The following is a 220606-nucleotide window of genomic DNA, read 5'->3' as shown; positions in this document are numbered from 1 at the left end:
AGTTTGGCCTGCTGCTGGAGCATTGCAGCCAGGACAAGGCCAGGCATATAGCGGAGGAGATGCTCAAGGCGGCCCAGAAGCTCGACTTCCGCTGGGACGACCAGGACTACGACGTGTCCGCCTGCGTCGGCATCGCCAGCATCACCCCCTCCACCCAATCCCTGGGAGAGGTGATGTCCCATGCCGACGTGGCCTGCTATGCGGCCAAGTCCTCGGGGCGGGCCAAGGTCTGCGTCTACAGCGGCGACGACCTGGCCCAGCTCAACCACCAGGAGCTGATGATGGCCTCCAAGCTCAAGGCGGCCATCCAGGAAGGGCGCTTCATGCTCTATTGCCAGGGCATGCACAGCTACAAGGGAGACGAGCAGTTCGTGGAGCTGCTGTTGAGGCTGAAGTCAGACGACGGCGGCGTCATAGGCCCTGCCGCCTTTATCCCGGCCGCCGAGCGCTACGATCTGGTGGAGCATCTGGATCTCTGGGTGCTGGATCAGGTCCTCGGCCGTCAGGCCCAGCTGCTGGCCGATTCCCAGGTAGACTGCTTCTTCGTCAACCTCTCCGCCAGTTCACTGAGCAGCGAGCTCTTCGCCAAGACATTGCTGGATAAACTGAACGAGGGGCCATTGGAGCCGTCCCGGCTCTGCTTCGAGATCACCGAGACGGCCCTCATCAACCAGATGTCCAACGCCATCCGGCTGGTGCAGCAGATCCGGGCCATGGGGGCCAAGGTCGCCATCGACGACTTCGGCTCAGGCCTGAGCTCCTTCGCCTACCTGCGCCACTTCCAGGTGGATTACATCAAGATCGACGGCTGTTTCGTGCAGAGCGCCGCCCACAACCCCTTGGACAGGACCATCATCTCCTCCATCAGCAATATCGCCCACAGGATGCAGGCCAAGAGCATCGCCGAGTGGGTGGAGGACGATATCACTGCCACCTTGCTGGACAAGATGGAGCTGGATTTCGCCCAGGGCTTCTACTTCGGCCGGCCTGGGCCCCTGTCGGAGTACCTGCGCGAGCAGGGAGACGAACGCCAGGCCGCCCTGGGTTACGGCAGCAGGCAGAGCAGGGAATGAAAAAAGCCCCGTTATCCGGGGCTTTTTTTGATCTGTGGGTAAGCGGGCATGGACAAGAGTCTGCTGTCCTTCTTGGGGGCTGCTAGAAGCCACTGGCCGCCTGGGTCAGGGAGTCCTGGGTTTGAACACCAGCTTGCCGTCCATCACGGCCATATCCAGGGGGCTGGGACGGTAAGGGCCACTGGCCGCTTGGATCAGGGAGTCCTGGGTTTGAACACCAGCTTGCCGTCCATCACCGCCATATCCAGGGGGATCGCGGCCAGGGCGCTGCCGTCTGGGATGCGGTAGATGGGGTGGTTGTCCAGGTACTGGGTCAGCCAGCGGCCCAGGGCGCCGCCGCTGGGGCCCAGATGACCGCCGAAGCCCAGCAGGTCGGCCTTGGCATCCAGCAGGCGCAGGTCGCGAAGAAAAACGGCCTTGCCTTCCAGGGCCGGGCGCCCCTCCACCTCCAAGTGCAGCGCCAGAGGCATGCTCTGCAGGGCCGAGGTCAGGGCCGCTTCACCGCCCAGGTTGATACGGGCCTTCTGGTCGGCCAGCTTGATGTCCAACTGGTCTATCTTGGTCCTGACGCCGATGTTGTGGCCGAGGTCGCTGCTCCAGCCGTCAAGCTGGCCCCGCAGCTGGTCCTGCAGCTCGGACTCGGTCAGGCTGTAGCTGGTCAGGCTCTGTAACTGGGCGCAGCCGGCCAGCAGTAACAGCGCCAGGCAGCTAAGGATCTTTTTCATCTGTCATTTCCTCCACTTGGGTCTCGCCAGTCTAGCAGCCCGGTCCTGAATGTTTTCCCCCTGGGGCCGAAAGTGCCTTCTTCAGTGCGCCGCCGGCTGCTGCTGGCGGTAGCGGCCCGGGCTCAGGCCTGTGGCGGCCTTGAAGCGGCGGCTGAAGTGGGAAAGGCTCTGGTAGCCCAGCTCGAAGGCCACTTCGGTGACGCTCATCAGCCCTTCGCTCAGCCATTGGCGGGCCTGGTCCAGGCGCAACTGCTGCTGGTATTCCCCCGGCGTCAGCCCCAGTTCCTGGCGGAAGAGGCGATAGAGCTGGGCCTTGGATATGCAGGCCTCGCGGCTGAGCCGCTCCATGTCCAGGGGCTGGCCTGGGCTGGCCTTGAGATGGGCCATGGCGGCCAGCAGGCCGTGGTGGATCTGGCCCTGAGCCAGGGCTTCGAGCAGCAGGTCCCGGCTCTGCTGGCGCAGCAGCCGCATCACCAGTTCGCTCAGTTGCAGGTCGATAAGCATGGCCTGCTCCGGGGCCGGCTCCAGGAAGGTGCCGATGATCCGCTCCAGCAGCTGCTGGGTTTCCCTGTTGTGGCGGCAGTGCACAGCCCTGTGCTGGTACTGTGGGGGACCAAGGGCCGGATCCCTGGGCTGTTGCTCCAGGCGCCTGGCCACGGCCTGGATGCGGTCCAGGCTTATGTCGATGGCGATGCAGGTGGTAGGGGTCTGGGGCTTGGCGTCGGGAAAATCGATCCACACCGGCTGCTCAGGGGCCAGCACGAAAGACTCATGGGGCAGGAAAACCCTGGGGGTGCCGCCGATGCCGTGCATGCGTTTCGAGCCGGTGAGCATGGCGCAGTAGAGCAGGTTCTCCGAGCGCAGCGCCACCTTCTGGGCCGGCTCATAGGTGTCGTAGATGGCCAGCTCTACCTGGGAGCCCTGGAAACTGACGCGGTTTTCCACCGCTTCACGGCGCCTGGCCTTGGAGCTGAGCCTTTCCAGCATCTGCATTCCCTTCCTCCCTTTTTCCCGACCTTAATGCCTGCCCCCGGCCCCAACTGGCCCGATGAGTCTGGCAGGCAACGGCTTGCGACCCTGGGGCAAGAGCCGGGCGGGCTGCCCTCCGATAGTAGTGCAAAAGCCAAAAAGAGGAATGCAGCATGATCTACGCCCAACCCGGCCAGGCCGGCGCCCTGGTCAACTTCAAGAACCGTTACGAGAATTTCATCGGCGGCCGCTGGCAGCCGCCGGTGGAAGGCCAGTACCTGGACAACCTGAGCCCTGTCAACGGCAAGGTGTTCTGCCAGGTGCCCCGCAGCAGCGCCGCCGACATTGAACTGGCCCTGGACGCGGCCCACAAGGCGGCGCCCGCCTGGGGCAAGACCTCGGTCACGGAGCGCTCCAACCTGCTGCTCAGGGTGGCCGACCGCATCGAGCAGAACCTTGAGATGCTGGCGGTGGCCGAGACCTGGGACAACGGCAAGGCCATCCGCGAGACCCTCAACGCCGACATCCCGTTGGTGGTGGACCATTTCCGCTACTACGCCGGCTGCATCCGCGCCCAGGAGGGCAGCCTCAGCGAGCTGGACGACAACACAGTCGCCTACCACTTCCACGAGCCCTACGGAGTGGTGGCGCAGATCATCCCCTGGAACTTCCCGCTGCTGATGGCGGCCTGGAAGCTGGCCCCGGCCCTGGCCGCCGGCAACTGCGTGGTGCTCAAACCCGCCGAACAGACCCCGGCCTCCATCTGCGTGCTGATGGAGCTGATCGGCGACCTGCTGCCCCCCGGCGTGATCAACGTCATCCAGGGCCTGGGAGCCGAGGCCGGCGAGGCCCTGGCCAGCAACCCGCGCATTGCCAAGGTGGCCTTCACCGGCTCCACCCCTGTGGGCTCCAAGATCATGGCCAACGCCGCCAAGCTGCTGATCCCCGCCACCCTGGAGCTGGGCGGCAAGTCCCCCAACATCTACTTCGAAGATGTGCTGGACCACGGCGAGGCTTATCTGGACAAGTGCGTCGAAGGCCTCCTGATGACCTTCTTCAACCAGGGCGAGGTCTGCACCTGCCCGTCCCGGGCCCTCATTCACGAGTCCATCTACGACGCCTTCATGGAAAAGGCCATGGCCAGGGCCCGCGAGATCCGCCAGGGCAACCCCCTGGACAGCAACACCCAGGTGGGGGCCCAGGCCTCCAAGCAGCAACTCGACAAGATCCTCTCCTACATGGAAGTGGGCCGTGCCGAAGGGGTGGAAGTGCTGCTCGGCGGCGGCCGCGCCAGCCTCGGCGGCGAGTTGGAGGGCGGCTTCTATGTGGAGCCCACCATGCTCAAGGGCAACAACAGCATGAGGGTCTTCCAGGAGGAGATCTTCGGGCCCACCCTGGCCATCACCACCTTCAGGGACGAGGCCGAGGCCCTGGCCATCGCCAACGACACCAGCTTCGGCCTTGGCGCCGGTGTCTGGACCCTGGACGCCAACCGCGCCTACCGCATGGGCCGCGGCATCCAGGCAGGGCGCGTCTGGACCAACTGTTACCACCTCTACCCGGCCCACGCCGCCTTTGGCGGTTACAAGCGTTCCGGCATAGGCCGCGAGACCCACAAGATGATGCTGGACCACTACCAGCAGACCAAGTGCATCTTGATGAGCTATGACCAGAAGCCATTGGGCTTCTTCTAGGAAAGGCTTGTTGCTGTGTTTGGCGCCCTCGCGGCGCCTTTTTTTGTCCTATGCTGGCGGCAATGGCTAATGCAAGGAGCGCCCGTGCAACAGTATCTGGATCTGGCCCCCAGGGTCATGGAAGCCAAGGCCCTGGGCCGGCCCCTGGTGGCCCTGGAGTCCACCCTCATCGCCCAGGGCATGCCCTATCCGAAGAACCTGGAGACGGCCCTGGCCCTGGAGGCGGCGGTCAGGGAAGAGGGGGCGGAGCCGGCCACCTTGGCCATCATGGACGGCCACCTCAAGATTGGCCTGGCCGAGGACGAACTGACCCGCCTGGCCAAGGCCGGGAAGGACGCCGTCAAGACCAGCAGGCGCGACATCCCCCTGATGGTGGCCAGCAAGGGCCTGGGCGCCACTACGGTGGCGGCTACCATGATCCTCGCGGCCATGGCCGGCATCCGTGTCTTCGCCACCGGCGGCATCGGCGGTGTGCACCGCGGCGCCCAGCAGAGCTTCGACATCAGTGCCGATCTCGACGAGCTGGCCCAGACCGACGTGGCCGTGGTCTGCGCCGGGGCCAAGTCGGTTTTGGACTTGGGCCTGACCCTCGAATACCTGGAGACCAAGGGCGTACCGGTCTGGGGCTATGGCACCGATCAGTTGCCCGCTTTTTATTGCCGCGACTCGGGCCTGGGCGTCGATGCCCGGCTGGACAGCCCGGAGGCCATAGCTGCCGCCCTCAAGGCCAAGTGGGCCCTGGGGCTCAAGGGCGGGGTGGTGGTGGCCAACCCCATACCGGCCGAGCATGCCCTGGACAGGCGCCTCGTCGATATGGCCATAGGGCAGGCGCTCGTTGAGGCGGAAAAGCAGGGCATGGGGGGCAAGGCGTTGACCCCTTTCCTGCTGCAAAGGGTCACGGAACTCACAGAGGGCCAGACCCTTGCCGCCAACATCGCCCTGGTGCTTAACAATGCACGATTGGCGGCGAAAATCGCCGGTGCCCTGGCCAGGGCCTGAGTGCAGGTTTGGTCCGGCTTTGATGTCACTATCTGCTGGATATACAAGAGGTTATCGGTTTGCTTTTGTCCCCGGAAATGGGGGCTTTTGGGATGAGGGGCTGGCCTGACTGAGCGGCATAAAAAAAATCCGCCGCCGGGGTAAAAAAAGCGTTTGGCGACGGCGGCTTTGCGATTATATTACGCGCAAAATCGAGCTCCTTTCCAAACCTGGGGTGTGACCCACCTCTAGGCGTAAAAAGCAAAGCATTCCAAACTGGGCGGCCCTTGGGCTGCCGGTTTTGGGCAATAGGGTCCTGGCCTTTCGTCAGGGTTTTGATTGGGATGTAAGCACCCGGCCACCGGGTTGTCATTGAAGTGGGTCTAACGTGCACTCCGTGCGCCGCGTTGTTCGCCGGCCAGGCAAGGCAGGTCTGACCAGAACCTGAGGAGACTTCACATGCGTAAGCGTTTCTTGGCCCTTGCCGGCTTCGCCCTGATGAGCCAGATGGCCATTGCCGAGGGCCCCAGCCTCCACATCTACAACTGGTCCGACTATATCGACGAGCAGAGCATTCCTTTGTTCGAGAAAGAGACCGGCATCAAAGTCACCTACGACGTCTTCGACAGCAACGAACTGCTGGAAGCCAAGCTGCTGGCGGGCCGCAGCGGTTTCGACGTGGTAGTGCCCTCCGGCCAGTTCCTGGGCAAGCAGATCCAGGCCGGCGCCTTCATGAAGCTGGACAAGAGCAAGCTGCCCAATTGGCACAACCTCAACCCCAAGCTGATGAAGATCATCGAGACCTATGATCCGGGTAACGAGCACGCCTTCCCCTACATGTGGGGCACCACCGGCATCGGCTTCAACCCCGACAAGGTCAAGGCGGTACTGGGCGCCGACGCACCCACCGATTCCTGGGCCCTGGTCTTCGATCCCAAGTACATGAGCAAGCTGACCCAGTGCGGCGTCAGCTTCCTGGACGCGCCCTCCGAGATACTGCCGGCGGCGCTCAACTACCTGGGCCTGAACCCCAACTCACAAAACCCGGCAGACTACGCCAAGGCCGAGGCGCTGTTGGCCAAGGTGGCGCCCTATGTCAGCTACTACCACAGCTCCAAGTACATAGACGACTTGGCCAACGGTGACATCTGCGTGGCCATCGGCTTCTCCGGTGACGTGCTGCAGGCCGCCACCCGCGCCAGGGACGCCAAGAACGGCATCCATGTCAGCTACGTCATTCCCAAGGAAGGCGCCGGCATGTGGTTCGACATGATGGCCATACCGGCGGACGCCCCCGACGTGGAGCAGGCCTACCAGTTCCTGAACTTCATGCTGGATCCCAAGAACATCGCCAGGGCCTCCAACTTCGTGTCCTACGCCAACGGCAACAGCGCCGCCACCCCTTTGGTGGACGAGGCCATCCGCAACAACCCCGGCGTCTACCCGACCCCGGAGGCCGAGGCCCACCTCTTCACCTTCCAGGTACTGCCTCAGAAGGTGGAGCGTATAAAGACCCGGCTCTGGACCAAGGTTAAGTCTGGTAAGTGATTGAAAAGCCGGGCGAAGCCCGGCTCTTTTGTATTGGAGGTATCTGATGGCTACAACTGGCAGCGACGCCCTGAACGCATCGCCCCCAGTGCTGCTGACCATAGACGGCGTCAGCAAATTCTTCGGCCAGGTCAAGGCGGTGGACAACGTCAGCCTGGCGATCCGCAAAGGCGAGATCTTCGCCCTGCTGGGCGGCTCCGGCTCCGGCAAGAGCACCTTGCTGCGCATGCTGGCCGGCTTCGAGCAGCCATCGAGCGGCCGCATCTTCATCGACGGCCAGGACATCACGGAGCTGCCGCCCTACCAGCGGCCCATCAACATGATGTTCCAGTCCTACGCCCTCTTCCCGCACATGACGGTGGCCCAGAACATCGCCTACGGCCTCAAGCAGGACAAGCTGCCCAAGGATCAGGTCAACGCCCGTGTCCTTGAGATGCTGCGCCTGGTACGCATGACCGACTACGCCCAGCGCAAGCCCCAACAACTCTCCGGCGGCCAGCGTCAGCGTGTCGCCCTGGCCCGCAGCCTGGCCAAGCGGCCCAAGCTGCTGTTGCTGGACGAACCCATGGGCGCCCTGGACAAGAAGCTGCGTACCGAGATGCAGCTGGAGCTGGTGCAGATCATCGAATCGGTGGGGGTAACCTGCGTCATGGTGACCCATGACCAGGAAGAGGCCATGACCATGGCCCAGCGCATCGCCATCATGAACGAAGGCTGGATAGTGCAGCAGGGCAGCCCCCTGGACATCTACGAGAGCCCCAACAGCCGCATGACGGCCGAGTTCGTCGGCTCGGTGAACATGTTCGAGGGCGAACTCACCGACGACGCCCCCGACCATGCGGTGATCCAGTCGCCGGCCCTGCCGGTGCCGGTGTTCGTCTCCCGCGGCGTTTCCACCAGCATGGAAGATCCCAAGGTCTATGTGGCGGTGCGCCCCGAAAAGCTGCACGTGACCTTCGAGGCCCCTGAAGACAGCCAGTACAACTGGGCCCAGGGCAAGGTGCACGACATCGCCTACCTGGGCTCCCACTCCGTCTATTACATCCGCCTGGCTTCCGGCCAGCTGATCCAGAGCCAGTACACCAACGCCGAGCGCCGTGGCGAGCGCCCCACCTGGGGTGACGACGTCTACGTCTGGTGGGAGGCGGCCAGCCCTGTGGTGCTGAGGAGCTGATGATGAAGCTGCGCCTGCCTCCCGGCCGCCGCCTGGTGATGGGGATCCCCTTCGCCTGGCTGCTGTTGTTCTTCGTCGTGCCCTTCGTGATAGTGCTGAAGATCAGCCTGTCGGAGAACATCGTCGGGATACCGCCCTACAAGCCGCTGCTGGAATGGGCCGACGACACCCTCAAGGTGGTGGTGAACTTCAGCAACTTCATCTGGCTGTCCCAGGACAGCCTCTACTTCGACGCCTACGTCAATTCCCTGAAGGTGGCGGCCATCAGCACTGTATTGTGCCTGCTGGTGGGCTACCCCATGGCCTACGCCATAGCCCGTGCCAAGCCGTCGAGCCAACCGGCGCTGCTGTTGCTGATCATGCTGCCCAGCTGGACCAGCTTCCTGATCCGCATCTACGCCTGGATAGGGATCCTCAAGAACCAGGGGCTGCTCAACCAGTTCCTGATGTGGCTGGGGGTGATCCAGGAGCCGCTGCACATCCTCAACACCAACACCGCCCTCTACATAGGGGTGGTCTACGCCTACCTGCCGTTCATGGTGCTGCCGCTCTACGCCAACCTGAGCCGCCACGACCAGTCCCTGCTGGAGGCGGCCTCGGATCTCGGCGCCCGCGGCTGGAAGGCCTTCCTCACCGTCACCTTGCCGCTGTCCAAGGCCGGCATGGTGGCCGGCGCCATGCTGGTGTTCATCCCCGTGGTGGGGGAGTTCGTGATCCCGGAACTGCTGGGCGGCCCCCAGAGCCTGATGATCGGCAAGGTGCTGTGGAACGAGTTCTTCTCCAACCGCGACTGGCCGGTGGCCGCCTCCCTGGCGGTGGTGATGCTGGGCCTGCTGTGCGTGCCCATCGCCTTCTTCAACCGCCAACAGGCCAAAGAGCTGGAGGGTGAGCAATGAAAGGGTTCAGCCTGAGCAAAGCCTGGTTCTACCTGGGGCTGCTGTTCCTCTACGCCCCCATGGCCATCCTCATCATCTATTCGTTCAACAGCGCCCGGGTGGTCACTGTCTGGGCCGGCTTCTCCACCAAGTGGTACGGGGAGCTGTTCGGTGACAGCCAGCTGATGAGCGCCGTCTGGATCAGCCTGCGCATCGCCTTCTTCACTGCCTGCTCGGCGGTGGTGCTGGGTACCATGGCCGCCTTCGTGCTGGTGCGCTTCAGGCCCACCAAGTGGAAGACCGCCTTTTCCAGCATGATAACGGCGCCCTTGGTCATGCCCGACGTCATCATAGGCCTGTCCCTGCTGCTGCTGTTCGTGGCCATGGCCGACGTCCTGGGCTGGCCCAAGGACCGCGGCATGCTGACCATCTGGATAGCCCACGTCACCTTCTGCTCGGCCTATGCCGCAGTCGTGATCACCTCGCGGCTGAGGGAGATGGACTTGAGCCTGGAGGAAGCGGCCATGGATCTGGGGGCGCCGCCGCTCAAGACCTTCATGACCATCACCTTGCCGCTGCTGCTGCCGGCCCTGGCGGCGGCCTGGCTGCTGTCCTTCACCCTGTCCATCGACGATCTGGTGATCGCCAGCTTCGTGTCGGGGCCCGGCGCCACCACCTTGCCCATGGAAGTGTTCAGCTCGGTGCGCATGGGGATCTCTCCCAAGGTCAACGCCCTGGCCACCCTCATCATATTGGTGGTGTCGGTCGCCGCCTTCATCAGCTGGCTGCTGGTGCGGCGCGCCGAGCGGCGCCGCCAGGCCGACCTCGAGGCCATCAAGGCCGCCCCTTGATGGCGCGACTGAAAAACGGCAAGGTTTCCTTGCCGTTTTTGTTTTGGAGCGCCCCATGAAGCTGGCCCTGCTGGAAACCGACATACTGCCCCCCGATCTGGCCGGGCCCTTCGGCGGCTACGGCCTGATGTTCCAGCAGCTCTTCGAAAGGGCCGGCATCGAGGTCGAGAGCACCATCTTCAGCGTCATCCAAGGCATCTACCCGGAGCGGCCCCAAGACTTCGATGCCCTGCTGGTCACCGGCTCCAAGGCTGACGCCTTCTCCGATGCCCCCTGGGTGCTACGGCTTGCCGACTTCCTGCGAGGGCGCCAGGGGGCCGGCCAGAAGCTCATCGGCATCTGCTTCGGCCACCAGCTGCTGGCCCATAGCCTGGGCGGGCGCTGCGAGCGCTCGGACAAGGGCTGGGGCGTCGGTGTCATGGAATATGGGTGGCAAAACAAGCCTGCCTGGCTGAAAGCGCAGGGCGAGGCTTTCCGGCTCATCGCCAGCCACCAGGACCAGGTCACGGCCTTGCCGCCGGGCGCCTCACTGCTGGCGGCAAGCGCTTTCTGCCCCCTGGCCGCCTTTCACATCCAGGATCAGGTGTTGGCCCTCCAGGGCCACCCCGAGTTCACCCCCGCCTACGGCAAAGCCCTGCTTAGGAAGCGCTGGGCCGACATAGGGGAGGGGCGCAGCCAGGCGGCGCTGGAAAGCTTTGAGGGCGGCCACGACGGTTTAGCCATAGCCCGGCTGATGGCAGATTTTATCCGCTGTTGATTGGGTTCGAGTTGAATAAGCGTATGAGAAGGTCAGGGGGGTATTAATCGACTCCCAGAATAATGTCCTGTAACGCACTAGGTTCAGGGCAACTCTTACTCCCTGAGTCGGAACGCATTATAGAGACCATGCTTGTAAAGGCTTCCCGTTGTTGAGGTGTATTCATAGAAGCACCAAGCCGCTCGAAGTTTGAGAATGCCAATATCGCTTTGTTGGAACCATAGAGGCAAATACGGGCCTTCGCATCCCCTGTTTTCGCGAATAATGAGCGCTGTTCTTGAGTGCCATTCTGAGGTCTGAACTGGGCCAATTCGCAAACGCACTGTAAATAATCCATGTAAGCTTTTGAACGAAGCTCACGTAGGTGGCGTTGATGTTCCGTATGTTTGGTAAAGAAGTATTGAAGTACTGCGCCAACTATCACTCCGACAAAAGAAAGAAGTCCCACTAACATATTTACTCCTTAGAAACGCTGTTAGAAAAACATGGCACTTCAGCCAAGAGCCATTTACGTTATTTCAGAGTGACTGGTAGCTTCCAGTCAACAGCAAGGATCTTAAGTAAAGCAGGCACTTAACAAAAAGTGGCTTTATATGCCGGGTCCCGCCCCGGCGGGCGGGTTACTTTCTCTCTGTGCAAGAGAAAGTAACCAAAGAGTGCACCCCTACGTTCCGCTTAATCTTCGCCTCTGGTCGCTCGGAGGCCACCGGCTCATACGCGTTCCTGACACGTATTCGCCTGCCTCGACGTCCTGTCTCGGCTGGCCTTTCGCTCCCGGCGGCTCAGCGCTGCACTAAAAGGGGCCCCGCGAGACAAACCCAGTTGGCCAGGATTCTACGGCAGGAATATTGCTTTGTTCCCAAAGAAACGCGCCATTCTTCTGGGAACAATTTTCTGTCCATCAGGAACAGGCCAATAGTGGCCTGTTAGGCTTGCCGGCGGCTTCTGACGGCGCTGGCCAATTGGCGCAGGGCCTTTTCGGTGTCTTCCCAGCCGAGGCAGCCGTCGGTGATGGATTGGCCGTAGGTCAGGGGCTGGCCGTCCTCCAGCTCCTGGCGGCCTTCCACCAGGTGGCTTTCGATCATGACCCCGAAGATGGCTTTTTGGCCGGCGGCCAGTTGGCCGGCCACGTCTTCTGTCACGGCCAGTTGGCGCTGGTATTGCTTGGCGCTGTTGGCATGGGAAAAGTCGATCATCAGCTTCTGGCGCAGCCCGGCCTGTTGCAGCTGGGCCAGGACGGCGGCCACTTCCTCGGCACTGTAATTGGGGGCCTTGCCGCCGCGCAATATGATGTGGCAGTCGGGGTTGCCGGCCGTGGAGACGATGGCGCTGTGGCCGAACTTGGTCACCGACAGGAAATGGTGGGGGCTGGAGGCGGCCCCTATGGCGTCTGTGGCGATCTTGATGTTGCCGTCGGTGCCGTTCTTGAAGCCCACGGGGCAGGACAGGCCGGAGGACAGTTCCCTGTGCACCTGGGATTCGGTGGTGCGGGCGCCTATGGCCCCCCAGCTGATGAGGTCCGCCAGGTATTGGGGGGTGATCATGTCCAGGAACTCCACCGCAGTGGGCAGGCCCAGGTCGGTGAGATCCAGCAGCAGCTTGCGGCCGATGCGCAGGCCGTCGTTGATCTGGAAGCTGTTGTCGAGATAGGGGTCGTTGATCAGGCCCTTCCAGCCCACAGTGGTGCGGGGCTTTTCGAAGTAGACCCGCATCACCACCTCGAGGTCGCCCTTGAGCTCGTCGCGCAGGGCCTTGAGCCTGCGGCCGTATTCCAGGGCGGCGGCGGGATCGTGGATGGAGCAGGGGCCCACTATCACCAGCAGGCGGTCGTCCTGGTCGTCCAGGATGCGGTGTATGGCCTGCCTGGCCTCAAAGACGGTGGCGGCGGCGGCTTCGGTAGCCGGAAACTTTTCCAAAACGGCGATGGGGGGAAGGAGTTCTTTGATCTCGAGAATGCGCAGATCGTCATTTTGGAACATGGGGCAGTTTCCTTAACTACGGGGAATGAAAAAGGCTCTATCGCTCGGTAATGGCAGACCCCCTAAAGCTATCCTGACTGGGGACCGGGTGCAACAGCCTTCCATACGGCCAATAAAGATGCTTTATCGGTTGCCGGGACCCCGGCCCGGCCTTATCATTCGCCACCCGCTGCGCGCCCCTGGAGCTTTTATGAGCAATGAAATCGTCACCCTCAATATCGACAGCCTCACCGACAAGGGCGACGGCATTGCCCAGTGGGGTAGCAAGCGCATCTTCGTGGCCGGGGCCCTGCCGGGGGAAGAAGTGAGCGCCAGGCTCAGCGGCATTAAGCCCCGTTACGCCCAGGGCGAGCTGATCGAGGTGCTGGCGCCCGTGGCCGAGCGGGTGCCCCATTTCTGCCCCCACACAGACTGCGGCGGTTGCCAGGTGGCGGTGATGGCCTACCCGGCCCAGCTGGAATTCAAGCGCACCCTGGTGGCCAAGGCCCTGGCCGACCAAAGCCTGGCGGTGGAGGTGCAACCCTGCTTCGGCATGGCCGAGCCCCTGCATTTTCGCAACAAGGCCCTCTATCAGGTGCAGCGCCAGGGCGGCGGCTTCGAGATCGGTTTCTTCAAGAAGCACAGCCACGAGCTGGTGCGTACCGACGACTGCGCCGTCCAGGCGCCCCAGGTGGAAGAGCTGGTGGGCCTGGTGCGCCAGTGGATGCAGGAGTTCAAGATCCAGGGCCATGACGAGGGCCGCCACAGCGGCCAGGTACGGGGCCTGATGGTCAGGAACGGCCAACAAAGCGGCCAGTGGATGCTGGTGCTGGTGACCCTGACGGCCGAGGTGCCGCATCTGGACGCCCTGGTACAGAAGCTCCAGGCCCAGGCTCCCTGGCTCACCACCCTGGTGCAGAACATCAACGGCGAACGCACCAACAGGGTGCTGGGCTTCGAGGACAAGGTGCTGTTCGGCCCCGGCGCCATCGAAGACAACATCGGCGAACTCTGCTTCAGCCTCTCGGCCCAGTCCTTCTTCCAGGTCAACCCGGCCCAGACCGCCGTGCTCTACGGCAAGGCCCTGGAATTCGCTGCCCTCAAGGGTGACGAGCAGGTGCTGGATCTCTACTGCGGCATCGGCACCATCAGCCTCTTCCTGGCCAAGGCCGCCGGCGCCGTGCTGGGGGTGGAATCCGTGCCCCAGGCCATAGCGGACGCCGAGGCCAACGCCAAGCGCAACGGTGCCGTCAATGCCAGCTTCAAGCTGGGCCGGGCCGAGGAACTGATGCCGGCCCTGGCGGCCGACGGCTACCAGCCGGCGGTGGTGGTGCTGGACCCGCCCCGCAAGGGCTGCGAAAGGACGGTACTGGACAACCTGCTGGCCATGGCCCCGGAAAAGCTGGTCTACGTGTCCTGCGATCCGGGCACCCTGGCCCGGGATCTCGCCGTGCTTACCCAAGGAGGCTATCGCATCGAGCTGGTGCAACCGGTGGACATGTTCCCCCACAGCCTCCATGTGGAAACAGTTGTGAAGCTGGTCAAGGAAGCTTGAGGCGGTGCATTGAGATAAGGGCGTCAAGGTTATAAGGTAACGCTGGCCCCGAACTTGTGGGGCGCAGTGCAGTCACAAGCTGCCGATACCGCCTGTTGCGGCAACCTTGGCGTGAGGCCCCATCGAGATGCGAAAGGCACCGGAAAAATTCGTCGAGCTGATGGTCGGAACGGTCTTGGAACCTTTCGCCCGGCTGCCCAGGGCCCACAAGCTGGCCCTGGCATCCACTGTGCTGCTGATGGCGGCGGTGATCGGTGTCCGTAATAACGGCGACCAGGAGAGCCTCTCCCTGCCGAGCCTGAACCTGGACCGCACTCCTGTCGCCATCCCGGAAGATGCGCCGGCGCCGGTGGCCGAAGCGCCCCAGGCCAAGGCCCTTTCCCTGCCCAATTTCGAATACCAGATCCATTCCGGCGACACCCTCAGCGGCATCTTCGACCACCTGGGGGTCAGCCAGGCCGCCATGTACCAGGTGCTGGACAGCGACCAGGAGATCCTGGCCCTCGACACCCTCAAGCCCGGCGACACCTTGCGCTTCTGGCTGGGGGAGGATAACGAACTGCAGAAACTGGAACTGCGCTTCAGCCTGGCCCACCAGGTGATCTTCAGCCGGGTGGACGACAGCCATTTCGAATTCAAGAAGGTGGACATCCCCGGCACCTGGCAGAGCGATGCCCTGGGCGGGGAGATCAACGGCAGCTTCTATCTCTCTGCCCAGAAGGCCGGCCTCTCCGAGAACGACATCGCCCGCATCTCCTCCCTGTTCAAGGACAAGCTCAACTTCGCCCGGGATCTTAGGGCCGGCGACAGCTTCCAGGTGGTGCGCCGCAGCCAGTTCGTGGACGGCGAAGCCACAGGGGACACCGAGCTGGCCGCCATCCGCATCAACAACAGGGGCAAGGAGCTGAACGCCTTCCTGTTCAGTGACGGCAGCTATTACGACGCCGACGGCCAGAGCCTGGCCAGGGCCTTCCTGCGCTATCCCACGGCCCGCCATTACCGCGTCAGCTCCCCCTTCAACCCCCATCGCCACCACCCGGTGACGGGCCGCTACGCCCCCCATAACGGCACCGACTTCGCCACCCCCAGCGGCACCCCGGTGCTGGCCACGGCCGACGGCGTGGTGACCCGGGTCACCAACCACCCCTATGCCGGCAAATACATCGTCATAGAGCACGGCGGCAAGTACGTCAGCCGTTACCTGCACCTGAGCAGGGCCCTGGTGCACAAGGGCCAACTGGTCAGCCGCGGCCAGAAGATAGCCCTGTCCGGCGCCACTGGCCGGGTCACGGGCCCGCACCTGCATTACGAGTTGCATATCGCCGGCCGCCCGGTGAACCCCATGACCGCCAAGATCCCCATGGCGGCGTCCGTTGAGCGCAAGGACAAGCCGGCCTTCGAGGCCGAGGTCAAGCAGCTCTCGGCCCAGCTGGACCAGGCCGGCCAGCCTGCCGCCTGATGATAAGCGCCATGAAAAAGGCCGCCCCTGGGGCGGCCTTTTTCATGCGGTCAACCTGTCCCGCTCACTCAGTGCCGGGAAGGCCTTCATCCAGAGCGCCACCACCAGCAAGGTGCCCAGGCCCCCCACCACTATGGCCGGCACCACCCCGAACCAGGCCGCCGTCAGCCCCGACTCGAACTCCCCCAGTTGGTTGGAGGTGCCGATGAAGATGTAGTTGACGGCGCTGACCCGGCCGCGCATGGCGTCCGGGGTCTCCAGCTGGATAAGGGTCGAGCGCACTATGACGCTGACCATGTCCGAGGCCCCCAGCACCAGCAGGGCCGCCAATGACAGCCAGAGGTTTTCAGAGAGTCCGAAGGCGATGGTGGCCAGGCCGAAGAGGGCCACGGCGGCGAACATCTTGCGGCCTACCCGCCGTTCCAGGGGGAAGCGGGCCAGCCACACCGACATCAGCAAGGCGCCCAGGGCCGGGGCCGAGCGCAGCAGCCCCAGGCCCCAGGGGCCTGTGTGCAGTATGTCCTTGGCAACGATCGGCAGCAGTGCCGTGGCACCACCCAGCAGCACCGAGAACAGATCCAGGGATATGGCCCCCAGCACCACGGGGTTCTGGCGGATATGGTGGATGCCGGAGAAGAGCCGGGCCAGGCTCACCGGCTCCTTGGGCGGGGCCTGGTGCTGGTGGGGCAGGGCTAGCAGCACCGCCGCCGAGAGGGCAAAGCCCAGCACTGAGGCGCCGTAGAGCCAGGAGGCCCCGGCCAGGTAGACAAGGCCGCCGAGGGCTGGGCCTGCTATGACGGTGGCCTCGCGGGTGCCTGCGGCCAGGGCCAGGGCCTTGGAAAGTTGCTCAGGCATGACCAGCTTGGGCAGCAGCGCCTGGGTGGCAGGGCCTTCGAAGGCCCGGGTCGCCCCCAGCAGGGCGCCGCAGCCGTAGATGAGGGCCGGGCTCAGCTGGCCGGCCAGGTTGGCCCAGGCCAGCACCGCCATCACCAGGGCCAGGACGGTGCGGCAAACCACCACTACCAGCCGGCGGTCGTGCTGGTCGGCGACGTGGCCGGCGATGAGGGTCAGCAGCAGCTGCGGCAGGAACTGGGCCAGGCCGATGAGGCCGAGGCTGAGGGCGCTGTGGGTGAGGCTGTACATCTGCCAGCCCAGGCCCACCACCAACATCTGGTAGGCCAGGGAGGAGGCGGTCTGGCCCAGCCAGAAGCGCAGGAAGGGCGGGTGGCGCAGCAGGAAAGCGTTGGACATCGCAGGGATCCCTTGGAGCGAGAGGGCGCATTTTATCGCTCCCGATTGCGGAGATCCCCGATTAAAAGGCCAGCGGCAGGAGGAAAGAGGTCAGCGGCCGAGGCCGGTCAGCCTGGCCCGTAGTGCCGGCAACACCTCTGCTTCGAACCAGGGATTGCGCTTGAGCCAAAGCAGGTTCCTGGGGCTGGGGTGGGGCAGGGGAAAGAAGCGGCCGTAATCGCCATGGTGGCGGACCCGCTCGGTGAGGCTGCGCTTGTCGCCCAGATAATGATCCTGCGCATAGCGGCCTACCAGCAAAACCAGTTCAATCTGGGGCATGGCGGCCAGCAGGCGGTCGTGCCAGGTGGGGGCACATTCGGGGCGGGGCGGCAGGTCGCCGCTCTTGCCCTTGCCGGGGTAGCAGAAACCCATGGGCATGATGGCCACCCTGGACTCGTCGTAGAAGGTCTCCCTGTCCATCTGCAGCCACTGGCGCAGCCTGTCGCCCGAAGGGTCGTTGAAGGGAATGCCGGTGGCGTGGACGCGGGTGCCGGGGGCCTGGCCTATGATCAGCAGCCTGGCCGTGGCGCTTGCCCTCACTACGGGGTTGGGGCCCAGGGGCAGTTGTGCTTCACAAAGCCGGCACTGTCGCACTAGCTCAAGAAGCGGCTTAATATCGGCCATAGTACTGTTCTGCCAGGGATGTCATGCCATGCACTTTGTGTCAGTTTCCCCCTTGTTGCAAATCCTCCTGGCCCTGGGGCTGGGGCTCATCATCGGCTCCGAGCGGGGCTGGCAGGAGCGGGATGGGCCAGAGGGCAGCCGGGTGGCGGGGATCCGCACCTTCTCCCTGCTGAGCCTCACCGGCTGCCTTGCCGGGCTCCTGGCCAACAGCCTGGGGCCCTGGATAGTGGCGGTCAGCGGCCTGGGGGTGGCGGGGCTGCTGGCGATGGCCCATTGGCTGGAGAACCGGCTGCGTAACGACCAGGGGCTGACCACAGTAGTGGCGGGGCTGGTGACCTGGGCCCTGGGGGTGATGGTGACCCAGGATCTGATCCTCGAAGCGGTATCCAGTGCCGTCATCACCGCTGTCTTGCTGCACCTCAAGGCTCCCATGCATCGCTGGTTGACCCGCATCGACGACGAGGAGATCAAGGCGGTGCTGCAGATGCTGGTGGTGGGGCTGGTGGTGCTGCCCATATTGCCGGACAAGGGCCTGGGGCCCTGGCAGGCCGTCAATCCCCAGGCCATCGGCTGGCTGGTGGTGCTGATCGCCGCCATCAGCCTGCTGGGCTATTTCTCGCTGCGGCTCATAGGCCCTGACAAGGGGGTGATGCTGACCAGTATCTTCGGTGGCCTGGCTTCCAGCACCGCCGTGACCCTGAGCCTGTCCAAACTGAACCGCGACCTGCCGCTGCCCAGGTTGTTGGCGGCCGGCATCCTGATGGCCTGCGGCATCATGTACCCGCGCATCTTGGTCGTGGCGGCCCTGGTTAACCCGGCCCTGCTGGCACCGCTCTGGCTGCCGATGATGGTGATGTTCGCCGTCTGCATCGCCATGTCGCTGCTGCTGTGGCGCCGCGGCAGCGGCGTGCGCAACGAAAAGCTGGCACCCCAACCCTTCCAGCTTTGGCCGGCGGTGAAGTTCGGCCTCTATATCGCCGGCATCATGCTGTTGTCGGCGGCCATCACCCACTGGTTCGGCGAGCAGCGGCTCTGGCTGGTGGCGGTGGCGGCGGGCCTGGCGGACGTGGATGCCATCACCGTGAGCCTGTCGCGGATGGCCCTGGACAGCATCCAGGCAGACACTGCCGTGCAAGGCATAGTGCTGGCGGCCGTCACCAATACGGTGGTCAAGGGTATGCTGGCGCTGTACATAGGGGGCCTGGCCCTGGGCAGGCTGGTGTGGCTGGGGCTGGGGGCCACCACTCTGGCGGCCGGCCTGGCGCTCTGGCTCTGGTAGGGGAAAGGAGCGCCAGCAGGCTGGCACCGCTATCCACATGCAGGGGCCTGGCCCTGGGCAGGCTGGTGTGGCTGGGGCTGGGGGCCACCACTGTGGCGGCCGGCCTGGCGCTCTGGCTCTGGTAGGGGAAAGGAGCGCCAGCAGGCTGGCACCGCTATCCACATGCAGGGGCCTGGTCCAGGGCAGGCTGGTGTGGCTGGGGCTGGGGGCCACCACTGTGGCGGCCGGCCTGGCGCTCTGGCTCTGGTAGGGGAAAGGAGCGCCAGCAGGCTGGCACCGCTATCCACATGCAGGGGCCTGGCCCTGGGCAGGCTGGTGTGGCTGGGGCTGGGGGCCACCACTGTGGCGGCCGGCCTGGCGCTCTGGCTATGGTGATCGAAAAGGCCAGCGCAACGCTGGCCTTTTGGGCTTAGAAGCGGCCGGCTTGGTAGTCCTGCATGGCCTGCTGGATCTCTTCCGATGTGTTCATCACGAAGGGCCCGTAACGCACCACGGGTTCGCGCAGCGGCTGGCCGGCGATGAGCAGGAAGCGGCCGCCTTCGGCCGATGATACCGAGAGTTGATCGCCGTCCTTGAGCACCACCATGTTGCCCTTGGTGACGCCCTGCTCCCCTATCTCGACACTGCCTTCAAAGACATTGACCAGGGCGTTGTGGCCTGAGGGCACAGCTATGCTGAGCTGGCCGCCGGGCACCAGTTCGATGTCCAGGTACAAAGGATCCAGGGTTACGCCGTCCACAGGCCCTGTCGCCTCGCCATAACGGCCGGCGATGACCTTGATGCTGTTGCCGGCGTCGTCACTCACCACGGGGATGTGGCGGCTGGCGATGTCCTGGTAACGGGGGGCCTTCATCTTCTCGGCCCTGGGCAGGTTCACCCAGAGCTGGAAGCCGCGCATCAGCCCCTGCTCCTGCTCCGGCATCTCGGAGTGGATGAGGCCTGAGCCCGCCGTCATCCACTGCACGTCACCGCTTTGCAGCAGACCCTCGTTGCCCTTGTTGTCGCGGTGGCGCATGCGACCATTGAGCATGTAGGTCACCGTCTCGAAGCCGCGATGGGGATGGTCGGGGAAGCCGGCCAGATAGTCGTCCGGGCTGTCGGAGCTGAATTCGTCCAGCAACAGGAAGGGGTCCAGATCCGGCAGGCTCTGGGTGCCGATGAGGCGCTTGAGTTTGACGCCGGCGCCGTCGCTGGTGGCTTGGCCTGGGATCAGCGCCTTGATGGTACGTAACATGGCATGTCCTCCAATCTTGGGGTTGGGAACAGCATAGCCTTCGTTTTTGCCACTTAATATGGCGAAATGTCGGCGCTATCTTTCGACAAATTAAGACTATCTACCGGCCTTGAGTTGGCCTTCCAGAAGCGGCGCCGCTATGGGACTGCCGGGGTAGCCGGGCACGGCGCCGAAGCCGCCCTGCTGCCAGCGTTCGCGGGCCTGGGCTATCTCCTCGGTGCTGCGGCCCACGAAGTTCCACCACATGACGATATCTTCGTCCAAGGGTTGGCCGCCCAGGCAGATGATGACGGCATCGCGCAGTTCCAGCCGGGTTTCCTGGTGGCCTGTGCCCAGGTAATAGAGCCTGTCCTTGCCCATGGTTTCGCCGTCCAGCCTGGCCTCTCCTTTGAGCAGCAGCAAGCCGTATTCGAAGTGGGGTTCCAGCACCAGCTCGAAGTCGCCGCTGCCTTTGAGTTCGGCGCCGAAGAGGGGGCTGTGGTAGCGGGCCGGTGAGCTTTGACTGGCGTAGTCACCGGCAAAGAGGGTCAGGGTCACCTGGCCTTCGATATGGCGGGGCAGCCCCTGGTGGTGGGCGAAGGCCGGCTCGCACTCGGCCATGGCCTTGGGCAGGGCCACCCAGAACTGCACGCCGAAGAGGCGGCCGCCGACGGGAGTCAGCCCTTCTTCCGAGTGGGCTATGCCACGGCCGGCTGTCATCAGGTTCAACTGGCCCGGGGTAATGACCTGGTCCGAGCCCAGGGTGTCGCGGTGGCGGATGCTGCCTTCCAGCAGCCAGGTGACTGTCTGCAGGCCGATATGGGGATGGGGGGCCACGTCCAGCTTGTGCTCGGCCGTGACCTCCAGGGGGCCCATGCGGTCCAGGAAACACCAGGGACCTATCAGGCGGCGCTGGCGCTGGGGCAGGGCCCTGGCCACCACCAGGCCGGGGTTGAGTTCCCTGGCCTTGATGTCATAGCTGTCCCGCTCGGGGCAGGGGGCGCCCGCTGGGCAGCCGGTCAGTTCGGGGTCGGGTGCCAGATCGCTCATGCTGCCTCCCATTAAAAAAGGGCGCTGTCGCGCCCTCTTGGTCATTGTACGTTGACGGTGATTTTTTCGGAGATCACGGCCGGGGTGAAGGGCACATGGGCGTAGTCGCCGAGGATCAGTTGCAGGGTATGTTTGCCGGGGCTCAGGGTCAGCTGGGTCTCGGTCTGGCCGCCACCGAAGTGCTTGACGTGGTCGTTGGCGGGCAGGGGTTTGGTCAGGTCCGGCAGCTTATCGAGGTCGATCAGCAGGTGATGGTGGCCGGTGTTCTTGACCATGGTGCCGGCGGGGGCGACGCCCATGCCGGTGAGGCCGAAGCGGACAGTGAAGGTCTTGCTGACGGTGGCGCCGTCCTGGGGAGAGATGAAGTAGACGCTGGCGCCGGCCGGGGCTTCGGTGGCAAAGGCGCTGGCGGAAGCGGCCAGCAGGGCGGTAGCGGCGAGGAAGGCTTTCATGTGGAGGCTCCTTGTTGTGATTCAGCTCAACATACTCCCCAAGACCCTGAGCGGCAAGGGCAGGGCAAGCGGGCGGGGCTGGCGGGCTCCTGGCCGGCTGCCAGGCTGGGCTGAAGCTGAGGGAGCCCGCTCAGGCCTGGCCGAAGCCGCCCGGGTTTTCCACCAGCCAGGCGCTTTCCTCGGCGGTGTCGGGGCGCCCCAGGGCCTTGTTGCGGTAGGGGAAGCGGCCGAAGCGATCCACTATGGCCTGGTGCAGCTCGGCAAAGCGCCGGGAGTTGTCCACTATGGGCTTGATGGCGGCGGGCACCTGCCCGGCGAGGCGGGCAAAGCAGTCCACCCCCAGGGCCTGCAGGGCCCTGTCTTCGGCGTGCATCAGCGGCATGTAGAAAAAGAGCCGGTAGGCGGCGGGCAGGGTGCTGTCCTGGCCCAGGCTGAGCCCTTCCTCCACCAGTTGTTGGGCCAGGGGATCCTGGGCAAAGGCCTGGGCTGTGCCGCGGTGGATGTTGCGGCTGAACTGGTCGAGCAGCAGCAGCAGGGCGACCCTGCCGGCCGGTTCATCGGCCCAGTGGTCGTATTGGCCCTTGATGGCCTTTTGCAGATCGGCCCCGAAGAGCCTGGTCAGCTCCTGGTCGAAGGCGGGGTCCGACTGGAACCAGAGCTGGCGGTGCGCCCCGTCGCTCATGCCGTCCTCGTCCAGGGCGCCGAACCAGAAATCGAGAATGTCCTGATATTCATCCATGCCTTGTCACCATGAAAAAAGCCTCCGTACGGAGGCTTTTTTACCAGCCATTGAAGGCCAAGTCAGCCAGAAACTCCCAGAGTGCTTCCATATCGCCCTCCTTGTTGTTGCAGTCCAGTTTAGGCGACTTTTCCCTGGGATGCCTGGCCTAGGCCATGGCCAGCCAGTCAACTGCTACATTAAAAAAGCCAGGTAAGACAGCCAGTTGCTATGGAAGAACGGAAGCCTGGCCAGGATTTGCGTTCGGGCTTATCTGAATTTCAAGAGGCGACAGCATGTCCAAGGCGGCCATCGAAAAGCTCTCCGAAGACTGGACCCATAGCCTGGCGGCCTTGTGGAACCTGCCGCTGTACCAAAGCGGCGACGCCAAGGTCACACTGGGCCAGATCTGCATCGCCCTGCTGATCAGCATCATCGGTTTCATCCTGGTTCAGTGGCTGACCCATGGCCTGCATAAGCGATTGACCCTCAAGCTGGGGGACAACAGGGCCCATGTGCTGCAACGGCTGCTGTCCTACCTGCTGTACCTGGTGATCATACTGGTGGCCCTGCCCTTTGCCGGCATTCCCGTCACCATCTTCGCCGTGCTGGGCGGCGCCGTGGCCATCGGCATAGGTTTCGGGGCCCAGAACCTCATCAACAACCTGATCTCCGGCTTCATCCTGCTGATCGAGCAGCCGATCCGCATCGGTGACACTGTTGAGTTGGGGGAAGAGGTGGGCATGGTCAAGGACATCGGCAACCGCTGCGTGCGCATATTGCGCACCGACGGCGTCCATGTGCTGGTGCCCAACTCCTACTTCCTCGAGCAGCGGGTGGTGAACTGGACCCTGTTGCAGGCCGCCCATGTCCGGGGCTCTGTGACTGTCGGGGTTGCCTACGGCTCGGACGTGCAGAAGGTCAGGGCGCTGATGCTGGCGGCGGCCATTGCCCACCCCGGCGTCGAGGAATACCCTGGCCCCGAGGTGCTGTTCGACGACTTCGGCGACAACAGCCTGGTGATGAAGCTCCTCTACTGGGTGCCGGCCAGAGTCCCCATGGATCTGCGGCGGGTGGCCTCGGATCTGCGTTTCGAACTGGACGAGGCTTGCAAGGGAGCTGGTATCGTCATCGCCTTCCCCCAGCGGGATCTGCACCTGGACAAGGTGCAGGTGGAACTGGTGCGGCGCTGAGCTATTCGGTCAGGAAGGCCATCAGCAGCAGCCGGCCTTCGCGGCTGCCCAGGAGTTCGGCGGGTACGGCGTTCAGCTCCAGCTGGTACTGGGTCAGCCAGAGGTAACGGTCCATTTCGTTGTCGAGGTGGGTATTGATCAGTGTCAGCAGCCTGGGCATCTCCTCGAAGACTTCGCCGCCGGCTACCATGAAGGCCGGGTAGCGCAGCTCGTCCCCCCAGATCAGCTCCAGCAGGAAGCCCTGCTCCGCCAGTTGCTGGCAGAGGGTGTCGGCGGCCATGGTGGGCACGCCGCGCAGGTGATCCACCACCTGGTCGGCACTCCACAACGGGAATTGCCCCAGCCGCTCCCTGAGCGCATCCCGCCACAGGTGCTGGGTGCGGATATGCAGGGTCCGAAGACGATCCGGGTGTTCCATAACTCCTCCTGGCTACTTGCTGCTAAGTCTAGTCAGGATGCGCGCCACTGAGGGGAGCTAGGTGGTCCTCCAAGCCTGCCCATGGAGGCTTGACGCTAATGGTTAATTTATGTTCTTTTATTTTCAGGGATGAAAACTCATGACCAAGGAGAGGTCTATGTCACTGAAAAACCATCTGAAAAGCGGCGTCGTCTATCTCGGTATTTTTGCCGGCTGTGCCGGTATCGGCTGGGCTGCGGCGCAACTTCCCCATTGGCTGAAACCCAACTACACGACAGGAAACTTCACGGCATTGCACAGCCGCTTCGAAGAACCCGTGATCCTCTTTGGCACCAGCTGGTGTCCTTACTGCGCCAAGACTCGCAAGCTGCTGCAAGAGCACAAGATCCCCTTCCACGAGATCAACGTTGAAGGCTCGGATGTCGAGCGTGCCGACTATAAAAAAATGAACGCCCAAAGCATCCCTGTGCTGGTGATTGGGGATCGCAAGATCGACGGCTACCGCCCCGAGGCGATACTTGAAGCCTACCGCCACCTCCAGAACTCATAAGACTGGCCGGATTGCCGGCCAAGCACTGCAGTTCCTCACCCAGGGATACTGGGTTTATTGGAGATAAGGAATGTCTTTATGAAGATCAAAGCAAAGATCGCGCTGGCTGCTGCTGGCCTGGGTATGGGAATGTCTGTCGCTTTTACCACCCTGGCAGCCGACAACTGTGACAGCTGTTGGGCACAGGAAGAAGCCTGTGTCATGAGTGGGCTCCCGGGATATAAGTGCGAACAGATCTTGGAACTCTGCCTGCAGCGGAACGGTTGTGGCCTCGTCAAATAAGCAAGGGCAAACCATGAAAGGGCGCCTATGGCGCCTTTTTTGTACCCGCACTTTGACCTGAAAGCTGTAGATAATTTGCCTGATGAAGGGGCAGCTGCCATCTTGGTCAAAGCAAAAGGAGGTGACCATGTTCGATACCCGGCAAGTGCTCAACCAGACCCCGCCCTTGGAAAAGGTCGATGCATTCAGCCTGGACAGGGCCCTGACCGAGGGGGTGGTCAGGGAAGGAGCTGGCTGGGCCAAGGAGGCGCTCTCGGATCATGGCCGCTGGATAACGGAGCCCGAGACCCTGGCCCTGGGCTTTGCCGCCAATGCCCATCCTCCTGAGTTCCAGAGCCATGATCGCCAGGGCCGCCGCCTGGACGCCATCGACTACCACCCCAGCTACCATCAGTTGATGCAGAAAGCCATGTCCGAGGGGCTGCACGCCGCCCCTTGGCGGGAACCCAAGCCGGGTGCCCATGTGGCCCGTGCCGCCAAGTACTACCTGCACAGCCAGGTGGAGGCCGGCCATGGTTGCCCTGTGACCATGACCTTCGCCGCCGCCCCCGTGCTCAGGGCCCAGCTGCCGGACTGGCACCAGAAATTGATGGCCCTGGATTACGACGGCAGCAACAGGCCCCATGAGCAGAAGCGCTGCCTGACCTTGGGCATGGGCATGACCGAGAAACAGGGCGGCTCGGACGTGCGCGCCAACATCAGCATCGCCCGGCTCCACAACGACGGCTGCTACGAGCTGGTAGGGCACAAGTGGTTCCTCTCGGCGCCCATGTCCGACGCCTTCCTGATGTTGGCCCAGGCCCAGGGCGGCCTCTCCTGTTTCCTGGTGCCCCGCTGGTGGCAGGGCCAGAAGAACCCGGTGGAGATACAGCGGCTCAAGGACAAGCTGGGCAACAGATCCAACGCCTCCAGCGAAGTGGAGCTCAAGGGGGCCCGCGGCTGGCTGTTGGGCCAGGAGGGTAAGGGGGTGCAGACCATCATCGAGATGGTGGCCCTGACCCGCTTCGACTGCATGCTGGGCTCGAGCGCCGGCCAGCGCCAGGCGGTGGTGCAGGCGGTCCATCATGCCCAGCACCGCCAGGCCTTCGGCAAGCGCCTCATCGACCAGCCGCTGATGGCCTCCGTGCTGGCCGACCTGCAACTGGAAGCCGAAGGCAGCCTCGCCTTGAGCCTGCGTATGGCAAGGGCCCTCGACAACCAGGCCGATCCCCATGAGCAGGCGCTGCTGCGCCTGGGCACGGCGGTGGGCAAGTTCTGGATCTGCAAACGCACTCCCCAGCATGCCATGGAGGCCATGGAATGCCTGGGTGGCAACGGCGTCATGGAGAACTTCATCACGGCGCGGCTCTACCGGGAGGCGCCCATCAACGCCATCTGGGAGGGATCCGGCAACATCCAGGCCCTGGATGTTTTACGGGCCCTGGACCGCCACCCAGAGAGCCTGGATGCCTGGGCCCGCGAGCTGGACGGTACCTTGACCCAGCACCCGCTGCTGGAACTGGCCTGGCGCCAGCTCCAGCACCTCCTGAAGACAGACGCCCTGATCGGCGCCAGGCGCATCACGGAGCTGCTGGCCCTGACCCTGCAAGGGGCCCTGTTGGCCAAAGGGGCCCCCAATGGTGTGGCCGATGCCTTTATCCGTTCACGGCTGGGGGAAGGGGGCCACAGCTACGGCACCCTGCCAACCGGCACTGACCTGGATTTACTCCTCCAGAGGGCCTACTGGCAAGGATGAAAAAGCCCGGCTCAGGCCGGGCTTTTTGTCAGGCGAAGACCTCGTCGAAGAGGTTCGCCATCATGGCGAAGGCCCTTCGGGTCACCACCGGGTTGTACTGGCTGCGCCCCGGCCTGTTGGCACTGGGGTCGGTGAAGGAATGGTAGGTGCCGCCGAAGTTCACCAGCTGCCAGTCCGCTTCCAGGCCGTCCATCTCCGCCTCGAAGGCGGCGATGGCCCCCTTCGATACCAGGGGATCGGCGGCGCCGTTCAGCACCAGCACCGGGCCAGTGGGCCTCTTGCTGGTCTCTGGCTGCGGGGTCTCCAGCAGGCCGTGGAAGGTCACCACTGCCCTCAGCGCCAATCCCATCCGCGCCAGCTCCAAGGCGCAGGCGCCGCCGAAGCAGAAGCCGAAGGCGGCCAGCCTGTCCCCGGCGATGCCCAGCTTGGCTGCTTCGTCTTGCAATGCCTGGTAGGCGGCCAGCAGCCGGCGGCGCAGCAGGGCGTTGTCGGCCTTAAGCGGCGCCATGGCGGCCTGGGCTTCCTCGACGTTACCGACCGGGGTGCCGTAAGGGTCCAGCACCAGTATGGCGCTGTTGTCGTCCAGCAATTGCTCGGCCAGTTGGATGGCCCCCTGGCTGACCCCCAGGAAATTGGGGGCCATCAGCAGGGCCCTGTCTGGCTTGGCGCCAGCCTTGAAAAGCAGCCTGCCCTCGAAGGGCAGGCCGTCCACCTCGTATGGCACTGCGAGGTTCTGTATCGCCATCAGCTACTACTCCGTTCAATAGGCGCTTTGGTGGACCCCTTTGGCGGCCCTGCCCGAGGGGTCGGCGTTGTTCTGGAAGCTGGCATCCCAGGCCAGGGCCGCCGGCGTCGAACAGGCCACCGACTTGCCGTGGGGCACGGTACGGACCACCGAATCTTGGCTGCCGAAATGCTCTTCGAAGATCTGGCGGTAGTAATAGGCTTCCTTGGTGTCCGGGGTGTGGAGCGGGAAGCGGTACTGGGCCGTCTGCAGCTGCTGGTCTGTGACCTCCATGGCCGTCATCTCCTTGAGGCTGTCTATCCAGCTGTAGCCGACGCCGTCGGAGAACTGCTCCTTCTGGCGCCAGGCCACCGATTCTGGCAGCAGGTCGGCAAAGGCCTCCCTGACTATGTGCTTCTCAATCTTGCCGTTGCCGCACATCTTGTCGGCCGGGTTGAGGCGCATGGCGAGATCCATGAACTCCTTGTCCAGGAAGGGCACGCGGGCCTCTATGCCCCAGGCGGCCATGGCCTTGTTGGCCCTCAGGCAGTCGAAGAGGTAGAGCTTGTCCAGCTTGCGCAGGGTTTCCTCGTGGAACTCCCGGGCGTTGGGGGCCTTGTGGAAGTAGAGGTAGCCGCCGAACAGCTCGTCAGAGCCTTCGCCGGAGAGCACCATCTTGATGCCCATGGCCTTGATCTTGCGGGCCATCAGGTACATGGGGGTAGCGGCGCGGATGGTGGTGACGTCATAGGTTTCCAGGTGGTAGATGACGTCCCGCAACGCATCCAGGCCCTCCTGCACCGTGAAGTGCATCTCGTGGTGCACTGTGCCTATGTGCTGGGCCACTGTCTGGGCGGCGGCAAGGTCCGGCGAGCCCTTGAGACCGACGGCGAAGGAGTGGAGCCTCGGCCACCAGGCGGCGCTTTGCTCGTCGTCCTCGATACGGCGCGCGGCGTGGAGCTGGGCCAGGGCCGAGATCACCGACGAGTCCAGGCCGCCGGACAGCAGCACCCCGTAGGGCACGTCCGACATCAGCTGGCGCTTGACGGCGGCGTCCAGGGCCTCGCGCAGCTCGGCCGCCGAGCTGGGGTTGTGCTCCACCGCCTCGTAGGCCTGCCAGTCACGCTGGTAGTAGCGTTTGATCTGGCCGTCCTTGGAGGACAGGTAATGGCCGGGGGGGAAGGTCTCCACTTGGTTGCAGACCGGGGTCAGGGCCTTCATCTCGGAGGCCACATAGAAGTTGCCGTCCTTATCCCAGCCGATGTAGAGCGGGATTATGCCCATGTGGTCGCGGCCGATCAGGTAGCTGTTGTCGGTGGCGTCATAGAGCACGAAGGCGAAGATGCCGTTCAGTTCGTCGAGGAAGGCTTCGCCCTTGTCCTTGTAGAGCGCCAGTATCACCTCGCAGTCGGACTCGGTCTGGAAGGCGTAGCTGTCCTGGTATTGCTGGCGGATGGCCCTGTGATTGTAGATCTCGCCATTAACGGCCAACACATGGTTCTTTTCGGCATTGTAGAGGGGCTGGGCGCCATTATTCATGTCGACGATGGCCAGGCGCTCGTGGGCGATGATGGCATTGTTGTCGGCGTAGATACCGGACCAGTCGGGGCCGCGGTGGCGCATGCGTTTGGACATTTCCAGGGCGGTTTTACGCAGTTCCTGGGGGTCAGACTTCAGATCCAAAATACCGAAAATAGAACACATGTGGTTTTCCTAGCGTTGCATGGCAGTTAGTGGGTTATGGAACACACCCCGACCTTGCCACCGGCCAAGGGCCTTGGCAACAGCTTGTTACTATCTAGTACTTTAGTTTGAAAAAGGGGGCTTTTATGGTGCTAAAGGGTGATGACAGCTGGCCGTGAATACGGTATTGATGTTGGCTTGCCGGCGTTCGCCGGCATCTTTTGGGGATAGACAGGGTGAACAGAGCAGGACTCAAGCTACTCTTTCTTGTCGGCAGTCCGATGCTGCTGGCGTCCTGCTGTGACAAGACGGTGCTGGCCACCGCCGATTCCCCGGATCAGTACTACCGCGCCGTGCTGTCGGTGCGCCGCTGTGGCGAGCAGCCGGTCACAGAGCTGATGCTCGAACCCCGCTCCTTCTGGCATTTCGCCAACCACCAGCTGGTCTGGGTGGCCAAGGCTCCCGGCGACCATGTCTCCCTGAACTGGCAGGGGGAAAACAACCTGACCGTCAGTTACCCCCAACATACCCAGGTCACCAAGGCCGAGCCCCTGTCCATGGGGGTGGCGCTGCATTACCAGCCGACGGACAGCAGCGACGTGGCCCAGTCTGGCGTCTAGCCCTTTAGGCCTGCCTTGAGTTGCTGGCCGCAGTAGCGGCATTGGTATTGGCCATCCCCCCTCTGCACCTTGTTGTGGCGGCGTACGCTGAGTTGGTGCTGCCGGCAGCGGCAATGGTAGGTAAAGGTCCTTTCCTTCAGCTCGAAATCGTGGGTGCGCTTGGGGGCCAGGCCAAACAGCTCCACCATCAGGGCCTGCCATTCAATGCCATGGGGGCGGATGCGGGAACCGTGCAGCTGCCAGGCCAGCCAGTGGGCCACCTCGTGGGGCACTACCTCGTCCAGGAAGGCCTGGCGGTTGTCTTGGTAAAGCGCCTTGTTGAAGCGCAGCAACCCCTTGCCCATGTGGGCTTGGCCGGCGGCCCGGCCGCGCAGATCCAGGCTGACCCCAGGCCGCTTGAATAGGCGGCCAAAACGGGCCTCGGCCCGCTCGAAACAGGCCGCCACGGCCGTCTCCAACACTTCTTTGCTCACCCTTTACCTTTCTTTTCGTTGCCGGCGCCAGGCCCGGGGTCTGATGAGGGGTCTTTTACCACAAAAAAGGAAAACCCGATGAGAACCTTGCCCCTGATGAGCTTTCTGGCTTTGGTGCTGGCGGGCTGTTGCAGCTGCGACCGGGACAGGCCCGCTGAGCGTGAGATGACCCAGCCCAGCAGCTACTTCTCCACCTACATCAGCGAGGACGGCTCCAAGCGCTTCGTGTTCAGTCTGGAAACCCAGGGCGGCCGCAGTGGCCCCGGCATGGGTGGCCGGGAGGGGCGAGGTGGCCGCGGTGGGCCGGGCATGGGCAGGTCCGGCGGCGACCGGGGTGGCCAGCAGGCCCGGCAGGAGGCTGGCCAGGGACAAGACAAACTGCTGGAGCTGCTGGAAGAGAAACTGGCCGACAACGGCTATTGCCGCAGCGGTTACATACAGCTGGACAGCACCCAGCGCGGCCATTTCCTGCGTTTCACCGGCGAGTGCAACGAGAGCGCCACCGATGAGGACCGCAAGCGCTTCCCCAACGTCGGCAACGGCGGCCTGGAGAAGCTGGGGCGTTGAGCCCAGACGCTAAGCCATAAAAAAAGGCGCCAGACGGCGCCTTTTTTGTGGGCTTCAAGCTTACTTGAGGCCAGCGGCTTCGCGCAGGGCTTCGGCCTTGTCGGTCTTTTCCCAGGGGAACTCGTCGCGGCCGAAGTGGCCGTAGGCGGCGGTCGGCTGGTAGATGGGCCTGTTCAGGTCCAGCATCTGCACCAGGCCGTAGGGGCGCAGGTCGAAGTGCTCGCGGACCAGCTGGTCGATGCGCTCTTCTTCGATCTTGCCGGTGCCGAAGGTCTCCACGGAGATGGAGGTCGGCTCGGCCACGCCGATGGCGTAGGACACCTGGATCTCGCAGCGGTCGGCCAGGCCGGCGGCGACGATGTTCTTGGCGACGTAGCGGGCGGCGTAGGCGGCGGAGCGGTCAACCTTGGACGGATCCTTACCGGAGAAGGCGCCACCACCGTGACGGGCCATGCCGCCGTAGGTGTCGACGATGATCTTACGGCCGGTCAGGCCGCAGTCGCCCATGGGGCCGCCGATCACGAAGTTGCCGGTGGGGTTGATGAAGTACTTGGTCTTATTGGTCAGCCACTCGGCGGGCAGAACCGGCTTGATGATGTGCTCCATCACGGCTTCACGCAGGGTGGCCTGGTCGATTTCCGGGCTGTGCTGGGTGGACAGCACCACGGCGTCGATGGCCACGGGCTTGCCGTTCTCGTAGACGAAAGTCACCTGGGACTTGGCGTCGGGGCGCAGCCAGGACAGTTCCTTGGACTTGCGCACGTGGGCCTGGCGCTTGACCAGACGGTGAGAATAGGTGATGGGGGCGGGCATCAGCACGTCGGTTTCGTTGGAGGCGTAACCGAACATCAGGCCCTGGTCACCGGCGCCCTGCTCGAAGGGATCGGCACGGTCAACGCCCATGGCGATGTCGGGGGACTGCTTGCCGATGGCGTTCAGCACGGCGCAGCTGTCGCCGTCGAAGCCCATTTCGGAGCTGGTGTAGCCGATCTCGCGGACGGTGCGGCGGGCCAGTTCTTCGATGTCGACCCAGGCGGAAGTGGTGATTTCGCCACCGACGATCACCATACCGGTCTTGACGTAGGTCTCACAGGCAACCCGGGCTTTCGGGTCCTGGGCCAGGATGGCGTCAAGGACGGCGTCGGAGATTTGGTCGGCGATCTTGTCAGGATGGCCTTCAGAAACGGACTCGGAAGTAAAAAGACGTCTGGTCATTTCCCACTCAACTCATTGAATGTCGGCAAGAAAAGCCTGAAACGCCGGCGTGGCGGCCCAGGCCCCGAAATTAGGGCGGCGATATTACACAGATGGACGTCCAGACGCCAGTACTTCTGTGCAAAAATTCTCCGGCCTGTGATGCCCACCATTAAAGCCCAAAGGGCGGCGCCTGGAAAGGCGCAAGCGATTTGCCCCCAAGGCCCCTGTTGGGCGAAAATAAGGCCGATTTTTTAACCCCAGAGTCCCGGAGTTCTTGATGCCCTCCCGTCGCCAGCTTGCCAACGCCATCCGCGCCCTGTCCATGGACGCGGTCCAGAAAGCCAAATCCGGTCACCCCGGTGCCCCCATGGGTATGGCGGACATCGCCGAAGTGCTGTGGAACGATTACCTGAACCACAACCCCCAGAACCCCGACTGGGCCGACCGTGACCGCTTCGTGCTTTCCAACGGCCATGGCTCCATGCTGATCTATTCCCTGCTGCACCTCAGCGGCTACGATCTCGGCATCGAAGACCTCAAGCAGTTCCGCCAGATGCACAGTCGCACCCCGGGCCACCCCGAGTACGGCTACACCCCGGGCGTCGAGACCACCACCGGCCCCCTGGGCCAGGGCATCACCAACGCCGTGGGCATGGCCATCGCCGAGAAGAGCCTGGCCGCCCAGTTCAACAGACCCGGCCACGACATCGTCGACCACTTCACCTATGTGTTCCTGGGCGACGGCTGCCTGATGGAAGGCATCTCCCACGAAGCCTGCTCCCTGGCCGGCACCCTGGGCCTGGGCAAACTGATCGCCTTCTATGACGACAACGGCATCTCCATCGACGGCCACGTCGAAGGCTGGTTCACCGACGACACCGCCAAGCGCTTCGAAGCCTACGGCTGGCAAGTGGTCCGCGACGTGGACGGCCACTCAGCCGAAGCCGTCAAGGCCGCCATCGAGGAAGCCCGCTCCGATCTGAGCCGCCCGACCCTGGTGATCACCAAGACCATCATCGGTTTCGGCAGCCCCAACAAGGCCGGCAGCCACGACTGCCACGGCGCCCCCCTGGGCGACGACGAGATCAAGGCTTCCCGCGAATTCCTGAAGTGGGAGCACGCCCCCTTCGAGATCCCCGCCGACATCTATGCCGGTTGGGACGCCAAGGAGAAGGGCGCCAAGCTGGAAGGGGACTGGAACACCAAGTTCGCCGCCTACCAGGCCGCCTACCCCGAGCTGGCCGCCGAGTTCCTGCGCCGCCAGAAGGGCGAACTGCCCGCCGACTTTGCCGACAAGGCCGCCGCCTATGTGCAGCAGTGCCAGGACAAGGGCGAGAAGATAGCCACCCGCAAGGCCTCCCAGAACGCCATCGAAGCCTACGCAGCCCTGCTGCCGGAATTCATGGGCGGTTCCGCGGATCTGGCCGGTTCCAACCTGACCCTCTGGTCCGGCTCCAAGCCCCTGACCCATGATGATGCCTCCGGCAACTACATCTGGTACGGGGTGCGTGAATTTGGCATGAGCGCCATCATGAACGGCATCGCCCTGCACGGCGGTTTCATCCCCTACGGCGCCACCTTCCTGATGTTCATGGAATACGCCCGCAATGCCGTGCGCATGGCCGCCCTGATGAAGCAGCGCGCCATCTTCGTCTACACCCACGACTCCATCGGCCTCGGTGAAGACGGCCCCACCCACCAGCCGGTGGAGCAGGTGGCCAGCCTGCGCATGACCCCCAACATGAGCACCTGGCGCCCGGCCGACACCGTCGAGAGCGCCGTGGCTTGGCTGCACGCCATAGAGCGCACAGACGGCCCCACCTCCCTGGTGTTCAGCCGTCAGAACCTGCCCTGCCTGGAACGCAGTGCCCAGCAACTGGCCGACGTCCGTAAGGGTGGCTACATCATCAAGGACTGTGCCACTGCGCCTGAGCTTATCCTCATCGCCACCGGTTCCGAGGTTGAGCTGGCACTCAACGCCGCCGAGGTGCTGGCCGGCAAAGGCCGTGCGGTGCGTGTGGTTTCCATGCCCTGTACCGACGTCTTCGAGGCCCAGAGCAAGGAATACAAGGAGTCCGTGCTGCCGGCCGCCGTCACCAAGCGGGTGGCTGTCGAAGCCCTCATCGCCGACTACTGGTACAAGTACGTGGGCCTGAATGGCGCCGTGGTGGGCATGACCACCTTCGGTGAGTCCGCCCCGGCCGGCGACCTCTTCAAGCATTTCGGTTTCACCGTCGACAACGTCGTCGCCGTCGCCGAAGGCCTCTAAGGCTGACAGGGCAGGCATGAGCCTGCCCTTTTTTAAGGAAGGACATGAGCTATACGGTTGCCATCAATGGCTTTGGGCGCATCGGCAGGGCACTGCTGCGGGCGCTCCATGAACGCAACCTGCTGGACGAGTTGCAGGTGGTGGCGGTCAACGACATCGCCGAGCCTGCCGCCATGGCGCACCTCTTCCAGTACGACTCCACCCACGGCCGCCTGGACGCGGACATCCGCCTGGAAGGCAACAGCCTGTTGCTGGACGGCCATGCCATCAGGCTGCTGAGCGAACCCGACCCCCAGAAGCTGCCCCTGGCCGGCGTCGATCTGCTGATCGACTGCACCGGCATCATCCGCAGCCGCATGCAGGCCGAGGCCTACCTGCGGGCCGGCGCCGGCAAGGTGCTGATCTCCAACCCCGCCGACGACGGCGTCGACGACGTCATCGTCTACGGCATCAACGAACAGCGGCTGCGCCCCACCATGAAGGTGGTCTCCAACGCCTCCTGCACCACCAACTGCCTGGTGCCTGTGGTGTCGCTGCTGGACGAGGCTTTTGGCATAGCGCGGGGCCTTATCACCTCCATCCATGCCGCCATGAACGACCAGCAGGTGCTGGACAGCTACCAGCCCAACCTGCGCCTGAGCCGGGCCATGAGCCAGTCCATGGTGCCGGTGGACACCCAATTGGGTAAGGGTGTGGGGCGGGTGTTGCCGCAGCTTCAAGGCAAGTTCGAGGCGATCTCGGTGCGGGTGCCCACCATCAACGTCTCGGCCCTGGATCTCAGCCTGCAGCTGGAAAAGGACACCTCCGCCGAGGCCGTCAACGCCCTGCTGGCGGAAGCGGGCCAAGGCCGCTTCAAAGGCATATTGCAATATTGCACCGCGCCATTGGTGTCGGTGGATCACAACCACAACGCCCATTCGGTGATCGTCGACGGTACCCAGACCCGGGTCACGGACGGCAGCCTGCTCAAGCTGCTGCTCTGGTTCGACAACGAGTGGGGCTTTGCCAACCGGCTGGTGGACACCGCCCGCTGCTGGCTGCAAAAACACTGAATCAATCTATTGCGAGGACGCACCATGGCAGTCATCAAGATGACAGACCTGGATCTGGCCGGTAAAAGGGTCCTGATCCGCGAAGATCTCAACGTGCCCGTCAAGGACGGCAAAGTAACTTCCGACGCCCGTATCCAGGCGGCGCTGCCCAGCATCCAACTGGCCCTGGACAAAGGCGCCAAGGTGCTGGTGATGAGCCACCTGGGCCGCCCCGAAGAAGGGGTCTTCGACGAAGAAAGCTCGCTGAAGCCCGTCGCCGACTACCTCCAGGATCTCTTGGGCGTGCCGGTACGCCTGGTGCGCGACTACCTTGGCGGCGTCGAGGCCAAGGCCGGGGAACTGGTGCTGCTGGAGAACGTGCGTTTCAACAAGGGCGAGAAGAAGGACGACGAGGCCCTGTCCAAGCAGTACGCCGCCCTCTGCGACGTCTTCGTGATGGACGCCTTCGGCACCGCCCACCGCGCCCAGGCCTCCACCCACGGCGTCGCCAAGTTTGCCCCCGTCGCCTGTGCCGGCCCGCTGCTGGCCGCCGAACTGGACGCCCTGGGCAAGGCCCTGAAGGCGCCCCAGCGCCCCCTGGTGGCGATCGTTGCCGGCTCCAAGGTGTCCACCAAGCTGGACGTGCTGAACTCCCTGTCCGAGATCTGCGACCAGATCATCGTCGGTGGCGGCATCGCCAACACCTTCCTGGCCGCGGCCGGCAAGCCCATGGGCAAGTCCCTGCATGAAGCCGACCTCATCCCCACTGCCAAGGCGTTGATGGATAAGGTCGCCATCCCCCTGCCCAGCGACGTGGTGGTAGCCAAGGCCTTCGCCGAGGACGCCGAGGCCGTCGTCAAGTCCGCCGACGAGGTGGCCGATGACGAGATGATCCTCGACATAGGTCCCGACAGCGCCCAGGCCCTGGCCGAACTGCTCAAATCCGCCAAGACCATCCTCTGGAACGGCCCTGTTGGCGTCTTCGAGTTCGACCAGTTCGGCAAGGGCACCGAAGTGCTGGCCAAGGCCATAGCCGCTTCCGACGCCTTCTCCATCGCCGGTGGCGGCGACACCCTGGCCGCCATCGACAAGTACGGCGTCAAGGCCGATGTCTCCTACATCTCCACCGGCGGCGGTGCCTTCCTGGAGTTCGTGGAAGGCAAGGTGCTGCCTGCCGTGGCCATGCTGGAAAGCCGGGCCTGAGCCAAGACTGAAAAGCCTTGAGAAGGCGGCGCAGTGCGCCGCCTCCTTTTGGTAGACTAAATCAAACGATTTCATAAAGGGGAGCAGGGCGGCTCCCCACATAATTAGGAGAAATACCCTATGGCCCTGATCTCACTGCGTCAGATGCTGGACCACGCCGCCGAACACGGCTACGGCGTACCGGCTTTCAACGTCAACAACCTCGAGCAGATGCGCGCCATCATGGAAGCGGCCGACAAGATGGACGCCCCCGTGATAGTCCAAGCCTCTGCCGGTGCCCGCAAATATGCCGGCGCCCCCTTCCTGCGCCACCTGATCCTGGCCGCCATCGAGGAATTCCCCCATATCCCCGTCTGTATGCACCAGGACCACGGCACCAGCCCGGCGGTATGCCAGCGTTCCATCCAACTGGGCTTCAGCTCGGTGATGATGGACGGCTCCCTGCGTGAAGACGGCAAGACCCCGGCCGATTGGGACTACAACGTCGCCGTCACCCAGCGCACCGTGGACATGGCCCACGCCTGCGGCGTCTCCGTGGAAGGTGAACTGGGTTGCCTGGGCAGCCTGGAAACCGGCACCGCCGGCGAGGAAGACGGCATCGGCGCCGAAGGCGTGCTGGACCACAGCCAGCTGCTGACCGACCCGGAAGAAGCGGCCCAGTTCGTCAAGCTGACCCAGGTGGACGCCCTGGCCATCGCCATCGGCACCAGCCACGGCGCCTACAAGTTCAGCCGTCCCCCCTCAGGCGACATCCTGGCCATCGACCGCATCAAGGCCATCCACCAGCGCATCCCCAACACCCACCTGGTCATGCACGGTTCCTCCTCCGTGCCCCAGGAATGGCTGAAGGTGATCAACGAGTTCGGCGGCGACATCCCCGAGACCTACGGTGTGCCGGTCGAAGAGATCGTCGAAGGCATCAAGCACGGTGTGCGCAAGGTCAACATCGACACCGACCTGCGCCTGGCCAGCACCGGTGCCATGCGCCGCGCCATGGCCCAGAATCCCCGCGAGTTCGACCCGCGCAAGTTCCTCAAGGCCAGCACCGACGCCATGCGCGACATCTGTATCGCCCGCTACGAGGCCTTCGGCTCCGCCGGCCAGGCCCACAAGATCAAGGCCCTGTCCCTGGACGCCATGGCTGAGCTCTACGCCAAAGGCGAACTGGCCGCCAAGGTCAACTAAGCAAAAGGCGGCTTCGGCCGCCTTTTCTTTTGAATGATCTTCTTGGCCTTGCCGGTCCTATGGGCAAGCTAAGGAGATCACCATGCGCATACTGTCTTTGCTTTTGACCCTGTTCCTCGTTACCGCCCAGGCCCAAGGCCGCGAACAGGCGGTACCCTTCGGCCCCGAGCTGCAGTGGCTCAACGTCGAACACCCCCTGACCCTGGATGAACTCAAGGGCAAGGTGGTGATCCTCGATTTCTGGACTTACGGCTGCATCAACTGCATGCACATACTGCCGGACCTCAAGAAACTCGAAGACAAGTACGGCAACAAGCTGGCGGTGATCTCCGTCCACTCCCCCAAGTTCGACAACGAGAAACACATCGACACCCTGCGGCACATAGTGGCGCGCTACGGCATCACCCACCCGGTGGCCAATGACGTGGAATTCAGCCTGTGGCAGCAATACGGGGTGCGGGCCTGGCCGACCTTCGTGATCCTGACCCCGGACGGCCAGGTGGTGGGCCAGACCTCGGGCGAGGGGCGCTACCCGTTGTTGGACAAGGTGGTGGCGGCCCTGGTGGACGAGTTCAAGGGCAAGTTCAACGAGAAACCGCTGCCGCTCAAGCTGATCCACTTCAAGGACAGCCCCCTGGCGGCCCCGGGTAAGGTCAGGGTCAGGGGCGATCTCGTCGCCATCTCCGACTCCGGCCACAACCGTATCGTCTTCGCCCGCCCGGACGGCAAGGTGGTCAAGGTGGTGGGCTCGGGCCAGGCCTGTGCCAAGGACGGCAGTAGCGACAGCGCCTGCTTCGACTCGCCCCAGGGCAGCCTCTTCCAGGGCCAGGCCCTGCTGGTGGCCGATACCAACAACCACCTGATCCGCCGCATCGACCTGCGCAATTTCAGGGTCAGCACCGTCGCCGGTACCGGCAAGCTCGGCAGCTACCTGGGCGGTGAGGGCAAGGCCCTCGACACTGCCCTGCGCTCTCCCTGGGATCTGGCGGCCCTGCCGGACGGTGGCGTCGCCATCGCCATGGCCGGCAGCCACCAGATCTGGCAGCTCAAGGACGGCCAACTGTCGGTGCTGGCAGGTAGCGGCCGTGAAGGCTTGACTGATGGTACCTTCCCGAGCGCCGCCTTCAGCCAGCCCTCTGGCCTCTATGCCGACGGTGACGGGCTCTGGGAGGCCGATCCCGAGTCGTCCGCCATCCGCCACCTGGACTTGGCCAAGCAGCAAGTCACCACCCTGGTAGGCAAGGGCCTCTTCGACTTCGGCCTCAAAGACGGCAGCTTCAAGGACGCGCTCTTGCAGCACGCCCTGGGGGTGATCCGCTGGGACGACCACCGCCTGCTGGTGGCCGACACCTACAACCATGCCTTGCGCTGGTTGGATCTCGACAAGCACAGTGTCAGCACAATGCCGCTGCCCGAGGGTACCCTCAACGAGCCGGGCGGCCTCGCCAGGCTGGGGGATCAGGTGCTGGTGGCCGACACCAACCACGACAGGCTGGTCCTTATCGACCCAAGTAATAACAAGGTCACAACCTATAACTTGAAGTTTTGAATTTGCGGGGGGGCTGGGGCACACTTGCCCCGCTTTTTCCAAAGGAGAGGACCTTAAGATGTTGAAGTACAGCTTGCCGATGCTGGCCATGCTGGCAGCCCAGGCTGCTTACGCCGACGATGCCGCCGGTGCCGCAGAAAAGAAAAACTGGAAAGGGGAAGCCGAACTGGGCGTCCTGGTGACCACGGGCAACAGCGAATCCACCAACGTCAAGGGGCGGCTCAACGTCACCCAGGATCTGGACAAATGGCGCAACAACTACCAGCTCGAGTCCCTCTACACCAAGTCAGACGGTGACACCACGGCCGAGAAATATCGCGCCGCCGCCCAAGGCGACTACAAGATAGACAAGAAGCAGTTCTGGTTTGTCCGTGGCTCCTATGACGACGACCGTTTCTCCGGCTACGACTACCAGCTCTCCACCTCCACCGGTTACGGCAACCGATTCTGGGAAACCGATGAAGGCTCCTTCTTCGAAGCTTCTGGTGGTTTGGGTTATCGCTACAACAGGTTCAATGAAGCGGATGTCAACGGCGACATGTCCGAACAAACGGCCATCGCCCGCCTGGCGGCCAAGTTCGAGTACAAGCTGAGCGCGACTTCCCTGTTCCGTCAGGAGCTCAACTCCGAGATCGGCCTGAGCCAGAGCAACGCCATTACCGAGTCCGTCACCTCGCTGCAGGCCAACGTCATGGGCAACCTGGCGATGAAGGTTTCCTTCAGGGTCAAATACAGCTCCAATGCCCCCGACGACGCCAAGAGTACCGACACTGAGACCTCCTTCACACTTCTGTATGGTTTTTAGGCAGTGCCGGCTTTGGCCGGCCTTTTAATGCCTAACCTGTCAATATTTTGACTATGCTTGTTAAGCTGGCTTTACGCCAGGGAAAGGACGACGAGCATAAAACAAAATTTCAATTACTCGCCGTCTCGCCATTTTTTAGTCCAGCCGCAAGAGCTGGCTCTGAGCGAGGTGGGTCATGCAAAGCATCACAGTCAAGTCCAGCGGCATCCTCAGCAAAGTTGAGGGGCAGGTATGGCTGCAACTGGCCGATGGCACAGAAAAACAACTGCTTGCGGGTGACAGGGTCCAGGCAGGGGATGTATTGCACTTGGCCGACGGTGCCCATTTCGCCCTGATGCAGGACGACGGTGGCGAGCTGGCCATGTCGGCTTCCCCGGACCTGGGGCAGGTGGCGGCCAATGCCACGGCGCTGAACTCCACAGACAAGGCGCAACTGGCCGAGCTGCAAAAAGCCATACTGGCCGGTGAAGACCCGACCCAGATCTTCAAGGCCTCGGCTGCCGGCCCGGCGCCGGCCGCCGGTGGTGCGACCGGTGCTGGCGGGGACTCCGGCTACGTGGCCGTTGCCCGTACCGGCAGTGAACTGCTGGCCTCGGCCGGCTACACCACGGCCGGCAACCCTGGCAGCACTGGCCCTACGCCCACCACCATGGATCAGTTGATCCAGCAAAACCATCCGCCTGTTGCCCAACCCGATCAGATACTGCTGCAGGAAGACAGCATTACCAATGTTTCAGGGTCCTTGCTTGCAAATGACAGCGATGCCGATGGGGACGTGCTTGCCGTCACCCTGGTCAACGGCTCTGCCGTCACCACTGTCAGCGGCCAGTACGGTGTATTGATCTGGTCCGCTGACGGCGGTTTTTCTTATGCCCTGAACAACGATCTGGTCCAGTCCCTGGCTCAGGGCCAGTCCCTGACCGAGACCTTCACTTACCAGATCAGCGACGGTAATGGCGGCTTCAGTACCTCGACCCTGACAGTGGTCATCGAAGGGACCAACGACGCCCCCGTGGCCACCGCCAACACCAATGCCGTTACTGAAGACAGCAGCCTGGTGGCCAACGGCAACATGCTGACCGACGACAATGGCTTCGGCGTCGACAGCGATGTGGACAACAATGCCCAACTCAGCGTCTCCGCCGTGGACGGCAGCAGCAATGCTACCATCCAGGGCCTCTACGGCACCCTGACCTGGAATGCCGATGGCTCCTATACCTATACGCTCAACAATGCCCTGGCCGCAGTACAGGGCCTGAGTGCCGGTGAAACCCTCACCGAGACCTTTACCTACACCTTGACCGACGAGTTTGGGGCTACCTCCACCGCCACCCTGACCATCACCATCAATGGCACCGATGACGGCGTCAGCATCAACGGCTTGGACGGTGCCGGCGCAGAACAGACAGTCTATGAAGCCAACCTGGCCAACGGCTCCGATCCCAACGCCGCCGCCCTGACCCAGGGGGGCACTTTCAGTGTCACCGCCGTGGACGGCCTCAACAATGTCACCATCGGCGGTGTCGCCGTGGTGGTTAACGGTGTCTTCCAAGGTGCCATGGCCATCAACGGCGCCCATGGGGTGCTGACCATCACCGGCTTTGACGGCACCAACTTCACTTACAGCTATGTGCTGACCAGTAACGCCGACCATAGCAATGGCGACGTGCTGGACCAATTCAACGTCACCCTGACCGACGTGGACGGCTCTTCCGACAGTGCCAGCCTGGATATCCGCATCGTGGACGACGCCCCTGTTGCCGCCAATGATGCCGGCAGCGTCAGCGAAGACGGCACCCTGGTGGCCGGTGGCAATGTCATGGGCAACGACACCCAAGGGGCTGATGGCGCCACTGTCCAGAGTGTCAACGGTGAAACAGGCCTGGTAGGGGTCGCCATCCAGGGGCTCTACGGTACCCTGACCCTAAATGCCGACGGCACCTACACCTATACCCTGGACAACACCAACGCCGCAGTGCAGGGGCTGAGCGCCGGTGAGACCCTCACCGAGAGCTTCAATTACAGCCTGCTGGACGGCGACGGTGACAGCAGCGCCGCCACCTTGACCATCACCATCAACGGCGCCGACGATGGTGTCAGCATCAACGGCCTGGACGGAACAGGCGCCGAACAGACCGTCTATGAAGCCAACTTGGCCGACGGTTCCGATCCCAACGCGGCCGCCCTGACCCAAGGTGGCACCTTCAGTATCACCGCCGTCGATGGCCTCAACAACGTCACCATAGGCGGCGTCGCCGTGGTCATGAACGGTGTCTTCCAGGGCCCCATGGTCATCAATGGCGCCCATGGGGTGCTGACCATCACCGGCTTTGATGGTACCAACTTCACTTACAGCTACGTGCTGACCAGCAATGCCGACCACAGCAATGGCGACGTGCTGGACCAGTTCAATGTCAACCTGACTGACGTGGATGGCTCTTCCGACAACGCCAGCCTGGACATCCAGATCGTGGATGATGCCCCCAGCATCCAGGTTTCTGGCCCCAGCGACGTGGCCGAGCAACAGTCCATCACTGGAGCCTGGTCACTGGAAGCCGGTGCCGACGGCGCCCAGGTCCAGGTGATCTTCAACGGCCATGCCTATGCGCTGGGTACCGCCATTGACACCGGCTACGGCACCCTGACCGTCAATGCGGACGGCACCTGGAGCTTCCAGGCCGCGAACAGCCTGGACAACAGCAGCCAGTTGGCCCTGAACTTCGAACTGCAGGCCGTGGATGGCGACGGTGACGTCGCCACCGACAGCCAGCTGATCCGCATCATGGACGGCACAGCGCCGACAGGTGCAGACCAGCTCAACCTGACCGTGGACGAAGCCCACATCCAGGACAATGTCACTGGCGACCTCTTCTTCACCGCCGGTTCGGATCCCCTGGGCAACTTCCAGTTCATGGCCCCCAACAACATCAATGTCGACGTCAACGGCGACAGCATGCCGGATTTGACCTGGGTGGTCAGTGCCGATGGCCAGACCCTGACCGGCTACATCAACGGCCAGGCCGCCCTGGTGCTGAGCCTGAGCTGGTCCGATATAGCCGTTGGCGAAACCGGCAACGTGACAGTCCATGTCCAACTGCTTGAAGCCTTCCCACACCCCGATGGCCAGGGGGCCAACGAGATCACCGTCTCCGGCATAGTGGTCGGCAGTGATACCGACGGCGACAATGTCAGCGGCACCGTTGCCGTGACAGTGGTGGACGACGTCCCCACCGCCAATAACGACAGTGGTTCTGTCACCGAAGACAGCGCCCTGGTGGCCAACGGCAATGTCATGGGCAATGACAACCCGGGGGCCGACGGCGCTCAGGTTCATAGCGTCAACGGCGATACTGGCCTGGTTGGGGTTGCCATCCATGGCCTCTACGGCACCCTGACCCTCAATGCCGATGGCACCTACACCTACACCCTGGATAACAACAATGCCGCCGTTCAGGCCCTGGACGATGGCCAGACCCTGACCGAGTCCTTCAGTTACAGCCTCTTGGATGGCGACGGTGACAGCAGCGATGCCACCCTCACCATTACCGTAAACGGCCAGAACGACGCCCCTGTAGCGGCGGCCGACACCAACTGGGCCATGGAAGATGGCGCCAGCGCCGCCGGTAACGTGCTCCAGGATCTGGACCACAGCGGCGCCCCTTCAGGCAACTTCGCCGACCACGCCGATACGGATGTCGATAACGGTGACAGCCTGACCGTCACCGGCATCAGCTTCGGCGCCAACGCCGGCAGTATCGGCGTCGGTCTTGCCGGCAGCTACGGCACCCTGGTGATGAACGCCGACGGCAGCTACAGCTACGTGGTGGACAACACCAATGCCACCGTCAACGCCCTGGACGACGGCCAGACCCTGACTGAGACCTTCACTTACACCGTCAGTGACGGCACCACCACCACTACCGCCACATTGACCATCACCATCTTCGGCAGCAACGACGCCCCGGTGGCCGCCGCCGACACCAACTGGGCCATGGAGGATGGCGCCAGCGCCGCCGGTAACGTGCTGATGGATCTGGACCACAGCGGCGCCCCTTCAGGCAACTTCGCCGACCACGCCGATACGGATGTCGATAACGGTGACAGCCTGACCGTGACCGGCATCAGCTTCGGCGCCAACGCCGGCAGTATCGGGGTGGGTCTTGCCGGCAGCTACGGCACCCTGGTGATGAACGCCGACGGCAGCTACAGCTACGTGGTCGACAACAGCAACGCCACTGTCAACGCCCTGGACGACGGCCAGACCCTGACTGAGACCTTTACCTACACCGTCAGCGACGGCACCACCACCAGCACCGCGACGCTGACCATCACCATCTTCGGCAGCAACGACGCCCCTGTGGCCGCCGCCGACACCAACTGGGCCATGGAAGATGGCGCCAGCGCCGCCGGTAACGTGCTCCAGGATCTGGACCACAGCGGCGCCCCTTCAGGCAACTTCGCCGACCACGCCGATACGGATGTCGATAACGGCGACAGCCTGACCGTCACCGGCATCAGCTTCGGCGCCAACGCCGGCAGTATCGGGGTGGGCCTGGCCGGCAGCTACGGCACCCTGGTGATGAACGCCGACGGCAGCTACAGCTACGTGGTGGACAACACCAATGCCACCGTCAATGCCCTGGACGACGGCCAGACCCTGACCGAGACCTTTACCTACACCGTCAGCGACGGCACCACCACCAGCACAGCGACGCTCACCATCACCATCTTCGGCAGCAACGACGCCCCTGTGGCGGCCGCCGACACCAACTGGGCCATGGAGGATGGCGCCAGCGCCGCCGGTAACGTGCTGATGGATCTGGACCACAGCGGCGCCCCTTCAGGCAACTTCGCCGACCACGCCGATACGGATGTCGATAACGGTGACAGCCTGACCGTGACCGGCATCAGCTTCGGCGCCAACGCCGGCAGTATCGGGGTGGGTCTTGCCGGCAGCTACGGCACCCTGGTGATGAACGCCGACGGCAGCTACAGCTACGTGGTGGACAACAGCAATGCCACTGTCAACGCCCTGGACGACGGCCAGACCCTGACTGAGACCTTTACCTACACCGTCAGCGACGGCACCACCACCAGCACCGCGACGCTGACCATCACCATCTTCGGCAGCAACGACGCCCCTGTGGCCGCCGCCGACACCAACTGGGCCATGGAAGATGGCGCCAGCGCCGCCGGTAACGTGCTCCAGGATCTGGACCACAGCGGCGCCCCTTCAGGCAACTTCGCCGACCACGCCGATACGGATGTCGATAACGGCGACAGCCTGACCGTCACCGGCATCAGCTTCGGCGCCAACGCCGGCAGTATCGGGATGGGCCTGGCCGGCAGCTACGGCACCCTGGTGATGAACGCCGACGGCAGCTACAGCTACGTGGTGGACAACACCAATGCCACCGTCAATGCCCTGGACGACGGCCAGACCCTGACCGAGACCTTTACCTACACCGTCAGCGACGGCACCACCACCAGCACAGCGACGCTCACCATCACCATCTTCGGCAGCAACGACGCCCCGGTGGCCGCCGCCGACACCAACTGGGCCATGGAAGATGGCGCCAGCGCCGCCGGTAACGTGCTGATGGATCTGGAGCACAGCGGCGCCCCTTCAGGCAACTTCGCCGACCACGCCGATACGGATGTCGATAACGGTGACAGCCTGACCGTCACCGGCATCAGCTTCGGCGCCAACGCCGGCAGTATCGGCGTCGGTCTTGCCGGCAGCTACGGCACCCTGGTGATGAACGCCGACGGCAGCTACAGCTACGTGGTGGACAACAGCAATGCCACCGTCAACGCCCTGGACGACGGCCAGACCCTGACTGAGACCTTTACCTACACCGTCAGCGACGGCACCACCACCAGCACAGCGACGCTCACCATCACCATCTTCGGCAGCAACGACGCCCCTGTGGCCGCCGCCGACACCAACTGGGCCATGGAAGATGGCGCCAGCGCCGCCGGTAACGTGCTGATGGATCTGGAGCACAGCGGCGCCCCTTCAGGCAACTTCGCCGACCACGCCGATACGGATGTCGATAACGGCGACAGCCTGACCGTCACCGGCATCAGCTTCGGCGCCAACGCCGGCAGTATCGGGGTGGGTCTTGCCGGCAGCTACGGCACCCTGGTGATGAACGCCGACGGCAGCTACAGCTACGTGGTCGACAACAGCAACGCCACAGTGGATGCCTTGCATGACGGTCAGACCCTGACCGAGACCTTCACCTACACCATCAGCGACGGTACCACCACCGGCACCGCTACCCTGACCATCACCATCTTTGGTTCCGATGATGCCCCCGTCGCCGTCAATGACGTGCGCAGCCTGACCGAGTCAATGGACTGGCAAAGCGGCGATCCGGCCGCTTCTGTCGCCGGCAACGTCATTGGTGCCCAGGCCGACGGTAGTGCCGATGGCCCCCATACCGGGGCAGCCTCCGGAGATGGCGCCGATACCGATGTGGACGCCGGCGACCTGCTGACAGTCACCTCCATCAGTAACGGCAGTGAAACCCTGGCCATTGCCAACGGCGGAACCGCCATCATCGGGCTATACGGGACCCTGACCATCTATGCCGACGGCAGCTACAGCTATGTGCTGGATGAAAGCAACCCGCTGGTGGATGCCCTTAATGTCGGTGACAACCTGACCGACACCTTTACCTACAACATTCAAGACAGCGAGGGGAACAGCGCCAGCGCCCAACTGCAGATCAACATCAACGGCGCTGATGACTCCACCGTAATAGAAGCTGCCCGTTCCGTCTGGCTGCCTTCCGATACAGCTCAGGCCAGCCCCGACTATGTGGATGGCTATCCCCTCTACATCACCCCGCCTACAGATGTAGACAGCAGCCTGAGCATCCATATCGACAGCCTGCCTGCCGCTGGCACCCTGGGGTACTGGGATGGTGGCACCTTCATCGAAGTCGGTGCCGGTGATGTATTAACCGCCGATCAGTTAGGCCAACTGGTCTATATCCCGGATGCCAATGCCGCGTCTGGCGCCTATGACTTCAATTACAGCGTCTATGCCGATGGCGTCGATGTGGGGCAGAGCACAGTCACCATTAACACGGTGCCGCCCAACAGCGAACCTTCCCAGTCAGAACAGATAGGTAACGGTAATACCCCCCTGACATCCGGCCACGACCAGGTTGAAGACATCAGCCTCAGCCAGCAACTGGTGGACGACTGGCAGTCTGATCCGGCCAATGCCAGGATCCGGTTGCTGACCGACTTCAACGAGCGCTCCAACGCCGGCAACGAACAGCAACCAGACGCCATTAGCGCCCTGGAGGCTGAAGTCACGGCCCAACTGGTGATCAACGGCATTACCTTCGTGGTTCTGGCCGCTAACAATGGGGTCAGCGACTGGAGCTATGCCGGTGACGGCCTGATGAGCGCCGATGTGCTCTACAGCAACATCTACCAGCAGGGGCATGACGGTGAGGCCGGTTACAGCCTGGCCGACTACCTGGGCACCAATCCGGCCAGTGCCGGTGATACCTGGACCATCATCTATGACGACAATAACGGCGGGGACTACCAGGCCCGCTTCATTCGCTTCGAATTCAGCTTCAGCGACCCCGGCGATTCCTCCATCAACGTGACCGGCGATGACGGTGCGCCCAACACCATCTTCGGTACCGACAGCCATGACACCCTCTTTGGCGGCAGCATGAACGACATCATCTACGGCCGTGAGGGTGACGACCACATCAGTGGTGGTGGCGGTGACGACGAGATCCATGGTGGTGGCGGCAACGACACCATAGACGGCGGTGCCGGTAACGATCTCATCTATGGCGGTGCCGGTAATGACACCATCAGCGGTGGCGACGGCAACGACATCATCAGCGGCGGTGAAGGTAACGACATCATCGACGGTGGTGCCGGCAACGATGTCATTGCCGGCGGCCTGGGGGACGACCTGCTGACTGGTGGTACCGGCAACGACACCTTCCATTGGGGGGCTGGCGAGACAGGCACAGATACCATCACCGACTTTACCGTTGGCCAGGACGTGCTGGATCTGGCCAACCTGTTGCAAGGTGAGGAAAACGGCGTCCTGACCAACTACCTCTCCTTTAGTGTCAGTGGCGGTGACACCACCATCAGCATCGACGTCAACGGCGACGGCAGTGGTACCGATCAGACCATAGTGCTGCAGGGGGTGGACCTGTCCAGCTACGGCAGCGACGGTGACATCATCCAGGCCCTGCTCGACAGCGGCTCCCTGGTGGTGGATACAGGTCCCGGCATGACGGTTTCCAGTGTGGCGGCTCCCCTGGCAGTCAGTAGCGCGGTGCAGGAAAGCGATCTACATCTACACTATAACAACTTGGTTTAAAGAGAGTTTTTCATGGCGGTAAGCCAGGCAAAGGAGTGGTCTGTTGGACAGGCAGAACATGTCGATCCCCTGCTGGATGCCCTGCAATGGGTGCTGGCCAGGGAGGGGCAATCCCTCTCTGGCCATTCTCTTGTGGCCGGGTTGCCTTTGGACAGGGGAACCCTGACTACCGACAGCTTCCCGAGGGCCGCCGCCCGGGCCGGCCTCGACGCCCATCTCAAGGCCCTGCCCCTGGCGGAACTGCATCGCCATCCACTGCCCATGATACTGCTGCTCTCCAACAAGGAGTGCGCCGTCCTGACCGATGTCAAAGGCGGCAAAGGGCAGTGGCTCCGCTTTCCCCAGCAACGGCAACAGGATGGGGAGCTGGAGACTCTGGCAGGTGACTACCTGGGGTACGCCTTCGTGCTGACCAAGGCGTCCGGCCCCGGTGTCGACGCCATGCCCCAAAAGAACGACAAGCATATTTTCTGGCACAGCCTCTGGGAGCGGCGGGGGCTCTACCGGGATGCGGTACTGGCTTCCTTCCTGGTCAACTTCTTTGCCCTGGTGGTGCCGCTCTTCATCATGAACGTCTACGACAAGGTGGTGCCCAACCTGGCCTTCGAGTCCCTTTGGGTGCTGGCCGCCGGGGCCTTGCTGGCCTTCACCTTCGATGTGGTGCTGAGGTTGGTACGGAGCCGCTTGCTGGACTTGGCCGGTCGCCAAGCCGAGCAGCAGCTTTCCCAGGTGCTGATGGGGCGTAGCCTGGGAGCACCTTTGGCGCAGCGGGCGCCGAGCCTCGGCATGGCGCTGAAGCGCTTCCAGGATTTTGATTACCTGCGCGACTTCATCTCCTCCAGCACCATAGCCTTGGTGGTGGACCTGCCCTTTGCCAGCCTTTTCCTGTTGGTGATCTGGGTGATCAGTGGCGTGCTGGTGGTGGTCCCCCTGCTGGCCGCCTCTACCTTGATCGTCGGTGCCCTGTTGCTGTCCCGCTCTCTGCATAAGACGGTGACGCTACAGTCCCACCTGGCCTCCCTCAAACAGAGCCAACTGGCCGAGATGCTGGCCATGCCGGAGTTCATCAAGGCCTGCGGCGCCGAGCACCGCTGCCAGCAGGGCTGGGAGCAGCTGGTGGCGGCCCAGGCCCAGGTACAGAACCGGATGCGTGAGCAGCAGCATCGGCTGTCTACCCTGGCCAACCTGATGGTGCAGCTCACAGTGGTTGGGGTGGTAGTGCTGGGGGTGGTGACGCTGGCCGACGGCCACAGCAGCCTGGGCGCCATAGTGGCGGCCGTGATGCTGTCCAGTCGCACCGTAGGACCTTTCGCCCAACTGGCCAACCTGATCGCCCGTTACCAGCAGGCCAAGGTAGGCATGAAGGCCCTGGATGAGGCCCTGAAACAACCGGACGAATTCGAAGGGGCCACCGAAAGGCTGCACAGGCCGATCACCAGGGGGGCTTACCAACTGGATGCCGTCAGCTTCACCTATCCCGGCACCGAGCTGCCGGCGGTGAGTGAATTCAACCTCAATATCAGGCAGGGAGAGCGGGTCGGCATCATAGGCCGTACCGGCTGTGGCAAGACCACCCTGGCCAGGTTGCTGATGGGTTTCTACCTGCCAGAAAAAGGGCATCTGCTGGTGGACGGCGTCGAAGTGCGGCAGCGCCATCCTACCGATATGCGAAGAGGCATAGGCTACCTGGCCCAGGACGCCAGGCTGGTCGCCGGCAGCATCCGCGACAACATCGTATTCGGCCTTGGCCATGTGCCTGACAGCCAGGTTATGGACGCCGCCGAGCAGGCGGGCCTTGGGGCCTTCATCAACGTGGATGAGAGCGGCCTGTCCCGCAAGGTAGGGGAGGGCGGCATCCAGTTGTCCTTGGGCCAAAGGCACCTGGTGGCCCTGGCCAGGGCCCTGGTCATGAAGCCCAAGATCCTCATTCTGGACGAGCCTACAGCCAGCCTGGACCCGGCCACGGAAAACAAGGTGATACGCCAACTCGCAGCCCTGGGGCGCGACACCACCCTGGTTATCATCACCCACAAGCAGAGCCTGCTGGACCTGGTGGACAGGTTGATCGTCATGGAGCATGGCCGCCTGGTGGTGGACGGGCCCAAGGAGAAGGTCCTCGAATGGCTGAAGGAGCAGGGGGGCCGCCATGAGTGAGCAATGGGCCCTGGACAGCCAAAGCCAACTGATGAACACCCAGCTGCGCTACCACCGCATTCTGCTGTGGATCATGGCGCTGCTGATGGGTTGTTTCCTGATCTGGGCCACCCAGTCCCAGCTGGAGGAGGTGGCCAGGGGTAAGGGTAAGGTGATCCCTTCCCAGCAGCTGCAGGTGGTGCAGAGTGTCGACGGTGGCGTGGTGGAGGCCATCTATGTCCATGAGGGGCAGATGGTGGAAGCGGGCCAGCCCTTGCTGCGTATCAACGATGTCCGTTTCCAATCGGACTATCGCCAGAAGACCCGTGAACTGGTGGGGCTGCAGAGCGCCGTCACCCGCCTGGACGCCGAGCTTAAAAGCGTGATCCTGAACAACGACGCTCCCGACTGGCACCAGCAGGTGCAGGTGGAACAACAACCTTTTACCTACCCTGAGGATTTCAAGAAGGATTACCCGGAGCTGGTGTCCCGCCAAGCCTCCGAATACCGGGACAGGCTCACCAACCTGGGTAACCAGTTGTCCATCTTGGGGGAACAGATCACCCAGCGCCAGCAGGAATTGTCTGAGCTGGATGCCAAGATCTCACACCAGCAGGAAAGCCTGGCCCTGGCCACCAAGGAGCTGGAGCTGACCGAACCCCTGGCGGCCCAGGGGGTGGTCTCCGAAGTGGAACTGCTGAAACTGCGCCGCCAGATCAACGACATGCGCGGCGAGCTGGCCATGGCCAAGACCAACAAGCCCAAGGTCATAGCGGCCCGTGAAGAGGCCATCTTCAAGCGTCGCGATGCCGCCCTGCAATTTCGCACCCAGGTCCAGGAAGAGCTGCGGCGCACCGAGTTGCAACTCAACTCCCAGCAGGAAAGTACCGCCGGCCTGGAAGACAAGGTTGCCCGCACCCAGTTGGTGTCACCGGTCAAAGGCACCGTCAAGACGCTGCACGTCAATACGGTGGGTGCAGTGGTCCAGGCCGGCACCCCAGTGGTCGAAATAGTGCCCCTGGAAGGGCAATTGCTGGTGGAGGCCAGGATCAGCCCAAGGGATATCGCCTTTCTTAGGCCGGGCCAGCCCGCCGTGGTTAGGTTGACGGCCTATGACTTCGCTATCTACGGGAGTTTAAAAGGAATTTTGGACCATATCAGTGCCGATTCACTGGTGGATGACGATGGGAACGCCTATTACTTGATAAGGGTAAGGACGGAAAAACCCTATATCGTCAGCGGCAAAAAGGAATTGCCCATCATTCCCGGCATGCTGACGGAGGTGGACGTCATCACCGGGGAGCATTCTGTACTCGATTACCTGCTTAAGCCCATATTGCGCGCGCGGACCAGAGCGCTGCGCGAAAGATAAAAAGACGTGAAAAGAGGGGGTTGTATGAAAGCCAGACAATGGTCGTTCACGGTTGCCGCCCTTGCTGTAGCGGTGATGGGGCATGCCTCGGCGGCATCCCTGGAACAAACGGTGGCGGGCACCCTGGATACCCATCCGGATCTGCGCATCGTATTTTCCCGGTACAAGGCCTACCAGGAGCAGATGCGCCAGGCCAAGTCCGGTTATTTGCCACAGGTCGATCTCAGCGCTGGCTACGGTTATGAGAAGAGCGACAGCCCTTCTGTCCGTGCCTTGACCGGCGGCCATGACCGCAGCCTGCACAGGGGCGAAGCGACCATCTCCCTGCGCCAGATGCTTTTTGACGGCTTCAGGGTCTCGTCCGAAGTGGACCGGCTTTCCAACGAGGCCAAGGCCGAGCAGTACCAACTGCTGTCGTCGGCGGAAAACACGGCACTGAAAGTATCCAAGGTCTACCTGGATGTCATTCGCCAGAAAGCCATACTGGAACTGGCCAACCGCAACCTCGAGTCCCATCAGAAGATCTTCGACAGCATCCGCCAGCGTACCGAGTCCGGTGTCGGCACCAGTTCTGATCTCTCGCAGATCGCCGGGCGCCTGGCCAGGGCCCAGGCCAACGTCATGGCGGCCCAGAACAACTACGACGACGCCGTGGCCAACTATATCCGCGAGGTCAACGCCCAGCCGGAAAACCTGGTGATCCCGGTGCCAGACGCCGACATGCTGCCCAAGACCCTCGACGAGGGCCTGGAGATGGCCAAGACCAAGCACCCATTGCTGGAATCCAGCCAGTACGACGTTTCTGCCGCCCAGGCCGAACGCCGTGGTGCCAAGTCCAACTACTACCCCAACTTCTACCTGGAAGTGTCGCAGAGCGACAACAACAACCTGGATGGCTTCAAGGGGTACAACAACCAGTTCCAGGCCATGGTGCGGATGCGCTACAACCTCTTCGCCGGCGGTCACGACTCGGCCAGGGTCAGGGAAACCACCTACAAGCTGGGCGAGGCCAAGGAGATCCAGCAGCGCACCTGGCGTGAAGTGGCCGAAGGGCTGCGCCTGTCTTGGAACGCTTACCAGAGCCTGGACAAACAGATGTCCTACATACGCCGCCATGTGGAGGCCAGCAAGGAAACCCAGGTGGCCTACGCCAAGCAGTTTGACCTCGGCAAACGTACCCTGCTGGACCTGCTGGATACCGAAAACGAACTGTTCGAGGCCAGGCGGGATTACCTTAACGCCGAGTTCGACGAGACCTATGCCCGCTACCGGGTGCTGAACGCGGAAGGCCTGCTGCTGGATTCGCTGCGGGTAACCCGTCCCCCCATCTGGCATGGCGAAGAGTAAGGAGGAGCTGTCATGAAAAGCTATCTGTTGACCCTGACCTCCGTGCTGCTCCTGGCTGGCTGCGGCATGCACGATACGGTGTCCTACGATCAGGTGACCACCCAGGCCAATGATCTGACCGATCCCGACAGCGACGGCGTGATCAACGCCAGGGACAAGTGCGCCGATACCCTGCAGGGAGCCGAGATCGACAACTACGGGTGCGGCAACCAGGCTGACAAGGTGCAGCGCTTTGACCTCAAGGTACTGTTCGCCAACGACTCCTCCTACATAGACCCCCGCTATTACGGGGAGATAGGCAAGGTGGCCGACTTCATGAACAAGTACCCGGAATCCAAGCTGACCCTGGAGGGGCATTGCTCCAAGGTGGGTTCCGCCGAGTACAACATGAAGCTGTCCCAGCGGCGGGTGGATGCGGTGGCCAAGGTACTGGAAGACGAATACAAGGTCGAAGCTTCACGGATCACCGCCATCGGCTACGGTTTCAGCCGGCCCTTGGACACCTCCATGAGCCAGGAAGCCCACCGCAAAAACCGGCGGGTGGTCGCCGAGTTGTCCGGCGCCAAGAACCTGCCGGTGATGAAGTGGACCATCTACAGCGTCGACAACCAGTGACGGTGCCGGTGTTGAATGAAAAAAGCGCTGTGGTTGCTGCCGTTATTGCCCGGCCTGTTGTGGGCCGGGCTTTCCCAACAGGATATGGCAAAGGCCAGGCTCAAGGTGGTGGCCACCTATGGTGAAGCGGCAGGGCGTCGCCTGGACGACTGGCAGCGGCTGCTGGCCCAGGATCTGGACAAGCCGGAAGCCCTGAAGCTGCAGTTGGTGAACGACTTCTTCAACCAGCTGCACTTCGTCAGTGACCAAAAACTCTGGGGCCAGGAAGATTACTGGGCCACGCCCCTGGAATTCATCGGCGCCGACGGCGGTGACTGCGAGGACTTCGCCATCGCCAAATTTTTTACCCTGCTTGCACTTGGGGTTCCGGAAAACAAGATGCGTATTACTTACGTCAAAGCCCTGCAGTTGAACCAGTACCACATGGTGCTGGCCTTCTATCCCCAGCCCAACGCTGTGCCGCTGATCTTGGATAACCTGATCAGCGACATCCGCCGCGCCGATGTGCGCACCGATCTGCTGCCCATCTACTCCTTCAACGGTAAGCAGCTCTGGCTAAGCAAGGAGAAGGGGCGGGGCCAACTGGTGGGGGACAGCGCCAGGCTCAAGCGCTGGCAGGACCTGCAGGCCAGGTTTGGCGTCAACCAGTTGGGCAAGCCAAAACTGGCGTTGAAATAAGGGGGCCTCATGACTTTGCAACGACAGATCCTCTGGTTTCTCAGCCTCAGTTTCCTGCTGGTGTTGCTGGTGGTCTTTGTGGTGGAGTTCAATACCTCCAGGGATGCCCTCGACCGCCAGATGGAAACCGATGTCCAGAACGCCTCGACGGCCCTGGGCCTGACCTTGTCCCCCTTCCTGGAAAAGGAGGACAGGGGAGCCATAGACACCGTTCTCCAATCCATCTTCGATGCGGGCTTCTACCGGGAGATCCGCCTGGACTGGTACGCCAAGGGGGAGGTGATCGCCAAGAACAACAGCCCCCATATCTACCAGGTGCCCAACTGGTTCGTGAAGCTGCCGCTGTTCAAGCCGGTCAGCCAGGAGCAGGTGCTGACCTCTGGCTGGCTGCAGGTGGCCAATCTCAAGGTGGTGGGCAATCCGGCGGTGGCCTACCAGGCCTTGTGGCGCACAGGTATCCAACTGGGCTGGACTCTGGGGCTGCTCTACCTGGCAATGCTGTTGCTGGTGTGGCGGGGGGTCAAGCACCTGCTCAGGCCCCTCCATGCGGTGGCCCGCCAGGCCAAACGTATCACCAAGCGCCAGTTTGGCGAGCCCATCAAGGAACCCAAGACCCGCGAACTCAAGGCGCTGGTCAACGCCATGAACGAGATGAGCACCAGGGTCCGGATGATGTTCGAGAGCCAGGATGCGCAGATCAGCCGGATGCGCCTGTCTACCCAGACCGATCCCGTGTCTGGCCTTGCCAACCGCAGCCACCTGATGTCACACCTTTCCGCCTGGCTGTCGGAGGCCGGCACCGGTGGCCTGATGCTGATGGAGATACGCTGGCTAGATAACCTTCGCAAGAAAAGCGGCTACCAGGCCAGGGACGGTATCATTCCCGAGCTGGCGGCGCGCCTGGGTACCCTCTGCATCAAGGGCAGTCGCTGCGTGGCGGCCCGCATCAGCCATACCGAGTTCGCTCTCCTCAGCTGCAACGGTGACCAGCAGCAGCTGGCCGACTGGCTGCAGGAGGTCTTCCAGGAACTCCAGGCCTTCTCCGCCCAGATGGGCCAATCGGGAGAGGAACTGGCCCTGGCCCTGGTGCCGAGAGGGGAGCACCAGCAGGCTTCGGCCCTCCTGGCCAGCGCCGACAGCGCTCTCCACCAAGCCTGGCAGCAGACTCCCCACTGTTACATGCCCAAGGAAGAGCTGCAGGCCCCCAGCCAACAGGGCTGGCGCGAGTCCCTGACCCTGGCCATCAAGGAAAAACGCTTCGGCCTGCTGCGCCAACCGGCCATGGGGGTGGACGGCGACTGCCTGCATCAGGAGTGGTTTGTCTGCCTGGAGATGGATGGCAAACGCTACCCGGCCAGCGCCTTCCTGGCCTTTGTCGAACAGTTCAGCCTGGCCCAGGCCTTGGATCTGGCCATGGCCAGGCGCCTGGTACAGGAGGGCCTGCTGGATCCCGAACATCTCAATGTCTTGAACCTGAGCCTGGCCACGGTGCGCAGTCCCGATGCCCTGCTGGAAGTGGTGGCGGCCAGGCACCCCGGTTTGGAGCTGGCTTTCGAAGTCAGCGAGGACATAGCGCTGGCCGACCCTGTCGCCACCCGGGCCTTGGTGGCGCGGCTGCGCAAACAGCGCATCGGTTTCGGTGTGGACCACGTGGGCCGGCGTATGGAGTCCCTGCGCTACCTCCACGACCTGGCTCCAGATCACATCAAGCTGGACCAAAGCCTGGCCTGTTATGAGGATGACAACGAGGTAGGACAAGAGGTGATCCGGGCCCTGGCGCGGATAGGCCAAAGCCTGCAAATCAAGGTCATAGCGACTCGGGTGGAGAAGGGCGAGGAACTTCAGCAAATCAAGAGCTTGGGCGTTCAGGGCTACCAAGGCTACATAATGCCGCCCCAGGCCTTGTAATAAAGTTTGAGCTGGGTCACCTTTGGTCACAGTGGAGCTGGCATTTCGTTGCCGGCTTTTGTCCAATCGCCCTTTTTCCACGCCCCCTATTCGATGTCCAGCGATAACAGCTACAACGCCGCCTTCAATCTCAAGTTGCTCCACCCCCGTTATTGGGGCCAGTGGCTGGCCGTATTCACCCTTTACCTGCTGACCTGGCTGCCCGTTTCTGCCAAGAACCGCCTGGGCGCCGGCCTGGCCCGCTGGTTGTGCCGGCGCCGCCTGCTGGCCAAGCGCCGCCAGGTGATGTTCCTGAACCTCAGCCGCTGCTTCCCCGAGATGCCTCAGGCCGAGCAGCAGGCCCTGTTCGAGGCCAATGTCCGGGCCTTCTGCCAGACCATAATGACCCTGGGGGAGTTGGGCTGGCGCTCCAGCGCCTTCCTCAAGCGCCGCCTGCGTATCGAGGACCAGGGCCGGCTGGCCCAGTTGCTGGCCGACGGCAAGCCGCTCATCTTCCTGGCCCCCCACACCTTTGCCCTGGACTGGACGGCCCGCGCCCTGATCCTGGCGGGCTTCAACATGTGCAACATCTTCAAACCCACCGGCAAGCCGGTGTTCGACTACATGATCTTCAAGAGCCGGACCCGGCAGGGGGGCTCGCAGTTCAGCCGGGGTGAAGGCATGGGGGCCCTGGTCAAGGCCATCCGCCGGGGTAGCCCCTGCCTCTACGTGGCAGACGAGGATCTGGGGATGGAGGCGTCCGTCTTCGCGCCTTTCTTTGCCACCGAAAAATGCACTTTGCCGGCCCTGGGCCGCCTGGCCCAGGCCTCCCGCGCCACTGTGGTGCCGCTGGTGGCCGGTTACGAGGCCGAGTCTGGCCAGTTCGTATTGCAGGTGGAGCCGCCCCTGGCGGCGCTGCCGGTTGAAGACATGGCCTCGGCCACCGTCATGAACCAGGCCTACGAGGGGCTGATCCAGCGCTTCCCGGCGGATTTCATGTGGTCCTTGAAGTTGCTGCGCAACCGTGACGGCAGCCGGCCTTACGCCAAGGGCTAGGCAGAAAAAAGGCCTCCATCAGGAGGCCTTTTTCGTCAGTGCAGCACCCTGGCCCGCACTGTGCCTTCGATGGCCTTGAGCTGCTCCAGCACGTCTTCGGCCTGGGCCGTATCCACGTCCATTACCACGTAGCCGATGTTCTGGCTGGTCTGCAGGTACTGGGCCGCGATGTTGACCCCCAGGTCGGCGAAGATCTGGTTGATGCGGGTCAGCACACCGGGTTGGTTACGGTGGATGTGCAGCAGGCGGGAGCGGCCGCTGTGCTCGGGCAAGGACACCTCAGGGAAGTTGACTGCCGACAGGGTGGAGCCGTTGTCGGAGTACTTGGCCAGCTTGTTGGCCACCTCGCCGCCGATATTGGCCTGGGCCTCCATGGTGGAGCCGCCGATATGGGGGGTGAGGATGACGTTGTCGAAGGCCTGCAGGGGGCTGACGAAGGCCTCGTCGTTGCCCTTGGGCTCGACGGGGAAGACGTCTATGGCGGCGCCGGCCAGTTGGCCCCTTTCCAGAGCTGCGGCCAGGGCCTCGATGTCTACCACAGTGCCGCGGGAGGCATTGATGAGGATGGCGCCCTGCTTCATCTGCTCCAGCTCGGGGGCCCCGAACATGTTGCGGGTGGCCGGGGTCTCGGGCACGTGCAGACTGACCACGTCGGCTTCTTTGAGCAGCTCGCCCAAGCTCACTTGGCGGGCGTTACCCAGCACCAGCTTGTTCTCGATGTCGAAGAAGATGACGTTCATGCCCAGAGTCTCGGCCAGTACGCCGAGCTGGGTGCCGATATGGCCGTAGCCGATGATGCCGAGGGTCTTGCCTCTTGCCTCGAAGCTGCCCACGGCCGCCTTGTCCCAGCCGCCCCTTTTGGCGGCGGCTGCCTTGGCGGGGATGTTGCGCAGCAGCATGATGGTTTCGCCCAGCACCAGCTCCGCCACCGAGCGGGTGTTGGAGAAGGGGGCGTTGAACACAGGTATGCCTTTGAGTTCGGCCGCTTCCAGGTCCACCTGGTTGGTGCCGATGCAGAAGCAGCCGATGGCGCAGAGTTTCTCCGCCGCGTCCAGCACCTCGGCCGTCACCTGGGTGCGGGAGCGGATCCCCAGGAAATGGGCGTCGCTCACCTTGGCCTTCAACTCCTCGCCGGACAGCGAGCCTTTGTGATACTCGATGTTGGTGTAACCCTGGGCGCGGAGGCTCTCCAGGGCGCTTTGGTGGACACCTTCAAGGAGCAGGATACGGATTTTGTCTTTTTCGAGGGAATACTGGGCCATGGCACACCTGGAGTAATTGCTCTAAGAAAACCTTTCACTAACACCTGGCCCGCCTGGGGGCAAGCACAACGGCAGTATCTAGGATGTAAAGACGGCCAGATGGCCGTCTAAAAGTCAACGAATTTTTACGCCTTCGCTGGTACCCACCAGCACCACGTCGGCGCCGCGGGCGGCGAAAAGGCCGTTGGTGACCACCCCTACTATGGCGTTGATCTTCGCTTCCAGGGCCACGGGGTCTGTGATGGCCAGGTTGTGGACGTCGAGGATGACGTTGCCGTTGTCGGTGACGACGCCCTCACGGTAGACGGGGTCGCCGCCCAGCTTGACCAGCTCGCGGGCCACGTAGGAACGGGCCATGGGGATCACTTCTACCGGCAGCGGGAACTGGCCCAGCACGTCCACTACCTTGCTGGCATCGACGATGCAGACGAACTTGTCGGCCACGGCCGCCACTATCTTCTCGCGGGTCAAGGCAGCGCCGCCGCCCTTGATCATGTGGCCTTGGGCATTGATCTCGTCGGCGCCGTCCACATAGACGGAGAGCTCGGGGACGCTATTGAGGTCGAACACTTCAATGCCCAGGGCCTTGAGCTTGGCGGTGGAAGCCTCGGAGGAGGAGACGGCGCCTCGGATTTGGTGCTTGATGGTGCCCAGGGCATCGATGAAATGGTTGACGGTAGAGCCTGTACCTACGCCGACAATGCTGTCCTTCTGGACATAATCCAGGGCCTTCCAGCCCACTGCTTTTTTCAGTTCGTCTTGCGTCATCATCGGCTCCGGCCAGGTTGAGGAGCCCGCATTATATCAGCTGGGAAAACGTTTGATCTGCTTTGGCGTGACGATAAGGCTGAGGGGCTTGTCCCAGGCCATGGCCGGCAGGGCGGGGTATTGCTGGCAATCATGGGCCAGGCCCACCACTGGGCCCTGGTAACATTCCAGGGTGCGGTCGTAGAAACCGCCGCCCATGCCCAGGCGGTGGCCGGCGCCGTCAAAGGCCACCAGGGGGGTGAACACCAGATCCACCTGCTCGGTGGGTACCAGCTTACGGACATCCAAGGCCGGCTCTGGGATGCCGAAGCGGTTGATCGCCATGGGCTCGGCCGGGTCGTGGTGCAGGAACAAAAGGTGCCCGGGGGTAAAGGGGTGCAGCACCGGCAGCAGCACTGTCTTGCCTGCAGCCCAAAGGGCTTCCATCAGGGGGGCCGGGTCCAGCTCGCCGTCGCTGGCGAGATAAAGGGCCAGGCTTTGGGCCTGGTGCACTTCCGGCAGGGTCATGGCCTGACGGGCCGCTTCAAGGGCGGCTTCACCTTGTTGTTGGGGAGTCAGGGCGCGGCGCTGTTTGCGGGCCCATTGGCGGATAGCGTTACGGTCCATAAAGGGGAGCCCCGGGGTGCCGCTGCGAATGACGGCCCTTGAACCCATAGGTTCAAGGCGGATGCTTAGTTGCCGCCGCAGGCGTCTCAGTACGGGCTGAGCTTGCACAATAGCAGCAGAGAAAACACCCTTGGATGTGGATATCGGCTCAGGGACTTGATCCGCTGGCAAACACCCCAGGGACTTATTCTTTCGTCTGGTGGATCAGGGCCTGCTCTATGGTGTCCTGCAGTACCTTGATCTTGGAGTCCATGGCATCAGCATACTCACGGCTCTTCGCCTCAGCAAGGCGTAGTTCGTGGCTCAGGTTCAGGGCCACCAGGGTCAGCAGCTGCTCGCGGTTGCAAAGATCCGAGTGGGTCCGCAGCTTCTTGAGACGTTCGTCCAGTTCCCAGGCCGCCTCTTGGAGGGCGGGCTCCTGGCCCTTGGGGCAGGCGACTTTGAGGCGCCTGCCTAGAACGACAATTTCCAACGTCTCTTGCAACGAGTGCTCTGCCATGCAGTGTCCTTAGGCCTGTTACGTCTGCATCAGGTGGCGCCACGAGGAGGCGCACTATAGCGATGCACTTGAGATGGATCAAGGGAGTCAATGCCTTGGCATTTCATCCTCTGTGGTAGGATAGCGTCGATGCCCCTTTCTGGAAGATGAATATGAGCCATAACGGCCAGGAACCCCATTTCTACGAAGGCCTTGCCCGGCTGCTGGCTAGCCAGCAGATCACCGCTTCCCCGGCCGAGTTGCACGGTATCATCACCGGCCTGGTGTCTTCTGGCCTGGCCATGGACGGCAAGAGTTGGCTGGAGCCGCTCTATGATCTGACCAACAACGGCCTGGCCTTCAGCCAACCGGTCAAGGAGGCCCTGGAGCCCCTTTACCTGGAACTGTGCCAGCAGTTGGTGGGGGCCGATTTCGAGTTCCAGCTGTTGCTGCCTGCCGAAGATGAAGCTCTGCCGGACCGCATTCAGGCGCTTTGCGACTGGGCCCAGGGCTTCCTGGCCGGTTACGGTGTCCAGGCCGGCAAGGCCAAGGTATCTGCCGAGGTCAAGGAAGCCCTGGATGACTTGGCCGAGATCGCCAACCTCAGCACCGACGTGGAGGAGGACGACGACATGGCCGAATCCGCCTTCATCGAGGTGGAAGAATACCTGAGGGTGGTGGCCATGCTGGTCTTTAGCAACCTTGGCCATCGTCCCAAGGGCAACGAGCACACCCTGCACTGATCCCATGAAGTTGGATATCCTCGTCGTCGGCGGCGGCATGGTGGGCGCCACCCTGGCCTGGGGCCTGGGGCGGCGCTTCCCGCACTGGTCGGTGGGCGTGGTGGAAGCCGTGGCCCAGGACGACAGCCACCAGCCCAGCTTCGACGACCGCGTCATAGCGTTGTCCGCCGGCTCTGTGGCCGGGCTCGAGGAACTGGGGCTCTGGGGCGACCTCCAGCACCAGGCCCAGCCCATCAGTCATATCCATGTCGCCGAGAAAGGCGGCTTCGGCCGGGCCCAGCTCCACGCCGAGGACTACCAGGTCCAGGCCCTGGGGCAGGTGCTGCCGGTGGCGGCCATAGGCCAGGTGCTGCATCGCAAACTGCAATGCCAGTGGTTTTGCCCCGACCGTATCGCCGAGATCGAGCAGGGCCAGGACGCCCTGGCGGTGACCCTGGCCTCGGGGCAGCGGCTCCAAACCCGGCTGCTGGTGGTGGCCGACGGGGGCAACTCCCCCACCCGCGCCCTGCTGGGCATGGGGGCCAGCCGCCAGGACTACGGCCAGCACGCCATCATCGCCAATGTCCGCACCCAGAAACCGCACCAGGGCTGGGCCTTCGAACGCTTCACCGAGACCGGGCCCCTGGCGCTGTTGCCCATGACCCGGAACCGCCTGAACCTGGTGCTCTGCGTCAGGCCTGAAGAGGTGGAAGCTACCCTGAGCCTGGACGACCAGGGTTTCCTCCAGCTGCTGCAGCGCCGTTTCGGCTGGCGCCTGGGGGCCTTTCTCGAGGTGGGGGAGCGCCACTGCTACCCCTTGAGCCTCATCCAGGCCGACAGCTTGAGGGCCAACAGGGCCCTGGTGGTGGGCAACGCCGCCCACAGCCTGCACCCCATTGCCGGCCAGGGCTTCAACCTGGGCCTGCGCGACGTGCTGGTGCTGCTGGACTGCCTGGCGGGGGATGACCCTGGCCATTGGCAGGGGCTGGCGGCCTGGGAAGGGCGGCGCCAGGGCGACCTGCAGCGCACCATAGGCACCACAGACACCCTGGCCAGGCTCTTCGCCAATGATCATTTCCCCCTTTATCTCGGCCGCAACCTGGGCCTGGGGCTGCTGAACCACCTGCCCCTGGCCAAGCACCGCCTCGCCTGGCAGATGCTGGGCTGGGAAAAGGGATAAACCGCTAGTGAGAAGGATGGGCTGATGGCCTTTTACGAATCCCAGGTCACCGTCGTCGGGGCCGGTATGGTGGGGGCCACCCTGGCCCTGATGCTGGGCCGCGGCGGCGTCAAGGTGCTGCTGCTGGACGGCCAGGTGCCGGCGCAGGATTTCGGCCCCGTGGCCGACACCAGGGTCAGCGCCATCTCCCAGGCCTCGGCCGCGCTGCTCAAGGGGCTGGGGGCCTGGGACGCCATAGGCCGCATGGGCCCCTACCAGTCCATGGCAGTCTGGGAAAAGGACTGCTTCGGCAAACTGGATTTCAGTGCCGAGGACGTCAAGGCCGAGACCCTGGGCCACATCATCGAGAACCGCCAGATCCAGTTGGCCCTCTGGCAGGCCATCAAGGCCCAAACCAACATCCAGTTGCTGGCCCCGGCCAAGCTCGCCAGCCTCAACCAGGGCGAACAGGGCCTGATGCTGGGCCTGGACAACGGCGATATGGTGTCCACCAAGCTGCTGGTGGGGGCCGACGGTGTCCATTCCCAGGTCCGCAGCCTGGCCGACCTGCCACTGGTCTTCCACGATTACGGCCACCACGCCCTGGTGGCGACGGTGCGCACCGAGCTGCCCCATGAAGGCTGTGCCCGCCAGATCTTCCGCCCCCAGGGGCCCCTGGCCTTCCTGCCGCTCTGGGAGCCTGACCAGTGCTCCATCGTCTGGTCGACAGTGCCGGCAGAGGCCGACCAACTGATGGCCCTCGAGCCCAAGGATTTCGCCAACCGCCTGCGCCTGGCCATCGACAACCGCCTCGGCGCCCTCGAACTGCTGAGCCCGGTGCAGCGCCTGCCCCTGACGGCCCGCTATGCCCGGGACTTCGTCAAACCCCGCATCGCCCTGGTGGGGGACGCGGCCCACAGCATCCATCCCCTGGCGGGCCAGGGGGTCAACCTGGGCCTGGCCGACGCCCTGGCCCTGGCCGAGGTGGTGCTGGACGGCCTGGCAGCCGAAAAGGACATAGGCCAGCTCAAGCTGCTGGCCCCCTATGGCCGGGCCCGCAAGGCGGCGGCCCTGAAGATGCTGGCAGCCATGGGCGGCCTGAAAGCGGCCTTCGGTTTCGATAATCCATTACTTAAAGTAATGCGCAATGCCGGCATGAAGGCCCTGTCGTCGGCCCCGCCCCTGAAAAGGCTCTTCATAGACGAGGCAAGGGGGCTGGCGGTATTGGAGCAGTTGTCCCGGGTTCGTGACAAGCATCAGATATTCTCACCTTAACCTGCTTGGGGTGCGGCGTTATAATGCCGTGCCATCGTGGGCAGGTAATCGTTTGCCTTTGCCTGCCGCTCCTGGCCCTGGCCAGCCACCGAATTAAGGGAAACTCCATGACCCAGAAAACCGTGCTTTTTGATGCCCATGTCGCCTGCGGCGCCAAGATGGTGGACTTCCATGGCTGGGATATGCCGCTGCACTACGGCTCCCAGATCGAAGAACACCACGCCGTCCGCACCGACGCCGGCATGTTCGACGTTTCCCATATGACGGTGGTGGACCTCAAGGGTGAGCGCACCCGTGACTTCCTGCGCTACCTGCTGGCCAATGACGTGGCCAAGCTGACCGTCACCGGCAAGGCCCTCTACAGCGGCATGCTCAACGCCGAAGGCGGCGTCATCGACGACCTCATCGTCTACTTCCTGACCGAAGACTTCTTCCGCTTGGTGGTGAACTCCGCCACCCGCGACAAAGACCTGGCCTGGATCACCAAGCAGGCCGCCGCCTTCGACGTCAGCGTCACCGAGCGCCCCGAACTGGCCATGATCGCCGTCCAGGGCCCTAACGCCAAGGCCAAGGCCGCCGCCGTATTCAGCGCCGAGCAGAACGCTGCCGTCGAAGGCATGAAGCCCTTCTTCGGCGTCCAGGCCGGCGACCTCTTCATCGCCACCACCGGCTACACAGGTGAAGCCGGTTACGAGATCACTGTCCCCGCCGACCAGGCCGTGGCCCTGTGGAACGCCCTGCTGGCAGCCGGCGTCAAGCCGGCCGGCCTCGGTGCCCGCGACACCCTGCGCCTGGAAGCCGGCATGAACCTCTATGGCCAGGACATGGACGAGACAGTTTCTCCCCTGGCGGCCAACATGGGCTGGACCATCGCCTGGGAACCGAGCGACCGCGACTTCATCGGCCGCGCCGTCCTCGAGCAGCAGAAAGCCGAAGGCACCGCTCAGCTGGTGGGCCTGGTGATGGAACAGAAGGGCGTGCTGCGTCACGGCCAGAAAGTGGTGACCCCTGCCGGTGAAGGCGAGATCACCTCCGGCACCTTCTCCCCGACCCTGGGCTTCGCCATCGCCATGGCCCGGGTACCGGCCGGTGACTTCACCGACGCCCAGGTAGAAATTCGCAACAAGTTGGTGGATGTGAAGGTGGTCAAGCCTGCCTTCGTGCGCAACGGCAAAAAGGTTTGCTAACCTAAATCAGTTCACCAGTTACGGCATACAAGGAACGGAATAACAATGAGCAATATCCCTGCAGAATTGAAATATACCTCCTCTCACGAGTGGATCCGCAAAGAGACCGACGGCACCTACACCATCGGTATCACCGAGCACGCCCAAGAACTGCTGGGTGACATGGTGTTCGTGGAACTGCCGGAAGTCGGCAGCAGCGTCAACAGCGGCGACGACGTGGCCGTGGTGGAGTCCGTCAAGGCTGCCTCCGACGTCTACAGCCCCCTGACCGGCGAAGTCGTCGCCGTCAACGAGGCCCTGGAAGACGCCCCCGAGACCGTGAACAACGACCCCTACAACGACGGCTGGCTGTTCCGCGTCAAGGCGACCGACGAAGCCGAACTGGATGAGCTGCTGGACGCCGAAGGCTACCAGAACGTCATCGACGAAGAATAAGCTAACCCATTGTTGTTCAAAGCCCCGGCGTCCGCCGGGGCTTTGCTTAAGCTAGAGGTGAACATGTCCGATACCCGCCGTTCCCTGACCGAACTCGAATACAAAGACGCCTTCATCGATCGCCACATTGGCCCTGACGCGGCCGAGACCGCCGCCATGCTGGCCACCATCGGCGCCGACTCCGTCGCCGCCCTGATCGAAGAGACAGTCCCCGGCTCCATCCGCCTCGACAAGGAGCTCGCCATAGGCGCGCCCAAGACCGAGGAAGAAGCCCTGGCCCAGCTCAAGGCCATGGCCGACAAGAACCAGATCTTCAAGTCCTACATCGGTATGGGTTACCACCCGACCCTGACCCCCAACGTGATCCTGCGCAACGTGCTGGAAAACCCGGGTTGGTACACCGCCTATACCCCTTACCAGCCCGAGATAGCCCAGGGCCGCCTGGAAGCCATCCTGAACTTCCAGCAGCTGTCCATGGACCTGACCGGCATGGATCTGGCCTCCGCCTCCCTGCTGGACGAAGGTACCGCCGCCGCCGAAGCCATGGCCATGGCCAAGCGCATCGCCAAGAGCAAATCCAACACCTTCTTCGTCGACGAAGAGTGCCACCCCCAGACCATAGCCCTGGTCAAGACCCGTGCCGAAGCCTTCGGTTTCGACGTCGTCGTGGGCCCGGCCGCCAGCGCCGAGGGCATGGACATCTTCGGTGCCCTGCTGCAATACCCCGGTACCAGCGGTGACATCCAGGATCACGCCGAGCTGACCGCCGCCATCCAGGCCCAGAAGGGTATAGTGGCCGTGGCCGCCGACATCATGGCCCTGCTGCTGCTCAAATCCCCCGGCACCCTGGGCGCCGACATGGTGCTGGGCTCTGCCCAACGCTTCGGTGTGCCCATGGCCTTCGGTGGTCCCCACGCCGCCTTCTTCGCCACCCGCGACGCCCACAAGCGCTCCATGCCGGGCCGCATCATAGGCGTGTCCCGCGACAGCCGCGGCAAGCCCGCACTGCGCATGGCCATGCAGACCCGTGAGCAGCACATCCGCCGCGAGAAGGCCAACTCCAACATCTGTACTTCTCAGGTGCTGCTGGCCAACATGGCCTCCTTCTACGCCGTCTACCACGGCCCTGAAGGCCTCAAGCGCATCGCCAGCCGCATCCACCGCCTGACCGACATCCTGGCCCTGGGCCTCAAGGACAAGGGCGTTGCCATCCGTAACGGCCACTGGTTCGACACCCTGACCATAGAGGTCAAGGACAAGGCCGCCACCCTGGCCGCCGCCGAGGCGAAAGGCGTCAACCTGCGCCGTGACATCGACGGCGCCGTCGGCGTCAGCCTCTCCGAGGCCACCACCCGTGAAGACGTAGCCGAGCTGTTCGAGATCCTGCTGGGCGCCAGCCACGGCCTGGATATCGAAGCCCTGGATGCCCGCATCCAAGGCGGTGAGATCGAGTCCATCCCCGCGCACCTGCTGCGCGAAGACGCCGTGCTGACCCACCCGGTGTTCAACCAGTATCACTCCGAGACCGAGATGCTGCGCTACATCAAGCGCCTCGAGAACAAGGATCTGGCCCTGAACCACTCCATGATCAGCCTGGGCTCCTGCACCATGAAGCTGAACGCCACTGCCGAGATGATCCCCATCACCTGGCCTGGCTTCGCCGCCCTGCACCCCTTCTGCCCGGACAACCAGGCCCAGGGTTACCACGAGATGATCGCCCTGCTGTCCGACTGGCTGGTCAACATCACCGGCTACGACGCCGTCTCCATGCAGCCCAACTCCGGTTCCCAGGGCGAGTACGCCGGCCTGCTGGCCATCCGCCACTACCACGAGTCCCGTGGCGAAGGTCACCGCAACATCTGCCTGATCCCCAGCTCCGCCCACGGCACCAACCCGGCTTCCGCCCAGATGGTGTCCTACAAGGTGGTGGTGGTGGCCTGTGACAAGCAGGGCAACATCGATCTGGCCGATCTGCGCGCCAAGGCCGAGGAACTGTCAGACCAGCTGGCCTGCATCATGGTCACCTACCCGTCCACCCACGGCGTCTACGAAGAGACCATCCGTGAGGTGTGCGACATAGTCCACCAGCACGGTGGCCAGGTGTACATGGACGGCGCCAACATGAACGCCCAGGTCGGCCTGACCGCCCCCGGCTTCATCGGCTCAGACGTGTCCCACCTCAACCTGCACAAGACCTTCTGTATCCCCCACGGCGGCGGCGGCCCCGGCATGGGCCCCATTGGCGTGAAGAGCCACCTGGCGCCCTTCGTGCCCAACCACCCCGTGATGCAGCTGGAAGGTCCCAAGGCCGAGATAGGCCCGGTCTCCGCCGCCCAGTTCGGCTCCGCCGGCATACTGCCCATCTCCTGGATGTACATCGCCATGATGGGCTCCGCCGGCCTGAAGAAGGCGACCGAGTTCGCCATCCTCAACGCCAACTACGTGGCCAAGTGCCTGGGCGACAAGTTCCCTGTGCTCTACAGCGGCCGTAACGGCCGTGTGGCCCACGAGTGCATCCTGGATCTGCGCCCCCTCAAGGAAGAGACCGGCATCAGCGAGATGGACGTGGCCAAGCGCCTGATGGACTTCGGCTTCCACAGCCCGACCATGTCCTTCCCGGTGGCCGGCACCCTGATGGTGGAGCCTACAGAATCCGAGGCCAAGGCTGAGCTGGACCGCTTCATCAACGCCATGACCGCCATCTATGACGAGATCCAGAAGGTAGGCCGCGGCGAGTGGACGTTGGAGGACAACCCCCTGGTCAACGCGCCCCATACCCAGGACGACATCATGGACCCGAACTGGCATCGCGCCTATGACCGTGCCGCCGCCGTCTTCCCCAACAACGACGTGCGCAACAACAAGTTCTGGCCCACCGTCAACCGCATCGACGATGTCTTCGGCGACCGCAACCTGTTCTGCTCCTGCATCCCCACGGATGCCTACGCCGAATAAGGTCTGTAGCCTGAATAAAAAGCCCGCCATTTGGCGGGCTTTTTACTTTGAGGAATGGATTTACTCGATGAAGTCCATGGCGCTTTTGGCGGCCTTGTAGACGGCCGAGGAGACCTTGTTAAAGACCCACCTCACGAAATCGTGGGTGATCTTGGCCGGCACTTCGGTGAGTGAGCCGATGAAGGACAGCATATGGCCAAGCAGACCCTTGGTCTGGTCGTAGAGTCTTTCGGAAACCTCGGCGATCTTCTGCAGCGTCTGAGCCATCAGATCCAACATCTGGGAAATGGAACTTGCCGCGAATTGCACCGGTACGGCTATGCCGTATTTCACGGCGTCGGCCAGCAATGTCTTCAGCGCCGCCGTCAGCATGTACATGTAACGGGTCGTGAAAGAGGCATTGTGGCGTTTCTCGTAATCCAGACGGATCTTCTGGTTGAGGAAGCTGTCGCTACGCAGTTGCACCGCGGCCCAGTCTTCATAGTTGGCGGTATTCATGTAGCCGGGGGTGGCCCTCAGGCCCATTTTGTGGGCTTCGGGGTTGATACCGCTGGCTCCATCAAGAACGTATTCCTGGCCGTTATAGGGGGCGTGGTAGAAAGGCCATATGGGGACCATGGGCACAGGATCGGCACCATGGATACAGCGATGGATCTTATTGAGGGCTGCCGTGCTCTTGATGGCATAGCCGTTCAGGCCAACCCTTGGACAGCCAAAGGAGTAGAGGTTGATGGTGCCGCCAAAGCGCACCTTTATCCAATCGGCGGTCAGGGAAGCCAGGGCCCCGCCGAGACTATGGCCTACGCAGTGCACAGTCCCGTGGAAGGAGCGACCCAGTAAGGGGGTCAAAGCCCTGTCTAACTCGCCCTTCATTGATTCAAAAGCGCGCTGGAAACCCAGGTGAACAGTACTGCCGTTCTCGCTGGTGGCAAAGCCGACGCTCAGATCCGTCAGAGCATCGCGCATGTCTTTCAAGTTGGATGAGGTGCCACGTATCGCCACCACTACGTCATCTTTATAAAGGCCCTTCCCCTTTCCTATTACCCCAAAGCCGGTGCGTAACTGCATGACCTTGGATACGAGCCCGCCAGATACACCGCTGACGGGGCCTTCTGATAAGTCAAAATCGAAGTGGCGGCCTACTATAGGGTCAACCGACATGCGGAACCTGCCGGTAGGCCCTGGGTTTTTAATGTCATAGACCATGTTGGCCATGTAGGCGGCCATTTTAGGGGACAGTGCTGGCATGAAAAACTCCTTTTAAAAATATCCTTAGCTGGGGTCAGTCGAATTTACATATACTGAATACACCTTGAGTAAAGTCAGTCCCATCATTGCGGTCGAAGTGGTATTCCTTTTCTGGATTAATCAGGTCGCAGTCCAGGTTTTTCAACTTATCTTCGACCACCTTTTCAGAAGTGATCCCAGGTAGCACCGTATACCAGAGTGTGTAAGTCTGATTGTTCCAGCGGACATACATCTCTTGAAAAACCCTGGATTCGTCAAAGAGCTTATGGGGGCGGCGAGATTCGATAGTCTTTTCTGGAAACTGGAAGTAGCCATCGCCATCGGTTTTGGTGCTGATGGTCTGGTCTTCACCATAGGTGAGGGTGTACAGGACTTCCAGGCCTGCCAGGGGCTTGCCTTCGTGGGTGACACGGCCTTGTACTTTGGGAGTCAAATGCACAACTTCTTTTTTAGGTATTCCAAACATACTTGCAATCGCCTGATATGAAAGGAGGAAAAGAAGAACAGCGCTTACAGCCAGCACAAATGATGGCTTTACCTTTCGAGGTAATAGATAGGTCTTCATATCCGTCCATGGGTTATTGAAATTAACTGATCTAATTAAGTCTACAGTAAGATATTTTGGCAGGCAATTTTTAGCCAATGATGATGGCGTCATCGCTTATTTTCGTGAAAGGCTTAGTACTTTTTTGCGTTTACACAAATGCCTTTTGCTTGTTTGCGAAGTCGCTTGCCTATGGCCTGCCTTTTTATAATAAATGGATAGCTAAGAGTTCTATCAATTTGATTAATTTTATGGATGCGGGAAATAACTTTGGGTAAACCAGTGTCGTCGTTTTAGCCGTGACTTATTCTGCATGAATTGATTAGTCGTTTTATTTGCTAGGCCTGACATTTTATTCCCACAGACCAGGCATAGAAATCAGAATTTTCACTGCCATTCCCCAGTGTTGACCTAAGGGCCCGCCATCAGGCGGGCTTTTTCATGGCCTTTTCGCAACCCAGGCCAGGGCGTGCTCGATAAAGAGCCGTAGCCGCAGGGGCTGGTTGGCGCGGTCGCGGTAGAGCAGGTAGAAGGGCCGGACAGGGCCGTGCCAACTGGGGGCCAGGGGCTTGAGACCGGGGATCTCGGCGGCCAGCCAACTGGGCAATAGCACGGCGCCCAGGCCCTTGGCGGCGGCCTGGGCCGCCAGCTGCAAGTCGTTGACCCTAAGGCGCAGCCGAGGGGAGATATCCACCCCTTGCCGGGTCTGGCGGTGCCGCAAAGGCAGCTCGTCACCGATGCGGCCCTGGACCCAGGGCAGGGCGGCCAGGGCCTCGGGGCTGTCGGCCTCTGGCCAGTGGGCCGGGCCGTAGACTTCGAAGGGCAAATCGTCCAAGTGGCGGCCTATCCAGGCCGAGTCGGCCTGCTGTCCTACCCGGAAGGCCAAGTCGACGGCGGCCTCCTCCAGGTTGATATTGTTGTTGGACAGGCTCAGCTCCAGGTTGATGTCCGGGTAGGCCAGGGCGAAGTCGGTAAACAGCGCCCCCAGGTCATGGTGGGCCTGGGTCAGGGGCGCGGCGATGCGCAGCAACCCCTTGGGCTGGTGCAGCTCCTCGTCCAGGTTGGCGGTGACCGATTCCAGCTCGCTGACCAGGGGCAAGCAGCGGTGATGGTAGCGCTGGCCTACGGCCGTCAGTTGCAGCTGGTGGGCATTGCGATGCAGCAGGCGCACCCCCAGCCGCTCCTCCAGGCCGCGGATGCGGCGGCTCAGGGTGGATACCGGCACGCCAAGGGCCTGGCCGGCGCGGGTATAGCTGCCCAGTTCCACCAGTCGGCAGAAGAGACGCAGGTCATCCAGGGAAGGTTGATTTTTCATATATGGAAAATGAGCTTTCTTTATTCGCTATTTTATACAGAAATGGGATTTGTACACTGTCGGCATTGGAACCCCGTGGAGGCGGCAGATGTTAAAGGATGAAAAGGGGCAGGCGATTGTCCTGCTGGTGGTATGCGTCTTTTTCTGGGGCAGCGTCTTTCCGCTGGCCAAGGTGGCCTTGGCGGGGCTGTCGCCCCTGGCTCTGGCCGTGTGGCGCTTCTTGATCGCCGTGCTCTGCCTGGGGTTCTACCAGTGGCGTTGGGGTCAGGCCTGGCCCAGCCTGAGGCTCGGCCATTACGTTGTCGTCGCCATCGCCGGCATAGTGGGGATAGGCGGCTTCAACCTGGGGCTTTTCAGCGGCCTGGAGCATACTTCGGCCGCCAATGCCGCCCTGATCATGGCCCTGAGCCCACTGGTGACCTCGCTATTGGCCGCCGCCCTGGCCAGGCGGCCCTTGAGTGGCCTGCAGTGGCTGAGCTTGGTGTGCTGTCTGGCCGGTGTATCCCTGGTGCTGACCCAGGGCCACTTCCGGCAGCTGCACCTGTCCAGAGGTGACGGTGACATGTTGCTGGCGATGTTGGCATGGTGCTTTTACACCCTCAGCTGCCAATGGCTGGGCAAGGTGGTGGGGCCGGTCCAGCTGACTCTGGCAACCATGATCAGCGGCTGCCTGGCACTGCTGCTGGCCGCCTTGGCCCAAGGGGACTCCCTGTCCCTGTTTTCTCTCGGTCCCAAGGTGCTGCTGGTGGTGCTCTACATAGGTCTCTTCGCCACCGTCGCGAGCTACCTGCTGTGGGTGAGGGGCGTGCAGCAGCTGGGGGCGGAAAGGGCTTCGCTCTTCTTCAACCTGGTGCCTGTCTTCGCCGCCCTGGTGGCCCTGCTGCTGGGCCAGCCCCTGACCTTGGTGCAGTTGGCCGGCATGGCCGTGGTGCTGGCGGGCCTGACGCTGCCCCGCTGGTGGCCGGCCCTGGGCCTGCCAGTGAGGAGCTGAACCGGAATGAAAAGCCCGCCGACCGGCGGGTTTTTTCAGCTTTGTGGGTAGGGATCGGTGAGCAGCTTGTTGAGTTCGTCGATCAGGGTGCCGGTGCCCTTCTCGTTGTAGCCAATGCGGTGGTCCACCACCAGCCCGGCCTTGTTGATGACGAACATGTTGGGGATGCTCTCCACCCCGAATTCCTTGCTGAGGTCGCCATGCACGTCATGGGTGAAGGTCACCTTGAAGTCCTTGAGCTTATGGACGATGGCGCGGTAGCGGCGGCGGCCTTCCTTGAAGTTGATGGCGACGATTTCCAGCCTGTCCTTGCCCACCTGGCGTTGAATGGCTTCCAGCACCTTCATTTCCTTGAGGCAGGGGCCGCACCAGCTGGCCCAGAAGGTGGCTACCACCACTTTGCCCTGGCGTTCGCTGAGCTGCACTTGCTGGCCGTCGGGGGTATTACCCAGGTAGGAAGGCGGCCGCTGGCCTTCTTCGACATTGGCGAGGACCTGGCCGGCAACCAAGCTGAGCAGCAACAGCGGCAGGTAATGGATAGGGGGCATACCCTTGTCTCCAAAATGGTTTTCACATTTATACAACACTCCCCGGAGCTTAGGCCATACTGGGCCTTGCTCTGGAGCCCGGGGCTGCTGCACTATCTGGGGGCCATGCAATAAGGAGATGTGTGATGCAAGTCACTGCCAGGGAGGCCATAGATGGCCGGTCATGAAGATACTTTCGACGCCCCCCGCATCAAGGCCATTCGGGAAGCCACAGGCCTGACCCAGAAAGCCTTTGCCACCCTACTCGAAGTGAACCTCGGTACCTTGCGCCATTGGGAGCAGGGGCGACGGCTGCCTACTGGGCCGGCCAGGGCCCTGCTGCGGGCTTTGGAAAACGACAGGGCGGCGGTACAGGCGGCCTTGGCGGCTCAGGGATAGATGACGATGGGGGTGCCGGGCGCTACGGCGTTCCAGAGCTCGTCCATATCGTGGTTCAAAAGGGCGATGCAGCCGTTGGTCCAGTTGGAGGGCTGCATCCTGGGATCAAAGCCGTTGCGCTGGCCGTGGATCATGATGCGGCCGCCGGGGTTGAGGCCCCTGGCCCTGGCCTGGGCCAGATCCTCGGCGTTGGGATAACTGATATGGATGGCTCTATGGAAGGCCGAGTCCGCCAGCTTGTAGTCCAGGAGATAGCGCCCCTCGGGCGTGCGCTGATCCCCTTCTCGCAACTTGTCGCCATGAGGGGCGGCCCCCAGGGCTATCCAGAAGCGCTTAAGCACCTTGCCGTCCTTCATCAGCGCCAGGCTGTAACTGGACTTGTGCACCACCACCAGATCGGCGGCGGGCGAGGCCAAGGCCAGGCAAGGCAGCAACAGCAGGGTGGACAGCAGTGGTCTCATGGGGCTCATCCTGGACGACGCGGAATTCAGCTTGGATTCATCTTAGGACAGTGCCCCGCCCCCTGTCCGCCAAAGGGCTCACAGAAACGGCTTTTCTTTGGGAAAACGCACACAGGGACTCAGTTCAGAACAGGGCTGCTTTGAAAAGGAGAAGCACCTATGACCAAGGCCAGATTCATCAAGTACCTGTTATTGGGGCTGGCGGCTTTACTGCTGGCGTTGCTGCTGTCGAGCCTGCTGGCCAGGTATTTCGGTGTCGGCCAGGGGATTGCCTTTGGATTGCTGTTCATGATCCTGGCGCCGCTGCTGGATGCCGCCTGGCATTTCTGCCGCCTGCTCACGGAGGTGGACTTCGGGCCCAAAAGCCGCAAAGGCGACTAGCCAGGAGCCGCTCGCCCTGCGACGGCCTGGGCTATGCTGGAAGGTGATAACCCTTTCATAAAAAAGGAAATCACCATGTCAGTCGAAATGTTCAGCCTGGGCATGTCCAGCCTCTTGCTGCTGGTCCTGCTGTTGGTGGCGGTATTGCTCCATGCCCAGCAGGTGGGGCTCAAGGCGCTGATGGGCAACAGGGAGGGGCTGGCCGAGCCGTCCGGCATGGCCGGCCGGGCCAGGCGGGCCCACCTCAACCTGCTGGAGAATCTGGTTCCCTTCGCGGTGGCGGTGTTGATGGCCCACAGCCTCGGCATCACCAGCCCCATGACGGTGGCGGGGGCCTGGCTCTTCCTGTTGGGCCGCCTGGCCCATGCCTTCTGTTACGTGGCCGGCATACCAGTGCTGCGCACCCTGTCCTTCTTCGTCGCCTTCGTCGGCATCTTCCTGGTGCTGCTGCCGGTCCTTTTGCACTGAAAAAAGCCGGGGCTGGCCCCGGCTTTGTCACCAGAACACCAGCAGCACAGTGGCGGCTGTGAGGCCGCCCATGCCTTGGGCGAACCAGAACTGGCGGCGCGGGCTGTTCAGCCAGTGGCGTATGCCAACCCCAAAGGCGATCCACATCAGGTTCATCACCGAGCCGCTTAGGAGCCAGGCCAGCAGCAGCCAGCTGAGGGAAGGCCAGTAGGCCGGCCCCGGCAGGCTGAAGGCGGATACCGACGCCAGTGTGGTGGCCCAGACCTTGGGGTTGACGAACTGGAAGGCGGCGGCGGCCAGTACGCCTATCGGCTTGGCCTGCTCCTGGGAGGCGCTGCCCAGCCGCACCTGGGCGATGCGCCAGGCGAGGTAGAGCAGGTAGAGAGCGGAGAGGATCTGCAGCGCCCTGTGCAAGGACGGATAGAGCTCGAGCAGCTCGCCCAGGCCGGCGCCTATGGCCAGCAGCATGGCGGCGTTGCCCAGGCGGATCCCCAGCCAGAAGGGCAGGGTCCGCCAGAGCCCGAACTGGGCGCCGCTGGCCGTGAGCAGCATGTTGTTGGGGCCAGGGGTACCGGCGGCGGCCAGGGTGAAGATCAGGGAGGCGCTGAAGGCGCCCCATTGTTCCGGGCTCATGGTTGTCCTTAATTGTATGGGTTCAATTTGTAGATGCCGGGCCTATGCACTTCCATCAGCAACTGGGGGCTGGCGGGGGCATTGAAACCGAGTTGGCGGTAAAGGCCATGGGCGTCGCGGGTGGCCAACATGATGCGCCGCAAGCCCTGGGCCCAGTCCTGGCTGAAAATGCTCTCCAGCATCCATTTGGCCAGGCCCTGGCCGCGGTGGGCCGGCAGCACGAAGACGTCGGCCAGGTAGGCGAAAGTGGCATGGTCAGTGACCAGGCGGCCAAAGCCGAGCTGCTCTCCCCCCTGGTAGAGGCCGAAGCAGTAAGAGCCCCGGATGGCGGCGGCCACCTGGGCTTCGCTGATCCCTTCCGACCAGTAGCAGTCGGTCAAGAAGCCGTGGACCACGGCCAGTTGCAGCAGGACCTTGTCGTCGCTGAGCAGGAAATCCTGATGGTGCCATTCCATGATGATCCTCGTTGGCAGGGGGGCAGCTTTCTGCCAAAATCATGCAATCGCCCTGTTTTGTATGGCAACAATTTTATTGTTATGGTGACAATCTGGACCCCGGATCTCGGCCCCTTCCAGGGCCCCAAGTACCTGCGCTTGGCGGATGCCATAGCCCAGGCCATAGCCGGAGGCGAGCTGGCCGCCGGCACCAAGCTGCCGCCCCAACGCCTGCTCGCCGACAAACTGGGGGTGACAGTGGGCACTGTCACCCGGGCCTATGACGAGGCCCAGCGCCGCGGCCAGCTGGAGGCCAGGGTGGGCAGTGGCACCTTCGTCAAGGGCCAGGCCCTGGCGCTGGCCCCAGCCTCGGGGGAGGCCCTGGCCCTGGATGGCGCCATGGCGCCTCTTGGGCCCCAGGCGCGAATGCTGAGCGAAGGCCTTACCGCCCTGGCCCAAGATGCTGAGGCCTTGCACCGCTGCCTGCCTTACCCCCAGGCCAACGGCCTGCCGGCCCAGCGCCAGCGCTTCCTGGCCTGGCTGGCGGGCCAGGGCTTTGCCCTGGAAGACAGCCAACTGCTGCTCAACCACGGCGGCCAGCACGGTATCCACATCGCCCTGCAGGCCCTCTGTGAGGCCGGCGATACTGTGCTCTGCGAGGGTTTGTCCTTCCCCGGCATCAAGTTCGCCTGCCAGGAGCAGGGCCTCAAGCTGGTGGGCCTGGCCATGGACGATCAGGGCCTCTTGCCGGAGGCCTTGGAGGCGGCCTGCAAGCAGTACAGGCCCAGGGCCATCTACCTGACCCCAAACCTGCAAAACCCCAGCTGTGCCACCCTGCCCCTTGAGCGGCGCCAGGCGATACTGGCCCTGTGCCGCCAGTATGATCTCTGGGTGTTGGAGGACGACGTCCAGTTCATGGACCCGGCCGCCAAGCCGCAAGCCCTCTTCCAGCTCGACCCCGAACGGGTGGTCTTCCTGTCCAGTTTTTCCAAGCGCTACGCAGGCACTGTGCGGCTGGGCTTCATGTTGTTCCCGGCCCGGCTGCGCAGTCGCATGGACCTGGGATTGCGGGCCTCCACCTGGACAGTCTCGCCCCTGGTGCTGGAACTGGTCAGCCGTTGGCTGGCCGGCGGCCAGATGGACGCCCTGGAACAGTGGTTGGCGGGAGAGATGCGGGCCCGCAGGCAGCTGGCGGACCAGCTGTTGCCGGGGCTGCAGGGGGAGGCGAGTGGCTTCAACTGCTGGTTGGCCTTGCCAGAGCCCTGGCGGGCCAGCGATTTCAGCCGGGCCGCCATGGAGCGTGGGGTCAGGATCCGGGTGGCCGAGGACTATGCCATAGGCCGGCTGCCTGCTCCCCAGGCGGTGCGGCTCAGCATCAGCCAGCCAGGCAGCCGCCAGGAGCTGACCCTGGCCCTGGGCATACTGCACCAACTGCTGCTGGAGGGGCCGCACCTGGCAAGGGCCGTGCTCTGAACCGAAGCAGACTTAAAAAGCACCGCCTGGCGGTGCTTTTTTTGTTGGCCGGACAAGGGGTTTTACCCCGCACCTACCTTGCGGGCGGCTATGCGGCTGGCTTTGTTCGTGACGGCCCAGGCAACTCATTTACTTCCCTTATTGCAACTGATGACTGCTGAGTGAGTCCTAGCCTCCTGAAATTGTGACTGGGTTTTTATGCGAAACGCTTTCATATTTATTTGTTCTGAATATAATGTCGCCGCGCCGTCTCCCGAGCCTTGCTGCTTGCTGCCATCAAGGTGCCCCGCCGGGGCCCACAAGGGGATACGGCAGCCATAATGAAAGAACAATAAGGCGCCGCTCATCAGAGGGGCGTTTCGCCGTTTTGCCTTGCCCCGGGAGATGACATCGATGAACAAGCCTGCCTATCTGGCCAACCTCTCGCCCCTGGCCCTGGCCGTGGGTGCCGCCCTCAGCCTGCCGCTGAGTCTGCACGCCGAGGAGAGCGCCGACGACGCCAGCGTCGAGCGCATCCAGGTCACGGCGTCGCGCCGCCTCACCACCACCGACGAGATCCCCTACAACATCAGCGTGCTGGATGCGAACAAGATGGGTGAGCAGGGCATCAACAACCTGGCGGATCTGGGCTACGCCATCCCCGGCCTGACCGTCATCGACACAGGCCCGCGCAACGACAAGCCCATGATCATGCGTGGCCTGACGGTGGACGAGCTGTCCTCCAACGACGGTGGCGGCAACGGCGGCACCGTCTCCGTCTATGTCAACGACACCCCCCTGCTGGTGGACCTGAACCTCATCGACATCGACCACGTGGAAGTACTGCGCGGGCCCCAGGGCACCCTCTACGGCGCCGGCTCCCTGGGCGGCACCCTGCGTTACATCCTCAAGAAGCCGCAGATCGGCGAGGCCGACGGCTACGTGGGCGGCAAGCTTTACCAGGTCAAGGAAGCCAGCAACCCCAGCGGTGAGCTCTATGGCGCCGCCAACCTGCCCCTCGGCAGCGACGACTTCGCCCTGCGGGTGGCGGCCAGCTACAAGAAAGATTCGGGCTTCGTGGATTACCCCGACATCATCAAGGGTCCCAAGAAGGACGTGGACGACGAGGAGTCCTTCAACGGCCGGGTGGCGCTGCGCTACTCCCCCTCCGACAATTTCGACGCCACCCTGACCCACCTGGTCCAGTCCCAGAACGTGGGCGGCCGCACCGCCGTCAACCCGGCCTTCACCGGCGACAAGTACAGCAACGGCCTGCGCTATGAAGAGCCCCTGAACCGCGACGTGGATCTCACCAGCCTGGAGCTGAACTGGGACCTGGATTTCGCCACCCTGTCCTCCTCCACCAGCCACACCAAGCTCACCGAGAAGGGCCAGCGGGACCAGACCGATCTGCTGATCACCTCCATCTGGCCCGGCTACGCCGACTACCCCGTGTTCTCCGCCTATACCCATGAAGACGTGGACAACAAGGCCTTTACCCAGGAACTGCGCCTGGCCTCCAACGACGACGGCGGCAAGGTGCTGTGGCTGGTGGGTGGTTACTACAGCCACGAGAACAACCACGACAGGTCCATCGAGTACACCCCCGGCTACCCCCAGTTCATCGGCCTGGACCGCCCGGACAACATCGAGTACTACGAGGACAACAAGGAAAAGGCCACCGAGACGGCCCTGTTCGGCGAGCTGACCTACCGCCTCACCGACGCCTGGGACGCCACCTTTGGCGCCCGCGCCTTCCACCTCAAGCAGAACCAGACCAGCTGCCTGGACTTCCCCCTCTATTACGAGCGCCCCGGCACCGGCATAGAGCCGGACTGTTCCCTGGGTGAGGGCAAGAACAGCGACGTCATCTACAAGTTCAGCACCTTCTACCACTTCACCAGCGACGTGAACGTCTATGCCCTCTATTCCCAGGGCTTCCGCCGCGGCGGCTCCAACGGCGTGCCCGCCGGCGGCCAGGTGTCCTTCACCGACGCCGAGAAGCAGTACTCCCCGGACACCGTCGACAACTACGAGCTGGGTTGGCACAGCAACTGGCTGGGCGGCAGCCTGAGCTTCCAGGGCGACCTCTACTACATCGACTGGAAAGACATCCAGGTGGCGGGCAAGACCGCCGAGGGCTCCATCCCGATCACCGTCAACGGCGGCAAGGCCCGCTCCCAGGGCCTGGAGCTGGAATCCGTCTACGCCCCGGTGCGTGGCCTGCTGCTGACGGCCGGTTACTCCTACACCGACTCCCGCCTGGCCGAGGACGCCCCCTCACTGGACGGCAAGGACGGTGACCGGGTGCCCGGCGTGCCGCGCCACGAAGGCAACGTCAGCGCCACCCTGATCCAGGACTACGGCAGCGTCGAAGGCCGCTACACCCTGAGCCTCTATGCCAAGAGCTCGGTGCATACCAGGGTCAACAACAACCCCGGCACCCGTAACGCCGACGACCAGAAGCTGCCGGGCTTTGCCATCGTCAACGCCTCCGCCAGCTTCAGCCTGGATGACTGGATGCTGCGCCTCTACGCCAACAACCTGTTCAACCGTTACGCCTACGTGGGCGCCCGCGGCGCCCGGGACTACGGCGAGCAGGGCCAGTTCTACTTCATCAACAGGCCCCTGACGGTGGGCGCCGAGCTGCAATACCGCTTCTGATCCCAAGGCCCCGCAAGGGGCCTTTTGTTACTCTCTGTCCATGCCCCAGAACGAGCTTTAGTGATGCCCCAGCCACTTCATCTTGCCGAACAGGCCCTCAAGGCCGAGGACTGGCCCGCCCTGGAAAAGGCCGCCCGCGCCCTGGTCGCCGCTGACGCCGGCCAGGCCGAGGGCCATTTCCTGCTGGGCCTGGCCCTCTGGCAGCAGGGCCTGCTGCCCCAGGCCGCCCCGGCCTTGCAGCAGGCCATCAGCCTGGCGCCGGGCCGCCTGGACTACAGGGCCCAGTTCCTGCGTTTCCTGTTCGAGGCGGGGCAGATGGCGCCGGCCCTCAAGGTGCTGGCGGCAACCCTGGGGCTGGCCGGCGGCCGGGCCCAGGACTGGGACACCCTGGGCAATGTAGCCAGCCGCCTGGAGCGGCACGATCTCGCCCGGGCCTGCTTCGAGCGGGTCACCCAACTGGCGCCAGCGGAACCCAGGGGCTGGCAGCACCTGGGGGCGGCCTGCAACTTCCTGGGGGACAGGCAAGGAGCCCTGGCCGCCTACGGCCGGGCCATAGCCCTGGCGCCTAGCTCTGTCCTGGCCCACTGGGCCAGGGGCCAGATCCTCAAATTCAGCGAAGGCTGCCCCGAGTTGACGGCCCTGGAAGGGCTCTGGGAAAAGCTTGAGGGGCAGGACAGGGGCCTGGCGGGCATAGCCCTGGCCAAGGCCTTGGACGATCTCGGCCAGTTTGAGCGGGCTTTCGTCGTCTTGACCCAGGCCAGGGAGCTGCTGGCCCCGGGCCTTCGCTATGACGAGCCGCGGCTGGACCAGGCGGTAACGCAGCTCTGCCAGGGGCAGGCACCTCAAGCACTGGCGGCGGTGGCGGGGCGGCCGGCGCCGCTCTTTATCGTCGGCCTGCCCAGGGCCGGCTCGACCTTGCTGGAGCAGCTGCTGGGCAACCACCCGGACATCGCCTTGGGGGGTGAACAGCTGGCCCTGCCGCGGGCCTTGCAGGAGCTGGCCGGGGTGCGCAGCGAGGACGGCCTGGACCAGGAGTTGCTGGCAAGGCTGCCGAGCCTCGACGGCGAGCGCCTGGCCCGCCGCTATGCCCAGCTCGGCGGCCACCTGCCCCAGGGCCGGCGTTTCTTGACCGACAAGCTGCCCTTCAACGGCCTTTTCCTCGGGCCCATACTCCAGCACTGGCCGGACGCCCGCATCCTCTATATCCGCCGCGCCCCCGTCGCCGCCTGCTGGGCCAACTACCGCCGTTTCCTGACTTTTCCCATCGCCCTTGGCAAGAGCCTGGACAGCGCCGCCCATTATTACCGAGCCCAGGAAACCCTGGCCGGCCACTGGCAGCCCCGGGCACCGGCGCGGATGATGACGGTCGATTACGAGGCATTGGTGGCGGCGCCCGAAGCGCAGATGGCGGGGATCTTCGACTGGTTGGGCTTGGCGCCCCTGGCCGGGCCCTTGTCCACCGACAGCGCTCGGGGGGTGGCCACGGCCAGCGCCGCCCAGGTGCGCCAGGGCATACACCGGAAGGGGATAGACGAGTGGCGCCACTACCAGCCTTGGCTGGGGCCTTGGGCCGCCGGCCAGGGCTTTGCCCTCTGAGCTCAGCCGAGGTATTCGGCTGACTGCATCTCGGTGAGGCGGCTCTGGGTGCGGCGGTATTCGAAGGTGAGGGCGCCGCCCAGGTAGAGCTCGGCGGGCGGGGCCGCCGCCTCCAGGTAGAGGGCGACCTGCTGGTCGTAGAGCTCGTCCACCAGGGCGATGAAGCGCCGGGCCGGATCGTCCCCCACGGCGTAACGGACTTGCCGCTCGCCGGTGGCGATGGCCTCCACTCCGTCTTCGGTGCCGCGGGCCTTGATCCACTCCTTGGCCTCGCCTCCCAGCAGCGGCACCCCCGTCACCAGCAGGGTGCGAAAGCGCCCCGCCAGCTCGATGTAATCCAGCGCCGAGCGGGGCCCGCCACAGAGGGCCTCGAAGTCGAACCAGGCCGCCTGCCGCCCGGCGCGGATAACCGGGATGGGCCGGCCACAGACGCCGAGGGGATCCTGGCTTGCCGCACCGGGTTCCAGGCGCTGGAACAACTCCTTGAAGTCCGCCTCGCCGGGCAGGAAGCAGGTCTTTTGAAAGCGCAGGTGGCGCAGCCTGTGGTCCTCGCCGCCGTCCAGGTGCAGCTCCTCGCAGTGGGCCAGCAAGAGTGCTATGCCGGGCAGGAAGCGATCCCGCTGCAGGCCGTTTTCGTAGAGGCGGCCTATGGGGATGTTGGAGGTGGCCACCAGCACCAGGCCTTCGTCGAACAGGGCCTCGAAGAGGCGGGCCAGGATCATGGCGTCACCGATGTCGCTGACGAAGAACTCGTCGAAGCAGAGCACCTTGCAGCCCTTGGCCAGGCGCCGGGCGATGAGGCGCAGGGGCTCGGCGTGGCCGCTCTCGCTCCTCAGCTCCTCATGGACCCAGGCCATGAAACGGTGGAAGTGCATCCGCCGCTTCTGGCCCTCCGGCAGGGCGGCGTGGAACAGATCCATCAACATGGTCTTGCCGCGGCCCACGTCCCCCCAGAGGTAAAGGCCTTTGGGCCTGGCGCCTGCCAGCAGCTGCGAATGGAGGGCATCCAGGGCCAGCGCCGCCTGCTGCTGGGCGGGATCGGCGGCGAAATTGGGGGCCTGGAGCTGCGCTTGGTAACGCTCTAAGGGAGACATGGCGACACGGCAGGGGAAAGGATGGCGGCAGTATAACAAGGCAGCGCCATGAAAAAAGGCAGCCATCAGGCTGCCTTCTTGCTTTAAGCGGCGTCGCTGCGGATGAGGTGGTCGAAGGCGCTGAGCGCCGCCGTGGCCCCGGCCCCCATGGCGATGACGATCTGCTTGTAGGGCACTGTCGTGGCGTCGCCGGCGGCGAAGACCCCCGGCATGGAGGTGGCGCCCCTGGTGTCGATGATCACCTCGCCCATGCGGTTCAGCTCCACTTCGCTGCCTCGCAGGAAGTCGGTGTTGGGCACCAATCCTATCTGCACGAAGATGCCGGCCAGCTCGAGCACTTTGGCCTCACCGCTGATGCGGTCCCGGTAGGCAAGACCCGTGACCTTGCTGCCGTCGCCCAGCACTTCAGTGGTTTGGGCGTTGGTGATGATGTCGACGTTGGCCAGGGACTTGGCCTTGTTGACCAGCACCTGGTCGGCCCTCAGGGTGTCGGCGAATTCCAGCACAGTCACATGGCCTACGATGCCGGCCAAGTCGATGGCCGCTTCGATGCCGGAGTTGCCGCCGCCGATCACCGCCACTTTCTTGCCCTTGAAGAAGGGGCCGTCGCAGTGGGGGCAGTAGGCCACGCCTTTGGTTCTGTACTGGGCCTCGCCCGGTACCCCCAGTTCGCGCCAGCGGGCGCCGGTGGCGAGGATCAGGCTGCGGCTCTTGAGGCTGGCGCCGCTTTGCAGCTCCAGCTCTATGCCCTCACCGCGGCGCACGGCGGCGGCGCGCTGGCCGGTGATCAGCTCCACACCATACTGCTTGAGGTGCTGTTCCAGGCCGGCGGCCAGTTTGGGGCCTTCGGTGTAAGGCACTGAGATGAAGTTCTCGATGCCGACTGTGTCCATCACCTGGCCGCCAAAGCGCTCGGCCACCAGGCCGGTGCGGATCCCCTTGCGGGCGGCGTAGATGGCGGCGGCGGCGCCGGCCGGGCCTCCGCCCAGCACCAGCACGTCGAAGGGGGCGCTATCGGCCAGGGCCTTGGCCTGGCGCTCGGCGGCCCCGGTGTCGACCTTGGCCAGGATCTCTTCCAGGGTCATGCGGCCCTGGCCGAAGTGCTCGCCGTTAAGGTAGACGGCGGGCACCGCCATCACCTGGCGCTCATTCACCTCGTCCTGGAAGAGGGCGCCGTCGATCATCTCATGGCGGATATTGGGGTTGAGGGTCGCCATCAGGTTCAGGGCCTGCACCACATCCGGGCAGTTGTGGCAGGACAGGGAGATGAAGGTCTCGAAGTGGTATTCCCCTTCGAGGTTACGGATCTGGTCCAGCAGCTTGGGGTCGGCCTTGGACGGGTGGCCGCCGGCCTGCAGCAGGGCCAGCACCAGGGAGCTGAATTCGTGGCCCAAGGGAATGCCGGCAAAGCTGACCCTGGGGGCCTCCCCTGAAGGGGCAATGCCGAGGCTGGGGCTGCGGTGCGCCTGGGCCTCGATAAGGCTGATATTGCCGCTCATGGCGGCCAGTTCGACCGCCAGGGCGCGCAGTTCCTCGGCCTTGGGGCTGTTGTCGGCGGACAAGCTCAGTTCGATCGGCTGCTTGATGTGCTGCAGGTAGCTGTCCAGTTGCTGTTTCAGAGTGGCGTCTAACATGGCTTGTCCTTCGCTAAATTCGGGGTGTAAAAAACCCGGCCCGCCGCCAGGCCAAGGCCGAGGCGAGCCGGGTTGTGTTTAAAGCCGGGTCTTAGATCTTGCCGACCAGGTCCAGGGAGGGGGCCAGGGTGGCTTCGCCTTCCTTCCACTTGGCGGGGCAGACTTCACCGGGGTGGGCGGCGACGTACTGGGCGGCTTTTAACTTGCGCAGCAGGTCGGAGGCGTCGCGGCCTATGCCTTCGGCGGTGAGTTCGACGGCCTGTACCACACCCTGGGGGTCGAGGACGAAGGTGGCGCGGTCGGCCAGGCCCTGGCCTTCACGCATCACGCCGAAGTTGTTGGTGATGGTGCCGGTCTGGTCGCCGACCATGTAGTAGGCGATCTTGCCGATGGTGTCGGAGCTGTCGTGCCAGGCCTTGTGGGTGAAGTGGGTGTCGGTGGACACGGAGAAGACTTCGACGCCCAGATCGCGCAGTTCGGCGTAGTGATCAGCAAGATCGCCCAGCTCTGTGGGGCAGACGAAGGTAAAGTCGGCCGGGTAGAAGAAGAAAACGGCCCACTTGCCTTTGACGTCGGCTTCGGTGATCTCCACGAAGTTACCGTCTTTGAAGGCGGTGGCTTTGAAGGGCTTGATTTCGCTGTTGATGGAAATGGACATGCTGTCTCCTCGATGGTTAATGGGTTTTCCCTTAAGACGGCTGTCATCCTAAGCGGCTTTTTCAATCGAATAAAATTGTAAAAACCTATAGATGAAATAGGTAAAAGCGATGGTTAGTCCGAAGAGGAGCTTGAAGAACAAGGGCTTGGAGAAGGAGGACGGCTCGAAGTGGCTACCGGGGGTCAGGGATTTGCGATGGCGGCGACAGGCAAATGGCAGCGCCGCCCAGGCCTAACCACCCATTCGCAGGCGCATGACCAGGGAGCAGCCGTCGAAGAGGGCCTGTGAAGAGCCGCCTTGGCGCTGCAGGCGGACGAGGTGGAAGCGGCTGCCGCCTTCGCTTACCAGCTCATGGCGCATCACGAAAATGGCACTGCCTTCCTGGCTGGACAGGCTGAGCTTGTCAGCCTCCTGTTGCCAGTCGCCGTCGGCCTGTTCCTCCACGTAATCCCCTTTCTGCTCGTCCCAGCTCTCGCGGACAAAGCGGTAGCGGCCGTTGTCGTTCAGGATCAGCGTCATGTCGCCCCTGCCGCAACCTTCGTTGTGGTACTGGTTGCTGCCGTCGGTGGTGCCCAAGGCGGCTTGGCTTCTGTCCAGGGTCCTGCCCGGCTCGAAGAGATAAAGGCCGAGATGACCGGGGGTGAATAGGTAGTTGTCGAGCCGCTGCGGGATAAGCTGGACCTGCTGCTGGCCAAGGTGCTGGAGCAGGGCTTGCAGCCTGACGGCATCTTGGCGGCTGGCCTCACCTGGGCCGTAGACCAGGGCCGTGCTGTCGAGGTCGGAGGGAGCTGTGCCCTGTCGGACCTGGGCTTTGAAGCCGTCCTGGCGGAGGGCGGCGAGGCTCTGCTGCAGGTAGCTCTCGGAGGTGGCCAGGGGGTAGACCAGTACCTGGCTCTTGTTTGCGCAGGCGCCGAGGAGCAGCAGCGAGGCCAGGGGCAGTGCCTTTTTCATCATCCTTGTGAACTCCAACAGCATCTGGGAGAGAGAGGGGCAGCGCCGGGGCGCTGCCTTGATGGCTCAGGCGCCGACGTCGATCCTTTCCTGGTCGGCTTTGACATGGGATTTGGGCGCGGCGCCATCGTCCAGGGCGAAGTTCATCTGCAGTTGCACGTCCTTGCTGCCCTTGGCGCTGGGCTGGTAACGCCACTGGCTGATGGCCTTGAGGGCTTCCTTGTCGAAGACCCCGGCCGGCTCGGATTTGACCACCCTGGGGTTGGCGACAGTGCCCAGGGGAGTGATGTCGAGGCTCACTACCACGTAGCCGGTGGTCCCATCCGCCACGGCCTTGACCGGATAGCGGGGGTTGGCCCTGTAGATGGGGCTGGGGCCGTCGGCGCCGGTTTTGCCGTTGTCCTGGCCGGCCAGGGCGACGCCGCTTGCCAGGGCCAGGCCCAGGGCGGTGGCGGCCAGGGCGCGCCAGCGGGGAACCAGGGGACTTTTCTGCAGTTGGGTCAGTCTTTCCATCATGCTTTCCTTATCGATGTAGTTGAGCAAAGTGGGGCCCTGGTATTGGGGGCCTTCCAGGCTCTGGATCAGCGCCTTGCCGTAGGCGATGCGCGTGCTTTTGCCCTCCTGGGCCAGTACGGCCTGATCGCAGGCCAGCTCTTGATCCCGGCGGTAGCGCCGGTAGGCCAGCCAGCAAAGGGGGTTGAACCAGAAGGCCAGCAGCAGGCCGAGGGCCAGCAGGTTCCACCAGAGGTCGCCGCGCCGCCAGTGGCAGAGCTCGTGGCGCAGCACCAGTTGCTGTTGTTCGTGGCTGTAGCGGCGCTCGAAGTCGGCCGGCAGCAGCAGCCGGGTCGGCAGGGGCCCGCTCAGCAAGGGGCTGGATATACCCTCGCAGCTCAGCACTGTCAGGCCCTCGGCCTGGCCGAGCCTGCCCTGCCAGGGCCTGCTGTGGAAGCGGCGGCCAAAGCGCCAGTGGTTCACCAGGCCGAAGGCCAGCAGGGCACTGGCGCCCAGGGCCCAGAGCCAGGGCAGGGGTGAATCCGGCGGCATGGCCGCGGCCAGGGCGTGGCTGCCGGTGATCAGGTAGTGCTGCAGCGGGGCCTTGGGAAGATGGGGCCAGAGGCCGGCTACTTGCCCGAGCACCAAAGTGGCGGGCGCCAGCAACCAGAGCCGGTAGGCGGTGATGGCCCCGCTCAGCCGCTGCAGGACCGGGCCCGCCAGCAGCAGGACGGCCAGCACCAGGCTCAGGGGCAGGCTTTGGGCCAGCAACCAGTCAGTCATGGTCCTGCTCCCAGTTGTCGATCAGCCGCTTGAGGGCGTCGATGTCCTCACGGCTCAGGGCCTTGTCCTTGGCAAAGCCCGCCACCAATGGACTGAGGCGGCCGCCGAACAGCTTGTCCAGCAGGCCCTTGCTCTCGGTGCGCACGTAGCTGTCCCTGTCCAGCAGCGGCTGGTAGAGGTAGCGGCGCTGGTCTTTCTCGAAACCCACGCAACCCTTGTTCACCAGGCGGTTGAGCAGTGTCTTGACCGTCTTCTCGTGCCAGGGCTTTTGCTGGTTGAGGTGCTCCACCACTGTGCTGGCGGGCACCGGCTCCCCGGCGGCCCAGAGCGCTTCCAGGACCTCGAACTCGGCGTTGCTGACGTTCTGCATCTCGTTCCTCGATTACAGTTGTAATAGACATAGTAATTACAGATGTAATCGGATGGCGCAAGAAAAATTTTCCAGCCCTGGCAGCGGCTTGTGAAAAAGGAGAAGGGCCTGGGGCTTTTTGGGTGGTGGAGCGGGAAAAGCCAGTTTTTTTAATTTGGACGGCCATACGTTTAAAAGGAAAGATATCCCGACATCCTCATATCCTTTTTCCCTCTAGCTCATAAGAATTGATTCTTTCCGGTCAGAAGTTGAGCGGCCTAGGATCGGCGGCAATTTCGTTTTCAGCCCTTTTTGTTTTTGGCCCAGATGGAGGCAATGATGAAAAAGCCTGCCCTGCCTGTCCTCGATTTGCGCGACCTGCATGCCGGCCCCGAGCGGCGCCAGGCCTTCCTCAAGGACCTGCGTACCGCTGCCCGCGACGTCGGTTTCTTTTACCTGACCGGCCATGGCTTGGGGCTGGAAAAACAAAAAGCCATACTGGCATTGGCTAAAACCTTTTTCGCCTTGCCGGAAAAAGAAAAGCTGGAAGTCCAGATGGCTAATTCGCCGCATTTTCGTGGTTACACCCGCATGAAAGGGGAAATCACCCGCGGTAAACCCGACATGCGCGAGCAATTTGATATCATGGCCGAGGAAAAAGCCTTGGTCCCCGGTGAATTGCATGCACCCTGGCAGCGCCTTTACGGGCCCAACCAGTGGCCGGCGGCCTTGCCGCAGATGCAGGGAACCCTGCTGGCCTGGCAGGACAGCTTGAGTGACATTACTGTCACCTTGCTCAAGGCCTTTGCCGAGGCCCTGGAACAGGACCCGGCTGTCTTTGCCGAAAACATCGACGGCGGCCCTTACCGGCACATGAAGCTGATCCGCTATCCCGGCCAGGAAGGCCAGGCCAGTCGCCAGGGGGTAGGGGCCCACAAGGACCCCGGTTACCTGACATTGGTGATGCAGGACGGCCAGTCCGGCCTGGAGGTGCAGACCGAAGAGGGCTGGGTGAGCGCCGAGCCCATCGAAGGGGCCTTCGTGGTCAACATCGGTGAGCTGCTGGAGCTGGCCTCCAACGGTTACCTGCGGGCCACATTGCACCGGGTGGTGAGCCCCCAGGGAGGCGTGGAGCGTTACTCCTGCGCCTTCTTCATGGCTGCCAGGCTGGACAGCCGCGTGCCGCTGCTGGCCTTGCCCGAACGCCTGGCCGCCCAGGCCAGGGGGCCGGAGAGCGACCCGGCCAACCCCTTGTTTTATGAGGTGGGGGAGAACGTCCTCAAGGGACGCTTGCGCTCCCACACCGACGTGGCCGAGCGCCACTATAGTGATTTGATGCGCGCCTCGGCCTGACTTAGACGGAGCCCTAGATGAAATTCAAGACCCTGAGCGTCCACGCGGGTCAACGACTGGACCCCCAGACGGGGGCCCTGACCACCCCTCTCTACCAGAGCAGTACCTTCAGCTACTTCACCGCCGAAGAGGGCAAGGCCCGCTTCAGCGGCCAGAACCCTGGCTTCATCTACAGCCGTTTTGCCAACCCCACCACCGCCGAGCTGGAGCTGAAGCTGGCGGCCATGGAAGGGGCTGACGAAGCCCTGGTAGTGGCCTCCGGCATGGCGGCCGTCTCGGCCATCATGTATGCCCTGGCTGACAGCGGTGACGAGGTGGCCTTTGTCGATCCCCTCTACGGCGGCACCGACGCCTTCCTGAAACAGACCCTGGTGCGGGCCGGCATCACCATCAGCCGCTACGGTTCAGACCAGGAGCTGCTGGACAACATCAGCCCCGCTACCCGCGTGGTGCTGTTCGAGACGGTCACCAACCCCAACCTCAAGGTCATAGATCCCCGTAAAGTGGTGGCGGCGGCCAAGAAGGTTGGCGCCGTTACCGTCTGCGACAACACCTTCCTGACCCCCTACCTGTTGCGCCCCCTGGAGCTGGGGGTGGATCTGGTGATGCACAGCGGCACCAAGTACCTGGGCGGCCACGGCGACATCATCGCCGGGGTGGTGGCCGGCCGCAGCGAACTGATGGCCAAGGTCCGCACCGTGGCCCTCAAGCATATTGGCTCCCCCATAGGGCCCCAGGAGGCCTACCTGCTGCAGCGCGGCGTCAAGACGCTGCCGCTGCGCATGGACGCCCACCTCCACAACGCCGGTAAAGTGGCCGAGTTCCTGGATGCCCACCCTGGAGTCAAGAAGGTGATCTACCCCGGCCTTGCCAGTCATCCTGGCCACCAGGTGCTGGGCGAGGTCAGCCGCGGCTTCGGCGGTATGGTCAGCATCGAGTTGGAAGGCGGCTTCGAGGCCTGCGCCCGCTTCCTCGACAAGCTGGAGCTCTTTACCCAGGCTGTGAGCCTGGGGGATCTGGAGAGCCTGGCCTGCCACCCGGCCAGCACCACCCACGCCGCCATGAGCGGTGAAGCCCGCGCCGCCGCCGGGGTCAGCGACGACCTGGTGCGGCTCAGCATCGGCGTCGAGGACGCCGATGACCTGATAGCCGACCTCAAACAAGCCCTTCAGGACTGACAAAAAAGCCCGCCATTCGGCGGGCTTTTTTACTTACCTGACCAGGATCTCAGGCTGCGCTGGCGCAACCTGGCCTTGCCGGCGTCGTTCAGCTGGTAGTAGTCCTTGCCAAGGCCGGGCTCCCAGTCGCCGTAGGAAGGGTTGGGCAGCAGGATGAAGCGGTTGCCGAAGTCGGCCTGGTGGGCGTCGACGGCGAGTTCGCGCTCGGCGTTCTGCTGGTGGTAGGTGCCCAGTTCGGGGAAGTCGTTGAGGTTGTCCCCCAGCATCAACACCACCTGGTAGCCTTGTGCCTGTATGGCGGCCAGGCGGGACGCCTTGTCGGAAGTGGTCGTCTTGAGGCGCAGTGTGTCCCTGTCGACCCGGGGGAAGCCGGCCTGAACCAGGTTCTTGGCCGTGGCGTCGAAGGTGCGCGCCGAGCGGTTGGACACATAGAAGACGGTGCCGCCGGCCAGGGTCACATGATTGGCAAAATCCACGGCGCCGGGCAGGGCGGCGGTCTGGATGCTGTTGACCCAGGTGTCCCAGCTCTTGTCGCTGTAGGGCTGCTGGCCCAGTATCTGCCAGGCGCTGTAGGGGCTGTTGTCCAGCATGGTCTCGTCGAGATCCACCATCACCGCCAGCTTGCCCTGGTGGTTGGCCAGGGCCTGGTCGAAGGCCAGCTTGGCCAGGTTGAACGCCTGGTAGCAAAGGGCCCGGTACTCGCCGGAATCCTGCATCCACAATACGGCCTGGGTGTTCTGGCTCTGGAGATCCACCGGGGCCGTCTTGGCCTGGGGGGCTGCGGCGGCCAGCAACAGCGGCAGCGCCAGTACAAAGCGATTCATTGCTTCCTCAATGTTGTTGTTATCCATCCTGCGGCTATTGTACTGATGGACAGCCGCTAGGCGAAGCCGTGCCGAGCTGTGAGCGGCTCGCCCTGGCCAGCAGCCGCAAAGACCAGGCACGAAAAGCCCGCCATATGGCGGGCTTTTCATTGGCCAAGGCTTAGACGGCGACGTGCAGCCTGACCTCGACGTTGTTGCGGGTGGCGTTGGAGTAGGGGCAGACCTCGTGGGCCTTGAACACCAGGGTCTCGGCCTGATCCTGGTCCAGACCGGGCAGGGTCACGAAGAGGTCGATGTCCAGGCCGAAACCGCCAGGGATCTGGCCGATGCCCACTTCGGCACGGACGCTGGTGTCCTTGGGTACTGCGACTTTGGCCTGGCCGCCGACGAACTTGAGGGCGCCGATGAAGCAGGCGGAATAACCGGCCGCGAACAGCTGCTCAGGGTTGGTGGCGTCGCCGCCGGCACCGCCCAGTTCCTTGGGAGTTGCCAGCTTGACGTCCAGGATGCCGTCGGAAGACTTGGCCTGGCCGTCACGACCGCCGGTGGAAGTGGCGATGGCTTTGTAAAGTACTTGCATGGTCGATTCCTCTTCAAGGTGATGTTGTCTTCGGGAGTTAAGTTATCGCAACAATCATAATTGCGATAACTTTTTTTGCCGATAACAGCGACCGTTTTTTCCGAAGAGGGGGCAAACCGGAAGGGGGCTTAAAGGGAGTCCATCAATGACTGGCGGAGGCTTTCCAGTTGCTGCTTGAGCTGGCTGCCGGCAGCGAGATCCAGGCCACTGCTGCACAGGATCTGGGGCGGTATGGCCTCGGCCTTGGTTTGCAACGCCCGGCCGGCCTCGCTCAGGTGCAGCTGTACCTTACGCTCATCCTGGCTGCTGCGGCGCCGCTCGATGAGGCCCTGGGCCTCCAGGCGCTTGATGACGGGGCTCAGGGCGCCGAGGTCCTGCATCAGCTTCTTGCCGAGTTCCGTGGCGGTGATGCCGTCCTGCTCCCAGAGCACCAGCATCATCAGGTATTGGGGATAGGTGAGATCCAGCGCCTGCAACATCGGCTTGTAGAGCTTGGTCATGGCCAGGGTGGCGGAGTAGAGGGCGAAACAGAGCTGGTTGTCCAGCTTCAGGGCCTCGCAGTGTTGCTTTGCCATGGGGTCACCTCTTGGTTCTGGGGCCGGCCACTATAGCGGCCGGCGGCGCCTTTGGCTTCATGGTAATAGCAATAACCCTTATCGCACAAAGCCGCCAGCCCGAGCGGCAAAATACGCCACATGGTGGCGAAATTCCCCAGGATGGCTGAACGATTTCATTTGATTATCTTTTCATTACAATGTGTTACATCTATGGCAAAGGCTTTGCATAGTATCGGTCATGCCATATCAAGGAGAACCATTGTGCTGAAAAACAACCTGGCCAAGCTGGCCCTGACTGCCCTTATCGTCCTGCCCCTGTCCGCCTGTGTGGTGATCGCCGACGGCGATTCCGACGACTACGGTGACAATGGCGGTCACAAGAGCCTGGAACACAAGAACCGTGACGCCATCACCGGCCTGTCCACCGGCATGGCGCTGGCCGACGTCACCCACCGCCTGGGGACCCCGGATTTTGACGACCAGCTCACGGACGGCCACCGGGTGCTCTATTATCGTAGCCAGCGTAAGCACAGTGATGGCATGACCACCAGGGACGAATGCACGCCGCTGATCTTCCAAGGCGACAAGCTGATCGGCTGGGGTGACATGGCCCTGCAACGTTTGTAAGGGAGGTAAATGAAATGGAAAGCTCAATAATTGGCCCAATGATTGGTCCGATTATGGTGGTGCTGATCGTCCTGATCAGCGTCGGCTTCGGTACCTTTAGGCGCATCTACAACCGCAAGCTGGATATCCAGGAAAAGCAGTTGAACAGCCAGCTGGCCAGCGGGCCTGACAACCAGGCCCTGCAGGACAAGATTAGCCGCATGGAAGAGCGGATCCGCAACCTTGAAGCCATAGTCACGGACCAGGGCTTCGAGGTCTCCAGGGCCATAGATGCCCTGGGCAGGAAAAAAGAAGCCTCATGAAAAAAGCGCCCCCAGGGGCGCTTTTTTACTGGCCGCTTGTAGCCGCGCGCGAAAACTCGGCCTCTGATGTGCGATAAATCGCGGTTCTGAATCGTTGCACATTCTGGAACATCATTTCAAAAAACAGACTGCCGGATCCCCGGCAGTCTCCTCCCTATCCAGTCCCAGGTCGCAGTGGCCTATAGGGTCAGCTGCGTCCAGTTGACCAGGTCGGTGCTCGTGAAGGCATAGCCTGCCCCATAGGGGTCTTCCTTGTAGCAACAGACCCACCCGTAATCCTCATGCGGGTAGATGTAGCCGTACTTGTTCGAGTACGGGCTGGTGCTGACCGGCATGGCGCTGGCTGCGCTCCAGTTCACCCCGTCGGTGGTGTAGACAAAGGTCTGGTTGTACGGCGAGGCGATCAGCATGGTGGTGGCGTTGGCCACCAGGAACGGATGGTCCCCATTGAACAGCGCATTGCCATCGCTCTCGGTCCAGGTAATGCCGTCGCTGGACGACATCAGCACGTTGTCCGGGTAGTTCACGGCCAGCCAATACTTGCCGAACAGGTAAACGATACGAGGCCAGGTGGTGGTGCCCGCGTGGCCATCGACCGCCTTGGTCCAGTTCACGCCGTCAGGAGAGGACCAGAGATCGAACTTCTGGGTATAGGGGCTCTGGTTGGCATACCACTCTTCGAGGATGAAGTGCAGTCCGTTGTGGCGGCCCAGGGCTCTTGTCACCCCGGCCAGCGTGCCTGGTCCGGGGTCGGCTTGGGTGGTAACGGTGACGCCGTCGGCGGTCCAGTAGTAGGTGCTGTCGCCCTCATTGAACCTGGCGAGGATGTCCCCGCCGAGCGCCATCATCGGGTAGCCACTGTCCGGGTATGAGCCACCCGGCGAGCTATCGAAGCCGATATGGTCACTCCCAACCGGCCTAAACCACTTGCCGCCGATGAGGCCGTAGGGGTATCCGCTTGGAAACGCGCCAGCATACTCCTCTGCCAGGGCCAAGGCGGCGGTCAGGGCCTGAACCGAATTGCCGGGGTTTAGCAGGTAAAGGGCGCCGGTACCGGCCTCCAGCGGCTTGAAATAAGCCTGGCTATTGGTGCTGTCCAGGTCGACCTTGATCCTCGCTGTCACCATCTGCAGGCTGTCCAGGCCATCTCTGACCGACCACTGCTTGATATCCAGCCACACCAGCCCCTCGGGCGGCTGCTGGGCGACCAGGTCGATGGTGTAGGTGTTGACCGCGCCCAGGTCGGCGTCGATGTAGCCGCTTTGCAACACCGTTTCAGTTGCGTCCAGGGCGTCCACCTGCAGGTGGTAGGTCTGGCCGGCCTCCGGGCCATAGTCTGCGCCCTCGAACCAGCTGATCGCCTGGTTGGATTGCGTGACGCGGTCGCGGTGGTTCCAGGTCAGTACCCAGCTGGTGTCACCTGTGGCGGCAATGATGTCGCTCCAGGCATAGGCCCCGTCGACCTTCCAGTTGGCCGGCAGGTACGGCAGTTGGTGGCGGCCCTGCATGTCCACGCTGCGCACCGTGTAAGGCCCGGCGTAGGCACCTCGGCCGTTTAGCGGGGTGCCGTAGCCGTCGGCGGTTTCACCGGCCACAAACTCGGTCTGGTCGCCACCGTAGTGGTCGCCGATGAAATACAGCACTGTCCCGCTGGCGATGGGCATGGGCAGGGTGTCGGCTACGCCGCGCTTGAGGGTAACGGTGAGATCCCCCTCGCTGACGGCGGCATCGAGGGCGGCCAGCTCGCGCGTACCATCAGCCGCGTCGCCAATCAGCACCAGCTGCCCCACCCGGAGCGACGCGACCGTATCGACGCCGGTCACCGGGATCACCGTCTGGCTCCGGTCATCGACATCGCCGTCGACGACGGCCACAGGGGTGAACTCGCTGGAGATGGCCACCTCGTTATCGGGGGCCTGGCTGGTGCCGCTCGGGTAGACATAGAGGTTGTAACTGAGGTGGGTGCCGCTGCTGGGCCGGGCGCCGGCAAAGCCGTAGAAGCAGGAGTCGGCCGGTACCTGGTCGATGTAGCTGTCCCCCACCTCGGCCACGGTCAACAGATAGGGTCGCTCGAAGGCGGTGGCCTCGCCGAAGTTCTGCGGGTCGCCGATGGGGTCGACCCAGCGCGAGCCGGTCGGTACCGCGTACACAGTCCAGCCATCGCTGAAGATGTCCTCGGCCCCTTCCAGGGTGATGGCGCCGCTCAGATCCGCCGAGTCGGTGCGGGTGGCCACCCGGAAGATCATGCCGTCAATGCCGTCTTTGGTTGAGCTGACCTTGCACACTTCACCGGGTTTGAGGTCAGATACCCGGCGGTTCGTCTCGATGGTCGCGCGGGCAAACTCGCGGGAGTTGGCGGCCAGGTCGCGGCGCCCCAGGTCCAGGGCCACCTTCGGATCCCAGACACCCGCATATTCGATGGTCTTGTTGCGGACACGTCCCAGGCGGCGGATCGCGGTGTCGTCGCGCACCGTGATGCTGGCCCAGCCCCAGGTATCGCGGTCGCGGTACTTAACGGTGATCTGGTTATACAGCTCGCTGCGCGGCTGGCGGTCGAACTTGGTCACCTTGCTATTGCTGTCGTCCAGCACCGTCAGGGTGGAAGGGTCGTAGTCGTTGCGGATCAGCTTGATTTCGAGCTTGCCGGTGCTGGGGTCCACGTAGCGCACCGCGTCGATGTGGCGCTGGATCTCGTTGATGGCGTCTTTGTGGGTGATCTCGTCGGCCCAGTAGAACGACAGCCCCAGCCCTTCGGCATAGAGGGTATCGGCGGCCGTGGTGAAGCTGTCGCCGATCATGGTGGCCGGCAGCCCCCGGCCCCAAACCGGGTGGGTATACCACTCGCGGATCATGTGGGCGGGGTTCATGCCTGACTTGGCATCACTAAGGCTAAGGGCATTCCTGAATAGCCAGGGGCCATTGCTACCCACGTTCATCGCTCCCACTAGGGAAAAGTCACTGCGCAGCACTACAACGCCAGACCAACTGGAATATGAGGGGGTGTATCTTGCGGGGGTGATATTGTCAAAGGTGTCGGTGGCCGAATTATAGAGCCACCACCCACTAGACGTTGTTATTAGAACACCTCCGGAGTTATTTACTGAAACCCAGTTCCCATTCAGGTTTCCACCAATGTGGTATTCAGTCCAGGTGGCCCCATAATCCCTTGAGACAAAGACATATCCCGTGTAGTAGTCCCAGTTCAGGCAAACCACATACTTACCCATCTGGGCGAAGTAACGGTTTAACCCCGAGCTTTCACTCCTTGCTGTGGGAGTGACCCCTGCCCATACCTCTTGTCCCTGGAGAACCCCATTAGTAAACCTCCACCAAGTGGCCCCCTGATCTCGGGTGATGACCACATCGTTATTTTCTCGATAGAACCCAACCATGGGCTTTGAACCGTGGTTCAGGTTGTAGGGGGTAGTGGTCCCCCCGAACGTCGGGGTATAGGCGATGTAAGTGGGATTAGACGCACCTGTTCCTCCATAGTAACCCCGGTATACCTGGCCGTCTGGAGTGACTACGGCTCCCTGTTGCTGAGCTGGGCTTCCGCCCATAGCAGCCATGGTACTTCTACCACCGTCCTTGTCATACCGTCTAAAAGCCCCTGCCATTTCTACATAGAAGTAGGTTCCGTCAAAACAAAACTCCGAAGGGCCCTGGGCAGTAAAGGAGTTGGTATAAATTGTGGTCTTGGTGTTGTCATCCCCCACTTCTTGAAAGCACCGAGAGAATGGGGAATTTATTTCTCTTGGAGTAAATACCCGTCCGCTCTCAGGGTGTTCCCACATGACATTGACCGAGTAAAGGCCGAAGAAGTTAGCGACTTCCTGACCAGCTTCCCACTGCCAAGTGGGTAAGTCGGAGAGGTACACCTCCGCCTTTTCGTCATACCACTGCAGCTCGCCGTCGCCGACCCGGTGAATGCGCTTGGCCATGATGCCCAAGTCCTTGATGTAGGGGTTGTTGCCTACGTAGAACTTCTTGAGCACCAGGGAGGTCACGCCACGGTAGGCGGGCAGGAAGGTCGAGGCGATCTTCTCGACCAGGTAATCGTGCAGGCCCTGGGTGGAGTGGCCGAACAGCACGTCGATGATGCCGCTGACGCCGCCCTCGCGCTTGGCGCCGCCGAAAAGCTGGGGCTTGTCGATGGTGATGCTGGCCACCGCGCCGGGATTGGCCGGGTCGAATTCGGCCTTACCGGCCCAGGCGGTCTTCTTGTCCCAGCGGATCTCGACGATGGCGTCGAAGGTGTCGTGCCCCAGCAGGATGCGGTCGCCGGAGTAATATTGATACCCGACCGTCTGCGACTTAGACCCCCCGCTCACAGGCCCGCCTCCCGTTCGGCGAGGTCAGCGGCCTTGGCGGCAAAGCCGCAGCCGGTGGCCCTCACTTCTGAAACCGGGATCCCGGCCCCCTCGCGCAGGCGCCGGGCGTCGATGCCATGCTCGCGGCACCAGGCCCGAATGCGTGGCGCGCAGTAGCGCAGGCGGCGCAGCTGGGCGAACGTCACTACTGGTTCTGCCATCACTTCTTACCCCCCTTGCCCTTGATCGGGATGGCGGAAACGTCGCCGTGCCAGGCATGGCCTGGGGTCGCTATCGGCGCCACGCCCTGCAGTATGCCGTAGGGCTTGCCGTAGGGCAGCTTGGGTACGTCCACGTCCTTGGCCGCCGCTATGGCGCTCATGGTCGGCTTGGGGGTCAGCATGTAGGACGCGATCGCCGCCACTACGGCCACTATGAAATATGCAAACATCTATCACCTCACACGATGCTGATGCCCTGCCAGGGGCTGGTGTCGGGGCTGAAGTCCTCCCCGCCGTAATTGAGGATGTTGGCGTACTTGGCCAGGCAGGTCTCGGCGGTGTGGTCGCAGCCGGGCGCCACCGTCACGCTGCTGCCCACGGCCAAGCCCAGGATCGGGCGGTTGAGGGTCAGCTGGTTGCCGACGTGGGCGATGATGGTGCGCACCTCCTCGCCGAAATCCAGCTCGCCGCCGACGAACCAGCCGTCGGCGAAGGTCGCCGCCACCGGCAAGGTCAGCACTGTGCTGCTGGCCATGGCGGTGACGGTGTCGGTGCTCTCCCAGTCGGCCTTTACCAGCTCGCAGCGGCCGCCGCCGGTGCTGTAGTGGACATGGCGGCAGGCCGGCTCCACGTAGCCGCGGTTGCCTGACTCGTCCAGGCTGCTCTCGATGTCCTCCAGGTCCACCACCAGCTTGGGGTACTGACGGCTGACGGCGGTGACGCGGCCGATCCACAGGGTCAGCACCTCGGCGTCGGGGTCGTCCAGCTCGATGCCGCGCAGGGTGAAGCCCACCTCGTTGTCGGGGGCCTGCACCTGGTAGAGGTTGGCCAGGGCGTTGTTCGCCAGCGGCATGGTCAGCTGCAGCGTGCTGCCGTCCTCCCCGCCGCTCGCCTTCCAGTCGCCGCTCTCGATGGCCATGGCGCTGTACAGGTAGCCGTCCACCGTCAGGTCGTGGTCGCAGCTGGTGTAGCGGATGGTGTTGGCCTCATCGCTGCTGTAGCGAAACTCCAGCAGCGCGGCCGGGCGGCTGGCGTAGCCGCTCTGGCCGTAGTCGGCATTGCTCATGCGACGTCCTCCACAAGTTGTACGGCCAGGGCAAAGCTGGCCACCTCATCGGTTACCCACTCCACCTCCAGGCGGTCGCTGGCCAGCCGGCAGCTGGTCACCAGGCAGGCCTGGAGGCACTGCCAGGGGTTGTAGGCTTCGCCCCAGGCCTCTGCTGTGTTGATCACCGTGACCCCGTCGGCGGCGTTGACCGTCAACCCGGTGATGGCGAAGAACGCCAGGCTGCCGTCCCACAGCCGCACCATCAGGTGGCTGTGGACAGGGTCATCCGCCAGGTAGGTGCCCAGCTCGGTACCGGCCACCTCGAAGGTGGCGCCGGCGGTCAGCGGCTGCTGCAGGTTGAGATCCAGCCAGGTCGGCATCAGGAACGGCTTTTGCCGGCCCCGGCAGCGGTCGAAGAAGGCCAGCCACCAGTCCAGCTCGTCGCGGCTGTCGCAGCTCACCGTACCCTTGCGGGTGTTGGGGGCCAGGTCGCCGACCGTCACGTAACTGGTGGGACCGTTGCCGCCGTCGATGCGCTGCGGCGCCCAGGTAAAGCCCACCTCCGGGGCGTCCACCCAGTTGATGCCGCGCTGCAGTACTTCCAGGCCACCGATGGTCAGATCGCTACTCAGCGAGGAGGCGGCCGGGGCCCGGTTGTCGACCTTCAGCTCAAAGGCCAGGCTGGCCTTGACCAGCCCCGCCGTCGGCCGGGTGGCGTTGAAGGTCTGGGTCAGCTGGGCCTGGCTCGCCGGGTAGAGGCTGGCGTGCTGGGGCCAGTCGGCGGCCAGCACGTCAGCCAGGGTGATGGTCTTGCGGTCGGTGGACAGGCTCTCTATCTGCTGGGCCTCCGGCGCTTGGCCGGCGCGCATCAGCACCAGGTCGTCACCCGCTTGGGCCTCGAAGGCCAGGGGCTGGTCCAGCACCAGGGTATTGGCGCCGGTCAGCGCCGGAGCGGCCAGGCGCCGCTGGCGCTGCCACAGCGGCAGCAGCCAGTAATGGGGCTGCAGGGCATAGAGCTGGTAGTCGAAGGCGTTGGCGTCGCTACCATCCAGCACCAGGTCGAAGGCCAGGCCCTGGCGCGGCTTGGAACGCAGGGCCCGGCGCTGCTCGGTGCCGCTGCGCGCGGGGATGATGTCGGTCTTGTACTCGCGGGTCTCCCTGACCGGGCTGGACCAGTCGGCGGCGAAGGGGAAGATGGCGGCGGCTCCGGCAGGCAGCGGCATGGTCACTTCTCCAGGATGGCTTTAAAGGCCATCCGGTTGGCCTTGACCAGGTTCTTGACCTGGCGTACCGCCGCCGGAGTGGCCAATACGGTGTTGGCCATGTCCTCGGCATCCAGGGCGTTCACGATCTGCACCGTCATGCCCTTGCCGGCGTCGCCGCCGCTGGCCGGCTGGCTCAGGGGCCGGTTCAGGGAGGGGCTGGCCATCTGCGGCGCCGGCACCCCGGCCAGGCCGCCGGTGGCGTGGCGGGCAGCGCTGGCCCAATCGTCCAGGGCCGGCATGCCGCGCTGGTTGAAGTCGTGGAGGAAGCCCAGGGCGCCGGGCTGCGTGACCACGGCGGCCCTGGTCACGAACTCGTTATCCGAGAGCCTGGCCGGGATGCTGTCGGACGTGCCGGTACCGGGGCCGCGCACATGGCCGCCGGTGTTGAAGGCGCGGCTCAGGGCCAGGGCCGCCAGCACGGCGGCGATGCCGATGCCGGCGGCGGCGCCCCATGAGGCAATAGAGGCGGTGGTGGCGGGACCAGCCCACTCCGCCTGGGTTTGCGCAGCCGCGCCAGCTTGCCCAGCAGCGGCAGTGTTGGCGGCGGTCACCGACGACACCGCCATGGTGGTGTCGCTGGCAGTCTTGGCGGCGGTCACGGTATTGATCGCCGCCACCTGCTCCCCAGCAGTCTGACTGAATATCCCCAGGATCTGCTTGGTGGCGATCTGCGCCAGGCCGTCGCTGACCATCTTGGTCAGGGCGTCACTGACCGACTGGGCCAGGGTGGCGATGGCGCCACGCAAGGAGAGTGTGCCCTTGGCCAGCCCCTGCAGGGCGTCGGAAAAGCCGCTCTGCAGGCCGTCGCGCAGGGTCGACTGCAGCAGGCTGGTGGTGGCCTGCAGACGCTCCATCTCCTGATTGAGCGCCGCCAGGGCCTCCTGGGCAGCCTGGCCCACGGCGCCGGGCTGCTTGGCCAGCTCTTCCAGGAGCGGCCGCTGGCGCTCCAGTTCGGCGCTGGTCTTACGGTGCAGATCGAGCAGCTGGTCGCGGGCGTCGATCTCGGTCAGCGCGCCGGTCTCCTGCTGGGTCTGGATCGACTGCTCCACCCGGCTCTGCTCGCCCAGGGTGCGGCTCATCGCCTCCTTGAGCTGGTCGAGACGGGCCTGGGCGGTCTTGAGGTTAATGAGGTTGTCGATGGCCTCGACCCCAGCCTTGTTGTTCTCCTTCACCCAGTGCGCCCGCAGCTTGCCGAACTCTTGCTCCATTCGCGCCCTGGCCGCCGCCACCTTGTCGCCCTGCAGCGGATCCAGCTGCGCTTGGACGCTGGCCAGTTTCTGGCTGTCCTCTTCGGCCCGCTTGAGCTTGTCCTGGGCATCCAGGGCGGCAATGGCGGCCTTGGCGCGGGCCAGCAGGGTGCCGGTCAGGCCCTGCTCGGCCAGGTCGTACTCGCGGGCCTTTTCGGCGGTTTGGCCGTGGGTGGCCGCCTGGCGCTCCAGCCGCTTCACGTAGGTGTTCTGGGCCTTGACGTGCGCCTTGGCAGCGGCGGCGGCGGCGCGGGCTTCCTGCCGGGCCTTACGGTCGGCCGCCGTCCTCTTGTCCTTGGCGACCTTGAGCTTGTCGTTGGCCTCGGCCTGCTCCAGGATCTTTTTGCCCAGCTCCGACTCGATCGCGATGTCGTTGCGCTTCAAGAACGCCAGGGCCTTCTCCTTGGCCTTCAGGTTCTCCAGTTTCTCGGCTTGCTTCTCCAGGGTCAGCAGGTAGGCATTGGCCTTGGCCAGGGCGGCGGGGGACAGGGAATTGCCGGGTTTAGTCGCCACCTCGCCTGTTTTGCCCAGGGCGGCCTTGACCTCATCCAGGCGGGCCGCGAACTCGTTGGCCTGGCGTGACCCCTTGGCAATCTCCTCAATCAGCCCCAGCAGCTTGTTTTTGGTGATGTCGCTGATGTCACCGGCATTTTTAATGGAGTCATAGATGCCATCGAAATTGCCGCTGCCGCCGCCCGCCGCCTTATTGGCCTCAGCGCGCAGCTGCAGCAGCAGGGATTGGGTTTGCGGGCTGACAAAGGCGTAACGGCTGGCGCGGTCCATCTCGCTGTTCACCGTGGCCACGATGTCGCCAGCGGCTTCGATGGCGGCATCCTTGAAGGCTTGCAGGTCTTTGGCTAGGCGCCCCATCTCCTGCTTGCGCTCGATCTCGGACAACTTGTTGAGCCGTTCGATCACCTTGTCGAGGGGGCCGCTCAACTCCTCCGCCGCCTGCTTGGCCTGCTCCAGGGCGGCTTTGGCGTCGTCACCGAAATCAATGAAAGAAGCGGCCATCAGCCCGACAGAGACAATCAAGCCGACAGGGCCACCGATGAGGGTCAGCAGTGAGCTGCCGGCCACCTTGACGGCATTGAAAGAGGACAACAGCAGGCTGTTGGCGACTCTCGCCGAGGCAGCGGCGGCGGTGTTCTGGGTGGTGGCCCTGGTCAGCTGCACAGTGGCGATGGCCACCTGTTCGGTGGCGCCGGCGCGGGCTTCGATGGCGGTGGTCAGGCGCGCTTCGGCGGCGGCGTGGGCGGCGTCCGCTTCGGCGGCCCGGATATCCAGGGCGGCCTTGCCGCTCAAGCCGTTGGCAGTGCGGGCCAGGACGGCGGTGCGCTCAGCCTCTGCCTTGGTGGCCGCCTCTTCGGCGATGGCGGCGTCCAGGGCGGCCTTGGCTTTCAGCTGGTCGGCCACGGCAGCCTCTTGGGTCACCACGGCGGCGCGTTCGGCGGGGGGCGCCGCCTCGGCAGCGGCCACGACCTGCTGCCGGCTGGCTGTGATGTCCTGGAGCTTGGCGGCACCCAGGTTGGTCAGGCCGGCTATGGCCCGGCCCATGGCCAGGATCAGGGCCCCTTCCAGCACGGTACTGACCGCCCCGGCGTGGTCCGATAGCGTATCCAGGATGTCGGCGATGTCGCCGATGACGTTGGCGATGCCGGTACCGACCCCCTCGCCGCTGCTCATGATGCCGATCAGCCGGGTAAAGGCGGTGCCCAGCTCGGTGGTGGCCTGGGCTATGGTGCGCACCCGGGTGGCGAACTTCTCGTCGACGGAGTTCTTGGCCTCGGTCAGGGCCCGGACTATCACATCGCCGGTCAGCTGGCCCTGGTTAGCCATGGCCCGTAGTTCACCCAGGGTCACATGCAGGCCGTCGGCCAGGGCCAGGGCCAGGCCTGGGGCCTGCTCCATCACAGAGCGGAATTCATCGCCGCGCAGCACCCCGGAGCCGAGCGCCTGGCCAAACTGCACCAGTGCCGCCTCGGAGCTTGCAGCGGTGCCGCCGGAGATGGCGATGGCCTTGTTAACGGTGTCGGTCAGCTCGGCCACCTTGTGCTGGCTGATCCCCAGCCGGTCGGCGTTCTGGGCAAAGCGCTGGTAGACGTTGGCGGTGGTGTCGAGCTGCTGGCTGGAGCGGCGGGCGATGGCGTAGACATCGTTGGTGGCCTGGGCCAGGGCCTCCTCACCATGGGTCACCAGGCGCAGGCGGTTCTGGTAGGCGGTCCAGGCATCGGCGCTTTGCACTATCTCATGGAGGCCGAAGCCGGCGGCCATGGTCAGGGTCAGGGCCTTGACCGAGGACGCCACGGCGGTCAGGCCGCCGCCGAGGGTGCGGGTGGTGGTGGTGAGCCGCTGGCTGTCCGCTTCGAGCTTACGGGTGCTGGCGTCGGCCTTGGCCACGGCCCCGGCATAGGCGCGGGTCTCGCCGCTGGCTTTGTTCATGGCGGTGCCGGCGGCGCTCACCCCGGCGGCGGCGCGGCGGCCGCCCTTGTCGGCCTTGTCGGAGGCGTCACTGGCGGCGCCCAGCTCATCGGCCAGCGCTTCCACCTCGCGGCGGGCCTGGGCCAGATCGGCGGATATCTTCAGTGCGAGTTCGAGATTCTTGTCAGCCATGCCATGCCCCTGGTTACAGAGCGAGGATGGCAGGATGCTAGGGGCGGGTCATTTGAACGGGGGCAAAAAGGGAATGGCGGGGTGATCCCCTATCCCCAAACGACGTCCGGCCGGGCGTCATATTCCGACTTCGACCAGAATTCAACGTCCAGGGTCAACAGAGAGGTCTTTTCAGCCCGGCTAATGGCTCCGGCGAAATAGGCTTCTGGACCACCTTTGAAGTTGAGGGCTCTTTGGGCCTCTTCAATCAGCTCATTTAAGGCGGCGCCCAACGACTTCCTGTACATATTGTCACAGTAAAAGACCGGTCGTTTTTCCTCCTCACTGCGGCGACGCTTTTCTTCCCTGAGTTCAATGAGCAGCTCATGGATATCGTCATCGGTCAGCTCTTTGGTATCAATCTGCATGGCCATCTCCTCTCAGTTCTTGTCGCTTCGTTTCAGGTACTCCTGCATAGCGTCCTTGAGGTGTGGAAGCGGATCTAATCCCGCCATGTTCTTACACGCCTCCAGCACGTCCATGAGTGACCTCAGATCATGTGCCCGGCTCTCCATCGCATCCCGTAGCTGCTCCAGCTTTTCACGCTCATGGGCTTGCCGTTGCTCCAGTGTCATGGCCTTTCCTTATCTGCTGTATTCGCTGGCTATACACGCCTGGCCAGGCGCACGTTCTGATACACCTCGAAAGCGCGCTCGCGTTCTGGCCCAACGTCCAGTTGCGCCGCATAGGCGTGCCACGCCTGTTCGGCCTCGTTGAGCAGTCGGTGGGCCTTTTCCTTGGCGGCTTCCAGCTTCATCTGCGGGGTAGCTTCTGGCGGGTGTTGGGAGTCGCCAGTGCAATAGCCATTACAGTTTTGGTCACCCTGGTGGCAGTCGATACCGCAGATCATGATTTGCTTGCTCATCTTCACTTCCTCAATTCCCGCAGCAGCTTGCCGACGTCGTCGCCGCCCCAGGTGCCGGCGTTGGTGTCAACGATATGGTCGGCCCTTTGGTGGCGTTCGCGGCGGCAGGCAGCGTCATAGTGCAGCTTGAGTTGCCGTTCGGTGTAGTGGCCGATGCGCTCCGGGTTGTGGCCGGCGGCGATCAGGGTGGCGAAGATGTCCCGCCAGCGGACGCTCCCGGCAGCGGCCGGAGCAGTTCGCTGAACCACTTGCTCTGGAGCTGCCGAACGAAGAAAGGGCCGCAGACCCGCCACCAGGTAAAGGCCAGAGCCTGGCCGTCGGCGTCGCCGAGCTGCTCTATCCAGGCCCGCTCGACGCCCGCCGAGGCGGCGATGAGGTCAAGCACCTGGTCGTGATGCTCGGCCATCAGGTCGAGGATGGCGTCGATAGGGGTGTTCTCGGGTTTGGCGGTCAGCTTGGCCAGCCCGGCCAGCAAGGGCTGGATGCTGGCCCGCAAGCGTAGCCCCTGGACGAAGCTGTACTCGCGCACCGTGATATCCCGGCCGGCGATGGCGATCTCGGCATCGGGAAAGAGGGTCTCCAGATCCTGGAGGCCCTCTTCTTTAGGCTGCAGCTTCTCAGCCATCAGCTGGTCGCCCCGATCTGCCGCAACCGGCCGTAGCCGCCCAGGGCGCTATCGGCCTCGTTGTTGCTGTCGATGAGCAGGGTGCCGTCCAGGGAGATCTCGACCATCTTGTCGCTGATGAGGTCGAGGGTCGCCACCGGGTTGAACTTGGCGCGGTAAAAGTCCCACCTCATCTGGTCGGTGGCGCCGTCCACGGCGTTGGTGCCGACCAAGCTCATGTAACGCACCGGCGGCTTCTGGGTGAACATCGCCACGTCGACGCTGGCGCCGTAGTCATAGTCGGCGGTAAAGGGCTGGGTGAGGCTACCCGGGTCGAGGATCTCGATGATGCCGCCGGCCAGATCTTCTTCCTTGTAGTTGGTATCCAGCACCAGCGGCACAGGGGTGCCGGCGCTGTCCTGGATGGCCAGGGCGCTGATGCCGGTGCCTTCCAGCTGCACCTGGTCGCCGGCCACCAGGCCGAGCGGCAGGGTTTCGCCGGTGGCGCTGCCGGCGGCGATGATGTTGACGTTGCCGTAGAGCCCCAGGGCCAGGTTCTTGGACAGGGCATAGCGCAGCTTCAGGGTGAAGCTGACTTCGGTGCCGGTGTGCATGGTGGCGGAGGTGTTGCGGTTGCCGCTGTAGCTCTCCTTGCGCTTTTCTTCGCTGGCGCTGGACTTCACCATCAGCTCGGCATCACCGACCCAATACATGGCGCCCGGCTTGCCGTTGATGTTGTCGCCCAGGCGTACCTTGCCTTGCAGTGCAAAATCCAACATGGCTGCTTACCCCTTCTTCTCGGTGGCCGGAACAGCGGGGCTGTTCTTGGCGATGATGTCACGCTCGATCAGGAACTGGCGCTGGGCGGCGGTGACGGTGATGGTGGCGCCTTTCTTGAAAGGCTTGCCGCCGTGCTTGTGGTCCTTCAAGAGGACCACCTCGACGGTGGCCGGTTTGGGTGCGGTGCTCATGCGGTGCCTCCGGTGATGAAATGGGTGGTGGTAAAAACGTCTATCCAAAGCAGGGTGTTGGCGTCGTATTCCATGACGTCGCCCTTGAGCCAGCTCACCGGCCGCAACGGCGCCTCGGGCACCCAGCCGATAAGGGCGGTGCGCACGGCGCCGATCAGCGGCCGGGCTTCCTGCAGGGCCTCTTCGCCGGTGCGCCCGCGCTGGTGCCGGGCCACGGTGATCACGCCAAAGGTGCAGAGCACCTGGTTGACGCCGCGGCTGCGGGCCCCGGCCGGGCTGTCCGGCGAGTTGGGGTTGATTTCCGAGGCCAGCACCACATAGGCACTGCCGTGGCGAAAGTCGCGCAGGCTCTTCACCGCGGCGTATTCGGCGCCCCCGCAAACGCCGCCGGTCAAGGCCGCCACCTGCTCACGCAGGCGCTGCTGGACCAGGGCGACGTCAAAGGGTTCGTTCATGGCTCAAAAGTCCTGCAGGCTGTCATTGGTGAACTGGCGCGCCGGGGCGGACCAGTCCGGGCTGCCGGTACCGGCCGGGGCCGTGGTGTCCCCCAAGCCCAGGCTGAACTTGCCGGCGGCGGTTTGCTGCAGCAGGGCCAGGGCGTCGCGGTAGGCGCGCACTATGGGGTCGTCCTTTTCGCCGCCGACGCGGTCCTTGTGCAGCTGGTAGCGGGTGATGGCCCGCGCCCAGGTGGTGACGATGCCCGGCACCGGGTCCAGCGGCAGGTAGCCGCGCGGCGCCAGGTAACCGTCGATCACCGCATCGGCGTCAACCACGGCGGCATCGATGACGGCCAGGGCCTGGTCAGCCACAGCAATCTCGTCCGCACTCCAGGCGCTGCGATCAGCCCCGGTCAGGGAAGCCTGCATCAGGTCGGCATCGACCACGGCCTCCTGCTCGGGGGTGGCCACCTGGGCCAGCTCTCGGGCGCCAGGGCTTTTGGCCAGATCGCTGCGGCTGATGTAGCTCATGCGTCACCTTGGCCAGTGCCTTGCTCTGCAGCCTGCAGGGCGGCGATCAGCTCGGCCTTTTTCAGGGTGGCGAAGTCTTCCACACCCGATTGCTCGGCCAGGGTGCGCAGCTCGTCGACCTTGAGCTTGTCGAGGTCAGCCTGGGCCTGGGGGGCCGCTTCGTCCGGCACCAGGGCGCCGGAGTTGACCAAGGCTTCCACCGCCTTGGGGTCTGCCTCGATATGGCCGGTCTTTTTGATCTCGCCCTGCCACTTGATGGGGCGGTCGATGCGGTAACGGGTCATGCTCACCTCTTCAAATTGAGGGGCCTTCCTTGGCCCTGGGCTTCCTATTGTTCCGGCTATCAGGCCAGGTTCTGCAGCAGGTAGCCTGCTGTCATGCCGCTCAGCACCGGCACCCGCTCGTAGGTCACCGGGTAGATCCAGCTCTTGGCGTTCTTGTCGTAGTAGGCCTGCTCCACCATGGGGTGGCCTTCCATGGTGTAGGTGTACCCATAGCTGGGTTCTTCCCTGTTGGGGTCCGGGGAGGTGGGCACGTAGGCCAGCACCGCATCGCTGCCCCACACCGGGCTGAGGTTGCCACTGGCGTCGGAAGTGATGGCTTTGCCCACCTGGACGTTCTCCAGGTCAAGCAGGGCGGCGATCATGGCGGTGGTGATGGAGTCCTTCGAGGTGTACTTGAAGTTCTCCTTCATCTTGGCGTTCTCCTGTAGGGCGGCAAAGCCCTTGGCCGAGACGATCAGGGTGTTGGCTTCCATGCCGGTGGTGTCGCGGATGGCCGTTGCACCGGTGCGGAGATCCTTGGCCGGGTCATTGGCGTCGTCGGTCCACTTGGCGGCGGAAAGGTCTACCTTGTGGTCGCTGTCGTAGTTGGCGGCGTTGCGGGCCAGGGCGCCCTGCTCGCGCTCCAGGGCCAGGCTGGCGATGGCCATGGCGTTATTGATGGCGCGCTGGCCGAGGTTGATGCCGGGCACCTGGCTGGCGTCGCGCAGGTGCTCGCGGGGTACCACGCCTTCCAGGGCGTCCTGCACCAGGGCGAAGGGTTCGCCTTGGTAGCCGAATTGCACCCGTTTGGTGGCGGAGCCGGGAGTACGGCGGATGTTGTACTCCATGAAGGCTTCTTTGCCGAAGGTCAGGATCTGGCCGCCCGACACCGCCACCGACACGCGGGGGAACAGTGCCAGACCGACGTGCTTGTTTTGGCGGTAGCCGTTGGCGTGGGTGGTCAGAATGGGGTCGATAACCCGCACCTGGTTGTTGTTCATCTGAGGCATGGTTCTCTCCTGATTGCTTCGGTGGGGTTAGTTGGCGATGAGCAGCACTTCGCACAGCTCGCCATCGGCCACGGACTGCAGGGCCCTGGCCACCGTGACACCGGCGCTTTTGACGGTGGCGGTGCCATTGGCGCCCACTTCCAGGGCGTCACCGTCGGCGATGGCGCCGGTGGCCTTGACCACGGCGGTGCCGATGATGTCGACCGGCAGGGCGGCGCCGAGGGCGGCGTCGGAGCGGGCTACCCCTTTGGCGTTGCCGGCGGCGGTAGCGGTGGCGTTGTCCCAGCCAACGAAGGTGTTGGCAGTGACAGCGGCGCTGGCGATAGCGCACAGCCCCAGCAGGGAATAGTTTTGAGCGGACATGGGTGGCTCCTTTAGCTGACCGCATTGATCGCGGTGTTGTAGTCACACTGGTGCTGTACCTGGTAGGCCAGCGCCTTGTTGTGCAGGGCGAGGCGGTCCGGGTCGACGCTGTAACCTTGCGGGGCGGCGAAGCTGGCCGGCTTGTGTTCATCCTGGGTCGCGCCGTGCTCGGCGTAGTCCACCTGCTGCGGCAGGCTGCCCAGGAAGCCTTTGAACCACTCGACGCCGGCTTTCTTGACGCTCTGGTCGCCGTCGGCGAACTCCACAACGCTGGCCTCGTCCAGGTGCGCCATGAAGGCAACCAGGCCCTCGCGGTCGCGGGGCAGCACCTTGCCCTCTTTCACCAGGCCGTCGGCAAAGCTGGCAATGCCGGCCTTACGGGCTTCGGCCTCCTTGGCCTGATATTGCTGTTCGCGCTGGGCTAATTCGGCTTCGCGGCTCTGCAGGGCGCTTTCACGCGCGGCAAAATCCGCTGTTTTGGTCGGGTCCATCTCGGTCTCCTCGGGCTCAGAAAAGTGGGTGGGGCCTTCCGCCGCCTCGCGGCGCATGTCCTCCTCGTAGGAGGTGATCAACCAGTCGGGGATCACCTTGTCGGCGGTTTCACTGTTGCGGTCTTCGATGAGGAACTCGCGCAGGCCGCGCAAGATGCGAGTCAGGGCCCAGGCACCGGGCGCCTCGCCATTGGCGGCAAACTCGACGGTGACCACTTCACCGTCGCCGGCCTCGGCGAAGCTGGCCGGTTTCAGCCCCTTGACGGCCGGCGCCTGGGCACCGAGAAAGCCGACATGGCGCAGGTACCAGACACCGGGCACCGGGTTGCTGGGGCTGTCGGGGTGGAAGAAAGAGGCGCTGATGCGGGGAAAGCGGCCGTTGTTGACCATCTCGGCGAACTGGGCCTCCACCTGCTCGGGCTCGCCCTGCATCACCTCCCCGTTTATGGCCACCGAGCGCACCCAGCCATAGGCCGGGTCGTTGAGCTTGGGATGGCCGACCACCAGGGGCGCCTTGAAGACGGCCGGGTCGTAGGCGGCAACCGAGGCGGCGATATCGGCGGCGCTGAAACTCAGCTGCTGGCCGTCCATGGCGGTATGGGTGCCGGCTTTGAAGATCTCTAATGCGCTCACATGGCTACTCCGGTTCGAAATCGAGGAAGAAATCGCTTTGACGGACTCAGCCTATGGGCGCGGGCGGTGGTTGTAATTTGAACGGGGGCAAAACTGAAAGGCGGTCTGGGGTGACGTGGAAAGTGCCGAGGGAGGCGCCGGTGGGTGGCCAGGCCTTTTTATAAAAGCCTCAACGCCGTTTTGGCGGCCGTAACGGCCTCAGGTTGCGGCCGCTGTAGCGGGTAACGGCCCTAAAACGCCCACAGCGGCGCTCAGGGCCTTTTCCCTAAATGGCCTCACTGAGGTAGTGCTGGGCCATCTTCACCAGGTAGTCGTCGTCTTCCTTGCTGGTACCGAGCCAGGGCCTGGCCGGAATGTGAGTGACATGCTCACCGATGGTTACCCACTGGGCAAAGTCACTCTTCGATTTATGGACGAAGCGGTTGCCGACGCTGCCGTCTTCATTGCGCTTGAAGTAGGCCTGCTGGCTGCGGGCGGCATGCTCGATGGTGGCGCCGAACTGCATGGCGGCGCCATAGGGCCGGTCGGTACCGAAGGCCAGGCTATCGTCGTCGATGACGCCGCGCAGGGTGTTCATCAGGTAGCCGCGCAGGATCAGGATCTTGTCCTGATTTTGCTTCTTGCGGGCCTTGTAGCGGGGCGAGAGTGGCTTCCAGGGGTTGCCTTGCGGGCTGCGCTGCTTGAGGAAGCGCTCGGTGGTGCTGCGCTGTAGGTATTCGCGGACATTGACCAGCAGCGGCCTGGGGTCATCCAATGCCTGGATCAGCTTCCCCAATTGGCTGCCGGCCGGCCCGGTAAGGCCGATCTCGATGCGGGCGCCGGCCATCAGTTGTCCCCGCGCCGGTAGAGGCGCACCCCGGTGCGCCACAGGTCGCTGTTCTGGCCGCCAACATCGGCGCGCCAGCCGTCAGCCCCCCATTGCACCACCACCAGCACCGGCAGCGGCTGGCCCGGTACCTGGAAGCGAGCGAGGTAAAGGCGGGTTAGGGTCGCCTTTTTCAGCTCAGGGTGCCACTCCAAGCGCACCCAGATCTCATCGGGCGCCTGCAGGGCCTTGGCCACCAGCGGCAGCTCGGCAGTGGGTACGGTACTGGCCAGGGCGCCGCTGGCGTCGGTCAGGAGGGTTTTACCGATGGCCAGCCGCTCGCCCACCACATCCTGGAAGACGGCCGGGCTGGCCGAGGTGGCGCCGAAGGGCGAGAGGAAGTCGCTGACCGCCTGCTCAGGGCTGGTGGCAGGCGACAACGAGGCGCTGACCGGTCTCGGTTCGGGCAGCAGATCGCCCGGCGGGCGGCTCGGCAGGCTGGGGGTGCCAGTGGGGTTGGGTGAGGCGATTGGGGGCGGCACGGCGCTTTCCAGCCGCGCACGGCCGGGAGTGTGCTCGAAGCCGGGATCTATGCCGTCCGGTACCCGGACGGTGCGCGGGCCACCGGGGCTGCGCTTGCCCACCTCCACGGTCTGCCATGTGATAGTCGGCGACGGTGACGGGCTCAGGCCCTGCTGCTCCATATCGAAGGCCGAGAGGCCGGTTATGAAGCACTGGCAGCCCCAGCCGTTGGGGCAGCTATGGGTGCGCCACCAGGGGTCGGTGGCCTTGAGGATGATGCCGTTCCAGGACAGGTGCAGCGGCCTGGGGTGGCTGACGGCGTCGCTGTGGTGGTACTGCCAGAACGGCAGGATGTCACGGTCAGCCCAGAGCTGCGCGTAACGGCCGGCACCGTAGCTGCTGTAAAGGTTGGTCTCATAGATGACGCGGGAACGCCAGTTACGCCCGCCCTTATAGTCCCAGCCGTGGCGGGCGACGATGGCGTCGAAGTCCTTGCGAAAATCCTCCAGGGTGGTGCCCTCGGCAATGGCTTTCTCGACCGCTTGGCGAAAATCGGCCAGCAGCGCATCGCGGGTGGCACCGGCCACCATGAAAGCCCAGTCGTGCTCGGCGCCGTAGATGTCGGTCCAGGCCTGGGTGGGCACATTGAGCTTTTTCCGGAAGAAGCGGATCTGCTCCGGGAACGGCACTGAGCCATAGCTGACGCTGCTGGCCATCAGCGCTGTTCCTCTTTGACCGCGTTCCTGCCGGCCAGGTGGGCGGCACTGTCGGCTTCAGCCAGGGCGGCGGCGTACTGGTCCAGGCTCATGGCCGGGTACAGATCCAGCAGCTTGGTACGCAGCTCTTCGAGGCTTTGGACCTGGCCCACCAGTGTACGCACCTGGTCAAGCCAGGCGCCTACGGGCGCGGCCAGGGCCTTCTCAGCCTGAGGCAGCATCTGTGTGGGGGGCTGGGCCTGGCTTTCTGCAAAGCTGGCCGACGGCGCCCCGAGTAGCGCCTGGCCTGGATTTGGGGGCGGCGGTGCGATGGGGGCTTTCTCTTGCCAGCCTTCGCCGTAGTTGTCTTGGATGTAGCCAAGGGTCGGCTTGAAGCCCATGTCAAAGATGGTCTTGTCGCGGGTGGCCCGCTCACCCAGATCCTCGTCCTGGGAGACCTTGCGGTAGACGCTGGGCAGGGCCGCGCCAGGGAAGTTCCATTCCACCAGCCAACGCACGATGCTGCGGTTGAAGGACTCACAGATGAGGTCGGCATCGGCCTTGATGAGATCCTCGCGCACCTCACCCTGCAGCTTGTCGTTACCCAGGCGCCCAGGGGTACCCTCGGAGCTGGCCACCTGGCCCATCACCACCTTGGCGATGGCCCTGTCCATCCGGTCGACCAGGGCCACGTAGTCGGCAGAACCCGAGCGGGCCGCCTCCATCAGCTCGATCTGCATTCCCTGGGGCACGATGATCCCCGAGTCGGTGGTGATGGCTGACAGGGCCTGCAGCAGGCGCTGCTTTTCCGCCGGGGTGGCGTTGCTGTCATAGGTGCCCTTGGCAGTGGGCTGGCCGAATTTCTCCAGGAAGATAAGCCAGAACTTGATGCCGGAGCGCTTGAACAGCACCGGCCAATACAGCCAATGGGCCAGGCCCAGGCCATAGGGCTCGTCGTCGTGGTCGGCGCCGGTATTGAAGGCCCAGAACTTGCGCTCCGGCAGCAGCTCGCCGTTGGGCTGGCCAAAAGTCTTGAGGCGCAGCCGGCCGGCCCCGTCAAAGCCGAAGCGCTGGCGGTCGCGCACCTTGATCTCGTCCAGCGTCACAAAGCGCCCATCACGGCCCCACATGGCCTCGGCCACGGCGAAGCCGTAGAAGACCCCGAACAGCATCAGGCCGGTGACCCGGTCGAAGCCGACCTGGGCCACCTGCTCGCGGATGAAATCGGCGGCGGCCTGGTCCTTGCGGGTCTTGCCGCCGGGTGTGACCGTCCATTCCTTACTGGTGATGGCCAGCTGACGCTGGCTCCAGACCCCTTTTACCTGGTCGTCACGCAGCACCTGGCGGTAGATCTCGTAATCCCCGTTGCTGCGCAGCTGCAGGATCTGGTCGCTGCTCGCCTGCAGCTGTAGCGGGTCCAAAAAGCCCCTGGTGATGTCCCGGCCGTCGAGGCTGGTGGCGATCTCCTGCATCACCGGCTGGCCAGCGCCGGCCTCGGCGAAGCTGGCCGGTACTGGCACCTGTTGTTGTTCGGGTTTGGACATCAGTAGCCTCCAAAGTCTTGCGAGCCGGCCACGGTGCCAAAGCCGGCGTCGGTGATAGGTGCGGACCGGGTATCACCGTCCTGGCTAAGGGCCTGGCGCCGGCCGATGGATTGGAAGTCAATTTCCACCGTCGGGCCGCCTGCCGCATGGATCGCCAGGCCCAGGGCCCAGAAACGGTCGGCATGGCCATCGGGGGTGCGTTCGGCGGTAAAGCGGACGTTGCCGGCGGTGGTCACCTGCTTGGTGACCTGGCGCAGGTCGGCGCGGATCTTCGGGTCGTGGGGGATGCGCAGACGCCGTTCTTCCATGGCCGAGCGGATGGGGTACGCCAGCTGCTCCTTGACGGCCGGGGTAAAGGTGACCGGCTCGACCCGGTAGGTACCGAACTTGTCCTGGGCGTCGTCGGCCCAGCCGATGCCGAGGCCGGTCGCGTCGATGCAGATGCGGGACGCCCTGGCAAACCAGGGCCAGAGCACCTTTTCCTGCTCGGACTTGCGCATGTTCTGCAGGCATTCGACGTGGCGGGTGTAGAGCACGTCGCCGAGCTTCTCCACCACCCATAGCACGGTCAGGTCCGCCTTACGGCCGATGTCCACGCCGATGAACAGCTGGCCACCTTCCTGGCGCTGCCACTCGCTGCCCGCCGGGAACTCGGCGCCGGTGATGAGCCCGTACTCCAGGAAGGCGGCGTCGTCGTCGGCGGGGTTGCACATGTACTCCTGCTGGAAGGACTCCTCATCGGCGCAGCCGGCCCGCACCCAGTCGAAATAGGCGGCCTCGTCCATGGCCTGGCGTTCGTCGTCGGCCGGCAGCATCTGCTGCAGCTTGAACAGGAAGCCCTGGTCCAGGGCGTCCTGCAGGGTGACCTTGTGGTGGCTGATGCCCTTGGGGTTGCCGTTCTCGACAATCTCCCTGATCAGCTGGTTGAAGAAGTTATGGCTGCCGCGATGGGTGGAGATGATCTCCAGCGCCCCGCCCCAGGTGATACCCGGATACGCGATGGACCAGAGCTTGCGCGGGTCGGGGTGCAGGGCGAACTCGTCCAGCACCCGGCCGCCGCGCTTACCGGCCTGGGCGTCGGGGTTGGAACTCATGGAATGGATGCGCCGGCCACTGGCGAATTGCAGCACATAGGCCGAGAGCCGGGCCTGGGGGTCCACCACCACCTCGCCAAGGTCTTGGGCGGCCTGACCCATGATGTCCGCCCACATTTTGCAGTCTTCGATGAAGAGCCGCGCCTGCAGCTCGTCGCGGCTGCTCACCCACTGGTCAAAACGGGCGTCCTGGGCGGCGGTGCGCTCGTCGCAGGCATAGGCGGTGGACCAGGAAAGGCCAATCTGCCGGCTCTTTTCCATCAGCTTGAGGCGGCTGACGTCGGTGATCCACTTGGACTGGTAAGGCAGGAAGATGGCGTCCGGGTCGGCCGGTATGCACTTGGCGTTGCCTCTGGGCTGGCTCATCACTTGATCCCCAGGGCGTCGCGGATGGCTTGCTTGGTTTCCTCGGTCACGCCCCCCTTGTTGGGCATGGCTTCAAGGGCCGCCGTTTGCTCACGCAGCAGTTCCTGGCGCGCTGCCTCGGCAATGTCTTCCTGGTACTTCTTCAGGGCTACCGAGCTGCGGGTCAGGGTGGCGATGTTCTTGGCGGCCTTGGAGAGCAGGCCGATGCGCTCGGCCGGGTTCACATCCTCGTCGCTCGCTTCCTGGAGCGCCATGATCGACTCGAAAAGCTCGCTTTGGATCATGGCGGTCAGGGCTTCTGAGCGGGCGTCTTCACGGTCGCCGGCATGGGCGCGGATGATCTTGGCGGCCTCGGTGCTGGCGCGGATGGCAGACAGGCGCTGCTCCAGCTTCTGGCCGTAGCGGCCCAGGGCGCTACGCGATGGCAAGTCGTCTTCGTCTGGGAACTGTGCCCGCAGATCAGCCACTTTCTCGTCCAGCGTCAGCGCCGTGTTCATCAGCAAGGCTTCGATGTAATCGCGGATTTCTGCGGGCTGGCGCGCAATGGAGCTGCGACTGGATACGATGCTCATAAGCTCACCAGTACTTCTCGGGGCGGGCGATGCCGGGGTGGCAGGCGACGGTGTACTCGGCCACGTCGGTGCCGAGCGCCGTCAGCTCGCAGTGCCAGCGCCCGTCGGGCTGCTTGGCCACGGTGATCAGCTTGCGGTCGCCCAGGTAGTCCAGCTCCCGGCGCAGCTCCTGGCGGGTGGCGTCGGGGTATTCGCTCTGCACCACAGACAGCACCAGGTGCTCACCGGCGCCGATGGGCCTGGCGTTGTTGAGGGTCAGCAGCACGAACCAGCGCATGGACTCGCGGCGGATCTTGGCCATATCAATCTGCGTCATGGGGGCTCCTCGGTTTGATCTGCCGGTAAAGGGTATTGGCTAGGTGGTCGAACTTGGCTTCCAGGCGGCTTTGGCCGCGAATGTAATCCTCGGCGCGCACGTACTTCTCGGGCAGCTCGGCCTTGAGGGCCATCAACTGCCGCTCCACTTCGCTGACCTGCTGGCTGTTGCGCTGCTCGCTCTCCTCGATGCGGGTCAGACGCTGGTTGAGGGCGGTGAACTGGGTGTCGAGCTGCTGGGTGAAGAGCCGGCCGATGTACTTGGCCAGGGCCCAGCCGCCGGCCAGCAGCGTCAACGCCAGGGCGACCAGGGTCAGAACGTCCTTAGTGTCCATTGCGCTCTCCCAGCAGGCGGCGTTGGAGTTCATAGAGCCGGCCGGCGCAGAGGCCGTACTGGTCGTAAAGCTGTTTCAGGGCCAGGGCGGTGGCGTCCATGCCGTTATCCTCCGGACTGACCGGCGGCGGGCACGGCACCATCAAGGCCGCCGGCTGCGGCTTGGGCAGCACGGGCGCGGGCGGCGACGAGCTGGCGCATGACGCCAGCATCAAAGCGGCACTGAGCACGCAGAGAGGCCGTTTCATGGAGCATCTCCTTGAGGGCTTGGGTGGTAGCGGCGTCCTGGGCGGCCCGGCTGCTGCCGAGCTGCGCCAGGCGCGCACTGGCGCTGTTGGCCTCCTTGATGAGGCTGCGCTGATTGGTGATCACCTGGTTCAGGCTCTGCAGCTGGGCCTGGTCCTGGGCGGCGGTTACCGACAGCGCCCCGTCGTGCCAGCCCTTCCAAAACCCCCCGGCACTGCCCAGCAAAAAGGCGCTGAGAATGGCCAATGCGATCCAGGGCAGCTTCATCAGAATTTCCCCTCGCAGGCCGCTGGACCCCAGCTTTGGTACAGGGGCTGCCAGCGGCGCACGATCTGCTGCACATAGGCGCGGTTCTCGCGCCGGGCAGATTCGCTGCGCTGGGTGTAGGCCTCGACGCTACCGAACCAGGTGCCGGGGTCGGCGCCGGCGCCGGCGGCCAGGGCCTGGTCGCGCCTGACCCAGGTCAGGCCGCCGTTGTAGGCGGCCAGGGTCATGGCCAACTGCTGGCAGGTGCTGGCCGCTTCGATGCGCAGGTAAAGCCAGCGGTCGTAGAGCACCAGGGCTTGCAGGGCCCAGGCCGGATCCTGGGGCTGGTTGGCCCCCAGCGGCTCGGCATACAGCTCCGCCATCCAGGCGGCGGTGGCCGGCATGAACTGGGCCAGGCCCTGGGCACCGACAGGCGATTCGGCATCCGGGCGCCAGCGGCTCTCCTGGTGGACCTGCGCGGCCAGCAGCGCCACCGGCGCATCCAGGCCCCAGTTGGCCTGGGCGCTGCGCAGCAGCAAATGCTGGTACTTGAGGGCGGCGGCGGGAAGGGTGCCCAGGTCCTGGGCCGGTTCCAGGGCCGAGCCTTGGGCCGGTACCAGCGGCCCGCAGGCGGTCAGCAGCAGGGTGAGGCAAAGCAGCAGGCGCTTCATTGTCAGAGCCCCAGCGTCAGGCCGAGCACGCAGGCGATGACGATCAGCGCCCGGCGTATTGTTAGCGCCGCCGCCACATAGCCCAGAGTCCGTGCCAGCTCGTGCTCATGGCGCCGGCAGGCGTCGTTGGCTTTCTCGAAGGCCAGGTGCGGCCTGGCGTAGGGGTAGAGGGTGCGGTCCAGCCAGTAGCCCAGCACGACGCCGAGCTGTACCAGACAGACCTTGTAGAGCACCACCGGCAGTTTGACGGGGGACAGCTCGCCAATGGCCAGCAACAGCAGGACGGCCAGCAAGGCGGCCAGGGTCAAGCGGGGGGCGGTTCGGCGTGACATGGGATGGCTCCTGACAACGAAAACGCCCCCAGTATCGGGGGCGTTGTGTCAGGGGTAATTTGAACGTGGGCAAAATCAGATGCCGGATATACCTTTCAGATACCCTTGAACGTAATTAGGCGGTAACTGCACGTCGACATAACCAGCTGCTGAGTTAACACGTATTACCAGTCCTGTGCCGGATGCGTTCACCAGAGCAGACCTAGGTAACTCAGCTGAGATAGTTTCTCTGTAGGTACAATTCCCAGCAGAAGAGCAGTAATCAACATTTCTTGCACCTATGGCGACTGGCAATTGGATAGGTCCCTTCAGTGTTGCGGACCGGAAGAACATCCAGTTCTTGCCCATGTAGGTCCATGTTATAGCAACTGTGTCGGTCACCTTACCAGTTTCCTTAAACTTCACGGCGGCCAATCTTGCGGCATAGCTGGCAGCGAAATCCCAACTATGCGTCAACTGTGGCGCTGCGTAGATATCCGAGTTGCTGAAGTCATTTTTGATTACGCTAATTGAGTGCGCAATGTCGTCCGGTGCTGCTGTGCTGAAGTCATTGTTAGCGCATCCTTGCATCAGCAAGAGCGTGGCCGCTAACACCAGTGCTTTGGGGTTCATGCTCATCCTCCTTGGATCATGCTCATCCCAGCAGGATCAGCATAGTCATTTAATCACCGTTTTTAGCCCGAAGAATTCATGGGCGTCCAGCGCAGCCTCTTCTGGCGTTTCCTTCAGCCACTCCACGATGGCGCTATCAAACAGTTCCTTGAAGTCGTCGAAGTTCTCTCCGTATGGCCAGACTTCGTCCTCGTCCTCATCAGGATCGCCATCTTCAGCGGAGGTTGGGGGTGGTTCAGGCTCGTACGGTTCGGGGGCCGCTTCGCAGACCTGGTACGGATCCGACTGCGCGCGCAGGGATCGGCGCAGGCTGTGGTTCTGCTCAACCAGGCTGAGCAGCACCTGGACGGTGACCACATGGTCCCGGTGCATCTCCTTTACGCTGTCGACGCTCAGCGCATAGTGGAGCTTGCGCCACAGCTCCGCCGGATGCAGCCCTATGGCCTCTGCCACATGCTGGACTTGCCGGTTCAGTTCCTTGCGGTGTTCTTTGGTCAACGGTGGAGGCCGCTGATAGTTGACCTCCACATAGTCCCTACCGGCGACCTTGTTGCCGTCGCCGTCTACCTCAACTGCAATGTCTATCACGGTCCCTCTACATCGCTATTGTTTCTACTTTTTGATATCGCGCCCCGCCACGGTGTTGCCGTTGCCAGTGACCCGCACCGTGCCACTGTTGCCGCCGTTATCGATACTGCCACCCTGGGGTGACACCTTGGCGTTGCCGGCGGTCAAGGCGCCATGCACGGCTGCTCGCACCTGGATGGGCGCCGCTTGATACAAGGTGATGATCTCCGCCATCTCCTCGGATAACACCTGCTGGGTGCGCTGGCCAGTCACCACATAGAGCACATCAACACCGATTTTGGCCAGTGCCGCCAGCTGCACAGCGGTGGGAGAGCTGGCGTCTTTCTCCCAGTTGATCACCGTCCCTTTCTTGGTATCCGCCTGGGCAGCAAAAACGGGCTGTGTCAGCCCAAGACGCTCTCGCTCTTCTTTAAGACGCGCACCTAACATTCAAAAATCCATACCTTTGGCATTGAATGGTTCAAATAATTGAACCATAATCAACGTGCAATACACACAAAATCATACGTTAAGGAGTCACTGCCATGACCCCCAAGCAAGTTAAAGAAGCGCTACGCGCCCAGGGCACCACCATCACCAAGTGGGCCGAGGAACGTGGTTATCCACGTGCCGCTGTCTATCGCGTTCTCAACGGCGTTGAGAAGGCGGCATACGGCCGCGCCCACCAGATCGCCGTGGACCTGGGCCTCAAGCCCAAGTTCGACGCCGATGCCGCTTGAGGGCCAGGTGATGACCTTTAACGCCCTCGGCTTTCCTACCGTCGCCCCTGTTCTTGGCGCCGCCGCCGGGCGGCCGCCAGCTCAATCAGCAGACCATCCAGAAACGCCTTGGCCAGCTTGTTCATTTCAGGCTGGTCCCAGTGCAACTGGCGTAGCGCCTTGTCCAGCTTGGTGGGGTCATGGCTGCCTGCGATCTCCGACGCTGCCGTCAGATACAACCAGGCCTGACCAAGGGCCTGCACCTGGGCTTCAAGTTTCGCTAACCGTTCGCTGGTCGCCATAACGCTGGCCTCGTTTCTGACTGTACCGAACAGCCTTGGCCTTAGCAAAGCCTTTAACAATAGCCAAAAAAACCATTTTTTTGGACGCCCCGGAGGGGCGATGAAAAAGGAGGTTCCAATGTCCGCACGGCGTTGGAAGACATATCAACCACGAGATCTGCGTAGCGCCCTGGAGGGGTGCAAGGAATACGCACGGGAAAAACACAACCTCAGCGTGGAAGGCATCGCCCAACGGATGGGCCTGGCTGACCACTGGATCCTTTACAAGTACATCCAGAGCGGCCGCATGCCGCTGCCACTGCTCATTGCTTACGAGACCGTCTGCGGCATCAACCTGGTATCGCGCTGGCTGGCTGCCGCCACCGGCAAGCTCCTTATCGATATGCCCACCGGCCGCAAGGTCGGCAGCGAAGACATCCAGGAGCTGCAGCAGCAGCTTCACGCCGTCACCGGCCTGCTGATGGCCTTCTATGCCGGCAGCGCCGACGCCGACGCCACCCTGGCCGGCATCCAGAGCGCCCTGGAAACCCTGGCCTGGCATCGCGGCAACGTGCAGCAGCACGCCCAGCCCCAACTGGAGTTCAGCGACCATGAGTAACGCCAACGTGAGCAACACCGGGCTGCGCATCTTGCGCGCCATCAAGGCGCTCTCCGGCCATGCCCTGGACGGCCTTTCCAACGCCGAGTTGGCCCAGGCCCTGAACATCCCACCCAGCGCCGTGACCCGGCTGATGGCCACCATGGCCGCCGAGGGCTTTGCCACCAAATTGGACAACGGCCGCTTTGCCCCTGGCATGGCCCTGCTGCAGGTAGCCCAGCGCACCAGCAACGAGCTGGCCGCCGCCAACGAACGCATCAATGAACTGACCCAGCGTATCCACGCCGGGGCTCGCCATTAAGGAGCCACGCCATGACCAAAACCAAAGCCCCCGAAACCGTACCGGCACTGGACCCTGAATTCGTGGCCCAGGGCGCCGAGTTGCAGAACCAGATAGCCGAGCTGCGCAGCGCCAGCAGCGAAGAACATGCCCTGATGCACCAACTGCTGGGCCAGGCCCAGATGGCCGAAGCGTTTGGTAAATTTTCCCAAACCGTTTGGGCTTCCAAGCTGGCCTTCGTCAAGGAAAACAAGCTCTACAGAGCACTGGCTGGCCAGAAAACTCCAAACGGTTTGGAGTTGAAAGGCACCTGGGCAGAATTCTGTGGGCAGTTGGGGATCTCTGATGAAAAGGCCAATCAAGACATCGCCAACCTCCGCGCCTTCGGCGAAGAAGCCCTGGAGTCCATGTCGCGCATGGGCATCGGCTACCGCGAGCTGCGCCAGTACCGCCGCCTGCCTGAAGACGAAAAAACCGCACTGATTGAAGTGGCCAAAGCCGGTGACAAAGACGCCTTTGTTGACTTGGCCGAAGAGATCATCACCAAGCACAGCAAAGAACGTGAGCAGCTTGCCCAGGAGCGGGACGACGCCCGCGCCGACAAAGCCGCCCTGGACGATGTGGTGGCCGACAAAACCGCCAAGATTTTGGACCTGGAAAAACAGGTAAGCCGCAAGCGCCTTGAGCGCCTGCCCCCCGATGAAGAGAGCCAGCAACTACGCGAAGAGGCTAACGGGCTGTTCTTTGATGCCGAGGCGAGTGTGCGCCGCCTGGTGCAGCCTGCCGAGCAGGTGATGGCCCATGCCGGCGAGCACGGCATTGACGCCAGCCACTGGCTGCGCGGCCAGCTCGACCAATTGGGCGAGGCGCTGGACTACCTGCGCGAGCAGCTGGGCATGGTGAGCTGGCAGCCCGAGGCCGATAGCGACCTGGGCGGCGAGCAGTGGGCAGGCCAACGGAGCGCTGAGCATGAATAAGCAGCCGGTGATGGCGCGGCCCAATCTGGCCCGCTGGCAGTACCTTAGCGACGTTGCCAGGCGCGCCGATGAAGCGCCCCATGGTGAATGCTCCGCCCTGTATGCCGAGGCCGCCGAGCAGCTGGGGGTGAGTGTGGCGACGGTGATGCGCGACTTGGCCACACTGCGCCCCAGTTGCCGCAAGCGCCGCAATGACGCGGGCCAAAGCGCCTTGACCCTGGCCGAAGCCAGGGCGATATCGGCCTATATGCTCGACAGCAGCCGCAAGAACGGCAAGCAACTGGCCAGCCTGGAAGAGGCCGTCGAAGTGCTGCGCAGCAACGGTGAAATAGCCGCCGGGCGCCTGGATGAAAGCACCGGTGAATGGGTAGCGCTGTCGCTCTCGGCCATTGGCCGCGCCCTGTATACCTACAACCTGCACCCGGAGCAGCTGCGCCGCCCGACGCCAAAAACGGCGCTGGCCAGCTTGCACCCCAACCACGTCTGGCAAATCGACCCGTCTCTGTGTGTGCTCTACTACCTGCCCGCCGCCGAGGGCGAAGCCATCCAGGTGATGGACGAGGCCAAGTTCTACAAGAACAAGCCCGCCAACATTCGCCGCATTGAGAAAGAGCGGGTTTGGCGCTACGTGATCACCGACCACACCAGCGGCGTCATTTTCGTTCACTACGTGCTGGGCGCCGAAAGCGGCGTGAACCTGTTAACCGCCTTTATCCATGCCGCTTGCCAGCGCGGCAACCAGCCTTTTTATGGCATCCCGCGCCTGGTGATGGTGGACCCCGGCAGCGCCAACACCGGTGCGGTATTTCGCAATGCCTGCCGGGCGCTCGGCATCACCCTGCAGGTAAACGTGCCCGGCCAACCCTGGGCCAAGGGCCAGGTGGAAAAGGCCAACGACATCGTCGAACGGTCGTTCGAGCATCGCCTCAAGTTTTTGGCCGAGCCGCCCACCACCCTGGAGCAGCTCAACAGCGCTGTTGAGGGCTGGATGGCCTGGTTTAACGGTACCAAGGTTCATGGCCGCACCGGCCAAACCCGCTTTGGCGTTTGGCAGAGCATCACCGCAGAGCAACTGGTGCTGGCGCCTGAGCCTGCCGTTATTCGCGCTGTTGCCATGGCCAAGCCCGAGCCGCGCAAGGTCAACGTGCAGCTGGAGGTGTCGTTCCGTGGCCGCAGCTACTCGGTGGCGCAGATCCCCGGCGTTCAGGTGGGGATGCAGCTACAGGTGATGCGTAACCCCTGGCACGAAGACGTGGCCGGCATCGTCTACAAAGACGCCGACGGCCGCGAGGTGGTGCAGCTGGTCCAGGCCCTGGAGCTGAACCAATACGGCTTCCAGGTGGATGCGCCTGTCATCGGCGAGACCTACCGCAGCCATGCCGACACCCAGCTTGAGACCAACCGCAAGGAGCTGGAGCGGCTGTCTATGGCCGCCGGTACCGACGCCGAGGCGGCCGCCCAGCGCAAGCGCGGCGCCACCCCGTTCGGCGGCAAGCTCGACCCCATGAAACCCATTACCGATACCCCACTGCCCGAATACCTGCCCAAGCGCGGCACCGAGCTGGACGTGCAGGCCCCGACCATCCAGGCCTTGCGCCTGACCCCGGTCGATGCCGCCCGCCGCCTGCGTGCCCGCCTGGGTGAGGCCTGGACGGGTGAACACTACAGATGGCTGGTGCAGCGCTACCCCGAAGGGGTCACCGAGGACGACCTGCCCAGCATTGAAGCCGCGATGCGCCGCCTGACTCCCTTCAGCTTGCGCGCAGTAGGAGGTGAATGATGCCCATGCAACTGAACCGGGTGCTGGAGATGATCGACGTCGGCAAGTCGGAGCTGGCCCGGGCCGTCCGCTTGTCGCCCGCCACCATCACCAACCTCATCCACTACGGCAAATGGCCGAAAAGCCGCAGCGTCGAGGCCTTCCAGGCCGAGGTGATCGACTACCTGCGCACTCAGGGCCTGCAGCCCCATCACGAGAATGGATTGTTCGATTTCGAGGGTGGTCCCCTGGCTGGTACCCAGGGGACCGATCCAAGTCAAAACCGCAGAGGCAATAACCTGGAGAGCATGATGCTACTACGTAAGCAGAACCTGACACAAAAAGCGCGGCAGGCGTTCGGCCTGGCCCGCGACCCCTTCGGGGAGGTGCGCGATAGCTCCGAGGTCTTCCTGACCCACGATATCCGCTATGTGCGCGAGTCGATGCGGGTGGGGGCCAAGTTCGGCACCTTCATGGCCATCGTCGGCGAATCCGGTGCCGGCAAATCCACCCTGCGCAAGGACTTGGCCACCTGGGCCGCCAGTGAGCACGACCCGGTGATCCTCATCGAGCCCTATGTGCTGGGCATGGAAGAAAGCGACGAACGCGGCAAGAGCCTCAAGGCCTTGCACATCGCCGAGGCCATCATCCGCGCCGTCGCCCCCAGCGAGAAAGTGGCCCACAGCGCCGAAACCCGCTTCCGCCAGGTCCATACCTGCCTGCTGGAAAGCTACCGCGCCGGCAACAGGCACGTTCTGATCATCGAAGAGGCCCACGGCCTGCCCATCGCCACCCTCAAGCATTTGAAAAGGTTCTACGAGCTGGAAGACGGCTTCAACAAGCTGCTCTCGATCATCCTTGTCGGCCAGCCCGAACTGGGCAACCGCCTGGACGAGCGCAACCCCAGGGTGCGCGAGATCGTCCAGCGCTGCGAGGTGGTCAAACTGCGCCCCCTGAACGACCACCTGGAGCAGTACCTGGCGCACCGCTTCAAGCTGGCCGGCGTCGACATCACCCAGCTGATGGACGCCGCCGCATTCCAGGCGCTGCGCGCCAAGCTGACCGGCCAGGGCTTCAGCGCCCTCTACCCGCTGGCCGTCCACAACGTCCTGACCGCCGCCCTCAACGAGGCCGCCGATCTGGGCATCGACGCTGTCACCAGCGACCTGATCAAGGGGGTGTGAGATGGGCACTATTTCAAGCGCCATGCGCGACCTGGTTACCCCGCAGAACGCCCTGGTCGCCGAACAGCTGGCCTGCGCCAGCAGTGCCGCCCGCCGCCTGATGAAGGCGGGCATCACAGTGCTGAACGTCGAACTGGGGCGCCAGCGCCCCGTTATCGAGATCGCCAAGCCGCCCAAAGACCGGGTGCGCGGCACCGCCGTTGGCGTCACCTGCCGCCAAAGCGGGCAACTGCGCAACCTCAAGGTCTGCGACCTCGACGGCTGCCGCATCCAATGGGAGGAGGAAAGAGCATGACTACCAACACCACAGAAGGTTACCGCCGCAACAGCTTGGGCCACCTGGTACCCGAGGACCAGATCAAACCCATCGACCTGGTGCGCGACGACCTGGTGCAGCGCCTGGTGAAGCAGACCCTGGAACAGCAGCAGCGCCTGGCGCTGTTCAAAGCCGAGGCCATGGCCGAGGTGGAGAGCTTTGTGGAGCTGAGCGCCGAGCAGTACGGCGTCAACCTCGGCGGTAAGAAAGGCAATGTCACCTTGACCAGCTTTGATGGCCAGTACCAGGTGCAGCTGGCCCAGGGCGAGCGGCGCCATTTTGACGAGCGTGTCCAGGCGGCCAAGGTGCTTATAGACGAGTGCATTGCAGTGTGGTCGGAAGGTGCCAGCACCGAAATCAAAGCATTGGTTGACCACGCATTTCGCGTCAACAAGCAGGGGCACATCGACGTTAACCAGGTGCTCAGCTTGCGCCAGCTCAACATCAGTCATCCCAAGTGGGAGCAGGCCATGGACGCCATCGCCGACTCCATCCAGGTGGGCGAGAAAAAGGCCTACCTGCGCATCTACCGCCGCAGCGACGACGGCCGCTTAAACCCCATCCACCTCGACATCGCCAAGCTCTGAACCCAAGGAGAGAACCATGGACATGAAGACCAACACCCTGCAGCTCGACCCCAGCATCAGCGCCAAAGATCTGATCCAGCAAGTGCTGAGCGCCATGGGTAAGGGCTGTGCCGACAACGTCGATTTGTCGCTGAGCGTACGCGGTATGGAGATGGTAATGCGCCTCTCCCTTATCCAGCTGTGCGACTTCCTGGATGCAGACGCCATCAACGGCGCCGTCGCGCAGCTGCCCGCCGGTACCCGCTTTGCCGCCATGCCGGAGCAGGACTTGCAGCAGGAGATCGCAGCGGCCCAGCTCCAGGTGGATACCGAAACCCTCTTCCCCGACGACACCTTCGAAGACGGCGTCATCGCCACCATTCGCTGGTTCCTGGGCCTGCAGGGGGCGCCGGTTAGCGACGCCTAAGCGAAACGCCCCGCCTGGGGCGTCTGCCTGGCGTGGTGGTCAGGTACTGATGAGCAGCCAACAACGAGGAACGACGTGATGAACGAGCAAATGCAGGCCCTGACCTCTGGCACCGTGCAGCACATTGCCAAGACCCTGGGCGACCTGACCAAGACCAGCCCCATGGACGCCGCCATCAAGGCGACGGCCGCACTCCACTGCATCCAGGGCGAGCCCGGCCAGGAGCAGCGCCGCCAGGCATTGCTCAGCTGCGGCAAGGCGGCCCTGGACCAACTGGCCAGGGGGTGAGCCATGGCCATCTATCGAAACACCGTTCTCGACGAGTTCCTGCTGGCACTGCAGGAAGGGCAGAAGATCGAGACCAATCTGCTGTCGGTGGAGCGGCTGTTCAAGTACAGCCAGCAGCAGGGCAAGAAGCTGGACGTGGCCCTGCACATCGAAGGCGACAAGGTGCTGATCAAGCAAAGCAGGGAGGCGGCATGAAAGATATGTCAGAGAACGAGAGGGTGGCCCGCGCCATGATGGCTACCGGACGCTATTTCACGGCTACTGAATTGCGAGAGCAGTTAGGTCTGACGGTCGAGAAAGCCGCTGCAACTTTGGGCGCAATACGCCGCTGCAAACGCTACATCACGCAAGTGATCGGCAGCCCCCGCCACTACAAGGTGAAGGTGTTGAAAGTATTGCCAAGTCCCACTTGGCACTGTGGTGAGGTGGCCCCGCCTGAACTTACCGATCGGCAGCGCCAGCAAATCCATTACCTCAGTTCCGTGGTGTTCAAACCCAGCAGGGGGATCGCATGAAAAACAAGCCTGGAGATCTCAACAACCATCTGTTTGCACAGCTGGAAAGGCTCTCTGATGAGAGCCTAAAAGAGGATGAACTGAAAACGGAAATGGCCAGGGCTAAAGCGCTGGCAGCAGTAGCAAAGCAAGTGATCGACAACCACCGTAACGTCATCGAGGCTGAAAAAATACGCATTGAGTATCGCGGCCACAAGCTGCCGGAGATGCTGACCGACGGGAGCAAAGACTGATGGCCGCCTTCAACTATACCCGCCAGCAGATCGCATGGCTGGCCGTGCGGGCGCACCTGGACCGCAAGTACTTGACCCAATGCTTCAACCTGCACTTCGGCACCAATCTCAGCGTGTCTGCCATCAAAGGCACCTGCAAGCGCCATGGCATCATGACAGGCAGGACAGGTTGCTTTGAGAAAGGCAACAGCCCTCATAACGCAGGTGTGAAAGGCTGGCAAGCGGGTGGCCGTTCTGCAGAGACCCGGTTCAAGAAGGGCGATCAGCCCAGCAACTGGGCCCCTATCGGCAGCGAACGGCTTTGTGACGGTTATCTGCAGCGCAAGATGACCGACACCGGCTATCCGCCCGCCGATTGGGTAGAGGTACATCGGCTGCTTTGGGAAGAGCACCACGGCCCTATCCCTGATAAGCATGTCGTCACGTTCAAAGACGGCGACAAGGCCAACATCACCCTCGACAACCTGGAGCTGATCAGCAGGGCCGAGCATGCCATGCGCAACAAGATGGGCTTTGGCAGCTACCCCGAAGAACTCAAGCCGGCCGTGGCCACCCTGGTCAAGGTCAAAGCGGCCATTTCCGTCAAAGTAAGGGAGGCCAACTGATGGACGACCGTATCCTAGCCAAAATCAAGAAGCTGATGGCCCTGGCGAACCGGACCACCAACCCCCACGAGGCGGCCAGCGCCCTGGCCAAGGCCCAGGCATTGATGGCGGCCCACCAGTTGACCGAAAGCGATGTGGCGCTGTCGGCCATAGACGAGGCCAGCGCCAAACTGGCCAATAAGAGCCAGACCCAGCCGCGTTGGTCGCACATGCTGGTGTCTGTATTGACGCGGGCCTTCGGTGTGGAGGCCATTTTTAGGCACCAGTGGTTTGACGAGCCGCAGTGCCACTTTATCGGCCCGTCTGAAAGGGTAGAAGTGGCCGTCTATTGCTACACAGTGCTGGCCAGGCAGCTCACCAGGGCAAGGCGTGAGTACCTGGCCACACTCAACAAGCGCCTCAAGACCACCACCAAGACCGCCCGCGCCGATCTCTACTGTGAAGGCTGGGTCTTTGGTGTGCGGGAGAAAGTCGAAGCGCTAGTGCCAACCGAGCAAGAGGCGGACCTGATCAGCCAGTACTTCGCCAAGCACTACCCCAACACCCAGGAGGGCAAGGCCAGACAGAGCAAGACCACCAAGCGCGACCATAGCGCCGCCGACGACGGCTACCAGGACGGCCGCCAAGTGCAGCTAAGCCACGGTGTCAAAGGCGCCGCGCAGCCGGCCATGTTGGGTAAGGAGTAAAACATGGCCTCTAAGCAGCAGATCCAGCTGATCCACATCGCCAAGGCCCAGCTGGGCCTGGATGACGACCTCTACCGCCAACTGCTGATGGACATTGGAGGCGCTCCGTCCAGCAAGGAACTGACCTTTGCCAAAGCCGACGCCGTTTTGGAACACCTCAAGAGCAAGGGCTTCAAGGCCATTCCAAAGGGCCGGCTTAGCCCCAAGTCCGGCACTGCAGCGGTGGGCGCCGTCGACAAGATCAGGGCCATCTGGATCACCATGAGCAAGCAGGGCTTCGTGCGCGACGGCTCAGAAACGGCCCTCGACAAGTGGGTCTGCTCGGTCACACAGGTGCGGCACGTCGGCTGGCTCAAGCAACGCAGCGCCGCCCAGGCCCTGGAAGCCCTCAAGAAGTGGCACACCAGGGAGCTGGAGCGCGCCCTGGGCGCGCGCTGGGGCTTCTTCCCGGAAAGCAGGCTTTACCTCACCCTGGACGACTACCGCCGCCAGGGCCGCCCCACCCATGGCGGCCGCTGGTATGAGGCCCTTTGTGACCTGTACAAGAAGTACGGGGTGGCCAAATGAAGCTCAGCCGCTGCCCCGTCTGCAAAACCACACTGCACCTGGACGCGCTGGTCAACGACGAGACCACCCGCGAGCTGCTCGCGTTCGTAGTGCAGCAGCCCAAGCGCCTCGGCACCGCCCTGGTGCAGTACGCCGGCCTGTTCCGCCCGGAGAAAAGCGACCTGGCCAACAGTCGGGCCCTGCGCCTGATGCAGGAGGCCCTGGAGCTGACGACCCATCAGGGGCAGCTCCTGGAAGCCCTGGAGAGCACCGTCGCCTCCTTATATAAGAAGCGCGCCGAGCAGGGCTGGCAGCCGCTCAGCAATCACAAGTACCTGCAGAAGGTGCTCGACAGCGCCCCGGCGCCCGTCGTGGCGCCAGCCGAGCATAAGAGCCCCAGCCTCGAAATACGCGGCAGCCACACGCTCTCCAGCGAGGAGAACGAGCGGCTGTACCAGGAGCAGATGGAACGGTTTAGAGGAGACAAGCGATGAGCGACAACCAGATGGGTACCCGCCGCCACGAGCTGCTCGAAGACATCCACGCCCAGGTGGCAAAGGTGGCGCAGGAGTTCGGGATCAAAGAGGACGTGGCCGACCAAGTGGGCTGTGCCATCGCCGACCATCTGGCGGAGAACTGGGGCGGCCAGAACTTCACCATCCCCATGGACCACCACTACAGGATCAGCCAGCGCGATGCTGAGATCTACGACCGCTTCAACGGCCGCAATCATCACGTACTGGCCAAAGAGTTCAACATGACAGTGCGCGGGATCTACAAGGTCATCAAGCGCGTCCGTGCCAAAGGCGACCCCAACCAGCCAGGGCTGTTCTGAGGGGGTCGCCCTCCTTTTCACTATTTGAAACGAATTTCTATTTTTCTATCTCACTCTGTACCATTCGATCCCATCAGATCCCGCAATTTTCACGCATCCCCTTTGGATTTATCTCACTTCAGATCAGCCGCTTAGCCTTGCGTGGCGAAGGCCCTGGCCAGGTTGTCCATGGCGCTGGAAACCCCGGCCAGGGACCAGCCGCCGTCCACCGGCAGCACCACGCCGCTGATGTAATCGGCCAGGGGCGAGGCCAGGAAGAGGGCGGCGTTGGCCAGATCCGCCGGGCTGCCGTTGCGTTTGAGCGGCACCGACTCCCTGACCATGGCCAGGGCTTTGTCGCCCGGGGCCAGGCGCGCCATGCCCTCTGTGCCTTCGATGGGGCCCGGTACCAGGGAGTTGACGCGGATCCCCTCGGGGCCCCATTCCATGGCCAGGGTACGGGTGATCATGTCCACCCCTGCCTTGGCGGCGCAGACATGTACCTGCAAGGCCATGGGAATGAAGGCCTGGGGGGCTGAGATATTGATGATGCTGCCGGGCCTGGCCAGGTGCGGGTAAGCACCCTTCATGACATTGAAGGTGCCCTGCAGGTCGATATCCACCACCGCCTTGAAACCGTTGCTGGACAGCTCCTTGGCCGGCGCCGGGAAGTTGCCGGCGGCGCCGCTCACCAGCACGTCAATGGGCTGGCCGAACTGGTCGCGGGCCTTGGCGAAGACCTCTGCCACGGCTTCGGCGTCGCGCACGTCGACGCTGAAACCGAAGGCGCCCTGGCCCAGGCTGGCCACGGCGGCATCCACCTTGTCCTGGCTGCGGCTGGCCACCGCCACCCTGGCGCCGGCGGCGGCGAAGCCCTGGGCTATACCCAGGTTGATGCCGCTGGTACCGCCCATGACGAATACCGTCTTGCCCGTGAAATCGAAAGACATGGATTACTCCTTATTCCAACAAGTCCAACCAGTTTAACCGGCTGGACGACTTCTAACCAGTTGCGCGCAAAGGGCTTTCCTTGCCATTAATTTCCCCTATAATCGGGCTCCATCGCGGGTGTAGTTCAATGGTAGAACGGCAGCTTCCCAAGCTGCATACGAGGGTTCGATTCCCTTCACCCGCTCCAGCTCCCAGAAAAGGCCGCCCACCAGGGCGGCCTTTTTGCGTTCAGGCTCCCTTGCTTCTGGTCTTTTCTTGGGGCCTGATAAGGGCAGGTTCTTTCAGGCAATCCGGTCCAAGCGATGAAGATAGGTGAACTTGCACGCCAGGTCAGGGTGAGCGTCGACACCCTGAGGTTCTGGGAAAAGCAGGGCCTGCTCGAGGCCAGACGAACCGGCAGCGGCTACCGCGACTACGACCAGGCCGACCTCACCACCCTCAGTTTTATCCAGGCCATGAAGTCCCTGGGCTTCTCCCTGGCGGATATCCGTGAGCTGCTGGCCATCAGGGTCGACAAGGACAGCCACAGCTGCGGCGAGGTCAAGGCCCTGGCCCAGGCCCACCTGGACGAGGTCGAGCAGCGGTTGGCGCAGCTGGAAAGAGTTCGCCAGGCTTTGAAGGCCATGGTGGAGGCCTGCCAGGGCGGCAATGCCGAGGCTCACCAGTGCACCATTCTGGATGCCCTGGAGGCGCAGGGAGACCCCCTGGGCTGAGCTTTCGCTGCTTTTTGTCCATGGAAACCGGCGCACTGTCGTTATTTGTACGGTGCCCTTGGCGGTGGGGGTGGCCGACGTTATTATCAGCTAGGTCAAGGAAGAACACCGAACGTCAAACAAGGTAAGAATCAGTCCCGTACTGAGGGAAATCCTGGCCTGTGTGACCGGAACGACAAGAGGGAAAGCATTCGCCCGAGATTTCGGAGCTGGAATGCCTTTTGCTTTTTCGGTGCAACGATTTAGGGTCAGGGCGAACCGCCAGGTTGCGCTGTCATGGTCTGGCCAGAATGACCGGCTGAAAGATGAAGCGAATAACCCCAACGGGATCACCCAAGGGAGTTGGAGCCTGAATGTCCAAAAAATCATTAGAACAGTTTTTTTCGCGTCCCCAGAATCTGCCCCAGATCCCGCAAGTGGTGAAGGAGCTGATCGAGACTTTTGACGATCCGGATACGGACGTCCGCTCCGTGGCCAAGAAGATCGGTATGGATGCGGTGATCACCGCCAATACCCTCAAGCTGGCCAACTCGGCCCGCTATGGCCGTTCCCGCCAGGTAGCCACAGTCAATGACGCCGCCGTGCGCCTGGGCCTGGATGTGCTGCGCAACATGGTGCTGGCCGCCGGCCTGGTGGACATGTATCCCAGCGTGCCGCACTTCGACCTCAAGGGCTTCTGGCAACAGGCGTTCAACGTGGGCGAGCTGTGCCGGCTGCTGGCCGGCAAGGCCCAGTGCGACAGCGAGCTGGGCTTTACTTGCGGCATGCTGCACAACATCGGCGAGCTGATCATCCACGCCGCCGAACCCGAGCTGGCCGCCGAACTGGATAGCCGCGTCGCCGCCGGTGAGGCCAGGGCCTACGCCGAGCACGCCGTGCTGGGCTTTACCTATGCCGAAGTAGGGGCAGAGCTTGCCAACCGCTGGCTCTTCCCCGAGGTGATCCAGCTGGCCATCCGCAACCAGCGAGTGCCGCTGCTGGCCGAACCCTTCAGCCAATACGCCGCCCTGGTCTACATGGCCGCCTACCTGGAGCGCCAGGAAGAGGCCGGTGAAGATCAGCCGGTGGACTGGCCGCTGCAGCTGGCCATCAAGCTGAAGATCGACTGGACCTTCGCCCGCGATGCCTGGCTCAAGGTCAAGGAAGAGGGCTCGGCCTACTCCATGCTGCTGGGGGAATAAGCCCAGCCAAGAAAAAAGCCCCTTTGAAAGGGGCTTTTTTGTGCCTGTCGTTCGGTCGTTGCCGGTTACAGCTGCGCCAGGGTCTGCAGGAATTGGGCCGGCTGCTGGAAGCCGGTGACACGCAGCGCCTTCAGTTCATTACCGTCTTTGTCGAAGAATAACAAAGTGGGCAGGCCCAAGATCTGGTAGTGGTCCATCATGGCCACCTGCTCGGAAGTACTGTCGGTGACGTCGGTCTGCAACAGCACCATGTCCTTGAAATGGGCCTGCACGGCCGGGTCCGTGAAGGTGTACTTGGCGAATTCTTTGCACGCCACACACCAGTCGGCATAGAAGTCCACCATCACGGGGCGACCGGCCGCAGCGACGGCTGCCTGCAACTCGGCGAGGTTGCGCACCTTCTTGAAGTGCCCGGTTTCCACCCTGGCTGCCTGGCTAGGAGCCTGGGCCGGGAACAGGGTGCGATAGCCCAGCATGGCGCCGCCAAAGAGCCCCAGGAACACCACCAGTGTCCGGGCACCTTGCCAGAAACCGGGCTGGGCCCGGGTGTTGGCCTGGGCCAGGAAGGCGAAGGTGGCCAGCAGCCAGGCCGCCCAGGCCAGGCTTGCCCAGGCGTCTGGTACCAGCCGGCCCAGCAGCAGTATGGGCACGGCCAGCAAGATGAAGCCGAACAGCTGCTTGATGGTTTCCATCCAGGCCCCGGCCTTGGGTAGCCATTTGCTGCCGGTGCTGCCGATGATGAGCAGCGGCAGGCCCATCCCCAGGGAAAGGGCATAGAGGGCCAGGCCACCCAGCAGCAGGTCACCGCTTTGGGCAACATAGAGCAGGGCACCGGTCAGGGGGGCCGTGGTGCAGGGGCTGGCCACCAGGCCGGCGATGACGCCCATGGCCAGCACCCCGATAACGGAGCCGCCCTTCTGCTGGTTGGACAGGGCATTGAGCCTCTCCTGCAGCCCTGAGGGCAGTTGCAGGTTGAGGCCACCGAACATGGCGATGGCCAGGGCCAGGAACAGCAGGGACAGGCCGATCAGCACCAGCGGATGCTGGAAGGCGGCCTGGACCTGGGCGCCGGCGCTGGCTACCACCAGCCCCAGCACCGTGTAGGTGATGGCCATACCTTGGACGTAGATGAAGGACAGGCTGAAGGCCCGCCCCGTGGTCAACTTCTGGCCCGCCCCGGCGATGATGCCGGTGAGGATCGGATACATGGGGAAGACGCAGGGGGTGAAGGCCAGCAGCAGGCCGGCACCGAAGAAGGCCAGCAGCTTCAAGGCCAGCCCCTTACCGGCCAGGACGGCCGCCAGGCGGTTCTGCTCACTCTCGAAGGGTTGGCTGCCGGCTTGGGCCGGTGCCTTAGCGGCGCTGTCAGGTATGGCAGCCGGCGCCGTGGCTACCGGGTCCACGGGCACCGTCTTGCGGGTAATGGGGTAGCAAAGGCCAGCGTCGGCGCAGCCCTGGTAGGCGACCACCAGGCTGGCGCCTTCCTGGATGGCGGACAGGGGCACAGTGAAGCTGACTTGGCCGCGGTAGATCTGGCTCTGGCCGAAGTACTCGTCTTCATGGTCCAGGCCCTTGGGCAACTGCGGCTGGCCCAGGGTGACGGCCTTGCCTTCAACCTTGAACTTGGCCTGGTAGAGGTAGTAGCCGTCGGCGATGGTCCATTCCAGCTTGAGCTGGTCGCCATCCTGCTGGAAGTTGAACTGGAAAGCCTGGTCCACCGGCAGGAAATGGGGCTCATCGGCCAGCAGCTGGTCGGCCTTGGGCAGGGGCAGGCCGGCCTGGGCCCAGAGGGGCAGGCACAGCAGCAGGGAAAACAACAGGCGTATCATGATGGACTCGTTACCTCTTTCAGCCAGGCCAGGTAGTCGGGGGCGCCGGCCACCACCGGCAGGGCAAGGATCTCGGGGGTGTCGTAGGGGTGATGTGCCCGCAGCAGCTGGACCAGGGCGTCGAAATGCTTGGCCTGGGTCTTGATCACCAGCTGCACCTCGGGCTCGTCGCAAAGCTCACCCTGCCAGAGATAAAGGGAGCGCATGCCCGGCAGCAGGTTGACGCAGGCGGCGAGCCGGGCCTCTAACAGCGTTTTGGCCAGGGCTTCGGCGCTGCCCTCATCGGGGCAGGTGCAGAGCACCACCAGGGCCTGGGTCATGTTCATCTCCTCTTTACCGCTTGGCTGCTACCTTAACCCTTTGCCCTGCAAGACAAAAGGCGATTGCAGCCGCCACAGGCTTGAAAAAAGACCAGAGCGCCCCCAGTTTTCTTACAAGCCCTTCCAAGGAGGCCCCATGTTCGGCCGACTCTTCCTGCTCTTCCTTATCGTTCCCTTCATCGAGATCAGCCTGCTGATCAAGCTCGGCGGCATCATAGGCGTGGTCCCGACCGTCGCCTTGATGGTGATCACCGCCGTCATCGGTGCCCGCCTGGTGCGCCAGGCCGGTTTTGCCACCTGGGCCGAGGCCCAGCGGCGCCTGGCTGCAGGCGAAGTGCCAGGCCAGCAGATCTGCGAGGGCCTGCTGCTGCTCATCGCCGGTGTCATGCTGCTGACCCCTGGCCTGCTGACCGACCTTGCCGGCATAGTGCTGCTGGTGCCCTCGGTGCGCGGCAAGCTGGCGGCCAAACTTGGCAAGCGGATGGTGGTTTATTCCGCCGGCCCCATGGGGGGGCAGCCGGGCCAACAAGGCCATTCGCCTCGCCAGAACAACACCATCGAAGGTGAGTTCGAGCGCAAGGACTGAAAAATTTTTTCGCTTCCCCCTTGGGATCCTACCTTGGCTGCCCCATATGGGAGGCATGGAGATTTGGGGTCCCTGTGGCCCTTTGTCAAAAACGTTCAGACTTAAACGTTTAGGAGACTTTCAAGATGAAACTGCGTCCGTTGCATGACCGCGTCATCGTCAAACGCATCGAGGTTGAAGCCAAATCCGCCGGCGGCATAGTCCTGACCGGCTCTGCCGCCGAGAAATCCACCCGTGGCGAGATCCTGGCCGTGGGCCAGGGCCGCATCCTGGACAACGGCGACGTCAAGCCTCTGGATGTCAAAGTCGGTGACAAAGTCATCTTCAATGATGGCTATGGTGTGAAAACCGAGAAGCTCGACGGTCAGGAAGTCCTGATCATGAGCGAGTCCGACATCCTGGCGATCGTCGAAGCCTGATCCCCTACCAGTTTCAATCCGTTTTTTAAGAGGAATTAGAAAATGGCAGCAAAAGAAGTCAAATTCGGTAACGATGCCCGCGTCAAAATGCTCAAGGGTGTGAACATCCTGGCCGACGCCGTTAAGGTCACCCTGGGCCCCAAAGGCCGCAACGTGGTGCTGGACAAGTCCTTCGGCGCTCCCCTGATCACCAAGGACGGCGTTTCCGTCGCCAAGGAAATCGAACTGGAAGACAAGTTCGAGAACATGGGTGCCCAGATGGTCAAGGAAGTCGCTTCCAAGGCCAACGACGAAGCCGGTGACGGCACCACCACAGCGACCGTACTGGCCCAGGCCATCGTCAACGAAGGCCTCAAGGCCGTTGCCGCCGGCATGAACCCCATGGATCTGAAGCGCGGTATCGACAAGGCCGTTGTGGCCGCCGTTGCCGAACTCAAGGCCCTGTCCGTGCCCTGCGCCGACTCCAAGGCCATCGCCCAGGTCGGCACCATCTCTGCCAACTCCGATGAAACCATCGGCAACATCCTGGCCGAGGCCATGGACAAGGTGGGCAAGGAAGGCGTTATCACCGTCGAAGAAGGCCAGGCCCTGCAAGACGAGCTGGACGTGGTTGAAGGTATGCAGTTCGACCGCGGCTACCTGTCCCCCTACTTCATCAACAACCACGACAACGGCAGCGTAGAGCTGGACAGCCCCTACATCCTGCTGGTGGACAAGAAGATCTCCAACATCCGTGAGATGCTGCCCGTCCTCGAAGGCGTGGCCAAGTCCGGCAAGCCGCTGCTGGTGATCGCCGAAGATGTGGAAGGCGAAGCCCTGGCTACCCTGGTGGTCAACACCATGCGTGGCATCGTCAAGGTCGCTGCCGTCAAGGCCCCCGGCTTTGGTGACCGCCGCAAGGCCATGCTGCAGGACATCGCCATCCTGACCGCCGGTACCGTCATCTCCGAAGAGATCGGCATGGAACTGGAAAAGGCCGGCCTCGAAGAGCTGGGCCAGGCCAAGCGTGTCGTCATCACCAAGGACGAGACCACCATCATCGACGGTATCGGTGAAGCCGCCGCCATCGACGCCCGGGTCAAGCAGATCCGCGCCCAGATCGAAGAGTCCACTTCCGACTACGACAAAGAGAAGCTGCAAGAGCGCGTGGCCAAGTTGGCCGGCGGTGTTGCCGTGATCAAGGTCGGTGCCGCTACCGAAGTGGAAATGAAAGAGAAGAAGGCCCGCGTCGAAGACGCCCTGCACGCCACCCGTGCCGCCGTCGAAGAAGGCGTGGTTCCTGGCGGTGGTGTGGCCCTGGTGCGCGTTGCCTCCAAGGTCGCCGAGCTCACCGGTGACAACGAAGACCAGAACCACGGCATCAAGATCGCCCTGCGCGCCATGGAAGCCCCGCTGCGCCAGATCGTCGAGAACGCCGGTGGCGAAGCCTCCGTCATCGCCGCCAAGGTCAAGGACGGCGCTGCCAACTTCGGTTACAACGCTGGCAACGACACTTACGGTGACATGCTGGAGATGGGTATCCTGGATCCCACCAAGGTGACCCGCAGCGCCCTGCAGTTCGCCTCTTCCGTGGCCGGTCTGATGATCACCACCGAAGCCATGGTCACCGAACTGCCGAAGAAAGATGCCCCCGCCATGCCCGATATGGGCGGCATGGGCGGCATGGGCGGCATGATGTAAGCAGCCCTGCTTGAAGAAAAAGCCCCGCCTTGGCGGGGCTTTTTTATAACTCCGTTCCTAGTGGTTCTCGCCGATCCGCGCCGGCTTTTCGCGTCCGTATCGGAATCCTGTACCAAGGACATATTGGCATCCCAATATCTGCCGCCAGCCCAGTTGCCATGGGCATTTCAGGGATGCCAGCAGGGCACCTTGCCTGAGATCGGGGTGATTAATTCTGAGTTCAGCAAAGGGGTCTTCTAATGCTCGCTAATTGAGCAATTCGAGGTTCTGAAGATGGAACGCATCTTTGCCTTTGGGCTGCTGGCCTTTTTGCTGCATCAAGATGGCACTGTGCTCTCCAGCTCCTTTTGGCATGCCGGTGACAAGAGTCCCAAGCTCTACACCAACGACTGGTGCCCGGCCTGCGTGCGCACCGACGCCTTGTTGCAGGAGCTCGGGGTCAAGGCCGAGCGGGTCAACATGGATTACGCCCTGGAAGCGGACCAGATCCGGGCCAAGTACGGCGACGCCTCCCTGCCGATACTGGTGCTGGGAGACAAGGTGATCCACGGCTATGCCCCTGACCGTATTCGCCAGGCGTTGCAGAAGAGGCAGTAGCGATACGGTGGGTGGGAAGCGACCATGACCCTCGCGGAATTGAAAGCGGTGCTGGCCAACGGTTTCCGGCCTCCTGTGGAGGTGGTCGGCATCGAAACCCTGATCTACCGGCTGCGGCTGCGCCTCGGCCAGAAGCTGGTGTGGATAGAGGATGAGACGGGCGCCAGCCTGGTCTTTCCCTCCAGCACGGCCGCCTGTCGTGCACTCTGGGATCTGGGCCTGCGCAAGGCAACCCTGGTCACAGACGGTTACTGGGATGCCGAGGTCGGCGGCGGCTCCGATCCCGGCCTTCGCCATTCCCTGAGCTTTACCGAGCGTCCTTGATATATGCTATTGCCGCCACTGTCTCAAGGAGAGCCTTTCCATGTTTGTCGTTACCCTGACCTATATCCAACCCCTGGATAAAGTCGATGCCCTGCTGGAAGCCCACAAAGCCTGGCTGAAGCAGGGCTATGAAGCTGGTGTCTTCCTGGCCTCGGGGCGCAAGGTACCCAGGGACGGCGGCGTCATCCTCTGCAAGGCCGCCAGCCGCGAAGCCCTGGAGGCGGTGCTGGCTGCTGACCCCTTTGCCCTGGCCAGCGTGGCCCGCTACGAGGTTGTCCAGTTCGAAGCCACCATGACGGCAGCCGGCCTGGAACCCTTGCTGGACTGAATCAGGCTCCAGCGGCCGGGAGCAGCTTTTGGGCGCGCCCGGCCTGGACCGCCGCCGTGACGAAGTCGAACACGGCCTTGCTGAAGGGCGGCCTGGCCAGGTGGGACCACTGCTCCATGTTCGCCATCATCTGCGCGCTTTGCTGCCAGAGCCCGGGGACTGCGCCCTGCATCGGTGCCTGCAGTGCCAGCCAATCTTTGGCGAGGGCTATGGCGCCCAAGCTGTTGGGAGCGACGCCGGCACTTATCGCCTTTTCCACCCTGGCCACAAGCTCCGCCCAATCCTGCTGGCATTCCTCTGTCATCAAGGGGCGGGTCGCCCGCTGCCAGCGGGCGCTGTCCTCTTCGCTGAAATAGTCTTTGACCACCTGCTGCCAGCCGGCCTGTTCGGCGCTCTGTTCGCCAAGGCGGATCAGTTCGCAGAGTTGGTGCACGTCCATCTCCTGGTCCTGATCCAAGTCGGCCGCCGTGGCTTCCAGGGCCCTTATTTGGCGGCTCAGGCGATCCCGCTCGCCCTTGATGGCCGCTATCTGCAACCGGATGACGGTAGCGGGGTTCAGGGTGCAGGCGTCGAGGAGGCTGCCGATGTCGGCCAGGGAATAGCCGGCGCGGCGCAGCAGCTGGACCTGCTGGAGCTGTTCCAGATCTTCGCGGTCATAGGCGCGGCGGTAGCCCTGGGTGCGGGCCGGGCTGATCAGTCCCTGTTCTTCGTAGAAGCGCAGGGCCCGCTCCGTCAGCCCCGTCTTGCGGGCCACCTCACCGATGGAATAGCTGTCGTCCTTCTTCATTTGTCACTCCTGTTCGAGCCGATGGACCCCAGTTTGGCACCTCACCCAACGTCAGGAGCAAGGGCTTTTTACCGGTCTGGCTGGACAGCCCGGCCGCCTTGGCGGACACTGCGCCACTTCGACCTCAAGCAAAGGAGCGGGCCGTGGCACTGGGCGCGACCATCTACAAGGCACATCTCAATATCAGCGACCTGGAACGGCACTACTATGGCGAGCACCAGCTGACCCTGGCTTGCCATCCGTCCGAGACCGAAACCCGGCTGATGGTGCGGCTGTTGGCCTTCATCGCCAATGCCCAGGAGGATCTCGCCTTCACCAAGGGCATCAGCACCGACGACGAGCCGGACCTTTGGCTCAAGGCCCCTGACGGCCGCATCCTGCTCTGGATAGAGCTGGGGGAGCCGACGGTGAAACGCATCAAGCAGGGCTTGTCACGGGCCGAGAAGGTACTGGTCTATTCCTACGGCGCCCGCGGTGCCGAGCAGTGGTGGAAGCAGGCGGGCAGCGAGATCCAGGCCCTGGGCGCCCGGGTGCAGGTGTTCAACCTCTCCTTCGACCAGCTGCCGGCCCTGGCCGCCCTGGCCGGTCGCAACATGAGCCTGGGGGCCACCTTGATGGAAGGGGAGTGGTTGCTGACCAACGGCGAGCAGACGGCGGCGCTGCGCCTGGATTGCTGGCACTGAGCCATGAAAAAGCCCGGCAGTAGCCGGGCTTTTTTTGGGCCTGGGTTCAGACCTGTATATCGACGTGTTGGCCAAGGGGGCCGTCCGACTTGGGCGCGGCCTCGGCCTGGGGGGCCTGGGCTGCGCTCTGCATCAATTCCAGGGCCATGGCCCCTTGGCGGCGGATCTGGTTGTTGGTGAAGTGAGCGGACAGGGCCTCGGCGCCACCGTTCACCTGGGTGCTGTTGACGTTCATCGTCACACCTCCAGCAGGGACTCGGCGATGTCGCCCGGCTCCACTTCCAGGCCTTCGAGATCTTCGTTCCAGTCGGGGCCCACCAGGATATCGTCTTCGGCCAGGTTCGGCAGCCACAGCTCCACGAAATCGATCAGGCTGATGCGCTCGGCGCGGTAATCGGACCATTGGTCAACGCAGTGGCGATCGGCTTCTGCTTTGTTGGACCAGAAGGGCATGACCTCGGCGTCTTCAAACTCGGCCGAATCGCAGATCACCCAGCCATCTTCGGAGTTGAGGCTCCACAGTTCACCGCTTTCCTGGATGCGGGCCAGGAAGCTGTCGTAGCTCTTTTGCCAGTTGGTCATGCTCGATGTCCTTGTACGGGTTTGACGGCGCCATTATGGCCGTTATCGGCTGGCCTTGCTCGGTTATTTTTGCACCTGGGTCACAGCCTGGGCTCTCAGCTGCCCGGCCAACCAGTCGGCGAAGAGCTGCACCCGCCGGCTGAGCTGGCCCCGCTGGGGGAAGAGGATGGCCAAGGGCATGGGCTTGGGCGGGTAGGCGGCCAGCAGCTCTTGCAGGTGGCCGCTGACCAGGTGGCGCCTTGCGTCGTAGGACGGGCACTGGGCCAGGCCCAGGCCGGCCAGGGCGGCGGCCATGTAGGCGTCGGCGCCATTGGTGGTGATGGGGTGGGGCAGCATGCGGTGGCAGTACTGGCTGCCGTCGTGGTACTCGAAAGGGTCGATGCGGCCGCTGCTGGGGGAGGCGTAACCCACCATCTGGTGGCCGTCCAACTGCTCCGGGTGCTGCGGCGTACCGAAGCGGGCCAGGTAGCCGGGGCTGGCCACCGTCACCAGGGGGATCTCCCCAAGCCGGCGGGCCACCAGGTTGCTGTCTTGCAGGGGCCCCGCCCTCAACACGGCGTCCACCCCTTCCTGTACCAGGTCGATGGGCTTGTCGGAGATGCCGATGTGAAGCTGGATCTGCGGGTAGGCATCGTGAAAGCCAGGCAGGGCCGGTATCACCACCAATCTCGCCAGGCGGCTCGGCAGGTCTATCCTCAGTATGCCGCCGGGTTGGGCCTGGGGTTGGAAGAGGGCTTCCAGTTCGTCCCAGTCCGCCAGCAGTTGGCGGGCCTTGGCCAGCAGGGCTTCTCCTTCCCGGGTCAGGTTGACCTGGCGGGTGGTACGGACCAGCAGCGGCACCCGCAGTTGGCTTTCCAGCCGCTGCACCGCCTGGGTCACGGTGGAGCGCGGCAGGTTGAGGCTGGCGGCGGCCTTGGTGAAGCTCTGGGCTTCACAGACCCGCTGGAACACGGCGAGGCTTTGCAGTCTGTCCATCATTGTTCGTGTTTTTCAAATAGTGAAAACCTTATAGCGCTGTTTATCGGAAAGATGAAAACAAAGATGCTGTGGCCATCCAACCAAGGAGGTAAGAGATGAAGATGCGTCGACTGGGGGCCGCGGGCCCGGAGGTGTCGGCCCTGGCCCTGGGCTGCATGGGCATGAGCGATTTCTACGGCGGCCGCGACCAGGGCGAGTCCCTGGCCACCCTGGACCTGGCCCTGGAGAAAGGGGTCAATTTCTGGGACACCGCCGACATGTACGGCCCCTTCAGCAACGAAGAACTGCTGGGCCAAGCCCTCAAGGGCCGGCGCAGCCAGGTCTTCCTGGCCAGCAAGTTCGGCATAGTGCGCGACCCCCAGGATCCCGAGAAGCGCGGCGTCAACGGCCGGCCCGACTATGTGCGCCAGGCCGTGGAAGGCAGCCTCAAGCGTCTCGGTACCGACCACTTGGATCTCTACTACCAGCACCGCCTGGATCCGGCAGTGCCGGTGGAGGAAACGGTGGGCGCCATGGGGGATCTGGTGCGAGAGGGTAAGGTCCGTTACCTCGGCCTCAGCGAAGTGGACGGCGCCACCCTGGCGCGGGCTCATCAGGAGCACCCCATCACCGCCGTCCAAAGCGAGTATTCCCTTTGGACCCGGGACCCGGAGCGCACCGTCTTGGCCACTTGCGAGCGCCTCGGCGTGGGCTTCGTGGCCTACAGCCCCCTGGGCCGCGGCTTTTTGACCGGCGCCATCCGCTCCGTGGACGATTTCGAGCCCGGCGACTACCGCCGCACCAATCCGCGCTTCCAAGGGGAGAACTTCGCCAGGAACCTGGAACTGGTGGAGGCCGTCAAAGCCCTGGCCACCGACAAGGGCGTCAGCCCTTCCCAACTGGCCTTGGCCTGGCTGCTGGCCAGGGGGGAGCACATCATCCCCCTGTTCGGCACCAAGCGCCGCCGCTACCTGGAAGACAACATCCAGGCCGCGGCGGTGAGCCTGAGCCCCGAGGAACTGGCGGCCATCGAGGCCATATTCCCGCCGGACGTGGCCGCCGGTGGCCGCTATACCCAGGCCGGCATGACGCTGGTGGCGCACTGAGATAAAGGGGCCGGCCGGGACGCCGGCTCCTTTTTTCCCCGCCTATACTCCTGGAGGCAAACCGCAGACAAGGAACAGTTCATGACAGTCAAAGCCATTCCACAAGGCCACCACAGCCTGACCCCCTACCTCATAGTCCAGGACGGCGCCGCCGCCATCGACTTCTACCAGAGGGCCTTCGGCGCCGAGGTTACCTTGCGCATGGACATGCCGGGGGGGAGCCTGGCCCATGCCGAACTCAAAATTGGGGACTCACCGCTGATGTTGTCCGAGGAAAACCCCCAGTGGCAGACCCAAAGCCCCAAGACACTGGGTGGCACGCCCCTTTCCCTGATGCTCTACCTGCCAGATGTGGACAGCGCCTTCGCCAAGGCCATCGCAGCCGGGGCGACCGAGCTGATGCCGCTGAAAGACCAGTTCTATGGCGACAGATCCGGCACTGTGCTCGATCCCTTCGGCCACCAATGGACCCTGGGCACCCACATCGAGGATGTGGGCCATGAGGAGTTGCAGCGGCGCATGGCCGCCATGTTCCAATAAGAAGGGGCCCAAGGGCCCCTTCTTCATGCCATGGTCTTGAACCTGGCCAAGGTCTGCAGCAGCAGCCCCAGTTTGCGGGTCAGCTTCTCCAGGTCGGTGTTGAAGGCCTGGCTGGCTTCCAGGGCGATCAGCTCCTGGCCCAACTCCTCCACATAGGGTTTGAAGCGCGTGGCTTCGACGGTAAAGCCGTTATTGGGCTTGAGCACCGTCTCGAACTGGGCCAGGTTCTCGCTGGCCAGGGCGTCGAGTTTGCGGTCGGCGTCCAGGGCCTGCTGGTAGGCGGCCTTGAGGCTGTCGCGCAAGGCTTGGAGCAGGCTTGGGTGTTGGGTCTCGTTCATAGATTCAAATCCATCAGTGTCTTGCCGGGCTTGCCGGCTTCTTCCCGGGCCAGGCGCGGCACCAGGTAACCGGAAAGGCGGGCGTTGAGCTGGCGCATCAGGTCCCGGGCGCGGCCATCGTCCACCAGGAAGTGGGCGGCGCCTTGGACCTTGTCCAGCACATGCAGGTAATAGGGCAGTACGCCGGCCGCGAACAGCCGGTGGGAGAGCGCAACCAGCACCTGGGCGTCGTCGTTGATACCGGCCAGCAGCACGCTCTGGTTAAGGAGCGTCACCCCGGCCGCGCGCAGGGCGCTACAGGCCTTGGCCAGGTCCTCCCCCACTTCGGCCGGGTGGTTGATGTGCAGCACCAGGGTCACCGGCAGGCGGCTGACGGCCAGGGTATCGAGGAAGGACTGGTCGATGCGGCTCGGGATCACCACCGGCAGCCGGCTGTGGATGCGCAGCAGCTTGAGGTGGGGGATGGCATTGAGCCTTTCGATAAGCCAGGCCAGCTCTTCGTCCTTGGCCATCAGCGGGTCGCCGCCGGAGAGGATCACTTCCTCTATCTCGGGGCGCGCCGCTATGTAGTCCAGGGCCTGTTGCCAACTGGCCTTGTTGCCCGGGTTGTCGTTGTAGGGAAAGTGGCGGCGAAAGCAGTAGCGGCAGTTCACGGCGCAGCCGCCCTTCAAGATGAACAGCACCCGGCTCTGGTACTTGTGCAAGAGCCCCGGTACGGCGGCATCCTGCTCGTCCAGGGGATCTGTGCTGAAGCCCTGAGTTTGTGCGAACTCGGCCTGGTCGGTCATCACCTGCCTGAGCAGGGGGTCCTGGGCATTGCCTTTTTCCATCAAGGCCACGAAGGGCCTTGGCACCCGCAGGGGGAAGAGGCGGCGTGCGCCAAAGCCCGCTTCCAGGGGGGCGGTATCCAATTGCAGCGTCCTTGCCAACTCCAGAGGGTCGGAAATGGCGGCTTTGAGTTCATCCCGCCAGCAAAGCTCCCACAGCGGGGCTTTTGCGGTTATCATTTGCGGCATCTAACAGTTCGCTACAACAGAATCGTACAAGAGGCAAAAATGGCGTCCTATAGTACCAACGAATTCAAGTCCGGTCTCAAGATCATGCTCGACGGCGAGCCCTGCAACATCATCGACAACGAACTGGTCAAGCCCGGCAAGGGCCAGGCTTTCAACCGCGTTCGTATCAAGAAGCTGATCTCCGGCAAGACCCTGGAAAAAACCTTCAAGTCCGGTGAGACCGTCGAAGGCGCCGACGTCATGGACATGGAACTGGCCTACCTCTACAACGACGGCGAGTTCTACCACTTCATGAACAACGAGACCTTCGAGCAGCTGGCCGCCGACGCCAAAGCCGTGGGTGATTCCGCCAAGTGGCTGGTGGAGCAGAACGTCTGCACCCTGACCCTGTGGAACGGCGCCCCCATCGCCGTGACCCCGCCGAACTTCGTCGAGCTGGAAATCACCGAGACCGATCCCGGCCTCAAGGGTGACACCGCCGGTACCGGTGGCAAGCCGGCCACCCTCACCACCGGCGCCGTGGTCAAGGTACCGCTGTTCGTGCAGATCGGCGAAGTGGTCAAGGTCGACACCCGCTCCGGCGAGTACGTCTCCCGCGTCAAGTAATACCTTGACGAAAAAGGAAAAAGCCGGCGGATGCCGGCTTTTTTTATGGCTGATTTCAGGTGATATGGCTTTGCAGCCATTCCCTGGAGCGGGCCGGGCGAGCCGGCGTGAAGATGGCTGTGTTGCACCGCCTCAGGTGATATGGCTTTGCAGCTATTCCCTGGAGCGGGCCGGGCGAACCGGCGTGAAGATGGCTGTGTTGCACCGCCTCAGGTGATATGGCTTTGCAGCCATTCCCTGGAGCGGGCCGGGCGAACCGGCGTGAAGATGCCTGTGTTGCACCGCCTCAGGTGATATGGCTTTGCAGCTATTCCCTGGATCGGGCCGGGCAAACCGGCGTGAAGATGGCTGTGTTGCACCGCCTCAGGTGATATGGCTCAACAGCCATTCCCTGGAGCGAGCCGGGTAATTGGTGAAGATGCCGTCCACCCCCAGCAGCGCCAGCCGGTGCAGATCCTCGGGTTCGTCCGCCGTGTAGCTGTAGACCTTGAGCCCCAGGCGCTGGGCCTCTTCCACCAGGGCCCTGTCCACGAAGGCGCAGTCGAGATGCAACGAGAACACCTTCAAGGGGCCCAACATGGGGGCCAGCTCCAGGGGGATGTGGCTGATCAGCAGCCCTATGGGCCAGTCCGGCTTCATGGCCTGGAAGGCGGCCAACTGGCGGTGGTGGAAGGAGGAGATCAGGAGATCCTCGGGCTGCCAGCCCAGCTCGGTGACGGCCCTGTCCAGCAGCGGCAGCAGCACCGGCAGCAGGTCGTGGGCCTTGAGCTCCAGGTTCAGCTGGCAGCGGCCGGCGCAGAGCTCCAACACCTCCCAGAGCCGGGGTATGGGCTGGCCGTCGCCGGCGTCGACCTGGGCCAGGGCGTCGCTGCTCTGGTTTTCCAGCAGGCCCTGGCCGCTGGTGCTGTGATGCAGCCAGCGGTCGTGCAGCACCAGTATGTCGTCGTGCCAGCGCTGCAGGTCCAGCTCTATGGCCTCGCAGCCCTGGTCCAGGGCCAGGCGGAAGGCCGCCAAGGTGTTTTCGGGAGCCTCCCCTGAGGCCCCCCTGTGGGCGAAGATCTTCATGGGTCTGCCTTATGAGAAAAGGGGGGCCTCGGCCTTGCCTTGCAGCTTGAGATCCAGCTTGGGCCAGGCCAGCTGGATACCCTGCTCGGCAAAGCGGCGGTGGAATTCGCTGTAAAGGGCGTGGCAGGTGCGCAGGCGGTTGTCGGTGTCACCCACATAGACCCGCAGCTCGAAATCCAGGGAAGAAGGCCCTATGCCCAGCAGGTAAGCCGAGGGCTCGGGGTTTTCCAGCACCAGCGGGCAATCCTTGGCCGCGGCCAGCATCAACCGCTGCACCAGGTCGGTGTCGGAGCCGTGGTTGACGCTGACCTTGAGGATGAGACGGGTCACGGGGTCCGACAACGACCAGTTCACCAGTTGCTCGGTGATGAAGGCCTTGTTGGGGACGATGATCTCCTTGTGGTCCCAATCCACTATGGTGGTGGCGCGGGTGTTGATGCGGGCCACGGTGCCGGACAGATCGCGGATGGTGACGGTGTCGCCGATGCGGATCGGCTTTTCGAAGAGGATGATCAGGCCCGAGACGAAGTTGGCGAAGATCTCCTGCAGGCCAAAGCCCAGCCCCACCGTCAACGCCGCCACCAGCCACTGGGCCTTGGCCCATTCGATGCCCAGCAGGCCGAAAACGGCCACCAGCCCCACCACTATCACCAGGTAGCGTGACACTGTGGTGACGGCAAAGCCGGTGCCGGGGCTCAGCTGCAGGCGCTGCAGCAGCGCCAGCTCCAAGAAGCCCGGCAGGTTGCGACTGCCCACCACCGTCAGCATCAGGGCCAGCAGGGCCCAGATCAGCGCCATCAGGGTCACGGGCACCGACTTTTCCTCACCGTCCACCAGCGTGGTGACGTCCCAGAGATTGACGTGCTCGAAGTAGCTCAGGGCGTCGTACATGGAGGACCAGAGCAGCAGCAGGCTGATCACGGCCACCAGCTTGAAGAGGGTGCGCATCAGCACTATGGACTGGCTGGCGATGGTCTCGATGTCGATCAGGGCCTCTTCTGGCGGCACCTCCAGGTTGGCGTCCCCATCGGGGTTTTCCTTGGCCCGTTGGGCCAGCAGCTCGGCGCGTTTGGCCTTGGCCTGGGCGAAGGCGATCTTGCGCCTTTCTATGAGCAGCAGCCGTTTGGCCAGGTAGTAGATGAAGCCGTAGCCGCACAGCATCAGCAGGGACAGCTGCTCCAGCCATAGCAGCTGCTGGGCCGTGTAGTAGTAGCCGGTCACCGCCAGGCCCAGTGAAGCGAGGGGTATGACCACGGACAGCCACCACAGCAGGTGGTGCCAGGGCTTGGGCTTGAGGCCCTTGTCGAGGTTGTAGACCAGCAGCGCCCTGTGCTTGTAGAGCTGCTGGTAGAAGAGGGCCAGCCCCGCCGCCAGGGCCATGAAAGCCAGGCGCCCCAGCCCCTGGCGTATGGCCTCCTCGGCCTGGAGCTGGCAGTAAAGGGTCAGCATCAAGAGTGGGGTGGCGACGAGGGCCAGGCGCCGCACCGTGATCCGCAGCCGCTTGACCCCGGCGGCCCGCCAGCGGAAATGGCCCTGCAGCACCCCTTCCTCGTGGGTGAGGTTGCGCACTGTCAGCCAGATACCGGTGCCGCAGGCGCCAGCATAGAGGGCCATGGCCAGGGCCGGCTGGCTGGCCTGGGCCAGCAGCCCCAGCACCAGGAACAGCAGTGGCACCGGCGTGGCATAGGCCACCGTCAGGGCCAGGGCCTTGAGGGTGAAGGTGATACTGTCGCGGGTGACGTTGCCCACCGGCCTGCCCAGCTCCGCCAGGCGGGTGCGCAGCCGGTACCGTTCCAGCCAGCGGATCAGCACCGCCAGCAGCACCAGGCCCAGCACCAGGGCCAGTAGCAGCGGGTGGCGGCTGGGTTTGAATTCACTGCCGGCCCCCAATTTCTGGCCGGCGAAACGGGCGCTGTCGGCCACCAGGGCCTTGATCCAGTCCCAGCTCAGGGGCCGGGCGTTGGGGATCCAGAAAAGGTGGCCCTCGATCAGGGTCTTGAGTTCGGTGACCGTCTTTTCCAGATCGCCGGTGGCGATCTCCAGCTGGGTCAGGTGGCCCAGGTATTCGAAGGTGCGCTCCGACAGCCGTTTGAGCAGCTGGCGGCGGGTCTCCAGCAGCTTGCGGGCCTGCTGGCGCTGGCGGTCGGAAAGCCCGGCCAGGGCTTCTGCCGGTTCGGCGGCCTTGAGCTTCTGGTCGAACTCGTACTTGTCGATGCGGGCCTGGTTGATGGTGTCCACCAGGCGGCGGTGCTGGAAGTCCCTGGGCAGCTGGTCGTAGCGGATACGTAGCGTCTCGCCGAAGGCGGCGCTGACCTTCAGCCATTCGATCTGCTTCTGTACCGAGGCCTGGTATTCCCGCCAATCGAGGTTCTTCTGCTTGACGTCCCGCAGCTGCCCCAGGGTGGCCACTATCTGGTCGTTGAGCTGGGCCAGCTGGTCGGCATAGCCGATGCTCTCCTGGGCCAGCTGATCCAGGAAGGGGTGCTGGTAGTCCTTGTCCAGACTCTCCAGCAAGGTGGCCTGGATCCGCGCCTGGCGCTTGGCGTTGGTGGCGGCCTGCATGGCCGACTGGCGGGCCACCTGGTCGGCTATCTGCAGGGTCAGCAGTTCCTGGTCCAGCTCCTTGAGGCGCAGGCGCTGGCTGGCGGAGGCGTCCTCCAGTTCCAGGCGTTTGATCCAGGCCTGGAGCATCTGCACCTTGGCCTGGGCCAGGGCCAGCTTGGCCTGGTCCAGGGCGCCGGAGCCGGACAGCTTGTCCAGTTCCGCCTGCTGTTGGCTGAGGTCGCTGCGCAGCGCCGCCGCCTGCACTGCGCCCTGGCCGGCGCGGCTGGAAATGCGGCTCTGCTCGTTGATGAGGTTGTCCAGTTGGTCGTTGAGCCGGGCCAGGTTGCTGCTGACCTGGGGCAGTTCCTTGTCCAGTCGGCTTTCCGGCCAGCTGTCGTATTTGGGCAGGGGCGGGCTCTGGTACTGGGCCAGGGCCGCTTCTTTCTTGGCCTGCTGCTGGGCGAAACCGTCGATGACGGCCTGGTACTGGGCGGCCGCCTTGAGGTGTTCGTCCCGCTGCTCCGTCAGCTGGGCCGCCTCGCTGTAGAGGGCCGCCAGTTGATCAGACTGGGGGTCGGCGGCCTTGGCGGCGGCCTGGGCCTGGTTTTGCAGTTGCTCCTTGAGCAGTTTCTGGATGGGGGTGTTGGCCTGGGCACCGAAGGCGAGCAGCAGCATCAGCAGGCACAGGCGCGGCAGAAGGGGCATAGGGACGTCCATGAGGCAGTGGCCCCCTCATCCTAGGGCTTTTGTGACCTGGCTGCCAGAGTCTCATAGGCGGCGGCGCTCACCACCAGCAGGCCACCCAGCAGGGTGCGGCCGTTCGGCACCTCGTGCAGCACCAGGGCCGCCAGGGCCGTGGCATAGAGGGGCTGCAGGCAGGAGATCAAAGCCACCGTCTTCACCTTGAGTTTGGCCAGGGCCTGGGCCAACAGGGCATGGGGCATGGCGGTGAAAACGGCCCCCAGTACCAGCAGCAGCGCCCAGCCCGTTGCCGTCATGGCGGTGGCCTTGCCGGTCAGGAAGGGGCCCAGCACCAGTACCGCCACCAGGGTCTGGTAGAACATGGCCTTGGGGCCCGAGTGGTGGCTGAAGCGGCGCTTGTGCAATAGGTTGCGCAACGTGAACAGCAGGGCGGAGAGCACTCCGAGGGCCACGCCCTGGGTGGTGCTGTCGTCAAGGTCGGTGCTGGGCATGATGAGGGCTATGCCCAGCAGCACAGTGGCGGCGGCCAACAGATCCCGGCCCTGCGGGCGCTTTCGCTCCAGCAGCGGCTCCAGCAGCACCGACATCACCGGGTAGGTAAAGAAGGCGATGATGGCCACCGCCACGCTGGCCACCTGGATGGCGGCGAAGTAGGTGAGCCAGTGCAGGCTCACTATGGTGCCCAGCACCAGGGCGGTCAGGTATTCACGGCCGCTGCCCAGGCGCAACCGGCCGCCCCTGGCCTTGGCCACCAGGGCCAGGCAAGTGGCGGCGATGGCGCAGCGCAATACCGTGATGTCCAGGGCGCCGAGGGGGATGAGCTTGGCAAAGAGGGCGGTACCGCCAAACAGCAGTACCGACAGGTGCAGTTCCCAGAGGCTCTTGGCCGGCGTCATCCGGCTTTGGTGGCGAAGGCACCGCCCAGGCGGGTGGTGACGCCGGGGGCCAGCTCTTCGGCGAAGTTGACGGCCTGCTCACCGAACAGCAGCACCACAGTGCTGCCCAGCTTGAAGCGGCCCATCTCTTCGCCCTTGTCCAGGACGACGGGCTTGAGGTGACGATAATCCCAGTGGCGCACCCCTTTACCGGTGGGCGGGGTGACGGTACCGGCCCAGACGGTCTCGATGCTGGCCACTATGGTGGCGCCCACCAACACCAGGGCCATGGGGCCCACTTCGGTTTCCCAGAGGGTCACCACCCGCTCGTTGCGGGCGAAGAGACCGGGCACCTTCTCGGCGGTCAGGGGGTTGACCGAGAACAGGGCGCCGGGCACGTAGATCATGTCGGTCAGCTTGCCCTTGATGGGCATGTGGATGCGGTGGTAGTCGCGGGGGGCCAGGTAGATGGTGGCGAAATGGCCATTCTGGTAAGGGGCGGCCAGCTCGGGGACCCCCAGCAGGGCCTCGGCGCTGTAGTCGTGGCCCTTGGCCTGGATGATGCGACCTTCGCTGACGGGGCCCAGCTGGCTGACGGTACCGTCAACCGGCAGCACCAGGTCGGTGTCGGCCAGGGGGCGCAGGCCGTCCTTGAGTTCACGGGTGAAGAAGTCGTTGAAGCTGGCGAAGGCGTCGGGGTTTTCTTCCTTGGCTTCGCTCATCTCCACCTTGTAGCGCTTGATGAAGACGCGGATGAAGGCGTGGGTCAGGGCGCCGGCGCGGGCCGCGGCCAGCCAGCCCACCAGGCGGGACAGGCCGTGCTGGGGAATCATGTATTGCAGGGCGATTTTCAGTTGGTCAAACACCGGTCATTTCCTTGGCATTGGGATCAGGCGAAGCTGGGGCGGCTCTCGGCCAGCGAATCGACGATCTTGTGGTAACTGTCCAGCCTGGAGGCGGCCACTTCGCCCCTGGCCACTGCCGCTTGCAGGGCGCAGCCGGGGTCGTTTTTATGTTTACAGTCGCGGAATTTACAGGTTCCGAGGTAGTTTCGGAACTCCTTGAAGCCGCGGGCGATAACGTTTTCTTCCAGGTGCCAGAGGGCGAACTCGCGGATCCCGGGGGAATCGATGAGGTCGCCGCCGCTGGGGAAGTGAAAGAGCCGCGCTACCGTGGTGGTGTGGGTACCCAGCCCGGAGTTCTCGGAGATGTCCCCCACCTGGGCGGCGGCGTCCGGCAGCAGCCGGTTGACCAGGGAGGACTTGCCGACCCCGGACTGGCCGACGAAGATGCTGATCTGGTCCTTGAGCAGGGCCTCCAGGTCGGCCATGCCTTCGCCTTTTTTCACCGACACCAGCAGCACCTGGTAGCCGATCTCTTTGTACAGGGCCAGCTGCTGCAGGGCGCTCTCGCGGGCGGCCTCGTCCAACAGGTCTGTCTTGTTGAGGATGATGACGGACTCGACCCCCAGAGCCTCGCCGGCCACCAGGTAGCGGTCTATGACATGGGTGGACAGTACCGGCAGCACCGAGGAGACGATGCACATCTGGTCGATGTTGGCGGCCACCGGTTTGATGCCGTCGTAGAAGTCGGGGCGGGTCAGCACAGAATGGCGCTCGTGGACCGCCTCCACCACGCCGCTGATGCCGGCCATGGCCTCGCTGCCGCGGCGCCACACCACCTTGTCCCCTGTGACCAGGGAGCCAATGGTGCGGCGGATGTTGAGCCGGTAGACATCGCCCTCGGCGCTCTCGATGTCGGCGTGCTGGCCGAAGCGGGACAACACCAGGCCTTCCTCAGCCTGGCCCAGGTGGGCATCGTCCCACTGGGCATCGTCTTTCTGCTTGAGGCGTTTGGCCTGATTGGCCTTGACCCGGCGCTGTTGGCCCTGGGTCAGTTTGCTGCGTTTGGCCACTTTGCTCCTGGCTGCTGCTGACACAAAACCCTATGATACACCGAGGTCAGCCTGCAGAAGAAAACCCATGAGCAAAGACAACCTGATTTGGATCGATCTGGAGATGACGGGCCTGGACCCGGAGAAGGAAAGGATCATCGAGATCGCCACCATAGTCACAGACAAGGATCTCAATGTGCTGGCCGAAGGGCCCGTGCTGGCCGTGCACCAGAGCGACGAGTTGCTGGGGGCCATGGATGAGTGGTGCACCCGTACCCACACCGCCAATGGCCTGGTGGCCAGGGTCAAGGCCAGCACCCTGTCCGAGGCCGACGCCGAACGCCAGACCATCACCTTCCTGGAAAAGTGGGTGGACAAGGGCGCTTCCCCCATCTGCGGCAACTCCATAGGCCAGGACAGGCGTTTCCTGGTCAAATACATGCCGGCGCTTGAAGCCTACTTCCACTACCGCAACCTGGACGTCAGCACCCTCAAGGAACTGGCCAGGCGCTGGTCTCCCGACCTGCTCAAGGGTCTGCAGAAGAAGGAAACCCACCTGGCGCTGGACGATATCCGCGAGTCCATCGAGGAACTGCGCTATTACCGGGAACACTTCCTGAAACTGCCCGCTGCCTAAAAAGGCGCCAAACAGTTTCAGACCCTGTTGCACGGTCCAAAATTTTAGGTACAATGCGCTCCGCTGTCGGGGAATACCGATGGCGGCCGTCAAGGCCGATGAGTGCGGGAATAGCTCAGTGGTAGAGCACAACCTTGCCAAGGTTGGGGTCGCGAGTTCAAGTCTCGTTTCCCGCTCCAAATTTTAAGATGATGCAGGCTACCGGCCTGGGTTGTCAGGAAAGAGAAACGCGACAAGTCGCTCGGGCCAGGCGCCCCCTTCAAGTCTCGTTTCTCGCTCCAAATCAAAAGCGTTGGCCCAAGGGCGGGCGCTGACAATGCGGGAATAGCTCAGTGGTAGAGCACAACCTTGCCAAGGTTGGGGTCGCGAGTTCAAGTCTCGTTTCCCGCTCCAAATTCAAAGCCGTTTATCGTAAGATAGGCGCACACAATGCGGGAATAGCTCAGTGGTAGAGCACAACCTTGCCAAGGTTGGGGTCGCGAGTTCAAGTCTCGTTTCCCGCTCCAAATTCGAAAGGCCACCCAACAGGGTGGCCTTTTTCGTACCTGGCATTGATAAACACGAGATGTTGCCGCGCTGCGGCAAGGTCGCGAGCCAAACGTTGGCCCGGTCAGTCTCGTTTCCCGCTCCAAATAGAAAAGGCCGTCCATCAGGACGGCCTTTTTGCATTCTGCCTACGACGCAGTCTGACATGGCGGTCGCTCGGGCTGGGCGCCCCCGCCAGCGTGGCCCCGGCCCGTCTCATCTCCCGCTCCAAATTCAAAAGGCCACCCAGGAGGGTGGCCTTTTTGGCTTAACGAGCCGTTTGTCAGACTTCAGGCTGCGCCGATCAGCGGATCGCTGAAGCTCGGCTTGCCGGTTTCCTGGTGGCCACACCAGCGGCGTCGGTAAGGGCCTTCTGGCTGGGTCAGGGTCAAGTCGTACCAATGGGCCTGGTCGGCGATGTGCCAACTGAGGCTCTTCTGCTGGCCGGGGGCCAGGTGGCACTGGTGGACTTCCTTGCTGTACCCGTCCGTTATCCGGCACTGCTGGGGCGCGCCTGAGACGTTCCTGAGGGTCAGCATCACCAGGTTGGCGGTGGTGCCGCGGCTCAGGGTCACCACCAGGGGGTCATCGCCACTGCCGGCAAAATGGCGCAGGTAGCCGTTGGGGCCATGGAGGCTCAGCTGGTAGGACTGGCCGGCATCAAGCTTGTCATCGAGGCGGCTGTGGGCCGCCGCCGTGTAGTGGCGTGGCGCCTTGGCGGCCTGATTGTCGTATAGCCCCAGGGCCACGGCCACGTTGCTGCGGTTGTCGATGCTGAGCGCCAGCTTGCCGTTCCTGGCCCAGGCGCTGGCCTCCATGTCGTAAGGCAAGGGCCGGGCAGGGCGCTGGCCGGGCTCTTGGCGGGGCATGGCGGCCATGGGCGGCACCACGGGGGCATCAAGCTTGGCCGCGTTATCCACCTGGCCTATATAGTGGCTGGTGTCCGGCAGCTTGGGCCAGGTGGCGTCGGTGCCGGCAAAATCCAGGGTGCTGGTGAGATCCCCTGCCACGGCGCGGCGCCAGGGCGAGATGTTGGGTTCCTTGACCCCGAAGCGCTGCTCCAGGAAGCGCAGCACCGAGGTGTGGTCGAACAGCTGTGAGTTCACCCAGCCGCCCCGGCTCCAGGGGGAGATCACCATCATCGGCACCCTGGGCCCCAGGCCCAGGGGTTCGCCGTGGTAGTTCTCGCCATCCAGGGGCACGTTGCTCTTGCCGATGGCGGCGGTCACCGGCGGTACCGGCACTGGGATATGGTCGAAAAAGCCGCCGTTCTCGTCGTAGTTGAGCAGGAAGACGGTCTTGGACCAGACCTCGGGATTGCTCATCAAGGCTTCGAGCAGACGGGCGGTCAGGGAAGCGCCATAGCCCGGCGAGGCTTGTGGGTGCTCCGAGAGGATGTAAGGAGCTATCAGCCAGGACACTTCCGGCAAGGTGCCGTTCTCCACGTCCTTTTTGAAGGCCGCCACCAGGTGCTCGCCTCGTGAGGCGGCGGCGTTGTCGGCGCTGGAGCCGCTTACCCAGGCGCGGCTCTGCTGGTAGCGCTTGGAGGCCGGGTCCAGGCCCCGGAAGGCCTTGAAGGACTGCAGGGCGTTGTCGCCGAAGTTGTCGTATTCCTGGTAGACCTTCCAGCTGACCCCGGCCCTGTCCAGGCGCTCTGGGTAGGTGGTCCAGTCGTAGGGGGCGAAGTCGCCGTGGTCGCGGCCCATGTCCGAGGTCCAGTTGCCGTCGTCCTTGTTGGCCACCACCTGCTCGCCATTGTTGCCGACGCTGAGGCCGCTGGTGCCTGTCCAGAGGTACATGCGGTTGGGGTTGGTGGGGCCGAACAGCGAGCAGTGGTAGCCGTCGCAGATGGTAAAGGCGTCGGCCAGGGCGTAGTAGAAGGGCATGTCATCGCGCTTGAAGTAGCCCATGGTCATGGGGGTCTTCTGCTCTGCCCAGACGTCGTTGCAGGCCCAGGCGTCTACCGGGCCACGCCAGTCGTGATTGAGGTCGTGCATGGTCTGGGCCGAGGTGCCCTGGCTGTCGAGGTGGAAGGGCAGCACCGGCGCCGGGGTCTTGCTGCACACCTGCTGCCATACCGACAGGCCGGGGCGGCTCTGCATGGCCCTGGGATCGTCAAAGCCGCGCACCCCGCGCAGGCTCCCGAAGTAGTGGTCAAAGGAGCGGTTCTCCTGCATGAAGATCACTACGTGTTTGACGTCCTGGATGGTGCCGGTCACGCGGGCCGGCTCTATGGCCAGGGCCTTGCGGATGGTGGCGGGGAGCATGGCGGAGGCGGCGATGCCGGCGGCGGTCGCCGAGGAGAGCTGTAAAAAGCGGCGGCGTTGTAAGTCAACCATTGGCTTTTTCCTAAAAAAAGAAAGCCCCGGCTAGCCGGGGCTTGGCATCAGAACTTCAGGCTAGCCTGGGCGGTGACGGTACGGCCACTGCCGATGTAGTAGCTGCCGTTGTTGCCGCCGGCCAGGTAGTTGGTGTCACCCAGGTTGGTGATGTTGAGGGTCAGATCCATGCCCTTGATACCGCTGCCCTTCATTGCCAGGTGGTAGCCGGCGTAGAAGTCCATGACGGTGTGGGAGGGGATCCGGTCCTGGTTCTGGAAGTCACCAAAGTAGTCGCCGGTGTACTTGGCGGACAGGCCGGCTTTGTAGTTGTCCTCGGCGTAGGACAGGCTGACCACGGCCATCTTGCGCGGTGAACCGCCCACTTTGTTGCCCCTGATGTCCGTCAGCACCTTCTGGTCACCCTTGGTCATGGGCACCAGGCTGCGGGCAGAGTACTCGGAGTCGTTGTAGGTCAGGGCGCTGTAGAGGCTCCAGGCCGGGGCGAACTGCCAGTTGATGCTGGCTTCCATACCCTTGGATTTGATACCGCCGACGTTGACGTACTGGCCGTCCAGTTCGTTGAGGTAGTCGATGCCGCTGCCGGTGGAGGCGTCGATGAAGGTGATGCGGTTGGCGAACTTGATCTTGTAGATGGCGGCGGTCATCTGCACCTGGTTGCCCAGGTAGCGCAGGCCCAGATCGGTGTTCTTGGCGGTCTCGGCGTCCAGCTTGCTGTAGTCCTGGTTGGTCTCGAGGATGCCGTCGGAGATGGCCTTGAAGTTCTTGGAATAGCCGCCGTACAGCTCCCAGCCGGGGGTGAATTGCCAGATGGCGCCGGCCATGGGCAGCAGCTTGGAGTTGCTGGACAGGGAGCCGGTCTCTTGGCCGATGAAGTTGTCCTTACGCTTGATCTTGACCTGGTACTTGCGGGCACCGGCGGAGAGGGTCAGGTCGCCCAGTTCCCACTTGTCCTGCAGGTAGTAGTTGAAGGTGTCGGTGACGTAGGTGCGGTCGTACTGGCGCCAGTAGGCGGTGTTGTCGTAGGCCTGGCCCACCTTGGGATCCAGCACGTTGTGCCAGTCGCGGTATTCGTCGCGGTTCTGGCGCTCGCCCCAGAGGCCGGCGGTCAGGGTGTTGGCATCGCTGATGTACCAGTTCAGCTTGGCGGTGGTGCCGTAACGGTCTTTGCCGTAATGGGTATGGCGGTAGCTGGAGACCAGGGTGCAATCCTGGCTGTCGCAGCCGCCCGCGGCCAGTACCGGCTGGCCGTCGGCGCCCAACTGGGTGAAGCGGATGTAGTTGCCGCCTGAGTCCAGCACCGCCTTGTGGTTGGCGTCCACCAGGATCTGGTAGGGCGGCAGCCAGTCACCACGGCCCTTCATGTGGTGGTAGTAGGGGGTGACGCTGAGGTTGACGCTGTCGCTGAGGTTGGATTCCAGGCGCAGGTAGGCGAAGGTGTTCTTACGCAGGGTGCGCCAGGCCTCGGCGAAGTTTTGATCTTCAACCGGATCGCCGGTCCAGTTCCAGGTCAGGCGGTCCCAACGGGGATTTTGCTTGAACTGGGCCAGGGTGATGCCGTTGTAGTTGGTCTCGTCGGTGTCGTCGTAGCTGATGCGACCGGTCAGGGTGCCCCAGTCCAGCTCGGTCACCTGCTTGTAGCTGGCGTGGAAGTCGGTGGTGTCACCGTTGGAGCCGGAGCCGATCCAGCGCTTGTTGTGGCTGCTGCCCATGCTGAAGTAGCTGCGGCTGCTGTTGTCCAGGAAGCGGCCGGTGTCGAGGCGCAGGTAGTATTTGCGGGCGTCGAAATCACCGGTGGTGTAGTCGGCGGTCAGGCCACGCTCTTCCTCGGGGTTGAGGGAGACGTAGTTGAAGGTACCGCCCAGGGCGTCCAGGGAGGGGGAGGCGATGTCGGAAGTACCCTGCATGACTTCGACCCTGGCGGTGTCTTCCAGCAGCAGGTAGCGGTTGGCCTTGGAGCCGCCGCCGTAGGCAGAGCCGCCGTTGGGCAGGCCGTCGACGGTCATGCCCAGTTGCTGATCGGTGCCGTTGAGGCTGAAGCCGCGCATGGTGATGGTGGTGGACCAGTCGTCGCTGCCGAAGACACCGCCTTCGCCGACGCTGACGCCGGGCAGTTTGTCGATGAGGTCGTTGACGCTGCCGAGCGGGGCGCTGAAGGATTTGATGTTGTCGTCGGTGCTGTTGTTGGCGTAGGCGATGCGGGCACCGATCACCGAGATCACTTCGGTGTCATTTTGGTCCTGCTGGGCCTGGGACTCGTCCGCAAAGGCGGGGCCGGCAAGCAGGGCGGCGATGGTGGCGGCGAGCAGGCTGGGCAGCAAGAGTCCTTGTTGGTACTGCTTTTTCATTGTTTAGAGTTCCGTGGGCTAAAAATTGTCCCGCATTCTGCTGTCCGAATGTTGCGCTTTGGTTTCTTTGAGGTTTCTTCCCGATGAAGCTTTTCTGACGGCCAGGCCGAGCGTAAAACTTGACCTGCCGCAAGGCTGGGCCATGCTGGCAGGAGCTAGCCTGAAAAAGACGAAAAAGGAGATACCGTTATGCGTTTCAAGACCTTGGGTGACGTCTTCGAGCACCTGACCGAGGCCCACCAAGCCCTGGCCAAGCTCTACAAGCGGTTGGTGGCCAACTGCGACAGCGAGCGTACCCGCATGATGCTCCATTACCTGGCGGAGCATGAGCAGCAGCAGGCCGAGCACTTCACCCAGTACCTCAAGGCCAGCCATCCCGAGCTTGGCACCTGGTTCGACAAGGCCGTGGACACCGACTTCATCCACGGCCTCAACAGGGTCAGCCTGGAGACCGATGTCAGCCAGCAGGATGTGCTGGAACTGGCCCTGAAGCTGGACAACGAACTGCTGGCGGAACTGGAGGCCCTGGTACCGCTTTGCCCCGGCCCCAGCAGTCGTGAGCTGCTGGAAGGCACCCTCAAGGAGGCGCGGGCGCGGCAGCACCAGCTGGTGCACCAGACCATGCGCATGGAGGATCTCTAGCGGCGGCCGTGGCCTTGTGGCAGACTCTTCTGGTTTGACCAGTGGAGTCCAAGATGAAAGCCATCAACCGCCTCGGCCGCCTGGTGCGGCTCTGCCAGCGGCTACCCAAGAGCTGGCAGGGCGCCGCCCTGTCCCGTCTCTTCAACGGTGCCGTCAAGTTTGCCGGCACCGCCGGCATCCGCATCACCCAGGCCGATTTCGGTGAAGCCCGCATGGTGCTGCGCAACAAGGGCAAGGTGCAGAACCACATCAAAGGCGTCCATGCCGCCGCCACGGCGCTGCTGGGGGAATCGGTCACCGGCCTGGTGTTCGGCCTCAACGTGCCCGACAACAGGCTGCCGCTGCTCAAGGCCATGGAGGTGAACTACCTGCGCCGGGCCAAGGGCAGTCTCAGCGCCGTCGCCACCCTCACCGAAGAGCAGATAGCCCAGATCCGCAGCCAGGAAAAAGGTGAAGTGGAAGTGGCCGTCACCATCACCGACGAAGAAGGGGCAGAGCCGGTGCAGGCACGCTATCTTTGGGCCTGGGTTCCCAAGCAGCGTTAATTCAGTCAGAGTTAACCCACTCATTCGCAAGCTCTTCCGAGGAGGAAAGCATGCAAAAAATCACAATGGCCCTGGGGGCACTGCTGCTCGCCGGCTGCGCCCAGATGGGGAACTACCCCGGCAGCCAGCCACAGCAGGGCACACAAGAGCCCCAGGCCCAACAGCCCGAGGCCCCACAAAGCGACGAACTGGCCCAGGCCATGGCGGCCCTGGCCGCCACCTTGCCGGACGGCGACGTGGCCGTGGTGAGGGTGGCCAACTACGGCAGCCGCCGCCTCGATACCCAGGCGTTGACCGAACAACTGGTGCAGGGCCTGAGCCAGGCCGGGCGTGAAGTGGCGGATCTGTCCGGCAGCGTCGACGCTTTCGATCTGCTGAGCGCCCGCCAGGCGGGGCGCCAGGGCGGCCACCACTACCTGCTTTACGGCCAGATCAAGGAAAGCGGCGACAGCCTGAGGCTGAGGGTGATGGCCCTGGATTCGGGCATCATCGTCTGGAGCAAGGAGCTGGCGGTACCCCGCTGAGGGAAACCCCGAGTCCTGCTTAGGCCGAGTCCGGCAAGCCCTTTTGAACAGCCCGCACCAGGCGGGCTTTTTGTTGTCCGCTTTTCTGGGCCTGCTGCTGGTCGCGGCGCCCCTGCTGCTGCGCCAGGGCCCAGTGGATGTGCTCGGCCACCAAGTCGCTGGCCTGGGGCAAGCGGGCCGTCAAAGCCGCCACTACGGCCTCGCTGAAAGGGGCGTTGCCGAGGGCCACGGCGATATTGCGCTGCCAGCGTTCGAAACCGATGCGGCGGATGGCCGAGCCCTCTGTCACCTTCAGGAAACGGGCCTCGTCCCAGGCCCAGAGTTCCAGCAGCTGGGGCCCGTGCAAGGCGCTGCGGGGGGCGAAGTCGGGCTCGCTGCTCAAATGGGCAAAGCGGTTCCAGGGGCAGATCAGCTGGCAGTCATCGCAGCCGTAGATGCGGTTGCCGATCAGGGGCCTGAACTGCTCCGGTATGGCGTCCTTGAGCTCTATGGTGAGGTAGGAGATACAGCGCCTGGCGTCCACCACATAGGGCTCGACTATGGCCTGGGTCGGGCAGATGGTCATGCAGGCCACGCACTTGCCGCAGCGGTCGCTATCGGCAGGCTTGTCCACCGGCAGCGGCAGGTCCACCAGCAGCTCGCCGAGGAAGAAGAAGGAGCCGCCCTGGGGGTTGATCAGCAGGCTGTGCTTGCCGACCCAGCCGAGACCGGCCTTGGCGGCCAGGGGCCTTTCCAGCACAGGGGCCGAATCCACGAAGGGGCGGAACTGGTAGTCGCCGCAGGCGGCCTGGATCCGCTCCCCCAGCTGCTTGAGGCGGGCGCGCAGCAGCTTGTGGTAGTCGCGGCCCAGGGCATAGCGGGACACATAGGCCTTGTCGCCGTCGCCGAGGATCTCGCCGAAACGGGCCTTGGGGGGCAGGTAGTCCATGCGGGCGCTGATGACCCGCAGGGTGCCGGGCAACAGCTCCTCGGGCCTGGCCCTCAGCATGCCGTAGCGGGCCATGTAGTCCATCTCGCCGTGATGGCCGGCGTCCAGCCAGGCCTGCAGTGCCGCTTCGTGGCTTTTGAGATCGGTGTCGGTGATCCCCAGCTGCTGGAAGCCCAGCTCCTGGCCCCAGGCTTTGATGTCGGCGGCGAGTTGTTGGTAGTCGATCACGGCGTTGCCCCTGGCTGGTTGGCGCCAAGGTTACCATATCTGGCCGGCCCCCAGCGCCGGGGGTAAGCTAGTAACCAAGAACCATGAGGGCCATCCATGCTGCTTCCCCTGCTCGATACCCTGCCCAAACCCCTGCCCAGCGCCGAGCGCCTCAAGGTGCTGGAGGCCGAGTTGGCCGAGGCCGCCGGCCTTAGCCTCTATGAGTTGATGGAAAGGGCAGGGCAGGCCGCTTTTGCGTTGCAGCGCCAACAATGGCCCCAGGCCAGGCATGTTCTGGTGCTGGCCGGCAGCGGCAACAACGGCGGTGACGCCTATGTGCTGGCCCGTCTGGCCAAGGCCGAGGGCCTGGCCGTGACCCTGGTGGCAAGCGGTGAGCCCAAGGCCGCCGAGGCCATCCAGGCCGCCAAGGCCTGGGCACAAGCGGGCGGGGCCGTTCAATATCACCTGCCCGAGGCGCTGGAAGCTGACCTGGTGGTGGATGGCCTGTTGGGCATGGGCCTGGCCAGCCCAGTGCGGGGAGCAGTAGTGCCGCTACAGGATTTCCTGGCCGACACTAAGCTTCCCATCCTCGCCTTGGATATCCCCTCCGGCCTTGGCAGCGACAGCGGCCGCTGGTGGGGCAAGCCCTTTAGCGCCGCTGCCCTGGTGACCTTCATCCTACCCAAGGCCGGGCTCCTGACCGGGCAGGGCAGGGCGGCCTGGCAAGAGGCCTGGCTGGCGGACCTGGGGCTGGACGCCAAGAGTGATGGCCCCCTGGTGGGGCTGGACTTCTTGGCTTGTCGCCAGCTGCTGCCGAGGCGCAGCGCCACTGCCCATAAAGGCCAGGCCGGCCGGCTACTGCTGGTTGGCGGTAACCAGGGGCTGGGCGGCGCCATCCGCCTGGCTGGTGAAGCGGCCCTGCGTAGTGGAGCCGGTTTGGTGAGCGTGCTGGCCCATTCCATATCGGCGGCGTCCCTGGGGGCGGGCCGCCCCGAGCTGATGGTGAGGGGCGTCGAAGCCTGGCCTGAAGAGCAGCCCAGGTTTGACGCCCTGGTGCTGGGGCCTGGCCTTGGCCAAGATGGCTGGGCCAAGGCGCTGCTGGCCGGAGCCCTGGCCCTGGAGTGCCCCAAGGTGGTGGACGCCGATGCCCTCAACCTGCTGGCCAAGGCGCCGCGGCCCGTGGCCGGCGCCGTCATCAGCCCCCACCCAGGTGAGGCGGCGCGGCTGCTGGGGTGCTCTGTGGCCGAGGTGGAAGCAGATCGGGTGGCGGCGGCACTGGCCCTGGCCAAGGCCACAGGCGCCGTGGCGGTGCTCAAGGGGGCGGGGAGCCTGGTCAGCGACGGCGAGCGCTGCTGGCTGCTGGCGGTAGGCAGCCCGGCCATGGCTTCGGGAGGCATGGGCGACCTGCTTTCTGGTATCATCGGCGCCCTGCTGGCCCAGGGGCTAAGTCCCCTGGATGCGGCCCTGCTGGGCGTGGCCCTGCAGGGCGAGGCCGGCCTCAAGGCCGGTGAGGCTGGGGTCATTGGTACCCTGGCCAGCGATCTTCTTCCTTGGATCCGGACCCTTATCAATGCGTGAGTTCGAACTAAAAGACGAAGCGGCGACAGTCGCCCTGGGCCAGGCCCTGGCCAAGGCCCTGGAACCTGGCACAGTGCTGCACCTGCTGGGGGACTTGGGGGCGGGCAAGACCACCCTGAGCCGCGGCCTGGTGCAGGGGCTTGGCCATTCAGGCGCCGTCAAGAGTCCTACCTATACCTTGGTGGAGCCCTACGACCTGCCTGGGATCAAGGTTTATCATTTTGATCTCTATCGCCTTTCGGACCCTGAAGAACTTGAATTCATGGGCGTGCGTGATTACTTTGGCAAAGATTGCCTTTGCCTTATCGAATGGCCCCAAAAAGGTGAAGGGGTGTTGCCGCCGCCGGATCTGGTGGTGGCGCTGGCTTACGATGGCGCCGGCCGCAAGGCCGTCCTGGAGCCACTGAGCGACCAGGGCGCCCAGATATTGGAGAGGTTGTCCTGGTGATACGCCGCTTTGTCTTCCTGTTGCTTTGGTGCTGCTGTGGGCCTGTGTTGGCCAACGGCCTGGATCAGGTGCGGGTATGGCCAGGCAGCGACAACACCAGGGTGGTGCTGGACCTGGATAGCGCCCCCGATTTTTCCTACTTCCGCCTCAAGTCCCCCGAGCGGCTGGTGGTGGATCTGCGTAGCACCAGCAGCAAGGCCAAGTTGCCGCTCCTGGTGACAGAGTCCAGCCTCATCAAGAAGGTGCGTACCTCCACTCCCAAGGAAAAGGGCAGCCTGCGGCTGGTGCTGGAGCTGACCCAGGGGATCAAGCCCAGCCTCTTCGCCTTGCCGCCGAGCGACGGCAACGGCCATCGCCTGGTCATCGATTTCCCCTTCAAGGAGCAGAGCAAAGCCCCATCGCCGGCCGCCCCCGCCGAACAGGCCCTGGCCAAGGCGCCGCCGACCCTGCCCAAGGGCCGTGACATAGTGGTCGCCATCGACGCCGGCCACGGCGGCCACGACCCTGGCTCCATAGGCCGCCACGGCACCTATGAGAAGAATGTGACCCTGGCCATCGCCAAGAAGCTCAAGGCCGACATCGACAAGGTTCCCGGCATGACAGGGGTCCTGACCCGTTCCAGCGACAAGTTCATCGAGGTCATGGACAGGTCCGGCATAGCCCGCGACAAGAAGGCGGACATGCTGATCTCGATCCATGCCGACTCCATAGGCTCGGCCCAGCCCAGGGGCGCTTCCGTGTGGGTGCTGAACAACAGCCGTGCCAGCCGGGTGATCGGCAAATGGGTCGATGAGAAGGATCGCCATTCCCAGTTACTGGGGGGCGCCGCCGAAGTGTTGGAAGACACCAAACAGGAGCAATACCTGGCCCAGGCGCTGCTGGACATGTCCATGGATCACAGCCGCTCGGTAGGCCAGGACATCGGCTCCACCATGCTGCGCGAGCTGGGCAAGGTCACCAAGCTGCACAAGAGCCGGCCCCAGCCCAAGAGCCTGGGGGTGCTGACGGCCCCCGATATCCCCTCTGTGCTGGTGGAAACGGGCTTCCTGTCCAACCCCGCCGAGGAGAAGGACCTGGCCAGCAGCTATCACCAGGGCCGTATCGCCGGCGCCCTGGCCACGGCCCTCAAGGAATACTTCCTGGCCTGGCCGCCCCAGGGCAGCCTCTTTGCCCAGCAGGGCGCCAAGACCCACGTGGTGCGCGGTGGCGAGTCGCTGTCGCTGCTGGCAGCCCGTTACAATACCTCTGTGGCCGCCATCAAGGCCGTCAACAGCCTCAAGTCCGACGCCCTGGTGGTCGGCCAGACCCTCACCATTCCCTGAGTCCCATGCCCATACAGATATTGCCAGCCCGGCTGGCTAACCAGATCGCCGCCGGTGAAGTGGTGGAAAGGCCCGCGTCCGTGGTCAAGGAGCTGGTGGAAAACAGCATCGATGCCGGTGCCAGCCGCATCGAGGTGGACATCGACAAGGGTGGTCATCGCCTGATCCGGGTGCGCGACAACGGCAGCGGTATCCCCAAGGACGAGCTGACCCTGGCGCTCTCCCGCCACGCCACCTCCAAGATAACCAGCTTGGACGATCTCGAAGCCATCGTTTCCCTTGGCTTTCGCGGCGAGGCCCTGGCGTCGGTTTCCTCTGTTTCCCGCCTGACCCTCACTTCCAGGGCGGTGGATGCACCTGAGGCCTGGGCGGCCCAGGCCGAAGGCCGCGACATGGCGGTCCAGCTGAGCCCCGCCGCCCATCCGGTCGGCAGCACCGTCGAGGTGCACGACCTCTTCTTCAATACCCCGGCCAGGCGCAAGTTCCTCAAGGCCGAGAAGACCGAGTTTGCCCATATCGACGAACTGATGCGGCGTATCGCCCTGTCGCGCATGGAGCTGGCATTGGTGCTGCGCCACAACGGCAAGGTGGTGCGCCAGTACCCGCCGGCGAGAAACGGCGATTATCAGGCCCGGCTTGCCGCCGTCTGCGGCAACGACTTCGCCCGGGGCCTCATCGCCATCGACAACAGCCACCAGCAGCTGCGGCTCTGGGGCTGGCTCAGCGAGGCGCCCCGCAACCACCCAGACCTGCAGTACTGCTACGTCAACGGCCGCATGATGCGCGACAAGCTGATCAACCATGCGGTCAGGGAAGCCTTCGGCCCAGTGCTGGGGGAAGGGCAGCACGGCGCCTATGTGCTCTACCTGGAGCTGCCGGCCAGCCAGGTGGACGTCAACGTCCACCCCGCCAAGCACGAGGTGCGCTTTCACGACGCCCGCCTGGTCCACGACTTTATCGCCCGCACCCTGGGCGATGCCCTGGCCCAGGTCCAGCAGGCCCTGCCAGAAGCCCAGGCCGAAAAGGATCCCTGGGCGGCCCAGCCCTATTCCCCGCCCCAGGCCCCGCGGCAGAGCGTTTCGACAGGGGGGTACTGGAGCCCCAGGGCCACAGCCGCCACCAGCCCCAGCCGCAGCGAGGTCCAGGAAGCCATCAACGCCTTTTCCCGCTGGCAGGCGCCGCGCCCGCAAGCCCCCGAACCCCAGGCGGAAGCCCTGGGTGCCCCTTTGCATCTGGAAGGGGGGCGCTGGCTGGTGCTGGGCCACAAGGGGCGGCTTTGCACCGTCGATCTGCTGCCGCTCTGGGCGCAGCAGGCGGTGGCCAAGATGGCGGCCGGTGCCGCCCCCCAGCCGCTGCTGCTGCCGGTCACCATGCCGCTGGAGCAGGCCTTGCTGGACAGCGCCGAACAGCACCAAGCCCAACTGGCCGCCTGGGGCCTGGACCTGCACCAGAGCGGCCCAGGCCGGCTGATGGTGCGGGCCCTGCCTGCGCCTCTTCGCGAGCTGGACCCCGGCCTCTGGCTGCCAGGCTGGCTGGCGGCCCTCGACGGGCCTGAGCCCCTCGCCGCTCTGGCTGCCATCCTCGGCCAATGTCCGCGCCGGCTACGCTGGCCAGAGGCCCCTGGCCTCTGGCAGGCCCTGGACGAAGAACAAAAAGACGCCTTGGCCAGGCCGCTGGATATCCAATCTTTGCTGGAGAAACACCCTTGACCCTGCCCGTAGTGATGCTGATGGGGCCTACCGCTTCCGGCAAGACAGACCTGGCCATGGCCCTCTATGACGCCCGCCCCTGCGAGCTCATCAGCGTCGACTCTGCCCTTATCTACAAAGGCATGGACATAGGCACGGCCAAGCCCAGCCAGCCCGAGCTGGCCCGCTACCCGCACCACCTCATCGACATCCTGGACCCGGCCGAGAGCTATTCGGCGGCGGACTTCGTGGACGACGTCCAGCCCCTTATCGATACGGCCCTGGCGGCGGGCAAGATGCCGGTCCTGGTGGGGGGGACCATGCTCTACTACAAAGCGCTACTCGAAGGGCTGTCCCCCCTGCCCAAGGCCGATGCTAACGTGAGGGCGGAGATAGAGCGGGAAGCGGCCGAAAAGGGCTGGGAGGCGCTGCACCAGGAGCTGGGGCGCATAGACCCAGAAGCGGCAGCGCGCATCCATGTTAACGACCCCCAGCGCCTCAGCCGGGCCCTGGAGGTGTATCGCCTGACGGGCCAAAGCCTCACCGAACTGACCCGTCAGCCAGGAGCGCCGTTCACCTACAGGACAGTTCAGGCCGCTATCATGCCCGCAGACCGCGTTGTGCTTCGCCAGCGCATCCGGTTGCGTTTCGAACAGATGATGGCGGCAGGCTTCTTGGACGAGGTAAGACGTCTCCATCAAAGGTCTGATTTACACGCCCAGTTGCCTTCTGTACGCTGCGTCGGCTATCGACAGCTCTGGGCCTTTCTGGACGGGGAATGCAGCCTCGATGAGGCGGTGGAAAAAGCCATCATCGCTACTGGGCAGTTGGCAAAACGCCAATGCACATGGCTAAATGGCTGGAAGTGGCCGTTATTGCGCCTTGAAACCGGCGCTCCAGATAACCTGGCACGGCTTCTTTGTGAACTAGATCCCGCTTGAATGATGGTTCATACTAGTGGCTGTTGCGGTCTAATCGTTTGAAATAACTACATCTAAATCACAACAAGGAATTTCAACATGGCTAAGGGGCAATCTTTGCAGGATCCTTTCCTGAACGCACTGCGCAAGGAGCGCGTACCAGTGTCCATTTACCTGGTGAACGGCATCAAGTTGCAGGGTCAGATCGAGTCTTTCGATCAATTCGTCGTATTGCTCAAAAATACCGTTAGCCAGATGGTTTATAAGCACGCGATCTCCACAGTGGTGCCGGCACGCCCCGTGTCCATGCACCAATATGCCGCTGGTACCAACAACGGTGGCGCTGAAGAGAACGCCTAATCCCCAGTGAGGTAGTCAACGCTTGTTTGACCGTTATGAAGCAGGCGAACAGGCTGTCCTTGTTCACGTGGATTTTACCGCCGAGTCAGACCGGGAAGACCTGGACGAGCTGAAAATGCTCGCTGACTCGGCCGGTGTCACCACGCTGGCCGTGGTCACCACCCGTCGCGCAGCCCCCCATCCCAAATACTACATAGGTACCGGTAAGGCCGAAGAAGTGGCCGAGGCGGTGCGCGCCCTTGGCGCCGAGGTGGTGATCTTCAACCATGCCCTGAGCCCTGCCCAGGAGCGTAACCTCGAGCGGCTCTTCGAATGTCGTGTTTTGGACAGGACCACCCTGATCCTGGACATTTTTGCACAGCGGGCCCGCACCCACGAAGGCAAGCTCCAGGTCGAGCTGGCCCAGCTCAAGCATTTATCCACCCGCCTGGTGCGGGGGTGGACCCACCTGGAACGCCAGAAGGGCGGCATCGGCCTGCGCGGCCCAGGTGAAACCCAGTTGGAAACCGACCGCCGCCTGCTGCGCGACCGCATCGACCATATCCAGAAGCGCCTGGAAAAGGTGGAGAAGCAGCGTGGCCAGGGCCGCCGTGCCCGCAGCCGCCGCGAGGTGCCCACCCTGTCTTTGGTGGGGTATACCAACGCCGGCAAGTCGACCCTCTTCAACGCCCTGACCAGCGCCGAGGTCTACGCCGCCGACCAGCTGTTCGCCACCCTGGATCCGACACTGCGCAGGGTGCAGCTGGCGGACGTGGGCCCTGTGGTGCTGGCCGACACCGTCGGTTTCATCCGCCACCTGCCCCACGACCTGGTGGCGTCCTTCAAGGCGACCTTGGAAGAGACCCGCGAGGCCAGCCTGCTGCTGCACGTGGTGGACGCCGCCGACGAACGCTCGGCGGACAACATCCGCTCGGTCAACTCGGTGCTCAAGGAAATAGAGGCCGACGAAGTGCCGGTGCTGATGGTCTACAACAAACTGGACAAGCTGGACGACGTGGCCCCCCGCATCGACAGGGGCGACGACGGCAAACCTGTTGCCGTCTGGCTGTCGGCGCAGAAGCGCCAGGGGCTGGAACTGCTGCACCAGGCGCTCAGCGAACTGGTGGCCCAGGACATCTTCGCCGGCACCTTGCAGCTGCCCCCTACCCAGGGCAAATTGCGGGCCGATCTCTTCGCCCTGCAGGCGGTGACGGCGGAATCCATAGACGAAGAAGGCAATTGGCTGGTCTCGGTGCGGATGCCGGATATCGACTGGCAGCGCCTCAACAAGCAGGGAATGGACGGGCCAAGGCGCTTTATCGTCCCAGACCCTGCTGATAAAGTGATTCACTAGAGAAATCGTTGGGAGAAGACAATGGCTTGGAATGAGCCGGGCAACAACAAGGATAAGGATCCCTGGGGCAAGCCCAGTGGTAAAGACCAGGGGCCGCCGGACTTCGACGAGATGATGAAGAAGCTCGGCTCCCGTATGGGCGGCGTCTTCGGCGGCGGCAACAGCGGCTTCTCCTGGGCAGGTTTCCTGCTGATCCTGGTATTGATCGCCGCCGTCTGGGGCCTCTCCGGCTTCTACACCATCAAGAACGCCGAGCAGGGCGTGGTGTTGCATTTCGGCCAATACAGCGAGACGGTGCCCTCAGGCCTGCACTGGAAACCCACCTTCATCGACCGCGTCTACCCCGTCGACACCCGCACCGTCCGTTCCATCCCGTCCTCCGGCTTCATGCTGACCAAGGACGAGAACGTGGTCAGGGTGGAGATCGAGGTGCAGTACAAGGTCACTGAGCCTCAGCACTACCTCTTCAATGTCACCGACGCCGTGGACTCCCTGAGCCAGGCGGTGGATGCCTCGCTGCGTTACGTGGTGGGCCATAACACCATGGACGACATCCTCACCACCGGCCGTGAGCAGGTGCGCCGCGATACCTGGGATCTCATCGAGAAGACCATAGCCCAGTACCACCTGGGGATCCGTATCGAGGACGTGAACTTCCTGTCCGCCCGCGCCCCTGATGAAGTCAAAGCCGCTTTCGACGACGCCATCGCCGCCAAGGAAGACGAGCAGCGCTACATCCGTGAAGCCCAGGCCTATGCCTCCGAAGTGGAGCCCATAGCCCGCGGCAAGGCCATCCGCATCGGCCAGGAAGCCGAAGCCTACAAACAGCAGGTGGTGCTCAAGGCCCAGGGTGAAGTCGCCCGCTTCAACAAGCTGCTCCCCGAATACAAGGCCAACCCCGAGGTCACCCGCAACCGTCTCTACATCGAGACCATGGAGCAGGTGCTGGGCAAGAGCTCCAAGATCCTGGTGGACAGCGACGCCAACAACATGCTGTACCTGCCACTGGACAAGATCCTCGAGCACCAGAAAGGCGCCGCCGGCGCCGACCAGGGCGACGAGTTGCAGCGGATCCAGAAGAATCAGGGCAAGACCAGCCTGAACCATGACGACAGCACAGACCCCCGTGCCGTCAATCGTAATGCCGGCCGTACGGGGAGGAACTGAGTATGAAACGTTTCACCGTCATAGTGGCCCTGCTGGGCGCCCTCCTTGCCTACAGCTCCCTGTTCGTGGTCTCCGAAGGCCAACGTGGCCTGCTGCTGCGCTTCCAGCGCGTCGTGACCGACGCCGAGGGTAAGCCGGTGGTCTTCACCCCAGGCCTGCACTTCAAGGTGCCGGTCATCGATGGGGTCCGGCTGCTGGATGCCCGCCTGCAGAGCCTGGAAGGGGAGCAGGACCGCTTCGTCACCTCCGAGAAGAAGGACCTTATCGTCGACTCCTACGTGAAGTGGCGCATTGCCGATTTCGGCAAGTTCTACGACTCCACCAGCCGAGGTAACATCGCCAACGCCGAGAACCTCTTGAAGCGCAAGATCAACAACGGCCTGCGCAGCGAGTTCGGTACCCGCACCATCACCGACATCGTCTCCGGTGAGCGCTCCGAAGTGATGGCCGATGCCCTCAAACAGGTTAAGGAAAGCGCCAAGGAGCTCGGCATCGACGTCATAGATGTGCGGGTCAAGCAGATCAACCTGCCCACCGAGATCTCCAACTCCATCTTCAACCGGATGCGGGCCGAGCGTAACGCCGTGGCCAAGAAGCACCGCTCTGAAGGCAAGGAGAAGGCCGAGGTGATCCGCGCTGACATCGACGCCAAGGTGACAGTGATACTGGCCCAGGCAGAACGCGATGGCCGTACCCTGCGCGGCGAGGGCGACGCCACTGCCGCCGACATCTACGCCAAGGCCTATAGCCAAGATCCGGAATTCTTCAGCTTCATCCGCAGCCTGGAAGCCTATAAGAAGAGCTTCGCCAGTAAGGAAGACGTCATGGTGCTCAAGCCCGATTCCGACTTCTTCCGTTACATGAAAGGACCGGAGAAGAAAAAATAACAATAAGCCCGGTTCGCCGGGCTTTTCTTTGGGGGAGCCATGCTCAAGCAACACTACAGCCGCTTCCTGGCCCAACACCAGGGCCAGCAGCACTACGCCTGCCACAGCCATCATTACTGGCCCGACGTGACCCGCGAGGCCCAGTTGGCCTATTGGGACGACACAGCCCGCTATGTGGACGATAAATGGGGTTACTTCTTCCGTGAGAAGGTACCCGCCGTCCAGGCCCATATCGCCCACATCCTAAAGCTGCCGGATGCCGCGCAACTCGCTTTCGCGCCCAACACCCACGAGTTCGTGGTGCGGCTGCTGTCCTGCCTGCCGAGCAGCCGTAAGTGGCGCATCCTCACCACCGACAGCGAATTCCATTCCTTCAGCCGCCAATGCTTGCGCCTGGAAGAGGGCGGCCTGGCCGAAGTGGTGCGGGTGCCTACCCAGCCCTTTACCGATTTCGAACAGCGCTTCGCCTCTGAAGCCGCCAAGGGCGGTTGGGATCTGGTGTTCTTCAGCCAGGTTTTCTTCAACTCGGGCTTCGCAGTGCGTGACCTCAAGGCCCTGGTGGATGCGGTGCCGGATGCCGATACCCTGGTGGCGGTGGACGGTTACCACGGCTTCTGCGCCCTGCCTACGGATATCAGCGACATCGCCGGGCGGGCCTTTTACCTCGCCGGCAGCTACAAGTACGCCCAGGGCGGCGAAGGCTGCTGCTTTATGGCGGTGCCCAAGGGTTGTGAGCTCAGGCCCGTCAATACCGGCTGGTACGCCGAGTTCGGCGCCCTGCACAGCGCCCGCAGCAACCAGGTGGCCTATGCCGAGGACGGCCTGCGCTTTGCCGGCGCCACCATGGATCTCTCCGCCCTCTACCGGCTGCTGGCGGTACTGGACTGGTGGCAACGGGACGGCATCAGCGTCGAGGCGATTCATGGCCACGTGCAGCAGCTGCAGCAGGCCTTCCTGGCGCAGCTGGACGAGATAGGTTCCCCCCTGCTTCACCGCGGCCAACTCCAGGCCCAGGATCTCAGCCATCACGGCCATTTCCTGACTTTCGAGCTGGCGGACGGCGAGGCCACTGGGCGCCTGGCGGACTTCCTCGCCAGCCACGGCATCCATACCGATTACCGCGGCAATCGCCTGCGTTTCGGTTTCGCTCCTTACCATGAGGTGGCGGACATCGACCTCTCGGCGCTCAAGGAGCTATGAGCAGTATCTTCTGGCAACTGCTGGCGTTGTGGCTGGTCCTCGAAGGCCTGGGGCCGGCCCTGATGCCGCGTAAATGGCGGCTGCTGATGGCCGAATTGTCGAGGCAAAAATCCTCGACAATCAGGCAAATAGGCATCGCCATGCTGGTACTGGGTGGGCTACTAGCCTGGCTGGTCAAACATTAGGCCTTAAACCCCGATAATCTTTTCTGGTAGAATCCTTTTTTAAGCAACGTTCCTAGAGACAAAATGGGCAAAAATGTTGTGGTCCTTGGCACCCAATGGGGTGACGAAGGCAAAGGCAAGGTAGTCGACCTTCTAACCGACAAAGCCGCATACGTCGTCCGCTATCAAGGCGGCCACAATGCGGGTCACACCCTGGTCATCAACGGCGAAAAAACCGTTCTTCACCTGATCCCCTCCGGTATCCTTCGCGAAAACGTCCAGTGCCTGATCGGCAATGGCGTTGTGCTGGCGCCCGACGCCCTTATGCGCGAAATCGGCATGCTGGAAGCCAAGGGTGTGCCGGTCAAGGAGCGCCTGAAGATCTCCGAGGCCTGTCCGCTGATCCTCAAGTACCACGTGGCCATCGACCAGGCCCGTGAGAAAGCCCGTGGCGACAAGGCCATCGGCACCACAGGCCGTGGCATTGGCCCCGCCTACGAGGACAAGGTTGCCCGCCGTGCCCTGCGTGTTGGCGATCTCTTCCACCCTGAGCGTTTCGCCGAGAAGCTTAAGGAAGTGCTGGATCACCACAACTTCATGCTGACCCAGTACTACAAGGTCGAGCCCGTTTCCTTCGAGGAAACCATGGCCGAAGCCAAGGAAGTTGCACAATACCTCCAGGGCATGACGGTGGACGTCACCGACCTGCTGGACAAGGCTCGCAAAGCCGGTGAGCCCATCCTCTTCGAAGGCGCCCAAGGCACCCTGCTGGACGTGGACCACGGTACCTATCCCTACGTGACCTCCTCCAACACCACAGCCGGTGGCGTGGCCACAGGTTCCGGTTTCGGGCCCTGCCACCTCGACTACGTGCTGGGTATCGTCAAAGCCTACACCACCCGTGTCGGCGGCGGTCCCTTCCCCACCGAGCTGGACTGCGCCGTGGGTGAGCACCTGGGCGTAGTGGGCAAGGAGTTCGGCGCCACCACCGGCCGTAAGCGCCGCACCGGCTGGTTCGACGCCGTGGTCATGCGCCGCGCCGTGCAGATCAACTCCATCACCGGCTTCTGCCTGACCAAGCTGGACGTGCTGGATGGCCTCGAGACCGTCAAGATCTGCACCGGCTACAAGCTGCCGAGCGGTGAAGTGGTGGAAGTCTCCCCCCTGGCCGCCGAAGACTTCGAGAACATCGAGCTGATCTACGAAGAGATGCCCGGCTGGAGCGAGAGCACCGTCGGCGTGACCAGCGTAGAAGGCCTGCCGGCCGCCGCTCGCGCCTACATCCAGCGTATCGAAGAGCTGACCGGTGTCCCCATCGACATCATCAGCACCGGCCCTGACCGCGTCGAGACCATGGTGCTGCGTCACCCCTTCGCTTAAGTGCTGAACTGAAAAGCCGCCCCCTGAGGCGGCTTTTTCGTTAAAGGGGGAGCTGGTTTCGCCGATAAGTAGCGAGGAGGTACCCATGTTGCGCAGTCTTGTTTTGCTCCTAGCTTTCAGTGGCTCCCTGTTGGCCGCCGAAGAAACAGCGCCCAAGGAACAGGCCGTTAAACCCGTCCAGGTTTATAGCCAGGACGAGTTGCTGTCCCTTATCGCCGTCAACAAGCACCTGCGCCGGGTGTTGGACGATGACTGCCAGCTGGTGCAGGACATAGAAGCGCGGGCCGAAGTGGCCAAGGTGCCGGCCTATCAATACCTCTGGGGCGACATGCTTGCCTATGGCGTATGCGTACCCACCAACGTCACCCTCGGCATCAGCTACATGGAAAAGGCTGCCGACCAAGGGCTGCCCGAGGCCCTGGAGCAATTGGGCCGTTACTACGCCACCGGCAAGTGGGTGCAGATCGACATGCACAGGGCCATGGTGCTGCTGCGCATGGCGAATAAAGCCCATTACCTCAAGGCCACGCTGCGCTTTGCCGATCTGGCCAGCAAAGGTTATGGGGTGCCAGAAGACAGGGAGCAGGCCCTCGAAGAACTGAAAAACGCAGTCATTCCCAACCGCGACCAGTGGCGCCAGGCCCAGAGACTCATCGCCCGCCTGGAAAAACAGCTGCCTCCTTCTGTCGTGGCCCGCATTTCCGAGCGCTGAGCGCCAAAACCCGCCATTTTTCTTACCATTAAGGGGCAAAGCCGGCACAGAAGCACTGTGCCCGCCGGTTGCCCTGCGTATAATGGTCCCAAACTCAGACAGTGAGAACGCCATGCGCGACCCCATCAAGGATCCCTTTGCCGAACGAGAGGCAGAGCGCTACGAAAACCCCATTCCCAGCCGGGAAGCCATACTCGACGAAATGCGCCAACTGGGTACCCCCCAGAGCCTGAGGGCGCTGATCAAGCATCTGCATCTGGACGACGAGGATCAGCAGGAAGGCCTGCGTCGCCGCCTGCGCGCCATGGAGCGGGATGGCCAGCTGGTCTTCACCCGCCAGAAGGCCTACGCCCTGGCCGAGCGCATGGACCTCATCAAGGGCCGGGTGCAGGGCCACCCGGACGGCTTCGGCTTCGTCAAGGTGGATGGCGGCGAGGATCTCTACCTTTCCCAAACCGAGATGTACAAGGCCTTCAGCGGCGATCTGGTGCTGGCCCAGGCCATCAAGACCGACCGCCGTGGCCGCCTGGAAGGGCGCATAGTACGGGTGCTGGAACCCCGCTCTTCGCAACTGGTGGGCCGATATTTCCGTGACGACGGCATCGGCTATGTGGTGCCGGACGACCGCCGTATTGCCCAGGACATCCTCATTCCCGATGACGCCCGAGGTGGTGCTCGTGCCGGCCAAGTGGTGGTATTGGAGCTGACTCAGCGCCCCAGCACCCGCTTCAGCCCGGTCGGTAAAGTGGTGGAGATCCTCGGTGAGCACATGGCGCCGGGCATGGAGATCGAGATTGCCCTGCGCAACCACGACCTGCCCCACAGCTGGCCAGAGGAAGTGAAGGCCGAGATCGCAGGCCTGAGCGAAGAAGTGTTGGAAGCTGACAAGGCCGGCCGGGTGGACCTGCGTGACTTGCCCCTGGTCACCATAGACGGTGAGGACGCGCGGGACTTCGACGACGCCGTCTATGCCGAGGCCAAGAAGGGCGGCGGCTGGCGCCTTTGGGTCGCCATTGCCGACGTCTCCCATTATGTGCGCCTGGGCACGGCCCTGGACAAGGAAGGTTACAACCGCGGCAACTCGGTGTATTTCCCTTCCCAGGTCATCCCCATGCTGCCCGAGGTGCTGTCCAACGGCCTCTGCTCTCTGAACCCCGAAGTGGACCGCCTCTGCATGGTGTGCGAGATGACGGTCTCGGAGAAGGGCAACCTGTCCGGTTACAAGTTCTACCCGGCGGTGATGCACTCCAAGGCGCGCCTGACCTACAACAAGGTGCAGGCCATGCTGGACGGCGACGAAAGCTTGCGCGAGCAGTACAGCGCCGTGCTGCCCCACATCGAGGAGTTGCACCGCCTCTATGGTGCCCTCAAGGACAGCCGCCGCGAGCGCGGTGCCATCGAGTTCGAGACAGAGGAAACCAAGTTCCTCTTCAACGAAGAGCGCAAGATCGAAAAGGTAGTGCCCCTGCACAGGGTCACGGCTCACATGATCATCGAAGAGTGCATGATCCTCGCCAACGTCGCCTCGGCCAAGTTCGTACAGAAACACAAGGTGCCTTGCCTTTACCGGGTCCACGACCTGCCGGACGAAGAAAAGATCTCCAACTTCCATCAGTTCCTGAACGAGCTGGGCCTGAGTATGGGGGGCGGCCTGGAACCTGAGCCCAAGGACTTCACCCGCCTGCTGGACAAGCTGGGTGAGAGGCCCGACGCCGAGCTTATCCAGACCATGATGCTGCGCTCCATGAAGCAGGCGGTGTACGAATCTGACTGCCGTGGCCACTTCGGCCTGGCGCTGCAGGCGTACTCCCACTTCACCTCGCCTATTCGCCGCTACCCGGATCTCATCCTGCACCGCGCCATCAAGGCCGTGCTGGCCAAGCAGGCCGAGGAAGATGTCACCGCCGAAGGGGGCTTCATCTACTCGGAAGAGAAGATGGACGCCATGGGCGAGCATTGCTCCATGACAGAGCGCCGTGCCGACGACGCCACCCGCGAAGTGTCGGATTGGCTCAAGTGCGAATACATGCAGGACCATGTGGGGGATGTTTTCACCGGTGTCATCTCCTCCGCCACCAGCTTCGGCCTCTTCGTGCGTTTGGACGATCTGCTGATCGAAGGCCTGCTGCACGTCACCAGCCTGGAAAACGACTACTACCACTTCGATCCGGCCCACCAGGCCCTGATCGGCGAGCGTAGCGGCAAGCGCTATCGTCTGGGCGACCGTATCGAAGTGCGGGTCGCTGCGGTGAACCTGGATTCGCGCAAGATTGATCTGGTGCTGGGCAGCGAAGGGCGCAGCAAGAAGCCTTCGGTCCGTGAAGGCCTCAAGAGCGGCAAGCTGGTCAAGAAAGGCGACAAGAAGGACGCCGCCAAGGTGCTGGCCGAAGGTTTTTCCGGCAAAGGCGGCAAGAAGAAGTCCCACCCCAAGGGTGGCAAATCCCGTAAGAAGAAGTAAGGGGCATCATGAGTCAGGATTGGATCTTCGGCATTCATGCCGTTGATGGGGCCCTGCGCCGCCAGCCGGAAAGCCTGGTGAAACTCTGGGTGGCGCGGGAGCGCCACGACCAGCGCCTGGCCGAAGTGGTGGCCGAAGCCGAAGCCCTGGGGCTCAGCATCGAATGGGTTGCCCGTAAGACCCTGGACGACAAGTCCAAAGGGGCCGTTCACCAGGGGGTGATGGCGCAAGTCAAAGCCGCCAAGGCCTTCAATGAGAACCAGCTGCCGGACATTCTGGGGAAAAGCCCGCAGCCCTTGTTACTGGTGCTGGACGGCGTGACCGACCCGCACAACCTGGGGGCCTGCCTGCGTACCGCCGACGCTGCCGGGGTGACGGCGGTCATAGTGCCCAAGGACAATTCCGCCACCCTCAACGCCACGGTGCGCAAGGTGGCCTGTGGTGCCGCCGAGACCATGCCGCTGGTGGTGGTCACCAACCTGGCCAGGACTATGCGGGCGCTGAAGGATCAGGGGATCTGGATAGTGGGTACGGCCGGTGAAACCGACAAGCAGCTCTTCAACACCTCACTCACAGGCCCCATGGCCCTGGTGATGGGCGCCGAAGGCAAGGGCCTGCGCCGCCTGACCCGCGAACACTGCGATGAACTGGTGGCCATTCCCATGGCCGGCCTGGTGTCCAGCCTCAACGTGTCCGTAGCCACAGGCGTTTGCCTCTTCGAAATCGTCCGCCAGCGTCAGAAGGTGTAAAGCAGGTTGAGGCTGGACTGGGTATCGAAGTTGGCCTTGTCCGGATCTACCACCTTGGTGTAGCGGTAGTAGAACCCCAGTTTCAGGGCCAGGTCGCCCCACAGCTGGTTGGTAAAGGAGGCATCCAGCTGGCCTATGCTGTTTTCGCTGCCCGTCTCCATCTCGATACCGGCGTTGAAGCGGGTTCGCTCGTGGATGCGCCGTTCGTATTTGAGCACTGTGCGCAGTATGGCTTCGCGGTTGTCGCTCTCCAGGCTGCCTTCTGGCACCTTTTGCAACCGGTAACCTGGCCCTATCTCGAACTTCATCGAGGTGTAGTGGCGGCTGAACAGGGTGGTACCCAGGCCGGAGGCGACTGTGGTTTCCGACTGGTAGGAACCGAAGCGGTCGAACAGCTGGGAGCCGCGCAGGAAGACGTAATAGTTGGGCCAGAACTTGCCGTCGGACTGCAACTCCAGCTTGTAGCGCTCGGCGCTGGTGGTCTGGCCGTCGCGGGAATAGTTTGAGGTGAAGGTGGCTTCCTGGTGGGTGCGGTCGGTGTCCAGGCCTACCTTGAGGCGGCTGTTGTAGCTTTCCACCTCGGAGTTGCCGCGGGTGGAAGACAGCCCCACCTCGGCCTCGGCGGCCCAGCGGTAGTCCTTGTTGGATTTACCGTAATAAGGAGGCACCAGGGCCCAACTGGGCAGGCAGCAGAAAAGCAGCCCCAACATCAAAAAACGCATTTTACTCCCTCCCATCAGCCTGGGCATTGTAGCCCGCCAAGGGGCTGAAAATCTGCCTTGTCTGAAGCGGCCTCTTTCTATACAATTTGCGCCCTTATATCAGTCGTAGTTCCATTTCTCCTTGCCTCCCTACCGGTTGACGACTGAGCCGGATTTGAGGCTACTAACCCGTAAGGAGCAATCATGCGTCATTACGAAATCGTGATCATGGTTCACCCTGATCAAAGCGAGCAGGTTCCGGGCATGATCGAGCGCTACACTGGCGTCATCAAAAACGCCGGTGGTGAAGTGACTCGCCTGGAAGACTGGGGCCGCCGTCAATTGGCTTACCCGATCAACAAGCTGCACAAGGCTCACTACGTTCTGCTGAACGTAGAGACCAGCCAGGAAGTTGTCGACGAGCTGGAAAACACTTTCCGCTTCAACGACGCCATCCTGCGTCACGCCATCATGCGCACCAAGCACGCCGTTACCGAAGCTTCTCCCATGGCCAAGGCCAAGGAAGAGCGCCGTGAGCGTCGCGACGAGCGCGAAGAAAGCGTTGATGCCGAAGAGGCCAGCGCCGAGTAAGGCAAGTGCAACGTAACCGGGTACAGATAGACGGGCACCTTGCCAAAGCGCCTAGGCGCAGCAAGAGCCCAGCTGGTATCCCCCACTGCCAGTTCTGGCTGGAGCATGTCTCCACACAGGACGAGGCCAATATGGCCAGGCAGGCAAGACTGCGTATCGCCGTCGTCGCCAGTGGGGACAGCCTGAACCATCAAACCCGGGAACTACAGATGGGGTCTGCCGTGACCGTGACCGGTTTTCTGGTCAGCCATATGGGCCGAGACGGCCTGGCAAAAACGGTACTGCATGCCCAGCACATCGAATTGTTGAATTAGGAGATAAGCCCCATGGCCCGTTTCTTCCGTCGTCGCAAGTTCTGCCGTTTCACTGCAGAAGGCGTCACTGAAATCGATTACAAAGACATCGCAACTCTGAAGAACTACATCACCGAGAGCGGCAAGATCGTCCCTAGCCGTATCACCGGTACCAGCGCCAAGTATCAGCGCCAGCTGGCCCGCGCTATCAAGCGTGCCCGCTACCTGGCTCTGCTGCCTTACACCGACCTGCACAAGTAAGGTCCGTCCTGGGAAAGAGTTGAGAGGAATCGTCAATGAACGTCATTCTGTTGGACAAGATCGCTAACCTGGGCAGCCTGGGTGATCAAGTCAAAGTTAAAGCTGGTTACGCTCGTAACTTCCTGATCCCGCAGGGCAAAGCTGTAATGGCTACCCGCGACAACGTTGCTCACTTCGAAGCCCGCCGCGCCGAGCTGGAAGCCAAGCTGGCCGAAGTGCTGGCTGCTGCCGAAGCTCGTGCCGAGCAGGTGAAGGCCCTGGAAAGCGTTGAAATCGCTTCCAAAGCCGGTGACGAAGGCAAACTGTTCGGTTCCATCGGTACCCGTGACATCGCCGACGCCATCAGCGCCAAAGGCGTTGCCGTTGCCAAGTCCGAAGTCAAACTGCCCGAAGGCGCCCTGCGCACCACCGGCGAGTTCGAAGTCGAACTGCAACTGCACAGCGACGTGTTCGCCACCATCAAGGTGGTTGTGGTTGCCGAAGCCTAAGCTTCCAAGCCACGAAAAAAGCCGCCTCTGGGCGGCTTTTTTATGCGCTCTTGATGGCTAGATGTCACCCTTGTGCAGGGCTCTTAACATCCGCTCTGCCAGTTCCTGGCCTGCCAGCCAGGCGCCTTCCACTCGGGAGCCGTGGCTCCAATCCCCTCCCGCCCCCAACTTGAGGGGTTCGTCGAAGCCCAGGACCCCATCCTGGCTACAGCGGGCAAAGCGCCAACGGTGAGCTAGGCTTTCATCCGGCTGCTGGTCGGGCAGTTCCAGTAGTTCAAAGAAGTGCTCCTTCAACTCGCTTATCACTTCTTCTGGTGGACGCTCTATATTGCGGGCGCTCCAATCGCTGGTGGCATGGATCACCCAGCGCTGGGGATTGGGCAGCCGGCCGGGTTTGTCAGAGTCCAGGGCCAGCCATTGGATGGATTCGCTCTCCACGAGGGCGGCCTTGACCGGGGTGTCCAACGGCTGGGAAAAGACCAGGCCCACGGCCCAGCAGGGTTCCATCCTGACTTTGCGGGCCAGCATGGCCAGCCGGGGGCTGGCGCTGATCAGCGGGACCGCCTGGGGAGCCGGCGTGGTGACCAGCAGACCGTCGAAGGGGCCATGGGCCTGGCCTTGGACGTCTTCCAGCCACCACTGATCTTCCCGCCGGTGGCAACCACAGATGGTGGTCTCGAAGTGCACATCCAGGTTGCCGGCCAGGTAACGGGTGATGGCGCTCATGTGGGGGCGGCCCACATAACGCTGCACCACGTCCTGGGTGTGGAGCATGCTGGCCCCGGAGAGTTGGTAGGGGGTGACCTGCCATTCACTGGCGATACCCTGGGCTATCCAGTTACCCAGTTCATCGATAAAGCGGGGTTGGCGGGCAGTAAAATACTGAGCTCCCAAGTCGAAACTTCCCCATTGGCTGCGGCGGCTGCTCATGCGCCCGCCCGTGCCCTTACTCTTCTCGAATATGGTGGGGGTCAGTCCTTGTCCCTGCAAGATCCGGGCTGCGGTGATGCCACACAACCCGGCGCCGATGATGGCGATATGACTCATATCAACCTCTTGACTGCCTGGGAGCTTGTAAAGTCAGCATAACGCCCTTTAACAGTGCTGTCAGGGGATCCAGGTCAAGACTGTGCACAAACAGAGGATCGGCAGGCCGATGCGCAGGGCCAGAACCGGGGGGAAAGCCAGGAACAGCAAGGCCATGGCGAAGAAGCCGTGGGCCAACCAGGTGTTGCTGCCATGAACCGGCCACCAGGCCAGAGCCAACAGCGGCAACAATCCCATCCTTAGTCCTGTCGGCAACAACATGGTTGGCCTCCCTTTGTTGATAATGATTATCAATAAAGTTTTAGGCCAAGTCAAAAGCCCTCTGAAGAAGCTGGCGGGTAAAACTGCTGCGCAGGTAAAAGCCCTTGGGTTGGACGGCCACTTGCTGGCCATTTTCATCCATGGCGCTGACCTTGACGCCGCCATGGGCAGCTTTGGGGCGTAGCTGCAGGTACTGGCCGCGGTAGGCGTTGATCTCGCTGAAGCGACCCAGGGCCAGCAGTTCCACCAGCTCTTCCCAGTCGCTGCGCAGCACCGCTTGTTGTGAAGCGTCGGGCTGCCAGAGGAAGGGCGCTGCGATGATCCGCTCCGCAGGCGGTAGCAGGCGCTCCGCCAGTATCGGTATCCACAACACGCAGGCCAGCTTCTGACGCACATGGCTGCGCTCCCAGCTGACGCCCTGCCAGCCTTCCAGGGGCGCCACCGACACGAAGGTACTTTCCAGGGGCTTGCCGTGCCTGTCTACCGGCAGTGTCTTGAGCTCCACCCCCAGGTGGGGGAAGTCGGGCTCGGGTTTGGAACCGGCCTTGGCACCAAGCAGGGTCTCCAGCAGCATCCCCATCCAGCCCTTTTCACGTTTGAGGTCCTGGGGGGCAGGCAGGCCGGCCAATTCGCCCAGCTGGCCCAGGTTGTAACCGGCCAGGCTGCCGGCTCTGGCCATCAGCTCGTCTAGGCTGTCGGGAGGGGCGCTGTGCGCCTGGGGTCTGGTCATGGCACCATTCTACCGGCTTTGCCAGCCACAGGCTGTATAGAAGTTGCGCAAAGCCTCGGGAAAGGCTTATGCACAGCACATAATGATCGTTACCTATTGATATAGATAGTATTTGTTGCATTTTGGAAGGCGTTCGGTGCCACTGTTCAGTGATTTCTGGCACTCTATCCACACCCTCATGCACAAAATTCTGGGATAAGTGCTTTCAGCTGCTGATGGCTGACTCGAGGCTGTGTAAAAAATCGTTCTGTGCTGTGGATTTTTTCATATTGATTAACTCCTGTACTGGGAGAGACATCCACAGCGAAATGAGCTGGAGGATCAGATCCGGATCCGCTGTCAATCCAGGATCTTTGCTGCGATCGAAGTTTAATTCCCTTGTTTTTTATTTAGTTACTTTCTCTTGGGTCGGTAGTCAAAAATTCGGCTGCCCGCCTGGTCCGGCCTGATTGTGAAAATTCACCAGTTTACACACAACCTTGTCCACAGATTATGTGAATGGAACCGGGCGGCTATCTGTGGATAACCTGGCGTTATTCAGGCAGTTTTCCAAGCACCTGCGCCAGGGGCCGCTAATTCCTTTGCTGGGCAAACCTATCTATGGAACAATCCAGGCAATAATGCTTTTTTGAGGCTGGCATGATCGATAACGACGGTTTTCGTCCAAATGTCGGCATAGTGATTTGCAACCAGCAGGGCCAGGTGCTCTGGGCCAGGCGCCGGGGACAACATTCCTGGCAATTCCCCCAAGGCGGTATCAACGACGGGGAGTCGGCCGAGCAGGCCATGTACAGGGAGCTTTGGGAGGAAGTGGGACTCAAGCGCAAGGATGTCAAGATCCTGGCCGTGTCCCGCCACTGGCTGCGTTACAGGCTGCCCAAACGCATGGTCCGCAAGGAACAGGCCCCGGTCTGCATAGGCCAGAAACAGAAATGGTTCCTGCTGCAACTCACTTCGCCCGAATCGGCGGTCAACCTGGGGGCCACAGGCCACCCGGAATTTGACGACTGGCGCTGGGTTTCTTACTGGTATCCCGTACGCCAGGTGGTGTCCTTCAAGCGGGATGTGTACCGGCGGGTCATGAAGGAGTTCGCCTCCCTGGCCATGCCCTTTGCCCGCAACGACAGAAGGCGAGCCTGATGCTTACCCGACTGCAGCGGATCGTCCAACAGGTCAACAGCGCCGCCTCGCTGGACCAGGCGGTAAGCTGGCTGGTCGGGGCCATCTGTGAACTGATGAACACCGAGGTCTGCTCCGTCTACCTGGCGGATGCGGACCAGTCATTGCTGCAACTGGTGGCGACCCAGGGCCTGACCCTGCCGCCAGGCACCCTCTGCACCCTTTCTTACCAGGAAGGCCTGGTGGGGTTGGTGGCCACCAAGGAAGAACCCATCAACCTGGCGGCCGCCCAGGATCACCCCAACTTCAAGCTGATCGAAGTGCTGAACGAGGAACTGTTCCAGTCCTTCCTCGGCGTGCCCATCATCTACCGGCGCCGGGTGCTGGGGGTATTGACCATACAGCAGCGGGATGCCCGCATCTTCGACAGTGAGGAAGAGGCCTGCCTGGTGACCCTGGCCAACCAGTTGGCGCCGGCCCTGGCCAATGTCGAGGAACGGACCCGCCTGCTGCGGGCTCAGACCGGCTGGAAGCGCTCCGCCACCGGCCAGGCGGGGGCGCCGGGCATCGCCCTGGGGGCCTGCCTGGTGCGGATCCCTTCCATGACCTTCGAGGATCTGCCCGAGGCGACGGGCATTGAGGTCGCCGCAGAGCTGCGCCGCTTCGACGAAGCGGTTTCCAGTACCCAGGAAAGCCTGCGGGCCCTTGCCAGGCGCTTCGATCTACCGGCCCAGACCCAGACCATTTTTGAACTCTATGTGCAGCTGCTGTCTCCGGCCAGCCTGGGTGATCCGGTACGTAGCCTGATCGGCACCGGCCTTAGTGCCGAATGGGCGCTCAAGGCCGTGGTGGAAGAGGCGGTGGATCGCTTCAATGCCATGGAGGACAGCTACCTCAAGGAGCGTGCCGCCGATCTCAAGGACGTGGGCCTGAGGCTGCTCCAAGCCCTTGGCGCCGCCCAGATGAACAAGGCCAGGCCGGAAGGCGACATCATACTGGTGGCTGACGAAGTGACGGCCACCATGCTGGCGGAAGTGCCGAGGGAGCAGCTCAAGGGCATCGTCTCCCGCCGCGGTTCCGGCCACTCCCACGCTGCCATACTGGCCAGGGCTTTGGGCATACCCGCCGTGTTGGGGGTCAGCGCCTTGCCGCTGTCGGCCCTGCCGGGGCGGCGCCTGGTCATCGACGGTTATACGGGGCGTTGCTTCATCGACCCCGAACCAGCCCTTGAGCGGGAATACCGCCGGCTCGTCAGTGAAGAAGCGGCCATTTCCCAGGATATCCTGGCCAGTGCCCAGGGGCCGGCTGTCACCTTGGACGGGCAGCGGGTGCGGCTATACATCAACGCCGGCCTGTCCGCCGACACCGACGTAGCGGCGGGGCAGGGGGCCGACGGTGTCGGCCTCTACCGCACCGAAGTCCCCTTCATGCTGGCCAACCGCTTCCCAGGCGAAGAAGAACAGTTCCGGCTCTATGGCCATGTGCTGTCCCGCTATCCCAACCAGCCGGTGACCTTGCGCACCCTGGACGTGGGCGGTGACAAGCCGCTGCCGTACTTGCCGATAGCGGAAGACAACCCCTTCCTCGGCTGGCGCGGCATCCGCATCACCCTGGATCAGCCGGACATCTTTCTCATCCAGCTCAAGGCCATGCTGCGGGCTCACCAGCAACACGGCAACCTGCAGATCCTGCTGCCCATGGTGTCTTCCGTCGCCGAGGTAGACGAGGCCTTGCGGCTGATGCGCCAGGCCCATCACGAACTCTGTGAAGTGCTGGGGGACTTCCCCTTGCCCAAGGTGGGGGTGATGGTGGAGGTCCCTGCCGCCCTTTACCTGCTGCCGTCTCTGGCGGACAGGGTGCAGTTCGTGTCTGTGGGCAGTAATGACCTGACCCAGTACCTCTTGGCGGTGGACAGGAACAACCCCAGGGTGGCGGACCTGTTCAACTCTTTCCATCCCGCCGTGGTCCAGGCCCTTGCCCAGATCCAGCGCGATTGCGCTGCTCTGGGGTTGCCTGTCTCGGTGTGCGGCGAACTGGCCGGAGAGGTGATGGGCATAGCGTTGCTGCTGGCCCTGGGTTACCGGCAGCTGTCCATGAACGCCAGCCAGGTGGCCAGGGCTAAGCATCTGCTGAAGAAATTGTCCCTCAAAGAGCTGTCTGCGCTGAAGGATGGGCTGCTGGCCTGCCAGGATGCCGACCAGCTTTGCTGGCAGCTCCACGAGCCGCTGAGTCAGGCCGGTTTCGGCCATTGGTTAAGGGCGGGGCGCTAGGTTAACATGGCTTTTTTTGTATCCAGGTGGAGGCGCTCTTGCTGTTGGTCATAGGGATTTGCCTGGTGGTGGGTGCTTTTGCCGGCCTCTTGTCCGGCCTGCTGGGCATAGGCGGCGGCCTGGTGATAGTGCCGACCCTGGCCTGGCTGCTGCCGAAGATGGGGATACACCACGAGTTGGTGATGCCCATGGCCCTGGCCACCTCCCTGGCCACCATCTGCGTAACAGGCGCCTCCTCGGTCCGGGCCCATCATAGCCGAGGCTCAGTGCCCTGGCAGCAGGCCCGCTGGCTGGTGGCCGGCATGATCCTCGGCGGTCTGCTGGGGGCCCAGTTGGCGGCCCTGATGAGCGGCCTCTGGCTCAAGCGACTCTTCGCGACTTTCCTGTTCTTCTCCGCCTGGCGGATGCTGGCCCAGAAGGGCCGCGCCCAGGGGGACGGCCAGTTGCGCATCTCGGCTCCGGCCCTGGGGGGTATCAACGTGGCCCTGGGATCCCTGGCCTCCATGCTGGGCATAGGGGGCGGGGCCCTGGTGGTGCCCATGCTGAGCTTTGCCGGCATGGCCATGACCCAGGCCGTGGCCTCTGCCGCCACCTGCACCCTGGCGGTGGCGGTGTCCGGCACCCTGTCCTACGCCGTCAGCGGCCTGCATCAACAGGGGCTGCCGGCCGGCAGCCTGGGTTTCCTCTACCTGCCGGCGCTGCTGGCCCTGCTGCCTGGCGCCTTCTTCATGGCACCGCAAGGGGTCAAGCTGCTGCACAAGGTGCCGGCCCACAAGATAAAAATGGGTTTTGCCGTCCTGCTGGTGCTGGTGGGGCTGGATATGTTGTTTAACTAGGAAGTGTTATGTCCACACCTTTGCATTTTCCCAATTTCGATCCGGTGATCGTCCACCTCGGCCCCCTGGCCGTGCGTTGGTATGGCCTGATGTACCTCATCGGTTTCTTTGCGGCCCTGTACCTGGCCAACCGCCGCGCCGACAAGCCGGGTTCCGGCTGGACCCGCCAGGAAGTGAGCGACCTGCTCTTCTACGGCTTCCTGGGGGTGGTGATCGGGGGCCGCATCGGCTACGTCATCTTCTACCACTTCGATCTTTTCCAGGCCAACCCTCTCTACCTGTTCCGGGTGGACCAAGGCGGCATGTCCTTCCACGGCGGCCTGATGGGGGTGATCACCGCCATGGCCTATTTCGCCAAGAAGACCAAACGCACCTTCCTGACCATAGGTGACTTCGTGGCCCCCCTGGTCCCCATCGGCCTCGGCATGGGCCGCCTTGGCAACTTCATCAACGGCGAGCTGTGGGGCCGCCCCACTGACCTGCCCTGGGGCATGATCTTCCCCACCGGCGGTCCTATACCGCGCCACCCCAGCCAGCTTTACGAGGCGACCCTGGAAGGCCTGGTGCTCTTCCTTATCCTCTGGTTCTACTCCGCCAAGCCGCGCAACCGTGGCAGCATCTCCGGCCTCTTCCTGTTGCTCTACGGCTGCTTCCGTTCCCTGGTGGAGTTCGTACGTGAGCCGGACCCACAGCTGGGCGAACTGGGCGGCTTCATCACCATGGGCCAGGTGCTGTCCCTGCCGATGATACTGGCCGGTATCGCCATGCTGATCTGGAGTGCCAAGAAGGGGGGCAAGGCATGAAGGCCTATCTCGACCTGATGCAGAAGATCCTCGACGAGGGGGCCGAGAAAGAGGACCGCACCGGTACCGGCACCCTGTCCATTTTCGGCCACCAGATGCGCTTCAACCTCCAGGAGGGCTTCCCCCTGGTGACTACCAAGAAGTGCCACCTGCGCTCCATCATCGTTGAGCTGCTGTGGTTCCTCAAAGGGGACACCAACATCGCTTACCTCAAGGAGCAGGGCGTTTCCATCTGGGACGAATGGGCGGACGAAAACGGCGACCTGGGGCCCGTCTACGGTGCCCAGTGGCGCAGTTGGCCCAGTGCCGACGGCCGCCATATCGACCAGCTCAGCCAGGTCATGGAGCAGCTTCGCAGCAATCCCGATTCGCGCCGCCTCATCGTTTCCGCCTGGAACGTGGGAGAGCTGGACAAGATGGCCCTGGCCCCCTGCCATGCCTTCTTCCAGTTCTACGTGGCGGGCGGCAAGCTGTCCTGCCAGCTGTACCAGCGCAGCTGCGACGTCTTCCTGGGGCTGCCCTTCAACATCGCCAGCTACGCCCTGCTGACCCACATGGTGGCCCAGCAGTTGGGCCTGGAAGTGGGCGACTTCGTCTGGACCGGCGGCGACGTGCACCTCTACAGCAACCACCTGGAGCAGGCCAGGCTGCAGCTGACCCGCGAGCCCAGGGCTCTGCCCAAGCTGGTGATAGGACGCAAGCCGGACAGCCTCTTCGACTACCGCTTCGAGGACTTTGCCATAGAGGGCTACGATCCCCACCCCCATATCAAGGCCCCCGTGGCCATCTGAAGAAAGCCGCCCAGCGCGGCTTTCTTTTTGGGACTACACTTCGGCTATTTCTGATGTTTAAGGTGGGATAAAGGTATTTTTCTTTATAAAATTCTGCCTTAGTCTGGCCTGATTGGATGCTGCCAGGAGGATAACGCCGCTGATGACCCAAACCCTGAAGTCCCTCTTTGCCCCTGAAACCCGGGGCGGAACCCTGCTGATCCTGGCGGCCGTCCTGGCCATGGTGCTGGCCAACTCCCCCCTGGCCCATTACTACCAGGCTTGGCTGGACACGCCCCTGGTGGTGCAGGCGGGTCCCCTGGTGGTGAACAAGCCTTGGCTGGCCTGGGTCAACGACGGCCTCATGGCCATCTTCTTCCTGACCATAGGGCTTGAGGTCAAGCACGAGATGCGCCATGGCGCCCTGTCCAGCCCCTCCAAGGCGGTGCTGCCGGTGATCGCCGCCGTCGGCGGCATGCTGGCGCCGGCCCTGGTGTTCCTGGCCTTCAACGGCGGTGACGCCGTCAACCGCCAGGGCTGGGCCATACCGGCCGCCACCGATATCGCCTTCGCCTTGGGTGTCCTGGCGCTGCTGGGCAGGAGGGTGCCGCCGGCGCTGAAGGTCTTCCTGCTGGCCCTGGCCATCATCGATGACCTGGGGGTCATCGTCATCATCGCCCTTTTCTATACCAGCGATCTCTCTACCCTCAGCCTGGCGGTGGCTGGTGCAGCCATAGCGGTGTTGGCGCTGCTGAACCTGCTCAAGGTCCGCCGCCTTCTGCCCTACCTGCTGGTGGGGGCCGTGCTCTGGGTGAGCGTGCTCAAGTCAGGCGTCCATGCCACCTTGGCGGGGGTCATTGTCGGCTTCCTCATCCCCCTGGAGGTGGATGGTGACAGGCCGGCCCATCGCCTGGAAAAACTGCTGGGCGAGTACACGGCTGTGCTGATCTTGCCGCTGTTCGCCCTGGCCAATGCCGGTGTGTCCCTGCAGGGCCTGAGCCTGGGTAGCCTGATGGCGCCCCTGCCGCTCGGCATCATGCTGGGGCTTTTCATCGGCAAACCTTTGGGGGTGTTCAGCGCTACCTGGCTGGCGGTCAAGAGTGGCCTGGCCAAGTTGCCGGAGGGCACGGGCTGGCGGCAGCTCTTCGCGCTGTCGGTGCTGTGTGGCATCGGTTTTACCATGTCCATGTTCATCGCTTCCCTGGCCTATCAACATGAGCACCTGAGTTACGACACCTACTCGCGGCTGGGGATATTGGCCGGTTCCACCTTTGCGGCCCTGCTGGGCTATTGGCTGATGAAGGGCGCCCTGGCCAAGGGCGCTGTCCCAACACAAGAGCGTGAGGCCGACAGTGGCACATCTTAACTACAACCATCTCTATTACTTTTGGATGCTGGTCCGCAAAGGCTCCCTGGCCGCGGCCGCCGAGGCCCTCTGCGTGACCCCCCAGACCATCTCGGGCCAGCTGAAATTGCTGGAAGGGCGCATGGGGCCGCTGCTGACCAAGCGCGGTCGCCGCCTGGACACCACAGAGCTGGGGCGCATGGTGTTCCGCTATGCCGACCGCATGTTCAACCTCTCCTATGAGCTTATCGACATCCTCGACTACCAACGCCACGAGTCGGTGCGCTTCGACGTGGGGGTGGCGGACGCCCTGTCCAAATGGGTGGTGGCGCTGCTGCTGCGGGTGGCCTCGCCGCCGGACATGGAAGTGGCCCTGAGCTGCTACGAGTCCCGCCACGAGCTGCTGCTGGACGAACTCAAGAGCCACAAGCTGGACATGATCGTCTCGGACTGCCCCATCGACTCGGCGGCCGAGCCCGGCCTTCATTCCCGGGCCATCGCCGATTACCCCCTGGCCTTTTTCTGCGGCGACAAGCTGGAGCTGCCTTTCCCTGCCTGCCTGGAAGAGCGCCCCCTGCTGCTGCCCAGCCGCAAGACGGCGGTAGGCCGGGATCTCAAGAACTGGCTGGACGAGCAGGGCCTCAACCCCAGCATCGGCGGCGAGTTCGACGACTCCGGCCTGATGCAGGCCTTCGGCGCCGTAGGCAAGGAGATCTTCGTGGCGCCTGCCGTGAACAACGAAGAATTCGAGCGGCGCTTCGCCGTCCACTGCCTGGGGCAGATAGAGGACGTCAAAGAGCGCTACTACGTGATCTTCGCCGAGCGGATGATCCAGCATCCTGCCGTGGCCAGGCTCTGCAACCTGGACCTCGGCGCCCTCAAGTTCGACCGCTTCTTCGATCATTAAACTGTCAAAGGGGCCTGGCTAAATAGGGGGCAGCTTGGCAACAGGACGACCCCATGAAGCTGCAAAAGGCCCCCCAGGCCGCCCCTGAACTGGTCCACCTCGAGGCCCTGCTGGGCAAGGCTTCGGTCACGCCTTTGGATGCCGGTTGCCAGCCCTATCTGGCAGAGCGGCTGGAAGAGCTGGGCTTCATCGTGGAAAGGCTGCCCTGCCAGGGGGTGGACAACCTCATCGCCCGCCGCCCTGGCGTGCCCAGCCTGGCCTTCGCGGGCCACACCGACGTTGTGCCAGCCGGCCAGCACTGGCAGGTCCCCCCTTTCCAGCTCAGCGAGCTGGGTGGCTACCTCTACGGCCGGGGCATTGCAGATATGAAAGGCGGCATTGCCGCCTTTTTGGTGGCCGTGGAAAGGGCCCTGGCTACCGGCCACGAGCTGCCCGGCCTGATGCTGCTGCTGACCTCGGACGAGGAAGGGGAGGCGGAATTCGGCTCCCGCGTCATGGCCCAGCACCTCAAGACCCAGGGGTTGTTGCCGCCCTGGGTGTTGGTGGGGGAGCCAACGGCCCGCAGCCATAGCGGTGACACTTTGCGTGTCGGCCGTCGCGGCGCCGTTTCCGGCACTTTGCGCCTGTCCGGCCGGGCCGGGCACGTTGCCTACCTGCCGCCTACCGCCAACCTGCTGCACCGGGCCCTGGCGCTGGGCCAGCAGCTGGCGGCCCTGGAGTGGGACTCGGGGGCGCCGGACTTCCCCGGCACTGTGCTGCACGTCACAGGCCTGGAACACGGTGACTGGCTGGACAACGTCACCCCCTCCAGCGCCACCTTGAGGTTCAACCTGCGCTATTCCCACAAGACCAGCAAGGACGCCATCGATCAGCGGATCCGCGCCTTGGTGCCAGGTGATCTCGACTTCCAGCTGGATTGGGACAGGCCCTGCGAGCCCTATTTCAGCCTGTTCGGCGAGGCGCAGCCCAACTTCCTGACCCGGGTGGAGCGGGCCGTGTTCAAGGGCCTGGGCCAGTTCCCGGTGCTGTCCACCGCCGGCGGCGCCTCCGACGGCCGCTTCTTCAGCGCCCTTGGCTGCGAGGTGATAGAGCTGGGCCTGCCCAATGCCAGCATCCACCAGGCCAACGAGCGGGTGGAGAAGGGCGAGTACCTGCGCCTTATCGACATCTACCAGGCGTTGCTGGAAAGCCTCTGAGAAAAAGGCCCCGAAAGGGGCCTTGTCGTTTCTATAGCTCCGAAAGGGGCTTTGTTATTGCTCGCCGGCTTTGTGGGCGTCGATATAGCGGCCGCGCTTCTGGGGCTTGAGGGCCTGCACATCCACCGGTACCAGGCCGTCCACGCAGTTGGCCATGTCGGCAGGGTCTGTGCCGGGCACCTGATGAGAGCCCCGCTCGGGGCTTTGTTATTGCTCGCCGGCTTTATGGGCGTCGATATAGCGGCTGCGTTTCTGGGGCTTGAGGGCCTGCACGTCCACCAGTACCAGGCCGTCCACGCAGTTGGCAAAGTCAGGGTCTGTGCCGAAATCCAGGAAGCGCACGCCGCCCGGTTCACAGAGCTCGGCGTACTGCTTGTAGAGGGTGGGCACGGCCACGCCCATGGCGGCCAGCTTGTCCTTGAGCAGCACGAAGTCGTGCTTGTAGTCGTCGCCCTTGAAGGTGGCGGTGAGGTCGAGCAGGGTCTCGCCGGCCAGCTGATAGGGCCTGTGGTGGCGGGTGCCCAGGCTCTCCTGGCCGAAGTAGAGGCGGTAGAAGTAGACCATCAGATCCTGGGCCGCCGGCGGCAGGCTGGCGGACAGGGACACGGGCCCGAACAGGTAACGGTACCTGGGGTTGTCCGCCAGGAAGGCGCCTATGCCCATCCAGAGGTAGTCCAGGGCCCGCTTGCCCCAGTAGGCCGGCTGCACGAAGCTGCGGCCCAGCTCCAGGCCTTGCTCCAGGATGGTGTCCATCTCGGGGCCATAGTCGAAGAGGGTCTGGCTGTAGAGGCCTTCGCGGCCGAGTTGGGCGGCGTCGGCGAAGCGGTAGGCCCCGGCGATCTCCAGGCGTTTGGGATCCCAGAGCACCAGATGCAGGTACTGGGGGTCGAAGCGGTCGGTGTCGCGGCGCCGGCCTGTGCCTTCGCCGACGGCCCTGAAGGCGACTTCCCGCAGCCGGCCGATCTCGCGCATCAGGGGGCAGTCGTCCTGGTAGCGGTAGAGGTGGATCTGCATGCCGTCCGGGGTCTGGCCCAGCAGTTGGCAGCCTTGCAGCACGGCCAGCAGTGCCTGGCGGTCTTCGCGCTGGGCTATGGCGCTCTCTGTCTTGAACAGCAGCTTCTTGGGGGTGCCCAGGCGGTAGAGGTGTTTCTTGAACAGTTTGACCTGGGTGCGCAGGGGCAGGTCATGGATGCCGTCGAGCTGGCTGTGGGGGATCAGTTCCCCCACCTGCATCTGCAGCCGCTTGTGCTTCTGCTTGAACATCTCCTGCACCAGCAAGGTGGTGGCCAGGGGCTTGTACAGCATGGAGGTGGAGTAGAAGAGGGCGGAGTTCCGCGCCTCGACCCGGATCGGCAGTATCGGCGACTGGGTCTGGCGGGCCAGGCGCAGGAAGCCGGAGCGCCAGCGGGTGTCGCGCACCCCTTGGGGGCGCAACCGGGAGACCTCGCCGGAGGGGAAGATAATGACGGCACCGTTCTGGCCCAAGTGCTCCCGTATGGCCTGGTATTGGCCCTTCTGGGTGCTGCCCACCATGTTGTTGACCGGGCAGAGCAGGTTGCGCAGGGGCTCTATTTCGCTCAGCAGGGCATTGGCGACGACCTTGACGTCGCGGCGTACCTCGCCGATGAGTTTGAGGAGGGCCAGGCCGTCCAAGGTGCCTATGGGGTGGTTGGCGATGATCACCACCCGGCCGCTAGCGGGAATGCGCTCCTTCTCGCGGTCGGCGACCCTGTAGCCGAAGTCGAAGTAGTCCAGCACCCCTTCCACGAAGTCCCAGCCCTTGACGTTGGGGTAGGCCTTGTCGAATTCCTGAAAGTCTTTCTCGTGCAGGAGTTGGCGCAATACCGGGGTCAGCACCTTCTTGTAGGGGGCCTGGGGGAAATAGCGCTCCAGTACGTTTTCGACGCTGAACATGGGCTTTCTCTCTGGCGTATCTGCCGACAGCCTAGAGAGCCAATGTGGCGTTTCCCTAACAGGGTGGTGACGCTTTTGTGACCGTTCAGGCGGCCCTGGCCACCAGGCCGGCACGGGCGGCCAGCAGCTGGCGCTGTTCTGTCCAGTGGATGAGCTCCAGCCGGCCTTCGCTGGTCTCGGCGATAAAAGAGCAGCTGTCGACGAAATCGCCGGTGTTGAGGTAGAGCAGCCCTTCCACTTCCTCCAAGGCCGGCTGATGGATGTGGCCGAGGACGATGCCGTCGCAGCCCTCAAGGCGGGCTGCCTGGAGGGCGGCCTGGCGGTAGCGGTGGATGGCGGCCTGGGCCTTGCCGATACGGCTCTTGATGTAGCCGGCCAGGGACCAGTAGGGCAGGCCGAAGCGCTTACGGGTCCACTGGCAGCTGCGGTTGAGCCACATCAGCAGGTCGTAGCCGAGGTCGCCCACCATGGCTTCGAAGCGGCCCAGGCAGACGGCGGCGTCGAACTCGTCGCCGTGGGTCAGCAGCAGGGTTCGGCCGTCCTTGAGGCGGTGGCGGCCGCGCAGCCGCATCTCGAAGCGGTCGAAGGCCCGGCCACAGAAGCGGCGCAGTGGTTCGTCATGGTTGCCGGGGATATAGACGACCCGGGTGCCGGCCTGGGCATGGCGTTCCAGTTCGAACAGCACCTGGGAGTGGCTGTGGGGCCAGTGGCTGCCCCGGCTCATGGCCCAGAGGTCGATGACGTCCCCCAGCAGGTAGATGGTCTCGGCCTGCAGCTCCTGGAGCAGCGCGACCAGGTAGTCGGCCTGGCAATCCCTGCTGCCGAGGTGCAGATCGGAAAGGAAGACGGCGCGATGGGGCTGGCTCATGTGGTCTCTCCCGAACTCAGTCGGGGATCAGCCTAGGTGGGAGGGATGACAGTGCCTTGACGGTGCCGTGACCATTGTTTGACCAAATAAAAAAGACCCGCCGAAGCGGGCCCTTTGCTTATTCGCCGAAATCCCCCTCGGGGATGGGGCGCAGCGGGCTGTCGTTCTGGGCAGCCAGGTAGACGGTGGAGACCCAGGCGGCCAGATTCTGGGCAAGCTCCGCCGGCACTATCTTGTTGAGGGTGTCGTCTGCCGTGTGGTGGTAGTCGAAGTAGTGAGTGCCGTCTTGGCGCAGGCTCACCACGGGCACCCCAAAGGCGGGCATCAGGCTGACTTCGGAACCGCCGCCGGCCTGGTTGCTGCCTACATCGACGCCGATGGGACCCAGCACCTTGTTGAGGGCGGCGCTGAGGTCATCGCCTTTGGGCCCGAAGCGGGTGTCGATGCGGTAGATGCGCCCGGCACCGAAGTCGGACTCGCCGGCCAGCACGTGCTTGGCCAGATCGGTGTCCTTATGCTGAGCCACGTAGGCCTTGCCGCCGAAGAGGCCCACTTCCTCGGCCGCGAAGAAGACGACGCGGATGGTGCGCTTGGGCCGCCGGGGGAGATCCTTGATCAGTTTGCCGGCGGCGGCGGCCAGGGCTATGCCGGCGCCGTCATCGATGGCGCCCTGGCCTTCGTCCCAGGAGTCCAGGTGGCCGGCGATCAGCACTATCTCGTCCGGCTTCTCGCTGCCGGTTACTTCGGCGATGACGTTATGGACAGTGGTTTCGGGGCCGGGTTTGGCGGTCATCTCCAGATGCAGCCTTACCGGCTTGCCTTCCTTGACCATGGCCTCGAGCAGGTTGGCATCCGGCACCGCCACGGCGGCGGCGGGGATCTTCTCGACGTCATCCTGGTAATGCATCATGCCGGTGTGGGGAAAACGGCTGAGGCCGGTACCGACCGAGCGGATCAGCACCGCCTTGGCACCCAGCTTGGCCGCCTCTATGGCGCCGCGGCTGCGGGCGCCGACAGTGGTGCCGTACTGGAAGCCGTCTTGGGCGCGGGCCATGCGCTTGTTGATGAAGACGATCTTGCCTTTGACCTCTTTAGGGTCGGCGGCCTTGAGGTCGTCCAGGCTGTCGAAGAAGGCCACCTCGGCGTCTATGCCCTTGGCGTCTGTGCCCACTGAATTGCCGAGGGCGGTGATGGCCAGGTGCTGGCGGTAGGGGGCTTCGATTTCGGCGTGGATGGTGCCGCGCGTCCAGGTGGGGATGGTCAGGGCTTCGGTGTAGACTTTGTCAAAGCCCAGGCTCTTGAGCTTGGCAACAGCCCAATCTTCTGCTTTTTTATTGTTTTCAGAACCGGCCAGGCGGGGGCCAACTTCCACCACCAGGGATTTGACCAGGTCATAGGCCAGGGGGCTGGACAGGGCTTGGTCACGGAGTTTCTGGGCGGTCTGGATGTCCTGCTCGGTCACGGCGGCCGCGGCCGGCAGCGAGGCGATGAGCAGGGAGGCGAGCAACTTGCGCATGGGCATTCCCTTTAGTTCAGTCAAGCTTCAGCTAATGCGCGGTTAACTTAACATGCCGTCCATTTTCTGTGTTGTAGTAAACGACAGGCGGTGGACGTTTTGCGTTGGCTATCAAAAGGAGATGTTGCATGACGTATTGCAATGAGAGCTTGTTGGAAAGGACCAGCCCTGCAGTAACCCTGCTGAAAGCCATGGCCAACGAAAGGCGCTTGTGCATTCTTAAAAACCTTCAGGAAGGGGAACTGTCAGTGGGTGAGCTCAATGAAAGGCTCAACCTCAGTCAGTCCGCCCTCTCCCAACATCTGGCCTGGCTTCGCCGGGACGGATTGGTTCGGACGCGCAAGGAAGCTCAGACCGTTTTCTATTCGTTGCAGAGTGACGAGGCGGAGAGGGTCATCGAACTGTTGGACAGGCTGTTCATCCAGGTAAGTGCCTGAAAATAAAAAAACCGGCGTAAGCCGGTTTTTTTTAGCTCAGCGAAGCTGACCTTAAAGGGCGTTGATCTGCGCGTTCAGACGAGCCTTGTTACGGGCTGCAGCGTTTTTGTGGATCAGGCCTTTGGTCGCCATGCGATCGATGATCGGCTGGGCAGTGTTGAAAGCTTCTTGAGCAATGGCCTTGTCGCCGGTGGCGATGGCGGCACGTACCTTCTTCACGAAGGTGCGCAGCATGGAACGACGGCTGGCGTTGTGCTGACGACGCTTCTCAGCCTGGATCGCGCGCTTCTTCGCAGACTTGATGTTAGCCAAGGTCTAACTCCTAAAATTCGGTAGGTCCAATATTAAAAGGCCACGGAATATGCCCGTTTTGGGCGCCTTTGTCAAACAGATCGGCCAAAAATTGCGCCGCCGTCCGTCGTTGGCATCCGTGGTCATACAGCGATAAGATGGGCCGCATTCTAGCAGAATTCCAGCCTCCGCCTATAGGCTTTTTCGTCAAAGGACGTCCCTTGAGCCGTAAACTCCTCAAAGCCAGCGCCGTGGTCAGCTTCATGACCCTTATCTCCCGTGTGCTTGGCTTGGCCCGCGACGTAGTGATCGCCAACCTGCTTGGCGCCGGCAATGCCGCAGACGTCTATTTCTTTGCCCAGAAGATCCCCAACTTCCTGCGCCGCCTCTTCGCCGAGGGGGCCTTCTCCCAGGCCTTCGTGCCGGTGCTGGCGGACGTGCAGCAGAACCAGGGCGAGGATGCCATGCGCGCCCTGGTGGCCAGGGTTGCCGGCACACTGGGCGCCATCATTACCGGGGTGACAGTGCTGGGCATCGTCGGTTCGCCGGTGCTGGCCATGCTGTTTGGCACCGGCTGGTTCGTGGCTTGGGTTCATGGTGAGCCGGACGGCGCCAAGTTCGAGCTGGCCGCCCTGATGCTGAAGATCACCTTTCCATATCTTTGGTTCATCAGCCTGACGGCCCTGGCCGGTGCCGTGCTCAACACCCTGGGCCGTTTCGCGGTGGCCGCCTTCACCCCCGTATTCCTGAACGTGGCCATCATCGCCTGCGCCATCTGGCTGGCGCCGCACCTGGCCCAGCCGGAGATAGGCCTGGCCTGGGGCGTTTTCCTCGGCGGCGTCATCCAGATGCTGTTCCAGGTGCCCTTCATGTACAAGGCGGGCTTCCTGGTAAGGCCGCGCTGGGCCTGGCATGACGAAGGGGTGGCGCGGATCCGCAAGTTGATGATCCCGGCGTTGTTCGGGGTCTCGGTCAGCCAGATCAACCTGCTGTTGGATACCTTCATCGCCTCCTGGCTGGTGGGGGGGTCCATCTCCTGGCTCTATTACTCCGACCGGCTGCTGGAATTCCCCCTGGGCCTGTTCGGTATCGCCATCGCCACCGTCATTCTGCCCAGCCTGTCGCGGCGCCATGCCGGCAAGGAAGCCGACGCCTTTGCCCACACCATGGACTGGGGGGTACGGATGATACTGCTGCTGGGGCTGCCGGCGGCGGCCGGCATGATAGTGCTGGCGGCGCCGCTGCTGATGGTGCTCTTCCTGCACGGTGCCTTCGATACCCATGCCGCCCTGGGGGCATCCCATGCCCTCTGGGCCTACGGTACCGGCCTGGTGGCCTTCATGATGATCAAGGTGCTGGCCCCCGGCTTCTACGCCACTCAGGACACCAAGACCCCGGTCCGCATCGGCATCATCGCCATGGTCTCCAACATGGTGCTCAACATAGCGCTGGCCAGCCTGCTGGGTGAAAAGCTCGGTTATATCGGGCTGGCGGCGGCCACCTCCATGTCGGCTTTCCTTAATGCCGGCCTGCTGGGCGCCGGCCTCTGGCGGCGCCATATCTACAGGCCGGGCCGGCTGACCTGGCTGACCCTGGGCCGCATACTGTTGGCTACCGGTGCCATGGTGGCAGTGCTGTCCTGGTTCAATCCCGGCCTCGACGCCTGGCAGCAGGCCCATACGGCCAAGCGTGCCCTCTGGCTGGTGGGGCTCATCGGCAGTGGCGCCCTGACCTATGGGGCGACACTGCTGATCGTCGGCTTTCGGCCCCGTCACCTGAAGGCGGGTAGCCAGTCCTGACGATGGACGGGTGAAGAGTGCGGCCCTGTTGGGTATAATCGGGCGATTTCTCAGGCAAGCTGGCAGTATTCATGGAGCTTATTCGCGGACTTTATAACGTCCGACCCCATCACCACGGCTGTGTGCTGACCATCGGCAACTTCGATGGCGTACACCTGGGCCACCAGGCGGTATTGGGCAAACTGATTGAAAAAGCTCGTGAATTGCAGCTGCCTGCGACAGTGATGCTGTTTGAGCCCCAGCCACTGGAGCTGTTCCTGGGGGAAAAGGCGCCGGCCAGGTTGTCGCGGCTGCGTGACAAGGTGGCGGCGCTTCGGGCGCTCGGCATGGACAGGGTGATAGTGGAACCCTTCACCCCCCACTTTGCCTGCCTGGCGCCCCAGGACTTTATCGAACAGCAGCTGGTGGCCCGCCTTGGCGTGAAATTCCTGGTGGTGGGAGACGATTTTCGTTTCGGCCACAAGCGCGGTGGCGATTTCGCCCTGCTGAGCGAGGCCGGCGCCCGCCACGGTTTCACCGTCACCAGCACCGACAGTTTCTGCCTAGTGGATGACAGGGTGTCCAGCACCCGTATCCGCGAGGCCTTGGCCGCTGACCGGCTGGCTGACGCCGAGTCCATGCTGGGCCGGCCTTACAGCATCAGCGGCCGGGTCCATCATGGCGCCAAGAAGGGGCGGACCCTGGGGTTTCCCACCGTCAACCTGCCCCTTAAGCGCAAGGTCAGTCCCTTGAACGGCGTTTTTGCCGTGGACGTGCTGGGAGCGGCCGATACTGCCTGGCCCGGCATTGCCAACATTGGCGTCAAGCCCACCGTCAATGGCACAGTACCGACACTGGAAGTCCATTTGTTGGATTTCGACGGCGACCTTTATGGTTGCCAACTGGAAGTGGTATTAAGGAAGAAGCTGCGCGACGAACAGAAATTCGCCTCCCTGGAGGCGTTGCGCAGCCAGATCGAGAAGGACGAGCAAGCCGCTCGTGTGTTTTTTGCCCATCGAAAGCAATCTCTTGAGTGATCCCAGACATGCGTGACTACAAAGCCACCCTGAACTTGCCGGAAACGGCCTTCCCCATGCGCGGCAACCTGGCCCAGCGCGAGCCCGAAATGCTGAAGAACTGGGAGGCCGCCGACATTTATGGGGAAATTCGCAAGGCGCGCGAAGGGCGGGATCAGTTCATCCTGCACGACGGCCCTCCCTACGCCAACGGTGACATCCACCTGGGCCACGCCGTCAACAAGATCCTCAAGGACTTCATCGTCAAGTCCAAGACCCTGGCCGGCTTCGACGCCCCCTATGTGCCGGGCTGGGACTGCCACGGCCTGCCCATAGAACACAAGATCGAGACGCTGCATGGCAAACAGCTGGGTGGCGAGAAGACCCGCGAGCTGTCCCGCGCCTATGCCGCCGAGCAGGTCGAAGGGCAGAAGGCCGGCTTCAAGCGCCTGGGCGTCTTCGGTGAATGGGACAACCCCTACCTCACCATGAACTTCGCCAACGAGGCCGGTGAGATCCGCGCCCTGGCCAAGATGGTGGAAGCTGGCTACGTCTTCAAGGGCCTCAAGCCCGTCAACTGGTGTTTCGATTGCGGCTCTGCCTTGGCCGAGGCCGAGGTGGAGTACCAGGACAAGAAATCCGACACCATAGACGTGGCCTTCCCGGTGGAAGACGCGGACAAGCTGGCCGCCGCCTTCGACCTGCCCGGCCTCGACAAGCCGGCCGCCATCGTCATCTGGACCACCACCCCCTGGACTATCCCAGCCAACCAGGCCCTGAACGTGCATCCCGAGCACCAGTACGCCCTGGTGGATACCGGTGAGCGCTACCTGGTGCTGGCCTCCGAACTGGTCGAATCCTGCCTGCAGCGCTTCGGTCTGGAAGGCAAGGTGTTCGCCACCACCACCGGTGAGAAGCTGGAGCTGATCCGCTTCCGCCACCCCTTCTTCGACCGCCTGTCGCCGGTGTTCCTGGCCGACTACGTGGAAATGGACGCCGGTACCGGCATAGTCCACTCGGCCCCGGCCTACGGTGAGGACGACTTCCACAGCTGCAAGCGCTACGGCATGACCAACGACGACATCCTCAACCCGGTACAGGGTGACGGCGTCTACGTGGACGACCTGCCGTATTTCGGCGGCCTCAAGATCTGGGACGCCAACCCCAAGATCGTCGAGAAGCTGCGTGAGTCCGGCAACCTGCTGGACCACAAGCGCATCCAGCACAGCTACATGCACTGCTGGCGCCACAAGACCCCGGTCATCTACCGCGCCACCGCCCAGTGGTTCGTGGGCATGGATCACAAGGGCACCGACGGCAAGACGCTGCGTGAGACGGCCCTGGCCGCCGTCGAAGACACCCAGTTCGTGCCTGCCTGGGGCAAGCCGCGCCTGCACAACATGATCGCCGGCCGTCCCGACTGGTGTATCTCCCGTCAGCGCAACTGGGGCGTGCCCATTCCCTTCTTCCTGCACAAGGCCACCGGCGAGCTGCACCCCAACACCCTGGGGCTGATGGAAGCAGTGGCCAAGCGCGTGGAAAAAGAGGGTATCGACGCCTGGTTCAAGCTGGATGCCGCCGAGCTGCTGGGGGCGGAAGCCGACCAGTACGACAAGATCGCCGACACCCTGGATGTCTGGTTCGACTCCGGCACCACCCACTGGCACGTGCTGCGTGGCTCCCACCCGCTGGGCCATAAGAGTGGCCCCATCGCCGATCTCTATCTGGAAGGCTCAGACCAGCACCGCGGCTGGTTCCATTCTTCCCTGCTGACCGGTGCCGCCATCGACGGCCATGCCCCCTACAAGGCGCTGCTGACCCACGGCTTCACCGTCGACGCCCAGGGCCGCAAGATGTCCAAGTCCCTCGGCAACGTGGTGGCGCCCCAGAAGGTGATGGATACCCTGGGCGCCGACATACTGCGCCTCTGGGTGGCATCCACCAACTACACGGCAGAGATGACGGTCTCCGACGAGATCATCAAGCGTGCCGCCGATGCCTACCGCCGCATCCGCAACACCGGCCGTTTCCTGCTGGCCAACATGAGCGGTTTCAACCCCGAAACCGATCTGGTGGCCCTGGACCAGATGGTGGCCCTGGACCGCTGGATGGTGAGCCGCGCCGCCAAGCTGCAAAAGGAAATCACCCAAGCCTACGGCGACTACCAGTTCCACCTGGTCTACCAGAAGCTGATGCATTTCTGCTCTATCGAGCTGGGCAGCTTCTACCTGGATGTGATCAAGGACCGCCAGTACACCGCCAAGACCGACAGCAACGCCCGCCGTTCCTGCCAGAGCGCCCTCTACCTCATCTGTGAAGGACTGGTGCGCTGGATGGCGCCGGTGCTGAGCTTCACCGCCCAGGAGATCTGGGAAGCCATGCCGGGCCAGCGTGACCGCTTCGTGTTCACCGCCGAATGGTTCGAGGGCCTGGCCGAGCTGGACGATATCGCCGAACTGGGCGACGAATTCTGGCTGGAGCTGCTGGCCGTGCGTGACGAGGTGAACAAGGCCCTGGAACTGGCCCGTAAGGACGGCCAGATCGGTGGCCCCCTGGACGCCAGCGTCACCCTCTACTGCGGTGAGGAGCTCAAGGAACGCCTGGCCAGCCTGGGTGAGGAACTGCGCTTTGCGCTGCTGACCTCCGGCGCCAAGCTGGTGGTGGGCACCAACGAGGCGGCCTGGCAGAGCAGCGAAATCAAGGACTTTGCCGTGCTGGTGGAGAAGGCTGAGGGTGATAAGTGCGAGCGCTGCTGGCACCACCGCCTGGATGTGGGCCAGAACCCCGAGCATCCCGGTATCTGCATCCGCTGCGTGACCAACGTGGACGGCGAAGGCGAGCAGAGGTTCTTCGTATGATGGCCTCCGGCCTGCGCTGGCTGTGGTTGACGGCGGTGGTGATCGCCGTCGACCTGGCGACCAAATATGCGGTGTTGGACGCCTTTGCCCTCTACGAGCGCAAGGTGCTGACCGGTTTCTTCAGCTTCACCTATGTGCGCAACTACGGCGCCGCCTTCAGCTTCCTGAGCGACGCCGGCGGCTGGCAGCGCTGGTTCTTCACCGCCTTGGCGGTGGGGGTCAGCCTGGGGCTGCTGTGGTGGATGCGTCGCCTGCCCGCCGGTGACAAGCTGCAGGCCGGCGGCTCGGCCCTCATCATCGGCGGGGCCCTCGGCAACCTCTACGACCGCATGGTGCACGGTTATGTCGTGGATTTCCTGGACTTCCACCTGGGCCACTGGAGCTGGCCGGCTTTCAACGTGGCGGACTCCGCCATCTGCGTCGGCGCCGCCCTGCTGGTGCTGGCCTCCTTTCGTAAAGAAGACAAGGCAAGATGAGCAACCCTATCAGTGCAAGCAGTGAAGTCGTGATGCACTTCACCATCAAGCTCAGCGACGGCAGCGCCGCCGACAGTACCAAGGTCAACGGCAAGCCCGCCAAATTCCGCATGGGCGACGGCAGCCTCACCGATAATTTCGAGAAATGCCTGCTGGGCCTCAGCTCAGGTGAGCAGAAGAGCTTCGTGCTGGAGCCCCAGGACGCCTTCGGTGAGCCCAACCCGGACAACATCTACCATGTGGACAGGGCCAAGTTCGCCGACGAGCTGCCGGAAGAGGGCGCCGTAATGCTGTTCGAGCAGCCCAACGGCAGCGAAATCCCCGGCATCATCCGCGCCGTGGCCGGTGACTCTGTCACCGTCGACTTCAACCACCCCCTGGCGGGTCAGACCCTGACCTTCGAGGTGGAGATCATCGAGGTAAGAGACTGATGCAGATCCTCCTCGCCAATCCCCGCGGCTTCTGTGCCGGCGTGGACCGCGCCATCAGCATAGTGGAGCGGGCTCTGGAGCTGTTCGGCGCCCCTATCTATGTGCGCCATGAAGTGGTGCACAACAAGTACGTGGTGGGCTCCTTGCGCGACCGCGGTGCCGTCTTCGTGGACGAACTGGATGAGGTGCCGGATGACGCCATCGTCATCTTCAGCGCCCACGGCGTCTCCCAGGCGGTGCGCAACGAGGCCAAGGAACGCGGCCTGCGTGTTTTCGATGCCACCTGCCCGCTGGTGACCAAGGTGCATATGGAAGTGGCGAGGGCCTCGAAGAAAGGCCTGGAGACCATCCTCATCGGCCATGCCGGCCACCCCGAGGTGGAAGGCACCATGGGCCAGTACCACAGCAGTGAAGGCGGCATCTACCTGGTGGAGTCCCCCGAGGATGTGCAGCGCCTTGCGGTGAAGGATCCGGGCAACCTTTGTTTCGTGACCCAGACCACATTGTCGGTCGATGACACCTCCGATGTCATAGACGCTTTGCGGGCCCGCTTCCCTGAGATCGAAGGCCCCCGCAAGGACGACATCTGCTATGCCACCCAGAACCGCCAGGATGCGGTGCGGGCCCTGGCCCACCAGGCCCAGCTGGTGCTGGTGGTGGGTGCCAAGAATTCCTCTAATTCCAATCGCTTGCGTGAACTGGCCGAGAAGGTGGGCGCCCGTGCCTTCCTTATCGATACGGCCGAGGATATCGACGTCAGCTGGCTGGAAGGGGTAACGGCTGTAGGGGTGACCGCCGGCGCCTCTGCCCCCGAGATACTGGTTCAGCAAGTGATTGAAAAACTGAAGACTTGGGGCGGCCAGGACGTCGTAGAGACCCAGGGCAGGGAAGAAAACATTGTTTTTGCAGTGCCAGCCGAATTGCGCTGAAAAACTAAGCAACCCGGCAGGGACGTCGGGTTTAAATGCCGTTCATCCTTTTGCCGCGTTTTTGCTACATTCCACCCTCGGCTTATTAAGTTTCTGTTAAAACGCCACTGCCTGAGGGAAATGCCGTGTCCACAAGCTATCGTCATTCTCGTGGTTTCTCCCTGCTGGAAGTCCTGGTCGCCCTGGTGGTGCTCAGCTTTGGCATTCTGGGAGCCGTGGCCATGCAGCTGGCCGCAAAACGCGGCAGCTTCGGCGCCCTGGAAAAGACCCAGGCGACCTTCCTTGCCAACGATTACATAGAGCGGGCCAGGGGCAACGCCCTTGGCCTGACCGCCTATGCCGGCACCCTGGGTTCCGGCCAGACAGTGGCCTCTGCCAGCAGCTGCAGCCGTGCCAGCACCTGTAGCAGCGCTGCCCTGGCGGCCTGGGATCGCTATCAATGGAACCAGGAGCTGTTGGGGGCAAGGACCAAGGAAGCCGGCAGTAACCTGCCGGTGCTGGAAAATGCCGTCGGTTGCGTTTCAGTGGCGGCTAACCTGATCACTGTGACCCTGTCCTGGGATGGGGTCCAAGCCAGCTCGGATGGCTCTATCGACGGCAATTGTGGAACAGCGTCCAACAGGCGCCGCCAGGTACAGGTCAAGAGCGTGGTGTGGTGATGAACAGGCAGCAAGGTTTTTCCCTTATCGAATTGATGGTGGCCATGACCTTGGGTCTGATCATGGCCGCCGCCATCTCATCCGTTTTCGTAGCGTCCAAGCGCGGGGTGCGTTCTACCGAGCAAGTGGGAGAACTGCAGGAAAACGCCAGTTTCGCGCTGCGGATGATGGGCGACGACCTGCGCCAGGCCAACCTCCTTGGACTGATGACGGGCACGCCTTTGTTAGTGGGGCTTAACACCGACCTCAATGGCGTGGCAGTCGCATCCGACTGCCTGGGAGGGGGGATCAACAACGGTTCTCTGCCCCGCAATACGGCCCCGGCCGGCAGCTTCCAGATGCTCTGGGGCGGCATTGCCGCTACCGGCATCATGGCTTGCCTCACCGACGCCGTGAATGGCACCGACATTCTGCAGGTCAAACGTCTGGCTGGGCCCGCCGCCACCGCCGCTACCTGGCGCACCGATAGGCTCTACCTGCTGATGAACAGCAACAAGGCGGAATTCTGGCCCGGCACCACGGCCGGCCAGTTTCCAGCCGCCATCAACGAAGGCCAGTACTGGCCTTACCTGCACCACGTCTATTACATCGCCAACGAGACCAGAGGCAGCCTGACGGTGCCGGTGCTCAAGCGCCGTTACCTGACGGTGGACGGGACTGGTGCGCACATGGCGGACGAGACCCTGGTGGAAGGGGTGGAGCGTTTCCACGTCATGTACGGCATCGACACCGACAAGGACGGCATGGCGAATTTCTATTCCGGCGCCGAATCGGTGACGGATGCGGATTGGATAGGATCTTCTGGGCAAAGGGTGGTGTCGGCCAGGCTCTATGTGCTGGTCAGGACCCTGACCGAAGACAAGGACTACAGCGGCAGCATCAGCTATCAGCTTGGGGATCAGGCGGCTTACCTGCCCAACGATCATTACCGGCGCCTGCTGTTGCAGACCACGGTTAACCTGCCTAACCCGCAGTATCAGCAGCTCAGTCTGTAGGAGGGGGCCTTTATGAGAAGCAATCAAAGGGGACTGGTGCTGTTCGTGGCACTGATCTTTCTCCTGATCATCACCATCCTCGGGGTGGCGCTGCTCTCCAACAGCGCCATGGACGCCAAGATGGCTGGTGCCGCCAGCGACCGGACCGAGGCCCTGCAGGCCGCCAACGGTGTGTTGGATGATGTGCTGATGAATGCGGACACCAACAGGGCCTTTCTCAGCGACGCCAGCAGTTACAGTAGCGGCCTGACCATCGATACCAGCCTCAAAGATGAGGACGGCAACGCTCGCCAAGCTACTGTGCACTTCGACGGAGAGTCAAGCTGCCCCCGCAGCGAGAAGGGCACCGGTACCGACACCTTTGTCTGCCGTCACTTCCACGACAGTGCCGACGTCGCCTTCGGCCGGCGTAACCTGGCCAAAGTGGAAACAACCAACGGTATTTCCCAACCCTTGATAGCGCCGACAGGGAGCTGAGTGCATGAAAAAGTTCACCTTTATACTCGCCTTTCTGCTGCCTGTCTTGGCGGCGCCGCCGACATCGGCGGAGGACATCGACCTCTATGTGTTGCGTAACGGCGGCTCGGCCGGTTATCGCCCACAGCTGATGGTCATCTTCGACAACTCCGGCTCCATGTCCACTCAGTTGGACAGCGCCTATGACGAATACAATCCGTCCACGGTCTACGCCCCTGTGGATGCGGCGCACCAGTACCAGGACGACATCATCTATTACATCCCCAACGCCGAGTTGCCGGATGGCCTAACGGCGCCGCCCCTGGCCGACTTTGAGGCCAAGAAGCGCCGCTTCAATTACATCGAGGACGGCTGCTCCGCCAGCCTGGATCCCCTGAAGACGGTAGGCCGTTACTCCGGCGTCGTGAAGTATGTGCAGTACCAGGGTCGGTCAGGCCAATGGCTGCCTTTGCCGGACAACTCGGGCCTGGGCAACAAGCCGGTGGTTGACTGCCTGGACGACTTCATGAACGGCGACCAGACCAACGCTGCTGGCTACAACGCCGGTTGGCCCGCTTACAACCCGTCCAAGAACGGTGACCCTTACACCACCAATTTCTACATCAGCAATAACCGCGTCTACGGCGACAGCGATTTCTGGAACTTCTACCAGAACCGCAACGGCTTCACTCTTTTTACCGCCAATTACCTGCGTTACCTGGCCCAGATCCAGGCCGGCTGGCTGGACGGCCCCAAGTCACGCCTGGAGGTGGCCAAGGAGGCCGTTTCAGACATCGTCAATACCGCCCCCGGTGTGGATTTCGGCCTGACTGTCTTCAACTACAACAGTGACTGGTACGACTCCGGCGGCCGGGTGGTGCAGGCCATCAAGAAGCGCGACAACATGGTGGACTTCATAAACCAGGTCAACAGCCTCAACGCCGAGACCTGGACGCCCCTGTGCGAGACCACTTATGAAGTGATGCGCTACCTGAGCGGCCAGAGCGTCATTTTCGGCAACCGCGGCGGCAGTATGAAGCCCGCTAAGGATCCTACGGCGGAAGACGGTAACGGCAACTATGTGTCGCCCTTTACCACCTGCCAGGAAAAGATCTACGTGGTGCTGATCACCGACGGCGAGCCAACTCGTGATGCGGCGGCCGACACTGCCATCAAGGCCCTGCCCAATATCGGCAGTGCCTACACCTCCACCGCTGCAGATGGCACAACCACCACCACCATGCTGCCGGCTCTGGCGGGTTGGATGCACACCCAGGATCTGAACCCCAACCTGGCCGGCACCCAGACCATCGACATGTACACCATCGGCTTTGCCCTGGATGCAGGGGATAACGCCGAGCCGATATTGCAGGAAACGGCCAAACGCGGCGGCGGCCAGTACTTCTCGGCCAAGAAGGCCTCGGATCTGGCGGGCGCCCTGCAGAAGGTGTTGGCAGAGGTATCCACCAAGACCTCGGCCTTTACCTCGCCGTCCATAGCGGCCAATAACTTCGACCGGACCCGCTCCCTGGATTCCATCTACTACGCCATGTTCCTGCCCTCGGCCGGCCCGCGTTGGATTGGTAACATCAAGAAGTTACGGGTGACCAACAACGACGATATCGTCGACGTCAACGGCCTGTCGGCCATTACCGACTCGGGGGACATTAGCGACAGCGCCAAGACCTACTGGAGTTCGGTACAGGACGGTAACAACACGCGCGCCGGCGGTGTAAACCAGTATCTGGTGACCCAGGCCCAGGCCGGCACCCGCACCCTGCTGACCAATGCCAACGGCAGCCTCAAGCCCCTGACCAAGGCGACCCTGAACAGCATAGTGGCCAGTGATGACGCGCTGGCTACCGCCCTCAGCACCCCGAAAGAGGAAATAGTCAATACCTTGGACTGGCTGTACGGCGAGGATGTGGATGACGACGATCTGGATGGCAGTACCACCGACATCCGCGCCGACCTGATGGGCGACCCTCTGCACTCCAAGCCCTTGGCCATCAACTATGGCGGCGCCAACGGCGCCCATGACGTCCGGCTGTTGGTGGGCACCAACCAAGGGGCCCTGCACATGTTCCAGGACCTGGACAGCACAGCCAAAGAGGATTGGGCCTTCTTCCCCTATCAAGAGCTGCCCAAGGCTTATCAGCTCCGCCTCAATACCAATGGGGCTGCCAAGATCTACTCCATGGACGGCTCCCCGGTTGCCTACCTGCTGGACAACAACGACAACGGCATAGTGGAGCCTGCCAACGGTGACAAGGTCTGGACCTTCATCGGCCAACGCCGTGGCGGCCGGGCCTACTATGGCTTGGATATCAGCAGCCCAGACAGCCCCAGTTTCCTGTGGCGTATCGACAACAACAGCCCTGGCATGAGCGAGTTGGGCCAGACCTGGTCTACCCCTGTCGTGGCCCATATCCCGGGCCATACCGGCCCAGTGCTCATCTTCGGTGCTGGTTACGACGCCAGCACCGACAGTGCCGATGCCAGCACCGCCACCATGGGCAGGGGGATCTACATCATCGATGCCCATACCGGCGCCCTGGTGTGGAGTGCCACCCCGGCCGCTACCGGCGGCAGCAACCTGCATGTGGATTTCAAGGCGTCCTTCCCCAACAAGATTGGCACCCTGGACAGCGATGCCGACGGCCTGGTGGATAGGCTCTATGCCAGCGACACGGCTGGTAACATCTGGCGGGTGGACATGCCTTCGGCCACGCCCTTTGGCGGCAGCGACCCCTGGACCGTCTACCGGTTCGCCAGCCTGGGCGGCACCAACGCTACCGCCACCGATCGCCGCTTCTATGAAGCGCCGACCATAGTGCAAACCCAGTACACTCAGACGGTTACCGCTACCGTGACCAATCCCGATGGCAGCACCACCCAGCAGGTGACCACCCAGCCGTTGCCCTTCGACGCCGTCTTGCTGGGCACGGGCAAGCGGCCATCGCCCCTGAGTACAGACGTCTCCGATAAGCTGTTCATGCTGCGGGATACCAATATAGTGACGCACTCGGTGACGGCTGATACCACCCCAACGGCCATTGGTCTTGGAAACCTCTATGACATGAGCGGTCAGCCGTTCAGCAGCAGCATGACGGACGCCGAGCGCCAGACCCAGGAGTTGGCACTGGGCAGTGCCGAGGGGTGGTTCTTCAACCTGACCCACAGCGGTGAGAAATCCCTGGCGGCACCCCTGGTCATTGACGGCATCGCCTATTTCACCACCTTTACACCTCCCGGTGATGTGCCTGCCGATGCAAACAGCTGCCTGATCCCTGGCATGGGTCGTCTCTATGCCCTGGACCTGCATCATGGCTTCAATGCCTACAGTTGGGGTGTAGTGGAGATCCCTGGCAAGTTGCCCGATACGCCAGTGGTCCATGCCGGCCAGGACGAAAAAGGCAACAGCGTGATCCGTATCATCGGTGTTGGCAGGGTGAGTACCGGCGGCAGTGACGGTGCGAGCAAGCCAACGTTGCCGATCAACGTGTCCATGAATGCCGACCGTATCTACTACTACGTGAGTGAAAAATGAAGTCCGCCAATAGAGGCTTTACCCTGATCGAGTTGATGGTGACCGTAGCTGTGGTCGCCATCCTCGCCGCTATCGCCTACCCGGCCTACACCAGCTACCTGGCCAAGGGGAACAGGTCCGAGGCCCTGACAGAACTGATGCGTCTGGCCGGCATTGAGGAACAGTACAGACTCGATCACCGTACCTATACCGCCGACCTCACCAAAGTCGGGGGCAGTGCCAGCAGCTACACAGTGGCCAAAGGGACCTTCACCATATCGGCTTCCGCTGCCCGTGATACCTTGACACTGACCGCTACGGCGTCAAGCGGTCAGCAACAAAAGGACGGCAGTTGCGCCGTGCTTTCTATCGATGAGACTGGCCATAAAGCGGCCAAAGACAGCAGTGGAGGGGTTAGCGATGCGTGTTGGTAACTCTTGGCCGATACTGGCCCTTTTCCTGGCCGCGGGGGCCCTGGCAAAGAATGTCGAGTACAAGTGTTTCCTGGAAATGGGCGGTGCCAAGCCCGCCATAGTTCACTTTGTCCTGGACCAGGAGAAGGCCAAAAACCTGGCCTACAGCCTTCCTTACACCCGGTTGCACCTTAAGGGGGAGCCCATGGTGACCAAGGTCCACGAATGTGTGGCGGCCGACAGCGCTTTTTCCAGCGCTGCCGCCCGCAAATTGGAACAGCAACAGCCCCGCTAATTGCACTTCAGGGCGTTGCCGTTTCGGTCTTCCTTAGTTCCATCATGGTCGCTGTCCTCGGCGACCCGGCTACGCCCTGAAGCCTCTACTATGACGCCACTGTAAAGGCTGGCGTCGTTCCCATCACAAAGCACTATTGTCCCGGCTGAAGAGGCCAGTATGCCGTCTGCGGCATAACGGACACTGTTCTGGCTAAAGACCCGCTGTGCCGAAGAAGCCTCCAGTGTTGCCAGCACTTCTTCACCGCTGTCCTGGTCGCCGTTGCCATTGCTGTCGACAAAGACGCTCAACTGCCCCTGCCAGTTCGAGCCGCATTTGCCACTCGTAAGAGGGCAAACGACCACTGGCAGCTGATAATTGAGCGCATGATGACGCGCCGTTACCAGCAGAGATTGGATCTCGCTGGCTTGGGTGCTCAGGCTGTTATCTTTGAAAAAACGTGTTAACGACGGATAACTGATGGTGATCAGTATGGCGGCTACCGCCAAGGTGACCATCAGTTCCACCAAGGTAAACCCTCTTTCCCTCATGAGTGCCTCTCTTTATTGGATTATGGCTATCCCATGCTAACAAAAGATGGGGCATTCCTCAGTTATTCCAGCAGCTTGCCGGGGTTTTATTGTCGTTGTGATCCAAGGTCAGGCTGGTGCAGCCAGTATCGCTGGTTTGGGAGCCGGTAGCGGTGGCGGTGAAGGTATAGGTGCTGGCGGTGACATTGCTGATGGCAAAGTTGTAATAGCTGTTGCTCACTCCCCCCAGGTCGGAGAGGGATGAAGCAAAGGTATTGTGCTTGATCCTGTAGCTTTCCTGGGACAGTTGCAGCTTCAGCAAATCCCCCTCGGCATCGCTCCTGCGGCTCTGCAATACATAGTGCTGGTAGCTGGGGTAGGCGATGGTCACCAGTATCGCCAGTATTGCGATGACTATCATAAGTTCTAGCAAGGTCACACCGCGCATTTCTTTCATCAGGTCCCCTTGGAGGCTTGACTATACTCAGACCAAAACTATAGGCCACAACCGGGGGACGAGCGGTGCTGGGCTCATTAAAACAAAGGGGTTATACCTTGCTTGAGTTGATGGTGACAGTGGCGCTGGTAAGCATACTGGCAGGTATCGCTGTTCCTTCTTTCAAGAGTGTCATCAAGGAAAGGCAGCTCTATCAGGCGGCGGAGGCCATACGTACCCAGGTCCTGTTGGGGCAGAGCGAGTCTGTCCGGCTTAACCAGAATATTCGTTTTTTCCTTTCTTCCACCAATGGCTGGTGTGCTGGTGTTACCTCCAGGACCATCACCAGTGGCAATGATTGTGACTGTGCGGCTCTGGACAGTGGGGCCAGTTCTGGGCAATGCACCTTTTCTGCCAGCAACCTGACCAGGGCGGTCAAAGACGACGACTTTGACTTGGTCAATGTCACCTCCACTTTTGATGACAACATCCTTGTGCTGCAGGCCCGGAATCGCGGCGTAGTCAATTTGTCAGGTGGTAGCAACAACGGCCACTTCAGTATTACTCCCAAGGGTGAAAGCACAGGTTATTGCGTTATCGTCTCTCGCCTTGGCCGGGTGCGGACTTGTCCCCAGACCAACGGAGTCTGTTCATCATGTTGACCGGAAGAGACCGCCAGCGAGGCATGACCCTTATTGAATTGATGGTGTCCATGGGGCTGGGGCTGGTGGTGATACTGGCGGCGACTACCCTCTTTTCTGCCACTGTGGGGGCCAGCTCGGTGTCGACCCGAATGACGGTACTGCGTAGTGACCTCAACGCCATCGCCAACATGATCGCCTCTGACGTCAGACGGTCCGGTTATACCTCGGCGGCCACCGATGCTTTCGGTAAGGCGGCTTGTACCAGCAACTATGAAACCAATTGCCCCTTTACCTTCAAGCCCAGCAGAGACCTCTCGGCCGACGGACATTGCATCATCGCCCGTATGGACGCCAACGACGATGGCGTCTTCGATTCCAGCGATACCAATGAGGTCAGGGGTTATGTGTTCGATAACGGCACTATCTATTTCATTACCAGTTGGACAGGAACCCCCAGCTGTGATGGCACCTACACCCGTGAATCCCTGTCCTGGGCTTCTGACCTGACGGTAACAGACCTCACATTTACCTATGTGTCGGGTGCATCAGGTACCGGGATCCGATCCATCGATATCGCCATCAGCGGCACCAATGGCACTTCGCCGGATTTGAAGATGTCGCTGACCCAGGAAGTGAGGCTGCGCAATGACGACATCTGAACGCGGTTTTGTCACCCTCACCGTCACCCTGTTGGTCATGATCATGGCCATTTCCGTTGCCGTCTTTACGACGCGCAACAAGGTGACGGAGAACCGTATCCAACTCAACGAAGTCAGGCATGAGCAGGCTTTCGAGGCCGCGGAGAGCGGCCTCGAGTATGCGGTTTCCCAGATCCACAAAAACCCGCAAGGTAGTTTGAGCTTCACCTTGACCAACGCCCAGGTAGCGGGGGCCCAGACCACCTTCACCACCACCTCGGTTGAAGATGCTGTGGCTTTTACCAACTCATCAGGCCAGGCGGTGATCTATTCCGTCGCCAGGGTATCCTCCACCGGCACCTCCCAGGATGGCTCCACCACCGAGACCCATCGCCAGACCCTGGTGGTGACACCCGTGGTCAAGACCGGCCCCTCAGCACCGCTGACGGTGGGGGGCAGCATGACGGTGGGCGGCTCCTTTAGCGTGGCAGCCAACCCTAACGGCGGTGGCCGGGGGGTACCGGTATCCATCTGGATGAGCACGCCTGTTGATCTGTCAGGTAATGTCATGACCTGCGGCCAGCAGGAATTCAGTGGGGGGAACTGCTCCAGCGCCGTCTATTCCGGGAAGGACAGCCCAGGTATCGATATAGTGGATAACGACCCCAGTTTCCCTTCCGATCTCTTTGCCTTTACTTTCGGCATCGACAGCAGCAACTGGCGGGATCTTGAGAGTGATGCCAACTACATCTTCAACGACTGCTCTTCCCTGACCGGCAGCGAGGCAGGTCTTATCATCATCGAGGGAAACTGCGACCTCAAGGCCAGCTTGGGCAGCGAAAGCGCTCCCGTGCTGCTTCTGGTGGTGGACGGCGATTTGACCATGAATGCAAGCTACTCCTTCCATGGCGTTGTCTTCAGCTTCCATACGGCACCGTCAGTCAGTACCAAGTTCAAAGCCAACGGTACGGCCGAGGTCGATGGCAGCATCATCGCCAACCATGATGTGGATATCACCAGCGGTACCTTTGGTGTGCGCTCTGAAGAGTTGGGCACCGGCGGGGGGAACCCGTTTCAAAAGATCAAGCGCGTATGGCGGCTTCCCGGCAGTTGGAGGGACTGGTAATGAAAGCCTTTTCTAAAAGATGGCTGGGCTTTGGCCTGATCGAAGTGATGGTGGCCATCGCCGTTATCGGTATTGGGGTCACCGGCATGATGGTGCTCCAGAAAACCCTGTTGCGCTCCAGCAATGAGAGCCTCTATCGCAACGTGGCAATGGAGCTGGCCAAGGCCAAGATGGAGTCCTTCAGGGATTTCGATGATGCCATAGGGGGCACTTCCAACTACGTGGATATCGTTACCGGCAGCGACAGCGTTACCGTCAGTGGCCAGGCCTACAGCCGTAACTGGAACGTCAACGATCTCTATTACGACGACAGTACGGGGAGCTGGTCCACCACGGCCCCCGCGGGGGCGCCATATTCAGATCAGAAACTTGTCGCCATCACCGTCAGTTGGACCAGCCCCGACGGCACCGACACCGTTACCCTTAACGGCTCCATTTCTTCAAACTCCACTGCGGATCAGAAGAAAGGCCTGGATCCTATAGTATCCACTGATGGTCCAGTGGTCAGCTACACCCCTGGCCAGGCCCCTGACGTCATTGCCCTGGATCTCAACACGGGCGGTGACGGCATCAAGAGGGAAAGCAGCAAGCCTGTTCCCGACATCATCAAGCAGGGCAACAGCACCCTGGTGAAGTTTGACACCGTCACCTACAAACCGGACAAGACCACCCTTATCCGGGAGGATTTTGCCACCATCAACTGTCAATGCAGCCTGGATGCGACCACGGGCCAAGGCTATACGCCTTTCCTGTCCAAGCCGGACTTTAACGACAGCGGAGAGGTCAACGAATATCAGGTGGTGGTGAAAGACGGTTCATTGCTGGATAAACAGACAGGCTCTCCTTCCAGCAACAATGCCGCCAGTTACTGCACCATGTGTTGCAATGACCACTTCGACAGCAGTGATACCAGCTATCCGCTCTTCGATCCTGATCGGGCCACCACCCCCCATGAGCACTTTCTTTTTGACAACAGCAGCTATAACACTTTCACCGATGCCGGCGGCCTGGATACCGTGAATTTCACGAAAGCACAATCGGCGGGAGCCGACTATCTGGAGGCCTGTCGCCTGCTGCGGGTGGACGGTTATTACAGGGTCATGCAGGACTGGCGCCTCATCGACATCATCCTGATGCGAAAAGATTGGCTGGATGAAAGTGCCAACCAGGCGGCGTACCGAGCCTACGTTTTGGCCAAGGTCAAGGACGCCATCATGGGCACCACTGCCGCCGACAAGAGCGCCCTGCGGGACATATCTTCCCCCTCCGAGGCACTCAAGATCGATAACACAGGTGCGACCCAACTGATGGCGAGGGGGATTTATCTGGATCACCTGGATGTGGACGACTTGGCCCGGGTCCAGGCGTTGATCAACGGAGGCGACAGCCAATGGCCGGCCCTGGTGCCCTTTTATGACGTCAACCTGACCCTCCTTGCCGACTGGCAGGTGGGAGCCGGCAGCACTGGCCTGAGCGTCTCCAGCGAGGCCATCAAGACCCTGGACCCGGACCCCTCAAGCGATTATTACGGTACCTACAGCCGAGGCCTGTTGACTGTCTCCAGTGGTGCCAGCGGCTCAGTAGCGGTCAGGGCCCGCCTGGGTAACACCGGTGTTACGGGCTCGCTGCCCACGGATAAAGACGATGGCAACCAGTATTTGGAGGACAGCCTTGCCATCACTGTCACCGGAAGCGGTGCTGCAGTCACCGGAAACCTGAACTGCCTGACCAAGAACGGCGCAGCCTGCAGCAGCAATACCGTGGAGAGCACGACCATCACGGTAACCAAGTCCGACGCCACCGTGGATAGCAGCATCAGTTGCGTCGTGACATCGCCTGGCGGTGCTGGTACCCCGACCTACAACTGCTCCGGTTTCCCCGATGGTTGGTCCGGTACCTTGAGTTTCAGCTATTCAGGCTCCGGTGGCACCACCTTCGTCTACTACCCGGTTACCGGGGTGTCGGTCACTGTCAGCGGTATCACGGCCACCACCGTTCCATCTGATGGTTGCGTCTTGATGCAGGCCAGCACCTTGTCTGCACCGACCTCTGGTTGTGGCTATGTTGCCCCCTGAAGGACGGCGACGTTATGCTAGGCGCCATCGATAACGAGAGCTGCGGTCAACGGACATGAAGAAAATTGAGGCCATCATCAAACCCTTCAAGCTGGACGACGTCAGGGAGGCACTGGCGGAGGTAGGGGTCAACGGTATGACGGTCAGTGAGGTCAAAGGCTTCGGGCGCCAGAAGGGCCATACCGAGCTGTACCGGGGGGCCGAGTACATGGTGGACTTCCTGCCCAAGGTGAAGTTGGAACTCATAGTGCAGGATGAAGATCTCGAGCGTTGCATCGACGCCATCATGCAGACGGCCCAGACAGGCAAGATTGGCGATGGCAAGATCTTCGTCACCGATGTGCAGCGCGTGATACGCATCCGCACCGGCGAAGAAAACGAAGAAGCCATCTGAAATAAAAAAAGCGGCCATCAGGCCGCTTTTTTTGTCATTGCACCAGGGCGCTGTCCGGGTAATTTTCCTTAAGCACCGCCAGGGCATGGGCCTTGAGTTCATCTATGCCCAACTTGTCGTAACAGTCGACCAGCAACTCAAGGGCCTTCTCCTGGGCCTTGGTTCCCTCGTAATTGTCCACCACTGTCTGGGCCCTGTTGGCTGCGGCAACCCAGGCTTTGCGCTTGACGTAGTAGCGGGCCACTGCCAACTCGTAGTTGGCCAGGCGGTTCTTCAGGAACACCATGCGCTGGCTAGCGTCGGCCGCATACTTGGAGTTGGGGAAGCGCTTGATCAAGTTGGCAAAATCTTCAAACGCCTGGCGGGAGCTGGAAGGATCCTTGTCGGTCCTGTCCACCCACAGCAGTTCCTGGAAGAAGTTGCTGTCCATGGCCATGTGGTTCAGGCCACGCATGTAGTAGGCATAGTCCAGGTCGGTATGCTGGGGGTTCAGCTTGGTGAAACGGTCGATAGTGGAAATGGCTGAGGCGTAGTCCCCTTGCTTGTAGTAGGCATACATCATGTCCAGTTGGACCTGATGCGAGTAGGGGCCGAAGGGGTAGCGGGAGTCCAGGCCTTCCAGCAGCTCTGTGGCTTTCTTGTAGTTGCCTTGGGTCAGGGCAGTCTGGGCCTGTTCGAAACTCTTCTGCGGCGAGTTTTGCATCGCCTTCTCTTCCTTGCTGCTACTTGCGCAGCCGCCGAGGGTCAGGCCCAGGGCCAAAAGCAGGGTGAGGCAGCGTCCTTTTTTTGTCATCATTCGTGGTTCTTTCCCGTACCTTGATTCGAAGCCACTGTGTTCAGTGCCAAAGGGGAGTAAACTATGTCTTTTGGCGCATTCTAACCCAGTACCCTGTCTTGTCACAGGGGCGACAACGAGTCTTCTATGCGTGAAGTGATTGAGTTATCGGCCAAGGCGGGTGTCGAACACCTTGGCCAACGCTTGGATCAGGTTTTGGCTGATTTGTTCCCCGACCATTCCCGATCCAGGCTGAAAGAGTGGATTTTAGCGGGCCATGTCACAGTGGATGGCCAAGTGGTCGACAAGCCCAGGCAGAAGCTGATGGGCATGGAGGCCATTGAAGTCCAAGCCGAAGTGGAAGCCGACGAGCGCTTCAAGGCCGAGGCCATCGACCTCGATATCGTCTATGAAGATGAGCACATACTGGTGATCAACAAGGCTGCCGGCCTGGTGGTTCACCCCGGTGCCGGTAATGCCGATGGCACCCTGCTCAATGCCCTGTTGCACCACTGCCCCGAGATAGCCATAGTGCCCCGGGCCGGCATAGTGCATCGTCTGGACAAGGACACCACAGGTTTGATGGTGGTGGCCAAGACACTGGCAGCCCAGACACATTTGGTGGAAAAGCTGCAGGCCAGGGACATCACCCGTGAATACGAGGCCCTGGCCATAGGGGTGATGACGGCCGGCGGCACTGTCGATGCCCCCATAGGCCGCCACCCCACCAAACGTACCCACATGGCGGTGGTTCGCGACGGTAAGCCGGCCGTCACCCATTACCGGGTAGCGGAGAAGTTTCGTCTCCATACCCGCCTGCGCCTGCGCCTGGAGTCGGGCCGTACCCACCAGATCAGGGTGCATATGGCCCATATCGGCCACCCCTTAGTAGGGGATCCTCTCTACGGCGGCCGCAGCCGCCTGCTCAAGGGGGCTGATCCCGACACCCAGGAGATCCTGCGCCAGTTCCCACGTCAGGCCCTCCATGCCGCCAAGCTGATCTTGGAGCACCCGGTCACCGGCGAGGAGATGTGCTGGGAAGCCCCCATCCCTGACGACATGCTGGGGCTTTACGACCTGCTGCGCGACGACATGGCGCGTCATGGCGGTTAATGCCATCGAAGGCGTCTTCCCTGCCGGGGTTGCCGCCTTCTATACCGACAGGTTGGGCGGCGTCAGCCAGGGGCCATACCAAGGCTTCAACCTGGGGCTGCATGTCGGTGATGTCCCTTCCCGGGTCCATTACAACAGGGCCTTGTTGTCCCTAGATATAGGCATTGGCCAAGAGCCTGCCTGGCTGAATCAGATTCATGGTGACCAGGTACAGCTTTTGCCAGGCCCTGTTCTGGATGGCGCCGATGCCGCCGTGACCCGCATCCCGGGCCAGCCGTTGGCTATCATGACCGCAGATTGCCTGCCGGCGCTTTTTGCCAGCAAGGACGGCGCTGTGGTTGGTGCCGCCCACGCCGGTTGGCGAGGCCTGGCCGGCGGGGTCTTGGAGGCCACAGTGGCCGCTATGGGCGTCCCTGCAACAGAGCTCATTGCCTGGTTGGGCCCTTGTATAGGCCCCAATGCCTTCGAGGTGGGCCCCGAGGTCAGGGAGGCTTTCTTAAGCCAGGTCGAGTCCGATGGTGCGGCTTTCCAGCCAAAGGCCGGGGGGAAATACCTGGCCGATCTTCAGCAATTGGCAGCAAACCGCCTCAAGCGCCTCGGTGTCACTGCCATATATAAAGATCCTGCCTGTACCTTTGCAGAGGCGGAGCGATTCTTCTCTTACCGCCGAGACGGCCAGACCGGTCGCATGGCTTTCATGATCTTGCGCAACACCTGACTTGAAAGTTCGGGGCTAAGCTCCCACATAAAAGGCATCTGAACAATTTAGGAGGCCCAGATGCACCCCGAACGCTTTACCAGTAAATTTCAGCTGGCTTTGTCCGATGCGCAGTCACTGGCTCTGGGCCGTGACAACCAGTTCATCGAGCCCGCCCACCTGATGATGGCGCTGCTCAATCAGGACAGCAGCGTGGTCAAGCCACTGTTCTCCCAGAACAAGGTGGACTTCAACCGCTTCCGTTCCGAGCTGGGGCAGATCCTGGAGCGCTTCCCGCAGGTTGAAGGAACAGGTGGTGAGGTCCAAGTCTCCCGCGCCCTGGCCAACCTCCTTAACCTCTGCGACAAGCTGGCCCAGAAGCGCAAGGACAAGTTCATTTCCTCCGAGCTCTTTATCCTGGCAGCCTTGGATGACCAGGGTGAATTGGGTGAATTGCTGCGCAAACACAACTTGACCAAGCCCAAGGTGGAGCAGTCCATCGAGTTGCTGAGGGGCGGCCAGAAGGTGGACGATCCCAATGCCGAGGATACCCGTCAGGCTCTGGAACGTTACACCATAGACCTCACTGAGCGAGCAGAGCAGGGCAAGCTGGATCCCGTCATCGGGCGCGATGAAGAGATCCGCCGTACCATCCAAGTATTGCAACGCCGTACCAAGAACAACCCTGTCTTGATCGGCGAACCTGGCGTCGGCAAGACCGCCATAGTCGAAGGCCTGGCCCAGCGCATCATCAATGGCGAAGTGCCTGAGGGTCTCAAGAGCAAGCGAGTGCTGTCACTGGACTTGGGGGCCCTGCTGGCCGGCGCCAAGTACCGGGGCGAGTTCGAAGAGCGCCTCAAGGCGCTGCTCAACGAGCTGGCCAAGGAAGAAGGGCAGATAATCCTCTTCATCGACGAGCTACATACCATGGTCGGGGCCGGTAAGGCCGATGGCGCCATGGACGCCGGCAACATGCTCAAACCCGCCCTGGCCCGCGGCGAGTTGCACTGTGTCGGCGCCACCACCCTGGATGAATACCGCCAGTACATAGAGAAAGACGCGGCTTTGGAGCGCCGCTTCCAGAAAGTGATGGTGGAAGAGCCCAGCGTCGAGGACACCATCGCGATACTGCGCGGCCTCAAGGAGCGTTATGAACTGCACCACAGCGTCGAGATCACCGATCCGGCCATAGTGGCGGCGGCCACCTTGTCTCATCGTTACATCAGTGACCGGCAGCTGCCCGACAAGGCCATCGACCTTATCGACGAGGCTGCCTCCAGCATCCGCATGCAGATCGATTCCAAACCGGAAGAACTGGATCGCCTGGAAAGGCGCATGATCCAGCTGAAGTTGGAGCGCCAGGCGCTCACCAAGGAACCCGACGAAGCCTCCAAGAAGCGCCTGAACCTGCTGGAAGAGGAACTGGCGGATCTGGACGCCCGCTTCGAGGAACTGGAAGAGGTCTGGAAGGCGGAGAAAGCCGCGCTTTCGGGCACCCAGCAGATCAAGGCGCAGTTGGAAGAAGCCCGCCAGGAGCTGGAGATCGCTCGGCGCGCCGCCAACTACGAACGCATGTCCGAACTCCAGTACGGCCGCATACCGGAACTGGAAAAGCAGTTGGACCTGGCTGCCGCCGCCGAGATGCAGGAGATGAAACTGCTCAAGCACAAGGTCACGGATGGCGAGATAGCGGAGGTGGTGTCGCGCTGGACCGGCATCCCCGTGGCCAAGATGCTGGAAGGCGAGCGGGAAAAGCTGCTGCAGATGGAGGACAACCTCCATAAGCGGGTGGTGGGCCAGGAAGAAGCTGTCAGTGCCGTGGCCAATGCCATCCGCCGCAGCAGGGCAGGGCTCTCTGATCCCCGCCGTCCCATAGGTTCCTTCCTGTTCTTGGGGCCCACCGGTGTCGGTAAGACCGAGCTGTGCAAAGCCTTGGCACAGTTCCTGTTCGATACCGAGGAAGCCATGGTGCGCCTCGACATGTCCGAGTTCATGGAAAAACATGCCGTTTCCCGATTGGTTGGGGCCCCTCCTGGTTATGTCGGCTATGAAGAGGGGGGTTACCTGACCGAGGCGGTGCGTCGCCATCCCTACTCGGTGATCCTGTTGGACGAAGTGGAAAAGGCCCACCCGGATGTCTTCAACATACTGCTGCAGGTGCTGGACGATGGCCGTTTGACCGACAGCCAGGGGCGCACCGTCGATTTCCGCAACACCGTGGTGATCATGACGTCCAACCTGGGCTCGGATCGCATTCAGGAGCATGCGGGCAAGGAAGACTATGAGGTGATGAAGGCCATGGTGATGGACGTGGTGGCGCACCATTTCCGCCCGGAGTTCATCAACCGCATCGACGAAACCGTGGTCTTCCACCCCTTGAGCAACCAGGTTATCCGTCAGATAGCCGATATCCAGTTGGCCAGCCTCAAGCAGCGCCTGGCCGAGCGGGATTACCAACTGGCCCTGACCGATGCGGCCCTGGATCTGCTGGCGGAAGCGGGTTTCGATCCCCTGTTTGGGGCAAGACCTCTGAAGAGAGCCATCCAAAACCGGCTGGAGAACCCCCTGGCCAACCAGATCCTCAAAGGGGAACTGCTACCTGACAAGCTTATCAAGGTGGATGCTGACGCTGGAGAGCTCAGCATCAGCCAATAACGAAGAAGCCGACCACTGGGGTCGGCTTCTCTTTACTGTTTGCAGGCATCCTTTATCTGCTGCTGGTACTGCTTCACCTGTGCGGCTTTGTCCTCGTCGGATAGCAGGTGGTACTCCCCTTTCTCATCCACCATCCTGACTCTATCGAAGGTGGTCAGGGTCTTGAGGTTTTCCCTGGCCCTGTCACAGGCTTCTTTTAGCTGA

229 protein-coding genes, 4 tRNA genes and 2 other RNA genes (2 of these 235 running past the window's edge) are annotated in these 220606 nt (G+C 63.0%); 135 read left to right on the top strand and 100 right to left on the bottom strand.

The genetic code is table 11. The annotated features are described in order from the left end of the window. On the top strand, positions 1-1073 hold the final stretch of the coding sequence (locus tag PVT67_RS16105; RefSeq protein ID WP_301495388.1) for an EAL domain-containing protein. 2953 nt of this gene lie to the left of the window's left edge; 1073 of the gene's 4026 nt are visible here — the last part of the coding sequence; the start codon falls outside the window, past its left edge; it ends in the stop codon at positions 1071-1073. A gap of 194 nt (positions 1074-1267) precedes the next feature. Here the strand turns inward: PVT67_RS16105 and PVT67_RS16100 are convergent, their stop codons facing one another. Together PVT67_RS16100 and PVT67_RS16095 are read right to left on the bottom strand one after the other, a co-directional pair. Further along, positions 1268-1798 carry a DUF1439 domain-containing protein gene (locus PVT67_RS16100; protein ID WP_301495386.1) on the bottom strand — a complete coding sequence of 177 codons (531 nt, stop codon included), beginning with the start codon at positions 1796-1798 and terminating at the stop codon, positions 1268-1270. An 81-nt stretch (positions 1799-1879) separates the two neighbouring features. Next, on the bottom strand, positions 1880-2791 hold the full coding sequence (locus PVT67_RS16095) for an AraC family transcriptional regulator (protein WP_301495384.1): 912 nt from the start codon (positions 2789-2791) through the stop codon (positions 1880-1882). 149 nt (positions 2792-2940) lie between these two features. On the opposite strand from PVT67_RS16095, the gene exaC reads away from it, so the two are divergent. From exaC to PVT67_RS16060, 7 genes are all read left to right on the top strand, one after another. Next, on the top strand, positions 2941-4461 hold the full coding sequence (exaC, locus tag PVT67_RS16090) for an acetaldehyde dehydrogenase ExaC (protein ID WP_301495382.1): 1521 nt from the start codon (positions 2941-2943) through the stop codon (positions 4459-4461). 69 nt (positions 4462-4530) lie between these two features. Beyond that, positions 4531-5460, top strand: coding sequence for a pseudouridine-5'-phosphate glycosidase (locus tag PVT67_RS16085; RefSeq protein WP_336407767.1), 930 nt, complete (start codon positions 4531-4533; stop codon positions 5458-5460). Positions 5461-5898: 438 nt separating this feature from the next. Continuing rightward, positions 5899-6987 (top strand): polyamine ABC transporter substrate-binding protein, encoded by a 1089-nt coding sequence (locus tag PVT67_RS16080; protein ID WP_301495381.1) that lies wholly within the window; start codon positions 5899-5901, stop codon positions 6985-6987. 46 nt (positions 6988-7033) lie between these two features. Beyond that, positions 7034-8161, top strand: coding sequence for a polyamine ABC transporter ATP-binding protein (gene potA / locus PVT67_RS16075; RefSeq protein WP_301495378.1), 1128 nt, complete (start codon positions 7034-7036; stop codon positions 8159-8161). Between the two features lie 2 nt (positions 8162-8163). Further along, positions 8164-9057 carry an ABC transporter permease subunit gene (locus tag PVT67_RS16070; protein WP_301495376.1) on the top strand — a complete coding sequence of 298 codons (894 nt, stop codon included), beginning with the start codon at positions 8164-8166 and terminating at the stop codon, positions 9055-9057. Continuing rightward, a complete protein-coding gene (locus tag PVT67_RS16065; RefSeq protein ID WP_301495374.1) occupies positions 9054-9887 on the top strand; it encodes an ABC transporter permease subunit in 834 nt (277 codons plus the stop codon). Before PVT67_RS16070 ends, PVT67_RS16065 begins: the two co-directional genes overlap by 4 nt. A 55-nt stretch (positions 9888-9942) precedes the next feature. After that, complete coding sequence (locus PVT67_RS16060; protein WP_301495372.1) at positions 9943-10644, top strand: glutamine amidotransferase-related protein; 702 nt, start codon at positions 9943-9945, stop codon at positions 10642-10644. A gap of 43 nt (positions 10645-10687) precedes the next feature. On the opposite strand, the gene PVT67_RS16055 is transcribed toward PVT67_RS16060, so the two are convergent. Next, positions 10688-11098 carry a Z-ring associated ZapG family protein gene (locus tag PVT67_RS16055; protein WP_301495370.1) on the bottom strand — a complete coding sequence of 137 codons (411 nt, stop codon included), beginning with the start codon at positions 11096-11098 and terminating at the stop codon, positions 10688-10690. Between the two features lie 472 nt (positions 11099-11570). Further along, complete coding sequence (gene aroG, locus PVT67_RS16050) at positions 11571-12623, bottom strand: 3-deoxy-7-phosphoheptulonate synthase AroG (RefSeq protein WP_301495368.1); 1053 nt, start codon at positions 12621-12623, stop codon at positions 11571-11573. A gap of 190 nt (positions 12624-12813) precedes the next feature. Here aroG and rlmD point away from each other — a divergent pair, with 190 nt between their 5' ends. After that, entirely contained in the window at positions 12814-14157 is a 1344-nt protein-coding gene (rlmD, locus tag PVT67_RS16045) for a 23S rRNA (uracil(1939)-C(5))-methyltransferase RlmD (RefSeq protein WP_301495366.1), read from the top strand. 127 nt (positions 14158-14284) lie between these two features. Beyond that, positions 14285-15616, top strand: a complete 1332-nt coding sequence (locus PVT67_RS16040) for a peptidoglycan DD-metalloendopeptidase family protein (protein ID WP_301495364.1) — start codon at positions 14285-14287, stop codon at positions 15614-15616. 42 nt (positions 15617-15658) lie between these two features. Here PVT67_RS16040 and PVT67_RS16035 read toward each other — a convergent pair whose 3' ends face one another. Both PVT67_RS16035 and PVT67_RS16030 read right to left on the bottom strand, forming a co-directional pair. Next, positions 15659-16867 carry an MFS transporter gene (locus PVT67_RS16035; protein ID WP_301495361.1) on the bottom strand — a complete coding sequence of 403 codons (1209 nt, stop codon included), beginning with the start codon at positions 16865-16867 and terminating at the stop codon, positions 15659-15661. A 90-nt stretch (positions 16868-16957) separates the two neighbouring features. Next, a complete protein-coding gene (locus PVT67_RS16030) occupies positions 16958-17530 on the bottom strand; it encodes a uracil-DNA glycosylase family protein (protein WP_301495359.1) in 573 nt (190 codons plus the stop codon). Positions 17531-17585: 55 nt separating this feature from the next. Here PVT67_RS16030 and PVT67_RS16025 point away from each other — a divergent pair, with 55 nt between their 5' ends. Continuing rightward, positions 17586-18809 (top strand): MgtC/SapB family protein, encoded by a 1224-nt coding sequence (locus PVT67_RS16025; protein ID WP_301495357.1) that lies wholly within the window; start codon positions 17586-17588, stop codon positions 18807-18809. Between the two features lie 409 nt (positions 18810-19218). Here the strand turns inward: PVT67_RS16025 and PVT67_RS16020 are convergent, their stop codons facing one another. The 4 genes from PVT67_RS16020 to PVT67_RS16005 form a co-directional block, all read right to left on the bottom strand. Then, positions 19219-20043, bottom strand: a complete 825-nt coding sequence (locus PVT67_RS16020; RefSeq protein WP_301495355.1) for a pirin family protein — start codon at positions 20041-20043, stop codon at positions 19219-19221. 96 nt (positions 20044-20139) lie between these two features. Further along, positions 20140-21072, bottom strand: a complete 933-nt coding sequence (locus PVT67_RS16015; protein WP_301495353.1) for a pirin family protein — start codon at positions 21070-21072, stop codon at positions 20140-20142. 41 nt (positions 21073-21113) lie between these two features. Then, positions 21114-21524: a DUF4399 domain-containing protein gene (locus PVT67_RS16010; RefSeq protein ID WP_301495351.1), complete on the bottom strand. Its 411-nt coding sequence runs from the start codon at positions 21522-21524 to the stop codon at positions 21114-21116. Positions 21525-21654: 130 nt separating this feature from the next. After that, positions 21655-22263 (bottom strand): DUF924 family protein, encoded by a 609-nt coding sequence (locus PVT67_RS16005; protein WP_301495349.1) that lies wholly within the window; start codon positions 22261-22263, stop codon positions 21655-21657. A 275-nt stretch (positions 22264-22538) separates the two neighbouring features. Between PVT67_RS16005 and PVT67_RS16000 the strand changes: the two genes are divergently transcribed. Further along, on the top strand, positions 22539-23435 hold the full coding sequence (locus tag PVT67_RS16000) for a mechanosensitive ion channel family protein (protein ID WP_301495347.1): 897 nt from the start codon (positions 22539-22541) through the stop codon (positions 23433-23435). 1 nt (position 23436) lies between these two features. On the opposite strand, the gene PVT67_RS15995 is transcribed toward PVT67_RS16000, so the two are convergent. Beyond that, entirely contained in the window at positions 23437-23853 is a 417-nt protein-coding gene (locus PVT67_RS15995) for a hypothetical protein (RefSeq protein WP_301495345.1), read from the bottom strand. A gap of 157 nt (positions 23854-24010) precedes the next feature. On the opposite strand from PVT67_RS15995, the gene PVT67_RS15990 reads away from it, so the two are divergent. The 3 genes from PVT67_RS15990 to PVT67_RS15980 all read left to right on the top strand — a co-directional run bounded on the left by PVT67_RS15990 (position 24011) and on the right by PVT67_RS15980 (position 26420). Then, on the top strand, positions 24011-24403 hold the full coding sequence (locus PVT67_RS15990) for a glutaredoxin family protein (RefSeq protein ID WP_301495343.1): 393 nt from the start codon (positions 24011-24013) through the stop codon (positions 24401-24403). Positions 24404-24481: 78 nt separating this feature from the next. Then, a complete protein-coding gene (locus PVT67_RS15985; protein WP_301495340.1) occupies positions 24482-24685 on the top strand; it encodes a hypothetical protein in 204 nt (67 codons plus the stop codon). A gap of 127 nt (positions 24686-24812) precedes the next feature. After that, on the top strand, positions 24813-26420 hold the full coding sequence (locus PVT67_RS15980) for an isovaleryl-CoA dehydrogenase (RefSeq protein WP_301495338.1): 1608 nt from the start codon (positions 24813-24815) through the stop codon (positions 26418-26420). A gap of 28 nt (positions 26421-26448) precedes the next feature. Here PVT67_RS15980 and PVT67_RS15975 read toward each other — a convergent pair whose 3' ends face one another. Continuing rightward, positions 26449-27165: a dienelactone hydrolase family protein gene (locus PVT67_RS15975; protein ID WP_301495336.1), complete on the bottom strand. Its 717-nt coding sequence runs from the start codon at positions 27163-27165 to the stop codon at positions 26449-26451. Positions 27166-27180: 15 nt separating this feature from the next. After that, positions 27181-28848, bottom strand: a complete 1668-nt coding sequence (asnB, locus tag PVT67_RS15970; protein ID WP_301495334.1) for an asparagine synthase B — start codon at positions 28846-28848, stop codon at positions 27181-27183. A 260-nt stretch (positions 28849-29108) separates the two neighbouring features. Between asnB and PVT67_RS15965 the strand changes: the two genes are divergently transcribed. Then, positions 29109-29447, top strand: a complete 339-nt coding sequence (locus PVT67_RS15965; protein ID WP_301495331.1) for a hypothetical protein — start codon at positions 29109-29111, stop codon at positions 29445-29447. Here the strand turns inward: PVT67_RS15965 and PVT67_RS15960 are convergent. After that, positions 29444-29920 carry a SprT family zinc-dependent metalloprotease gene (locus PVT67_RS15960; RefSeq protein WP_301495329.1) on the bottom strand — a complete coding sequence of 159 codons (477 nt, stop codon included), beginning with the start codon at positions 29918-29920 and terminating at the stop codon, positions 29444-29446. The genes PVT67_RS15965 and PVT67_RS15960 overlap by 4 nt on opposite strands. 78 nt (positions 29921-29998) lie before the next feature. Here PVT67_RS15960 and PVT67_RS15955 point away from each other — a divergent pair, with 78 nt between their 5' ends. Beyond that, positions 29999-30487, top strand: a complete 489-nt coding sequence (locus PVT67_RS15955; protein ID WP_301495327.1) for a hypothetical protein — start codon at positions 29999-30001, stop codon at positions 30485-30487. Between the two features lie 60 nt (positions 30488-30547). Here PVT67_RS15955 and metK read toward each other — a convergent pair whose 3' ends face one another. Beyond that, complete coding sequence (metK, locus tag PVT67_RS15950; protein WP_301495325.1) at positions 30548-31702, bottom strand: methionine adenosyltransferase; 1155 nt, start codon at positions 31700-31702, stop codon at positions 30548-30550. 259 nt (positions 31703-31961) lie between these two features. On the opposite strand from metK, the gene tkt reads away from it, so the two are divergent. The 14 genes from tkt (at position 31962) to PVT67_RS15880 (ending at position 57188) form a co-directional block, all read left to right on the top strand. Further along, the gene (gene tkt / locus PVT67_RS15945; RefSeq protein ID WP_301495323.1) at positions 31962-33953 is read left to right on the top strand and encodes a transketolase; all 1992 of its coding nucleotides are present in this window, start codon (positions 31962-31964) and stop codon (positions 33951-33953) included. A gap of 44 nt (positions 33954-33997) precedes the next feature. Continuing rightward, positions 33998-35005 (top strand): type I glyceraldehyde-3-phosphate dehydrogenase, encoded by a 1008-nt coding sequence (locus tag PVT67_RS15940; RefSeq protein ID WP_301495321.1) that lies wholly within the window; start codon positions 33998-34000, stop codon positions 35003-35005. A 24-nt stretch (positions 35006-35029) separates the two neighbouring features. Continuing rightward, positions 35030-36187, top strand: coding sequence for a phosphoglycerate kinase (locus PVT67_RS15935; RefSeq protein ID WP_301495319.1), 1158 nt, complete (start codon positions 35030-35032; stop codon positions 36185-36187). Between the two features lie 120 nt (positions 36188-36307). Continuing rightward, a complete protein-coding gene (gene fba, locus PVT67_RS15930; protein ID WP_301495317.1) occupies positions 36308-37372 on the top strand; it encodes a class II fructose-bisphosphate aldolase in 1065 nt (354 codons plus the stop codon). 82 nt (positions 37373-37454) lie between these two features. Beyond that, positions 37455-38921, top strand: a complete 1467-nt coding sequence (locus tag PVT67_RS15925) for a thioredoxin-like domain-containing protein (RefSeq protein WP_301495315.1) — start codon at positions 37455-37457, stop codon at positions 38919-38921. Positions 38922-38979: 58 nt separating this feature from the next. Next, positions 38980-39726, top strand: coding sequence for a DUF481 domain-containing protein (locus PVT67_RS15920; RefSeq protein ID WP_301495313.1), 747 nt, complete (start codon positions 38980-38982; stop codon positions 39724-39726). A 175-nt stretch (positions 39727-39901) separates the two neighbouring features. Continuing rightward, on the top strand, positions 39902-48100 hold the full coding sequence (locus PVT67_RS15915; protein ID WP_301495311.1) for a retention module-containing protein: 8199 nt from the start codon (positions 39902-39904) through the stop codon (positions 48098-48100). 12 nt (positions 48101-48112) lie between these two features. Beyond that, entirely contained in the window at positions 48113-50254 is a 2142-nt protein-coding gene (locus PVT67_RS15910; RefSeq protein WP_301495309.1) for a type I secretion system permease/ATPase, read from the top strand. Continuing rightward, on the top strand, positions 50247-51605 hold the full coding sequence (locus PVT67_RS15905) for an HlyD family type I secretion periplasmic adaptor subunit (RefSeq protein ID WP_301495307.1): 1359 nt from the start codon (positions 50247-50249) through the stop codon (positions 51603-51605). The genes PVT67_RS15910 and PVT67_RS15905 overlap by 8 nt, the downstream gene beginning before the upstream one ends. A gap of 24 nt (positions 51606-51629) precedes the next feature. Continuing rightward, the gene (locus tag PVT67_RS15900; protein WP_301495305.1) at positions 51630-52952 is read left to right on the top strand and encodes a TolC family outer membrane protein; all 1323 of its coding nucleotides are present in this window, start codon (positions 51630-51632) and stop codon (positions 52950-52952) included. Between the two features lie 12 nt (positions 52953-52964). Further along, complete coding sequence (locus PVT67_RS15895) at positions 52965-53567, top strand: OmpA family protein (protein ID WP_301495302.1); 603 nt, start codon at positions 52965-52967, stop codon at positions 53565-53567. A 15-nt stretch (positions 53568-53582) separates the two neighbouring features. Then, entirely contained in the window at positions 53583-54245 is a 663-nt protein-coding gene (locus PVT67_RS15890) for a transglutaminase-like cysteine peptidase (RefSeq protein ID WP_301495300.1), read from the top strand. A gap of 9 nt (positions 54246-54254) precedes the next feature. Then, positions 54255-56153: a bifunctional diguanylate cyclase/phosphodiesterase gene (locus tag PVT67_RS15885; RefSeq protein ID WP_301495298.1), complete on the top strand. Its 1899-nt coding sequence runs from the start codon at positions 54255-54257 to the stop codon at positions 56151-56153. A 93-nt stretch (positions 56154-56246) separates the two neighbouring features. Further along, entirely contained in the window at positions 56247-57188 is a 942-nt protein-coding gene (locus PVT67_RS15880) for an LpxL/LpxP family acyltransferase (protein WP_301495296.1), read from the top strand. 35 nt (positions 57189-57223) lie between these two features. Here PVT67_RS15880 and serA read toward each other — a convergent pair whose 3' ends face one another. From serA to zapA, 5 genes are all read right to left on the bottom strand, one after another. Next, a complete protein-coding gene (gene serA, locus PVT67_RS15875) occupies positions 57224-58450 on the bottom strand; it encodes a phosphoglycerate dehydrogenase (RefSeq protein ID WP_301495294.1) in 1227 nt (408 codons plus the stop codon). Positions 58451-58564: 114 nt separating this feature from the next. Further along, complete coding sequence (gene rpiA / locus PVT67_RS15870) at positions 58565-59218, bottom strand: ribose-5-phosphate isomerase RpiA (RefSeq protein WP_301495292.1); 654 nt, start codon at positions 59216-59218, stop codon at positions 58565-58567. Positions 59219-59254: 36 nt separating this feature from the next. Next, on the bottom strand, positions 59255-59824 hold the full coding sequence (locus PVT67_RS15865; protein WP_301495290.1) for a 5-formyltetrahydrofolate cyclo-ligase: 570 nt from the start codon (positions 59822-59824) through the stop codon (positions 59255-59257). Between the two features lie 4 nt (positions 59825-59828). Further along, positions 59829-60010, bottom strand: a non-coding RNA gene (ssrS, locus tag PVT67_RS15860) — 6S RNA. Continuing rightward, positions 60009-60323: a cell division protein ZapA gene (zapA, locus tag PVT67_RS15855; protein WP_301495288.1), complete on the bottom strand. Its 315-nt coding sequence runs from the start codon at positions 60321-60323 to the stop codon at positions 60009-60011. The genes ssrS and zapA overlap by 2 nt, the downstream gene beginning before the upstream one ends. A 152-nt stretch (positions 60324-60475) precedes the next feature. On the opposite strand from zapA, the gene PVT67_RS15850 reads away from it, so the two are divergent. The 6 genes from PVT67_RS15850 (at position 60476) to gcvP (ending at position 68035) form a co-directional block, all read left to right on the top strand. Next, a complete protein-coding gene (locus tag PVT67_RS15850) occupies positions 60476-61045 on the top strand; it encodes a UPF0149 family protein (protein WP_301495286.1) in 570 nt (189 codons plus the stop codon). A 4-nt stretch (positions 61046-61049) separates the two neighbouring features. Then, the gene (gene ubiH, locus PVT67_RS15845) at positions 61050-62204 is read left to right on the top strand and encodes a 2-octaprenyl-6-methoxyphenyl hydroxylase (protein WP_301495284.1); all 1155 of its coding nucleotides are present in this window, start codon (positions 61050-61052) and stop codon (positions 62202-62204) included. A 24-nt stretch (positions 62205-62228) separates the two neighbouring features. Beyond that, on the top strand, positions 62229-63458 hold the full coding sequence (locus tag PVT67_RS15840; RefSeq protein WP_301495282.1) for an FAD-dependent monooxygenase: 1230 nt from the start codon (positions 62229-62231) through the stop codon (positions 63456-63458). A gap of 107 nt (positions 63459-63565) precedes the next feature. Continuing rightward, positions 63566-64645, top strand: a complete 1080-nt coding sequence (gene gcvT / locus PVT67_RS15835; protein ID WP_301495280.1) for a glycine cleavage system aminomethyltransferase GcvT — start codon at positions 63566-63568, stop codon at positions 64643-64645. Between the two features lie 45 nt (positions 64646-64690). Continuing rightward, a complete protein-coding gene (gcvH, locus tag PVT67_RS15830; protein WP_301495278.1) occupies positions 64691-65080 on the top strand; it encodes a glycine cleavage system protein GcvH in 390 nt (129 codons plus the stop codon). A 63-nt stretch (positions 65081-65143) separates the two neighbouring features. Next, positions 65144-68035: an aminomethyl-transferring glycine dehydrogenase gene (gcvP, locus tag PVT67_RS15825; protein ID WP_301495276.1), complete on the top strand. Its 2892-nt coding sequence runs from the start codon at positions 65144-65146 to the stop codon at positions 68033-68035. Positions 68036-68095: 60 nt separating this feature from the next. Here the strand turns inward: gcvP and PVT67_RS15820 are convergent, their stop codons facing one another. The 3 genes from PVT67_RS15820 to PVT67_RS15810 all read right to left on the bottom strand — a co-directional run bounded on the left by PVT67_RS15820 (position 68096) and on the right by PVT67_RS15810 (position 71142). Further along, on the bottom strand, positions 68096-69283 hold the full coding sequence (locus PVT67_RS15820) for a lipase family protein (RefSeq protein ID WP_301495274.1): 1188 nt from the start codon (positions 69281-69283) through the stop codon (positions 68096-68098). 34 nt (positions 69284-69317) lie between these two features. After that, positions 69318-69848 (bottom strand): DUF6795 domain-containing protein, encoded by a 531-nt coding sequence (locus PVT67_RS15815; RefSeq protein WP_301495272.1) that lies wholly within the window; start codon positions 69846-69848, stop codon positions 69318-69320. Positions 69849-70266: 418 nt separating this feature from the next. Continuing rightward, on the bottom strand, positions 70267-71142 hold the full coding sequence (locus PVT67_RS15810; RefSeq protein WP_301495269.1) for a LysR family transcriptional regulator: 876 nt from the start codon (positions 71140-71142) through the stop codon (positions 70267-70269). An 88-nt stretch (positions 71143-71230) separates the two neighbouring features. On the opposite strand from PVT67_RS15810, the gene PVT67_RS15805 reads away from it, so the two are divergent. After that, a complete protein-coding gene (locus PVT67_RS15805) occupies positions 71231-72133 on the top strand; it encodes a DMT family transporter (RefSeq protein WP_301495267.1) in 903 nt (300 codons plus the stop codon). A gap of 35 nt (positions 72134-72168) precedes the next feature. Here PVT67_RS15805 and PVT67_RS15800 read toward each other — a convergent pair whose 3' ends face one another. Further along, positions 72169-72681 carry a TlpA family protein disulfide reductase gene (locus PVT67_RS15800; RefSeq protein ID WP_301495265.1) on the bottom strand — a complete coding sequence of 171 codons (513 nt, stop codon included), beginning with the start codon at positions 72679-72681 and terminating at the stop codon, positions 72169-72171. 153 nt (positions 72682-72834) lie between these two features. On the opposite strand from PVT67_RS15800, the gene PVT67_RS15795 reads away from it, so the two are divergent. Beyond that, positions 72835-73059 carry a helix-turn-helix domain-containing protein gene (locus tag PVT67_RS15795; protein ID WP_301495263.1) on the top strand — a complete coding sequence of 75 codons (225 nt, stop codon included), beginning with the start codon at positions 72835-72837 and terminating at the stop codon, positions 73057-73059. Here PVT67_RS15795 and PVT67_RS15790 read toward each other — a convergent pair. Continuing rightward, entirely contained in the window at positions 73050-73520 is a 471-nt protein-coding gene (locus PVT67_RS15790; protein WP_301495261.1) for a L,D-transpeptidase family protein, read from the bottom strand. The two genes, PVT67_RS15795 and PVT67_RS15790, sit on opposite strands and share 10 nt — an antisense overlap. A gap of 159 nt (positions 73521-73679) precedes the next feature. Here PVT67_RS15790 and PVT67_RS15785 point away from each other — a divergent pair, with 159 nt between their 5' ends. Then, positions 73680-73901, top strand: coding sequence for a hypothetical protein (locus PVT67_RS15785; RefSeq protein WP_301495259.1), 222 nt, complete (start codon positions 73680-73682; stop codon positions 73899-73901). A gap of 75 nt (positions 73902-73976) precedes the next feature. Beyond that, positions 73977-74369, top strand: coding sequence for an MAPEG family protein (locus tag PVT67_RS15780; RefSeq protein ID WP_301495257.1), 393 nt, complete (start codon positions 73977-73979; stop codon positions 74367-74369). Positions 74370-74396: 27 nt separating this feature from the next. Here PVT67_RS15780 and PVT67_RS15775 read toward each other — a convergent pair whose 3' ends face one another. Next, positions 74397-75002 carry a LysE family translocator gene (locus PVT67_RS15775; RefSeq protein ID WP_301495255.1) on the bottom strand — a complete coding sequence of 202 codons (606 nt, stop codon included), beginning with the start codon at positions 75000-75002 and terminating at the stop codon, positions 74397-74399. Between the two features lie 8 nt (positions 75003-75010). After that, a complete protein-coding gene (locus PVT67_RS15770; RefSeq protein ID WP_301495253.1) occupies positions 75011-75457 on the bottom strand; it encodes a GNAT family N-acetyltransferase in 447 nt (148 codons plus the stop codon). Between the two features lie 81 nt (positions 75458-75538). On the opposite strand from PVT67_RS15770, the gene PVT67_RS15765 reads away from it, so the two are divergent. The 3 genes from PVT67_RS15765 (at position 75539) to PVT67_RS15755 (ending at position 81148) form a co-directional block, all read left to right on the top strand. Further along, positions 75539-76909 (top strand): aminotransferase-like domain-containing protein, encoded by a 1371-nt coding sequence (locus PVT67_RS15765; protein ID WP_301495251.1) that lies wholly within the window; start codon positions 75539-75541, stop codon positions 76907-76909. Positions 76910-77302: 393 nt separating this feature from the next. Further along, on the top strand, positions 77303-79552 hold the full coding sequence (locus tag PVT67_RS15760) for a TonB-dependent receptor (RefSeq protein WP_301495249.1): 2250 nt from the start codon (positions 77303-77305) through the stop codon (positions 79550-79552). 63 nt (positions 79553-79615) lie between these two features. Further along, positions 79616-81148, top strand: a complete 1533-nt coding sequence (locus tag PVT67_RS15755) for a tetratricopeptide repeat-containing sulfotransferase family protein (RefSeq protein WP_301495247.1) — start codon at positions 79616-79618, stop codon at positions 81146-81148. A gap of 2 nt (positions 81149-81150) precedes the next feature. On the opposite strand, the gene zapE is transcribed toward PVT67_RS15755, so the two are convergent. From zapE to PVT67_RS15725, 6 genes are all read right to left on the bottom strand, one after another. Continuing rightward, positions 81151-82242 (bottom strand): cell division protein ZapE, encoded by a 1092-nt coding sequence (gene zapE, locus PVT67_RS15750; protein ID WP_301495245.1) that lies wholly within the window; start codon positions 82240-82242, stop codon positions 81151-81153. Positions 82243-82325: 83 nt separating this feature from the next. Further along, positions 82326-83876, bottom strand: coding sequence for an alkyl hydroperoxide reductase subunit F (ahpF, locus tag PVT67_RS15745; RefSeq protein WP_301495243.1), 1551 nt, complete (start codon positions 83874-83876; stop codon positions 82326-82328). 91 nt (positions 83877-83967) lie between these two features. Continuing rightward, a complete protein-coding gene (gene ahpC / locus PVT67_RS15740; protein ID WP_301495241.1) occupies positions 83968-84534 on the bottom strand; it encodes an alkyl hydroperoxide reductase subunit C in 567 nt (188 codons plus the stop codon). A 231-nt stretch (positions 84535-84765) separates the two neighbouring features. Further along, positions 84766-85485, bottom strand: a complete 720-nt coding sequence (locus PVT67_RS15735) for a hypothetical protein (protein ID WP_301495238.1) — start codon at positions 85483-85485, stop codon at positions 84766-84768. 66 nt (positions 85486-85551) lie between these two features. Beyond that, entirely contained in the window at positions 85552-86760 is a 1209-nt protein-coding gene (locus PVT67_RS15730) for a TonB family protein (RefSeq protein ID WP_301495236.1), read from the bottom strand. Next, positions 86753-87130 carry a BlaI/MecI/CopY family transcriptional regulator gene (locus PVT67_RS15725; RefSeq protein ID WP_301495234.1) on the bottom strand — a complete coding sequence of 126 codons (378 nt, stop codon included), beginning with the start codon at positions 87128-87130 and terminating at the stop codon, positions 86753-86755. The genes PVT67_RS15730 and PVT67_RS15725 overlap by 8 nt, the downstream gene beginning before the upstream one ends. A 318-nt stretch (positions 87131-87448) precedes the next feature. Here PVT67_RS15725 and PVT67_RS15720 point away from each other — a divergent pair, with 318 nt between their 5' ends. Together PVT67_RS15720 and PVT67_RS15715 are read left to right on the top strand one after the other, a co-directional pair. Continuing rightward, entirely contained in the window at positions 87449-88462 is a 1014-nt protein-coding gene (locus PVT67_RS15720) for an isopenicillin N synthase family dioxygenase (RefSeq protein WP_301495232.1), read from the top strand. A 17-nt stretch (positions 88463-88479) separates the two neighbouring features. Further along, complete coding sequence (locus PVT67_RS15715; protein ID WP_301495230.1) at positions 88480-89640, top strand: trans-sulfuration enzyme family protein; 1161 nt, start codon at positions 88480-88482, stop codon at positions 89638-89640. Between the two features lie 29 nt (positions 89641-89669). On the opposite strand, the gene PVT67_RS15710 is transcribed toward PVT67_RS15715, so the two are convergent. The 3 genes from PVT67_RS15710 to PVT67_RS15700 form a co-directional block, all read right to left on the bottom strand. Then, positions 89670-90464 (bottom strand): 5'-nucleotidase, lipoprotein e(P4) family, encoded by a 795-nt coding sequence (locus PVT67_RS15710; protein ID WP_301495228.1) that lies wholly within the window; start codon positions 90462-90464, stop codon positions 89670-89672. Between the two features lie 160 nt (positions 90465-90624). Beyond that, positions 90625-91044, bottom strand: coding sequence for an organic hydroperoxide resistance protein (locus tag PVT67_RS15705; protein WP_301495226.1), 420 nt, complete (start codon positions 91042-91044; stop codon positions 90625-90627). 128 nt (positions 91045-91172) lie between these two features. Further along, complete coding sequence (locus PVT67_RS15700) at positions 91173-91619, bottom strand: MarR family winged helix-turn-helix transcriptional regulator (protein WP_301495224.1); 447 nt, start codon at positions 91617-91619, stop codon at positions 91173-91175. A 243-nt stretch (positions 91620-91862) separates the two neighbouring features. On the opposite strand from PVT67_RS15700, the gene PVT67_RS15695 reads away from it, so the two are divergent. Together PVT67_RS15695 and PVT67_RS15690 are read left to right on the top strand one after the other, a co-directional pair. Continuing rightward, positions 91863-92228, top strand: coding sequence for a DUF3192 domain-containing protein (locus tag PVT67_RS15695; RefSeq protein WP_301495222.1), 366 nt, complete (start codon positions 91863-91865; stop codon positions 92226-92228). Positions 92229-92266: 38 nt separating this feature from the next. After that, positions 92267-92530 (top strand): hypothetical protein, encoded by a 264-nt coding sequence (locus tag PVT67_RS15690; protein ID WP_301495220.1) that lies wholly within the window; start codon positions 92267-92269, stop codon positions 92528-92530. Between the two features lie 179 nt (positions 92531-92709). Here the strand turns inward: PVT67_RS15690 and PVT67_RS15685 are convergent, their stop codons facing one another. The 33 genes from PVT67_RS15685 to PVT67_RS15530 form a co-directional block, all read right to left on the bottom strand. Further along, positions 92710-95466: a phage tail protein gene (locus PVT67_RS15685; RefSeq protein ID WP_301495218.1), complete on the bottom strand. Its 2757-nt coding sequence runs from the start codon at positions 95464-95466 to the stop codon at positions 92710-92712. Positions 95467-96857: 1391 nt separating this feature from the next. Next, complete coding sequence (locus PVT67_RS15680) at positions 96858-97061, bottom strand: hypothetical protein (RefSeq protein ID WP_301495216.1); 204 nt, start codon at positions 97059-97061, stop codon at positions 96858-96860. Beyond that, positions 97061-97291, bottom strand: a complete 231-nt coding sequence (locus tag PVT67_RS15675; RefSeq protein ID WP_301495215.1) for a hypothetical protein — start codon at positions 97289-97291, stop codon at positions 97061-97063. Before PVT67_RS15675 ends, PVT67_RS15680 begins: the two co-directional genes overlap by 1 nt. An 8-nt stretch (positions 97292-97299) precedes the next feature. After that, a complete protein-coding gene (locus PVT67_RS15670) occupies positions 97300-98127 on the bottom strand; it encodes a DUF2163 domain-containing protein (RefSeq protein ID WP_301495213.1) in 828 nt (275 codons plus the stop codon). Next, positions 98124-99332 (bottom strand): hypothetical protein, encoded by a 1209-nt coding sequence (locus PVT67_RS15665; RefSeq protein ID WP_301495210.1) that lies wholly within the window; start codon positions 99330-99332, stop codon positions 98124-98126. Before PVT67_RS15665 ends, PVT67_RS15670 begins: the two co-directional genes overlap by 4 nt. 2 nt (positions 99333-99334) lie before the next feature. Continuing rightward, positions 99335-103234 carry a tape measure protein gene (locus PVT67_RS15660; protein ID WP_301495208.1) on the bottom strand — a complete coding sequence of 1300 codons (3900 nt, stop codon included), beginning with the start codon at positions 103232-103234 and terminating at the stop codon, positions 99335-99337. Between the two features lie 89 nt (positions 103235-103323). Then, the gene (locus PVT67_RS15655; protein ID WP_301495207.1) at positions 103324-103641 is read right to left on the bottom strand and encodes a hypothetical protein; all 318 of its coding nucleotides are present in this window, start codon (positions 103639-103641) and stop codon (positions 103324-103326) included. A gap of 12 nt (positions 103642-103653) precedes the next feature. Continuing rightward, positions 103654-103848, bottom strand: a complete 195-nt coding sequence (locus tag PVT67_RS15650; RefSeq protein ID WP_301495205.1) for a hypothetical protein — start codon at positions 103846-103848, stop codon at positions 103654-103656. Positions 103849-103877: 29 nt separating this feature from the next. Beyond that, entirely contained in the window at positions 103878-104138 is a 261-nt protein-coding gene (locus PVT67_RS15645; protein WP_301495204.1) for a hypothetical protein, read from the bottom strand. Between the two features lie 2 nt (positions 104139-104140). Next, positions 104141-104386, bottom strand: coding sequence for a hypothetical protein (locus PVT67_RS15640; RefSeq protein WP_301495202.1), 246 nt, complete (start codon positions 104384-104386; stop codon positions 104141-104143). Continuing rightward, on the bottom strand, positions 104320-104763 hold the full coding sequence (locus PVT67_RS15635) for a DUF6631 family protein (RefSeq protein WP_301495200.1): 444 nt from the start codon (positions 104761-104763) through the stop codon (positions 104320-104322). Before PVT67_RS15635 ends, PVT67_RS15640 begins: the two co-directional genes overlap by 67 nt. After that, entirely contained in the window at positions 104763-105521 is a 759-nt protein-coding gene (locus PVT67_RS15630) for a phage tail tube protein (RefSeq protein ID WP_301495198.1), read from the bottom strand. The genes PVT67_RS15635 and PVT67_RS15630 overlap by 1 nt, the downstream gene beginning before the upstream one ends. A 6-nt stretch (positions 105522-105527) precedes the next feature. Beyond that, the gene (locus PVT67_RS15625) at positions 105528-105713 is read right to left on the bottom strand and encodes a DUF7210 family protein (protein WP_301495196.1); all 186 of its coding nucleotides are present in this window, start codon (positions 105711-105713) and stop codon (positions 105528-105530) included. Next, positions 105710-106168 carry a phage tail terminator protein gene (locus PVT67_RS15620; RefSeq protein ID WP_301495194.1) on the bottom strand — a complete coding sequence of 153 codons (459 nt, stop codon included), beginning with the start codon at positions 106166-106168 and terminating at the stop codon, positions 105710-105712. The genes PVT67_RS15625 and PVT67_RS15620 overlap by 4 nt, the downstream gene beginning before the upstream one ends. Positions 106169-106171: 3 nt before the next feature. Next, positions 106172-106681 (bottom strand): gp436 family protein, encoded by a 510-nt coding sequence (locus PVT67_RS15615; RefSeq protein ID WP_301495192.1) that lies wholly within the window; start codon positions 106679-106681, stop codon positions 106172-106174. Further along, positions 106678-106965, bottom strand: coding sequence for a Rho termination factor N-terminal domain-containing protein (locus tag PVT67_RS15610; protein WP_301495190.1), 288 nt, complete (start codon positions 106963-106965; stop codon positions 106678-106680). The genes PVT67_RS15615 and PVT67_RS15610 overlap by 4 nt, the downstream gene beginning before the upstream one ends. A gap of 59 nt (positions 106966-107024) precedes the next feature. Next, the gene (locus tag PVT67_RS15605) at positions 107025-107954 is read right to left on the bottom strand and encodes a major capsid protein (RefSeq protein ID WP_301495188.1); all 930 of its coding nucleotides are present in this window, start codon (positions 107952-107954) and stop codon (positions 107025-107027) included. A gap of 27 nt (positions 107955-107981) precedes the next feature. Continuing rightward, on the bottom strand, positions 107982-108317 hold the full coding sequence (locus PVT67_RS15600) for a capsid cement protein (protein WP_301495186.1): 336 nt from the start codon (positions 108315-108317) through the stop codon (positions 107982-107984). 11 nt (positions 108318-108328) lie between these two features. Continuing rightward, positions 108329-109441: a peptidase gene (locus PVT67_RS15595; RefSeq protein WP_301495184.1), complete on the bottom strand. Its 1113-nt coding sequence runs from the start codon at positions 109439-109441 to the stop codon at positions 108329-108331. A gap of 265 nt (positions 109442-109706) precedes the next feature. Beyond that, complete coding sequence (locus tag PVT67_RS15590; protein ID WP_301495182.1) at positions 109707-110267, bottom strand: phage virion morphogenesis protein; 561 nt, start codon at positions 110265-110267, stop codon at positions 109707-109709. Further along, positions 110267-111484: a PBECR2 nuclease fold domain-containing protein gene (locus PVT67_RS15585; protein ID WP_301495179.1), complete on the bottom strand. Its 1218-nt coding sequence runs from the start codon at positions 111482-111484 to the stop codon at positions 110267-110269. The genes PVT67_RS15590 and PVT67_RS15585 overlap by 1 nt, the downstream gene beginning before the upstream one ends. Next, entirely contained in the window at positions 111484-113007 is a 1524-nt protein-coding gene (locus PVT67_RS15580; protein WP_336407765.1) for a DUF935 domain-containing protein, read from the bottom strand. Before PVT67_RS15580 ends, PVT67_RS15585 begins: the two co-directional genes overlap by 1 nt. Beyond that, positions 113007-114467, bottom strand: coding sequence for a phage terminase large subunit family protein (locus tag PVT67_RS15575; protein WP_301495177.1), 1461 nt, complete (start codon positions 114465-114467; stop codon positions 113007-113009). The genes PVT67_RS15580 and PVT67_RS15575 overlap by 1 nt, the downstream gene beginning before the upstream one ends. Then, on the bottom strand, positions 114467-115039 hold the full coding sequence (locus tag PVT67_RS15570; protein ID WP_301495175.1) for a phage protein Gp27 family protein: 573 nt from the start codon (positions 115037-115039) through the stop codon (positions 114467-114469). The genes PVT67_RS15575 and PVT67_RS15570 overlap by 1 nt, the downstream gene beginning before the upstream one ends. A gap of 4 nt (positions 115040-115043) precedes the next feature. Beyond that, entirely contained in the window at positions 115044-115355 is a 312-nt protein-coding gene (locus PVT67_RS15565; RefSeq protein ID WP_301495173.1) for a hypothetical protein, read from the bottom strand. Continuing rightward, on the bottom strand, positions 115342-115689 hold the full coding sequence (locus PVT67_RS15560) for a hypothetical protein (protein ID WP_301495171.1): 348 nt from the start codon (positions 115687-115689) through the stop codon (positions 115342-115344). Before PVT67_RS15560 ends, PVT67_RS15565 begins: the two co-directional genes overlap by 14 nt. Beyond that, a complete protein-coding gene (gene lysC / locus PVT67_RS18825; RefSeq protein ID WP_419181040.1) occupies positions 115679-115900 on the bottom strand; it encodes an Rz1-like lysis system protein LysC in 222 nt (73 codons plus the stop codon). Before lysC ends, PVT67_RS15560 begins: the two co-directional genes overlap by 11 nt. Further along, on the bottom strand, positions 115794-116201 hold the full coding sequence (locus PVT67_RS15555) for a hypothetical protein (protein WP_301495170.1): 408 nt from the start codon (positions 116199-116201) through the stop codon (positions 115794-115796). Before PVT67_RS15555 ends, lysC begins: the two co-directional genes overlap by 107 nt. Beyond that, positions 116201-116851: a transglycosylase SLT domain-containing protein gene (locus PVT67_RS15550; RefSeq protein WP_301495167.1), complete on the bottom strand. Its 651-nt coding sequence runs from the start codon at positions 116849-116851 to the stop codon at positions 116201-116203. Before PVT67_RS15550 ends, PVT67_RS15555 begins: the two co-directional genes overlap by 1 nt. 2 nt (positions 116852-116853) lie before the next feature. Then, positions 116854-117183 carry a putative holin gene (locus tag PVT67_RS15545; protein ID WP_301495165.1) on the bottom strand — a complete coding sequence of 110 codons (330 nt, stop codon included), beginning with the start codon at positions 117181-117183 and terminating at the stop codon, positions 116854-116856. Positions 117184-117258: 75 nt separating this feature from the next. Next, on the bottom strand, positions 117259-117795 hold the full coding sequence (locus PVT67_RS15540) for a hypothetical protein (protein WP_301495163.1): 537 nt from the start codon (positions 117793-117795) through the stop codon (positions 117259-117261). A 45-nt stretch (positions 117796-117840) separates the two neighbouring features. Further along, a complete protein-coding gene (locus tag PVT67_RS15535; protein WP_301495161.1) occupies positions 117841-118383 on the bottom strand; it encodes a hypothetical protein in 543 nt (180 codons plus the stop codon). A 24-nt stretch (positions 118384-118407) separates the two neighbouring features. Then, positions 118408-118812, bottom strand: coding sequence for a helix-turn-helix domain-containing protein (locus PVT67_RS15530; protein WP_301495159.1), 405 nt, complete (start codon positions 118810-118812; stop codon positions 118408-118410). A 95-nt stretch (positions 118813-118907) separates the two neighbouring features. On the opposite strand from PVT67_RS15530, the gene PVT67_RS15525 reads away from it, so the two are divergent. Continuing rightward, positions 118908-119102: a DNA-binding protein gene (locus PVT67_RS15525; protein ID WP_301495157.1), complete on the top strand. Its 195-nt coding sequence runs from the start codon at positions 118908-118910 to the stop codon at positions 119100-119102. Positions 119103-119137: 35 nt separating this feature from the next. Here PVT67_RS15525 and PVT67_RS15520 read toward each other — a convergent pair whose 3' ends face one another. Then, positions 119138-119383 carry a hypothetical protein gene (locus tag PVT67_RS15520; RefSeq protein WP_301495155.1) on the bottom strand — a complete coding sequence of 82 codons (246 nt, stop codon included), beginning with the start codon at positions 119381-119383 and terminating at the stop codon, positions 119138-119140. A gap of 118 nt (positions 119384-119501) precedes the next feature. On the opposite strand from PVT67_RS15520, the gene PVT67_RS15515 reads away from it, so the two are divergent. The 18 genes from PVT67_RS15515 (at position 119502) to PVT67_RS15430 (ending at position 129198) form a co-directional block, all read left to right on the top strand. Beyond that, positions 119502-119981, top strand: coding sequence for a hypothetical protein (locus PVT67_RS15515; protein WP_301495153.1), 480 nt, complete (start codon positions 119502-119504; stop codon positions 119979-119981). Beyond that, the gene (locus PVT67_RS15510) at positions 119974-120282 is read left to right on the top strand and encodes a helix-turn-helix domain-containing protein (RefSeq protein WP_301495151.1); all 309 of its coding nucleotides are present in this window, start codon (positions 119974-119976) and stop codon (positions 120280-120282) included. The genes PVT67_RS15515 and PVT67_RS15510 overlap by 8 nt, the downstream gene beginning before the upstream one ends. 11 nt (positions 120283-120293) lie before the next feature. Then, positions 120294-121238, top strand: a complete 945-nt coding sequence (locus PVT67_RS15505) for a hypothetical protein (protein WP_301495149.1) — start codon at positions 120294-120296, stop codon at positions 121236-121238. Next, entirely contained in the window at positions 121231-123018 is a 1788-nt protein-coding gene (locus PVT67_RS15500; RefSeq protein ID WP_301495147.1) for an integrase, read from the top strand. The genes PVT67_RS15505 and PVT67_RS15500 overlap by 8 nt, the downstream gene beginning before the upstream one ends. Beyond that, positions 123018-124181, top strand: a complete 1164-nt coding sequence (locus PVT67_RS15495; RefSeq protein WP_301495145.1) for an ExeA family protein — start codon at positions 123018-123020, stop codon at positions 124179-124181. Before PVT67_RS15500 ends, PVT67_RS15495 begins: the two co-directional genes overlap by 1 nt. 1 nt (position 124182) lies before the next feature. Further along, positions 124183-124476 carry a hypothetical protein gene (locus PVT67_RS15490; protein ID WP_301495143.1) on the top strand — a complete coding sequence of 98 codons (294 nt, stop codon included), beginning with the start codon at positions 124183-124185 and terminating at the stop codon, positions 124474-124476. Continuing rightward, positions 124473-125084 carry a DUF3164 family protein gene (locus tag PVT67_RS15485; protein ID WP_301495141.1) on the top strand — a complete coding sequence of 204 codons (612 nt, stop codon included), beginning with the start codon at positions 124473-124475 and terminating at the stop codon, positions 125082-125084. Before PVT67_RS15490 ends, PVT67_RS15485 begins: the two co-directional genes overlap by 4 nt. 16 nt (positions 125085-125100) lie before the next feature. Next, positions 125101-125490 (top strand): hypothetical protein, encoded by a 390-nt coding sequence (locus PVT67_RS15480; RefSeq protein WP_301495139.1) that lies wholly within the window; start codon positions 125101-125103, stop codon positions 125488-125490. Continuing rightward, positions 125489-125553: hammerhead ribozyme type II (locus tag PVT67_RS15475), an RNA gene on the top strand. Before PVT67_RS15480 ends, PVT67_RS15475 begins: the two co-directional genes overlap by 2 nt. A 15-nt stretch (positions 125554-125568) precedes the next feature. Further along, the gene (locus tag PVT67_RS15470; protein ID WP_301495137.1) at positions 125569-125778 is read left to right on the top strand and encodes a hypothetical protein; all 210 of its coding nucleotides are present in this window, start codon (positions 125569-125571) and stop codon (positions 125776-125778) included. Positions 125779-125781: 3 nt separating this feature from the next. Beyond that, entirely contained in the window at positions 125782-125973 is a 192-nt protein-coding gene (locus PVT67_RS15465) for a hypothetical protein (RefSeq protein ID WP_301495135.1), read from the top strand. Continuing rightward, positions 125970-126293, top strand: a complete 324-nt coding sequence (locus PVT67_RS15460; RefSeq protein WP_301495133.1) for a hypothetical protein — start codon at positions 125970-125972, stop codon at positions 126291-126293. The genes PVT67_RS15465 and PVT67_RS15460 overlap by 4 nt, the downstream gene beginning before the upstream one ends. Next, entirely contained in the window at positions 126290-126526 is a 237-nt protein-coding gene (locus PVT67_RS15455) for a hypothetical protein (RefSeq protein ID WP_301495131.1), read from the top strand. Before PVT67_RS15460 ends, PVT67_RS15455 begins: the two co-directional genes overlap by 4 nt. Continuing rightward, the gene (locus PVT67_RS15450; protein WP_301495128.1) at positions 126526-127131 is read left to right on the top strand and encodes an HNH endonuclease signature motif containing protein; all 606 of its coding nucleotides are present in this window, start codon (positions 126526-126528) and stop codon (positions 127129-127131) included. The genes PVT67_RS15455 and PVT67_RS15450 overlap by 1 nt, the downstream gene beginning before the upstream one ends. Then, positions 127131-127817 (top strand): DUF2786 domain-containing protein, encoded by a 687-nt coding sequence (locus tag PVT67_RS15445; protein WP_301495126.1) that lies wholly within the window; start codon positions 127131-127133, stop codon positions 127815-127817. Before PVT67_RS15450 ends, PVT67_RS15445 begins: the two co-directional genes overlap by 1 nt. A gap of 3 nt (positions 127818-127820) precedes the next feature. Beyond that, positions 127821-128384 carry a gp16 family protein gene (locus tag PVT67_RS15440; protein ID WP_301495124.1) on the top strand — a complete coding sequence of 188 codons (564 nt, stop codon included), beginning with the start codon at positions 127821-127823 and terminating at the stop codon, positions 128382-128384. After that, a complete protein-coding gene (locus PVT67_RS15435) occupies positions 128381-128857 on the top strand; it encodes a hypothetical protein (protein WP_301495122.1) in 477 nt (158 codons plus the stop codon). Before PVT67_RS15440 ends, PVT67_RS15435 begins: the two co-directional genes overlap by 4 nt. Then, positions 128854-129198: a Mor transcription activator family protein gene (locus tag PVT67_RS15430; RefSeq protein WP_301495120.1), complete on the top strand. Its 345-nt coding sequence runs from the start codon at positions 128854-128856 to the stop codon at positions 129196-129198. Before PVT67_RS15435 ends, PVT67_RS15430 begins: the two co-directional genes overlap by 4 nt. A 131-nt stretch (positions 129199-129329) precedes the next feature. Here PVT67_RS15430 and PVT67_RS15425 read toward each other — a convergent pair whose 3' ends face one another. Continuing rightward, positions 129330-130127: an SDR family oxidoreductase gene (locus PVT67_RS15425; protein ID WP_301495118.1), complete on the bottom strand. Its 798-nt coding sequence runs from the start codon at positions 130125-130127 to the stop codon at positions 129330-129332. A 114-nt stretch (positions 130128-130241) separates the two neighbouring features. Between PVT67_RS15425 and PVT67_RS15420 the strand changes: the two genes are divergently transcribed. The 3 genes from PVT67_RS15420 to PVT67_RS15410 all read left to right on the top strand — a co-directional run bounded on the left by PVT67_RS15420 (position 130242) and on the right by PVT67_RS15410 (position 132022). Next, positions 130242-130315, top strand: a tRNA-Gly gene (locus PVT67_RS15420). A gap of 115 nt (positions 130316-130430) precedes the next feature. Continuing rightward, positions 130431-130841, top strand: a complete 411-nt coding sequence (gene zntR / locus PVT67_RS15415) for a Zn(2+)-responsive transcriptional regulator (protein WP_301495115.1) — start codon at positions 130431-130433, stop codon at positions 130839-130841. 353 nt (positions 130842-131194) lie between these two features. Continuing rightward, positions 131195-132022 (top strand): HDOD domain-containing protein, encoded by an 828-nt coding sequence (locus PVT67_RS15410; protein WP_301495113.1) that lies wholly within the window; start codon positions 131195-131197, stop codon positions 132020-132022. A 65-nt stretch (positions 132023-132087) separates the two neighbouring features. Here PVT67_RS15410 and PVT67_RS15405 read toward each other — a convergent pair whose 3' ends face one another. Further along, positions 132088-133851: a protein-disulfide reductase DsbD gene (locus PVT67_RS15405; RefSeq protein ID WP_301495111.1), complete on the bottom strand. Its 1764-nt coding sequence runs from the start codon at positions 133849-133851 to the stop codon at positions 132088-132090. Further along, on the bottom strand, positions 133848-134171 hold the full coding sequence (gene cutA, locus PVT67_RS15400) for a divalent-cation tolerance protein CutA (RefSeq protein WP_301495109.1): 324 nt from the start codon (positions 134169-134171) through the stop codon (positions 133848-133850). The genes PVT67_RS15405 and cutA overlap by 4 nt, the downstream gene beginning before the upstream one ends. Before the next feature lie 136 nt (positions 134172-134307). On the opposite strand from cutA, the gene PVT67_RS15395 reads away from it, so the two are divergent. The 6 genes from PVT67_RS15395 to PVT67_RS15370 all read left to right on the top strand — a co-directional run bounded on the left by PVT67_RS15395 (position 134308) and on the right by PVT67_RS15370 (position 138105). Next, positions 134308-134757: an FxsA family protein gene (locus PVT67_RS15395; RefSeq protein WP_301495107.1), complete on the top strand. Its 450-nt coding sequence runs from the start codon at positions 134308-134310 to the stop codon at positions 134755-134757. Between the two features lie 125 nt (positions 134758-134882). Then, positions 134883-135176: a co-chaperone GroES gene (locus tag PVT67_RS15390; RefSeq protein WP_301495105.1), complete on the top strand. Its 294-nt coding sequence runs from the start codon at positions 134883-134885 to the stop codon at positions 135174-135176. 42 nt (positions 135177-135218) lie between these two features. Next, a complete protein-coding gene (gene groL / locus PVT67_RS15385) occupies positions 135219-136856 on the top strand; it encodes a chaperonin GroEL (RefSeq protein ID WP_301495103.1) in 1638 nt (545 codons plus the stop codon). 273 nt (positions 136857-137129) lie between these two features. After that, on the top strand, positions 137130-137453 hold the full coding sequence (locus tag PVT67_RS15380) for a glutaredoxin family protein (RefSeq protein WP_301495101.1): 324 nt from the start codon (positions 137130-137132) through the stop codon (positions 137451-137453). Positions 137454-137477: 24 nt separating this feature from the next. Further along, positions 137478-137777, top strand: coding sequence for a hypothetical protein (locus PVT67_RS15375; protein WP_301495099.1), 300 nt, complete (start codon positions 137478-137480; stop codon positions 137775-137777). Positions 137778-137817: 40 nt separating this feature from the next. Continuing rightward, positions 137818-138105 carry a YciI family protein gene (locus tag PVT67_RS15370; RefSeq protein WP_301495097.1) on the top strand — a complete coding sequence of 96 codons (288 nt, stop codon included), beginning with the start codon at positions 137818-137820 and terminating at the stop codon, positions 138103-138105. Between the two features lies 1 nt (position 138106). Here the strand turns inward: PVT67_RS15370 and PVT67_RS15365 are convergent, their stop codons facing one another. Beyond that, on the bottom strand, positions 138107-138892 hold the full coding sequence (locus tag PVT67_RS15365) for a MerR family transcriptional regulator (protein WP_301495095.1): 786 nt from the start codon (positions 138890-138892) through the stop codon (positions 138107-138109). A 143-nt stretch (positions 138893-139035) separates the two neighbouring features. Between PVT67_RS15365 and PVT67_RS15360 the strand changes: the two genes are divergently transcribed. Beyond that, complete coding sequence (locus PVT67_RS15360; RefSeq protein WP_301495092.1) at positions 139036-139575, top strand: YaeQ family protein; 540 nt, start codon at positions 139036-139038, stop codon at positions 139573-139575. Between the two features lie 46 nt (positions 139576-139621). On the opposite strand, the gene PVT67_RS15355 is transcribed toward PVT67_RS15360, so the two are convergent. The 3 genes from PVT67_RS15355 to PVT67_RS15345 all read right to left on the bottom strand — a co-directional run bounded on the left by PVT67_RS15355 (position 139622) and on the right by PVT67_RS15345 (position 141132). Continuing rightward, positions 139622-139810, bottom strand: coding sequence for a hypothetical protein (locus PVT67_RS15355; protein ID WP_301495090.1), 189 nt, complete (start codon positions 139808-139810; stop codon positions 139622-139624). A gap of 2 nt (positions 139811-139812) precedes the next feature. Continuing rightward, entirely contained in the window at positions 139813-140157 is a 345-nt protein-coding gene (locus tag PVT67_RS15350; protein WP_301495088.1) for a DUF2750 domain-containing protein, read from the bottom strand. A 63-nt stretch (positions 140158-140220) separates the two neighbouring features. After that, a complete protein-coding gene (locus PVT67_RS15345) occupies positions 140221-141132 on the bottom strand; it encodes a LysR family transcriptional regulator (protein ID WP_301495086.1) in 912 nt (303 codons plus the stop codon). A 98-nt stretch (positions 141133-141230) separates the two neighbouring features. On the opposite strand from PVT67_RS15345, the gene PVT67_RS15340 reads away from it, so the two are divergent. Next, complete coding sequence (locus PVT67_RS15340) at positions 141231-142220, top strand: aldo/keto reductase (RefSeq protein ID WP_301495084.1); 990 nt, start codon at positions 141231-141233, stop codon at positions 142218-142220. 81 nt (positions 142221-142301) lie between these two features. Next, positions 142302-142760 (top strand): VOC family protein, encoded by a 459-nt coding sequence (locus PVT67_RS15335; RefSeq protein ID WP_301495082.1) that lies wholly within the window; start codon positions 142302-142304, stop codon positions 142758-142760. Positions 142761-142783: 23 nt separating this feature from the next. Here PVT67_RS15335 and PVT67_RS15330 read toward each other — a convergent pair whose 3' ends face one another. Next, positions 142784-143098, bottom strand: coding sequence for a prephenate dehydrogenase (locus PVT67_RS15330; RefSeq protein ID WP_301495079.1), 315 nt, complete (start codon positions 143096-143098; stop codon positions 142784-142786). After that, positions 143095-144114 carry an EF-P beta-lysylation protein EpmB gene (gene epmB, locus PVT67_RS15325; RefSeq protein WP_301495078.1) on the bottom strand — a complete coding sequence of 340 codons (1020 nt, stop codon included), beginning with the start codon at positions 144112-144114 and terminating at the stop codon, positions 143095-143097. The genes PVT67_RS15330 and epmB overlap by 4 nt, the downstream gene beginning before the upstream one ends. Before the next feature lie 39 nt (positions 144115-144153). Here epmB and efp point away from each other — a divergent pair, with 39 nt between their 5' ends. Then, entirely contained in the window at positions 144154-144720 is a 567-nt protein-coding gene (gene efp, locus PVT67_RS15320) for an elongation factor P (protein WP_301495075.1), read from the top strand. A gap of 363 nt (positions 144721-145083) precedes the next feature. Here the strand turns inward: efp and PVT67_RS15315 are convergent, their stop codons facing one another. From PVT67_RS15315 to rsgA, 5 genes are read right to left on the bottom strand one after another with little or no spacing between them, the layout of a single operon-like run. Beyond that, the gene (locus tag PVT67_RS15315; protein WP_301495073.1) at positions 145084-145785 is read right to left on the bottom strand and encodes a glycerophosphodiester phosphodiesterase; all 702 of its coding nucleotides are present in this window, start codon (positions 145783-145785) and stop codon (positions 145084-145086) included. Positions 145786-145794: 9 nt separating this feature from the next. Next, positions 145795-149034: a mechanosensitive ion channel domain-containing protein gene (locus tag PVT67_RS15310; protein ID WP_301495071.1), complete on the bottom strand. Its 3240-nt coding sequence runs from the start codon at positions 149032-149034 to the stop codon at positions 145795-145797. A 32-nt stretch (positions 149035-149066) separates the two neighbouring features. Continuing rightward, positions 149067-149927, bottom strand: coding sequence for a DMT family transporter (locus PVT67_RS15305; RefSeq protein WP_301495070.1), 861 nt, complete (start codon positions 149925-149927; stop codon positions 149067-149069). Beyond that, complete coding sequence (gene asd / locus PVT67_RS15300; protein WP_336407763.1) at positions 149924-150772, bottom strand: archaetidylserine decarboxylase; 849 nt, start codon at positions 150770-150772, stop codon at positions 149924-149926. Before asd ends, PVT67_RS15305 begins: the two co-directional genes overlap by 4 nt. Before the next feature lie 23 nt (positions 150773-150795). After that, positions 150796-151821, bottom strand: a complete 1026-nt coding sequence (gene rsgA / locus PVT67_RS15295) for a small ribosomal subunit biogenesis GTPase RsgA (RefSeq protein ID WP_301495068.1) — start codon at positions 151819-151821, stop codon at positions 150796-150798. A 67-nt stretch (positions 151822-151888) separates the two neighbouring features. On the opposite strand from rsgA, the gene orn reads away from it, so the two are divergent. The 4 genes from orn to PVT67_RS15275 all read left to right on the top strand — a co-directional run bounded on the left by orn (position 151889) and on the right by PVT67_RS15275 (position 152943). Next, on the top strand, positions 151889-152437 hold the full coding sequence (gene orn / locus PVT67_RS15290) for an oligoribonuclease (RefSeq protein WP_301495066.1): 549 nt from the start codon (positions 151889-151891) through the stop codon (positions 152435-152437). 104 nt (positions 152438-152541) lie between these two features. Then, positions 152542-152616 (top strand) — tRNA-Gly (locus PVT67_RS15285). Positions 152617-152755: 139 nt separating this feature from the next. Beyond that, a tRNA-Gly gene (locus PVT67_RS15280) sits at positions 152756-152830 on the top strand. Between the two features lie 38 nt (positions 152831-152868). Then, positions 152869-152943, top strand: a tRNA-Gly gene (locus PVT67_RS15275). Positions 152944-153252: 309 nt separating this feature from the next. Here PVT67_RS15275 and PVT67_RS15270 read toward each other — a convergent pair. Next, complete coding sequence (locus PVT67_RS15270; protein ID WP_301495064.1) at positions 153253-155301, bottom strand: phosphocholine-specific phospholipase C; 2049 nt, start codon at positions 155299-155301, stop codon at positions 153253-153255. A gap of 47 nt (positions 155302-155348) precedes the next feature. Then, positions 155349-157649 (bottom strand): TonB-dependent receptor, encoded by a 2301-nt coding sequence (locus tag PVT67_RS15265; RefSeq protein ID WP_301495062.1) that lies wholly within the window; start codon positions 157647-157649, stop codon positions 155349-155351. Positions 157650-157838: 189 nt separating this feature from the next. On the opposite strand from PVT67_RS15265, the gene PVT67_RS15260 reads away from it, so the two are divergent. Genes PVT67_RS15260 through PVT67_RS15250 form a run of 3 tightly spaced genes read left to right on the top strand, consistent with a single transcriptional unit; the run spans position 157839 to position 159360 of the window. Further along, the gene (locus tag PVT67_RS15260; protein WP_301495061.1) at positions 157839-158291 is read left to right on the top strand and encodes a hypothetical protein; all 453 of its coding nucleotides are present in this window, start codon (positions 157839-157841) and stop codon (positions 158289-158291) included. Positions 158292-158344: 53 nt separating this feature from the next. Beyond that, the gene (locus PVT67_RS15255) at positions 158345-158836 is read left to right on the top strand and encodes a DUF4442 domain-containing protein (protein WP_301495060.1); all 492 of its coding nucleotides are present in this window, start codon (positions 158345-158347) and stop codon (positions 158834-158836) included. 50 nt (positions 158837-158886) lie between these two features. Further along, positions 158887-159360: a hypothetical protein gene (locus PVT67_RS15250; RefSeq protein ID WP_301495058.1), complete on the top strand. Its 474-nt coding sequence runs from the start codon at positions 158887-158889 to the stop codon at positions 159358-159360. 19 nt (positions 159361-159379) lie between these two features. Here the strand turns inward: PVT67_RS15250 and queG are convergent, their stop codons facing one another. Beyond that, positions 159380-160516, bottom strand: coding sequence for a tRNA epoxyqueuosine(34) reductase QueG (gene queG, locus PVT67_RS15245; RefSeq protein WP_301495056.1), 1137 nt, complete (start codon positions 160514-160516; stop codon positions 159380-159382). Positions 160517-160612: 96 nt separating this feature from the next. Between queG and PVT67_RS15240 the strand changes: the two genes are divergently transcribed. The 15 genes from PVT67_RS15240 (at position 160613) to rlmB (ending at position 176861) form a co-directional block, all read left to right on the top strand. Further along, positions 160613-162073: an NAD(P)H-hydrate dehydratase gene (locus PVT67_RS15240; protein WP_301495054.1), complete on the top strand. Its 1461-nt coding sequence runs from the start codon at positions 160613-160615 to the stop codon at positions 162071-162073. After that, positions 162066-162521, top strand: a complete 456-nt coding sequence (gene tsaE, locus PVT67_RS15235; RefSeq protein ID WP_301495052.1) for a tRNA (adenosine(37)-N6)-threonylcarbamoyltransferase complex ATPase subunit type 1 TsaE — start codon at positions 162066-162068, stop codon at positions 162519-162521. The genes PVT67_RS15240 and tsaE overlap by 8 nt, the downstream gene beginning before the upstream one ends. Beyond that, positions 162518-163843 carry an N-acetylmuramoyl-L-alanine amidase gene (locus tag PVT67_RS15230; protein WP_301495050.1) on the top strand — a complete coding sequence of 442 codons (1326 nt, stop codon included), beginning with the start codon at positions 162518-162520 and terminating at the stop codon, positions 163841-163843. The genes tsaE and PVT67_RS15230 overlap by 4 nt, the downstream gene beginning before the upstream one ends. Positions 163844-163848: 5 nt before the next feature. Beyond that, the gene (mutL, locus tag PVT67_RS15225) at positions 163849-165552 is read left to right on the top strand and encodes a DNA mismatch repair endonuclease MutL (protein WP_301495048.1); all 1704 of its coding nucleotides are present in this window, start codon (positions 163849-163851) and stop codon (positions 165550-165552) included. 14 nt (positions 165553-165566) lie between these two features. Beyond that, positions 165567-166472: a tRNA (adenosine(37)-N6)-dimethylallyltransferase MiaA gene (gene miaA / locus PVT67_RS15220; protein ID WP_336407854.1), complete on the top strand. Its 906-nt coding sequence runs from the start codon at positions 165567-165569 to the stop codon at positions 166470-166472. Between the two features lie 78 nt (positions 166473-166550). After that, entirely contained in the window at positions 166551-166811 is a 261-nt protein-coding gene (gene hfq, locus PVT67_RS15215; protein ID WP_301495043.1) for an RNA chaperone Hfq, read from the top strand. A 22-nt stretch (positions 166812-166833) separates the two neighbouring features. Beyond that, a complete protein-coding gene (gene hflX, locus PVT67_RS15210) occupies positions 166834-168144 on the top strand; it encodes a ribosome rescue GTPase HflX (RefSeq protein ID WP_301495041.1) in 1311 nt (436 codons plus the stop codon). A gap of 21 nt (positions 168145-168165) precedes the next feature. Continuing rightward, on the top strand, positions 168166-169311 hold the full coding sequence (gene hflK / locus PVT67_RS15205; protein WP_301495039.1) for an FtsH protease activity modulator HflK: 1146 nt from the start codon (positions 168166-168168) through the stop codon (positions 169309-169311). A gap of 2 nt (positions 169312-169313) precedes the next feature. Continuing rightward, positions 169314-170198 (top strand): protease modulator HflC, encoded by an 885-nt coding sequence (gene hflC, locus PVT67_RS15200; protein ID WP_301495037.1) that lies wholly within the window; start codon positions 169314-169316, stop codon positions 170196-170198. 39 nt (positions 170199-170237) lie between these two features. Next, complete coding sequence (locus PVT67_RS15195) at positions 170238-171398, top strand: aminotransferase class V-fold PLP-dependent enzyme (RefSeq protein WP_301495034.1); 1161 nt, start codon at positions 170238-170240, stop codon at positions 171396-171398. Beyond that, the gene (locus PVT67_RS15190) at positions 171395-171583 is read left to right on the top strand and encodes a DUF2065 domain-containing protein (RefSeq protein WP_301495032.1); all 189 of its coding nucleotides are present in this window, start codon (positions 171395-171397) and stop codon (positions 171581-171583) included. Before PVT67_RS15195 ends, PVT67_RS15190 begins: the two co-directional genes overlap by 4 nt. A gap of 63 nt (positions 171584-171646) precedes the next feature. Beyond that, complete coding sequence (locus tag PVT67_RS15185) at positions 171647-172942, top strand: adenylosuccinate synthase (RefSeq protein ID WP_301495031.1); 1296 nt, start codon at positions 171647-171649, stop codon at positions 172940-172942. 85 nt (positions 172943-173027) lie between these two features. Then, positions 173028-173654, top strand: a complete 627-nt coding sequence (locus PVT67_RS15180) for a tetratricopeptide repeat protein (protein WP_301495029.1) — start codon at positions 173028-173030, stop codon at positions 173652-173654. A gap of 112 nt (positions 173655-173766) precedes the next feature. After that, positions 173767-176112, top strand: a complete 2346-nt coding sequence (rnr, locus tag PVT67_RS15175; protein WP_301495027.1) for a ribonuclease R — start codon at positions 173767-173769, stop codon at positions 176110-176112. An 8-nt stretch (positions 176113-176120) separates the two neighbouring features. Beyond that, positions 176121-176861, top strand: coding sequence for a 23S rRNA (guanosine(2251)-2'-O)-methyltransferase RlmB (gene rlmB, locus PVT67_RS15170; protein ID WP_301495024.1), 741 nt, complete (start codon positions 176121-176123; stop codon positions 176859-176861). Here rlmB and PVT67_RS15165 read toward each other — a convergent pair. Beyond that, positions 176849-177583, bottom strand: coding sequence for a DUF481 domain-containing protein (locus PVT67_RS15165; protein WP_301495022.1), 735 nt, complete (start codon positions 177581-177583; stop codon positions 176849-176851). The genes rlmB and PVT67_RS15165 overlap by 13 nt on opposite strands. A gap of 183 nt (positions 177584-177766) precedes the next feature. Between PVT67_RS15165 and rpsF the strand changes: the two genes are divergently transcribed. Genes rpsF through rplI form a run of 4 tightly spaced genes read left to right on the top strand, consistent with a single transcriptional unit; the run spans position 177767 to position 179195 of the window. Further along, positions 177767-178153, top strand: coding sequence for a 30S ribosomal protein S6 (gene rpsF / locus PVT67_RS15160; protein WP_301495020.1), 387 nt, complete (start codon positions 177767-177769; stop codon positions 178151-178153). A gap of 5 nt (positions 178154-178158) precedes the next feature. Beyond that, a complete protein-coding gene (gene priB / locus PVT67_RS15155; protein WP_301495018.1) occupies positions 178159-178467 on the top strand; it encodes a primosomal replication protein N in 309 nt (102 codons plus the stop codon). Between the two features lie 12 nt (positions 178468-178479). Continuing rightward, complete coding sequence (gene rpsR / locus PVT67_RS15150) at positions 178480-178707, top strand: 30S ribosomal protein S18 (protein WP_008486569.1); 228 nt, start codon at positions 178480-178482, stop codon at positions 178705-178707. 35 nt (positions 178708-178742) lie between these two features. Next, positions 178743-179195: a 50S ribosomal protein L9 gene (gene rplI, locus PVT67_RS15145; RefSeq protein ID WP_301495010.1), complete on the top strand. Its 453-nt coding sequence runs from the start codon at positions 178743-178745 to the stop codon at positions 179193-179195. A 57-nt stretch (positions 179196-179252) separates the two neighbouring features. Here the strand turns inward: rplI and PVT67_RS15140 are convergent, their stop codons facing one another. From PVT67_RS15140 to mutH, 3 genes are all read right to left on the bottom strand, one after another. Further along, on the bottom strand, positions 179253-180242 hold the full coding sequence (locus PVT67_RS15140; RefSeq protein WP_301495008.1) for an NAD(P)/FAD-dependent oxidoreductase: 990 nt from the start codon (positions 180240-180242) through the stop codon (positions 179253-179255). Positions 180243-180302: 60 nt separating this feature from the next. Next, positions 180303-180479: a hypothetical protein gene (locus PVT67_RS15135; protein WP_301495006.1), complete on the bottom strand. Its 177-nt coding sequence runs from the start codon at positions 180477-180479 to the stop codon at positions 180303-180305. A 64-nt stretch (positions 180480-180543) separates the two neighbouring features. After that, positions 180544-181233: a DNA mismatch repair endonuclease MutH gene (gene mutH / locus PVT67_RS15130; RefSeq protein WP_301495004.1), complete on the bottom strand. Its 690-nt coding sequence runs from the start codon at positions 181231-181233 to the stop codon at positions 180544-180546. Positions 181234-181872: 639 nt separating this feature from the next. On the opposite strand from mutH, the gene rppH reads away from it, so the two are divergent. From rppH to dapE, 8 genes are all read left to right on the top strand, one after another. Further along, positions 181873-182373, top strand: a complete 501-nt coding sequence (rppH, locus tag PVT67_RS15125) for an RNA pyrophosphohydrolase (protein WP_301495002.1) — start codon at positions 181873-181875, stop codon at positions 182371-182373. Continuing rightward, a complete protein-coding gene (ptsP, locus tag PVT67_RS15120) occupies positions 182373-184622 on the top strand; it encodes a phosphoenolpyruvate--protein phosphotransferase (RefSeq protein ID WP_301495000.1) in 2250 nt (749 codons plus the stop codon). The genes rppH and ptsP overlap by 1 nt, the downstream gene beginning before the upstream one ends. Before the next feature lie 38 nt (positions 184623-184660). Continuing rightward, on the top strand, positions 184661-185458 hold the full coding sequence (locus tag PVT67_RS15115) for a sulfite exporter TauE/SafE family protein (protein ID WP_301494998.1): 798 nt from the start codon (positions 184661-184663) through the stop codon (positions 185456-185458). 8 nt (positions 185459-185466) lie between these two features. Then, positions 185467-186261 carry a prolipoprotein diacylglyceryl transferase gene (gene lgt, locus PVT67_RS15110; protein ID WP_301494996.1) on the top strand — a complete coding sequence of 265 codons (795 nt, stop codon included), beginning with the start codon at positions 185467-185469 and terminating at the stop codon, positions 186259-186261. Next, positions 186258-187052: a thymidylate synthase gene (gene thyA / locus PVT67_RS15105; RefSeq protein WP_301494994.1), complete on the top strand. Its 795-nt coding sequence runs from the start codon at positions 186258-186260 to the stop codon at positions 187050-187052. Before lgt ends, thyA begins: the two co-directional genes overlap by 4 nt. A gap of 142 nt (positions 187053-187194) precedes the next feature. Then, the gene (nhaA, locus tag PVT67_RS15100; protein ID WP_301494980.1) at positions 187195-188397 is read left to right on the top strand and encodes a Na+/H+ antiporter NhaA; all 1203 of its coding nucleotides are present in this window, start codon (positions 187195-187197) and stop codon (positions 188395-188397) included. Next, positions 188384-189283, top strand: coding sequence for a transcriptional activator NhaR (gene nhaR / locus PVT67_RS15095; protein WP_301494978.1), 900 nt, complete (start codon positions 188384-188386; stop codon positions 189281-189283). The genes nhaA and nhaR overlap by 14 nt, the downstream gene beginning before the upstream one ends. 53 nt (positions 189284-189336) lie before the next feature. Then, positions 189337-190479, top strand: coding sequence for a succinyl-diaminopimelate desuccinylase (gene dapE / locus PVT67_RS15090; RefSeq protein WP_301494976.1), 1143 nt, complete (start codon positions 189337-189339; stop codon positions 190477-190479). Between the two features lie 54 nt (positions 190480-190533). Here the strand turns inward: dapE and PVT67_RS15085 are convergent, their stop codons facing one another. From PVT67_RS15085 to PVT67_RS15070, 4 genes are all read right to left on the bottom strand, one after another. Beyond that, on the bottom strand, positions 190534-190659 hold the full coding sequence (locus PVT67_RS15085) for a hypothetical protein (RefSeq protein WP_301494974.1): 126 nt from the start codon (positions 190657-190659) through the stop codon (positions 190534-190536). A 27-nt stretch (positions 190660-190686) separates the two neighbouring features. Next, a complete protein-coding gene (olsF, locus tag PVT67_RS15080) occupies positions 190687-192393 on the bottom strand; it encodes a bifunctional ornithine lipid synthase OlsF (protein WP_301494972.1) in 1707 nt (568 codons plus the stop codon). 85 nt (positions 192394-192478) lie between these two features. Continuing rightward, entirely contained in the window at positions 192479-193261 is a 783-nt protein-coding gene (locus PVT67_RS15075; RefSeq protein WP_301494970.1) for a UDP-2,3-diacylglucosamine diphosphatase, read from the bottom strand. Between the two features lie 118 nt (positions 193262-193379). Then, positions 193380-194777, bottom strand: a complete 1398-nt coding sequence (locus PVT67_RS15070; RefSeq protein WP_301494968.1) for a M20/M25/M40 family metallo-hydrolase — start codon at positions 194775-194777, stop codon at positions 193380-193382. 152 nt (positions 194778-194929) lie between these two features. Here PVT67_RS15070 and PVT67_RS15065 point away from each other — a divergent pair, with 152 nt between their 5' ends. After that, complete coding sequence (locus PVT67_RS15065; protein WP_336407761.1) at positions 194930-195214, top strand: ArsR/SmtB family transcription factor; 285 nt, start codon at positions 194930-194932, stop codon at positions 195212-195214. 51 nt (positions 195215-195265) lie between these two features. Here the strand turns inward: PVT67_RS15065 and rpsT are convergent, their stop codons facing one another. Continuing rightward, positions 195266-195526: a 30S ribosomal protein S20 gene (gene rpsT / locus PVT67_RS15060; RefSeq protein WP_301494963.1), complete on the bottom strand. Its 261-nt coding sequence runs from the start codon at positions 195524-195526 to the stop codon at positions 195266-195268. 200 nt (positions 195527-195726) lie between these two features. On the opposite strand from rpsT, the gene murJ reads away from it, so the two are divergent. The 12 genes from murJ (at position 195727) to PVT67_RS15000 (ending at position 209340) form a co-directional block, all read left to right on the top strand. Continuing rightward, complete coding sequence (murJ, locus tag PVT67_RS15055; RefSeq protein WP_301494961.1) at positions 195727-197304, top strand: murein biosynthesis integral membrane protein MurJ; 1578 nt, start codon at positions 195727-195729, stop codon at positions 197302-197304. A 71-nt stretch (positions 197305-197375) separates the two neighbouring features. Then, the gene (gene ribF / locus PVT67_RS15050) at positions 197376-198320 is read left to right on the top strand and encodes a bifunctional riboflavin kinase/FAD synthetase (protein ID WP_301494959.1); all 945 of its coding nucleotides are present in this window, start codon (positions 197376-197378) and stop codon (positions 198318-198320) included. An 8-nt stretch (positions 198321-198328) separates the two neighbouring features. After that, on the top strand, positions 198329-201157 hold the full coding sequence (gene ileS / locus PVT67_RS15045) for an isoleucine--tRNA ligase (RefSeq protein WP_301494957.1): 2829 nt from the start codon (positions 198329-198331) through the stop codon (positions 201155-201157). Beyond that, positions 201154-201633: a signal peptidase II gene (lspA, locus tag PVT67_RS15040; RefSeq protein ID WP_301494955.1), complete on the top strand. Its 480-nt coding sequence runs from the start codon at positions 201154-201156 to the stop codon at positions 201631-201633. Before ileS ends, lspA begins: the two co-directional genes overlap by 4 nt. Beyond that, on the top strand, positions 201630-202064 hold the full coding sequence (fkpB, locus tag PVT67_RS15035) for an FKBP-type peptidyl-prolyl cis-trans isomerase (RefSeq protein WP_301494953.1): 435 nt from the start codon (positions 201630-201632) through the stop codon (positions 202062-202064). Before lspA ends, fkpB begins: the two co-directional genes overlap by 4 nt. Next, the gene (ispH, locus tag PVT67_RS15030) at positions 202064-202993 is read left to right on the top strand and encodes a 4-hydroxy-3-methylbut-2-enyl diphosphate reductase (protein WP_301494951.1); all 930 of its coding nucleotides are present in this window, start codon (positions 202064-202066) and stop codon (positions 202991-202993) included. Before fkpB ends, ispH begins: the two co-directional genes overlap by 1 nt. A 125-nt stretch (positions 202994-203118) precedes the next feature. Continuing rightward, positions 203119-203652 carry a type IV pilus modification protein PilV gene (pilV, locus tag PVT67_RS15025; protein WP_301494948.1) on the top strand — a complete coding sequence of 178 codons (534 nt, stop codon included), beginning with the start codon at positions 203119-203121 and terminating at the stop codon, positions 203650-203652. Continuing rightward, on the top strand, positions 203652-204647 hold the full coding sequence (locus PVT67_RS15020) for a PilW family protein (RefSeq protein ID WP_301494945.1): 996 nt from the start codon (positions 203652-203654) through the stop codon (positions 204645-204647). The genes pilV and PVT67_RS15020 overlap by 1 nt, the downstream gene beginning before the upstream one ends. A 12-nt stretch (positions 204648-204659) precedes the next feature. Further along, positions 204660-205124 carry a PilX N-terminal domain-containing pilus assembly protein gene (locus PVT67_RS15015; protein WP_301494943.1) on the top strand — a complete coding sequence of 155 codons (465 nt, stop codon included), beginning with the start codon at positions 204660-204662 and terminating at the stop codon, positions 205122-205124. A 4-nt stretch (positions 205125-205128) separates the two neighbouring features. After that, positions 205129-208653: a pilus assembly protein gene (locus PVT67_RS15010; RefSeq protein WP_301494941.1), complete on the top strand. Its 3525-nt coding sequence runs from the start codon at positions 205129-205131 to the stop codon at positions 208651-208653. Continuing rightward, positions 208650-209066 (top strand): type IV pilin protein, encoded by a 417-nt coding sequence (locus PVT67_RS15005; protein WP_301494939.1) that lies wholly within the window; start codon positions 208650-208652, stop codon positions 209064-209066. Before PVT67_RS15010 ends, PVT67_RS15005 begins: the two co-directional genes overlap by 4 nt. Continuing rightward, positions 209053-209340: a TapY2 family type IVa secretion system protein gene (locus PVT67_RS15000; RefSeq protein WP_301494937.1), complete on the top strand. Its 288-nt coding sequence runs from the start codon at positions 209053-209055 to the stop codon at positions 209338-209340. Before PVT67_RS15005 ends, PVT67_RS15000 begins: the two co-directional genes overlap by 14 nt. Here PVT67_RS15000 and PVT67_RS14995 read toward each other — a convergent pair. Continuing rightward, entirely contained in the window at positions 209337-209846 is a 510-nt protein-coding gene (locus tag PVT67_RS14995) for a GspH/FimT family pseudopilin (protein WP_301499718.1), read from the bottom strand. The two genes, PVT67_RS15000 and PVT67_RS14995, sit on opposite strands and share 4 nt — an antisense overlap. An 82-nt stretch (positions 209847-209928) precedes the next feature. Next, the gene (locus PVT67_RS14990) at positions 209929-210270 is read right to left on the bottom strand and encodes a type IV pilin protein (RefSeq protein WP_301494935.1); all 342 of its coding nucleotides are present in this window, start codon (positions 210268-210270) and stop codon (positions 209929-209931) included. Positions 210271-210404: 134 nt separating this feature from the next. Here PVT67_RS14990 and PVT67_RS14985 point away from each other — a divergent pair, with 134 nt between their 5' ends. Genes PVT67_RS14985 through glnB form a run of 5 tightly spaced genes read left to right on the top strand, consistent with a single transcriptional unit; the run spans position 210405 to position 215162 of the window. Beyond that, positions 210405-210947 carry a GspH/FimT family pseudopilin gene (locus PVT67_RS14985; protein ID WP_301494933.1) on the top strand — a complete coding sequence of 181 codons (543 nt, stop codon included), beginning with the start codon at positions 210405-210407 and terminating at the stop codon, positions 210945-210947. Next, positions 210941-211588 (top strand): prepilin-type N-terminal cleavage/methylation domain-containing protein, encoded by a 648-nt coding sequence (locus tag PVT67_RS14980; protein ID WP_301494931.1) that lies wholly within the window; start codon positions 210941-210943, stop codon positions 211586-211588. The genes PVT67_RS14985 and PVT67_RS14980 overlap by 7 nt, the downstream gene beginning before the upstream one ends. Continuing rightward, entirely contained in the window at positions 211575-212693 is a 1119-nt protein-coding gene (locus PVT67_RS14975) for a pilus assembly PilX family protein (protein ID WP_301494929.1), read from the top strand. The genes PVT67_RS14980 and PVT67_RS14975 overlap by 14 nt, the downstream gene beginning before the upstream one ends. Continuing rightward, a complete protein-coding gene (locus PVT67_RS14970; protein ID WP_301494927.1) occupies positions 212693-214768 on the top strand; it encodes a type IV pilus modification PilV family protein in 2076 nt (691 codons plus the stop codon). Before PVT67_RS14975 ends, PVT67_RS14970 begins: the two co-directional genes overlap by 1 nt. Before the next feature lie 55 nt (positions 214769-214823). Beyond that, positions 214824-215162 carry a nitrogen regulatory protein P-II gene (gene glnB, locus PVT67_RS14965; RefSeq protein WP_301494925.1) on the top strand — a complete coding sequence of 113 codons (339 nt, stop codon included), beginning with the start codon at positions 214824-214826 and terminating at the stop codon, positions 215160-215162. Positions 215163-215196: 34 nt separating this feature from the next. Here glnB and PVT67_RS14960 read toward each other — a convergent pair whose 3' ends face one another. Continuing rightward, entirely contained in the window at positions 215197-215958 is a 762-nt protein-coding gene (locus PVT67_RS14960) for an outer membrane protein assembly factor BamD (RefSeq protein ID WP_301494922.1), read from the bottom strand. Positions 215959-216084: 126 nt separating this feature from the next. Here PVT67_RS14960 and rluD point away from each other — a divergent pair, with 126 nt between their 5' ends. From rluD to clpB, 3 genes are read left to right on the top strand one after another with little or no spacing between them, the layout of a single operon-like run. Beyond that, positions 216085-217050 carry a 23S rRNA pseudouridine(1911/1915/1917) synthase RluD gene (gene rluD / locus PVT67_RS14955; RefSeq protein WP_301494920.1) on the top strand — a complete coding sequence of 322 codons (966 nt, stop codon included), beginning with the start codon at positions 216085-216087 and terminating at the stop codon, positions 217048-217050. Beyond that, positions 217040-217768 (top strand): peptidoglycan editing factor PgeF, encoded by a 729-nt coding sequence (pgeF, locus tag PVT67_RS14950; RefSeq protein ID WP_301494918.1) that lies wholly within the window; start codon positions 217040-217042, stop codon positions 217766-217768. The genes rluD and pgeF overlap by 11 nt, the downstream gene beginning before the upstream one ends. Positions 217769-217828: 60 nt before the next feature. Continuing rightward, positions 217829-220402, top strand: a complete 2574-nt coding sequence (gene clpB / locus PVT67_RS14945) for an ATP-dependent chaperone ClpB (RefSeq protein WP_301494915.1) — start codon at positions 217829-217831, stop codon at positions 220400-220402. Between the two features lie 32 nt (positions 220403-220434). Here clpB and PVT67_RS14940 read toward each other — a convergent pair whose 3' ends face one another. Next, positions 220435-220606, bottom strand: the 3' end of a protein-coding gene (locus PVT67_RS14940; RefSeq protein WP_301494913.1) for a DUF4124 domain-containing protein. The gene runs 266 nt beyond the window's last position; only the last 172 of its 438 coding nucleotides appear in the window; the start codon falls outside the window, past its right edge; it ends in the stop codon at positions 220435-220437.

The organism is Gallaecimonas kandeliae (genome assembly GCF_030450055.1).
Lineage (GTDB): Bacteria > Pseudomonadota > Gammaproteobacteria > Enterobacterales > Gallaecimonadaceae > Gallaecimonas > Gallaecimonas kandeliae.
This window is presented reverse-complemented; position numbering and strand designations above follow the sequence as displayed.

Bases quoted from the DNA above. Each gene is read 5' to 3' on its own strand.
- PVT67_RS16100 (WP_301495386.1), bottom strand. From the start codon at position 1,798: ATGAAAAAGATCCTTAGCTGCCTGGCGCTGTTACTGCTGGCCGGCTGC.
- PVT67_RS16095 (WP_301495384.1), bottom strand. From the start codon at position 2,791: ATGCAGATGCTGGAAAGGCTCAGCTCCAAGGCCAGGCGCCGTGAAGCG.
- exaC (WP_301495382.1), top strand. From the start codon at position 2,941: ATGATCTACGCCCAACCCGGCCAGGCCGGCGCCCTGGTCAACTTCAAG.
- PVT67_RS16085 (WP_336407767.1), top strand. From the start codon at position 4,531: ATGCAAGGAGCGCCCGTGCAACAGTATCTGGATCTGGCCCCCAGGGTC.
- PVT67_RS16080 (WP_301495381.1), top strand. From the start codon at position 5,899: ATGCGTAAGCGTTTCTTGGCCCTTGCCGGCTTCGCCCTGATGAGCCAG.
- potA (WP_301495378.1), top strand. From the start codon at position 7,034: ATGGCTACAACTGGCAGCGACGCCCTGAACGCATCGCCCCCAGTGCTG.
- PVT67_RS16070 (WP_301495376.1), top strand. From the start codon at position 8,164: ATGAAGCTGCGCCTGCCTCCCGGCCGCCGCCTGGTGATGGGGATCCCC.
- PVT67_RS16065 (WP_301495374.1), top strand. From the start codon at position 9,054: ATGAAAGGGTTCAGCCTGAGCAAAGCCTGGTTCTACCTGGGGCTGCTG.
- PVT67_RS16060 (WP_301495372.1), top strand. From the start codon at position 9,943: ATGAAGCTGGCCCTGCTGGAAACCGACATACTGCCCCCCGATCTGGCC.
- PVT67_RS16055 (WP_301495370.1), bottom strand. From the start codon at position 11,098: ATGTTAGTGGGACTTCTTTCTTTTGTCGGAGTGATAGTTGGCGCAGTA.
- aroG (WP_301495368.1), bottom strand. From the start codon at position 12,623: ATGTTCCAAAATGACGATCTGCGCATTCTCGAGATCAAAGAACTCCTT.
- rlmD (WP_301495366.1), top strand. From the start codon at position 12,814: ATGAGCAATGAAATCGTCACCCTCAATATCGACAGCCTCACCGACAAG.
- PVT67_RS16040 (WP_301495364.1), top strand. From the start codon at position 14,285: ATGCGAAAGGCACCGGAAAAATTCGTCGAGCTGATGGTCGGAACGGTC.
- PVT67_RS16035 (WP_301495361.1), bottom strand. From the start codon at position 16,867: ATGTCCAACGCTTTCCTGCTGCGCCACCCGCCCTTCCTGCGCTTCTGG.
- PVT67_RS16030 (WP_301495359.1), bottom strand. From the start codon at position 17,530: ATGGCCGATATTAAGCCGCTTCTTGAGCTAGTGCGACAGTGCCGGCTT.
- PVT67_RS16020 (WP_301495355.1), bottom strand. From the start codon at position 20,043: ATGTTACGTACCATCAAGGCGCTGATCCCAGGCCAAGCCACCAGCGAC.
- PVT67_RS16015 (WP_301495353.1), bottom strand. From the start codon at position 21,072: ATGAGCGATCTGGCACCCGACCCCGAACTGACCGGCTGCCCAGCGGGC.
- PVT67_RS16010 (WP_301495351.1), bottom strand. From the start codon at position 21,524: ATGAAAGCCTTCCTCGCCGCTACCGCCCTGCTGGCCGCTTCCGCCAGC.
- PVT67_RS16005 (WP_301495349.1), bottom strand. From the start codon at position 22,263: ATGGATGAATATCAGGACATTCTCGATTTCTGGTTCGGCGCCCTGGAC.
- PVT67_RS16000 (WP_301495347.1), top strand. From the start codon at position 22,539: ATGTCCAAGGCGGCCATCGAAAAGCTCTCCGAAGACTGGACCCATAGC.
- PVT67_RS15995 (WP_301495345.1), bottom strand. From the start codon at position 23,853: ATGGAACACCCGGATCGTCTTCGGACCCTGCATATCCGCACCCAGCAC.
- PVT67_RS15990 (WP_301495343.1), top strand. From the start codon at position 24,011: ATGTCACTGAAAAACCATCTGAAAAGCGGCGTCGTCTATCTCGGTATT.
- PVT67_RS15985 (WP_301495340.1), top strand. From the start codon at position 24,482: ATGAAGATCAAAGCAAAGATCGCGCTGGCTGCTGCTGGCCTGGGTATG.
- PVT67_RS15980 (WP_301495338.1), top strand. From the start codon at position 24,813: ATGTTCGATACCCGGCAAGTGCTCAACCAGACCCCGCCCTTGGAAAAG.
- PVT67_RS15975 (WP_301495336.1), bottom strand. From the start codon at position 27,165: ATGGCGATACAGAACCTCGCAGTGCCATACGAGGTGGACGGCCTGCCC.
- asnB (WP_301495334.1), bottom strand. From the start codon at position 28,848: ATGTGTTCTATTTTCGGTATTTTGGATCTGAAGTCTGACCCCCAGGAA.
- PVT67_RS15965 (WP_301495331.1), top strand. From the start codon at position 29,109: ATGCTGCTGGCGTCCTGCTGTGACAAGACGGTGCTGGCCACCGCCGAT.
- PVT67_RS15955 (WP_301495327.1), top strand. From the start codon at position 29,999: ATGAGAACCTTGCCCCTGATGAGCTTTCTGGCTTTGGTGCTGGCGGGC.
- metK (WP_301495325.1), bottom strand. From the start codon at position 31,702: ATGACCAGACGTCTTTTTACTTCCGAGTCCGTTTCTGAAGGCCATCCT.
- tkt (WP_301495323.1), top strand. From the start codon at position 31,962: ATGCCCTCCCGTCGCCAGCTTGCCAACGCCATCCGCGCCCTGTCCATG.
- PVT67_RS15940 (WP_301495321.1), top strand. From the start codon at position 33,998: ATGAGCTATACGGTTGCCATCAATGGCTTTGGGCGCATCGGCAGGGCA.
- PVT67_RS15935 (WP_301495319.1), top strand. From the start codon at position 35,030: ATGGCAGTCATCAAGATGACAGACCTGGATCTGGCCGGTAAAAGGGTC.
- fba (WP_301495317.1), top strand. From the start codon at position 36,308: ATGGCCCTGATCTCACTGCGTCAGATGCTGGACCACGCCGCCGAACAC.
- PVT67_RS15925 (WP_301495315.1), top strand. From the start codon at position 37,455: ATGCGCATACTGTCTTTGCTTTTGACCCTGTTCCTCGTTACCGCCCAG.
- PVT67_RS15920 (WP_301495313.1), top strand. From the start codon at position 38,980: ATGTTGAAGTACAGCTTGCCGATGCTGGCCATGCTGGCAGCCCAGGCT.
- PVT67_RS15915 (WP_301495311.1), top strand. From the start codon at position 39,902: ATGCAAAGCATCACAGTCAAGTCCAGCGGCATCCTCAGCAAAGTTGAG.
- PVT67_RS15910 (WP_301495309.1), top strand. From the start codon at position 48,113: ATGGCGGTAAGCCAGGCAAAGGAGTGGTCTGTTGGACAGGCAGAACAT.
- PVT67_RS15905 (WP_301495307.1), top strand. From the start codon at position 50,247: ATGAGTGAGCAATGGGCCCTGGACAGCCAAAGCCAACTGATGAACACC.
- PVT67_RS15900 (WP_301495305.1), top strand. From the start codon at position 51,630: ATGAAAGCCAGACAATGGTCGTTCACGGTTGCCGCCCTTGCTGTAGCG.
- PVT67_RS15895 (WP_301495302.1), top strand. From the start codon at position 52,965: ATGAAAAGCTATCTGTTGACCCTGACCTCCGTGCTGCTCCTGGCTGGC.
- PVT67_RS15890 (WP_301495300.1), top strand. From the start codon at position 53,583: ATGAAAAAAGCGCTGTGGTTGCTGCCGTTATTGCCCGGCCTGTTGTGG.
- PVT67_RS15885 (WP_301495298.1), top strand. From the start codon at position 54,255: ATGACTTTGCAACGACAGATCCTCTGGTTTCTCAGCCTCAGTTTCCTG.
- PVT67_RS15880 (WP_301495296.1), top strand. From the start codon at position 56,247: ATGTCCAGCGATAACAGCTACAACGCCGCCTTCAATCTCAAGTTGCTC.
- serA (WP_301495294.1), bottom strand. From the start codon at position 58,450: ATGGCCCAGTATTCCCTCGAAAAAGACAAAATCCGTATCCTGCTCCTT.
- rpiA (WP_301495292.1), bottom strand. From the start codon at position 59,218: ATGACGCAAGACGAACTGAAAAAAGCAGTGGGCTGGAAGGCCCTGGAT.
- PVT67_RS15865 (WP_301495290.1), bottom strand. From the start codon at position 59,824: ATGGACCGTAACGCTATCCGCCAATGGGCCCGCAAACAGCGCCGCGCC.
- zapA (WP_301495288.1), bottom strand. From the start codon at position 60,323: ATGGCAGAGCACTCGTTGCAAGAGACGTTGGAAATTGTCGTTCTAGGC.
- PVT67_RS15850 (WP_301495286.1), top strand. From the start codon at position 60,476: ATGAGCCATAACGGCCAGGAACCCCATTTCTACGAAGGCCTTGCCCGG.
- ubiH (WP_301495284.1), top strand. From the start codon at position 61,050: ATGAAGTTGGATATCCTCGTCGTCGGCGGCGGCATGGTGGGCGCCACC.
- PVT67_RS15840 (WP_301495282.1), top strand. From the start codon at position 62,229: ATGGCCTTTTACGAATCCCAGGTCACCGTCGTCGGGGCCGGTATGGTG.
- gcvT (WP_301495280.1), top strand. From the start codon at position 63,566: ATGACCCAGAAAACCGTGCTTTTTGATGCCCATGTCGCCTGCGGCGCC.
- gcvH (WP_301495278.1), top strand. From the start codon at position 64,691: ATGAGCAATATCCCTGCAGAATTGAAATATACCTCCTCTCACGAGTGG.
- gcvP (WP_301495276.1), top strand. From the start codon at position 65,144: ATGTCCGATACCCGCCGTTCCCTGACCGAACTCGAATACAAAGACGCC.
- PVT67_RS15820 (WP_301495274.1), bottom strand. From the start codon at position 69,283: ATGCCAGCACTGTCCCCTAAAATGGCCGCCTACATGGCCAACATGGTC.
- PVT67_RS15815 (WP_301495272.1), bottom strand. From the start codon at position 69,848: ATGAAGACCTATCTATTACCTCGAAAGGTAAAGCCATCATTTGTGCTG.
- PVT67_RS15810 (WP_301495269.1), bottom strand. From the start codon at position 71,142: ATGAAAAATCAACCTTCCCTGGATGACCTGCGTCTCTTCTGCCGACTG.
- PVT67_RS15805 (WP_301495267.1), top strand. From the start codon at position 71,231: ATGTTAAAGGATGAAAAGGGGCAGGCGATTGTCCTGCTGGTGGTATGC.
- PVT67_RS15800 (WP_301495265.1), bottom strand. From the start codon at position 72,681: ATGCCCCCTATCCATTACCTGCCGCTGTTGCTGCTCAGCTTGGTTGCC.
- PVT67_RS15795 (WP_301495263.1), top strand. From the start codon at position 72,835: ATGGCCGGTCATGAAGATACTTTCGACGCCCCCCGCATCAAGGCCATT.
- PVT67_RS15790 (WP_301495261.1), bottom strand. From the start codon at position 73,520: ATGAGACCACTGCTGTCCACCCTGCTGTTGCTGCCTTGCCTGGCCTTG.
- PVT67_RS15785 (WP_301495259.1), top strand. From the start codon at position 73,680: ATGACCAAGGCCAGATTCATCAAGTACCTGTTATTGGGGCTGGCGGCT.
- PVT67_RS15780 (WP_301495257.1), top strand. From the start codon at position 73,977: ATGTCAGTCGAAATGTTCAGCCTGGGCATGTCCAGCCTCTTGCTGCTG.
- PVT67_RS15775 (WP_301495255.1), bottom strand. From the start codon at position 75,002: ATGAGCCCGGAACAATGGGGCGCCTTCAGCGCCTCCCTGATCTTCACC.
- PVT67_RS15770 (WP_301495253.1), bottom strand. From the start codon at position 75,457: ATGGAATGGCACCATCAGGATTTCCTGCTCAGCGACGACAAGGTCCTG.
- PVT67_RS15765 (WP_301495251.1), top strand. From the start codon at position 75,539: ATGGTGACAATCTGGACCCCGGATCTCGGCCCCTTCCAGGGCCCCAAG.
- PVT67_RS15760 (WP_301495249.1), top strand. From the start codon at position 77,303: ATGAACAAGCCTGCCTATCTGGCCAACCTCTCGCCCCTGGCCCTGGCC.
- PVT67_RS15755 (WP_301495247.1), top strand. From the start codon at position 79,616: ATGCCCCAGCCACTTCATCTTGCCGAACAGGCCCTCAAGGCCGAGGAC.
- zapE (WP_301495245.1), bottom strand. From the start codon at position 82,242: ATGTCTCCCTTAGAGCGTTACCAAGCGCAGCTCCAGGCCCCCAATTTC.
- ahpF (WP_301495243.1), bottom strand. From the start codon at position 83,876: ATGTTAGACGCCACTCTGAAACAGCAACTGGACAGCTACCTGCAGCAC.
- ahpC (WP_301495241.1), bottom strand. From the start codon at position 84,534: ATGTCCATTTCCATCAACAGCGAAATCAAGCCCTTCAAAGCCACCGCC.
- PVT67_RS15735 (WP_301495238.1), bottom strand. From the start codon at position 85,485: ATGAAAAAGGCACTGCCCCTGGCCTCGCTGCTGCTCCTCGGCGCCTGC.
- PVT67_RS15730 (WP_301495236.1), bottom strand. From the start codon at position 86,760: ATGACTGACTGGTTGCTGGCCCAAAGCCTGCCCCTGAGCCTGGTGCTG.
- PVT67_RS15725 (WP_301495234.1), bottom strand. From the start codon at position 87,130: ATGCAGAACGTCAGCAACGCCGAGTTCGAGGTCCTGGAAGCGCTCTGG.
- PVT67_RS15720 (WP_301495232.1), top strand. From the start codon at position 87,449: ATGAAAAAGCCTGCCCTGCCTGTCCTCGATTTGCGCGACCTGCATGCC.
- PVT67_RS15715 (WP_301495230.1), top strand. From the start codon at position 88,480: ATGAAATTCAAGACCCTGAGCGTCCACGCGGGTCAACGACTGGACCCC.
- PVT67_RS15710 (WP_301495228.1), bottom strand. From the start codon at position 90,464: ATGAATCGCTTTGTACTGGCGCTGCCGCTGTTGCTGGCCGCCGCAGCC.
- PVT67_RS15705 (WP_301495226.1), bottom strand. From the start codon at position 91,044: ATGCAAGTACTTTACAAAGCCATCGCCACTTCCACCGGCGGTCGTGAC.
- PVT67_RS15700 (WP_301495224.1), bottom strand. From the start codon at position 91,619: ATGGCAAAGCAACACTGCGAGGCCCTGAAGCTGGACAACCAGCTCTGT.
- PVT67_RS15690 (WP_301495220.1), top strand. From the start codon at position 92,267: ATGATTGGTCCGATTATGGTGGTGCTGATCGTCCTGATCAGCGTCGGC.
- PVT67_RS15685 (WP_301495218.1), bottom strand. From the start codon at position 95,466: ATGAACGTGGGTAGCAATGGCCCCTGGCTATTCAGGAATGCCCTTAGC.
- PVT67_RS15680 (WP_301495216.1), bottom strand. From the start codon at position 97,061: ATGGCAGAACCAGTAGTGACGTTCGCCCAGCTGCGCCGCCTGCGCTAC.
- PVT67_RS15675 (WP_301495215.1), bottom strand. From the start codon at position 97,291: ATGTTTGCATATTTCATAGTGGCCGTAGTGGCGGCGATCGCGTCCTAC.
- PVT67_RS15670 (WP_301495213.1), bottom strand. From the start codon at position 98,127: ATGAGCAATGCCGACTACGGCCAGAGCGGCTACGCCAGCCGCCCGGCC.
- PVT67_RS15665 (WP_301495210.1), bottom strand. From the start codon at position 99,332: ATGCCGCTGCCTGCCGGAGCCGCCGCCATCTTCCCCTTCGCCGCCGAC.
- PVT67_RS15660 (WP_301495208.1), bottom strand. From the start codon at position 103,234: ATGGCTGACAAGAATCTCGAACTCGCACTGAAGATATCCGCCGATCTG.
- PVT67_RS15655 (WP_301495207.1), bottom strand. From the start codon at position 103,641: ATGCAGATTGATACCAAAGAGCTGACCGATGACGATATCCATGAGCTG.
- PVT67_RS15650 (WP_301495205.1), bottom strand. From the start codon at position 103,848: ATGACACTGGAGCAACGGCAAGCCCATGAGCGTGAAAAGCTGGAGCAG.
- PVT67_RS15645 (WP_301495204.1), bottom strand. From the start codon at position 104,138: ATGAGCAAGCAAATCATGATCTGCGGTATCGACTGCCACCAGGGTGAC.
- PVT67_RS15635 (WP_301495200.1), bottom strand. From the start codon at position 104,763: ATGGCTGAGAAGCTGCAGCCTAAAGAAGAGGGCCTCCAGGATCTGGAG.
- PVT67_RS15630 (WP_301495198.1), bottom strand. From the start codon at position 105,521: ATGTTGGATTTTGCACTGCAAGGCAAGGTACGCCTGGGCGACAACATC.
- PVT67_RS15625 (WP_301495196.1), bottom strand. From the start codon at position 105,713: ATGAGCACCGCACCCAAACCGGCCACCGTCGAGGTGGTCCTCTTGAAG.
- PVT67_RS15620 (WP_301495194.1), bottom strand. From the start codon at position 106,168: ATGAACGAACCCTTTGACGTCGCCCTGGTCCAGCAGCGCCTGCGTGAG.
- PVT67_RS15615 (WP_301495192.1), bottom strand. From the start codon at position 106,681: ATGAGCTACATCAGCCGCAGCGATCTGGCCAAAAGCCCTGGCGCCCGA.
- PVT67_RS15610 (WP_301495190.1), bottom strand. From the start codon at position 106,965: ATGACCCGTTACCGCATCGACCGCCCCATCAAGTGGCAGGGCGAGATC.
- PVT67_RS15605 (WP_301495188.1), bottom strand. From the start codon at position 107,954: ATGCCTCAGATGAACAACAACCAGGTGCGGGTTATCGACCCCATTCTG.
- PVT67_RS15600 (WP_301495186.1), bottom strand. From the start codon at position 108,317: ATGTCCGCTCAAAACTATTCCCTGCTGGGGCTGTGCGCTATCGCCAGC.
- PVT67_RS15590 (WP_301495182.1), bottom strand. From the start codon at position 110,267: ATGGCCGGCGCCCGCATCGAGATCGGCCTTACCGGGCCGGCCGGCAGC.
- PVT67_RS15585 (WP_301495179.1), bottom strand. From the start codon at position 111,484: ATGGCCAGCAGCGTCAGCTATGGCTCAGTGCCGTTCCCGGAGCAGATC.
- PVT67_RS15580 (WP_336407765.1), bottom strand. From the start codon at position 113,007: ATGTCCAAACCCGAACAACAACAGGTGCCAGTACCGGCCAGCTTCGCC.
- PVT67_RS15575 (WP_301495177.1), bottom strand. From the start codon at position 114,467: ATGAGCCAGCCCAGAGGCAACGCCAAGTGCATACCGGCCGACCCGGAC.
- PVT67_RS15570 (WP_301495175.1), bottom strand. From the start codon at position 115,039: ATGAGCATCGTATCCAGTCGCAGCTCCATTGCGCGCCAGCCCGCAGAA.
- PVT67_RS15565 (WP_301495173.1), bottom strand. From the start codon at position 115,355: ATGACGCAGATTGATATGGCCAAGATCCGCCGCGAGTCCATGCGCTGG.
- PVT67_RS15560 (WP_301495171.1), bottom strand. From the start codon at position 115,689: ATGGACACTAAGGACGTTCTGACCCTGGTCGCCCTGGCGTTGACGCTG.
- lysC (WP_419181040.1), bottom strand. From the start codon at position 115,900: ATGCTGGCGTCATGCGCCAGCTCGTCGCCGCCCGCGCCCGTGCTGCCC.
- PVT67_RS15555 (WP_301495170.1), bottom strand. From the start codon at position 116,201: ATGAAGCTGCCCTGGATCGCATTGGCCATTCTCAGCGCCTTTTTGCTG.
- PVT67_RS15550 (WP_301495167.1), bottom strand. From the start codon at position 116,851: ATGAAGCGCCTGCTGCTTTGCCTCACCCTGCTGCTGACCGCCTGCGGG.
- PVT67_RS15545 (WP_301495165.1), bottom strand. From the start codon at position 117,183: ATGTCACGCCGAACCGCCCCCCGCTTGACCCTGGCCGCCTTGCTGGCC.
- PVT67_RS15540 (WP_301495163.1), bottom strand. From the start codon at position 117,795: ATGAACCCCAAAGCACTGGTGTTAGCGGCCACGCTCTTGCTGATGCAA.
- PVT67_RS15530 (WP_301495159.1), bottom strand. From the start codon at position 118,812: ATGTTAGGTGCGCGTCTTAAAGAAGAGCGAGAGCGTCTTGGGCTGACA.
- PVT67_RS15525 (WP_301495157.1), top strand. From the start codon at position 118,908: ATGACCCCCAAGCAAGTTAAAGAAGCGCTACGCGCCCAGGGCACCACC.
- PVT67_RS15520 (WP_301495155.1), bottom strand. From the start codon at position 119,383: ATGGCGACCAGCGAACGGTTAGCGAAACTTGAAGCCCAGGTGCAGGCC.
- PVT67_RS15515 (WP_301495153.1), top strand. From the start codon at position 119,502: ATGTCCGCACGGCGTTGGAAGACATATCAACCACGAGATCTGCGTAGC.
- PVT67_RS15510 (WP_301495151.1), top strand. From the start codon at position 119,974: ATGAGTAACGCCAACGTGAGCAACACCGGGCTGCGCATCTTGCGCGCC.
- PVT67_RS15505 (WP_301495149.1), top strand. From the start codon at position 120,294: ATGACCAAAACCAAAGCCCCCGAAACCGTACCGGCACTGGACCCTGAA.
- PVT67_RS15500 (WP_301495147.1), top strand. From the start codon at position 121,231: ATGAATAAGCAGCCGGTGATGGCGCGGCCCAATCTGGCCCGCTGGCAG.
- PVT67_RS15495 (WP_301495145.1), top strand. From the start codon at position 123,018: ATGCCCATGCAACTGAACCGGGTGCTGGAGATGATCGACGTCGGCAAG.
- PVT67_RS15490 (WP_301495143.1), top strand. From the start codon at position 124,183: ATGGGCACTATTTCAAGCGCCATGCGCGACCTGGTTACCCCGCAGAAC.
- PVT67_RS15485 (WP_301495141.1), top strand. From the start codon at position 124,473: ATGACTACCAACACCACAGAAGGTTACCGCCGCAACAGCTTGGGCCAC.
- PVT67_RS15480 (WP_301495139.1), top strand. From the start codon at position 125,101: ATGGACATGAAGACCAACACCCTGCAGCTCGACCCCAGCATCAGCGCC.
- PVT67_RS15470 (WP_301495137.1), top strand. From the start codon at position 125,569: ATGAACGAGCAAATGCAGGCCCTGACCTCTGGCACCGTGCAGCACATT.
- PVT67_RS15465 (WP_301495135.1), top strand. From the start codon at position 125,782: ATGGCCATCTATCGAAACACCGTTCTCGACGAGTTCCTGCTGGCACTG.
- PVT67_RS15460 (WP_301495133.1), top strand. From the start codon at position 125,970: ATGAAAGATATGTCAGAGAACGAGAGGGTGGCCCGCGCCATGATGGCT.
- PVT67_RS15455 (WP_301495131.1), top strand. From the start codon at position 126,290: ATGAAAAACAAGCCTGGAGATCTCAACAACCATCTGTTTGCACAGCTG.
- PVT67_RS15450 (WP_301495128.1), top strand. From the start codon at position 126,526: ATGGCCGCCTTCAACTATACCCGCCAGCAGATCGCATGGCTGGCCGTG.
- PVT67_RS15445 (WP_301495126.1), top strand. From the start codon at position 127,131: ATGGACGACCGTATCCTAGCCAAAATCAAGAAGCTGATGGCCCTGGCG.
- PVT67_RS15440 (WP_301495124.1), top strand. From the start codon at position 127,821: ATGGCCTCTAAGCAGCAGATCCAGCTGATCCACATCGCCAAGGCCCAG.
- PVT67_RS15435 (WP_301495122.1), top strand. From the start codon at position 128,381: ATGAAGCTCAGCCGCTGCCCCGTCTGCAAAACCACACTGCACCTGGAC.
- PVT67_RS15430 (WP_301495120.1), top strand. From the start codon at position 128,854: ATGAGCGACAACCAGATGGGTACCCGCCGCCACGAGCTGCTCGAAGAC.
- PVT67_RS15425 (WP_301495118.1), bottom strand. From the start codon at position 130,127: ATGTCTTTCGATTTCACGGGCAAGACGGTATTCGTCATGGGCGGTACC.
- zntR (WP_301495115.1), top strand. From the start codon at position 130,431: ATGAAGATAGGTGAACTTGCACGCCAGGTCAGGGTGAGCGTCGACACC.
- PVT67_RS15410 (WP_301495113.1), top strand. From the start codon at position 131,195: ATGTCCAAAAAATCATTAGAACAGTTTTTTTCGCGTCCCCAGAATCTG.
- PVT67_RS15405 (WP_301495111.1), bottom strand. From the start codon at position 133,851: ATGATACGCCTGTTGTTTTCCCTGCTGCTGTGCCTGCCCCTCTGGGCC.
- cutA (WP_301495109.1), bottom strand. From the start codon at position 134,171: ATGACCCAGGCCCTGGTGGTGCTCTGCACCTGCCCCGATGAGGGCAGC.
- PVT67_RS15395 (WP_301495107.1), top strand. From the start codon at position 134,308: ATGTTCGGCCGACTCTTCCTGCTCTTCCTTATCGTTCCCTTCATCGAG.
- PVT67_RS15390 (WP_301495105.1), top strand. From the start codon at position 134,883: ATGAAACTGCGTCCGTTGCATGACCGCGTCATCGTCAAACGCATCGAG.
- groL (WP_301495103.1), top strand. From the start codon at position 135,219: ATGGCAGCAAAAGAAGTCAAATTCGGTAACGATGCCCGCGTCAAAATG.
- PVT67_RS15380 (WP_301495101.1), top strand. From the start codon at position 137,130: ATGGAACGCATCTTTGCCTTTGGGCTGCTGGCCTTTTTGCTGCATCAA.
- PVT67_RS15375 (WP_301495099.1), top strand. From the start codon at position 137,478: ATGACCCTCGCGGAATTGAAAGCGGTGCTGGCCAACGGTTTCCGGCCT.
- PVT67_RS15370 (WP_301495097.1), top strand. From the start codon at position 137,818: ATGTTTGTCGTTACCCTGACCTATATCCAACCCCTGGATAAAGTCGAT.
- PVT67_RS15365 (WP_301495095.1), bottom strand. From the start codon at position 138,892: ATGAAGAAGGACGACAGCTATTCCATCGGTGAGGTGGCCCGCAAGACG.
- PVT67_RS15355 (WP_301495090.1), bottom strand. From the start codon at position 139,810: ATGAACGTCAACAGCACCCAGGTGAACGGTGGCGCCGAGGCCCTGTCC.
- PVT67_RS15350 (WP_301495088.1), bottom strand. From the start codon at position 140,157: ATGACCAACTGGCAAAAGAGCTACGACAGCTTCCTGGCCCGCATCCAG.
- PVT67_RS15345 (WP_301495086.1), bottom strand. From the start codon at position 141,132: ATGGACAGACTGCAAAGCCTCGCCGTGTTCCAGCGGGTCTGTGAAGCC.
- PVT67_RS15340 (WP_301495084.1), top strand. From the start codon at position 141,231: ATGAAGATGCGTCGACTGGGGGCCGCGGGCCCGGAGGTGTCGGCCCTG.
- PVT67_RS15335 (WP_301495082.1), top strand. From the start codon at position 142,302: ATGACAGTCAAAGCCATTCCACAAGGCCACCACAGCCTGACCCCCTAC.
- PVT67_RS15330 (WP_301495079.1), bottom strand. From the start codon at position 143,098: ATGAACGAGACCCAACACCCAAGCCTGCTCCAAGCCTTGCGCGACAGC.
- epmB (WP_301495078.1), bottom strand. From the start codon at position 144,114: ATGCCGCAAATGATAACCGCAAAAGCCCCGCTGTGGGAGCTTTGCTGG.
- efp (WP_301495075.1), top strand. From the start codon at position 144,154: ATGGCGTCCTATAGTACCAACGAATTCAAGTCCGGTCTCAAGATCATG.
- PVT67_RS15315 (WP_301495073.1), bottom strand. From the start codon at position 145,785: ATGAAGATCTTCGCCCACAGGGGGGCCTCAGGGGAGGCTCCCGAAAAC.
- PVT67_RS15310 (WP_301495071.1), bottom strand. From the start codon at position 149,034: ATGCCCCTTCTGCCGCGCCTGTGCCTGCTGATGCTGCTGCTCGCCTTC.
- PVT67_RS15305 (WP_301495070.1), bottom strand. From the start codon at position 149,927: ATGACGCCGGCCAAGAGCCTCTGGGAACTGCACCTGTCGGTACTGCTG.
- orn (WP_301495066.1), top strand. From the start codon at position 151,889: ATGAGCAAAGACAACCTGATTTGGATCGATCTGGAGATGACGGGCCTG.
- PVT67_RS15270 (WP_301495064.1), bottom strand. From the start codon at position 155,301: ATGGTTGACTTACAACGCCGCCGCTTTTTACAGCTCTCCTCGGCGACC.
- PVT67_RS15265 (WP_301495062.1), bottom strand. From the start codon at position 157,649: ATGAAAAAGCAGTACCAACAAGGACTCTTGCTGCCCAGCCTGCTCGCC.
- PVT67_RS15260 (WP_301495061.1), top strand. From the start codon at position 157,839: ATGCGTTTCAAGACCTTGGGTGACGTCTTCGAGCACCTGACCGAGGCC.
- PVT67_RS15255 (WP_301495060.1), top strand. From the start codon at position 158,345: ATGAAAGCCATCAACCGCCTCGGCCGCCTGGTGCGGCTCTGCCAGCGG.
- PVT67_RS15250 (WP_301495058.1), top strand. From the start codon at position 158,887: ATGCAAAAAATCACAATGGCCCTGGGGGCACTGCTGCTCGCCGGCTGC.
- PVT67_RS15240 (WP_301495054.1), top strand. From the start codon at position 160,613: ATGCTGCTTCCCCTGCTCGATACCCTGCCCAAACCCCTGCCCAGCGCC.
- tsaE (WP_301495052.1), top strand. From the start codon at position 162,066: ATGCGTGAGTTCGAACTAAAAGACGAAGCGGCGACAGTCGCCCTGGGC.
- mutL (WP_301495048.1), top strand. From the start codon at position 163,849: ATGCCCATACAGATATTGCCAGCCCGGCTGGCTAACCAGATCGCCGCC.
- miaA (WP_336407854.1), top strand. From the start codon at position 165,567: ATGCTGATGGGGCCTACCGCTTCCGGCAAGACAGACCTGGCCATGGCC.
- hfq (WP_301495043.1), top strand. From the start codon at position 166,551: ATGGCTAAGGGGCAATCTTTGCAGGATCCTTTCCTGAACGCACTGCGC.
- hflK (WP_301495039.1), top strand. From the start codon at position 168,166: ATGGCTTGGAATGAGCCGGGCAACAACAAGGATAAGGATCCCTGGGGC.
- hflC (WP_301495037.1), top strand. From the start codon at position 169,314: ATGAAACGTTTCACCGTCATAGTGGCCCTGCTGGGCGCCCTCCTTGCC.
- PVT67_RS15195 (WP_301495034.1), top strand. From the start codon at position 170,238: ATGCTCAAGCAACACTACAGCCGCTTCCTGGCCCAACACCAGGGCCAG.
- PVT67_RS15190 (WP_301495032.1), top strand. From the start codon at position 171,395: ATGAGCAGTATCTTCTGGCAACTGCTGGCGTTGTGGCTGGTCCTCGAA.
- PVT67_RS15185 (WP_301495031.1), top strand. From the start codon at position 171,647: ATGGGCAAAAATGTTGTGGTCCTTGGCACCCAATGGGGTGACGAAGGC.
- PVT67_RS15180 (WP_301495029.1), top strand. From the start codon at position 173,028: ATGTTGCGCAGTCTTGTTTTGCTCCTAGCTTTCAGTGGCTCCCTGTTG.
- rnr (WP_301495027.1), top strand. From the start codon at position 173,767: ATGCGCGACCCCATCAAGGATCCCTTTGCCGAACGAGAGGCAGAGCGC.
- rlmB (WP_301495024.1), top strand. From the start codon at position 176,121: ATGAGTCAGGATTGGATCTTCGGCATTCATGCCGTTGATGGGGCCCTG.
- PVT67_RS15165 (WP_301495022.1), bottom strand. From the start codon at position 177,583: ATGCGTTTTTTGATGTTGGGGCTGCTTTTCTGCTGCCTGCCCAGTTGG.
- rpsF (WP_301495020.1), top strand. From the start codon at position 177,767: ATGCGTCATTACGAAATCGTGATCATGGTTCACCCTGATCAAAGCGAG.
- rpsR (WP_008486569.1), top strand. From the start codon at position 178,480: ATGGCCCGTTTCTTCCGTCGTCGCAAGTTCTGCCGTTTCACTGCAGAA.
- rplI (WP_301495010.1), top strand. From the start codon at position 178,743: ATGAACGTCATTCTGTTGGACAAGATCGCTAACCTGGGCAGCCTGGGT.
- PVT67_RS15140 (WP_301495008.1), bottom strand. From the start codon at position 180,242: ATGAGTCATATCGCCATCATCGGCGCCGGGTTGTGTGGCATCACCGCA.
- PVT67_RS15135 (WP_301495006.1), bottom strand. From the start codon at position 180,479: ATGGGATTGTTGCCGCTGTTGGCTCTGGCCTGGTGGCCGGTTCATGGC.
- mutH (WP_301495004.1), bottom strand. From the start codon at position 181,233: ATGACCAGACCCCAGGCGCACAGCGCCCCTCCCGACAGCCTAGACGAG.
- rppH (WP_301495002.1), top strand. From the start codon at position 181,873: ATGATCGATAACGACGGTTTTCGTCCAAATGTCGGCATAGTGATTTGC.
- ptsP (WP_301495000.1), top strand. From the start codon at position 182,373: ATGCTTACCCGACTGCAGCGGATCGTCCAACAGGTCAACAGCGCCGCC.
- lgt (WP_301494996.1), top strand. From the start codon at position 185,467: ATGTCCACACCTTTGCATTTTCCCAATTTCGATCCGGTGATCGTCCAC.
- thyA (WP_301494994.1), top strand. From the start codon at position 186,258: ATGAAGGCCTATCTCGACCTGATGCAGAAGATCCTCGACGAGGGGGCC.
- nhaA (WP_301494980.1), top strand. From the start codon at position 187,195: ATGACCCAAACCCTGAAGTCCCTCTTTGCCCCTGAAACCCGGGGCGGA.
- dapE (WP_301494976.1), top strand. From the start codon at position 189,337: ATGAAGCTGCAAAAGGCCCCCCAGGCCGCCCCTGAACTGGTCCACCTC.
- olsF (WP_301494972.1), bottom strand. From the start codon at position 192,393: ATGTTCAGCGTCGAAAACGTACTGGAGCGCTATTTCCCCCAGGCCCCC.
- PVT67_RS15075 (WP_301494970.1), bottom strand. From the start codon at position 193,261: ATGAGCCAGCCCCATCGCGCCGTCTTCCTTTCCGATCTGCACCTCGGC.
- PVT67_RS15070 (WP_301494968.1), bottom strand. From the start codon at position 194,777: ATGCGCAAGTTGCTCGCCTCCCTGCTCATCGCCTCGCTGCCGGCCGCG.
- ribF (WP_301494959.1), top strand. From the start codon at position 197,376: ATGGAGCTTATTCGCGGACTTTATAACGTCCGACCCCATCACCACGGC.
- ileS (WP_301494957.1), top strand. From the start codon at position 198,329: ATGCGTGACTACAAAGCCACCCTGAACTTGCCGGAAACGGCCTTCCCC.
- lspA (WP_301494955.1), top strand. From the start codon at position 201,154: ATGATGGCCTCCGGCCTGCGCTGGCTGTGGTTGACGGCGGTGGTGATC.
- fkpB (WP_301494953.1), top strand. From the start codon at position 201,630: ATGAGCAACCCTATCAGTGCAAGCAGTGAAGTCGTGATGCACTTCACC.
- ispH (WP_301494951.1), top strand. From the start codon at position 202,064: ATGCAGATCCTCCTCGCCAATCCCCGCGGCTTCTGTGCCGGCGTGGAC.
- PVT67_RS15020 (WP_301494945.1), top strand. From the start codon at position 203,652: ATGAACAGGCAGCAAGGTTTTTCCCTTATCGAATTGATGGTGGCCATG.
- PVT67_RS15015 (WP_301494943.1), top strand. From the start codon at position 204,660: ATGAGAAGCAATCAAAGGGGACTGGTGCTGTTCGTGGCACTGATCTTT.
- PVT67_RS15010 (WP_301494941.1), top strand. From the start codon at position 205,129: ATGAAAAAGTTCACCTTTATACTCGCCTTTCTGCTGCCTGTCTTGGCG.
- PVT67_RS15005 (WP_301494939.1), top strand. From the start codon at position 208,650: ATGAAGTCCGCCAATAGAGGCTTTACCCTGATCGAGTTGATGGTGACC.
- PVT67_RS15000 (WP_301494937.1), top strand. From the start codon at position 209,053: ATGCGTGTTGGTAACTCTTGGCCGATACTGGCCCTTTTCCTGGCCGCG.
- PVT67_RS14990 (WP_301494935.1), bottom strand. From the start codon at position 210,270: ATGATAGTCATCGCAATACTGGCGATACTGGTGACCATCGCCTACCCC.
- PVT67_RS14980 (WP_301494931.1), top strand. From the start codon at position 210,941: ATGTTGACCGGAAGAGACCGCCAGCGAGGCATGACCCTTATTGAATTG.
- PVT67_RS14975 (WP_301494929.1), top strand. From the start codon at position 211,575: ATGACGACATCTGAACGCGGTTTTGTCACCCTCACCGTCACCCTGTTG.
- PVT67_RS14970 (WP_301494927.1), top strand. From the start codon at position 212,693: ATGAAAGCCTTTTCTAAAAGATGGCTGGGCTTTGGCCTGATCGAAGTG.
- glnB (WP_301494925.1), top strand. From the start codon at position 214,824: ATGAAGAAAATTGAGGCCATCATCAAACCCTTCAAGCTGGACGACGTC.
- PVT67_RS14960 (WP_301494922.1), bottom strand. From the start codon at position 215,958: ATGATGACAAAAAAAGGACGCTGCCTCACCCTGCTTTTGGCCCTGGGC.
- rluD (WP_301494920.1), top strand. From the start codon at position 216,085: ATGCGTGAAGTGATTGAGTTATCGGCCAAGGCGGGTGTCGAACACCTT.
- pgeF (WP_301494918.1), top strand. From the start codon at position 217,040: ATGGCGGTTAATGCCATCGAAGGCGTCTTCCCTGCCGGGGTTGCCGCC.
- clpB (WP_301494915.1), top strand. From the start codon at position 217,829: ATGCACCCCGAACGCTTTACCAGTAAATTTCAGCTGGCTTTGTCCGAT.